At 56.9% G+C, this 230686-nt stretch carries 204 protein-coding genes and 3 tRNA genes (1 of these 207 cut by a window edge); 102 read left to right on the forward strand and 105 right to left on the reverse strand.

Translation table 11 applies throughout. The annotated features are described in order from the left end of the window. From H4317_RS14300 to H4317_RS14330, 7 genes are all read left to right on the forward strand, one after another. A protein-coding gene (locus H4317_RS14300; protein ID WP_185887253.1) for a sodium:solute symporter crosses the window boundary here: on the forward strand, positions 1-1199 show its 3' portion. Its footprint begins 289 nt before the window's first position; 1199 of the gene's 1488 nt are visible here — the last part of the coding sequence; its start codon lies off the left edge, out of view; it ends in the stop codon at positions 1197-1199. 71 nt (positions 1200-1270) lie between these two features. Further along, the gene (locus H4317_RS14305) at positions 1271-1750 is read left to right on the forward strand and encodes an energy transducer TonB (protein ID WP_185887254.1); all 480 of its coding nucleotides are present in this window, start codon (positions 1271-1273) and stop codon (positions 1748-1750) included. An 81-nt stretch (positions 1751-1831) separates the two neighbouring features. Then, positions 1832-3676, forward strand: coding sequence for an ABC transporter ATP-binding protein (locus H4317_RS14310; protein ID WP_185887255.1), 1845 nt, complete (start codon positions 1832-1834; stop codon positions 3674-3676). Between the two features lie 118 nt (positions 3677-3794). Next, complete coding sequence (locus H4317_RS14315) at positions 3795-4790, forward strand: cation diffusion facilitator family transporter (protein ID WP_185887256.1); 996 nt, start codon at positions 3795-3797, stop codon at positions 4788-4790. Positions 4791-4794: 4 nt separating this feature from the next. After that, positions 4795-5343: a hypothetical protein gene (locus H4317_RS14320; RefSeq protein WP_185887257.1), complete on the forward strand. Its 549-nt coding sequence runs from the start codon at positions 4795-4797 to the stop codon at positions 5341-5343. Between the two features lie 3 nt (positions 5344-5346). Next, positions 5347-5880 carry a hypothetical protein gene (locus tag H4317_RS14325; protein ID WP_185887258.1) on the forward strand — a complete coding sequence of 178 codons (534 nt, stop codon included), beginning with the start codon at positions 5347-5349 and terminating at the stop codon, positions 5878-5880. A 120-nt stretch (positions 5881-6000) separates the two neighbouring features. Continuing rightward, the gene (locus H4317_RS14330) at positions 6001-6885 is read left to right on the forward strand and encodes a DUF2911 domain-containing protein (RefSeq protein ID WP_185887259.1); all 885 of its coding nucleotides are present in this window, start codon (positions 6001-6003) and stop codon (positions 6883-6885) included. Positions 6886-6978: 93 nt separating this feature from the next. On the opposite strand, the gene H4317_RS14335 is transcribed toward H4317_RS14330, so the two are convergent. Genes H4317_RS14335 through H4317_RS14340 form a run of 3 tightly spaced genes read right to left on the reverse strand, consistent with a single transcriptional unit; the run spans position 6979 to position 11484 of the window. Beyond that, positions 6979-8709: a sodium:solute symporter family protein gene (locus tag H4317_RS14335; RefSeq protein WP_185887260.1), complete on the reverse strand. Its 1731-nt coding sequence runs from the start codon at positions 8707-8709 to the stop codon at positions 6979-6981. Further along, on the reverse strand, positions 8706-8837 hold the full coding sequence (locus H4317_RS19410) for a hypothetical protein (RefSeq protein ID WP_260625679.1): 132 nt from the start codon (positions 8835-8837) through the stop codon (positions 8706-8708). The genes H4317_RS14335 and H4317_RS19410 overlap by 4 nt, the downstream gene beginning before the upstream one ends. Before the next feature lie 55 nt (positions 8838-8892). Beyond that, a complete protein-coding gene (locus H4317_RS14340; protein ID WP_185887261.1) occupies positions 8893-11484 on the reverse strand; it encodes a PIG-L family deacetylase in 2592 nt (863 codons plus the stop codon). A gap of 240 nt (positions 11485-11724) precedes the next feature. On the opposite strand from H4317_RS14340, the gene H4317_RS14345 reads away from it, so the two are divergent. Next, on the forward strand, positions 11725-13359 hold the full coding sequence (locus tag H4317_RS14345) for a S8 family peptidase (protein ID WP_185887262.1): 1635 nt from the start codon (positions 11725-11727) through the stop codon (positions 13357-13359). Between the two features lie 96 nt (positions 13360-13455). On the opposite strand, the gene H4317_RS14350 is transcribed toward H4317_RS14345, so the two are convergent. Further along, a complete protein-coding gene (locus H4317_RS14350; protein ID WP_221899165.1) occupies positions 13456-13782 on the reverse strand; it encodes a DUF805 domain-containing protein in 327 nt (108 codons plus the stop codon). Between the two features lie 178 nt (positions 13783-13960). On the opposite strand from H4317_RS14350, the gene H4317_RS14355 reads away from it, so the two are divergent. Then, positions 13961-14893 (forward strand): YitT family protein, encoded by a 933-nt coding sequence (locus tag H4317_RS14355; protein ID WP_185887264.1) that lies wholly within the window; start codon positions 13961-13963, stop codon positions 14891-14893. Between the two features lie 40 nt (positions 14894-14933). Here H4317_RS14355 and H4317_RS14360 read toward each other — a convergent pair whose 3' ends face one another. Further along, on the reverse strand, positions 14934-15716 hold the full coding sequence (locus H4317_RS14360; protein WP_185887265.1) for a DUF3667 domain-containing protein: 783 nt from the start codon (positions 15714-15716) through the stop codon (positions 14934-14936). 96 nt (positions 15717-15812) lie between these two features. On the opposite strand from H4317_RS14360, the gene H4317_RS14365 reads away from it, so the two are divergent. The 3 genes from H4317_RS14365 to H4317_RS14375 all read left to right on the forward strand — a co-directional run bounded on the left by H4317_RS14365 (position 15813) and on the right by H4317_RS14375 (position 18587). Then, positions 15813-16637, forward strand: coding sequence for an MOSC domain-containing protein (locus tag H4317_RS14365; protein ID WP_185887266.1), 825 nt, complete (start codon positions 15813-15815; stop codon positions 16635-16637). A 364-nt stretch (positions 16638-17001) separates the two neighbouring features. Continuing rightward, positions 17002-17799 carry a DUF547 domain-containing protein gene (locus H4317_RS14370; RefSeq protein WP_185887267.1) on the forward strand — a complete coding sequence of 266 codons (798 nt, stop codon included), beginning with the start codon at positions 17002-17004 and terminating at the stop codon, positions 17797-17799. Between the two features lie 122 nt (positions 17800-17921). Continuing rightward, positions 17922-18587: a DUF2461 domain-containing protein gene (locus tag H4317_RS14375; protein WP_185887268.1), complete on the forward strand. Its 666-nt coding sequence runs from the start codon at positions 17922-17924 to the stop codon at positions 18585-18587. Positions 18588-18725: 138 nt separating this feature from the next. On the opposite strand, the gene H4317_RS14380 is transcribed toward H4317_RS14375, so the two are convergent. Further along, positions 18726-19349 carry a deoxynucleoside kinase gene (locus tag H4317_RS14380; protein ID WP_185887269.1) on the reverse strand — a complete coding sequence of 208 codons (624 nt, stop codon included), beginning with the start codon at positions 19347-19349 and terminating at the stop codon, positions 18726-18728. Positions 19350-19507: 158 nt separating this feature from the next. On the opposite strand from H4317_RS14380, the gene H4317_RS14385 reads away from it, so the two are divergent. Next, positions 19508-19981, forward strand: a complete 474-nt coding sequence (locus H4317_RS14385; RefSeq protein WP_185887270.1) for a hypothetical protein — start codon at positions 19508-19510, stop codon at positions 19979-19981. 86 nt (positions 19982-20067) lie between these two features. Here H4317_RS14385 and H4317_RS14390 read toward each other — a convergent pair whose 3' ends face one another. Further along, on the reverse strand, positions 20068-20733 hold the full coding sequence (locus H4317_RS14390) for a hypothetical protein (RefSeq protein WP_185887271.1): 666 nt from the start codon (positions 20731-20733) through the stop codon (positions 20068-20070). Positions 20734-20875: 142 nt separating this feature from the next. On the opposite strand from H4317_RS14390, the gene H4317_RS14395 reads away from it, so the two are divergent. Beyond that, a complete protein-coding gene (locus tag H4317_RS14395; protein WP_185887272.1) occupies positions 20876-21391 on the forward strand; it encodes a GNAT family N-acetyltransferase in 516 nt (171 codons plus the stop codon). Positions 21392-21470: 79 nt separating this feature from the next. Continuing rightward, complete coding sequence (locus tag H4317_RS14400; RefSeq protein WP_185887273.1) at positions 21471-21695, forward strand: CDGSH iron-sulfur domain-containing protein; 225 nt, start codon at positions 21471-21473, stop codon at positions 21693-21695. Positions 21696-21818: 123 nt separating this feature from the next. Here the strand turns inward: H4317_RS14400 and H4317_RS14405 are convergent, their stop codons facing one another. After that, entirely contained in the window at positions 21819-22070 is a 252-nt protein-coding gene (locus H4317_RS14405) for an acyl-CoA-binding protein (protein ID WP_185887274.1), read from the reverse strand. Between the two features lie 215 nt (positions 22071-22285). On the opposite strand from H4317_RS14405, the gene H4317_RS14410 reads away from it, so the two are divergent. Beyond that, a complete protein-coding gene (locus tag H4317_RS14410; RefSeq protein ID WP_185887275.1) occupies positions 22286-22813 on the forward strand; it encodes a CinA family protein in 528 nt (175 codons plus the stop codon). Between the two features lie 18 nt (positions 22814-22831). Here the strand turns inward: H4317_RS14410 and H4317_RS14415 are convergent, their stop codons facing one another. Beyond that, positions 22832-23866 (reverse strand): hypothetical protein, encoded by a 1035-nt coding sequence (locus H4317_RS14415; RefSeq protein WP_185887276.1) that lies wholly within the window; start codon positions 23864-23866, stop codon positions 22832-22834. Positions 23867-24018: 152 nt separating this feature from the next. On the opposite strand from H4317_RS14415, the gene H4317_RS14420 reads away from it, so the two are divergent. The 3 genes from H4317_RS14420 to H4317_RS14430 all read left to right on the forward strand — a co-directional run bounded on the left by H4317_RS14420 (position 24019) and on the right by H4317_RS14430 (position 27166). Further along, positions 24019-25257 carry a zinc dependent phospholipase C family protein gene (locus tag H4317_RS14420; RefSeq protein ID WP_185887277.1) on the forward strand — a complete coding sequence of 413 codons (1239 nt, stop codon included), beginning with the start codon at positions 24019-24021 and terminating at the stop codon, positions 25255-25257. A gap of 110 nt (positions 25258-25367) precedes the next feature. After that, complete coding sequence (locus H4317_RS14425; protein WP_185887278.1) at positions 25368-26273, forward strand: manganese catalase family protein; 906 nt, start codon at positions 25368-25370, stop codon at positions 26271-26273. A gap of 140 nt (positions 26274-26413) precedes the next feature. Further along, a complete protein-coding gene (locus H4317_RS14430) occupies positions 26414-27166 on the forward strand; it encodes a peptidylprolyl isomerase (protein ID WP_185887279.1) in 753 nt (250 codons plus the stop codon). Between the two features lie 25 nt (positions 27167-27191). Here H4317_RS14430 and H4317_RS14435 read toward each other — a convergent pair whose 3' ends face one another. The 3 genes from H4317_RS14435 to H4317_RS14445 form a co-directional block, all read right to left on the reverse strand. Continuing rightward, complete coding sequence (locus H4317_RS14435) at positions 27192-27557, reverse strand: hypothetical protein (protein ID WP_185887280.1); 366 nt, start codon at positions 27555-27557, stop codon at positions 27192-27194. Positions 27558-27676: 119 nt separating this feature from the next. Then, positions 27677-29788, reverse strand: a complete 2112-nt coding sequence (locus H4317_RS14440) for a M13 family metallopeptidase (RefSeq protein WP_185887281.1) — start codon at positions 29786-29788, stop codon at positions 27677-27679. A gap of 159 nt (positions 29789-29947) precedes the next feature. Further along, the gene (locus tag H4317_RS14445; protein WP_185887282.1) at positions 29948-31624 is read right to left on the reverse strand and encodes an ArnT family glycosyltransferase; all 1677 of its coding nucleotides are present in this window, start codon (positions 31622-31624) and stop codon (positions 29948-29950) included. A 165-nt stretch (positions 31625-31789) separates the two neighbouring features. Between H4317_RS14445 and H4317_RS14450 the strand changes: the two genes are divergently transcribed. Further along, complete coding sequence (locus H4317_RS14450; protein WP_185887283.1) at positions 31790-32806, forward strand: GDP-mannose 4,6-dehydratase; 1017 nt, start codon at positions 31790-31792, stop codon at positions 32804-32806. Positions 32807-32890: 84 nt separating this feature from the next. Beyond that, positions 32891-34507: an ArnT family glycosyltransferase gene (locus tag H4317_RS14455; protein WP_185887284.1), complete on the forward strand. Its 1617-nt coding sequence runs from the start codon at positions 32891-32893 to the stop codon at positions 34505-34507. On the opposite strand, the gene H4317_RS14460 is transcribed toward H4317_RS14455, so the two are convergent. Together H4317_RS14460 and H4317_RS14465 are read right to left on the reverse strand one after the other, a co-directional pair. After that, complete coding sequence (locus tag H4317_RS14460; RefSeq protein WP_260625681.1) at positions 34504-35211, reverse strand: lipid-A-disaccharide synthase N-terminal domain-containing protein; 708 nt, start codon at positions 35209-35211, stop codon at positions 34504-34506. The two genes, H4317_RS14455 and H4317_RS14460, sit on opposite strands and share 4 nt — an antisense overlap. Next, positions 35180-35941 (reverse strand): glycosyltransferase, encoded by a 762-nt coding sequence (locus tag H4317_RS14465; RefSeq protein ID WP_185887285.1) that lies wholly within the window; start codon positions 35939-35941, stop codon positions 35180-35182. Before H4317_RS14465 ends, H4317_RS14460 begins: the two co-directional genes overlap by 32 nt. 233 nt (positions 35942-36174) lie before the next feature. On the opposite strand from H4317_RS14465, the gene xseA reads away from it, so the two are divergent. The 9 genes from xseA (at position 36175) to H4317_RS14510 (ending at position 42926) form a co-directional block, all read left to right on the forward strand. Further along, positions 36175-37539 (forward strand): exodeoxyribonuclease VII large subunit, encoded by a 1365-nt coding sequence (gene xseA / locus H4317_RS14470; RefSeq protein WP_185887286.1) that lies wholly within the window; start codon positions 36175-36177, stop codon positions 37537-37539. A gap of 74 nt (positions 37540-37613) precedes the next feature. Next, complete coding sequence (xseB, locus tag H4317_RS14475; RefSeq protein WP_185887287.1) at positions 37614-37907, forward strand: exodeoxyribonuclease VII small subunit; 294 nt, start codon at positions 37614-37616, stop codon at positions 37905-37907. 133 nt (positions 37908-38040) lie between these two features. After that, the gene (locus H4317_RS14480; RefSeq protein ID WP_185887288.1) at positions 38041-38379 is read left to right on the forward strand and encodes a hypothetical protein; all 339 of its coding nucleotides are present in this window, start codon (positions 38041-38043) and stop codon (positions 38377-38379) included. 159 nt (positions 38380-38538) lie between these two features. Next, the gene (locus H4317_RS14485; protein ID WP_185887289.1) at positions 38539-39120 is read left to right on the forward strand and encodes a hypothetical protein; all 582 of its coding nucleotides are present in this window, start codon (positions 38539-38541) and stop codon (positions 39118-39120) included. 213 nt (positions 39121-39333) lie between these two features. Then, positions 39334-40077, forward strand: coding sequence for a hypothetical protein (locus H4317_RS14490; protein ID WP_185887290.1), 744 nt, complete (start codon positions 39334-39336; stop codon positions 40075-40077). Positions 40078-40211: 134 nt separating this feature from the next. Next, positions 40212-40925, forward strand: a complete 714-nt coding sequence (locus tag H4317_RS14495) for a hypothetical protein (RefSeq protein ID WP_185887291.1) — start codon at positions 40212-40214, stop codon at positions 40923-40925. A 90-nt stretch (positions 40926-41015) separates the two neighbouring features. After that, complete coding sequence (locus tag H4317_RS14500; RefSeq protein WP_185887292.1) at positions 41016-41702, forward strand: hypothetical protein; 687 nt, start codon at positions 41016-41018, stop codon at positions 41700-41702. Next, positions 41695-42510, forward strand: coding sequence for a sensor histidine kinase (locus H4317_RS14505; protein ID WP_185887293.1), 816 nt, complete (start codon positions 41695-41697; stop codon positions 42508-42510). Before H4317_RS14500 ends, H4317_RS14505 begins: the two co-directional genes overlap by 8 nt. Beyond that, a complete protein-coding gene (locus H4317_RS14510; protein WP_185887294.1) occupies positions 42507-42926 on the forward strand; it encodes a response regulator in 420 nt (139 codons plus the stop codon). The genes H4317_RS14505 and H4317_RS14510 overlap by 4 nt, the downstream gene beginning before the upstream one ends. Positions 42927-43042: 116 nt before the next feature. On the opposite strand, the gene H4317_RS14515 is transcribed toward H4317_RS14510, so the two are convergent. Both H4317_RS14515 and H4317_RS14520 read right to left on the reverse strand, forming a co-directional pair. Beyond that, positions 43043-45799 carry a TonB-dependent receptor gene (locus tag H4317_RS14515; protein ID WP_185887295.1) on the reverse strand — a complete coding sequence of 919 codons (2757 nt, stop codon included), beginning with the start codon at positions 45797-45799 and terminating at the stop codon, positions 43043-43045. 296 nt (positions 45800-46095) lie between these two features. Further along, entirely contained in the window at positions 46096-46458 is a 363-nt protein-coding gene (locus tag H4317_RS14520) for an MGMT family protein (RefSeq protein ID WP_185887296.1), read from the reverse strand. 132 nt (positions 46459-46590) lie between these two features. Here H4317_RS14520 and H4317_RS14525 point away from each other — a divergent pair, with 132 nt between their 5' ends. The 9 genes from H4317_RS14525 to H4317_RS14565 all read left to right on the forward strand — a co-directional run bounded on the left by H4317_RS14525 (position 46591) and on the right by H4317_RS14565 (position 56794). Continuing rightward, positions 46591-47097: a YciE/YciF ferroxidase family protein gene (locus tag H4317_RS14525; protein WP_185887297.1), complete on the forward strand. Its 507-nt coding sequence runs from the start codon at positions 46591-46593 to the stop codon at positions 47095-47097. Between the two features lie 187 nt (positions 47098-47284). After that, a complete protein-coding gene (locus H4317_RS14530) occupies positions 47285-48442 on the forward strand; it encodes an efflux RND transporter periplasmic adaptor subunit (RefSeq protein ID WP_185887298.1) in 1158 nt (385 codons plus the stop codon). 108 nt (positions 48443-48550) lie between these two features. Beyond that, entirely contained in the window at positions 48551-51640 is a 3090-nt protein-coding gene (locus tag H4317_RS14535) for an efflux RND transporter permease subunit (protein ID WP_185887299.1), read from the forward strand. Between the two features lie 55 nt (positions 51641-51695). Continuing rightward, complete coding sequence (locus H4317_RS14540; protein WP_185887300.1) at positions 51696-53126, forward strand: TolC family protein; 1431 nt, start codon at positions 51696-51698, stop codon at positions 53124-53126. 167 nt (positions 53127-53293) lie between these two features. Continuing rightward, positions 53294-54049: a hypothetical protein gene (locus H4317_RS14545; protein WP_185887301.1), complete on the forward strand. Its 756-nt coding sequence runs from the start codon at positions 53294-53296 to the stop codon at positions 54047-54049. A gap of 53 nt (positions 54050-54102) precedes the next feature. Beyond that, positions 54103-55608 carry a T9SS type A sorting domain-containing protein gene (locus H4317_RS14550; protein WP_185887302.1) on the forward strand — a complete coding sequence of 502 codons (1506 nt, stop codon included), beginning with the start codon at positions 54103-54105 and terminating at the stop codon, positions 55606-55608. A gap of 59 nt (positions 55609-55667) precedes the next feature. Beyond that, positions 55668-56144 (forward strand): hypothetical protein, encoded by a 477-nt coding sequence (locus H4317_RS14555; protein ID WP_185887303.1) that lies wholly within the window; start codon positions 55668-55670, stop codon positions 56142-56144. A 124-nt stretch (positions 56145-56268) separates the two neighbouring features. Beyond that, positions 56269-56484 (forward strand): hypothetical protein, encoded by a 216-nt coding sequence (locus H4317_RS14560; protein WP_185887304.1) that lies wholly within the window; start codon positions 56269-56271, stop codon positions 56482-56484. 124 nt (positions 56485-56608) lie between these two features. Further along, positions 56609-56794: a hypothetical protein gene (locus H4317_RS14565; RefSeq protein ID WP_185887305.1), complete on the forward strand. Its 186-nt coding sequence runs from the start codon at positions 56609-56611 to the stop codon at positions 56792-56794. A 98-nt stretch (positions 56795-56892) separates the two neighbouring features. On the opposite strand, the gene H4317_RS14570 is transcribed toward H4317_RS14565, so the two are convergent. Further along, positions 56893-58161, reverse strand: a complete 1269-nt coding sequence (locus tag H4317_RS14570) for a zinc dependent phospholipase C family protein (protein ID WP_185887306.1) — start codon at positions 58159-58161, stop codon at positions 56893-56895. Between the two features lie 202 nt (positions 58162-58363). On the opposite strand from H4317_RS14570, the gene H4317_RS14575 reads away from it, so the two are divergent. The 4 genes from H4317_RS14575 (at position 58364) to H4317_RS14590 (ending at position 64688) form a co-directional block, all read left to right on the forward strand. Then, positions 58364-58777 carry a hypothetical protein gene (locus H4317_RS14575; protein ID WP_185887307.1) on the forward strand — a complete coding sequence of 138 codons (414 nt, stop codon included), beginning with the start codon at positions 58364-58366 and terminating at the stop codon, positions 58775-58777. A 284-nt stretch (positions 58778-59061) separates the two neighbouring features. Further along, positions 59062-62181: an efflux RND transporter permease subunit gene (locus H4317_RS14580; RefSeq protein ID WP_185887308.1), complete on the forward strand. Its 3120-nt coding sequence runs from the start codon at positions 59062-59064 to the stop codon at positions 62179-62181. Between the two features lie 80 nt (positions 62182-62261). Then, positions 62262-63500, forward strand: a complete 1239-nt coding sequence (locus H4317_RS14585; protein ID WP_185887309.1) for a TolC family protein — start codon at positions 62262-62264, stop codon at positions 63498-63500. 21 nt (positions 63501-63521) lie between these two features. Beyond that, positions 63522-64688, forward strand: a complete 1167-nt coding sequence (locus H4317_RS14590; protein ID WP_185887310.1) for an efflux RND transporter periplasmic adaptor subunit — start codon at positions 63522-63524, stop codon at positions 64686-64688. Positions 64689-64770: 82 nt separating this feature from the next. Here the strand turns inward: H4317_RS14590 and H4317_RS14595 are convergent, their stop codons facing one another. The 7 genes from H4317_RS14595 to mltG all read right to left on the reverse strand — a co-directional run bounded on the left by H4317_RS14595 (position 64771) and on the right by mltG (position 70135). Further along, positions 64771-66474 (reverse strand): T9SS type A sorting domain-containing protein, encoded by a 1704-nt coding sequence (locus H4317_RS14595; protein ID WP_185887311.1) that lies wholly within the window; start codon positions 66472-66474, stop codon positions 64771-64773. Between the two features lie 273 nt (positions 66475-66747). Then, positions 66748-66832, reverse strand: a tRNA-Ser gene (locus H4317_RS14600). A 58-nt stretch (positions 66833-66890) separates the two neighbouring features. Continuing rightward, a tRNA-Ser gene (locus H4317_RS14605) sits at positions 66891-66980 on the reverse strand. 133 nt (positions 66981-67113) lie between these two features. Further along, entirely contained in the window at positions 67114-68106 is a 993-nt protein-coding gene (locus H4317_RS14610; RefSeq protein WP_185887312.1) for a YihY/virulence factor BrkB family protein, read from the reverse strand. A gap of 102 nt (positions 68107-68208) precedes the next feature. Next, on the reverse strand, positions 68209-68697 hold the full coding sequence (locus H4317_RS14615) for an acyl-CoA thioesterase (protein WP_185887313.1): 489 nt from the start codon (positions 68695-68697) through the stop codon (positions 68209-68211). 2 nt (positions 68698-68699) lie between these two features. After that, a complete protein-coding gene (locus H4317_RS14620) occupies positions 68700-68978 on the reverse strand; it encodes a hypothetical protein (RefSeq protein WP_185887314.1) in 279 nt (92 codons plus the stop codon). An 80-nt stretch (positions 68979-69058) separates the two neighbouring features. After that, the gene (mltG, locus tag H4317_RS14625) at positions 69059-70135 is read right to left on the reverse strand and encodes an endolytic transglycosylase MltG (protein WP_185887315.1); all 1077 of its coding nucleotides are present in this window, start codon (positions 70133-70135) and stop codon (positions 69059-69061) included. 259 nt (positions 70136-70394) lie between these two features. Between mltG and H4317_RS14630 the strand changes: the two genes are divergently transcribed. Together H4317_RS14630 and H4317_RS14635 are read left to right on the forward strand one after the other, a co-directional pair. Next, complete coding sequence (locus tag H4317_RS14630) at positions 70395-72221, forward strand: T9SS type A sorting domain-containing protein (protein ID WP_185887316.1); 1827 nt, start codon at positions 70395-70397, stop codon at positions 72219-72221. A 410-nt stretch (positions 72222-72631) separates the two neighbouring features. Beyond that, entirely contained in the window at positions 72632-73264 is a 633-nt protein-coding gene (locus tag H4317_RS14635) for an L-threonylcarbamoyladenylate synthase (RefSeq protein ID WP_185887317.1), read from the forward strand. 143 nt (positions 73265-73407) lie between these two features. Here the strand turns inward: H4317_RS14635 and H4317_RS14640 are convergent, their stop codons facing one another. Both H4317_RS14640 and H4317_RS14645 read right to left on the reverse strand, forming a co-directional pair. Further along, complete coding sequence (locus tag H4317_RS14640) at positions 73408-74310, reverse strand: lysophospholipid acyltransferase family protein (RefSeq protein WP_260625684.1); 903 nt, start codon at positions 74308-74310, stop codon at positions 73408-73410. Between the two features lie 9 nt (positions 74311-74319). Continuing rightward, positions 74320-75210, reverse strand: a complete 891-nt coding sequence (locus tag H4317_RS14645; protein WP_185887318.1) for a hypothetical protein — start codon at positions 75208-75210, stop codon at positions 74320-74322. 291 nt (positions 75211-75501) lie between these two features. Between H4317_RS14645 and H4317_RS14650 the strand changes: the two genes are divergently transcribed. The 7 genes from H4317_RS14650 to H4317_RS14680 all read left to right on the forward strand — a co-directional run bounded on the left by H4317_RS14650 (position 75502) and on the right by H4317_RS14680 (position 84116). After that, positions 75502-76137, forward strand: a complete 636-nt coding sequence (locus tag H4317_RS14650; protein WP_185887319.1) for a WbqC family protein — start codon at positions 75502-75504, stop codon at positions 76135-76137. Positions 76138-76259: 122 nt separating this feature from the next. Next, a complete protein-coding gene (locus tag H4317_RS14655; RefSeq protein WP_185887320.1) occupies positions 76260-78881 on the forward strand; it encodes an ATP-dependent Clp protease ATP-binding subunit in 2622 nt (873 codons plus the stop codon). Between the two features lie 533 nt (positions 78882-79414). Then, on the forward strand, positions 79415-80983 hold the full coding sequence (locus H4317_RS14660) for an acyl-CoA carboxylase subunit beta (RefSeq protein ID WP_185887321.1): 1569 nt from the start codon (positions 79415-79417) through the stop codon (positions 80981-80983). A gap of 10 nt (positions 80984-80993) precedes the next feature. Continuing rightward, complete coding sequence (locus tag H4317_RS14665) at positions 80994-81272, forward strand: hypothetical protein (protein ID WP_185887322.1); 279 nt, start codon at positions 80994-80996, stop codon at positions 81270-81272. A 15-nt stretch (positions 81273-81287) separates the two neighbouring features. Further along, the gene (locus H4317_RS14670) at positions 81288-82358 is read left to right on the forward strand and encodes a M42 family metallopeptidase (RefSeq protein ID WP_185887323.1); all 1071 of its coding nucleotides are present in this window, start codon (positions 81288-81290) and stop codon (positions 82356-82358) included. Between the two features lie 58 nt (positions 82359-82416). After that, on the forward strand, positions 82417-83295 hold the full coding sequence (locus H4317_RS14675) for a glycosyltransferase family protein (RefSeq protein ID WP_185887324.1): 879 nt from the start codon (positions 82417-82419) through the stop codon (positions 83293-83295). Between the two features lie 11 nt (positions 83296-83306). Continuing rightward, the gene (locus H4317_RS14680; RefSeq protein ID WP_260625685.1) at positions 83307-84116 is read left to right on the forward strand and encodes an ABC transporter substrate-binding protein; all 810 of its coding nucleotides are present in this window, start codon (positions 83307-83309) and stop codon (positions 84114-84116) included. Between the two features lie 7 nt (positions 84117-84123). Here H4317_RS14680 and H4317_RS14685 read toward each other — a convergent pair whose 3' ends face one another. Both H4317_RS14685 and aroB read right to left on the reverse strand, forming a co-directional pair. Further along, positions 84124-85389, reverse strand: coding sequence for a 3-phosphoshikimate 1-carboxyvinyltransferase (locus H4317_RS14685; protein ID WP_260625686.1), 1266 nt, complete (start codon positions 85387-85389; stop codon positions 84124-84126). Positions 85390-85449: 60 nt separating this feature from the next. After that, positions 85450-86439 carry a 3-dehydroquinate synthase gene (aroB, locus tag H4317_RS14690; RefSeq protein WP_260625687.1) on the reverse strand — a complete coding sequence of 330 codons (990 nt, stop codon included), beginning with the start codon at positions 86437-86439 and terminating at the stop codon, positions 85450-85452. 358 nt (positions 86440-86797) lie between these two features. On the opposite strand from aroB, the gene H4317_RS14695 reads away from it, so the two are divergent. Next, the gene (locus H4317_RS14695; RefSeq protein ID WP_185887326.1) at positions 86798-87073 is read left to right on the forward strand and encodes a hypothetical protein; all 276 of its coding nucleotides are present in this window, start codon (positions 86798-86800) and stop codon (positions 87071-87073) included. A 491-nt stretch (positions 87074-87564) separates the two neighbouring features. Beyond that, the gene (locus H4317_RS14700) at positions 87565-88047 is read left to right on the forward strand and encodes a hypothetical protein (protein WP_185887327.1); all 483 of its coding nucleotides are present in this window, start codon (positions 87565-87567) and stop codon (positions 88045-88047) included. Between the two features lie 5 nt (positions 88048-88052). Here H4317_RS14700 and H4317_RS14705 read toward each other — a convergent pair whose 3' ends face one another. Beyond that, on the reverse strand, positions 88053-89150 hold the full coding sequence (locus H4317_RS14705; protein WP_185887328.1) for a chorismate mutase: 1098 nt from the start codon (positions 89148-89150) through the stop codon (positions 88053-88055). 167 nt (positions 89151-89317) lie between these two features. On the opposite strand from H4317_RS14705, the gene H4317_RS14710 reads away from it, so the two are divergent. The 6 genes from H4317_RS14710 to lysS all read left to right on the forward strand — a co-directional run bounded on the left by H4317_RS14710 (position 89318) and on the right by lysS (position 97524). Next, a complete protein-coding gene (locus H4317_RS14710) occupies positions 89318-90508 on the forward strand; it encodes a proline dehydrogenase family protein (protein ID WP_185887329.1) in 1191 nt (396 codons plus the stop codon). Between the two features lie 57 nt (positions 90509-90565). Beyond that, a complete protein-coding gene (locus H4317_RS14715; protein ID WP_260625688.1) occupies positions 90566-90997 on the forward strand; it encodes a hypothetical protein in 432 nt (143 codons plus the stop codon). Positions 90998-91174: 177 nt separating this feature from the next. Beyond that, on the forward strand, positions 91175-92005 hold the full coding sequence (locus H4317_RS19485; protein WP_349772181.1) for a hypothetical protein: 831 nt from the start codon (positions 91175-91177) through the stop codon (positions 92003-92005). A 320-nt stretch (positions 92006-92325) separates the two neighbouring features. Next, positions 92326-94473: a carboxy terminal-processing peptidase gene (locus H4317_RS14725; protein ID WP_185887330.1), complete on the forward strand. Its 2148-nt coding sequence runs from the start codon at positions 92326-92328 to the stop codon at positions 94471-94473. Between the two features lie 257 nt (positions 94474-94730). Beyond that, positions 94731-95762, forward strand: a complete 1032-nt coding sequence (locus H4317_RS14730) for a hypothetical protein (RefSeq protein ID WP_185887331.1) — start codon at positions 94731-94733, stop codon at positions 95760-95762. A gap of 199 nt (positions 95763-95961) precedes the next feature. Further along, the gene (gene lysS, locus H4317_RS14735) at positions 95962-97524 is read left to right on the forward strand and encodes a lysine--tRNA ligase (protein WP_185887332.1); all 1563 of its coding nucleotides are present in this window, start codon (positions 95962-95964) and stop codon (positions 97522-97524) included. A 564-nt stretch (positions 97525-98088) separates the two neighbouring features. Here lysS and H4317_RS14740 read toward each other — a convergent pair. Together H4317_RS14740 and H4317_RS19490 are read right to left on the reverse strand one after the other, a co-directional pair. Then, entirely contained in the window at positions 98089-98445 is a 357-nt protein-coding gene (locus H4317_RS14740) for a YtxH domain-containing protein (protein WP_185887333.1), read from the reverse strand. 141 nt (positions 98446-98586) lie between these two features. After that, complete coding sequence (locus tag H4317_RS19490) at positions 98587-99021, reverse strand: YtxH domain-containing protein (protein WP_185887334.1); 435 nt, start codon at positions 99019-99021, stop codon at positions 98587-98589. A gap of 273 nt (positions 99022-99294) precedes the next feature. On the opposite strand from H4317_RS19490, the gene H4317_RS14750 reads away from it, so the two are divergent. From H4317_RS14750 to H4317_RS14760, 3 genes are all read left to right on the forward strand, one after another. Further along, entirely contained in the window at positions 99295-99546 is a 252-nt protein-coding gene (locus H4317_RS14750; protein WP_185887335.1) for a Kazal-type serine protease inhibitor domain-containing protein, read from the forward strand. 5 nt (positions 99547-99551) lie between these two features. Further along, positions 99552-99920, forward strand: coding sequence for a cupin domain-containing protein (locus H4317_RS14755; RefSeq protein ID WP_185887336.1), 369 nt, complete (start codon positions 99552-99554; stop codon positions 99918-99920). Positions 99921-100007: 87 nt separating this feature from the next. Continuing rightward, positions 100008-100868 carry a dienelactone hydrolase family protein gene (locus H4317_RS14760; protein WP_185887337.1) on the forward strand — a complete coding sequence of 287 codons (861 nt, stop codon included), beginning with the start codon at positions 100008-100010 and terminating at the stop codon, positions 100866-100868. An 85-nt stretch (positions 100869-100953) separates the two neighbouring features. Here H4317_RS14760 and H4317_RS14765 read toward each other — a convergent pair whose 3' ends face one another. Beyond that, complete coding sequence (locus H4317_RS14765; protein ID WP_185887338.1) at positions 100954-102528, reverse strand: M28 family metallopeptidase; 1575 nt, start codon at positions 102526-102528, stop codon at positions 100954-100956. 141 nt (positions 102529-102669) lie between these two features. On the opposite strand from H4317_RS14765, the gene H4317_RS14770 reads away from it, so the two are divergent. The 11 genes from H4317_RS14770 (at position 102670) to H4317_RS14820 (ending at position 112604) form a co-directional block, all read left to right on the forward strand. Next, positions 102670-103641 (forward strand): proline iminopeptidase-family hydrolase, encoded by a 972-nt coding sequence (locus H4317_RS14770; RefSeq protein ID WP_185887339.1) that lies wholly within the window; start codon positions 102670-102672, stop codon positions 103639-103641. A gap of 28 nt (positions 103642-103669) precedes the next feature. Then, positions 103670-103960: a putative quinol monooxygenase gene (locus H4317_RS14775; RefSeq protein ID WP_185887340.1), complete on the forward strand. Its 291-nt coding sequence runs from the start codon at positions 103670-103672 to the stop codon at positions 103958-103960. 134 nt (positions 103961-104094) lie between these two features. After that, complete coding sequence (locus H4317_RS14780) at positions 104095-104646, forward strand: hypothetical protein (RefSeq protein ID WP_185887341.1); 552 nt, start codon at positions 104095-104097, stop codon at positions 104644-104646. A 73-nt stretch (positions 104647-104719) separates the two neighbouring features. Next, on the forward strand, positions 104720-106531 hold the full coding sequence (locus H4317_RS14785) for an ABC transporter ATP-binding protein (protein WP_185887342.1): 1812 nt from the start codon (positions 104720-104722) through the stop codon (positions 106529-106531). 50 nt (positions 106532-106581) lie between these two features. Then, a complete protein-coding gene (locus H4317_RS14790; protein ID WP_185887343.1) occupies positions 106582-107094 on the forward strand; it encodes a hypothetical protein in 513 nt (170 codons plus the stop codon). A gap of 125 nt (positions 107095-107219) precedes the next feature. Continuing rightward, positions 107220-107483 carry a barstar family protein gene (locus H4317_RS14795; RefSeq protein WP_185887344.1) on the forward strand — a complete coding sequence of 88 codons (264 nt, stop codon included), beginning with the start codon at positions 107220-107222 and terminating at the stop codon, positions 107481-107483. A gap of 96 nt (positions 107484-107579) precedes the next feature. Next, positions 107580-108650 carry an SDR family oxidoreductase gene (locus H4317_RS14800; protein WP_185887345.1) on the forward strand — a complete coding sequence of 357 codons (1071 nt, stop codon included), beginning with the start codon at positions 107580-107582 and terminating at the stop codon, positions 108648-108650. Between the two features lie 337 nt (positions 108651-108987). Further along, positions 108988-110049: a hypothetical protein gene (locus H4317_RS14805; protein WP_185887346.1), complete on the forward strand. Its 1062-nt coding sequence runs from the start codon at positions 108988-108990 to the stop codon at positions 110047-110049. 189 nt (positions 110050-110238) lie between these two features. Then, on the forward strand, positions 110239-110937 hold the full coding sequence (locus H4317_RS14810) for a hypothetical protein (protein WP_185887347.1): 699 nt from the start codon (positions 110239-110241) through the stop codon (positions 110935-110937). Between the two features lie 131 nt (positions 110938-111068). Then, the gene (locus H4317_RS14815) at positions 111069-111476 is read left to right on the forward strand and encodes a hypothetical protein (RefSeq protein ID WP_185887348.1); all 408 of its coding nucleotides are present in this window, start codon (positions 111069-111071) and stop codon (positions 111474-111476) included. Positions 111477-111536: 60 nt separating this feature from the next. Next, on the forward strand, positions 111537-112604 hold the full coding sequence (locus H4317_RS14820) for a tetratricopeptide repeat protein (RefSeq protein ID WP_185887349.1): 1068 nt from the start codon (positions 111537-111539) through the stop codon (positions 112602-112604). 17 nt (positions 112605-112621) lie between these two features. Here the strand turns inward: H4317_RS14820 and H4317_RS14825 are convergent, their stop codons facing one another. From H4317_RS14825 to H4317_RS14875, 11 genes are all read right to left on the reverse strand, one after another. Continuing rightward, positions 112622-113572: a pectinesterase family protein gene (locus tag H4317_RS14825; RefSeq protein ID WP_185887350.1), complete on the reverse strand. Its 951-nt coding sequence runs from the start codon at positions 113570-113572 to the stop codon at positions 112622-112624. Positions 113573-113615: 43 nt separating this feature from the next. After that, positions 113616-114578, reverse strand: coding sequence for a pectinesterase family protein (locus H4317_RS14830; protein WP_185887351.1), 963 nt, complete (start codon positions 114576-114578; stop codon positions 113616-113618). A gap of 11 nt (positions 114579-114589) precedes the next feature. Beyond that, on the reverse strand, positions 114590-115375 hold the full coding sequence (locus H4317_RS14835; protein ID WP_185887352.1) for a rhamnogalacturonan acetylesterase: 786 nt from the start codon (positions 115373-115375) through the stop codon (positions 114590-114592). Positions 115376-115609: 234 nt separating this feature from the next. Beyond that, positions 115610-116431: an enoyl-ACP reductase FabI gene (locus H4317_RS14840; RefSeq protein WP_185887353.1), complete on the reverse strand. Its 822-nt coding sequence runs from the start codon at positions 116429-116431 to the stop codon at positions 115610-115612. 202 nt (positions 116432-116633) lie between these two features. Next, positions 116634-118307 (reverse strand): DNA repair protein RecN, encoded by a 1674-nt coding sequence (gene recN / locus H4317_RS14845; RefSeq protein WP_185887354.1) that lies wholly within the window; start codon positions 118305-118307, stop codon positions 116634-116636. A gap of 163 nt (positions 118308-118470) precedes the next feature. Beyond that, positions 118471-119427 carry a type IX secretion system protein PorD gene (porD, locus tag H4317_RS14850; protein ID WP_185887355.1) on the reverse strand — a complete coding sequence of 319 codons (957 nt, stop codon included), beginning with the start codon at positions 119425-119427 and terminating at the stop codon, positions 118471-118473. Beyond that, a complete protein-coding gene (locus tag H4317_RS14855; RefSeq protein ID WP_185887356.1) occupies positions 119393-120043 on the reverse strand; it encodes a phosphopantothenoylcysteine decarboxylase domain-containing protein in 651 nt (216 codons plus the stop codon). Before H4317_RS14855 ends, porD begins: the two co-directional genes overlap by 35 nt. 109 nt (positions 120044-120152) lie before the next feature. Then, entirely contained in the window at positions 120153-120704 is a 552-nt protein-coding gene (locus H4317_RS14860) for a flavoprotein (protein WP_185887357.1), read from the reverse strand. A 12-nt stretch (positions 120705-120716) separates the two neighbouring features. Next, positions 120717-121070 (reverse strand): DNA-directed RNA polymerase subunit omega, encoded by a 354-nt coding sequence (locus H4317_RS14865; RefSeq protein ID WP_185887358.1) that lies wholly within the window; start codon positions 121068-121070, stop codon positions 120717-120719. A 108-nt stretch (positions 121071-121178) separates the two neighbouring features. Then, the gene (locus H4317_RS14870; protein WP_185887359.1) at positions 121179-122006 is read right to left on the reverse strand and encodes an outer membrane protein assembly factor BamD; all 828 of its coding nucleotides are present in this window, start codon (positions 122004-122006) and stop codon (positions 121179-121181) included. Positions 122007-122107: 101 nt separating this feature from the next. Further along, positions 122108-123865, reverse strand: coding sequence for an OstA-like protein (locus H4317_RS14875; RefSeq protein WP_185887360.1), 1758 nt, complete (start codon positions 123863-123865; stop codon positions 122108-122110). A 72-nt stretch (positions 123866-123937) separates the two neighbouring features. On the opposite strand from H4317_RS14875, the gene tilS reads away from it, so the two are divergent. From tilS to H4317_RS14895, 4 genes are all read left to right on the forward strand, one after another. Then, the gene (gene tilS / locus H4317_RS14880; protein ID WP_185887361.1) at positions 123938-125269 is read left to right on the forward strand and encodes a tRNA lysidine(34) synthetase TilS; all 1332 of its coding nucleotides are present in this window, start codon (positions 123938-123940) and stop codon (positions 125267-125269) included. A 667-nt stretch (positions 125270-125936) separates the two neighbouring features. After that, entirely contained in the window at positions 125937-126878 is a 942-nt protein-coding gene (gene mdh / locus H4317_RS14885; protein WP_185887362.1) for a malate dehydrogenase, read from the forward strand. Positions 126879-126986: 108 nt separating this feature from the next. After that, positions 126987-127619, forward strand: coding sequence for a macro domain-containing protein (locus tag H4317_RS14890; protein WP_185887363.1), 633 nt, complete (start codon positions 126987-126989; stop codon positions 127617-127619). Between the two features lie 8 nt (positions 127620-127627). After that, positions 127628-128326 carry a DNA alkylation repair protein gene (locus H4317_RS14895; protein ID WP_185887364.1) on the forward strand — a complete coding sequence of 233 codons (699 nt, stop codon included), beginning with the start codon at positions 127628-127630 and terminating at the stop codon, positions 128324-128326. Positions 128327-128377: 51 nt separating this feature from the next. On the opposite strand, the gene H4317_RS14900 is transcribed toward H4317_RS14895, so the two are convergent. The 3 genes from H4317_RS14900 to mutL all read right to left on the reverse strand — a co-directional run bounded on the left by H4317_RS14900 (position 128378) and on the right by mutL (position 132239). Beyond that, complete coding sequence (locus tag H4317_RS14900) at positions 128378-129277, reverse strand: rhomboid family intramembrane serine protease (protein WP_185887365.1); 900 nt, start codon at positions 129275-129277, stop codon at positions 128378-128380. Between the two features lie 68 nt (positions 129278-129345). Next, positions 129346-130143 carry a rhomboid family intramembrane serine protease gene (locus H4317_RS14905; protein WP_185887366.1) on the reverse strand — a complete coding sequence of 266 codons (798 nt, stop codon included), beginning with the start codon at positions 130141-130143 and terminating at the stop codon, positions 129346-129348. A 110-nt stretch (positions 130144-130253) separates the two neighbouring features. Then, the gene (mutL, locus tag H4317_RS14910) at positions 130254-132239 is read right to left on the reverse strand and encodes a DNA mismatch repair endonuclease MutL (protein ID WP_185887367.1); all 1986 of its coding nucleotides are present in this window, start codon (positions 132237-132239) and stop codon (positions 130254-130256) included. A 317-nt stretch (positions 132240-132556) separates the two neighbouring features. On the opposite strand from mutL, the gene H4317_RS14915 reads away from it, so the two are divergent. After that, the gene (locus H4317_RS14915; RefSeq protein ID WP_185887368.1) at positions 132557-135511 is read left to right on the forward strand and encodes a serine hydrolase domain-containing protein; all 2955 of its coding nucleotides are present in this window, start codon (positions 132557-132559) and stop codon (positions 135509-135511) included. Between the two features lie 151 nt (positions 135512-135662). After that, on the forward strand, positions 135663-136805 hold the full coding sequence (gene bshA, locus H4317_RS14920) for an N-acetyl-alpha-D-glucosaminyl L-malate synthase BshA (protein WP_185887369.1): 1143 nt from the start codon (positions 135663-135665) through the stop codon (positions 136803-136805). A gap of 91 nt (positions 136806-136896) precedes the next feature. On the opposite strand, the gene H4317_RS14925 is transcribed toward bshA, so the two are convergent. Next, positions 136897-137433 (reverse strand): DUF7935 family protein, encoded by a 537-nt coding sequence (locus H4317_RS14925; RefSeq protein WP_185887370.1) that lies wholly within the window; start codon positions 137431-137433, stop codon positions 136897-136899. A 269-nt stretch (positions 137434-137702) separates the two neighbouring features. On the opposite strand from H4317_RS14925, the gene H4317_RS14930 reads away from it, so the two are divergent. Both H4317_RS14930 and H4317_RS14935 read left to right on the forward strand, forming a co-directional pair. Continuing rightward, positions 137703-138056 carry a HesB/IscA family protein gene (locus H4317_RS14930; protein ID WP_185887371.1) on the forward strand — a complete coding sequence of 118 codons (354 nt, stop codon included), beginning with the start codon at positions 137703-137705 and terminating at the stop codon, positions 138054-138056. Positions 138057-138171: 115 nt separating this feature from the next. Then, positions 138172-140370: a penicillin acylase family protein gene (locus H4317_RS14935; protein WP_185887372.1), complete on the forward strand. Its 2199-nt coding sequence runs from the start codon at positions 138172-138174 to the stop codon at positions 140368-140370. A gap of 44 nt (positions 140371-140414) precedes the next feature. Here H4317_RS14935 and H4317_RS14940 read toward each other — a convergent pair whose 3' ends face one another. Beyond that, positions 140415-140846, reverse strand: coding sequence for a GNAT family N-acetyltransferase (locus H4317_RS14940; RefSeq protein ID WP_185887373.1), 432 nt, complete (start codon positions 140844-140846; stop codon positions 140415-140417). Between the two features lie 119 nt (positions 140847-140965). On the opposite strand from H4317_RS14940, the gene H4317_RS14945 reads away from it, so the two are divergent. Continuing rightward, positions 140966-142567, forward strand: coding sequence for a glycerol-3-phosphate dehydrogenase/oxidase (locus H4317_RS14945; protein WP_185887374.1), 1602 nt, complete (start codon positions 140966-140968; stop codon positions 142565-142567). Positions 142568-142607: 40 nt separating this feature from the next. On the opposite strand, the gene H4317_RS14950 is transcribed toward H4317_RS14945, so the two are convergent. From H4317_RS14950 to H4317_RS14985, 8 genes are all read right to left on the reverse strand, one after another. Next, complete coding sequence (locus H4317_RS14950) at positions 142608-143243, reverse strand: hypothetical protein (protein WP_185887375.1); 636 nt, start codon at positions 143241-143243, stop codon at positions 142608-142610. Positions 143244-143269: 26 nt separating this feature from the next. Then, the gene (locus H4317_RS14955; RefSeq protein ID WP_260625691.1) at positions 143270-144109 is read right to left on the reverse strand and encodes a ChaN family lipoprotein; all 840 of its coding nucleotides are present in this window, start codon (positions 144107-144109) and stop codon (positions 143270-143272) included. Positions 144110-144253: 144 nt separating this feature from the next. Continuing rightward, positions 144254-145594 (reverse strand): ABC transporter permease, encoded by a 1341-nt coding sequence (locus H4317_RS14960; protein ID WP_185887377.1) that lies wholly within the window; start codon positions 145592-145594, stop codon positions 144254-144256. Between the two features lie 21 nt (positions 145595-145615). After that, the gene (locus H4317_RS14965) at positions 145616-146554 is read right to left on the reverse strand and encodes an ABC transporter ATP-binding protein (RefSeq protein ID WP_185887378.1); all 939 of its coding nucleotides are present in this window, start codon (positions 146552-146554) and stop codon (positions 145616-145618) included. Between the two features lie 134 nt (positions 146555-146688). Then, positions 146689-147237, reverse strand: coding sequence for a hypothetical protein (locus tag H4317_RS14970; RefSeq protein ID WP_185887379.1), 549 nt, complete (start codon positions 147235-147237; stop codon positions 146689-146691). Positions 147238-147323: 86 nt separating this feature from the next. Continuing rightward, complete coding sequence (locus tag H4317_RS14975; protein ID WP_185887380.1) at positions 147324-147830, reverse strand: RNA polymerase sigma factor; 507 nt, start codon at positions 147828-147830, stop codon at positions 147324-147326. A 229-nt stretch (positions 147831-148059) separates the two neighbouring features. Further along, on the reverse strand, positions 148060-149199 hold the full coding sequence (dnaJ, locus tag H4317_RS14980; RefSeq protein ID WP_185887381.1) for a molecular chaperone DnaJ: 1140 nt from the start codon (positions 149197-149199) through the stop codon (positions 148060-148062). Positions 149200-149313: 114 nt separating this feature from the next. Continuing rightward, complete coding sequence (locus H4317_RS14985) at positions 149314-149910, reverse strand: nucleotide exchange factor GrpE (RefSeq protein WP_185887382.1); 597 nt, start codon at positions 149908-149910, stop codon at positions 149314-149316. Positions 149911-150143: 233 nt separating this feature from the next. Here H4317_RS14985 and H4317_RS14990 point away from each other — a divergent pair, with 233 nt between their 5' ends. Then, the gene (locus H4317_RS14990; protein ID WP_185887383.1) at positions 150144-150515 is read left to right on the forward strand and encodes a hypothetical protein; all 372 of its coding nucleotides are present in this window, start codon (positions 150144-150146) and stop codon (positions 150513-150515) included. A 25-nt stretch (positions 150516-150540) separates the two neighbouring features. On the opposite strand, the gene obgE is transcribed toward H4317_RS14990, so the two are convergent. From obgE to H4317_RS15015, 5 genes are all read right to left on the reverse strand, one after another. Continuing rightward, positions 150541-151617 carry a GTPase ObgE gene (gene obgE, locus H4317_RS14995; protein ID WP_260625692.1) on the reverse strand — a complete coding sequence of 359 codons (1077 nt, stop codon included), beginning with the start codon at positions 151615-151617 and terminating at the stop codon, positions 150541-150543. 169 nt (positions 151618-151786) lie between these two features. Beyond that, positions 151787-152410 carry an adenylate kinase gene (locus tag H4317_RS15000; RefSeq protein ID WP_185887384.1) on the reverse strand — a complete coding sequence of 208 codons (624 nt, stop codon included), beginning with the start codon at positions 152408-152410 and terminating at the stop codon, positions 151787-151789. A gap of 118 nt (positions 152411-152528) precedes the next feature. Further along, positions 152529-153068 (reverse strand): hypoxanthine phosphoribosyltransferase, encoded by a 540-nt coding sequence (gene hpt / locus H4317_RS15005; RefSeq protein WP_185887385.1) that lies wholly within the window; start codon positions 153066-153068, stop codon positions 152529-152531. Positions 153069-153216: 148 nt separating this feature from the next. Next, entirely contained in the window at positions 153217-155448 is a 2232-nt protein-coding gene (locus tag H4317_RS15010) for a sodium-translocating pyrophosphatase (RefSeq protein ID WP_185887386.1), read from the reverse strand. 227 nt (positions 155449-155675) lie between these two features. Then, a complete protein-coding gene (locus tag H4317_RS15015) occupies positions 155676-156395 on the reverse strand; it encodes a M20/M25/M40 family metallo-hydrolase (protein ID WP_349772182.1) in 720 nt (239 codons plus the stop codon). A 337-nt stretch (positions 156396-156732) separates the two neighbouring features. Here H4317_RS15015 and H4317_RS15020 point away from each other — a divergent pair, with 337 nt between their 5' ends. Both H4317_RS15020 and H4317_RS15025 read left to right on the forward strand, forming a co-directional pair. Continuing rightward, the gene (locus tag H4317_RS15020) at positions 156733-157941 is read left to right on the forward strand and encodes a tetratricopeptide repeat protein (RefSeq protein WP_260625693.1); all 1209 of its coding nucleotides are present in this window, start codon (positions 156733-156735) and stop codon (positions 157939-157941) included. Positions 157942-157950: 9 nt separating this feature from the next. After that, a complete protein-coding gene (locus tag H4317_RS15025) occupies positions 157951-159306 on the forward strand; it encodes a hypothetical protein (protein WP_185887389.1) in 1356 nt (451 codons plus the stop codon). Positions 159307-159309: 3 nt separating this feature from the next. Here the strand turns inward: H4317_RS15025 and H4317_RS15030 are convergent, their stop codons facing one another. The 30 genes from H4317_RS15030 to asnB form a co-directional block, all read right to left on the reverse strand. Further along, positions 159310-160098, reverse strand: a complete 789-nt coding sequence (locus H4317_RS15030) for a formyl transferase (RefSeq protein ID WP_185887390.1) — start codon at positions 160096-160098, stop codon at positions 159310-159312. Then, positions 160095-161120: a polysaccharide deacetylase family protein gene (locus tag H4317_RS15035; protein ID WP_221899166.1), complete on the reverse strand. Its 1026-nt coding sequence runs from the start codon at positions 161118-161120 to the stop codon at positions 160095-160097. The genes H4317_RS15030 and H4317_RS15035 overlap by 4 nt, the downstream gene beginning before the upstream one ends. Before the next feature lie 12 nt (positions 161121-161132). Beyond that, complete coding sequence (locus tag H4317_RS15040; protein ID WP_185887391.1) at positions 161133-162206, reverse strand: glycosyltransferase family 4 protein; 1074 nt, start codon at positions 162204-162206, stop codon at positions 161133-161135. 41 nt (positions 162207-162247) lie between these two features. After that, positions 162248-163375, reverse strand: a complete 1128-nt coding sequence (gene rffA / locus H4317_RS15045; RefSeq protein ID WP_185887392.1) for a dTDP-4-amino-4,6-dideoxygalactose transaminase — start codon at positions 163373-163375, stop codon at positions 162248-162250. Between the two features lie 96 nt (positions 163376-163471). After that, positions 163472-164110 (reverse strand): NeuD/PglB/VioB family sugar acetyltransferase, encoded by a 639-nt coding sequence (locus tag H4317_RS15050; protein ID WP_185887393.1) that lies wholly within the window; start codon positions 164108-164110, stop codon positions 163472-163474. Between the two features lie 8 nt (positions 164111-164118). Continuing rightward, positions 164119-165048, reverse strand: a complete 930-nt coding sequence (locus tag H4317_RS15055) for a glycosyltransferase family 2 protein (protein WP_185887394.1) — start codon at positions 165046-165048, stop codon at positions 164119-164121. Then, positions 165045-165779 (reverse strand): WbqC family protein, encoded by a 735-nt coding sequence (locus H4317_RS15060; protein ID WP_221899167.1) that lies wholly within the window; start codon positions 165777-165779, stop codon positions 165045-165047. Before H4317_RS15060 ends, H4317_RS15055 begins: the two co-directional genes overlap by 4 nt. Before the next feature lie 17 nt (positions 165780-165796). Continuing rightward, on the reverse strand, positions 165797-166579 hold the full coding sequence (locus H4317_RS15065) for a 2OG-Fe(II) oxygenase (protein WP_185887396.1): 783 nt from the start codon (positions 166577-166579) through the stop codon (positions 165797-165799). Positions 166580-166663: 84 nt separating this feature from the next. Further along, positions 166664-167857: a glycosyltransferase gene (locus H4317_RS15070; RefSeq protein ID WP_185887397.1), complete on the reverse strand. Its 1194-nt coding sequence runs from the start codon at positions 167855-167857 to the stop codon at positions 166664-166666. A 41-nt stretch (positions 167858-167898) separates the two neighbouring features. Beyond that, positions 167899-168801, reverse strand: coding sequence for a glycosyltransferase family 2 protein (locus H4317_RS15075; RefSeq protein WP_185887398.1), 903 nt, complete (start codon positions 168799-168801; stop codon positions 167899-167901). 98 nt (positions 168802-168899) lie between these two features. Next, positions 168900-170297 carry a lipopolysaccharide biosynthesis protein gene (locus tag H4317_RS15080; RefSeq protein ID WP_185887399.1) on the reverse strand — a complete coding sequence of 466 codons (1398 nt, stop codon included), beginning with the start codon at positions 170295-170297 and terminating at the stop codon, positions 168900-168902. 24 nt (positions 170298-170321) lie between these two features. Then, positions 170322-171299, reverse strand: coding sequence for a glycosyltransferase (locus tag H4317_RS15085; protein ID WP_185887400.1), 978 nt, complete (start codon positions 171297-171299; stop codon positions 170322-170324). Between the two features lie 68 nt (positions 171300-171367). Beyond that, the gene (locus H4317_RS15090) at positions 171368-172519 is read right to left on the reverse strand and encodes a glycosyltransferase family 61 protein (protein ID WP_185887401.1); all 1152 of its coding nucleotides are present in this window, start codon (positions 172517-172519) and stop codon (positions 171368-171370) included. Positions 172520-172612: 93 nt separating this feature from the next. After that, the gene (gene gmd, locus H4317_RS15095) at positions 172613-173725 is read right to left on the reverse strand and encodes a GDP-mannose 4,6-dehydratase (RefSeq protein WP_185887402.1); all 1113 of its coding nucleotides are present in this window, start codon (positions 173723-173725) and stop codon (positions 172613-172615) included. Between the two features lie 232 nt (positions 173726-173957). Further along, a complete protein-coding gene (locus H4317_RS15100; protein ID WP_185887403.1) occupies positions 173958-174941 on the reverse strand; it encodes a glycosyltransferase family A protein in 984 nt (327 codons plus the stop codon). A gap of 36 nt (positions 174942-174977) precedes the next feature. Continuing rightward, positions 174978-175766, reverse strand: a complete 789-nt coding sequence (locus H4317_RS15105) for a methionyl-tRNA formyltransferase (protein WP_185887404.1) — start codon at positions 175764-175766, stop codon at positions 174978-174980. After that, a complete protein-coding gene (locus H4317_RS15110) occupies positions 175767-176705 on the reverse strand; it encodes an NAD-dependent epimerase/dehydratase family protein (RefSeq protein ID WP_185887405.1) in 939 nt (312 codons plus the stop codon). Between the two features lie 122 nt (positions 176706-176827). Beyond that, complete coding sequence (locus H4317_RS15115) at positions 176828-177400, reverse strand: acyltransferase (protein WP_185887406.1); 573 nt, start codon at positions 177398-177400, stop codon at positions 176828-176830. Positions 177401-177475: 75 nt separating this feature from the next. Continuing rightward, a complete protein-coding gene (locus tag H4317_RS15120) occupies positions 177476-178408 on the reverse strand; it encodes an NAD-dependent epimerase/dehydratase family protein (RefSeq protein WP_185887407.1) in 933 nt (310 codons plus the stop codon). A gap of 14 nt (positions 178409-178422) precedes the next feature. Further along, positions 178423-179547 carry a DegT/DnrJ/EryC1/StrS family aminotransferase gene (locus H4317_RS15125; RefSeq protein ID WP_185887408.1) on the reverse strand — a complete coding sequence of 375 codons (1125 nt, stop codon included), beginning with the start codon at positions 179545-179547 and terminating at the stop codon, positions 178423-178425. Between the two features lie 66 nt (positions 179548-179613). Then, complete coding sequence (locus H4317_RS15130; protein ID WP_185887409.1) at positions 179614-180687, reverse strand: glycosyltransferase family 10 domain-containing protein; 1074 nt, start codon at positions 180685-180687, stop codon at positions 179614-179616. A 48-nt stretch (positions 180688-180735) separates the two neighbouring features. Beyond that, positions 180736-181674, reverse strand: a complete 939-nt coding sequence (gene fcl, locus H4317_RS15135; RefSeq protein ID WP_185887410.1) for a GDP-L-fucose synthase — start codon at positions 181672-181674, stop codon at positions 180736-180738. Positions 181675-182239: 565 nt separating this feature from the next. After that, positions 182240-183622, reverse strand: a complete 1383-nt coding sequence (locus tag H4317_RS15140; RefSeq protein WP_185887411.1) for a hypothetical protein — start codon at positions 183620-183622, stop codon at positions 182240-182242. Positions 183623-183656: 34 nt separating this feature from the next. Then, positions 183657-184595: a glycosyltransferase family 2 protein gene (locus H4317_RS15145; protein WP_185887412.1), complete on the reverse strand. Its 939-nt coding sequence runs from the start codon at positions 184593-184595 to the stop codon at positions 183657-183659. 35 nt (positions 184596-184630) lie between these two features. Beyond that, positions 184631-185782, reverse strand: a complete 1152-nt coding sequence (locus H4317_RS15150; RefSeq protein WP_349772183.1) for a DegT/DnrJ/EryC1/StrS family aminotransferase — start codon at positions 185780-185782, stop codon at positions 184631-184633. Beyond that, a complete protein-coding gene (locus H4317_RS15155; protein ID WP_185887413.1) occupies positions 185758-186507 on the reverse strand; it encodes a hypothetical protein in 750 nt (249 codons plus the stop codon). The genes H4317_RS15150 and H4317_RS15155 overlap by 25 nt, the downstream gene beginning before the upstream one ends. Positions 186508-186692: 185 nt before the next feature. Then, positions 186693-187130 (reverse strand): sugar 3,4-ketoisomerase, encoded by a 438-nt coding sequence (locus tag H4317_RS15160; protein WP_185887414.1) that lies wholly within the window; start codon positions 187128-187130, stop codon positions 186693-186695. A gap of 135 nt (positions 187131-187265) precedes the next feature. Beyond that, a complete protein-coding gene (locus H4317_RS15165) occupies positions 187266-188213 on the reverse strand; it encodes a UDP-glucuronic acid decarboxylase family protein (RefSeq protein ID WP_185887415.1) in 948 nt (315 codons plus the stop codon). Positions 188214-188279: 66 nt separating this feature from the next. Further along, on the reverse strand, positions 188280-189617 hold the full coding sequence (locus tag H4317_RS15170) for a UDP-glucose dehydrogenase family protein (RefSeq protein WP_185887416.1): 1338 nt from the start codon (positions 189615-189617) through the stop codon (positions 188280-188282). Positions 189618-189640: 23 nt separating this feature from the next. Further along, complete coding sequence (gene asnB, locus H4317_RS15175; protein ID WP_185887417.1) at positions 189641-191581, reverse strand: asparagine synthase (glutamine-hydrolyzing); 1941 nt, start codon at positions 191579-191581, stop codon at positions 189641-189643. A gap of 146 nt (positions 191582-191727) precedes the next feature. Here asnB and H4317_RS15180 point away from each other — a divergent pair, with 146 nt between their 5' ends. Beyond that, positions 191728-192210, forward strand: a complete 483-nt coding sequence (locus H4317_RS15180; RefSeq protein WP_185887418.1) for an acyl-CoA-binding protein — start codon at positions 191728-191730, stop codon at positions 192208-192210. Between the two features lie 108 nt (positions 192211-192318). Continuing rightward, entirely contained in the window at positions 192319-194298 is a 1980-nt protein-coding gene (locus H4317_RS15185) for a peptidylprolyl isomerase (RefSeq protein ID WP_185887419.1), read from the forward strand. Between the two features lie 73 nt (positions 194299-194371). Here the strand turns inward: H4317_RS15185 and H4317_RS15190 are convergent, their stop codons facing one another. Then, a complete protein-coding gene (locus H4317_RS15190; protein ID WP_185887420.1) occupies positions 194372-194710 on the reverse strand; it encodes a cupin domain-containing protein in 339 nt (112 codons plus the stop codon). 191 nt (positions 194711-194901) lie between these two features. On the opposite strand from H4317_RS15190, the gene H4317_RS15195 reads away from it, so the two are divergent. Further along, the gene (locus H4317_RS15195; protein ID WP_185887421.1) at positions 194902-195744 is read left to right on the forward strand and encodes a serine O-acetyltransferase; all 843 of its coding nucleotides are present in this window, start codon (positions 194902-194904) and stop codon (positions 195742-195744) included. Positions 195745-195831: 87 nt separating this feature from the next. Beyond that, positions 195832-196755, forward strand: coding sequence for a cysteine synthase A (gene cysK, locus H4317_RS15200; RefSeq protein WP_185887422.1), 924 nt, complete (start codon positions 195832-195834; stop codon positions 196753-196755). Between the two features lie 731 nt (positions 196756-197486). On the opposite strand, the gene H4317_RS15205 is transcribed toward cysK, so the two are convergent. The 4 genes from H4317_RS15205 to H4317_RS15220 all read right to left on the reverse strand — a co-directional run bounded on the left by H4317_RS15205 (position 197487) and on the right by H4317_RS15220 (position 202655). Continuing rightward, positions 197487-197560: transfer RNA gene (locus tag H4317_RS15205), tRNA-Ala, on the reverse strand. A gap of 173 nt (positions 197561-197733) precedes the next feature. Further along, positions 197734-198615 (reverse strand): DUF4397 domain-containing protein, encoded by an 882-nt coding sequence (locus H4317_RS15210; protein ID WP_185887423.1) that lies wholly within the window; start codon positions 198613-198615, stop codon positions 197734-197736. A gap of 36 nt (positions 198616-198651) precedes the next feature. Beyond that, complete coding sequence (locus tag H4317_RS15215) at positions 198652-201906, reverse strand: TonB-dependent receptor (protein ID WP_185887424.1); 3255 nt, start codon at positions 201904-201906, stop codon at positions 198652-198654. A gap of 146 nt (positions 201907-202052) precedes the next feature. Then, positions 202053-202655 (reverse strand): C40 family peptidase, encoded by a 603-nt coding sequence (locus tag H4317_RS15220; RefSeq protein ID WP_185887425.1) that lies wholly within the window; start codon positions 202653-202655, stop codon positions 202053-202055. A 111-nt stretch (positions 202656-202766) separates the two neighbouring features. Here H4317_RS15220 and H4317_RS15225 point away from each other — a divergent pair, with 111 nt between their 5' ends. Then, positions 202767-204188, forward strand: a complete 1422-nt coding sequence (locus H4317_RS15225) for an FAD-binding oxidoreductase (protein ID WP_185887426.1) — start codon at positions 202767-202769, stop codon at positions 204186-204188. Between the two features lie 61 nt (positions 204189-204249). On the opposite strand, the gene H4317_RS15230 is transcribed toward H4317_RS15225, so the two are convergent. Continuing rightward, on the reverse strand, positions 204250-205308 hold the full coding sequence (locus H4317_RS15230) for an MJ1255/VC2487 family glycosyltransferase (RefSeq protein WP_185887427.1): 1059 nt from the start codon (positions 205306-205308) through the stop codon (positions 204250-204252). Between the two features lie 244 nt (positions 205309-205552). Here H4317_RS15230 and H4317_RS15235 point away from each other — a divergent pair, with 244 nt between their 5' ends. Then, positions 205553-206470 (forward strand): hypothetical protein, encoded by a 918-nt coding sequence (locus tag H4317_RS15235; RefSeq protein WP_185887428.1) that lies wholly within the window; start codon positions 205553-205555, stop codon positions 206468-206470. A 66-nt stretch (positions 206471-206536) separates the two neighbouring features. On the opposite strand, the gene H4317_RS15240 is transcribed toward H4317_RS15235, so the two are convergent. Beyond that, complete coding sequence (locus H4317_RS15240) at positions 206537-207292, reverse strand: TerC family protein (protein WP_185887429.1); 756 nt, start codon at positions 207290-207292, stop codon at positions 206537-206539. A gap of 155 nt (positions 207293-207447) precedes the next feature. Between H4317_RS15240 and H4317_RS15245 the strand changes: the two genes are divergently transcribed. The 4 genes from H4317_RS15245 (at position 207448) to H4317_RS15260 (ending at position 212891) form a co-directional block, all read left to right on the forward strand. Next, positions 207448-208947: an FAD binding domain-containing protein gene (locus H4317_RS15245; protein WP_185887430.1), complete on the forward strand. Its 1500-nt coding sequence runs from the start codon at positions 207448-207450 to the stop codon at positions 208945-208947. Between the two features lie 80 nt (positions 208948-209027). Then, positions 209028-211352, forward strand: coding sequence for a xanthine dehydrogenase molybdopterin binding subunit (locus tag H4317_RS15250; RefSeq protein WP_185887431.1), 2325 nt, complete (start codon positions 209028-209030; stop codon positions 211350-211352). Next, on the forward strand, positions 211301-211795 hold the full coding sequence (locus tag H4317_RS15255) for a hypothetical protein (protein WP_185887432.1): 495 nt from the start codon (positions 211301-211303) through the stop codon (positions 211793-211795). Before H4317_RS15250 ends, H4317_RS15255 begins: the two co-directional genes overlap by 52 nt. Before the next feature lie 97 nt (positions 211796-211892). Beyond that, on the forward strand, positions 211893-212891 hold the full coding sequence (locus H4317_RS15260) for an XdhC family protein (protein ID WP_185887433.1): 999 nt from the start codon (positions 211893-211895) through the stop codon (positions 212889-212891). 51 nt (positions 212892-212942) lie between these two features. Here the strand turns inward: H4317_RS15260 and H4317_RS15265 are convergent, their stop codons facing one another. From H4317_RS15265 to H4317_RS15285, 5 genes are all read right to left on the reverse strand, one after another. Then, on the reverse strand, positions 212943-213539 hold the full coding sequence (locus tag H4317_RS15265) for a DUF4136 domain-containing protein (RefSeq protein ID WP_185887434.1): 597 nt from the start codon (positions 213537-213539) through the stop codon (positions 212943-212945). A gap of 110 nt (positions 213540-213649) precedes the next feature. Next, positions 213650-214231 (reverse strand): hypothetical protein, encoded by a 582-nt coding sequence (locus H4317_RS15270; RefSeq protein WP_185887435.1) that lies wholly within the window; start codon positions 214229-214231, stop codon positions 213650-213652. Between the two features lie 71 nt (positions 214232-214302). After that, entirely contained in the window at positions 214303-214875 is a 573-nt protein-coding gene (locus H4317_RS15275) for a hypothetical protein (RefSeq protein WP_185887436.1), read from the reverse strand. A gap of 65 nt (positions 214876-214940) precedes the next feature. Beyond that, positions 214941-215393: a GNAT family N-acetyltransferase gene (locus tag H4317_RS15280; RefSeq protein ID WP_185887437.1), complete on the reverse strand. Its 453-nt coding sequence runs from the start codon at positions 215391-215393 to the stop codon at positions 214941-214943. Positions 215394-215414: 21 nt separating this feature from the next. Beyond that, a complete protein-coding gene (locus H4317_RS15285) occupies positions 215415-217298 on the reverse strand; it encodes an ABC transporter ATP-binding protein (RefSeq protein WP_185887438.1) in 1884 nt (627 codons plus the stop codon). Positions 217299-217459: 161 nt separating this feature from the next. Here H4317_RS15285 and H4317_RS15290 point away from each other — a divergent pair, with 161 nt between their 5' ends. Continuing rightward, a complete protein-coding gene (locus H4317_RS15290; protein ID WP_185887439.1) occupies positions 217460-218707 on the forward strand; it encodes a serpin family protein in 1248 nt (415 codons plus the stop codon). Between the two features lie 91 nt (positions 218708-218798). Here H4317_RS15290 and H4317_RS15295 read toward each other — a convergent pair whose 3' ends face one another. Continuing rightward, positions 218799-219059: a hypothetical protein gene (locus H4317_RS15295; protein ID WP_185887440.1), complete on the reverse strand. Its 261-nt coding sequence runs from the start codon at positions 219057-219059 to the stop codon at positions 218799-218801. A 173-nt stretch (positions 219060-219232) separates the two neighbouring features. Continuing rightward, positions 219233-220918, reverse strand: coding sequence for a catalase (locus H4317_RS15300; RefSeq protein WP_185887441.1), 1686 nt, complete (start codon positions 220916-220918; stop codon positions 219233-219235). Positions 220919-221144: 226 nt separating this feature from the next. Between H4317_RS15300 and H4317_RS15305 the strand changes: the two genes are divergently transcribed. From H4317_RS15305 to H4317_RS15320, 5 genes are all read left to right on the forward strand, one after another. Then, positions 221145-222338 (forward strand): MFS transporter, encoded by a 1194-nt coding sequence (locus tag H4317_RS15305; RefSeq protein ID WP_185887442.1) that lies wholly within the window; start codon positions 221145-221147, stop codon positions 222336-222338. A gap of 70 nt (positions 222339-222408) precedes the next feature. Continuing rightward, on the forward strand, positions 222409-222531 hold the full coding sequence (locus H4317_RS19560) for a hypothetical protein (protein WP_490707432.1): 123 nt from the start codon (positions 222409-222411) through the stop codon (positions 222529-222531). A gap of 184 nt (positions 222532-222715) precedes the next feature. Then, positions 222716-224770 carry a DUF3858 domain-containing protein gene (locus tag H4317_RS15310; RefSeq protein WP_185887443.1) on the forward strand — a complete coding sequence of 685 codons (2055 nt, stop codon included), beginning with the start codon at positions 222716-222718 and terminating at the stop codon, positions 224768-224770. 4 nt (positions 224771-224774) lie between these two features. Then, positions 224775-226730, forward strand: coding sequence for a DUF3857 domain-containing protein (locus H4317_RS15315; RefSeq protein ID WP_185887444.1), 1956 nt, complete (start codon positions 224775-224777; stop codon positions 226728-226730). Between the two features lie 291 nt (positions 226731-227021). Then, positions 227022-230648 carry a reprolysin-like metallopeptidase gene (locus H4317_RS15320; protein WP_185887445.1) on the forward strand — a complete coding sequence of 1209 codons (3627 nt, stop codon included), beginning with the start codon at positions 227022-227024 and terminating at the stop codon, positions 230646-230648. Positions 230649-230686 lie beyond the last annotated feature (38 nt).

Below are 230686 nucleotides of genomic sequence, written 5' to 3' on the forward strand. Positions count from 1 at the left end.
GGCTGCGGCTCGTGAGCATCTACACATATCTGGAGCAGCGGTTCGGGTTCTGGAGCTACAAGACCGGCGCGTTTTTCTTCCTGCTTTCCCGGGCAGTAGGTGCGGCATTCCGGTTGTTTCTGGTGGCGGGTGTGCTGCAGCTGGCCGTGTTCGATGGGTTGGGCGTGCCGTTTGCCGTCACGGTTACCATCAGCATCCTGCTGATTTACCTCTACACCTTCCGCGGCGGCCTCAAAACCATCCTCTGGACCGATACTTTCCAGACGATGGCCATGCTGCTCTGTGTGGGCGTGAGCATCTATCTGATGGCCGATGAACTGAACCTGGGCTTTGCCGGGTTGGTGAAAACGGTGAAGGAAAGCGCCATGTCGCAGATCTACTTCTCCGACCCCAAAGACGACAAGTTTTTCTGGAAGCAGTTCGCCTCGGGCGCCTTCATCACCATCGTCATGACCGGCCTCGACCAGGACATGATGCAGAAAAACCTGAGCTGCCGCAGCCTGCCCGACGCCCAGAAAAACATGTTCTGGTTCACGCTGGCTATTGTAATCGTAAACGTGTTCTTCCTGTCGCTGGGCGTGCTGCTCTACCAGTTTGCCGCCGCCAAAGGCATTGCGCTACCCACTGATGCTGTTACCGGCAAAGTCATCGGCGACAACGTGTTTCCGCTGCTGGCCACCAACCACTTCTCGCTGTTTGCGGGCATCGTGTTTATTCTGGGCATCATTGCCGTTACCTATGCTTCCGCCGACTCGGCTCTGACGGCCCTCACCACCTCGTTCTGCGTGGATATGCTCGACATCAAGCAGCACGACGAGGCTAAGCAGAAGCGCCTGCGCCACCTCACGCACTTCGGCTTTTCGCTTGTGCTGATTGTGATTATCCTGATTTTCCGGGCCATCAACGACCAGAGCGTCATCACGGCCGTGTTTAAGGCGGCTGGTTATACCTACGGACCGCTGCTGGGCCTTTACTCCTTCGGGCTCTTCACGGGCCGCGGCGTGCACGACCGGCTGGTGCCTTTTGTGTGCGTGGCCGCGCCCCTGATTACGTGGTTCATCAATGCCAACTCCAAGGCGTGGTGGGGCTACGAGTTTGGCTTCGAAATTCTGATGCTCAACGGCCTGATTACATTCCTGGGGCTGTTGGCTGTTTCGCGCCCCCGCGAAGTAGCAGCCGAATTGAACCCTGCTCTATAAGGCGTGTTTAGGGGAAGTCGGCGTACCTTTGCGCCCGCTTCTATCGCCCCGCCCGGGGGCTACCCGCTCCTATGAAACATCTGTTCTTCATCTTGCTGCTCGTAGCTTCGGGCGGTATGGCACTGGCTCAGCAGCCTGCTCCACCGACTAAGCAGCCCATCGAGTTGAAGGCCGGCCGCATGCAGGCGCAGGCCCGCCCCGCCGCCAACCGCCCCGATGTGGCCCCGCAGTACGTGGGTGGCGCGCAGGCAATGGGCGCCTTTTTTCAGGAGAACATAAAGTATCCGGAAGCCGCGCGCGTCAAAAGCCTTACCGGCAACGTGGAAGTCACGGCCACGGTCGGCGCAGATGGCCGCCTGAGCAACCCGGTAGTGGCCAAGTCCCTGTCGCCGGAGTGTGATGCTGAGGCGCTGCGGGTACTGGCCCTCATGCCGGCCTGGAAACCCGCCACCCGCAAGGGCGAGCCGGTACCGGTACAGGTCAGACTGCCGGTGCCTTTCGCCAACGGCAGCATTCTGAAGGTGGAGCAGGGAAAAACGAAATTTGAATAGCAATACCAGACATAAGCAATGAGGAGTGAGAAGCAGGCTCTGTTCTGTTTCTCACTTCTTGTTTCTTCCTTTTAGATTGGAATGGCCCGAAGCGGAATGAATACCAGCGGCATCGACCTTGCGCCGGTGCCCGAGAAAAAGAAACTCAGCAAAGAAAGTTTTCAGCGCGGGCTGCGGATTTTCCGCTTCACGCTGCCCTACCGGGGCAAGTTCATTATTGGGCTGCTGCTGCTGGCGTTCAGCACCAGCACGTTTCTGGCGTTTCCGTGGGTAGCTGGCAAACTGGTAGATGCCGCCAACCACAAGCCCGTGTCGCTGCCCGGCGGCCTCGTGCTCGACATCGACCGGATTGCGCTGCTGCTGTTCTGCATCATTGTGCTGCAGGGGCTGTTTTCTTTTGGCCGGATCTGGTTTTTTACGCAGGTAAGCGAGTTTACCGTGCGCGACATTCGGCGGGGACTGTACCAGAAGTTCATGCACCTGCCCATCCCGTACTTCGAGACGCACCGCGTAGGCGAAATCAACTCCCGCATCACCACCGATGTAGCACAGATTCAGGATGCTTTTTCGCTGACTCTGGCCGAGCTGTTCCGGCAGGTTGTGACGCTGCTCTTCAGCATCGGGGCCATTATGATGGTCAGCATCAAGCTGTCCTTGTTTATGCTGGCCACTTTTCCACTGATTGTAGGGCTGGTATTTCTGTTCGGGCGCAACATCCGCGCCCTGGCACGCACGACGCAGGATGAGCTGGCTAAAACCAACATCATTGTGGCCGAAACGCTGCAGGCCATCAACACGGTGAAGGCTTTCACCAACGAGGGGTTTGAAGTAGACCGTTATAACTTCTCGCTGAACCGGGCCGTGAAAGCAGCCCTGCGCGGCAATATGTACCGGGGCGCTTTTGTCTCCTTCGTGATTATCGGGCTGTTGGGAGGCATTATTCTGGTGCTCTGGCGTGGGGCTACTCTTGTCAGTTCAACCGGGCCCGACCACCTCGAAATTGGCCAACTGGTGTCGTTCATCATTTATACCGGCTTTGTGGGTGCTTCCGTAGGCGGCCTTGGCGAGCTGTACGGCAAGGTGCAAAGCACGCTGGGCGCGTCGGAGCGGATTCTGGAAATCCTCGACGAGCCCACCGAACCCACCCACCAGCCGCGCGTAGCCGGCCGGGCACCATTGCAAATCCGCGGCGACATCGACTACCAGAACGTTGCCTTTCGCTACCCTACCCGCCCCGACATGGCAGTACTCAAAGACATCAGCTTTGATATTCAGGCCGGCGAGAAAGTTGCGCTGGTAGGCCCGTCGGGGGCCGGCAAATCCACGATTGTGCAGCTGCTGATGCAATTTTACGAGCTAAGCGGCGGCAAGATTCTGATAGATGGCCGCCCCACCAGCCAATACGACCTTACGGAGTTGCGCGGGCACATCGGCATCGTGCCGCAGGAAACCATCCTGTTTGGGGGTAGTATCCGCGAGAATATTGCCTATGGCAAAACCGACGCGACCGATGAGGAAATTGTGTTGGCGGCACGCAAGGCCAATGCCTGGCAGTTTATTGAGTCGTTTCCGGAAGGGCTGGACACGCTGGTGGGCGAGCGGGGCATCAAGCTCAGCGGCGGCCAGCGCCAGCGGGTAGCCATTGCCCGCGCCATCCTGAAAAACCCAGCCATCCTGATTCTTGATGAGGCTACCTCTTCTCTCGACTCGGAAAGCGAGAAACTAGTGCAGCAGGCCATGGACGAACTGATGCAGAACCGGACCAGCATCATCATTGCCCACCGCCTCAGCACCATCCGCAAAGCCGACAAGATCCTCGTGATTGACGGCGGCCGCATCGTGGAGCAGGGCACGCATGAAGAATTAGCCCACAACGACAACGGCCTCTACGCCAACCTGCTCAAGCTGCAGTTTGAGCTGAGCTAGCACAAATATATTCCCGCTAGCTTTGTATTTCTGCGCCGCTTCGGAATCCGGAGCGGCCTATTTTTGTACTGTCCTTTCCCTGCCTGCTTAGCAGAACAGTACCTGACCACCGCCCCTTATGTCCGTCACCCGACTCAAACAACGTCTGGCTTTGCTTTCGCTCGTGGTGAGCTTGGCCCTGGTGCTGGTGAAGTTCTACGCCTATTTCCTGACCCGCTCACAGGCCGTTTTGACCGACGCCCTGGAGTCCATTATCAATGTGGTGGCTAGTGGGTTTGCCCTCTACAGCGTGTATCTGGCCAGTCTGCCCAAGGACGAAAACCACCCGTACGGCCACGGTAAGATTGAGCATCTGTCGGTAGGGTTTGAGGGCGGCTTGATTCTGATGGCGGGCGGCTTTATTTTCTATTCGGCCGTCAAGTCAATGCTGTATCCGCACACATTGGAGCAGCCGGGCTGGGGGATGGTGCTACTGGCCGCTACGGCCATCGTAAATCTGCTGGTGGGCTTTGTGCTGGTGCGGGCCGGCCGCCAGCACCACTCGCCGACATTGGTCGGGGATGGGCAACATCTCTATATCGATTCGCTCAGCACGCTGGTATCCTGTGCGGCGCTGCTGATGGTGCTGGTTACCGGCGACGTAGTTTTTGACTCTGCTGCTTCGGTGTTGCTGGGCGTGTTTATCGTCGTAAATGGTTACCGCATGGTGCGCCGCTCGGTGGGTGGCCTCATGGACGAGTCGGATGTGGCTACCGTGGCACAGGTAATCGGGGAGCTACAGACGCTGCGCCAGCCCGCTTGGATAGATGTGCACAACCTGCGCGTGCTGCGCTACGGGGCCAATCTGCACATCGACTGCCACGTGAGCATGCCCTACTATTTCAGCCTGGAAGAAGTGCATACCGAAGTGCACCGCATCGAGGATTTTATTCGCAGCCGGTTTGAGGTGGAAGTAGAAATGTTTGTGCACGCCGACCCCTGTTCGTTTGCCGCCTGCTCGCACTGCCACATGGCCGATTGTCCTGTGCGCCAACATGCCTTCACCCGCGAAATTCCCTGGACCGTAGCCAACGCCATGAAGGACGAGCGGCATTATCTGGCAGAGCAAGCGTAAGTAGATGTCAGCTAGCATTACTGTTTCCGAGACGCAGCTTAGCGCCCTTGAGTTTACCCGGATTCACCAGATTCAGGAGCAGCGCCGCTACCCGGACGCGGTACGGCAGCGCCAAATAGCGCCACTGGCTTCGCCGGCCGGCTGGAACTATTGGTGGGCCGTAGGGTGGCTTTTGCTGCTGCTTGCCGGCATCTGGTTGGCCCCTGAGCTTTGGCAGCGCTATCTGCGGCTGGCGCTATTTGCCTCCCTGGTTACAACCATCGGGCTGTTGTATCAGCGCTATGAATACCGAAAGGCATTCCGGCAAAGTCCCACAGCGGGCCTCCACACGAAGTTTGAGGTGTTGGAAACTGGTATAATCATCGAACACGAAGGCCGGTTTACTACCTTTCTGTGGCAGGAGTTCTATCGTATCCGGCACATCGAATCGTGGCTCCTGCTTTATCCTAACCAGGAGTATTGCTACTACCTGGATTTGCGCAACGTGCAACCGCCTGCTACTTCGTCTGAGGTGCTGAACAGGCTGACCAAACACAAACTTCTCACGCACTAGCTCTTGCCTGTTTATCCCCTGCTTGCCCCCGGTGTGTTGATGACGTCCGACGACTTCGTGGCCGTGAACTTCCGCCTGTGGCGGCGGCAGCGCCGCACCCGTTTCAACCACTGGCTGCTGGGCTTGGCGCTGCTGTTGCTGGCCGTAAGTGTAGCAGTTGATGTGGTACAGAATGGACACATTACAAACCTGAGCACACTGGCAATGCTGGCTGTAGGGCTGCTCTATGGCCTGTTGCGGATGGTGTTGGTGCGCTACCAACTGCGGCGTGGCTTCACGAAGAACCCTGCGAATCAGCAGCCCATTGACTTTGCTTTTGACACCGACCGACTGCGCGGCAGCAGTAGCGCCAGCACCTTTGCGGTGCGCTGGAACCAGTTGCAGCGTGCTATTCGCGTCGGCGACGACTGGCTGCTGCTCTACCCCAACGATGCAGCCTGCTACTACCTGGACCTGCGCCGCCTGCAGGCGCCGGCCACACCTGCCGACGTGCTGGCGCTGCTACGGGAGCAGCAGGTTGCGGTAGTGGAGTTGTAGCAACGTAGCTAATGCAACTTCCGTCGGAGGCTGTGTCTTTCGGCCGACAGTTATAAACCCGCGCTCCAACGCGGGTTTTGCTACTTTTGAGCCGCTACTCATTCTCACCTTTTTCTTTTCATGAAAGCTCTACTTTCTTTCTCTGCCGGAATGGCCCTGCTGGCGGTTGCGCCACTTACCACTCAGGCCCAGATCAGCACACCGCAGCCTAGCCCCAAAAGCACAATCCAGCAGCGTGTAGGCCTCACCGACATCACCATCACGTATTCGCGCCCCAGCGCCAAGGGCCGGGTTATCTTCGGTGATTCTACCTCGAAGGCCATTGTACCATATGCCAAACGCTGGCGCACGGGCGCCAACAACTCCACCACCATCAAGTTCTCAGACGATGTGACGGTGGAAGGCAAGAAAGTGGCGGCCGGCGAATACGCTCTGTACACGGTACCCGGCAAAACTACCTGGACGGTGGTGCTCAGTAAGGACACCAAGCAGGGTGGCAACGTGGCCAACTACAAGGACGCCGACAACGTGGCCAGCTTCTCGGTGAAGCCCTACAAAACAACCGTAAAGGCCGAAACCTTCACCATCAACTTCTCTGACCTGACGCCCGCCACGGCCAACGTGGACATGCTATGGGAAACGACCGGCGCCAAGTTCAAAGTGGTGGCCGACGTAGACCCCAAAGTGGTGGCACAGATTGACGAAAAGGTGACCAAAAACGCCTCGCCTAGCACCAACGACCTGGCCGCTGCCGCCGTCTACTACTACGACAACGACAAGGACCTGAAGCAGGCTCTGACCTGGATGCAGAAGGCCAACGAGAAAGACCCCAAATTCTGGAACGTGCACACCGAGGCTAAAATCCGGATGAAGATGAAGGACTACAAAGGAGCCCTCACGGCCGCCGAACAGTCGCGCACACTGGCCCAGACCGCCAAAAACACCGACTACGTAAAAATGAACGACGAAATTATTGCTGCCGCCAAAAAGAACGGCGCCAAGTAAGCAACTAGTTTTCAAGCACTAAAAAGGCCTTCCACTAATTAGTGGAAGGCCTTTTTAGTGTCTACTGTTTCCCCAGCTTTCTGGCTAAGCCAACTACAGCCCAGGCGGCTCTTCTGCTGTTAGGTCCTGTATAGCTGGCTCAGCGGGCAGCACTGCAGCCAGCAGCAGGCTCAACCCTACTACAATGCCGCTCCCAATGATATTGAACCAGAGGTAGCCGATATCGGTGCGCCAGAACAGCAGCAGCACTACCGCCTGGGCCACCACCGCCGACCAGAACACAGCTTTGCCACCCACGCGCTTCAGGAAAAAGGCGACCATGAAAATACCGAGAATGGTGCCATAGAACAGCGAGCCGAGAATATTCACGGCCTGAATCAGGTTTTCGAGGCGGGCGGCGAAGGTGGCAAAGCCGATGCCGAGCACGCCCCAGCCAATAGCCGCCCAGCGCGAAGCCTGCACATTGTGCGCCTCATCGGCGTGGGGGCGGCTGGGGCGGTACAGGTCGATGACGGTAGTAGAGGCCAGCGCATTGAGGCCAGCCGCCGCGGAGCCCATGGCCGCCGACAGCACTACAGCAATCAGCAGGCCCACCAAGCCCTGCGGCATATAGTTCAGCACAAACGTCAGGAACACGTAGTCGGTGTCTTTGGCTTCGGCGGAAGGCACGGCTTTCTTAAGCAGCACCTGGGCCTGTTGGCGCAGGCCGCGGGTGGCCGCGTTGGTCGCCTGCAAATGCGTCTGGGCGGCGGCCAGTTGGGCTGGGTCGTCGGAGTGCAGGGCTTCCACGAGTTGGGTAGTGGCCTGGCGGCGGGCCAGAAACAGGGTTTCGTGCGCGTCTTCCAGGGTGCGTAGTTGCGGACCGTACTCAGCAGAGCGGGCTACCCGGTCGTGCACGGGCCGGTTGAAGGTGAGCGGCGGCGGACTGAACTGATAAAACACAAACAGCAGCACCCCAATCAGTAGAATTCCGAACTGCATAGGCACTTTCACGAGGCCGTTCATGAGCAGCCCTAAGCGGCTCTGCGTGATACTGCGGCCCGCCAGGTAACGCTGCACTTGGCTCTGGTCGGTGCCGAAGTAGGACAACGCTAGAAACAAGCCGCCCGTCATGCCCGACCAGAAGTTGTACCGGTCGGTGGGGTCGAAGTGGAAGTCTACCAGATTGAGCTTGCCCTGATGCCCGGCTACCTGCAGAGCTTCTGTGAAGCCAACTTCGGGCGGCAGGTAGTGCACCAGCAGATAGCCTGCCACCACCATGCCGGTGAAGATTACAGCCACCTGCCCCTGCTGCGTCACCATTACGGCGCGAGTACCGCCCGCCACAGTGTAGGCAATCATGATACCGCCCAGCAGCCACACGGTCAGGTTGATGTTCCAGCCCAGAATGGCCGACAATACCAGCGCAGGCGCGTACAGCGAAAGGCCATTACTCAGACCACGCTGCACCAGAAACAGCAGCGCCGCCAGCGTGCGGGTGCGCCTATCGAAGCGGCCTTCCAGGTACTCGTAGGCCGTAAATACTTTGAGGCGGTGGTAGATGGGCACCGCAAACAGCGCAATCAGTACCATGGCCAGCGGCAGGCCAAAGTAGAACTGAATGAAGCGCATGCCGTCGTCGTAGGCCTGGCCGGGCGTGCTGAGGAAGGTGATGGCCGAGGCCTGGGTGGCAATAATGCTCAGCCCCACGCCCCACCAGGAAGCGTCACGGTCGCCGAGCAGATACGAATCGAGCGTGGCGCCAGCCCCGCGGGTACGCCACGCCCCGTACCCAATAATGAAGATAAGCGTGCTGCTGAGCACCAACCAGTCGAAGGTACTCATGCAGCGAAGGTGCGGGTCAGGTACGTGAAGAAGGCTACTTCCGCGGCCAGCGCAGCCAGCACCAGCCAGTACCACGCCCGCCACGAAGGCAACAGCGGCGGCTTTTCAGATTCGGGGATAGTAGACATAGAAAACGAAGGTAAAGTAAACCTCAGGAACGCCGGCTATAAAACGCCGCCGACACTACTTCTTACCCAACGACACCATGTTGGTCAGAATCCGGTAGGCACCCGGCACGCCGGCGGGCAGCTCCCGGAACAGCGAAAGGCCGGTGTAGATATAGTGGCCCTTGCCGTGGTCAGCTACTAGAATGGCACTTTCCTTGGCTTTTTCGCCGGGGTCGGCGCTGCTGAGCACGGTCTGGTACTTGGCATCCCACTGGCTGGGGTAGTAGAGGCCCTGCTCCTGCACCCAGCCCTCAAAATCTTTGCTCGTGATTTTGTTGGGCGTGTTGAGCAGCGGCTGGCTGGGGTTTAGAAAGGTCACGGCGGCGTTTTCTACCGTCACCCGGTCGTTGGAGAGTGTCAGGGGGTACGGCCCGATTTGCGGCAGCACCGTGCCCCGGCTCACCACATATTGCACCACCAGGTTGCCACCGTTTTCCACGTACTTCAGTAGCGTGGGTTGCAGGGTTTTGAGGCGGTCTATGGTGTTGTAGGCCCGCACGCCCAGCACCACGGCATCGAAGCGGCGCAGGTTCTGCTCGGTGAGGTCTTCGGGCTTGAGCAGCGTGACGGTGTAGCCAATCTGGCGCAGGGCGTCGGGCACTTCATCGCCGGCACCCATCAGGTAGCCGATTTCTTGGCCTTTGCGCTTGAGGTCCAGCTTCACGAGTGGGGCCACGGCTTCGGGAAACAGCACCTGGGTCGGAATGTGGTTGTAGGCTATGGGCTGGTAGCCGCGCGAATACGCCTGCCCCTCCACGGTAGCCACGGCCCGCAGCTCGGTTTTGCCCTCGGCCGCGCCCGCGCTAGGCTGCACCCGAAACTGCACGGTCTGCTCGGCGTCTTTGGCGGCCAGCTCGAAAGGGATGCTGGCGGGCTCGGCTTTCCAGCCGGCGGGCAGCGTAAGGGCCACCGCGCCCTTCACGCCCGCTTTGCCGGCGCGCAGCGTCACAGGAATGGTTTTGGGCGAGTTATCGGCAAACACGTAGGCGTGCCCGCCGACGTTGACGGCGACCGGCGGCACCACCGCCAGCGGGCGGTACCTCTCCCCTTCTACCGGGTCGGTGCTTTTGTATTGAAGTTTCCTAGTATAATAGAGTGGCACGCCGGCAACTTCTACGGTAAATAGTACTTCATTAATCGGCATATTTTCGGGCCGGCCAAGCACCTCCCGCTTTTCTATTCGCTGTCCTTTATGCGGATGCTCCGGCCAGGCAAAGTCTTCAACCACATCCGGCACTTTGTACATGCCTGCCGTTCCTGCTTCGCGCAGCCAGTACGGCTGTGACACTGATTGCTTGGCCGGGATGGTGATGGATGCTTTTTTCAGAAACGGCTTGCCGCTGGTCAATTGCTCATTGACCTCCTGCTTCGCCATATTCCCTACCGATTGAAAGCCGAAATCAATAGCCGGAACCTCCAGCCACTTCAGCTTCACTGGTACCGATGAACGATTTAAGGCTTCAATGGCTATATCAAGCTTCCCATCAGGTGTTGCAGTAGTTTCTTGAGAAACAGCAGACAAGCTCAGCCCCAGGCAGCCATATACCAGTTCATCAATTTCCTCCCGCTTCTCGTCATTCCAGAAACCGGCCTCTTTAGGTAGCTTCTGCAGCGCCTCCCGCACCTTCAGCAGCCCCGCCACACTGGCGCTGGGGTTGGCGGCGTCATACTTCCGAATTACCTCGTCAATCAGCTTGCCCACGGCCGCGCCGCCGGGCACCCGGTTCCAGCTCATATCAATGCCCTCGAAGGGGTCGGATTTGACCTTGTCGCCTTTTACCTGCTGCAGATACTCCAGCGCCTCGCCGCGTTGGGCACTGCTCCCGAAGCCCTGGCTTTTGTGCTGGCTGCGGCTGCGGGCCGCTATTTCGCCGTAGCTCTGGCCCAGCAGCGGGTTGTACTGGCCGGCATCCACTTTCAGGTAGCCGTCCATGTTTTCGCCTTGCTTCACAAAAAAGCTGCCGGTGTTCCAGAACAGCCGCTTGGGCTGCCACACCTGCACATATTTGAGCTGCTCGGGAAACCGTTTCGGGTCGCCGGCGGCCTCGAAGGCTTCGGCGGCCAGGATGGCCGAGGCGGTGTGGTGGCCGTGGCCGGCGCGGGCATCGGGCGGAAAACGGGTAATCATGACGTCGGGGCGGCGCTGTCGAATCACCCATACCATGTCGGAAAGCACCTGCTCCTTGTCCCAGATGGTGAAGGTTTCGGCGGCGGTTTTCGAGAAGCCAAAGTCGTTGGCGCGGGTGAAAAACTGCCGGCCCCCATCGATGCGGCGGGCTGCCAGCAGCTCCTGCGTCCGAATCACGCCCAGCCCCTCACGCAGCTCCGGCCCGATGAGGTTCTGGCCCCCGTCACCGCGGGTGCAGCTCAGGTAGCCGGTTTCCAGCAGGCGGCCGTTGGCCATATAGGCAATCAGGCGGGTGTTTTCGTCGTCGGGGTGGGCGGCCACGTAGAGCGCCGAGCCCAGCACATTCAGCTTCTTGAGCCCCAGCAGAATCTCCGACGACGACCAGGTTTTGGGAGCCTGCGCGGCGGCTGAGTTAGGCAGTAATGAATAATTAAAAATGAGCAATGCCGACAAAGCGGCGCAGAAAAGACGAGTACGCATACGGAAGAGCAGCTTGAAGGCGTGAAGATAACCCGGCAATGGCAACCCTGTTCTTTTGCCCCGATTCGTCTCTCAAAATCAAGCATACAGCTTTTTCATTCGCATAAAGCAGGTCCTTGCTTCCACTGTCATGCGTCCTGCCGGATGGAACCGTGTCTGTGGGAATGGAGTTTGCAGCGCGGTGGCCATGAGGGCCACGCCTGCGTATAGGCCGTTTTATTTCTCGCCTGTTCTTATCTGATGGCATTTCCTGTTTCTTCCTGGCTGCGTCTGTCGGCGCTGGCCCTGCTGCTGCCTGCCCTGGGGGCGGCCCAGAATTCTGCACCCGTCCTGCCTGCCGTGCCCCAGCAGCAGTGGTACCTTCTCGACCCCGCCGCCGATGGTGTAATGGGCATCAGCGCCCGTAAAACCTACGAGGAACTGCTCAAAAACCGTCCTTCCGCGCCCGTAGTAGTGGCCATCATTGATGCCGGCATCGATACGGCCCACGCCGACCTGAAACACCTGCTCTGGACCAACCCTAAGGAAGTGGCTGGCAACGGCCTCGACGATGATCAGAACGGCTACGTGGACGACGTGCACGGCTGGAATTTTCTGGGTGGCGCCGACGGCCGCAACGTGGACGTTGAAACCTACGAGGATACCCGGCTGGTGGCCCGGCTCAAGCCGCTGTATGAGGGAAAAGCCCGCACCGCTGTGCCGGCGGCCAAGCGCGCCGAGTACGACCTATACCAGAAGGTGAAGAAAACCCAGGCCGAAAAAATAGCCGAAAACTCGGAGCGGGCAGAGTCGTTGGGCAAAGCCTACACGCTCAACAAACAGGGTGCCGACAATCTGAAGCAGGCCCTGAACCTGACCCGGCTGGACACAGCCAGCCTGCGCCGCGTATCGCCCACCGACCCGAACCTATACCGCGCTGCGCTGGGCCTCTACGGCAACCTGCGTGAGGCCGGCTACGCCGATATGGAATCGGTGCTGGCGGACATGAAAGAGGGTTTCGACCAGAGCAAAAGCCTGCTTGATTTCAGCCTGAACCCGGCTTTCAATCCGCGCGCCAGCATTATCGGCGACAATCCAGAGGACACCAAGGACCGCCGCTATGGCAACCGGGACAACAACGGCCCCGACCCTTCACATGGCACCCACGTAGCCGGCATCATCGGCGGCGACCGGACCAATAACCTAGGGATTCTAGGTATTGCCGACAACGTACGCCTAATGGCCATTCGGGCCGTGCCCAACGGCGACGAGCGGGACAAGGACGTAGCCAACGCCATCCGCTACGCCGTCGATAACGGGGCCAGCATCATCAACATGAGCTTCGGCAAGTACTACTCGCCACAGCGCGAAGCCGTGGAAGATGCCGTTAAGTATGCCGCCAGCAAAGGCGTATTGCTGGTGCACTCCGCCGGCAACGAAAGCCAGGATATTGATGTGAACGTGGAGTTTCCGGCTCCCGTGTATCTCAACGGCCAACGCATTCCGAACATGATTACGGTGGGCGCCGCCGCCCGCACCAACGACAAAAACCTGATTGCCGACTTCTCGAACTACGGTAAGAAGAACGTGGACGTGTTTGCGCCCGGCCACCAGATTTATTCCACGCTGCCCGGCCAGCAGTACGGCAACAAAAGCGGCACCAGCATGGCCTCGCCGGTAGTGGCGGGTATGGCAGCGGTGCTCAAATCATACTTTCCCACTCTCACGGCCACTGACCTGAAGCGCATTATTCTGGCCTCGGTAGATGTGCGCCACACCAAAGTGCTGAAACCCGGCACCAAGAAGGAGGTGGACTTCACGGAGCTTTCCAGCACCGGCGGCCTCGTGAACCTCTACCGCGCCGTGCAGATGGCCAGCGCCGAAACTACAAAGTAGAAGCTTTTTTCTGCGCCAGAACACGAATACGCCCTTACGACTGTAGAGCTGTAAGGGCGTATTCGTGTTCGAAAGGAACAACCGAAAAAGCTACAGTTAGCTTCTGACGGGTATAAGTTCGGGGAAAGTGCCGGGTGCCGGACCCCAGGGGTTGACACCCGGAGTGCCGGGCAGTACCAGCAACAGCAGATAAGCAGGCAGATTTACCAGAGGCACCAGCAGAGCCAGCGTATACCAGCCACTCAGGTGCAGGTCGTGGAGGCGGCGTACGGCCAGCATGGCTACCGCTGCTGTGCAGGCGGCCAGCGCCAAGCTGGCCAGTGCTGCCTGATACCAGGTAGTAGGCGCAGCCGGTAGAAAGTACGCCGCTAGCAAAGGAGTCAGCACCAAAAGCAGACGCACGCCGAAATCGAGGCGGTTCATTCTACCTTGGAAAAGGGCAAATTGTCTCATATTCTTGTGGAGTAACACGCTTGCACAACCTGCGGACATCCGCTGCAACTGGCGTTTTCCAAAATCCGGGCCAGTTTCCGGCCAGCTGAGCCGTAGCAGCTGCGGCCGGGGCCGTAGTAGTGTTACCTTGCCTCCTAGCCCTATCCTTATGTCAGACTTTCCGCTTGACCATCTTCCGGCCAACAGGCCGCTTACTGCTTCGCCGGAGCCACAATCTAAAAGCCGCTGGCTGCGCCATAATATTTCCAGTGCGCTGCTGCTACTGGCCGGCGTATTCTCCGCTGCGTTTGGCCTGAAGGCCTTTTTGCTGCCCAACGACTTCATTGACGGCGGCGTTACGGGCATCTCGCTGCTGGTGCGTCAGCTCACCGACTGGCCGCTGTCGGTGCTGATTGTGGTCATCAATATTCCGTTCATCATCATGGCGTATTTCCAGATGGACCGGGTGTTGGCCTTCAAAACGCTGTGCGCCATCTTAATGCTGGCCCTCGTGCTGCTGGTCGTATCGTTTCCCAATCTGACGCAGGATAAGCTGCTGATTTCCGTTTTCGGGGGATTTTTCCTGGGAGCCGGCATCGGGCTGGCCATGCGTGGCGGTGGCGTGCTCGACGGCACCGAAATTCTGGCTGTGTTCCTGAGCAAGAAAACCAGCCTCACCGTCGGCGACATTATCCTGCTCTTCAACATCTGCATCTTCGCGGCCGCCGCCTGGATTTTGTCTGTAGAAACGGCGCTGTATTCCATTCTGGCCTACCTCTCGGCCGCCAAAACCATCGACTTCATCATCGACGGTATCGAAGAATACACGGGGGTTACTATCGTATCGAGCCGCTCCGACGCCATCCGGCGCATGATTACCGAGAAGCTGGGCCGTGGTGCTACCGTCTACAACGGCAAAGGCGGTTTCGGCACCCACGGCGACCAGCCCAACGCCGTGGACATTGTCTTCACGGTTATCACGCGTCTGGAGTTGGCCCGTCTCAAAGCTGAAGTTGAGCAGATTGACATTCAGGCCTTCATGGTGATGCACAGCGTGAAAGACACCAAAGGCGGCATGATTAAGAAACGGCCTCTGCACTAGTTTTCATGCCTTCAAATCAGGGTCCAAACTACCCGAAACGCTAGGCAGCCCAGAACACATACCAGTGAAAGGCCAGGTAATTCAGCCCCACGCTGACGGCCACGCCCATAGCCACTACCAGCAAGGACCGCCAGACCGCACCACCCCAGGAAAGCCGCAACGCCTGCCGCCCCACCAGAATAAGGTACATGGTAATGATGGTGACCTGCAGGCTGCTGGCAATATTGCTGCTGGCCAGGGCCCGCGTGTGCAATGCCCACAGCACCACCAGCACCACGGCCAGCAGCAAATGAAACACCGACCCAATGATGACATGCACGAAAAACGCCTCGGCGTAGTTCCAGCCCTGGTTTCGGTATACCAGCCACGTCAGCAGCGCATATACTGGCAGTAGCAGCAGCAGCCACCAGATGTTGTAGTACTTGCCCACGTAGTGGAAATACGCCACCATTCGCTCAAGATTTTCGGCTGGCATGCGGCCCGTGAAGCGCTGCCGCATTTCGGCGCCCGTACCATCATAGTAATTCAGCAGCAGCGCGGCGGCAGCGGCCAGCCCCACTACCAGTAGCAGAAACTGAAACGGGTTGAAATAGTGCTTGCGCCGCCCGGCCAGATACTCGGACACGACGTAGCCGGGGCGCAACAGAATCTGCGGTACAAACCCAATGATGGTGTTATCGGCGTGCGTGAAAACGTGCAGTATTTCGTGCGCAACATGGCCTGGTGTAAGGCGGTGTGGCCTCTTCTGCCCGCATTGCGGACAAAACGGACCATCCGGCAAAGAATACCCGCAATTCAGGCAGCTGGCAGCAGATTCTGACATGGGAAAACATATATAGCAACAACTGCAAGTAACTGACTTTTATGCAGGTGGCAATACTGGTTTCTTCGTCCGCACTGTACCGCGTACCTTCGCCTCATGGCCGCTCCTCTCTTCCTGCAAGACCTCTATATCTATCCCGTTAAGTCGCTGGGCGGCATTCGTGTGGCACAGGCCGAACTGGAGCCGCGCGGCCTGCGCCACGACCGGCGCTGGTTGTTGGTAGATGAGCATAACCGGTTTATGACGCAGCGCCAAATGCCCGAAATGGCCCTGCTGCGGGTAGCTCCGGCCCACAATGGCTTCCTGCTCACACACGCCCGCCGCCCCGATCTGCTGCCGCTTTATATTCCGTTTGCCGCTACTCCAGAGCGTACTCTGTTCGTGACTATCTGGGACGACATGGTATTTGCCTGGCGCGGGGCTCGTGAGGCCGACGAATGGCTCAGTGAGGCGCTGGGCCGCTCCAGCAAGCTGGTCTACATGTCGGATATGGTGTGCCGCGACGTGGAGCCCGAGCTCAACCCCGAAGGCCACCTAGTGAGCTTCGCCGACGGCTACCCTTTTCTGCTCATTGGGCAAAGCTCGCTGGATGAGCTCAATAGCCGCCTCGCCGAACCCGTGCTCATGGACCGGTTTCGGCCCAATCTGGTGTTCAGCGGTGGCAAGGCGTTTTCGGAAGATACTTGGGAGCATTTTCAAGTCGGCGAGCTGCCGTTTCGGGCCGTGCGGGCTTGCGGGCGCTGCGTCATGACAACGGTAGACCAGCGCACGGCCCAGAAAAACCCTGCCGGAGAACCGCTGCGCACCTTGGCTACTTACCGCAGCCAAGGCAGTAAGGTAATGTTTGGCCAGAACGTAACCGGCCCCAGCCGCGGCCTACTGCGCACCGGCGACCCGGTGCAGGTACAGAGCCTGAAGTAGAGTGCCCATTCTTACTTGCTGCTCCCCTCGCTAAGTAAGTCTAGGAAAATTCAACGGCTGTTAAATCTTAAAAACCGGGTTTAGGCACAGTAGCCGCGTGATTCGCTACTGCTCAGCTAGCTGCGTCATAAAATAGTAGGCAAGCCGCCTTGTTTAGCGGCTGCATCTATATAGTTTTGTAAATTCTTTGAATACCGAATATTATGTTTTCAAGGAATATTTACGCTCCCCTGCCCTTATATCCCGTTGCATTGCGGTAAAAGCAGTTTGCGCTTTTACCAACCGCCCTCCTTTTCCTACCCGGCACTCTTGTGTGTCGGCTCTGCTTTTGGCTTCACACCGCCTCTACTTTTATTGTTCCTGTATGAACAAAACGTTTTCCCTACGTTTTGCCGTCCTGCTATTGCTCCTCGGGAGTTGGCTAGCAAGTCCGGCGCAGGCCGCTGACGCTATGAGCCCGCAGGCGTTGCACGCCCCCTGGGACGAGTTGCTGCACAAGTATGTCACTCCAGATGGCATGGTGGATTACCAGGGTCTCCTCGACGACGAAGACAAGCTGCTGGACTACCTGATGGCCATGCGCAAGACGGCGCCAAACGAGCAAACCTGGACTCCGGCCGATATTCAGGCGTTTTGGATTAATGTGTACAATGCCTCCACGGTGTACATGGTGCTGCAGTACTACCCGGTCAGCAGCATCAACGATATCCGGATGAAAGGTCGCAGCTATTCGCCCTGGGAATTTGCCGGTGTAACCGTAGGTGGCCAGGAATACTCCCTCAACCAGATTGAGCGAGAGAAGCTAAGTGCCCGTTTTCACGATCCGCGCATCCATTTTGCCTTGGTGCAAGGGGCTAGTTCCGGCCCCCGGCTGCTGAATGAGGCCTACAACGGCGCCCACCTGCAGCAGCAGCTGGAACAGCAGACCCGCAGTTTCATCAACGACCCGGCCCGAAACATGCTGGGCAGCCAGCAAGCCAGCATTTCCGGCCTGTTCAGCTTTTACGCGGCCGAGTTCGGCGAGCAGACGCAGGTGCTAGAGTTTCTCAATCGGTATGCCCGGGTACCGCTGGCTGCCGCCACGCCCATTTCGTATCTGCCTTTCAGCTGGAATCTGAACGACCGGCGTACTCAGGCCGAAATTCAGGCCCTGCGAAAATAGCACGGATTACGAGTTGAGCTCTACCACAAGGCCCTGTGCAGAAATGTCGGAAGACAGACTGCGCAGGGCCTTGTTGCGTAACAGGCGGTATTTACTCTGTTTCCTTACTGCTTTTCACTCGCATGGACCGAGCTTGTATACTGGAGTTTCTGCGGCAGCTGGCTGCCAACAACCACAAAGCCTGGATGGACGAACACCGCGCGGACTACCAGCAGGCCCGCGGAGAATTTACTGCCCTGATACGCCAGTTGCTTCATGAGTTGCAGGAGATTGAGCCCGCGACGCGGGGCCTGAATCCAGCCGACGTCATGTACCGGCTACACAAAAACGACCGTTCGCAGCGCGACCCAGAAACCTACAAGCGCCACCTTAGCGCAGGCCTCAAGCCGGGCGGGCGCCACAGTCCCTGGGCTGGGTACTTCGTGGTGCTGGAGCCGGGCGGCGAATCATATGTGGGGGCCGGACGCTGGGAACCGGAACCGCAGCAGCTGGCGCGCATTCGGCAGGAAATCCACTACAATGCGCCCGCCTTCCATGCGCTTCGCGAAGCGCCAGACTTCGTTCGGCACTTTCCCGCTGGCCTCGACCGTAGCGACGCATTGAAGACGGCACCCAAAGGCTACGACCGGCTGGACCCGGACATTGAGTGGCTTCGCCTGAAGCGTTTTTTTGTGTGGCGGCCCTTCTCCGATGCTGAAGTCCTGCAGCCCGATTTTATGAAGCAAGTGCTGGCGGCCTGGCGGGCAGCCAAGCCTTTTGTAGACTTCCTGAACGAAGCTGTAAAGTAAGGCGGTGCTAGTATTTCTGAGAGCCGCAGAAATACTCTTTGTGCTTCAATGCGCTTCAAACACACAAAAGCCCTTGACGTGTGCTACGTCAAGGGCTTTTCGCGTCAGGTGGTTTCGGAGGCCACAACGGCACACTCCCTAGAACAGCCCAAACAACGTGCTGTTAATCCGCTCAATCACCACGCTCAAATCTTCTGGCCGGCTGACATAGTCGAGGTTGTTCACATCGATGATGAGCAGCTTACCGTGCTTGTAGCCCGCAATCCACTCTTCGTAGTGGTCGTTGAGGTGCCGCAGGTATTCAATCTTGATGTTGTTCTCGTAGTCGCGGTTGCGGCGCTCTATCTGCTGCACCAGCTTGGGCAGGTCGGCCCGCAGATACAGCAGCAAGTCTGGTGGGTCCACCATGCTCACCATCGACTCGAACAGCCCCAGATAGTTCTGGTAGTCGCGCTCCGTCATCAGGCTGGACTGATGCAGGTTGGCGGCGAAGATGTGCGCGTCTTCGTAGATGGTGCGGTCCTGAATAACTCCTTTGCTGGCCGCCTGCAACTTTTTGATGTGCTGGGTTTGCCGGAAGCGGCTATTGAGAAAGTACACCTGCAGGTGAAACGCCCAGCGGGGCATATCGTCGTAGAAATCCTTCAGATACGGATTATGGTCTACGTCTTCCAGGAATACTTCCCAGTTGAAATGATGGGCCAGCTTGTTGGCCAGCGTGGTTTTGCCAGCCCCAATGTTGCCGACGATGGCAATGTGCATAAGTCAGAATAAAAGCGCGGCCTGCCGCCGTGGTTCGGCCCGAACGGCAAAAGTACATAACCCGCCCGAAGCCGCCGCCAAAACTGTGCTGCGAAGCGGCACCCTTTTTTATATTCCTTCGTTGCAATATTTCACCCTGGCCCCGTGCTGTCTGCGCCATGCCTGCTCCCGCCTCCTTCCTCTCTCCTGAGCCCGAATCGGAACACATGCTGCCGGCGGGCACGCAGCAGCTAGGACTGTTGCGCGACGAGCATGGTGCGCCCTTATTGCGGCTACTCTACTACCCGTCGGAGGGCATGCTGTATGCGCAATGGTTCGGCAACCTTACGCCTGAGTCGGTTATTGCTGGCGCACAGGCTGCGTTGGAGGCCCAGCAGAAACTACGGCCAGCCCTCCTACTCAACGACAAAAGCGCGGCTACCGGCGACTGGAGCGAGGCCATGGACTGGCTGGAATTTGAGTGGCTACCGCTTGCCATCCAGTACGGGATGCGTGCGTTTGCCTACGTATTCGCGCCGGATATGCTGAACCAACCTTCCGCGCTGGAGTTTGCCACCCGCGTAGGCCAGCAGCGTCCCATTCAGCTTTTCTATGACGTGGATACAGCCAGCGCTTGGCTGTTGAAGCAATAAGCAGCTGGCTCAACAGAAAAAGCGGCTCCCCGCTTACCAGCCGGAAACCGCTTCTCTTCTGTACTATGTATAACGAACCGCGAGGCTTACTCTGCCATCACGCCTTTCACGTCCCGGGCTTTCTCCAGAGTCCGGAACTCTCCTTGCCAAGACCGGATGCGCACTCGCTCTTCCAGTGGTAACTGCTCACGCACCTGGTCATAGCGGGCATTTAGGCGGCTGAGCACGGCAGAGGCATTGCTCCAGTCAGTGGCAGTCCAGTTGCGACGCTGGGTACGGGTCGTTTCAATAAAGCGGGCGTACAGATCTGGCAGCTCGGTGGCGCGGGCGCGGCCCAATACCACCTTCTCACCCAGCAGCCGGTCCTGCGACTGTTGAGCCGTTTCTGGCTGGCGGGCAGCCCGGTCTAGGCTGTCCTGCCGGGCCGACCATGCGCTGTACCGTTTTTTCTGAATGGAATATTCGCGCTTACCTTCCACGGTGAGGCTGTCCACAGCTTTGTCAATGCGCCTACTCTGGCGGTCAAATTCCTCGGCCACTTTCGGCGTTTCGCGGGCAATGTCGTCAGCCGTGCGGCTCACCTTGTCACTCACCCAGTCAGCGAAGATGCGTAGGTCACGCTCCACAGCCGTTGCGGTACTGCTCGCCGACGGGCGCGTAGTAGTGGTGGTGGTAGTTGCAGGTTTTTGCTGCGCTACAGCGGCTGAAATGGAGAGTAGGCTGGTGGCCAGTATTAGCGGAAATGATTTCATGAGGTTGGGAAAGAGGGGCGGATAATACGCAACGCCGCAAGCGGCGCGGCGGTATGCCGGAACAGGCAATTTCTGGCCCAAAAACGAGTAAGCGCGGGGTTAAGGTTCGGTTTTCAGGTAAATAATGCCGTTTTTGCGGCCTATGTCACCTGTTGTACCCGCGTCTGCTGCCATCCGGCCGGCCTCCCTGGCCGATATTCCAACCATTATTGCGCTGGCCGAGGCAACCTGGGAACCCACCTACCGCTTCATCATTTCGAAGGAGCAGATTGACTACATGTACCGCGTGATTTACACGCCGGCGTCGCTACAGCGCCAGATGGCAGAGCAAGGCCATCAGTTTCTGTTGTTGCTGGATGAAGACCAGCCGGGCGGCTTTGCCTCCTACTCGGCTAAGGAAACAGCCGGCACCTACCATCTCAACAAAATCTACGTGCTGCCTTCACATCAGGGGCGCGGCTTTGGGCAGTTGCTGCTTCGGGCTGTGGAGCAAGCGGTGCGGCTGGCCGGCGGCCACACGCTGGAGCTGAACGTGAACCGCCACAACCCGGCCCTCGCTTTCTACGAACACGAAGGCTTCCAGCTTAACCGCGAAGAAGATATTCCCATTGGCCCCTACTGGATGAACGACTACGTGATGCGCAAGCACCTGCAGTAGCGTCTGGTAGGACTGCAGCTCATTCAGCTTTTTTTCTCATCTGGCTGCTCTTTCGCAGTCGTTTCTTATTACCATCCTCATGGCAACCAAAATCACCGTTCTCAGCAATGGCTCCCTCCGCGTAGAAGGCGCCGATTTCGAACTCGTAGACGCACAGGGCCAAGCCTACGGCCTCGCTGGCCGGGAGCGGATCAGCATTTGTCGCTGCGGCCTTTCTGCCAACAAACCCTTCTGCGACGGTTCGCATAAAGGCCACTTCGAGCACGATGCCAAAGCCTTCGACCTCCCTGCTCCCAAAGCATAGTTGCTGCGCACGTAGGTTTCAACAACAAGCCCTTGTTACCACACGGTAGCAAGGGCTTGTTGTTGAAACACGGTTTTCATTCAGGTAGAAGCCGTGTTACGTTTCGTATATGGTGGCGGTATGCTAGAACAGGGAATTCACCAGATCCACGTATTCCTGGCGGGCTTCCTCCTGCGACTTGCCACTCAGGCTGGCCCAGGCGTCGTACTTGGCAATGGCTTTGAAGTCGAAGCCACCCGGACGGTCACCGGTTACGTCGCCTTCGCTGGCTTGTTTGTAGAGAGAGTACAGCTGGAGCAGTACCGTGTTGGAGGGCTTGCTGGGCAGCTCTTTGCTGCGCGTAGCGGCGGCTTCAAATTCTTCGGGAGTGGCCATAGGAAAGGCGTTGTTGGGAGTAAACGGAGATATGGGAAAGCGGCAGAGCCGGCAGCCGGAAGGTACGGAAGCACTCTGTATTTTATGCTGCAAGCAGCATTTTTTTCACCCTAATCCCGGCACCTACGCTGTTTAATGGACCTTTTCTGCAACCTCAGCAATAACATTTCGCCCACTTGGCAGCGTAAAGAGGGCCTCTTGTTCTACCTGCCGCTATGAAACCAACTGACCTGAATAGTCTTGTCAAGAAATTCCTGCAATACAAACTCACCCTAGCCTTCGCAGAGAGCTGCACGGCCGGACTGCTTGCCTCCGAGTTTGTGCAGGCCGAAGGAAGTAGTGAGGTGCTGCTCGGTTCCGTTGTGACCTACCACCCTACTGCCAAAAACCGTCTGTTAGGCGTAAAAAAAGACACGCTAGCCCTCTACACAGCCGAGAGCCAGCAAGTGACCAACGAAATGGTGATGGGTCTGCACAAACTCCTGCCTACTGCCGACGTGTGCGTAGCCGTGACGGGACTATGCGCTGGGGGTGCTTCGGAGTCGGCGGAGAAGCCGGTGGGCACTATGTACTTCACTATTCTGCACCAGAACCGCGCCCATGAGTTGCGGGAGGAGTTCGAAGGCGACTGCAAGACGGTACGTCATTTGGCCGTGGACTTCATTTTTCAGCGCCTAAGTGAATTGCTGGCTACCTATGCCGAGCAGCATGCCGGCGAAGCGGTGGCAGCCAAAACGGAGTAGCAGCGGCCTGCGCGGATACTAGTCCGGGCGGGGCTTGGTCAGCATCAGCTTCAGATTCAGGCGTACTACGTCGCCCATGGAGCGGCAGCGGCGAAACTGGTCGGTGCCGTGGTGCTGGCCGAGTTGAAGCTTCAATAATTCCACTTTCTCGGGCGTCGATACCTCGTCGCGGCGCATGCAGTCGATAAGGTCTTTGAGGCGGTAGCGCTCCGAGCGGGCCCTACGGGCCATCAGGGTGCGTTCCTCGGTCTGGTATTGCCGGATGGTTTCGTCTTTCAGCAGTTTGCTGCAGAGCTGCACCACGGCACGGTTGTCCTTGAAATACTGGGGCAAATACATGGTTTTCTTGCCCTCATAGCTCTGTTGGTCGAAGTCGATGGCTCGCACACGGTACTGCTCGTCCTCGAAATCAGGCGTCACATCAATGACGTAGTTGTAGGCGCGCATATCGCCGAGCAGGCGGGCAAAGCACCGCTCGTTGAACTTCACGAATTCCTTGGCAATACGCACTTGGTTGAGGTGAGGAGCCCGCAGCCGGTCCCGGATAAAATCGTCGCCGGGAATACCCACAATGTGCTCTTCAATCAGCGTTTCGCCCGAAACCAGGTAGTTGAGACTGTTGGGGGAAAGCAGATGCTCCAGCTCCAGGCCATACACCCGCGAAGCATCTGCCTTCTTCACATAGAAATAGTCGTAGTTATCGTTGAGCTGATTGACAATGCGCACCCGAAACGGGTTGGAGTTGCCGAAGCGGCAGTAATCTACCCGGTCGGCCAGCAGATGCTCCGTAAACGACAGGTCGCCGTCGGTTTTCAGAATAGCGTATACCTGCGCCAGTCCGTCGCTCAGTTCCCGCAGAGACTGAGGTTCATAAAACACGGTTTCCCACATGGTATCCCGGCCCTGACGGTCGGCGAGTGGATAGGCGCCGCTAAAGTGCGTGAGGTCTTTGTAGGTAACAGGCAGGGTTGTTTCCCGGTCGTACTGCTGCAGATAGGCGCGTAGCGGCGGCTGAATAGCGTAGGTTATCTTCTTCTTGGTGATGAGCGTCATAGAAGGCAGCAGATTGAGTGCAATGTATTGTGTTTTCTGGCGGCAGACTGTGCTTATACGCAGATTCATAGCGAATCCAGGGTGGCGCTGTCTCAGCAATGCGTCAATCCGCTAACTTCGCGGAGGCCATCTTCCGGGCTTGCCCTTCTGCTATGAAAAAACCGTTTCTCCTCTTGTTGTGCCTGGTGCTGTTGGTGCCGGTTACGTCGCCGGGCTGGGGTTTCTTTGCCCACCGCACCATTGCACAGATTTCTGTGTATACGCTGCCAGCTGCCCTCCAGCCCTTCTATTTCCGCCACATGAAGGAACTGGTGCGCCTCTCCACAGCTCCCGACGAGCGGCGCGATGCTGACCCGAAGGAAGCCAGCAAGCATTTCATTGATATGGACCACTTCGGCGACAACCCGTTTGGGGCCATGCCCAAAGCCTGGGACAAAGCCGAAGCCAAGTATACTGCCGACACGCTACGCAAGTACGGTACTGTGCCTTGGACCATCATGGAGGTGAAGGACAACCTCACGGAAGCCTTCAAGCAGCGGGATACGCTGGCCATTATCCGCCTTTCCGCCGACCTCTGCCACTACGTAGCCGACGCCTACGTGCCGCTACATACCACTGAGAACTACGACGGCCAGCTCACGAACCAAACCGGCCTGCACTCCCTATGGGAAAGCAAGCTGCCAGAGCGCCACATTGCCGAGTACAAGCTGGACGCGGAACCGGCCAAGTACGTGAAGGATCCATTGACCGACATCTGGAAAATCCTGCAGGAATCGTATGGCTTCCTGGGCGAAACCTTTGACCGGGAAGAGAAAGTAACCCGTCAGTTTACGCCCGAAACCAAGTATAACTTCTCGCACAAATACGGCAAGACCCGGCGCTTCTATTCCGATGCCTTTGCCGATGCCTACCACAAGGAAGTGGGCGGAATGGTAGCTTTCCGGATGAAGCTGGCGCCTACTTTCGTGTCGTCGTTGTGGATGACCGCCTGGAAGGACGGTGGTAGCCCCAACATGAACGAGCTGATGGCCAAAAAGCCCGGAAAAATCGAAAAAGACTCGCTCGACAACCAACTCAAAATCTGGAAGAAAAACGGCCTGGCAGATCAGCAACTGTTGCTGGCCATGCAGAAGCAGGCGGCTGTTGTGCAGGCCGACCAGATTAACGCTGCCACCGACATGGCGCCGCCCGTGCTCGATACTGCCTCGCCGACGGAACCGGCTCCGGCCCCGGCTGCCCCAGCTGGCAACACGAAAGAAGTGGAGAAAGTGAAGGTGAAAGCCAAAACGGAGGCTGGTAGTGTCAAACTGAAAGAGAAAGAACAACCCAAGAAAAAGAAAGCAGCCAAAAAGGATGATGGCTGGGGTGCCCCGGCCAGCTCTGGCTGGTAGAAGCTCGACCTAAAATCTTACACGCCTCCAGCTGACCATAAGTGCGTTAGCAATAAGACCCTCGATGCGCATCGAGGGTCTTATTTTTTCGCCCTTTTACTGGATTCGCAATGATTTTACGCATGGACCGGCTGCCTATTGAGCTGCCTACCCCTTCCAACCCGTCGCCTAACGACGCGGCCGCCATCCAGGAACTGCTAGGCGGCAAGTTCGGCGAGATGTCGACCTTGATGAACTACACGTACCAGTCGTTCAACTTCCGGGGCCGTAACAAGCTGCGGCCTTTCTACGACCTGACTGCCAGCATTGCCGGCGAAGAATACGGACACATTGAGGTAGTAAGCTACGCCATCAACCTGCTGCTAACCGGCGTGACGAAGCGTGGCCACAACCCGGCCGAGGCCCCTTTGAAAGCCGCTGCCGACCTGCGCAACACACACCACTACATCGCCAGCGGCCAGGCCGCTCTGCCCATGGACTCCATGGGCCATTTCTGGAACGGCCAGAACGTGTTCAGTTCCGGCAATCTGCGCCTAGACTTGCTACACAATTTTTTCCTGGAGTGCGGAGCTCGTGCCAACAAGATGCGGGTGTATGAGATGGTGACGGACCCTACCGCACGCAAAATGGTCGGGTACCTGCTCGTACGGGGTGGGGTGCACGTGGTAGCCTACGCCCGCGCCCTTGAGAAGCTGACTGGTGTGGCCGTAGATAAACTCCTTCCTATTCCGAACCTGAGCAACGACAAGTTTCCGGATGCCAAGAAGTTCATGGATGAGAAAATGCACCTGAAGCTCTACACCTTCAGCAAAGACGACTACAAACAGGCGGGCATGATCTGGGAAGGTGGCTTCCATCCCGAAGATGGCCAGCCGTTGGAATTCATTCAGGGCAGTATGGAAGGTTTTCCTGCTCCCGACCTAGAGGAAGAGCCCCAGTTGAACTCGCCAGGCGAGGACGAATATGACCCGCAGATGTTCATGGATATGGCCAAAAAGATGGGTATTAAGCTGTAGCAGGCCCGAATTATAGCCTTGACGTCAGGATTCGATAGCCTCTGAATACATCCTTAAAAATAAACCTGTAGTATGTTTGAGGTGGCTGCCAACTGGTAGCCACCTCTTTCGTTTTGCCCCTCTCACCTGTTTTGATACATATGGCTGCTACGTTGCGCTTCCTTTCTGGTGTACTACCCGTGCTACTGCTTGCGGCCGCCTGCAACCAGCAACAGCCGGTAGAAGAAGCGCCAGTCGTGCAGGTTTCGGCTGAAAAACCTACTCCCGGTCCGGCCCTGCTGGCGCTAGCCGACAGCAACGCGGCAGCATTACTCCTCCCCTATGGCAAGCAGTATCCGGCTTCGGGCGTGATATTGCACACTCGCCTTGGCGACATCAAGGTGAAGCTCTACGACGATACGCCCATTCACAAAGCCAACTTTCTGCTTTTGTCCCGGCGCGGTGTGTTCGACGAAACAGTTTTTAACCGCGTGTTGAAAGGATTTGCGGTACAGGGTGGCGCCTCCGACCACCGTACCATCCGGATGAACCGCTACCGCCTACCGCCCGAAATTCGGACGGAGCATTTTCACCGCCGAGGCGTTCTGGGCATGGCCCGCTACGACGACGAGCAGAACCCCGGGCAGCTCTCCTCCAGCACTGACTTCTACTTTGTGCAGGGCGAAAAACTAACGTCCGCCCAAAGCCAGGCTATAGCCGGCCGGCCTCTCAGCCCGGAGCAACAGCGCGTGTATGCCACGGTAGGTGGTGTGCCCTCGCTAGATGGCAAGTACACTGTGTTCGGCGAAGTGACTGAGGGAATGGACGTGGTAGACAAAATAGCCAATGAGCCCGTCGATGCCTACAAATGGCCCCTAACCGACGTGGATATCCGGGTGGAAATACTCCCGTAGTCGAAGGACAATATAGCTGTGTCTGCTACGGGCGCCGCACCCGAATCAGCTGGCTTTTGGTAACGTCACCGGGCTGCTGCTGAAGCAGTTCACGCAGCTCAGCACGAGTGTAAGCAATGGTAGTGGGTGTGGGCTCAAATGAGAGCTGACGCAAGTCGGCGTCGGGCGTGGGCGAGTCGGTGCGGGCCGGGTGCAGGTACACGCTGTCGGGGGCTACGCGGTAGAGGTGGTAGAAGAAGTAGCGCGCTGTGGTAGTGCCCCTGGGCTGAAACTGCACCACGTATACGTCCCCCACTTTCGGGTCGGCTATCTGCTCCTGCACTGATTCGGAACGGGAGCAAGCAGCCAGTAGCAGCGGCACGAAAGCCAGCCGGCGAAGAGTCTTTTGCATGGCGCAAGATACGCGCCATTCCGGGGTGGCATTGCAGGAAACTATTCTCCTTCCAAAACAAAAAAGGCGACCCGCATGATGCGGGCCGCCTTTTTTACTGCATTCCAACAGAAGTCAGACTACCAGATTTTAGCGCGCTCGGTCTGTACACGCACCATTTTAGCATCCTCCTTGCAGCCGAAAGCCTCGTAGAACTGGGGCATGTTCTGCAGCGGGCCATTGGTACGGAACATGGCTGGTGAATGCGGGTCCGTCATTACCTGCTGGCGCAGATACTCCGGGCGGGCATTGGTACGCCATACTTGCGCCCAGCTCAGGAAGAAGCGCTGGTCGGGCGTGAGGCCGTCGTACTTAGGGTAGTTGCCGTCGGGATATTGCTTTTTCAGCTCCTTGTGTAGGGCCGTATAGGCAATGTTGAGGCCGCCGAGGTCGGCGAGGTTTTCGCCCATGGTCAGCTTGCCGTTCACATACACCGAGTCGAGCGGCGAGAAGGCAGAATACTGCTTGCCCACCATCCCGGCGCGGGTATCAAACTTCTCTGCATCCTCCTTGGTCCACCAGTCGCGCAGGTTGCCTTCAGCATCATACTGGCGGCCCTGGTCGTCGAAACCGTGCGTAATTTCGTGGCCGATAACGGCCCCCATACCGCCGTAGTTTACAGCGTCGTCTGCTTTAGGATCAAAGAACGGAGGCTGCATGATACCGGCCGGGAACACAATTTCGTTCATCGGCGGGTTGTAATAGGCATTCACCGTTGGCGGAGTCATACCCCACTCATTGCGGTCAATCGGCTTGCCGAACTTGTTGATGTTGTCCAGCGAGGACCAACGGCGAGCAGCCAGCACGTTTTTCAGGTACGACTCACGCGAGATATTCAGAGCCGAATAATCCTTCCACTTGTCAGGGTAGCCGATTTTTACGGTGAAGGCATTCAGCTTTTTCATGGCCTCGGCCTTGGTAGCGGCGCTCATCCAGTCTACCTGCTGAATATGCTCGCCCATGGCCTCCTTGATGTTGGCTACCATGGCCAGCGCCTTGGCTTTGGTTTCAGGCGTGAAGGCCTTATCCACATACAGCTGGCCGAAAGCTTCGCCCAGCGCACCGTCAGTGGCGCGGTTCATGCGCTTCCAGCGGGGCTGCTGCTGCTTGGCACCGCTCAGGACCTGCGTGAAACGGAAGGCCTCGTCGCCATAGGCTTTCGGCAGCGCCGAAGTCAATGATGTTACTTTGTGCCAGCGCAGGTAGGTTTTCAGGTCGGCCAGCGGCTCGCTTTTCAGCATGGCGCTTTCTTCCTTGAAGAAGGCCGGCTGACCTACAATCACCTCTTTTGCTGCGCCCAGCTTCATTTCCTTGAGGGCCGTGGGCAGCGCCAGGTTCGGATACTGCTTGTTCAGCTCCGCCAGCGTCATTTTGTTGTAGTTGGCGTATGGGTCGCGCAGGTCTACACGGCTCTTGCTGGCTTTGGCGAGGCGCGTTTCCAGACGCATTACCGTGGCCGCATTTTTAGCAGCTGTGGCTTCGTTGTCGCCCAGCATTTTAAACGTATTCACGAGGTAAGTCGTGTAGGCGTTGCGGATGCCTTTCGAGCGGGCATCGTCCTTGAGGTAGTAGTCCCGGTCGGGCAGCGAAAGGCCGCCTTGGTAGATCTGAACGGCATATTCAGTGCTCTTCTTCTCATCCTGGCCTACGCCGCTGCTGAAGAAAGCACCTGTGCCCTCCAGCTGCTGCCGTACGATTTCAGCCTGCAAGCCTTTCAGGTCCTTGATGGCGGCAATGCGGTCCAGTTCGGGCTTCAGATACTTCAGGCCGGCCTTCTCGATGGCCACCGTATCCATGGCGGTAGCGTAGAAATCACCTACTTTCTGGGCGTTTGAGCCTTTGGCAGCCGACGTGTTGGCTGCGGCTTCTTCCAGAATTTGCCGCATCACGGCGTTGTTCTTGTCAGCCAGCTCGTTGAAAGAACCCCAGCGTACTTCAGCGGCCGGAATGGGGTTGTTCTTGTACCAGTTGCCGGAGGCATATTGGTCGAAATTGTCGCAGGCAGATGCCGTCAGGTCGCGGTTGGCTACGTTCAGCCCAACGCCGGGCACAATGGGCTCCTCAGTAGGAGCAGCTGGCGTGGCTGCGGCGGGCGTAGTGGAAGCCGTAGGGGTGCTGCTGGCAGCGCAGCCAGCTAGGGCCAGGCCGGTGGCGGCCACAGCGGCCAGCGTCAGGCTGTTGCGGTTTTTCATAGGAGTTGGGTTTGTGGAAATAAGGGTTGGGGCAGGCAAGGTAAGCGGATTTGAGAAATCGGGACGGCAGCCGGAGCAGCCTCGCAGCCGCACTAGCGTATTCTCTTTCTATTCCCGGTAGGAAAAGACGCCGGGTTTTCCGGGCCGTTGCACCAGCGCTTACCAGTCGTAGTACAGCCGCCACTGCCCTACTTCCAGCTGATGCGAAAACGGCACTATCAACCATTCCTGCCCGACATTTACCTCCCCTTTCACCAGCAGCACCGGCCGCTGCCGCCGCAACGAGTCGAGGGTGTTAGGCGTGAAGGCAAACGTATTGAGCCATGTATGATGCCAGGCCGCTGTCGGCTCAAACTGTGTTTCGCGCAGCAGATAGGTGTTGCCGGCATACAACGACATTGGCACTCGCCCTTGCGCAAAAGCCAGGGAGGGCAGCAGTTCATTATAGACCAGCACCGGCCGCTGGTCCATGCCTTCGGCGCGTAGCCGCTCCACTACCGGCCTAATGCCATTCAAAGCCAACTCATTCTGGCGTAGCAGGGGTTTAGCGGCCAGCAGTAGTGTAATGGTGAACAGAGTACCTGCTAGTAGCAGCTGAGCCGCATCGGGCAACCGGCGCCGGGTGTGCCAAGTGCTCAGCAGCAGTACCACCAACCCAATACCTGGCAACAGCGCGGCCGATGAGTCCAGAGTGAGGTTGAGCTCCTTTGCCAGCCACGGCAAACCAACCAAAGCCAGCAGCAACACTACCCACAGGCCCAGGCAGCCGCGGTACCAGTTGCGGCGTTGGTCGGCGGGCATTTCGTGCAGATAGTAGGCAGCAAGCAACGCTACGCCCGGAAAAATGGGCAGCACGTACAGAATCAGCTTCGACTGCGAAAGAGAGAAAAACACTAGTGGCGTTAGTATCCAGAACAAGAGCACGTTGCGCCATAGCTGCGGCAGCTTGCGCCAACCTGTACGCACCGCCTGCACCATAAGCAGCACCGACCAGGGAAGCCCCGTGGCAGGCGCCAGCACTAAGTAGAACCACCACGGTTTGGCCCGGCCGAATGCCTCCGCATTTGCAAAGCGCTCCACAGTGTGCCCTACCAGAAAATAGCGCAGGAAGGCTGGGTTTTCAGCAATCAGAAACATATACCAGCTTAGCCCCACCAGCACAAACAGCACTACTCCCAGCAAGTGGTGCCAGGTGAAGGGCCGCCGCGTCTGGCCGCGCCGGAAATAATATCCGACCAGGACCATGAGGGGCAGCACAAATCCGACCGGCCCCTTGGTCAGGAAGGCCAACCCCAAGGCCAGCCAGCACACATACAGGCCCCACCAGCGTCCATCGTGGTAGTGGCGCAGCAGGCCATAGGCAGCCGCCAACTCCAGCGTTGCCAAATAAGCGTCGGTCGTTACGTTGAGGGACGAAATCAGGACAACGGGCAGCGTGCCGTACAGGATAGCTGCTGTGAGGGCACGGTTGCGGTTGCCGTCGAAAAGCAGCACGCCGAGGCCGTAGACCAGCAGCACCTGCGCCAGCACCGCCAGCACCGGTAGTAGCCGCACCCCCAGCGCTGTAGGGCCGCCCAAAGTCAGACCGACGGCTGTGAGCCAGTAGGTGAGCGGAGGCTTGTGAAAATGCTCGATTCCCAGCAGCTTCGGGTGTAGCCAGTCGCGCCCGGCCAGCATTTCGCGGGCTATTTCGGCGTAGCGTGCTTCGCTGCTTTCCAGCGGCCCCCAACTGTTAATGCCCACCAGAAACGCACCTCCGAGCACTAATATGAACAGCCATAGTGCCTGGTGAGCAGAGAATACCTTTCTGATATCGGACCCTGATTGTTGAAACATTAAAACAAAATTAAAGCAAAGCGGATATCGTTGCGACTCCTTTTCTTAGCAACGGTACTTTTCGCTGGGTTTTCTGCACTTACAACTCAATTCTCTTGCTGGCCGTTATGCTTTCAGCGTAGCCTTGGAGTTTATTCTCTCAAGGGACTTTCTTCTTTTTCGCGTATGCGCACTATACTGGTTACTGGCTGTGCCGGCTTTATTGGCTCTCACCTTTGTGAATATCTGCTGACGGATGGCTGCCGCGTCGTGGGCCTCGACAACTTCGACCCATTTTACGACCGGCAACTGAAAGAAGAAAATCTGCGCCCCCTGCGCCAGCATGCTCGTTTCGCTTTCTGCGAAGTAGACCTGCGCCAGGGCCCTGATGCCCTGACGGCCGCCCTACCGGCGCTTCCCTATGATGCCGTGATACATCTGGCCGCGAAGGCCGGAGTCGGGCCTTCGCTGCGGGAGCCGGCGGCCTACCTGGAAAACAACCTGCTCGGCACGACGCACCTGCTGGAATGGATGCGTCGACACACCATCCAAACGCTGCTGTTCGCCTCGTCTTCTTCCGTCTATGGTAATACGCCGGCCACCCCATTTCGCGAGGATGAGCCACTGCTGGCCCGCTGTATTTCGCCCTATGCGGCCAGCAAACTAGCCGGCGAGGAACTGACCTTTACCTATCATCATCTGTATCAGATGAGCGTGCTCAATGCGCGGTTTTTCACCGTGTACGGCCCACGCCAGCGCCCCGACCTGGCGATTCATAAATTTGCCCAGTTGTTGCGGGCCGGGCAGCCTATTCCCGTGTACGGCGACGGTAGCACCTCCCGCGACTACACGTTCGTGGCCGATACGGTAGACGGCATTGTGCGGGGACTGAATTACCTGCTGCACCATCCCGGCACCTACGAAACCGTGAATCTGGGCAACAGCCAGCCAGTGGCTCTGCTGGATCTGGTAGCCGCTGTGGGCGCCGCCGTGGGGGTGGTGCCGCAGCTAGAGTTTCTGCCCGACCAGCCTGGCGACGTGGATATCACCTACGCCGACAACACCAAGGCCAAGCGCCTGCTCGGCTACGAGCCCCGCACACCATTAGCCGAGGGCCTGCGTCAGTTTGTGGCCTGGCTCGATGAAAAGCCGCGCAACTCCCCCCAGGCTGCGTCACTCCAGGAAGCCACCGTCTCTGAATAAGGTATGCGGGTAGCCTCCCCTACACATCACGGACCGAGCTGGCGACTAGCCAGTGTGCTGTTGGTGTGCTTTTTTTCGTTTTTCGTGCATCTGGGCTCGGCTGAAGTCAACCTGATGGAGTCGCGCAACTTTGTGGCGGCCCGCGAAATGGCAGCCGGCGGCTCCTGGCTCATTCCTACCATGAACGGGGCATTGCGGCTGGCCAAACCTCCCTTACCAACCTGGACTGTAGCGGCCGTCATTAAGCTGACAGGCCAACCCGATACTGCGGCACTGCTACGGCTGCCGGCGGCAGGTATGTCGGTGCTACTAGTGCTATTTTTTTGGGGACTGGCCCGGGAACTTACCCAGGCTCTACCGGGCGAAGAAGATGCCCCTGGCCGCACGGCTTGGCTGGCCACGCTGGTCCTGGCTAGCAGTCTGCTGGTTATTACGGTAGGTCGCGAGGGGCACTGGGATATTTTCACGCATAGCTTTCTACTGGGTGCTTTGTGGGCACTAGCGCGGGGCTGGCGGGCGGCAACTGGCGGCTGGCGCTGGTTTTTGCTCAGCGGGCTGCTGCTGGGCGGCAGTATTCTGAGCAAAGGTCCTGTCGCCTTATATGCCATGCTGCTGCCATTTTTGCTGGCTTTCGGCATGCTGCGCCTGTATCCGGACCGAGGCGCGCTTACGATAGCCCGCCGCAACGGCTTGTTTCTGCTGGTGCTGCTTGCGTTGCTGGTTGGGCTGGCCTGGCCAGCCTATCTGGCCATTCAGGACACGGTGGCGCCGGCGGCCTTAGCCGTTGCACGGCTGGAGGCTACATCCTGGGTAGAGCGCCACGCACGGCCTTTCTGGGACTACTTAAACTTCCCGGTATTTGCGGGCATCTGGGCCCCAGTAGCACTGCTGGCGCTGGCAGTGCCGTATGCCCGGCCCCGCGCCGGCCGTTTTGTACCATATCTGGCGGTGCTGGCCTGGGTACTGGCGGCGTGGCTGCTGCTGAGCATTATTCCGGAGAAGAAGGAGCGCTACATGCTGCCGCTTATGCCGCCGCTGGCGCTGTTGGTAGCCGGCCTGTTGCGCTACTTCGAAACAGCAATCCGCCAGCACCAGGCAACACGTTTAGATACTCTGCTGCTGCGCATCTGGACCGGACTACTGGCCCTTATTTTTGCGCTGCTGCCCGTAGCCCTGTTTCTTGTGCGGCTGCCCGGGTTTGGGCCCGGCACGTTGCCTTTTACTCTCACTGCATTGATTTTTGGAGCTTTAGCAGTCTGGATGATCTGGCTGCTGGTGCGAAAACCACGCCCGGTAATGCTAATGGGCATTTCCATCACGGCTATGTCGGCGCTGCTAGCAGTGTTGCTGCCGGTACACGCGGCCTGGGTAAACCGCAAAGGCGACCCTGACCTGCGCCGTGCCGAAGCATTACAGCATAATCCGGAACTCGCCCAGTTGCCCTGGTACACCTTTGAGGAACTGCATATTAAGGAAGTGTGGCGGGCTGGGCGTGCCACGCCGTCCTGGCCACGCACGCCCGACTCAGTATTGGTGCGCATGCCCGGACCAGTAGCGGTTCTGGCCAGCATCAACGTACGAGAGCAGCTACCGGCCGCATGGCGGGAACAAGTGCGCCTGCGGGTCATCGACAGCTTCTATATTGACCGCACCCGGGAGGCGGGCTACTGGCGCGTAACGGTAGTAGAGCCCCTCCCCTAGTCGGCCGCGGCCGGCTCTGCTATTGGCATGGCGGAACTGGGCTTTGCGCGCAGTTCCCGGCGTAGCAGCACGATGTTGCGCGCATATACGACCGTTCCGAAAACATTCCCCACAATCAGCACCACATCTACCGGGCGGCGCAGCACAGCATAAGTCAGGATGAGCACCGAACCCACAAAGCTCACCACCCAAAACCCCAGCGGCAGCACTGACTCGCCTTTGCGCTCAGAATACAGCCACTGATACACGAAACGCAGCAGAAAAATGGTCTGCCCAATGGTGCCCAATGCCAGCACGCCGGCCGGAATACCGTGGCTCAGCATCCCTCTCAGGCTGAAATGCTGGTTGCCGACCACGAACCAAGCTAGCATGGCCAATGGAAACACGTAGGCGCTGGCCCGGAAAATGCCGCTCAGCTTGCGCCACTCGCCCAGCAGCTGCAGGTTACGGATATAGATGCCGTAGCTGATGAGCTGGGCCGCCAGAATCACCGGGTCGTGGCGCAGCATGCCGTAGAGTATCATCAGAAACGACGAAACCAGGCTGATTTGCCAGAACAGCGTGGGCACCAGCACGCGCTTAGCCCGCTCGCTCTGCACCCACTGAAGCACAATCCGACTACTGAACAGCAGCTGCGACGTCAGGCCAATACCTAAGGCTATCTGCTCGGTGCTAAGCATGGGCTCCGGGGCGGTGCTGCTCACCGATTTCGTAGTTTTTCCAGCGGCTCCGGATCCAGCGGAACCCGAATGTATCGACCAGCGGCTTCCAGGCCCGGTTCCAGAGGTTATACTTGGCAATGCCCGCAAAACGGGGGAAGTGCCGCACCGGGAGCTGCTTCACGCGGCCACCCTGCAACTGCACCAATGCTCCCAGAAAGCGGTGCATGCCGTGGAAAAGCGGAATGCGGCGCGCATACTCCATTTTGATGATTTTTAAGGGGCAGCCGGTGTCCTCAATACCATCGTTGATGAGCGTGCGACGCACTGTATTGGCAATCTTCGACGACAGTTTTTTTACCGCCGTATCCTGCCGCTTGGCCCGGATACCGTTCACCATATCGTACTCGGGCAGAAACTCGAAAAACTGCAGAAAATCCAGCGGCGTGGTTTGAATATCGGAATCGATGTAGCCGATGAGCGTGCTGCGGCAATGGTCGATGCCGGCCTTGATGGCCGTACTCAGGCCTCGGTTTTCGCTCAGGCTGATAAACTCGTAGTGCTGGTTCTGGTGGCAGATGTCGCGCAGCAACGCCAGCGACCCGTCTTTGGAACCATCATTCACAAACAGTACCGTGGTAGCAACGGGAGTCTGGGCCAAGAACTTATCCATCTCTACCACAAATTGCGGCAGGCTTTCTTCTTCGTCGTAAACCGGCACAAGGACCGTGAGTGTTTGCTGAGCCAGATAGGGCGTGGCAGTTGGGTAGCTCATAGGGTACAGAACAGGCCGGAAAGTTTAAGCCAAGATATGGAAGCCATACCGCGAAACGAACCTATATGTTGTGAAACCCGGCCGCAAACCAGCAACTCTCTCCCCGAACCGAAGGTCCCGGCTCCGGATGGTGCAATGGCCGCCCGCAATAGGTAGGCAGCCTCTGCTGTTTTCTTCCTGTGGTTTGCGGCTGCACTGGCACCATCCCTTCGCACCTGCTACCTTTACTACCTATGCCGCCCCTCTACAATCGTCGTTCTGAACCAGGTTTGCCGGCTTCGGCGCTGCCCCCTGTGGCTCTGCCGCTGGCGGAGTTGCTGCTGCGAGTGAAGCAGACGCTCACGGAACGATTTGCCGACTCCTACTGGGTGGTGGCCGAAATTGCCGACCTCACGTTGCCGCGCTTCGACGGCTCCCACTGCTACCTCACCCTCACCGACCAGCACCAGACCGGCCGCGGCGCTCAGCTGAAGGCCCAGGCTCGCGCCACCATCTGGAGCCAGCGCTACCAGCAGGTGGCCCCGGCGTTTGAAGAGCACACGGGGCAGGAGCTTCGGGTCGGCCTGAAAATCATGCTGCGCGTGCAGGTGAAGTTTCACGAGCAGTACGGCCTGAGCCTTGATGTGCTGGCCATTGACCCGACCTACACAGTAGGCGAACTGGCCCGCCAGCGCCTCGAAACGTTGCGCAAGCTGCAGGAGAAAGGGTTACTAGACCGTCAGCGGGCACTGCCGTTGGCACTGGCACCCCAGCGGCTGGCCATCATTTCCTCGCCCACAGCCGCCGGCTTTCAGGATTTTGTGCGCCAGCTGGAAGAGTCGCCGTATGCGTTTTCTCTGGCGCTGTTTCCGGCCAGCATGCAGGGCACAGAGGCGCCGGCCAGCATCAGGGCCGCACTGGACACTATTCGGCCCCGGCGCCGGTATTTCGATGCGGTGGTCCTGATTCGGGGTGGCGGCTCCAAAATCGACCTGCTGGCCTTCGACGACTACGGCCTCGCCGCCGCCATCGGGGCCTTTCCGGTGCCGGTGCTTACAGGTATCGGGCACGAGCGGGACGAAGCCGTAGTGGACTTAGCGGCCCATCTGGCCCTGAAAACGCCGACTGCTGTTGCAGCGTTTCTGGCTGAGCGGCTGGCCCGGCTGGATGCCGTATTTGATGGCTACGCGGGCCGTATTCGGGAGGTGGCCCAGGAAGTAGTGCAAGCATCCGCAAGCCACTTCGACCGGCTGGGGCGCCGTACCCATCTGGCGGCTCAAAACCGCCTGCAGGAACATTATACTGCGCTGCGCCAACGGGTGCGGGCAGCGGCTCCGTTGGCCCGCCTTCGGTTGCGGCAGCAGGAGCAGCAGCTTGGCCAGCACCGGCAGGCACTGCAACGGGCCGCCCACCACGCTGCTGAAGGCCAGCACCGGCAGTTGCGGCGGCTGGGCCATACACTGGCCCGCCGCTTCCGCTATCTGCATAGGCGGCGGCGCGAGCAGCTGCTCACCCACCGGTTTCAGCTGCAGCTGGCTACCGAACGGTTGCTGCACCGTGCTGAAATCCGGCTGCTCACGCTGCGCATGCCGCCAGCGGCGCAACCTGCAGCCGATTGACCTGATTTCAGGGCAGCATTTACCCTGAACCAGCCTGCTATCTTTACGGGCTATTACCTGCTTTGCCTTATCCCATGGAAACCACTTACCGCGACGCCATAGCTGAGCTTGAATCCATTCTGCGCGCGCTCGAAACCGATACGGTGGATGTAGACGAGCTAACGGCGCGAGTGCAGCGCTCTGCTACCCTCATCCGGCTCTGCAAACAAAAGCTCCGCACAGCCGAAGATGCCATTGACCGGGTCTTTGAGAACCTAGACCAGGAAGAAGAGCTTCCTGAACCCGAGCCGGAAGCACCTACGCCGGCTCCGGCAGCCCGCCGCCAGCCCCGGGCACCCCGTGAAACCGGCGGCGGACTGCTCTTCTGAGCTGACTAAGATGTCCCCAGCGGGCAGGTGAGTAAAGAAGTTTGCTTGCCCTCAATTTGGTTTGGCTTATATTTGAATGCCCCAACCAATTGGCGGTTTTGTCCCATTCTTCTCACACTCTATTGCCTCCTCTATGGATCCGGACTGCGGCCCTCTCACAGACACATCAGGTTCAACTATTCCTCTCGACGACGCTGTCACCTGGACCGGGAACTATCAGACAGCTCACCCAAACAAGCTTCGCTCGGTATATTTTACCTCAGAAGTGTTTCAGGCCCTTATAGACCAGCCGGGTGCGAAAGGCATCCGCATCTACCTCGCTAATTCGGGAGCTACTACCGAAACGCTTGACACCATGATTCTGGTGAGTGCTACCGCCAGCGCCGACCTGACTACGGTGGGCGAGTATGAGCTGTATGACCATGGCACCGGAACGCCCCCCTGCCCTGTAATCAGTCCACTCAATCATTAAGCCGAGGCCATGACCATGCCGGAATCTGACGCGCTGAAGCTTGCGATACACATTTTCTATTACATAGGACAGTGTTCTATCCTACTCCCGCTGTACTTCGGGTTCCGGTATTGGCCTTCTCTCTCGGCCGGACTGCGGGCTATGGTTTACTGCTGTCTGATGTGGACCGCCATGACGATTTTGGGGGAAGCCTGCGGCAAGCTACTTGGCTACAACATAGCCGTGTGGCAGACGGTGGATATTCTGGATGTCTGGTTTATCGGCGCCGTCTACTACCATATCCTACGCTTCCGGCTGCGCCGTTATTTCCTGCTAATCGGGGTGCTGTACACAGCCTTTGCCCTGGTTGATATGTTCATTATCAACGACCTCTGGAACGGCATTAAAAACGAGTTGGTGACCGTCAACAACTACACGCTGGTTGTGAAGCATCTGCTGCTGGTCAGTCTGATTCTGCTGTACTTCGAGCAGAGCCTGCGCCACCTGCGCAATGTGGCGCTGGAGCGTGACCCGGTATTCATCGTAAGTGTAGCGTTGCTGATATTTCACGCGGGAACTTTTGTCTTATTTCTAGTTCGAACTAGCCTAACCAGCTATTGGGAATATAACTCCATCACGATTCCATTACTCACTACACTGAACTTGGTGATGTATGCGTTGCTGTCCTACGCCTTCTGGCTGACCGGGCATGAACCTCAGACCATCCCAAAAGCTGCGCATTCGCAGTCAGCTCATTCCTAGACGAGTTTTATTAGTACTGCCGCCAAGCGCCTTGCTTACGGTGAGCGAAGGCCTGTGCGCGCGCTGGCAATCCGTCTACTTCTTCGTATCTTCCCAAACCGGAAGGCACTGAAAACGCGCTAGTTCTTCAATTATTGAACTCAGGCTGCTGCTGGCTGCACCTATGCAGCAGCTCGTCATCTATTTCTACCGGTTTATCTACTCTTACCCATTATGAAACCACCTATTCTCTCCTTACTGGCCGCCGGCCTGTTCCTAGTCTGTTTACCAGGCTGCCAAGAGCAACAGAATGCCGCCGCGCCCAATAAGTCAGTCGTTCAGAACATAGCCGGCGCTGGTGAGCAAATCAGCATGGACCAGGCCATTTCCTGGACGCACAACTACCGCAGCCACTATCCGAGCGGCCTGCGCGCCGTGGGCTATAGTGCTCAGGGCATCCAGAGCCTACTAAGGCAGGAAGGCTGCATCGGTATCCGCATCTACAATGCCACCACCGATGCCGGCGAAGACCTCTATATATTGGTAGGAGTTGATGCCGCTGGCCACGACCAGACCTATGCTAGCCTACTCGACGCCGCCCCACGTTGTCCGGTGTGGTGCGCCGTTAGCCCACTTGCGGGAGATGTAAGCGCCTTTTCGGCTGCTACAGCCCCAGTTTCAGTACCACTTACTCAGGAACAGGCGGTCCGCTGGACTGGCACCTACCAGTATCACCACCCCGGCCAGCTACGCGGCGCCTACTATGATGCGGCTATTTTTGAAGAAATTCTCCACCAGGGTGCCACCACCGGCATTCGCATCTACCGCGCCTTGATGCACAATGACGAGTCTACTTTCGTGCTGGTAGGAATTGATGGCAACCACCAAGACCAAGTCGAGGCGTATCACCGCGTTTTTGCCAAAGGCTTGCCCTGCATCAGCAGTGAGTGTGCCCCTGGCAGCATCCTCGTACACTAAGTATTCCGCTTCTATTTGGCCTGAGCCAGCCCTCGCAGGTAGCGGGGGCTGGCTTTTTACTTCTATTATTTCTGGTTTGACAGCGACTGATTAATAGGTATCAGTATATTACAACCTATTCATAGTTTCGCTTCATGTTGCAACCCGTTCCGTGGCTGGTAGCGTTAGCCAAGCAGCTGAATCTGTTTTCTCTGGCAACGTGTCTCGTACCACTGGTAATCGGGCTGCGTTACTGGTCCCGGCTGGAGCGGCCATTGCGCATAGTTGCCCTGACGGTGGTAGCTCAAGCCAGCCTGGGTCTGCTAAGTGAGATAGGGCGGTATTTCTGGCACTACAATATTGCCTTCCTGCATCTGCTCACGGTGGCCGAAACACTGGGCTTTGGCACTACCTATCTACTGGTGTTGCGCCACCATACGCAGCGCCGCGTGCTACTGGGCCTATTGGGCCTGTTTCTGGGAGTCGCCGTCTACGAATCCATCATCCAGGGAGGCTACCGGGCCGACGGGCCACCCAACGTAGCCACCTTCGCGCTCCAGTTCATTGTGCTCCTAACGGCCGTGCTATTGTACTTCGACCAGATCCTGCACGAGTTACTGGCCATTCTACTCGAGCGGGACCCGCTGTTTTTGGTTAGCGTAGGCGTCACGCTCTACTACGCCGGCACCGTTCTGGTTAACATTGCGGCCGAGTATATGCGCGACGGCGCCGACCCCGGTATCATCTGGATAATGTTCATTGTTCAGTTCATTCTGTTAATCTTCTTCAACACCATGCTAGCTACGGCCCTCTGGTATGCTTCGCACCCCAGCCGCCAGCCTCGTCCCGAATTACCGCTCACTCAGTAGCGAAATAAACTGTACGCTGTTCCAGAACGCGCACAAACCAGTATCTTCAAGCCCCGTCTAGGCTATTGCGAGTTGCGGGCCTATAGTTTTATGCCAGCTTCTTCCTGGGTTATTTGGGCAGCAGAACGAATGGAGCAAAGCACGCTGCTGCTACTGCTGTTCCCACTGATAATAGCCATCGTCCGGTGGGGGTTGCTGCCGCGGCCACTGCGTGTCCTTACTGTGGGGCTGGCTTGCATGGCCTTATTCATTGCTGTCCTGGCAGTGCACCCACTCTCAGAAACCGGTGAAAGTATACTCTGGCACTCCTACACCGTGGTTCAGACTCTGTTTCTGGGCAGTGTTTACTATTACGTTTTTCTGTTGCGCTGGCAGCGCTTGGCGGTAGTGGCTGCGCTAGCCTTCTTTCTGGTCTTTGCGCTACTAGATTGGTTCTGGCTGGAGCGTAACCAACCTGTACATGCTTACACACATACTCTGCAAAGCACCCTGCTTCTGAGCTTCGGGATACTCTACTTCTACCAGCTGGCCCGCCACATGCCTGCTATTCGTTTAGAAAACGACCCGTTTTTTTTAGTCACTTCGGGTATAGTAATGTATTTTTCGGGCACGGTACTACTCTATGTTTTCGTATTGCCCCTCGTTGCAGCTACCGATGCGCTGGGCCAGCACATCGTTTCACTGCTGGTATCGGGAGTGGCCGTGCTACAGTATAGTTTGTTTGCTTTAGCCTTTTACCGCGCCTCCCGGCCGTCCTCGTTGCTACTTCATGAATAACTGGCTGGTTCCTGTGCTGCTGGCAACGCCGGTTCTGCTGCTGCTGGCCTTGGGCATTGTGGCCTTTGTGCTACGCTATCAGCGGCGGCTACTACGCCAACAGGAGCAACTGCGCCAAGTACGCGAGACTTCTCAGCAGCAAGCACTTGAAGCTGCTCTGCTGGCTCAGGAAGAGGAACGCCGCCGTATTGCCGCAGACCTGCACGATGGTGTCGGCACCACACTGGCCATCGTGAAGCTGCACCTGAGCACGCTGGGGCAGCCTGGCCTTACGCAGGAAGCCACTTCCCTGCTCGACCAAGCCATTACGGAAGTACGCCGTATCTCGCGCAACCTGTTGCCGGCCGCGCTACAGAAGTTCGGATTGCCTTTCGCGCTTGACGCCTTGGCCCGGACGGTGCCCGCCGACGGCCCCACCCGGCTCCTACTCGAACAGCGTGGGCAACCCCGGCGCCTTGAGCCCAAGTATGAGCTTATTGTGTACCGCGTGGTGCAGGAGCTGATTGGCAACGGCCTGCGCCATGCGCACGCCGAGGTCATCAGCGTCATTGTGGACTTCGGTACCGATACGCTTTCGTTGCATTACACCGACAACGGTGTGGGCTTCGACCCTGCTTTGGTAGAAGCGGCACCCCTGCCTGGCTCCCGTACCGGCCACGGCCTTACCAACCTGCGCAGTCGCGTGGCCGTGCTCCAGGGCACGCTCCGCTATGAGTCTGGCCCAGGGGCCGGTAGCCAGGTTTGGATTTCCTTCCCTATTCCGTATCTTACTGCCCTTCAGGCACCTGTTCTCTCTGCTGCCCTATGACTCCCTCGCCTGCACTCATTCGTTTAGCTGTAACCGACGACCATATTCTCTTTCGCAAAGGTCTTCGGGCCCTTATCAGTGGCTTCCCTGGAATGGAAGTTCTATTTGAAGCGGGCGACGGGGAAGAACTGCTTCAGCGCCTCGACCAGGGCACGTTGCCGGATGTAATTCTTATGGATCTGCAGATGCCCAACCTCGACGGCTTGCAGACGGTACGGCTGTTGCGCGCGCAGTATCCCCGGATTCGGGTTATCATCATTTCCATGCACGATGAGCCGGAACTGATTGACAGCTTGAAGGCCGAAGGCGCACATGGTTACCTACTCAAAAACGCCAGCCCCGAAGAAGTACGCGGCGCCATTCTGGCCGCCCACAATAGTGAGTCGCAGCCGGCAATGGCTTCTACCCAGATTTAGTGCGCATTGGCAAGTAGCCACTACCAACCCGGTAGCTCATTATGCCATCAACATAAAAGCGCCGGCTCCACTAGGAGCCGGCGCTTTTATGTTGATGCTCGACAAGAGTAGCTTGGTTACAGGCCTACTGCCATGCCCACCGTGAAGGTACGGCCACGGTTGAAGAAGGCTTGGATCAGGTTAGGGTCTACCACGTTTGAGTTGTTGCGATTCGAGACGTCCGTGAAATAGTACTCGTTCAGCACATTCAGTACCGAGGCGCGGAAGCTCACACGGGCTCCATGAATCGGCTTCAGCTCATACCCAAAATGGATATCGAGGTTGCGGCTGGTGGGCAGACGATACGAGTCGGTGCTGCTCTCTTCGTTCCGGATGTTGTCCGGGTTGAAGTCGGCGAAGTACTTCGAAAACAGCAGGAACGACGGCCGAATGTAGAAGTTGGTGAACGGCTCGTAGCGCAAGCCCAGCTGGAACTGGTTCTGGGCGGCGTCGCCGACGTGCACCCCGTCCAGATAAACTGGCTGATCTGGCTCGCCGATAATTTCATTGGCTTCATTGGTCTGGTTCACCAGTCCTTTGCCAACCCAGCGCCAGTCGCCGAGAGAAATAGCAGCATTCAGCTGCAGGCGGCGGCTAATATCCTGCGCAACGGCCATTTCGATGCCCATATGGCGAGCATCTACGTTGCGGACGTTGGTGTAGGTAGGCACGCCGTCCAGCGTCTGGAAGGAAGTAGTCGTTTTGTTAGCCCACAGTGTGTAGTAGGCGTTCAGAGTAGCTTTCAGGCTGGGGTACGTGATACCGTACCCCAACTCAACGCTGGTAATGCCTTCGGGCTTCACTCCCGCGAATTGGCGGCCCTGGGTGTTGAACACAAAGTTGAAGAACGGCACTTTGCTGTTGTAGCCCACATTGAAGAACAGGTTGTTGCGCTCCGTGAGGTTGTAGTTGGCACCGCCCTTTACACTATAACCCCGAAACTTCACCCAGTCCGTCTCCACGTAGCTGCCATCGGCGTTGGTATAGATCTGCCCGTCAATCACCTGCGTCTGCCCGAAAGCAACAGGGTACGTCTGGCCATTCACATTCACCACTTTAGGCTGGAAGTAGTCGATACGCTTGTAACGGATTTCGGAGAGGGTGCCACTAAGCACCGCCGAGAATACCGGCGTTTTGTATTCTACCTGGCTATAGCCCCCGATCCAGCGCGTTTTGCCGTCGTAGTTGTAGCTGAGCTTGTCGCCCACTCGCAGGCGGCTGTTGGGGTCAGAATTCCGGTCCGCAATTGGCCGGACGTAGTCACCGCCCAGCAGGTCGCGCACCTCACGGTAGTGGAGGCCATAGTAGCTGCGGCCATCCACGCCAGCAGAAAGCGTGAGGTTTTCCTTCAGCTTATAGTCGCCGCCCACCACGAAGCCATACCAGCGGTGGTTATTGACGTTGTTGATGAGAAACTGCGTCGACTGGCGCTCTTCGTTGATGTTCCGCACGCCCCCGACTGTGGGGTAATTGCGGACGTTGAAATCGTAGATGCCCTGGAAATCCGTCTGGCCCGTAGCCGAGTTGGCTCTGATAGTGCTGGAGTTGCCGCTGGTCAGGCCGCTCACCCCGCCACCCCGGCCGTAGGAAGCGTACAGTACCGTGCTGATGAACAGCCGGTCGTTTACCTGCCAATAGTCGTTGAGGTTGATCTGGGGTTTATGGTAGTAGTTGGAGCGCTCATTCAGCGTTTCCTCTTTCCCAGTATCGTAGGTAGCATCGGTGCTGGGGTCATATTTATAGCGCGTCAGAGAGCCCCAATACGGATTGTACTTGAAGCCGCGGTTGCCGTTGTTGACGAGGCGGGCGCCCAGTTCGCGGGCTTTTTCATCGGAGTACAGGCCCACCTGTGCCTGGAACGTGCGCTGGCCATGGCTCTGGGGTGAACCCATGCCGGTCAGCGACAGGCGGTGGTTGCCGATACGCTTGCTGATGTTGCCAAAGTAAGTCCAGGCATCGTCATACGCTTTGTCTACCCAGCCGTCGGAGGTGCGGCGGGAGCCGAAGGCCGTAAAAGTCCAGTCGCCTTTCACGGTGCCACTGCTCAGCATCAACGACGCTTTGCGGTAGTTGTTGGAGCCGGTTTCCAGACGTGCCAACACGGCTTTTTTGCTATCGAAGCCTTTGGTAACCACATTGATGGTACCTCCCACAGACGGCACGGCAATCTTGGAAGCCGACAAGCCCCGCTGCACCTGCAGGCTCTGCGTTACGTCGCCTAGGTCCCAGTTAGACCAGTACACGGCGCCGTTTTCCATATCGTTCACCGGCACCCCGTTCACCATCACAGCCACGTTGCGCTGGTCGAATCCCCGGATATTGATGCGGGAGTCGCCGGAGCCGCCGCCACTCTGGGTAGCATACACACCTGGCGTTTCGTTCAGGATCATGGGCAGGTCCCGGTTGGAAAGCGTTTCGCGCAGCTTCACCTCATTCACGGTCGAATACGCTACCGGCGTTTCACGTTCTACGGCAATACCCAGCGTACCTACTACCTGCACCTCATTGAGGGTGGCATTATCAGCATCGAGCCGGAATGTGGCCACCGAGTTCTGGTTGCCGATGGTTACGGTCTGCTGGCTAGGTTTGTAGCCGATAAAAGACGCCTTTACTACGTAAGTGCCCGGCTTCAGATTAGGTACAGCGTATGTGCCGCTGGCCTCGGTTCCGGCGCCGGTGTTCACACCGTTGCCCGTGACTTGCACGGTAGCGCCAGGCAGTTCTTCGCCCGTCAGCTTATCGAGCACGCGGCCCTTGATGGAATAAGTGCCCTGTGCCGCTGCCGTCATCACGGTCAGGCAGGTCAGCAGGGAGGTTAGTACTGGTTGTTTCATACCTAAAAGCAGGAGACGCGGGGTTTGCGCCATGCAAAGGTAAGGGATTGATGGGGAGCCTAAAAGCCCGATACGTGGAGTTTATCCGATGCTGCGTACTGCGGCTTCTATTTGGTACCACTCCCCCTGCTCAGCAATAGTGCGCTACCGAAACCTGCCTCGGGTTTACGCTGAGCTTTACCGAACCCAACTACATCGAGTACCAGCCAAGCGCAACAGCTCCACTCCGCCAGGTACCGGCGCGGGAAGGCGCGGGAAGGCGCGGCGCAGGTAACCCGCATGGCCAGACGTTGAGGTTATTCCAGTTCCACGCCTGGGTCCCAGAACAGCTTTTTGAAGTCCACCACCTGGTCGTCCTGTACGCGTACCCCTTCCGCTTCCAACGCTTCCTGCATGGCGGTGGGCGTGGCAAAATGGTGGCGGCCCGTGAGCAGCCCGTTGCGGTTGACGACGCGCTGAGCGGGCACTTTTTCGAGGCCCAACGCCGGAGCCGCCGCAATGAGAGCATAGCCCACCATACGGGCGCCATGCCGAGCTCCCAGGTAGTGCGCAATTGCTCCATAGGTAGTTACGCGGCCCGGTGGTATCAGGCGTACGACTTCCTCTACATCCTGAAAAAAATTACGACTAGTGTCCGACTGATTTTTAGGGGAGTCCATACAGATAACAGGGTTTTAACAAGAAATTCTGCTACTACGGTGGAGGTAGCCGCTCAAGCCCGTCAATAACAAGCCGCATACGCAGGCGTAAAGGAAGCCAACGCTTTTCACCTCAAAAACTACCCTACCTATATGTCACTTTTCTCAAAAAAACTCGAGACTCTCGAAGACTTATTTCAGCATGAGCTCAAGGACCTCTACAGCGCCGAAAACCAGCTGGTAAAGGCGCTGCCCCAAATGGCTGCCGCGGCCAAGGATGGGCGCCTGCGGGCTGGTATTGAGAAGCACCTCAAGGAAACCACGAACCAAGTAGCTCGCCTCGAAAAGATTGGCAAGTTGCTGGATATTGACCTAGACGGCGAAACCTGTAAGGCCATGGAAGGCTTGGTGAAAGAAGGCCAGAAAACCCTGTCGGAAAATGCCACTGACGAGGTAATGGACGCTGCTATTATTGCAGCTTCGCAACGAATTGAACATTACGAAATATCAGGATATGGCACAGCGGCTCACTACGCCGACCGTCTAGGCTATGCCGAAGCGGCTCAACTGCTTCGCCAGACACTGGATGAAGAGCAGCTGACGGACACCAAGCTGAATGACCTTGCCAAAAATTATATTAACCAGAAGGCAATGCAGTAAACAAGAAGGTTTTGTGCCCCTGCTACACTGCTTTGCACAAAAAAAGCCTGCAACCTGCGGGCTTTTTTTGTGTCTTCCCACGCTGGCTGTTCCCATCGTGGACAAGAGTAAACCCAAAGCAAACAGTTAGCGTTGTCAACCGTTATCTACCGGTGTCCAACACTTCTGTTGGCTCCATATGCTGTTTATGCAAACCCAAGAACACGAGGAAATAGAAGTAGCCGAAGTACCTGCCGGCAAAAGCCGCCGTCTGCTCTGGATTCTGGTTACGCTGGCCGTTGTGGCCGGGCTGGTCTTTGTTAAGATGAAGTATTTCCCTTCGCCGAACGCCGACGGCAAAGGCGGTGGCGGCAAAGGGGCAGGCTCCGGCAAAGGTGGACCCGGCGGAGCCGGTGGCAAAGGCGGCGCCCAAAAGCTACCGGTACAGGTATACGTGGTGAAACCCACCAACCTTTCCGACGAGGTAGCCGCTACTGGCTCGGTACTGGCAGATGAGTCGGTGGTGATTAAGAGCGAGCTGTCGGGCAAAATCACCAGCCTGAATATCCGGGAAGGCCAGCCGGTGCGCAAAGGTCAGCTACTGTTCAGCATCAACGCCGACGAAGCACAGGCCGGCATCCGGAAACAAGAATACAACATCAAGCTTTTCCGTGACCAGGAGCGCCGCCAGCGCACTTTGCTGGACAAGGAATATATCAGCGCCCAGGAGTATGAGCAGGCGAATAACCAGTTGCTCACGGCCCAGTCGGATTTGCAGGCGCTACGCGCTACGCTGGACCGTGCGTTTGTGAAAGCCCCTTTCGATGGTGTGCTAGGCCTGACTACCGCCACCGTGGGTACTTACGTGAGCCCCGGCACCGAAATTACGACCCTTTCCCGCGTGCGCCCTGTCAAGATTGACTTTGCTGTGCCGGGCCGTTTTGCCAACAATGTGCGCGTCGGTGACGTGGTGAGCGTAACGGACGAGGCGACCAACAAAAAGTACGATGCCAAGGTCTACGCCATTGACCCGCAGATTGACCCCGTGAGCCGCACCCAGCCGGTGCGAGCCCGCTACGCCAACACCAACGATGAGCTCCGGCCCGGCGCTTTCGTGAAAGTAAATCTGCAGCTCGGCGAGTCGACGGACGCGCTGCAGGTGCCGACTGAGGCCGTTATTCCGGAAGCCAGTGGCTACAGCGTGTACACGGTAAAAAATGGCAAAATGGCGCCGAAGAAAGTGAAAATTGGGATTCGCTCGGACAAGGTGATTCAGGTAACGGATGGCCTAGTTGTCGGCGACTCTGTGATTCGCACGGGTATTCTGCAGCTGAAGCCCGGTGATGCCGTGCGCGTGACCAAATAGCCCTACGCGCCGTGTCTCGATGCAGATACCGCCAAGTTTCGCGGTGGCTGTTCACCCATTGTAAGCCAAGGCGACACCTAGTAAGAGACACTGCCTGAAAACAGACCTATGAGCTTATCCTCCACCAGTATCAACCGCCCGGTCCTCGCCATCGTGATGAGCCTCGTCATCGTGATTTTCGGCGTGATTGGGTTTCGTTACCTCAGCATCCGGGAATACCCGAGCGTAGACCCGCCCATCATTACGGTGTCGGCGAGCTATACCGGTGCCTCGGCTGATGTAATGCAGGGCCAGGTAACTGAGCCGCTCGAAGAAGCGCTGAACGGCATTGCCGGCATCAAGAATCTAACCTCGAACTCGCGCGACGGCCGCACCCAGATTACGGTAGAGTTTGACCTCGACGCCGACCTGGAAACCGCGGCCAACGACGTGCGCGACAAGGTTTCGGGCGCGCAGGGTCGCCTTCCGCGCGACATCGACCCGCCCATCGTGAGCAAGGCCAATGCCGACTCTCAGCCGATTGTGATGACTTACCTCAGCAGTTCGCAGCGCAATCTGCTCGAGCTGACTGATTACGCCAACAACACCCTCAAAGAGCGAATTCAAACCATTCCGGGCGTGTCGGAAGTGCGGGTATATGGCGAGCGGAAATATTCCATGCGCCTGTGGCTCGACCCCGTGAAGCTGTCGGCGCTGGGCGTGGCTCCGGTGGAGGTGCAAAGCGCCCTGACCCGCGAAAACGTGGAGCTGCCCAGCGGTGCCGTGCAGGGCGAAAACACCCAGCTTACGCTGCGCACCATGGGCCGCCTGTCCACCGTCGAAGACTTCAACAACCTCATTATCCGTAAGGACGCCAATTCGTTAGTGCGCCTCTCCGACATTGGCTACGCCGAACTGTATCCTGAAAACGACCAAACCATCTTTAAGGTAAATGGTGTGCCGATGGTAGGCCTGGCCGTCATTCCGCAGCCGGGCTCCAACCAGATTGATATTGCCGACGAGTTCAACAAACGCCTGGAGCAGTACGGCAAGGACTTGCCCAAAGACTTGGTGCTGAAGCCGGGCTTCGACAACTCGGTGTTTATCCGCAAGTCCATCAACGAGGTAGAGCACACCATCATCGAAGCCTTCGTGCTGGTGGTGGTTATCATCTTCCTATTCCTGCGCGACTGGCGTTCCACACTGATTCCGGTAGTAGCCATTCCCGTGTCACTGGTGGGTATTTTCTTCGTGATGTACCTACTGGACTTCTCCATCAACGTGCTGACGTTGCTGGCCATCGTGCTGGCCATCGGCCTGGTGGTAGATGACGCCATTGTGGTGCTAGAAAACATCTACTCGCGCATCGAGGAAGGCGAAGACCCTAAGACGGCCGCTATTAAAGGTTCCGAAGAAATCCTGATGGCGGTTATCAGTACCACGGTGGTACTGGCGGCGGTGTTCCTGCCGGTGGTATTCCTGACCGGTATTACCGGGCGTCTGTTCCGCGAGTTTGGCATTGTGGTGGCCGGCTCGGTACTGATTTCGGCCTTCGTTTCGCTCACGCTTACGCCCATGATGTGCAGCGTGCTGCTCAAGCGGGAGGAAAAGCACAACTGGTTTTACCGCAAAACTGAGCCATTTTTCGTGAGCATGATTGGCGGCTACCAAAGCAGCCTCAAAACCTTCCTGAACAACCGTTGGCTGGCTTGGGTGGTCGTGCTGGGCACCGGCGTAGGCATCTGGTTTTTCATGAAGACAATTCCTTCGGAGCTGGCTCCGGTGGAAGACCGCAGCCGGGTCAACGTCAATGCTACCGGCCCTGAAGGCGCTTCGTTTGAGTTTATGGATGCCTACATGGCCCAGATAACGAAGATGGCCATAGACTCGACCGGCGACAATCTGAGCAGTGTGTTTGCTGTGACGTCGCCGGGCTTCGGCGGCGGCTCTAACTCCGGTACGGCCCGCGTGCTGCTGGTAGAAGCCGACAAGCGCGAAAAGAACCAAGACGATGTAGCGAAGGCTCTCACGGCAGGAGTCAAGAACCTGACGGCTGCGCGTACCTCGGTGTCGCAAGACCAGAGCATCGGCGGCGGCGGTGGTGGCGGCGGCGGACTGCCGGTACAGTTTGTGGTGCAGACGCAGGACTTTGAAAAGCTGCGAGCAGCCGTACCGAAATTCCTGGACGCCGCCCGCCAGGACCCCACGTTCCAGTTCGTGGACGTCAACCTGAAATTCAATAAGCCCGAGCTGCGCATCAATATTGACCGGGAAAAAGCACAGAGCCTGGGCGTGAGTGTGCAGAGCATCAGCCAGACGCTGCAGGCGGGCCTGAGCGGCCAGCGCTACGGCTACTTCATCCGGGGCAGCAAGCAGTACCAGATTATCGGGCAGGTGGCCCGCGAAGACCGCAACCAGCCGCTGGACGTGCGCCTGCTCTCCGTGAAAAACGCAGACGGCCAGCTCGTGCAGCTCGACAACGTGATTCGGCTTACGGAAAGCAGCACGCCGCCCCAACTCTACCGTTTCAACCGCTACAACTCGGCTACTTTCTCGGCTTCCCTGTCGCCTGGCAAAACCCTCGGCGACGGTATTGCGGCCATGCAGGCTATTGCCGACAAGCAACTCGACGAAACATTCTCTACTGAACTCTCCGGTGCTTCCCGCGACTTCCAGGAAAGCTCTTCATCGTTGGTGTTTGCCTTCGGGCTGGCTTTGGTGCTGATTTATCTGGTGCTGGCGGCGCAGTTCGAGAGCTTCCGCGACCCGGTCATCATCATGGTGACGGTACCACTGGCATTGAGTGGCGCGCTGCTAAGTCTGTGGTATTTCAATCAAACCCTCAACCTGTTCTCGCAGATTGGCATCATCATGCTCATTGGGCTGGTGACGAAAAACGGTATTCTGATTGTGGAGTTTGCCAACCAGCAGGTAGAGCAGGGCAAGGATTACATGACTGGCCTGATTGAGGGCGCCACGGCCCGCTTCCGCCCCATCCTGATGACGTCCTTGTGCGCTATTCTGGGTATTCTGCCCATTGCCATTGCCACCGGGGCAGGCGCCCTCAGCCGCCGCGCTATGGGCATCGGGGTAGTAGGTGGGCTGTTTTTCGCTACGGGCCTCACGCTCTACGTAGTGCCCGTAATGTACTCTTACTTCGCCACCGCAAAAAAGCATAGCCAGAAACAGGAGAAGAAAGCCAAGGCCGTAGCTGCCTAGCGCGTAGCTTTCCATTGCTTCTCCCCGATTCCAGTTTAAGAAGTCCCGATTTTCGATGTCCCGCTACCGCTCACTCCCTCTTTTTGCGCTGCTGCTTTTCCCGCTGCTTGGCCACGCTCAGCAGCCCGTGTTGCCTTCCCGGCAGCCGACCACGCAGCCGCAGTCGAAAACACAGACGGAGAAGCCGGAAACCGTACCCAATGCTCCGCCCCTAACGCTGGCCGAAGTCATCCGACTCGGTCTGGAAAACAACTACGATATCCGGGTGTCCAGGCAGGACGAGCGGATTGCGGAAAACAACGTAACCCGCGGCAATGCCGGCCAGCTGCCCGTGGTGAATGGCAACTTCACCCGCACGTTCAACCGCAACAACGTACGCCAAGAGTCGTCGTCGCGGCCCGAGGCCAGCATTGCCAACGGAGCACAGTCGAACCAGTTCAATGCCAACGTGGCAGCTACCTGGACAGTGTTCGACGGACTGGGTATGTTCATTGCCTACGACCGGCTACAGGCACTGGAGCAGCAGCAGCGCCAACTCACACGGGCTACGCTGGAAGAAACCGTAGCCAGTATCACCGACGCGTACTATGTGGTGGTGCGCGAATCGGGTAAGATCCGCTCGATTGAGGAAGCCCTGAAAATCGGACAGGCCCGCATCGACCTGACCCAGGCCCGCGTGGACGTGGGCGTGAGTGCCAAGGTGGAGGTGCTAACGGCCCGTGTAGACTACAACGCCGACCGTTCCATCCTGATCCAGCAGCAGGAAGCCCTGAAAACGGCCAAAATCAACCTCAACAACCTGCTAGGCCGCTCCCCGCGCCTCGATTTCCGTCCCGCCGACTCCATTGTGGTGGCTACTGATCTGAGCCGCGAGGCTGTGGCGCAGGCCATCCAGCAGAACAACCCACGCCTGCAGCAAGCCCGCCTCAGCACCGAGGTAGCCACCTACGACCGGAAGCTGGTGCGGGCGTCCCGCTTCCCGCAGATCGGGCTTACCAGCGGCTACGGCTACAACCGCAACATCAACGGCGCAGCTTTCTTCGGTAGCCAACTCGTCACGAACACCGGCCGCACTTATGGCCTCAACTACGGCGTGGTGGCCTCCATCCCTATTTTCGATGGCTTCAACCGCAACCGACTGGAGCAAAACGCCCGCATCACGGAGGAGCAGAGGCAGTTGCAGCTCGGCCAGACCCAGCTGAGCCTGGAAGCCGAAGCCGAGCAGGCCTACGCCCAGTACCAGAACCGCCTGCAGCTGCTGGAGCTGGAGGAAGCCAATATTCTGCTGGCCCGCGAAAATGTGGCCATCACGCTGGAGCGCTACCGCCTGGGCCTGCTCACGCCGCTGGCTTTGCGCGAAGCCCAGCGCACCCAGCTCGACGCCGAAGTGCGCCTGCTCGATATCCGCTACCAGGCCAAGCAGGCCGAAATAGTGCTGCGCCGCCTCAGCAGCGGGCTGGTGCAGGAGAGTCCGGCCGGCCGGTAGCGCACCCCGAACCTGTACCGAAGCCCCCGTTGCAACCAATGTTGCGGCGGGGGCTTTTGCGTGAAGGACAGGGAATACCCGTTATATTTTTTCAACTCCAATTTGCGGTGTTGAACTATCTTCCTAACTACCAGCATCATTTTCTAACTCCTTCATCTTTACTGCTTATGCGCAAACTTCTACTCACCCGTTTTACCACTGCTTTTATTATGCTGGTCAGCTGTTGGCTAGGTAATAAGAGGCTGGCAGTAGCTCAGGCACCCTGCCCTAATTACCCAGCCGTGCAGTACTGCAATCTGATTAGAAATGGCAGCTTTGAGGACTTTACGACCTGTCCAACCATTGAAGGCGAATTTGGTAGACCTCAGTATGGTATTTTGTCAAAAGTCTGCGAGTGGTATAATCCTACATATTATAGTACCCCAGATTATTTTAATACTTGCACCACGAATCAGCAATTCGACGTCCCCTCTAATCTCACTAATTGTTCGTACAGCGGGGGTACAGCAGCACTAGGCAATAATGGACCAACTTCTGTTGGCAACGCTTATGGGGGCATTATTGTCTTTGATGACAGGGGTGTGGAGCGAGAATATATTGCTACACCGGTTGACATTAAATTGGGCGCATCATATTATGGTGAGTTCTATGCTAAAGCAGGAGAGAATTCAGCTTTTGTCGTGAAGGAGCTGGGACTTTCTGTCTTACCCGATAATACTATTTATAATCCAAGCAGTGGCCTCCTGCCTTATAGTCCTGTTATAAAAAACGCTCAACCACTGCCCACCAACCAAGGTGCTTCATGGACTCTGATTAAAGGCGCTTTTAAAGCGACGGCAAACGGTAGGTCTATTGCAATTGGCAATTTTCTTTGCTTACGCATAAGGTTTCTGTTCTACACTAATCAACAAACGGTCCGTTGAGCAACTGCTCAGCGGACCGTTTCCGTTATATGCTGTCAAGACTGTTTTTTCTCATGAGTTTCTGGGTAGCGTTTTTGCCTGCTCACGGCCAGCGCCTGACTAGGGAGCGAATCTTTGCTACGCCATCCAAATACTCTACTACGGTTACCAGCATCACGCTGGGACGCGAGGGCAACCTATGCATTGCCCTCAACCACGGCATCACCCCGGGTAGCGGGCAGAGTGTGACGGGGGGCTACCAATTACTCGCCCCGCAACTCGATACGCTGTGGACTATCTTCAAGCTTCTGCCTGGGCTCGGCCGCAACTTTTTATGCACTTTGCCTAGCGGCGAATTCGTAGGATCTGCTTCTATTGCCAATACAACCCCGTCCGGCCGTGGACAATCGTTTGAAAAGTTCACCTCTTCGGGCCGTCTATATTGGAGCCGGCCAGCCTTCATTCACCCTGCTCAAGAGGCTTTCGTGGGAACAATAGCAACCGCCGACAACGGCTGGTTGGGCGTGATATTGGCAACTCAAATAACCGGCTTGGTGCGGCAGCAATGCATCCTGTTCAAAACCGATAGTGCCGGACAGGTGCGCTGGCAGCGGCCGTACGGGTGGAGCTTAGCGGAAGATGTACTCCATATTCAGCGCAACCCCGCCACGGGCCGCATCCTGCTGGCTGGCAACATCCAACCGGTGGGGGCGACTAATGGTGCGGACAAGGAATACAAGCTGCTGCTGGTCAACGAGCGGGGTGACTCGATTCGGGGCCGCCGCCTCGCTCCGCTGGGGGCTGGCGTGAACGTCCGCACGCAGCAAGGCTGGGAGAAGCTGCTGCCCCTGCGGGATGGGGGCTGGCTGCTGACGGGCGTGCGCGACTCGGCTACCACCACCAACGACCCGCCCCTGCTCGTGCGCCTCGACAGCCTGCTGCACCCCCGCTGGACGGCCCTGCGCCGCCCCCCCGCCGGCCAGCAGCTGCGCTACGCCGATGCTTGCGAGCTGACCGACGGCTCGCTGCTGGTGCTGGCCTGGCAGGTGTTCCCGGCCACCAACTCCTTTGCCCTGCACCGCTACTCGGCCACCGGCCAGCTGCTGGCCGTGCTGCCGCTGGTCAGCGCCTGCCCGCAGGTACACCCCGCCCGCCTGACGCCCACCCTCGACGGGCGCGGCGTGTTCATCGCCGGCTCCTGCGACCAGAGCCCGACTGACCGGCGCGGCTACGTGGCCCTGGTGGATTTGCAAAGCCTGCCCGGCGCCGTCGTGCTCAGCGCCCCGCAGCCTACCCAACCTGCCACCACCGCCCCGCTCACCTTCGAGCTGTTCCCCAACCCGGCCAGCACCACGGCCACCGTGCGCTACCAACTGCCGGCCGGCACCACCGCTGCCGCGCTGCACCTCTACGATGCCACCGGGCGGCTGGCGCGCCGGCTGACACTACGCGGCGGCAGTGGTGGCGCAGAAGTAACCGTGCCGCTGGCCGGGCTGGCGCCGGGCCTGTACGCGGCCACGCTGCTGGCCGCCGATGGCCGGCCCCTGGCTACGCGCCGCCTGGCCGTGGCGGCTCCTTGATACTTCTGCTTTTTCGCGTACCTTTTTCCCTTCTTTAACCCTCTTATTTATTTTCCCCAATGCCTAATCGTAACTTATTTGACACGGAGCTGAAAGCCGCCGACCAGGCTGCCGCCCTCCAGCATCTGCAGGAGCTACAGAAGCTGCTGCCCTACCTGCGCACCATGCAGGAGGGCGACGCCAACAAGCTGCGCAAGATGCGCCTGCTCGATGCCGACCTCACCCGCAAAGCCGTGGAGGCCGTGGAGCAGGTGCCCCAGATTCTGCCCGGCACCTTCGAGAAAGACGCCTACCTGCGCGACGGCCGGCTGCTGGTCGGCACCCAGGCCATATACCTGGCCGCCAAAGCCCTGACCCAGCAGCTGGAAGACACCATGCGCCTGCTCCACGACGAAACCGCCCAGCAAACCAGCGAAGTGTATGCCGCCGCCAAGCAGGCCGCCAAAAAAGATGCGGCTTACCGGGCGCGCTTCGAGGAGATGGAGCGCCACTTCGCCAGCAGCAAAAGCAGCGCCTCGGCCGCCGCCAAAAGCTAGCCGCCCGGCCACCTGCCCGACCCTATTTTCCGCCGCCCCGGTGCCCGCAGGTGCCGGGGCGGTGCTATGCGGTGCCAAACCGGCAGCCATAGGCACAGGCCCGGTGCCCGGTCCCACCGCATCGGTGCCTGTTCGCACCAGGGCGGCGGCTTCAGGCACCGGCACGGTGCAAATTCGTACCAACGCGGCGGCTTCAGGTACCGGCGTGGCGCATATCCGCACTGCTTGGGAGCGAATCCGCCCCGACGCGGTGGTTTCAGGCACCGCCGTGGTGCGGATTCGCTCCGGCGTTTCGGTGTCTGGGTGCTTCGTCGAGCAGAAAGCGTGGTTCGTAGTATAGACGTCAGGGCTCACCGAAAAGCCCGGCGAAGCGGCCGAGGCGGTGGCTACATTTGTGCACTTCCTCGCTGAAACGCTACGCTGGCAGCCCGGCCGGAAGCTCGCCTTCTACGCACCTATTGCACATGTTCCCTGCTATTTGCCGTCTGTTCTTAGTTCTTGTACTGCTGGCCGCCGGTACGCTGGTTTCGTTCGAGGCCACCGCCGCGCCTTTCCTGCGCCTGCCCATCCTGCGCAGCACGCCCAAGCACAAAATCGGTAAGCTGCACCGGCCGGTTTACCGCTCCTACCAAACCTACCGCCACTACTAGCCCCAAGCGGCCAGAACTCAGTACCAACAGCAAGAGGAGCTTACCCGGCTACAATCGGGCAACCTCCTCTTGCTGTTTTCGGGCGGTGGCAGCCGGCTCTAGTTCACGTCCAGCGCCTGTAGCTGGGCTAGGGCTTCCAGGGTTTTGGCGCGGGTCTTTTCCTCAGCTTCGTCTTCTTCCTTCGGAGCTTGAGGAGCCGGCCCAAAGAAGGCCAGAATGTTCCGGCGAACCGGGGCCGTCAGCCCTTCAAACTTATTATCGGCCAGCTTGCGCAGCCACTCGCCGTAAGCCTTGTCCGTCAGGGCATACTCGCCTACCCGGGTAGGGCGGCCGGTATCAAAGTCGGTGTTGGGCAGCAGCTGCCTCGATATCATGGTCGTGTCGGTAGGCTCGGCCTCCACTTTACGGCAGTATTCGCGCATCACGTCCCGGAAGCTTTTCTTGAACAGCTCCTGCGCCTCGGGCGTGGGCAGCTTGAAGGCAAACGGCTTTAGCGGTCCGATTTTGGGCAGCACCCGCACAAAATACGACAGCACCCGTGCCCCAGTGCCGGGCTTCTGGTAGTCGGTGCCATACTGCTTGCGGTATTCCCGCTCACTCTGGTCGTATACATACTCGCGCCGACGGGCCCGAGGGCTTAGCCGGCGAATGTCCTTTTTCTGCGACTGCCAGGCGGCCCGGCTGGCTATTGGGATGAGGCTACGCACGGCAAACCGGAACGAACTGATAGCCAGATCTACGTTGAAAACTACCTGCCCCAGCTCCAGCCCGTAAGTTTTCTTAAACGCCCGCTCCAGCACCGGTTTGCTTACCTGAAACCCAATGTAGCGTTGGTAATCGGCGGTGCGGTAGCGGCCGGCGGCCAGCTGCACTACATCGAAGGCAAATTCTAGTTGCGTGTGCTGAATGGGCGCTTCTTCGTAGGTAATTTCATTCCCGAATTTCTGCTTCAGGTCCGGATACACCGAAGGCATGGCGCGGTTAGTACCCTCCGGATGCCCGATAATATCGGCCGTGTAGTGCGCCAGCGCGCCCAGCGCAAAGGCATACTCGTTGCGGTTGTGAGATTCATCCAGCATGTTGCGCACAAAGTCGCCGCTGCGCACATAGTGCGTCATGTTAGTAAACAACACCGAGCCAAAAGGGTAGAATCCCATGTCCTGCACGATAGAGCCGCCATAGGCATAGCTTTTGGCCTCGATGAGCTGCTCCTCGGTAGCGCCGGGGTAGCGTTTCTGAAGCATGGGCATCAGGCAGCGCGTCCAGGTAGAGTCGATATTGGCCTGGTGGGTAAGCACCGAGTACCCGGATGCGGAAGAGGGAGCCAGCACCAGCAGTGCCAGACTCCAGAATAACCATTTGAACATAAGAAACACCAGGGCCGCGGGGAGCCGGACAGAGTGGCCCGGCTCCGAAGAGCGTTGCATTTACGCGTCTCTGCGGCCGAGGTTGTATGGTAAAGCTGCGGCCCTGACGGCGTCGCTTTTTTGCGGGTAAGCGGGCATCTAAAGTCGGGATGTCAGGGCTTTTTTTAATCAACTCCTGCTCGACTGTCTTATCTTTGGCGCGATGAAATCTGCGCTGGCGTTTCTTCTGGGTTTGCTCATGCTGACCAGCAGCCTGATTCCGCAGAACGATCTGGCGGAGCTGGGCAAGCTGCCACAGTTGCTGCAGCACTACCGCTTCCATCATTCGGAAGCAGGCGGTAGCCTCTCGCTGCGCCAGTTTCTGGTCCTGCATTACGGGTCCGGCACCGCGCACTACCAGCACCAGCATTCCGCCCGCCACGACCAGGACCACCACGACCTGCCTTTGCGCTGCCACCACGACTGCGTGCTGGCGGCCTTTGTACTGCCCGCAGCGCGGCTGCTGGTGCAGGCCGGGCAGCGGATGAGCTGGCCCACAACGATATATAGCGCCGCAGTGCGTCCGCTGTATTCCTTCAGTTTCAGCACCTCGCTGCTGCAGCCGCCCCGAGTGTAGCTCCGTGGCCTTAGCGGGCGTAGTCTGCCCGCGTCACCTGTCTTTTTTCTGCCTTACGTCTAGGACGCACGCTGTGCCTTAGCCATTGGCTTGGCTACGCGCTTTTTGTGTTCGGTGCCATCGGTTGCGGCGCTGCACTGGTAGCAGCGGCAAGCCGCGCCAGACCGGGCCCATCTATTTCCTTGTAGCCTGATCAGGCTCCCGTATTTCGTTCGGCTTTCCCGTTTTCTACTGGTTCGTTGCCGGATGTGGCCCCTGTTTCGGCTCACCTGAACTCTGCTTCTATGCTCTCCCGAATAATTGCATTCAGCATCCATAACAAGTTGCTCGTGGCCCTGATGCTGGCCGGTCTGGTGGCCTGGGGCGGCTACTCGGCCGCGCACTTGCCCCTTGATGCAGTGCCCGATGTCACCAACAACCAGGTGCAGGTCATCACCCAGAGCCCGGCGCTGGCGGCGCAGGAAGTAGAACAGCTGCTCACGGTGCCGCTGGAACTGGCCCTGCGCACAGTGCCCGGCGTCATCGAAATCCGGTCTACCTCGCGTTTTGGGCTGTCGGTTATTACGGTGGTGTTTGACGACGACATCGACACGTACCGCACCCGGCAGTTAGTGGCCGAAAAACTTAAGACTGCCGAAACCAGCCTAGGAGATGGCCTGGGTGTGCCGGAAATGGCGCCTATCACCACTGGCCTCGGCGAGATTTATCAGTACACGCTGCATCTGAAGCCGGGCTTCGAGCGGAAATACTCGTTGAGTGAGCTACGCGAAATTCAGGACTGGCTGGTGAAGCGCCAGCTTTCCGGCGTGCCTGGTGTGGTAGAAGTCAGCAGCTTCGGTGGGTTTGTGCGCCAGTACGAGGTGAGCGTGGACCCCGACCGTCTCAACGCCGCCAACGTGACCATGCCCGAGCTGTTCGCCGCTTTGCAGGACAACAATGCCAACACCGGCGGCTCATACCTGGAGCGCGGCCCCAACGCCTACTTCATCCGGGGCGAAGGCCGCGTTACTTCCTTGGCTGATATCGGCAATATCGTCATCAAGCAAGCAGCTACTGACGCGCCGCTACTGGTGCGCGACGTAGCCGATGTGCGCTTTGGGCACGCCGTGCGCTACGGCGCCATGACCCGCAACGGCCAGGGCGAAACGGTAGGCGGTATCGTGCTGATGCTGAAAGGTGCCAGCTCCGAGCAGACCATCAAAGGCGTGAAGGCGCGGGTGGCCGAAATCCAGAAAAGCCTGCCGCCGGGCGTGGAAGTCCTGCCCTTTCTGGACCGCACCAAGCTCATTGATAAAGCCATTCATACGGTCAGTAAAAACCTGCTGGAAGGCGGCCTGATAGTGGTGGCAGTACTGCTGCTGCTGCTCGGCAACCTGCGCGCCGGCCTCGTAGTGGCCGCCATGATTCCGCTGTGCATGTTGTTTGCGCTGGGCATGATGCGCACTTTTGGCGTGTCGGCCAACCTGATGAGCCTAGGCGCGCTGGACTTCGGGCTGATTGTGGACGGGGCCGTAATCATCGTGGAAGCCATGATTTTCCACCTCGTGCATTTCCGGCAGCAGTCGGAGCACGAAACCATGGACCAGGTGGCCGAAGCCGCTGCTACCCGCATGATGCGCTCGGCGCTGTTTGGGCAGTTCATCATCTTGGTGGTGTACCTTCCCATTCTAGCCCTTTCCGGCATCGAGGGCAAGATGTTCCGGCCCATGGCGCTTACCGTGAGCTTCGCCATTATCGGAGCCATGCTGCTGTGCCTCACCTACGTGCCGGCTGTGGCGGCGTGGGCATTGCGCAAAGACATCAAAGAAGAAGGCACACTCGCCGACCGGATTATGCGGTTTCTGCACCGCGGCTACGCCCCCATTATTGCGGGCGCACTCCGGGCCCGGGCCGTGGTAGTGGTGCTGGCCGTGGCGCTACTGGCCGTGGCCGGACTGGTGTTTGCGCGCATGGGCGGCGAGTTTATTCCGCAGCTCGATGAGGGCGACTTCGCCGTGTACGTAGGCATTTCGCCGGGCAGCTCCCTCGCCCAGAGCATTGCTACCACGGCCAAAGTGCAGAAGATTCTGCTCAGCCAGTTTCCGGAAGTAGAGCAGGTGGTAGGCAAAATTGGAACTTCCGAAATTCCCACCGACCCGATGTCATTGGAAGACTCCGACCAGATTGTGGTGCTCAAGGACCACAGCGAATGGACTTCGGCCAACTCACGGGAAGAAATGGCCAACAAGATGAGTGCCGCGCTGGCCGCCGTACCGGGTGTGACGATGGAGTTTCAGCAGCCCATTCAGATGCGCTTCAACGAGCTGATTTCGGGCGTGAAGTCGGATGTCTCCATCAAAATCTATGGCGACGACCTGGATGTGCTCTACGAGAAAGCCAATCAAGCTGCGGCCCTCATCCGGCCCCTGGCGGGCGTCGGCGACCTGAAAGTGGAGCAGATGGTGGGCTTGCCGCAGATGCGCGTGACCTACGACCGCGCCAAGCTGGCCCAATACGGCCTGCGCGTGCAGGACCTCAATACGCTGCTGCGAACCAGTTTTGCGGGCGAAGTGGCGGGGCAGGTGTACGAAGGGGAGCGGCGCTATGACCTAGTGGTGCGCCTCGACTCCAGCCGCCGCCAGGGCCTTTCTGACATTCGGCAGCTCTACGTGGATACGCCCAACGGCCAGAAGGTGCCGCTGGAAGAAGTGGCTACCGTAGCTTTCCGCAACGCGCCCATGCAGATTTCGCGTGATGATGCCCGCCGCCGCATCAACATCGGGGTGAACGTGCGCAACCGCGACGTGGAAAGCCTTGTGGCGGATATCCGGCAGCACCTAGACAGCAAACTGAAGCTGCCGCCCGGCTACTTCGTTCAGTACGGTGGCCAGTTCGAGAATCTGCAGCAGGCCAAAGCGCGCCTGTCGGTGGCAGTACCGGTGGCGCTGCTCCTGATTTTTGTGCTGCTCTACCTCTCTTTCCACTCCGTGAAGCAGGCGGCCCTCATTTTTACCGGTATTCCGCTGGCGGCCATTGGCGGTGTGCTGGCACTGGCGCTGCGCGGTATGCCGTTCAGTATTTCGGCGGGCGTAGGGTTCATTGCGCTGTTCGGAGTGGCCGTACTGAATGGCATTGTGCTGGTAGCCAGCCTTAATGAACTGGCCGCGTCCGGCGTGGCCAGCGTCCGGGAACGGGCCTTGCGGGCCACTTCCGAGCGGTTCCGGCCGGTGCTGCTTACGGCTACGGTAGCGGCACTGGGCTTTTTGCCCATGGCGCTGTCGGGCGCGGCCGGGGCCGAGGTGCAGAAGCCGCTGGCCACAGTAGTTATCGGCGGCTTGATTTCGGCCACGCTGCTCACGCTGGTTGTACTACCCGTACTCTACACTTTTTTCACGAAAGATGGCGAGCCCAGCCCCACAGAATAGTTATGTAGCGCCCCGGCCCGGTGCCTTTGCTACTCATCTGCTGGCCGCAGTGCCGGCCCCTGCCCTTCTCTGATAAGACTATGATACAGCGCCTGTTTCTACTTTTCTGGCTGCTTACGGGTGGAGCCGTCTACGCGCAGAATACGCTGCGCACGGTAGCGCCTCCCGCCGCTACTGCTCCACCGCTCACCCTCCCGCAGGCCCTCCAGACCGGCCTCGGACAAAGCCTCTTTCTGCAGAATGCTACGCTGGAAGTGGAACGCCAGCGCGCCCTCAGCCGCACCGGCTACGACTTGCCCCGTACGGTGGTCGACTACCAATACGGTCAGATTTCGGGCTCCTTAGCCGACCAGAGCCTGAACGTAGTGCAGCAGACTGCCTTCCCAACTCTCTACGGTGCCCAGCGCAAACTGCTGGAGGGCCAAACCGCCACGGCCGAGCAGCGCGTACGGCTACAGCGCCGTGAGTTGACCCGTGCTATCCGAACCAGCTATTTTGAGTTGCTACTGCTACAGCGGCGCGCCGCCTTGCTCCGCCGCCAAGACAGCCTCTACCGCCGCGCTGCGCGTGCCGCCGAGGTGCGCTACCGCACCGGCGAAACCAATCGGCTGGAACAGGTTTCAGCGGCGGCCCGGTCGCAGGAGTTGCACAACCGTTTGCTCACGGTGCTTACCGAAGTGCAGGTGCGCCAGCAGCAACTGGGCCTGCTGCTGGGCACCTCCGGCTCAGTTCATGTTGATACCACCGCCAGCCTGCTGGCTTCGCTCACGCCAGCCGACACGGCTGGTATTTCGCCGGAAACCAATCCAACGCTTAGTGTATTGCAGCAGGAAGTGGCAGTAAGTGAGCAACAGACGCGGGTAGAGCAACTGCGCCGCCTTCCCGATCTGCGAGTGGGCTATTTTAATCAGACCATCAACAAGGAGCGCGGCTTTCAGGTGGCGCAGGCCGGTGTGGCGCTGCCGCTGCTGGGCGGCGCGCAACGCGGACGGATTCAGGCGGCAAAAGTGGCGGAACAGGCGGCTACTGCTCAACTCAGCTATGCCAACCTGCAGCTAAATAGCCAGTTTAGTGGCCTGCGTCAGCAACTGACCCGGGCCCGCGCTTCTCTGAACTACTACCAGCAGACGGCACTGCCGCAGGCCCGGCTCATCCTCGATGCAGCTAACAAAAGCTTCCGGGCTGGCGACATCGACTACGTGGAATTTGTGGTGAACACTCAGCCTGCCTGGGACCTGCAGACGGCTTACCTCGACCAGATAACCCAGTACAATGCGCTTGTCATTTCGCTGCAAGCATTGGCCGGCACCGACAACTAGTTCGTATTTTCTCCCTCAACGATGTATATTCTTCGCTTTCTTTTCCCTGGTTTGGTGTTGTTGGCTAGCTGTCAGCCCCAGTCGGACGTGCCGGCTGAAACCACCGCTACACCAGCTAAGCCAGCCAATGCGGATGAAATCAGTCTTTCGACGGAGCAGGTGCGGGCGGCAGGCATCAGCATTGGTGGGTTTGCGTGGCGCAATATGACCACCGCCGTGCAGGCCAACGGCACTATTGACGTACCACCTCAGAACCGGGTAGACATTAGCGCGGTGATGGGCGGCTACGTGCAGGCCGTGCAGATACTGCCGGGCCAACGGGTGCCCAAGGGCGCTACCGTGGCCATTCTTCGCCACCCCGACTACCTTAAGCTGCAGCAGGAATACTTGCAGAGCCGGGCGCGCGTGGCATTTCTGCGGCAGGAGCTGGAGCGCCAGCAAACCCTCGATGCCGAAGACGTAGGTGCTAAGCGCAAGCTGCAGCAGGCCCAGGCCGACTATGCCACTGAGCAGGCCGCGCAACGCTCGTTGGCGGCGCAAGTCCAGATGCTGGGACTATCAGTGTCGAAACTCAATACGGGTACTATCTCCCCTACCGTAGCCCTGAAAACCCCACTGGGTGGCTACGTGACGGCTGTAAACATGAATCCGGGCCAGTATGTGACCCCACAAGACGTACTGGTAGAAATCCTGGACCGCTCTGACCTGCATCTGGAGCTGAAAGTGTTTGAGCGGGATATTGCCCGCGTAAAAGTGGGCCAGCGCATCCTGTTCACCATCCCCAACCGCCAGACCGGCGAGGAAATGGTGGCGCGCGTATTCCTAGTGGGCCGGGCATTTAGCCCCGAGGCGCGCACCGTGAGTGTACATGCCCATCTGGAGCCCAACCGCGAAGACCTGATTCCTGGCCAGTATGTGCGCGGCAGCATCCAAACGGAAGGTTCCCGCCAGCGTACCCTGCCCGAAGATGCTATTATTCAGGCCGGCGACATCAGCTATGTTTTTGCCCAGACCAGTACCGCTGGCCAGCCTGCTTTCCACCGCTACAAAGTAAAAACTGGTCCTTCCGAAGATGGCACAGTGGCTGTCACGCTCCTAGAACCCGTGCCAGATACAGTACGAATGGTGCAGCATGGCGCCTATTTTCTGCAGGCCGAACTAACCAAAGGCTCCAGTGAAGAAGAATAGACCCACCTAATGACCACAAAAAAGGGCGGTGAGACTTAGTCTCACCGCCCTTTTTTGTGGTTGCAACCTGCTCAGCAGATGGCTATTCCAGCACTACCTTGCGGGCAATCAGGATGTCACCGACCTGCACGCGCAGGGTGTAGATGCCTTTGGCCAGATTCTTAACCGATAGCGGCTGCTCTACTGTGCCGCCACGCAGGCTCACCTGCTGCGTTAGCACCGTCTGGCCGAGGCCGTTGAGCAGCGTGGCATGAGCCGTGGAGGTAGTAGCACCAGCAATGTGCAACGTGAGCTGGCCAGTTGAGCTAGGGTTCGGGAACACCGACACGTCGCCGGTTGGCAATTCGCCTTTCACTGCCAGCGCGCCTTGGCCTGCCTGCAACGTAAATGGCCCCTGCGTATCGCTGGAGCCGAAGCCCGAGACTGACACATAATAGGTAGCACCAGCCGTAAGTCCGGTAACGACAAGCGTTCCGGCAGCTGTGTTAGGACCAGCACTGCCCTTGCAAGTAACCTGCGTGAAAGGCCCGTTGCAGGTAGCAGCCGAGAACAGGCGCACCTGGCCAGCCGGGCCGCCGGCCGCTACAATAGTGAGGGCAGTAGAGCCGCTAGCAGGCATTTGCACCCGGAACCAAACATCTTTGGGATTGGCAGCAGTTGTGCAGCCAGGGTTCGAATAACCGTTGGGCAGCGTTGCGGAAGCGCCCAGGTTAGTAGAGGAAGTAGTTTGGAAAGCGCCACCGGTACCCAGCGTCAGAGTAGTGGCGTTGCAGGGCTCATCATTGACGGAGGGTGGCAACAGGGTCGTGAACGTTGCGGATATCGGAGCCGAGCTCTGTCCGCCGCTGCAGTTGCTTACCACAGACACCCGGTATTGCATCAAGCCTTGCAGGCCGGTCAGCTGCAACGGTGAGCCGGCACCAGTTACAGTCACAGGAGTTCCTGTGGTAGGTGTGGCAACAGCCGTGTAGCTGGTCACGCCTGTTACACCCGTAAACGTGACAGAAGCTGTGCTGCTGGTAACGTTGTCTACTATCAGGTTACTGATGCGGGTGCAGTTGGTGGCCTGAAACGCGTACACCTGGCCCGTAGCCGGAGCCGTGGCCAACGACGTAGTTTCTAGCGTGGAGCTGGCCGTGGGTGAAGCGCTGGTATTGTTCAATGACAAGAATGAGATAGGGCTGCCTGCTCCCGACAAGCCAATGGAGGCAGAAGCCGAGTTAGGCGTGCCACTCTCCCGACGATACACAAACTCCACACGGTTGGTGGTTTCGTAGAGCTTCACCTGAAACGAGACGACCGGCGCAGTGGCACTGTAGTTCCATTCCCAGTTCAGCCACTCGAAGGTGAACACGCGGTTCGGGGCCGTGCCCGTCGTCTGGTACTTAGCGGCACTACCGGTTCCTTCACCGGCCAGGTCGTCCCAGAGGGGCGCTACCAGCGGGCGGATAGCGGCAGCAGCGGCGTCCAGGTCGTTGGTCAGGCTGCTGGAGGCGGCACTGTTGAACGAGAGAAAGCCGTTGGAGCTGGCGTACACGTTGGTGTAGGGCACACCATCGAAGGCGAACGAAAAGCCGATGGGAATAGCGCCCGATATGGCATCGTCGTCCTGCACCGCTGTTGCTACCGTAGCTGTAGCTGGCAGCGGAGTGAACGTGCCTTGGGAAGCTGAAAATATGTAGGTATCTACCTGCGCCTGTGCCGTACTGACAGCGCAACTCATTCCGGCCACAATGGCTAAGGCGGTATGCCAGACGCGACGTGCTAACTGTAAACGTTTAAGCATGTGAAATTGGGTTGAGGAGGAAAAAAGGAATACTTTCCGGCTGAGCGCTTCACGCAACTGGCGAAGCCTGGTGTGGCAGCCAGCTGGAAAGATAAGCGTAGCCAGCGGCAATACAAGTCTCCCTCGTCATTTCCCTACAGCTTTCGGCCTAATCCATACCCCTGATTGTCAAATACATGCTTCCACTGCACACCCATTGATAGCGCATACACAGGAAACAAAAAAGCCCCGCCGGATAGGCAGGGCTTTTCAGTTGATGACAACCTCATCTCGCAGAGGAGGAGGGATTCGAACCCCCGGAGGTTTAACCCTCAACGGTTTTCAAGACCGCCGCAATCGACCACTCTGCCACTCCTCTGAGTGTATAAGGGCGCTATGCGGTTATCATCAAAAGAGCTTCCACGCTTTGGAAACTGTGGCAGAGAGGGGGGGATTCGAACCCCCGATACCCTTGCAGGTATAACGGATTTCGAATCCGTCGCATTCGACCACTCTGCCACCTCTCTAGGGTCCAAACTGAGTGGTTTGGGACGACAAAAGTAGCAGCACGCGCCACTTGCCGCAACTTTTACTTCTACATTTTTCCCGGCGCGACTGTCTTTTACGGTTTATAGCTCTCTGTGAGCTGATTATCAGCAGTTAAATTTTTGCTTCCCGACTGCGCAAACGGTTGAGCAGCCGCACGCCCGAAGGACCATTGCGCAGCCGGCCCGTCACGGCATCAATGCTCACATTGATTTCAAAGCCCAGAATCAAGGTCATGCATACGAAATCCAGCCACACCATAAAGCCCACCAGCGTACCAACGGAACCATAGAAGTGGTTGTAGGAGTCGAAGATCTTGACGTAGAGAATGAATAGGAACGACACCAGAAAAATCAGGAGCGTGGCCACCACCGCCCCTGCCGACAGAAACGGCCATTTGTCGTGCACTGGCGGCACGTAGTAATACACGAGGCAGGTGGTAAGCAGAAACAGCCCCACTACCGAGCCGTATTTGATGATGGTAATTAGTTCCGAAGTAAAGGTTTCAGGTACGATTTCGTGGTAGACCAGCGCATCGATGATGTAAGTGCCAAAGAAAATGCCCGCTACCGATACCAGCAACACCGACGACAGCACCACCGTCAGGAGCGTGGCAATGACCCGTTTGCGCACGTAAGTCCGCTTCTTGAACGAAGGATATTTCTTCTCAAATGCATCGAGCAGGGCCATGATACCGTTGGAGCTGAGCACCATAGCGGTAGCAAAACCGAACGAGAGGAGTCCGCCGTGCGGAATGTTCACGATATCCTCGATGGTGCCCGAAATGGCCAGGTACATTTCCCGCGGAATCAAGTCCGACAGAAACTGTAGAATGTCCAGATTCAGGTTAGGAATCGGGATATAGGGAATGAGCGTGAACAGGAAGATGATGGTGGGAAAGATGGCAATGGTGAGGTTGAACGCCATGTAGGAGGCGCGCTTCGCAATACCATCCAGCCGAATTTCCTGTAGCAGCCGGTCCACCACATCATACACTGAGGCCTGCCCGTGCGCAAACCGCAGCCGCTTCAGGAACACAATGGCCTTGCGGTAGCTGCGGCGGCGGCGTACGTCGGGCAAATGGTAGCGGCGGGTGGGAAAGCGCATGCAACGGATGGGTGAATTGTGTAGTGGATAAGCGGTTGGTGGTTCTGGATTACGAGTCAGAACTACCAACCATTCAACAATGCAGCCATTAAGCCATTCAAACTACTTCTTCAGAAATGCGGCCGGCGCCGGCGCATCTACGGGCGTTTTGGGCGGCGTAAGCGGGCCGCCGGTTTCGTCGTCGGAGAAGTAGCCAGCCAGTTTTTCCTGAATGTGTACCGGAATGGGCACAGGCCGGCCAGTTGCCATGCTCACGAACACCATTAACGTGTGGCCCTCGGTGAGCAGTTCCTGCGCCTCATTATAGATTTCGTACTCAAACAGTACCCGCGAGCCTTCGGCGGGCTGCCGGAGTAGCAGGCGCACCGTGAGCAGGTCGTCGTAGCGGGCAGGACGGCGGAAGCGGGTTCGGATTTCACCTACCGGCATACCCACTCCTTCGGCTTCCAGGTCTTTATAGCTGATGCCCAACTGCCGGAACGCTTCGGTGCGGCACACTTCAAAGTACGCCGCGTAGTTGCCGTGGTACACGTAGCCCATCTGGTCGGTTTCGGCGTAGCGGACCCGGATTTTGGTATCGGATTGGTACATGGCTACTCTTCAGGTTCTGATTGCAAGTCGTACAATTTTGGCAGATCAAGTAGATAATGACCATGCACCTTTATTGACTTCAAGTTTATTATAACCACCAAAAACACATTGATGTCATCTGTCGAAACTAGCACATGCAAAAACCTGTCTTTGGGGTCTTGATATACATGCCGCACTATCCCATCTGTGAGTTGATAGCCTTCTAAATCATCTGACGCTACCGACTCAACATAAGGCCAGATATCGAGTATTGGCTCAGCCGTTGCCGTTACGTCAAGCATCGGTGCTTGGAATGTAGCTTGATACTGCTCGTGACTTAACTTATTTGTCTCCACGAAATCCGTAATTAAGAACTGTCAAATCATTTCATGATGCCGGCCCGGCTCAATGCGGCTTGGTAGCGGCGGGCATTTACGAGGTGCTCCTGCTCGTTGCGGGCAAAGGCGTGGTAGCCGCTGAAATCCTCCTTGGCGCAGAAGTACAGGTAGTCGTGGCTTTCGGGATTCAGCACGGCATCAATGCTGGCAATGCTGGGCAGGTTGATGGGGCCGGGCGGCAGGCCTTTGTACTTGTAGGTGTTGTAGGGCGAGTCTTTGGTGAGGTGCACGTTGAGCACCCGCTTGATGGTGAAATCCTTGTTGGCATACACCACGGTGGGGTCGGCCTGGAGCTTCATGCCGCGCCGGAGGCGGTTGAGGTACACGCCCGCCACGCGCGGCCGCTCATCGGCGTGCTGCTGCTGCTCGGCTTCCACAATGCTGGCCAGCGTGCTCACCTCGGCGCGGCTCAGGTTCAGCTGCTTGCGCTTGGCGTCGCGGGCCGGGGTCCAGAACTTCTCGTATTCCTTCTTCATGCGCTGCATGAGGTTGTCGGCGGACGTGTTCCAGGCCAGCTCGTAGGTGTTCGGGATGAACATGGTCAGCACGCTCGTCGTGTCGAAGCCCAGGCTTTTGGTATAGCCAGGGCTACTGAGCAGTGAGTCGAACTGGCCGGGGCGGGCGTCGATGGTGGTGGCAAGTTTGCGGGCCAGGTCTTCGCGTAGCCGTATGTTCTGGAACGTGAGCATCAGAGGCAGCTTATTGCTACCGGTGCGCAGGTCGTTGATGAGCTGGCGGTTGGTGTAGCCCTCTTTCAGTTCGTAGCGGCCGGGTTTCACCAGCTTGTCATACTTCATCAGCTTAGCTACAAAGCGCAAACTAAGCTTATCGACGATGACACCGGTGGCCTCAATGGAGTCCAGCACGGCTTTGGCCGTTTCACCGCGGCGCACTACCACGTAGGTAGGCTTGCCTTTGGTTTCCACGTTCGGCGTGAAAAATACCTGGTAGAAGTAGTAGGAGAACGTAATAAGCAGCAGCCCAGAAATGCCAGTGATGTAGGCGAAACGGTTGCGGCGCTTCAGCGCTTTGGCTTTGTAATCGATGCGGGTCTTGGCCATCGGAGGAGAAGGTGGTCAGGTTACCGGAATATGAAGTTCCGGCGGGCAAATTGGCGGACGAAACCGTTTGGAGTAGCTTTGTCCGTCAAAAGTACGCGGAATCCGGCAGTGGCAGGATTTCGGAGGCCGAGGTTTTGGGTTTGCGGGTGCCGCCACCGCTTTGCGGCAGCTCCACTGCTTTTTCATCAACCTTTCCCGGCGGTTTGCGTCCTTACCCTGATTGCTGTTTCAATTTCATTACCCCTTACTCCTTTCACGCATGCAACACTCCTACACTTCCCGGTGGCGGCGGCTGGCTCTGGTAGCCACACTGGGTCTTTTCGGCACGGCCGCCCACGCGCAGCTAGCCACGTATTCATTCACCGGAGCTGCTGGCAGCGAGCCTACCGTGGCCGTTGACGCCCAGCCCATCAATGCCACGTTTGGTCCTATGTCGCGCGGTGCAGGCGTTACGCCTTCTGCCGGAGCCAATACTTTTTCGGCTATCGACTGGACCACAGGCACCACGCCGGACGCTACCGACTATTTTTCGTTTTCGGTGCAGCCGGCTACCGGCTTCCAGATGCGCCTCGACAGCATTTTGCTGGATGAGCGCCGCTCGGGCACCGGCATCCGGGATTGGGTAGTACGCTCCAGCGCCGACAACTTCACGGCCAACCTGATTACGGTGAACGTTCCGGATGATACGGACACGCGCACGAACAAGAAAATTGTGCTGCCGGCCATTTTCGCTTCTCTTTTGACGCCGGTAGAATTCCGCATCTATGGCTACAACGCGGAAGCCACAACGGGCTCCTGGCGTGTCGACAACGTGAAGACCTACGGCCTGATTAGCCAGACGGGCGGTACCACAACGCCGGTGGCTTCATTCGCGGCGGCTTCGGCTACGGTGAATGAAAACGCAGGCACCATCCAAGTGCCGGTGCGCTTGAGCGCCGTTAGCGCACAGGCCGTCACGGTAGAGGTAGCCATTGCTACTCCTGCTGGCACTGCTACCTCCCCTGCCGACTACACCTACACCACCCAGACCGTAACGTTCCCGGCCAATACCACGGCCCCGCAGAACGTGAACGTAACTATTGTGGATGACGCTGTTGCTGAAGCTAGCGAAACCATCATTCTGAAGTTGCAGAACCCACTTCCTGCTGGTTCGGCCACAGTTGACGCCGGTACCTATACCATTACCATCACCGACAACGACACCCCTACTGGCCCTACCGTTTCGACGGTAGCAGCCCTGACGGTGAATGACGCAGCCGGTGTGCCCACGCAAAACACCCAAACGGTTTCGGCACGTGGCACGGTGTATGGTACCAACCAGCGCACAGCTGGCTACCAGTTCACCCTGATTGACAATACCGGCGGCATCGGCCTGTTTGCTTCGGCCAACATTGGCACGACTGTTCTGGCAGAAGGTGACTCGGTGCTGGTGACCGGCACGCTGGGCCAGTTCAACGGCCTGAGCCAGATTACCATGACCAGCATCACATCGTTGGGCCGGGCCCGCCGCACCTACCTGCCCCGCGCTGTGGTGGCTGCTCTCTCGGAAAATGACGAATCGGAGCTGATTGCAATTGCCACGCCCGTAACGCTGGTAACCCCAACCCAGTGGACCGGCGCTGCTACTGCCTACAACGTAGATGTGCAGACGGCTACCGGTACGGTATACCAGATGCGGATTCCTGCCAACTCGGACTTCGCCGGCAAACCTGCCCCTACTACTCCGTTTCTGCTCACCGGTATCGGCAGCCAGTTCGATGCCACCACGCCTTTCACGGAAGGCTACCAGATTATCCCGCGCCGCTACTCCGACCTGTCGTTTGTACAGCGCGCTGCTGAGCCAACTTTCGCCAAGGCGGTTGCCCTCTATCCTAACCCAGTAGCCAACCAGCTCACCCTCCGTGTTGATGGTGCTGGCCGTGGTGCCCAGGTAGAAATCATGAATGCCTTGGGCCAGGTAGTAAGCCGCACCGTGGCTACCACCGAGCTGACGAGCCTGAATGTGGCCTCGCTTAAAGCCGGTGTCTATGCCGTGCGCCTCACTACGGCCGAAGGCAGCGCAACCCGCCGCTTCGTGAAGCAATAGTCAGCTCTTACCCAGCTTCACGCCTGCAAAGAGGCCCCGGCACAGTGCCGGGGCCTCTTTTTGCGTTATCCAAATAGCTTTCCTCGCGCCCCGGAACTCGTTTCCCGCGCCCTAGAAGTCGTTCCCCATGCTGTGGAAGTTGTTCCCCATGATCTGGGAGTCGTTCCCCGCGCCCCGGAAGTCAATTCCCATGCCCCGGAGGCGTTTCCCGCGACCCGGAACTCGTTTCCCGCGGTCTGGAAACCATTTCCCGCCTGCCGGAAGTCGTTGCCGTGGGGAGGAAACGTAACCCGGCAGGCAAAAACAACGAACAGGTGGCTGGCAGTTGTCTGTTACAACGGCTACCTTGCCCCGCTGCGGCGCTGCTCAAGCGCCGTTTGCTGTATCTCCACCTAACCCCCTGTTTTGCTATGGCCGCTACGCTGCTCCGCATTCACCCCGATAATCCGCCCCAGAACCGCATTCAGCAAGTTGTAGATGTGTTGCGTCGGGGCGGTATCATCATTTATCCTACGGACACGGTGTATGGCATCGGCTGCGACATTCACAACGCTAAAGCGGTGGACAAGCTGTGTCGAATCAAAGGACTCAATCCGGACAAGGCGCTTCTGAGCTTTATCTGCTCCGATCTGTCACACATTTCTGATTACGCACACGGCATCACTACCCCTACGTACAAGGTGATAAAGCGCGCCCTGCCAGGTCCATTCACCTTCATTTTTGAGGCCAGCTCCAAGGCTCCGCGCCAGGGAGGCCGTCAGCGCAAAACGGTTGGTATCCGAGTGCCCGACAGCCCCATCATTATTCAGCTGGTGAAAGAACTCGGCAACCCCATCGTCAGCACGTCAGTGCGCGAGGATGAAAACACGCTCGACGAATACGTAACGGACCCAGACCTGATTTTTGAGAAGTACCGCTCGTTGGTGGATATCGTCATCGACGGCGGCTTCGGCAACAACGTTCCCAGCACCATCATCGACTGCACCAACGACGACTTTGAGTTGGTACGCCAGGGTGCCGGCGACATTGAGCAATATCTGTAACAGGCTACACAGAAAACTGAAGCGGCTGCTTCCGCATGGCACCACGGGTACCATGCGGAAGCAGCCGCTTCAGTTTGTATACGGCAGAAGTCAGCCGGTTTCTCTAGGCCGCCTAGCTGTAGTTTATACTTCTTAACTCTGGGTTAGCTGACTGGCTCACTGACCGGCCGTTTGTGCTTCCAGCGGCGGTGGGTCCAGAGGTAGTCGGCAGGGAAGGCGTGCATGTCGTGCTCCAGTTGGCGCACAAACGCTTCGGTAATAGGGAATTCGTTGGCAGGCAGTGGGGCGTCGCCATCGTAGAGCTCAGTCAGGATAATCTGGTAGTAGCCGCGGCGCAGCCGGCGGATGCTCACGTACACTACGGGGCAGTGGAACCGAGTAGCCAGCCGGTCGGCGCTGGTATAGAAGCCGGATTCCTGGTTCATGAACTGCGTCCAGTATGGTCGGTCTTCGGGGCCTGCGGCCTGGTCAGAGAGCAGGCTTACTACTCGGATTTCGCCCCGGCGCTGCAGCATGTCGCGCAGGGTATCGCGCATCGGTATCAGGCCAGCGCCGGTGCGGGTGCGGAGCTGGTGCATGAAGCTCTCGAAAAACGGGTTGCTCAACGGCTTATATACCCCATCCGCATGCGCCGACAGCCACACGGCCCCGGAAGTCAGCACCCACTCCCAGTTGCCAGCGTGCGACGACAGGCCCAGCACTGTGCGTCCTTGCGCAAAATGACGTTCCATCACCTCGGGGTTGCTGAACCACACGCGGCGCTTCAGTTCTTCAGCGGGCATCACCGCTAGCTTCAGCGTCTCCACCATCACTTGCGCGAAGTGCCTGTAGAACGCCTTCTGAATCCGCAGAATCTCGGCCTCAGGCTTCTCCGGGAACGAATTGCGCAAGTTCTGCAACACTACCTTCTGCCGGTAGCGTAGCACATAAGCTAGCAGGAAGTAAATGACTTCAGCCAGCCCATAAAGCACTGGCAGCGGCAGGTGAGCCAAGCCGCGCAGCAGCCAGTTGAGCGGACGGTAATACCAGGGATACGGCTTAATCATGCCGCAAAGTTAACGGGCTGGACCCGCTCCGGCCGGAGCGTAGTCATCCGCATCCCGGTGCAGCGTTGCTGTCTGCGAGGCAAGCAGCTGTTTTTTAGCGTTTCGCACTTCCACAGTCAGCATATAGGTGCCAGTAAGTACTTTGCTCAGGTTCAACTCGCCGGTCAGTACAGTAGGGCGTCCCTCGGCGCCGGTTACAGTGCTTTGCCCAGTGGCCATTGTTTTCGCGCCCATTCCTTTCGGCAGATTGATTTCTTTCAGCCGGTAAGAAACCTGTAGCGGCTGCCCTACGGCAGCATTGTACAGTTCCCCATAGAAGAACATCTTCTCCTGCCCACGAGCATAGAGGGCACCTGGAGCGCGGGTGAGGCTGAAACCAGAGCGGCTAAAGTTGCTGGCCTCAGCTCCACGTGCAGCCGGTTTAGCCAGTAGCACCAAGTCGCTCAAGGTTGGCTTGGCTTCTGTCGATTTCAGTACCAGTGGCATTTCTATGAGGCTTTGCTGGCCCTTGCGGTACTGATCCTGCACCAACGCGCGTAAAGAGTATTCTCCATCGGGCAGGATAATGCGTTTCTGGAAGCTGAGCGGATTTTTGATGGCAGCCGTGGTGTCGCTGAGTACAGGGGGTTTGAGCGTAACCGTTTCCTGGTAGGCAGCCTGCCCGTTGGGACGCACAATTTCCAGTGTCAGCACGGCAGCGGCCTGGTACATTTTGGGCGCCCGGCGCATATAGCGCAGCCATTTTCCCGACACAGTGGCATACAATTCCACTACGTTGCCCTTTACACTTCCATCTTCGTTGCGGAAACGAGCTACATCAAGCTGCAGTGTAGGCTGCGGCGCGGCAGCAACCGTAAGGTGCAGCAGAAGCAACAAAAGAAAAACAGGAAGTGTACGCATGCAGAAGTATCAGGCGGTAAAGGTAGATGGAGACTGTAAAAAGTCTAACGCTCCGTAAACGGCTGGCCGTTCCCATTGTAATACATGGTGCGCTACCAAAACCGCCCTATTTTGAACCAGTTGCTTCCCGTTTCTGGAAACCGAGCGTGGTCAGCAAGCAAATCTGCTCAGCATACTGGCCTGTTTCCAAAGCAGAGTTGCGTAACCATTCCTGTTTGCTGTTGCCGGTTTCTGCGGTCAGTGCGTTATGTTGGCAGTCACATCCGATTAAGTCCTGCTCCTCCCCTGTCTATGTCCGCCGTCCTTTTCGAGTCGCAGTACAACCCACCCATTGCGTTTTTTGGCCAATTGATAGGAGCCGATGCGCTATGGCTGGAAACGCAGGAGCACTACCGCAAGCAAACCTACCGCAACCGCTGCCTGATCCTGACGGCCCAAGGCGTGAAGCCGCTCACCGTGCCTGTAGTGGATGGCAACCGCAGTGAAAAAGTAAAAACCTCAGAGCTGGAAATCGACTACCGCCAGAACTGGGTGCACACACACTGGCGCAGCATCCAAACCGCGTATGGTGGCACTCCGTACTTTGAATACTACGCTGACTACCTCCACGACATTTACGTACAGAAACCTCGGCTTCTGTTCGAGCTGAATCTGGCGCTGCTGCAGTTCTATATGCGCTGCCTGCGTCTGCGTACTCCCATCCATTTCACCACCGAGTACCACGCTCCTTCCCCAACTCCAACCCTCGGTTCTGACCTACTTGACCGGCGCGACTGGCTGACACCAAAGGCCCCCGACGCAGTCGGACCTGACAGTACGTCTGCCTTGCCCTATGCGCAGACGTTTGGTAAAGATTTTGCACCGGGGCTCAGCATCTTAGACCTGCTTTTTATGCAGGGCCCGGCCGCCGGCAACTTTCTCGCGTAGTGCCTAGTGCCGGCTCCGAACCTTCGCCCGACCCAATCTGTTTCAGATTATATCGGCCCAACCCGCTGCTGAGGCCTTCAGCCTGTTTGCGGGGTACCGTTTTTCTTCACTACCTTATCTGCATGGAAGCTAAATTCTCAAATCGAGTCAAGGAGGTCATCTCCCTGAGCCGGGAAGAGGCCATCCGGCTCGGGCACGACTATATCGGCACCGAACACCTGTTGTTGGGCATGATTCGCGAAGGGGAAGGCACGGCCATCGGTCTGCTCAAGAAATTGGGCGTATCCGTGGACGAGCTTAAATACGCCCTCGAGCAAGCCACCCGCAACACGGCCACGCAGGGCACGAGCATTACTGGCTCCATCCCGCTGACGAAACAAACCGAGAAAGTCCTCAAGATTACCTATCTCGAAGCCAAAATCTTCAAGAGCGAAATTATCGGAACGGAGCACCTGCTCCTCTCGATTCTGCGCGATGAAGACAACATTTCGTCTCAAATTCTCAGCAAATTCAACGTGAACTACGAATCTGTGCGCGATTCGCTGGACTACCACGGTAACACGGCGAACAACCCTACCAGCGGCCCCGAAGCCGACGACGACGACAATGACCGCCTCTTCGGGGGTGGTGCAGGCCGCGGCGGTGCCGGTGCCGGCGCTACACCCAAGAAGGGCACCGAAAAGTCCCGCACCCCAGTGCTAGACAACTTCGGCCGCGACCTGACCAAGCTGGCCGAGGAAGACAAACTCGACCCCATTGTGGGCCGCGAAAAGGAAATTGAGCGTGTAGCCCAAATCCTGAGCCGCCGCAAGAAGAACAACCCCATTCTCATCGGTGAGCCCGGCGTGGGCAAGACGGCCATTGCCGAAGGCCTTGCCCTGCGCATCATCCAGAAGAAGGTGTCGCGCGTGCTGTTCGGCAAACGGGTAGTCACGCTCGACCTCGCGTCGTTGGTAGCCGGCACCAAGTACCGCGGCCAGTTCGAGGAGCGCATGAAGGCCGTAATGAACGAGTTGGAAAAGTCGCCCGACGTGATTCTGTTCATCGATGAGCTCCACACGATTGTGGGTGCCGGCGGTGCTTCTGGCTCGCTGGATGCCTCCAACATGTTCAAGCCGGCTCTGGCCCGTGGCGAAATCCAATGCATTGGCGCGACTACTCTTGACGAGTACCGCCAGTACATCGAGAAAGATGGTGCCCTTGCCCGTCGTTTCCAGATGGTGATGGTGGACCCCACCACGCCTGAGGAAACCATCGAAATCCTGCACAACATCAAGGACAAGTACCAGGACCATCACCACGTAGTGTACACTGATAAGGCCATTGAGGCCTGCGTAAAGCTGTCGGACCGCTACATGTCCGACCGGTTCCTACCGGACAAGGCCATCGACATTCTTGACGAGGCCGGTGCCCGCGTGCACATCAACAACATTGTGGTTCCCGAGGATATTCTCAAGCTCGAAGAGCAGATTGAGAATATCAAGACGGAGAAAAACCGCGTGGTGAAAAGCCAGAAGTACGAGGAAGCCGCCAAGCTCCGCGACACGGAGAAGAAGCTAATTGATCAACTCGAGCAGGCCAAGAAGGACTGGGAAGAGGAGACCAAGAAGAAGCGCTACACCGTGAAGGAGGAGAACGTGGCTGAAGTTATTGCCATGATGACCGGCATTCCGGTGTCGCGCGTGGCCCAGAACGAAAGCGCCAAGCTCCTGAAAATGGGCGAGGAGTTGCAGGGTCGCGTAATCGGGCAGGACAAGGCTATCAAGCAACTGGTGAAGGCCATCCAGCGTACCCGCGTTGGCTTGAAGGACCCGAAGAAGCCTATCGGCTCATTCGTGTTCCTCGGCCCAACTGGTGTAGGTAAGACGGAGCTGGCTAAGGTGTTGGCCACCTACCTCTTCGACAAGGAGGATTCGCTCGTGCGGATTGACATGTCGGAATACATGGAGAAGTTCAGCGTATCGCGCCTCGTGGGCGCGCCTCCCGGCTACGTGGGCTACGAAGAGGGCGGCCAGCTGACGGAGAAAATCCGCCGCAAACCGTACTCGGTTATCCTGCTCGATGAGATTGAGAAGGCTCACCCCGACGTGTACAACCTGCTCCTGCAGGTGCTCGACGACGGTATCCTGACCGACGGCCTGGGCCGCAAAGTGGACTTCCGCAACACCATCATCATCATGACCTCGAACATTGGGGCGCGTGACTTGGCTGATTTCGGCGCCGGTATCGGTTTCGGCACTAAGGCCCGCCAGGAGAACATGGACGAGCTGACGAAGGGCACCATCACCAATGCCCTGCGCAAGACCTTCTCGCCTGAGTTCCTGAACCGCTTGGATGATGTTATCGTGTTCAACTCGCTGGAGAAGTCGGATATCCACAAGATTATCGACATCAGCTTGGCCAAGCTGCTGGGCCGTATCCAGACGCTGGGCTACCGCGTAGAACTGACCGATGCCGCCAAGGACTTCGTAGCCGAGAAAGGCTACGACCCCAAATACGGCGCGCGTCCGCTGAACCGGGCCATCCAGAAGTATATCGAAGACCCGATTGCCGAGGAAATCCTGAAGGCGGAAATTGCCCAAGGTGACGTCATCACGGCCGATTATACGCCGGAAGCGGAGGAACTGACTTTCGCTGTGAGCAAGAGCGGCGAGCCACAGAACCTTGCCAGCGACGAGCGTCCAGAGGAAGCTCCAGAGCCAACGGACGACGAGCCGAAGGATACCAAGAAGAAAGGCGAGTAAGCTGCCTGACTACTAAATGAAACCGGCCGGTTCCTGTGAGGGAGCCGGCTGGTTTTGTTATTGAAGAGTTACATCCAGACTCATTTCTCGGATATTTACTGGCACGTCTGCCTCACCCCAACTGTGACACTCCAGCGTTATAGAGTTATCATAAGTGTATAGAAGAAACCCTACTTCTACGTCCTCATTCCGACCAAAAACTACAGGCTCGTGCCACGTCTTGTCTTCAAGCAACAAGTCACTTTTGGTAAACTCAATGAAGTACCCGCTTCCTGTGTACTCGTAGCCTGTAACTGAACAGGCAGCTAAGCTAGCAGGAGTAATTGCGTACTGTTTAGAGTAGTTAAGCAGATAAGCCACCACCTCCCGCTCAAATTCAACTAATGTCATTGCTGCTTATTTTACTAGCCAAGATACGCCTCCAAGTAATGCCCAGCCGCACCACAATTCTGGTGCGGCTTTTCTTTACCCGTGCGTTACCTTTGGCGCACTGATCTAAGTAGCTACATCGACTTTCCTCAAGCCCACCCCGCATGTCCGACCCGCACGCTGACGCTCAACTAAGCAAACTCGAAATTCTCGACCGCAAAAACCAGGAGGCCCTGCTCGGCGGCGGCCAGGCCCGCATTGATGCCCAGCACAAAAAAGGCAAGCTAACGGCCCGGGAGCGGATTGATTTGCTGTTCGATGAAGGCTCATTTGAGGAAATCGGCAAATTTGTGATGCACCGCTCCAAAGACTTCGGTCTGGACAAAGAGTATTATCTCGGCGACGGAGTAGTAACGGGCTACGGCACGGTAAACGGCCGGCTGGTGTACGCGTTTTCGCAGGATTTCACGGTGTTTGGCGGCTCGCTGAGCGAAACGCACGCCGAGAAAATCGTGAAAATCATGGACTTGGCCATGAAGAACGGTGCACCCGTACTCGGCCTGAACGACTCGGGCGGGGCACGGATTCAGGAAGGCGTCGTGAGCCTCGGTGGCTACGCGGATATCTTCTATAAGAATACGCTGGCCTCTGGCGTGGTGCCGCAACTGTCGGCCATTATGGGGCCGTGCGCAGGCGGCGCGGTGTATTCGCCGGCCATCACCGATTTCATCCTGATGGTGGAAGACACGAGCTATATGTTCGTGACTGGACCGAACGTGGTGAAAACCGTGACCCACGAAAACGTGACTAGCGAGGAATTGGGCGGCGCCAGTACGCACTCGGCCAAGAGCGGCGTCACGCACTTTTCGTGCGCCAACGAAGTAGCCTGCATCAACCACCTCAAGCAGCTGCTAAGCTACATGCCCCAGAACTGTGAGGAAACTGCCCCGGCAGTACCTTACGAAGCTGGACAAGACGAAAGCCGCGCGGTACTGGACACCATCATCCCTGAAAACCCGAACCAGCCTTACGACATGCGGGAGGTGATTGAAGGCATCATTGATGCCGGCTCCTTCCTGGAAGTACACCAGAACTTCGCCGAGAATATTGTGGTCGGATTTGCCCGTCTGGGTGGCCGCAGCATCGGTATCGTAGGCAATCAGCCGGCAGTGCTGGCGGGCGTGCTCGACATCAACGCGTCTACCAAAGCGGCCCGGTTCGTGCGGTTCTGCGACTCATTCAACATTCCGCTGCTGGTGCTGGAAGATGTGCCTGGCTTCCTGCCCGGCACCGACCAGGAGTGGCGCGGCATCATCACGAACGGCGCCAAGCTGCTCTACGCCTTCTGCGAAGCTACCGTGCCGCGCATCACTGTCATCACACGCAAAGCTTACGGCGGGGCGTATGACGTGATGAACAGCAAGCACATTGGGGCCGACATGAACTACGCTTGGCCTACTGCCGAAATTGCGGTAATGGGTGCAAAAGGTGCCGCCGAAATCATCTTCAAGCGCGAAATAGCCCAGGCCGAAAACCCGGAAGCTAAGCTGCAAGAGAAAGTAGACGAGTACCAGCAGAAATTTGCCACGCCGTATCGTGCCGCGCACCGGGGCTTCGTGGATGAAGTAATTCTGCCCTCGCAGACGCGCCAGAAGCTGATTCGGGCGTTCAAGATGCTCGAAAACAAAGTGGACACGCTGCCTCGTAAGAAGCACGGCAACATTCCGCTATAAGCCTCAGTTCATGAATTGGCATACCACCGGCAGTATTCTACTCGGCTTGGGTATTGTGGCCCTGGTGGTGGGGGTGCTGTTGCGGTTCCGGGTGGGGCGGTGGCTATTAGGCGTGCTGTGGCTACTCCTTACACTTGGTTCGTTGCTGAGTGGCGACCTGCATGCTCTCGATAATCCGGACGCCAATACTACTCCCCAGAAAGCCAGCCGCTATTGCCTGCTGGGTGGCAGCCTCGGCATCCTGATTGGGTTGGCGCTTCGTATGTTGGCCAGTAAGTCGATTTACTAAAATTTTTCCTCGCGTATGCGTCCAGAATCATTCGATTTTCTTCAGAAATACCTCAACAATCCTTCTCCGACTGGTTTCGAGAAAGAGGGCCAAAAGATCTGGCTAGACTATATCCGGCCGTACATCGATGAGTATTTCGTGGATACCTACGGCACGGTGGTTGGCGTTATCAATCCGGAGGCTAAGTACAAAGTTGTAATTGAGGCCCACGCTGATGAAATCAGCTACTTCGTCAACTTCATTACGGAGTCAGGCTTTCTGTATCTGCGCCGCAACGGCGGCTCCGACCCATTGGTGGCGCCCAGTAAACGCGTAAACATTCACACAGCCAAGGGCATTGTGAAGGCCGTGTTTGGCTGGCCTGCTATCCATGTGCGCAAAGTAGAGCAGGACAAAGCGCCTACCATCGAAACTGTTTTCCTCGACTGTGGCGCTTCCAGCAAGGAGGAAGTAGAGCAGATGGGCATTCACGTGGGCTCCGTCGTCACATTCGAAGACGAGTTCATGGTGATGAACGACAAGTTTTACGTAGGCCGCGCCCTCGACAACCGCGTGGGTGGTTTCATGATTGCCGAGGTGGCTCGGATGCTGAAAGAAAACGGCAAGACGCTTCCTTTCGGCTTATACATCGTGAATGCTGTGCAGGAGGAAATCGGGTTGCGCGGCGCCGAGATGGTAGCGCACCGCATCAATCCGGACGTAGCCATCATCACGGACGTGACCCACGACACTCAGTCGCCGATGTACGAGAAGAAGACTTCAGGCGACATTTTCTGCGGCAAAGGCCCCGTGATTACCTATGGCCCGGCCGTGCAGAACAACCTACGCGACCTGATCATCGAAACAGCGCAAAAGGCTGAAATTCCGTTCCAGCGGGCCGCTGCTACCCGCGCCACTGGCACCGACACCGATGCCTTTGCTTACTCCGGCGCCGGCGTGGCAGCGGCTTTGATTTCGCTGCCGCTCAAATACATGCACACCACCGTGGAAACCGTTCACAAAGACGATGTGGATAGCGTGACCAAACTTATTTACGAGACCCTGCTCCGTATCGAGGACGGGCATGACTTCCGCTACTTCAGCTAACGCTACACCTGCCCTCCTGAGTACGGCTCAGGAGGGCAGTCTTTTTTAAGGCAGATCCATGAAAATTTCCGGCTTCACCATTATTCGCAACGCCGTTATCAACGACTATCCCGTGGTGGAAGCTATCCGCTCCATCTTGCCGGTCGTGGATGAAATGGTGGTGAGTGTCGGGGATAGTGAGGATGATACGGAGGGGCTGATCCGGGCCATTGGCTCGCCCAAAATTCGCATTGTGCATTCGGTATGGGACCCGGCCCTGAAAACCAATGGCACCGTACTGGCTGTGGAAACCGACAAAGCCTTCCGCCAGATTAGCCCCGACGCCGACTGGGCTTTCTACATCCAGGCCGATGAGGTAGTGCACGAGCAATATCACGCGGCCATCCGGCAGGCGACCGAGCAGCACGTTTCTGATAAGCGTGTGGAAGGATTGTTATTCAACTACACCCACTTCTACGGCACCTACGACTATATCGGGGACAGCCGGCGCTGGTACTCCCGCGAGGTCCGCATCATCCGCAACGATGCGGATATTCATTCCTATAAGGACGCGCAGGGCTTTCGACGTAGCAACGGCGAAAAGCTGCGTGTGAAACCTGCCAATGCGGCCGTATACCATTATGGCTGGGTGAAAAACCCAGAGCAGATGATAGCCAAAATGCGTCACCTGGACCAATTCTGGAACGGCGACCAGCGGCCCGAAGACCACCCACTGGCCGCCCGTGCTGCCTTCAGCTTCGACGATTACGACTCATTGGAACGCTTCACTGGCACGCACCCAGCCGTAATGCAGGACCGCGTAGCCCGGCAGAATTGGCAGGTAGACATTGATGTGCGCAAAAAGCGTTTCGACAAGCCCAAATACCGCTTTTTGTACTGGGTAGAGAAGCTGACGGGCAGGCGGTTCTTCGAATTCCGCAACTTCCGGCTCGTGTAACGCCGAGCAACATGCAGCCTCCGCCCCTATTTCCACCGCTCACCGTCACGGACCAGATGGGCCGGCGTGTGGCCGTGCCATTTCCGCCGCGCCGTATCGTGTCGTTGGTACCGTCTCAGACGGAACTGCTGTATGAGTTGGGCCTGGGCAAGCTGGTGGTAGGCGTCACGAAGTTCTGCATTCATCCGGCGGAAGCCCGGCAGCAGGCTACTATTGTGGGCGGCACCAAGAATTTCGATTTCGAGAAGATAGCGGCGCTGAAACCCGATCTGATTATCGGCAATAAAGAAGAAAACTACCAGCAAGGCATTGAGCAGTTGGCGGCGCACTATCCGGTCTGGATGAGCGACATCAGCAACCTGCCCGAGGCGCTGGACATGATTCGGCGCGTGGGGTTTATTGGTGGCGGCAAGGAAGCGGCCGAGGCATTAGCCACCGACATTTCAGCTTCATTCGCACAGTTGCCTCAACTTGCCGCGCTGGTGCCGGCCGCGTATTTCATCTGGCGCAAGCCTTATATGGTAGCCGGCACAGGCACTTTTATTGATGAAATGCTCCGGCTTGCCGGTTTCCGTAACGTATTCGGGAATCTGCCTCGCTACCCCGAAATAACGCCTGAACAGCTGCAACAGGCTGCCCCTCACCAAATCCTGCTTTCCTCAGAGCCTTATCCGTTTCAGGAAAAACACTTGGCCGAATTCCAGTCGCTCTGCCCGGCGGCAGTAGTGCGCATCGTGGATGGAGAGCTGTTCAGTTGGTACGGCAGCAGGCTGCGGTTGTCAGCGGCCTACTTTCAGAAGTTGAACTCCTCACCAGCCTAAGTATAGGCTATTCCACACTGAAGCCAGCTTTTTCCAGCTCAGCCCAAAATTGTGGATAAGACTTACGCACTACCTGCGGAGCCTCGATGGTAAGTGGCCCGCGCAGTGCGAGTGGCGCGAAGGCCATAGCCATGCGGTGGTCGTGGTAGGTGGCCACGGTCTGGCCGCTCACATGAAAGTTGTCGGTACTCACACGGAAGTGGCCTTCGCTCTCCTCTGTCAGGAACGCGCCGAAATTGGCCAATTCGGTCTGGAGGGCAAAAATCCGGTCTGTTTCCTTGATGCGCAGGCTTTCCAGGCCAGTCATCAGCACGGGCACCTGCAGGGCAGCGGCTACTACGGCCACAGTTTGGGCCAGGTCAGGGCAGTCAGTGAAGTCCTGCGTGAACGGCTCGGTAACTGCAGTCTGCATGAGGCGCACGCCGTCGGTGAGGTACTCAGTAGTTACGCCCAGCTTCTCCATTATGCTTACAATGGCTTGGTCTCCTTGCCAGGAATAGCGGCGCAGCCCAGGCAGTTGGATCCAAGAGCCAGCAGGCGCCAGCGCCACCATAGTATACCAATAGCTCGCCGCCGACCAGTCCGATTCAATTGTATAGTCGGTAGGCTGATATTGGCCGGGGCGAGCTTCTACCACCGTGCCCAGGTCGCGGCAGTTGCCGCCGAAATGCTGCATTAAGGCCAGCGTCATCCGGATATAGGGACGCGAGCCAACTTTGCCCGTCAGGTGCAGGCGCAGTCCGTGCGGAAGCGTGGTTCCTATCATCAGCAGCGCGGATATGTACTGGCTGCTGATGTCGCCGCGTACGGTCAATTCAGCCATTTCTTCTGCTTCGGAAGAGGTTTCAGTATAGTGCCAGCCACGCAGCCGCAATGGCGGATACCCATCTTGACCAGCATACTCTATTTCAGCGCCGAGCTGGCGAAGGGCGTCCACGAGAATGCCTATGGGCCGCTCCTGCATCCGGGCGGTACCCGTGAGCAGGGCATGGCGGTTGGTTATAGCCAGATAAGCCGTCAGGAAGCGCATTACAGTGCCAGCATCCTCGGCGTCAACCTCCGCAGCGGCGGGGTCTGACAATAGGCGCTGCATAAGCTGCGTGTCGTTAGCATCAGACAGGTTGCTGAGCGTGCCGCCCCCGGCCAGTGCCTGTAGAATCAGGGCGCGGTTGCTTTCACTTTTGGAGGCGGGCAGTTGAGCCGTGCCTCGCAGAGGGCCGTTAGCCCAGTTGAGCGAGAGGAAAGAGTTGATGGCAATGAATCTGTGGGCCAAATCATTCGTTTTGGCCGTTATTAAACAATGTACTGGCGGCTGAAGCTGATCAACGCGTACCTACAGCCGGTGGTAATAGCGCAGCGAGTCCGCTAGCTCCTGTATCGTGATGGGCTGGTCGTACACACCACGCCCGATGCTGTGTAATAGAGTACAGTTGATGATGGAGCCTGCATTCTTCTTGTCCTGCCACGCGTATTCCGCAATGGCCTCGGTTTCTAATGAGACAAACTGCACCTTATCAAATACCGAAAACAGAAACGTTTCAATCTGGTCCAGCTCTTCGGTGCTTAACAGGCCTTTCTGCACCGATAGCCAAGCCTCGCACATCATCCCGGCCGCCACAGCTTCGCCGTGCAGGATTTCGCGGCCCGACTGCGTAAGCAGGTAGCTTTCCAGGGCATGCCCCACGGTATGGCCGAAATTCAGGAGCTTGCGCGGGCCAGCCTCCAGTGGATCCTGCGCCACTATTTCCGTTTTCAAAGCCACCGACGCTTCAATTGTACTGGTCCAGTCTTCCAGGAGCATGCCCGTGCGGCGCTGCACCTGGAAAGCTTCGGCATCGGCAATCAGGCTGTGCTTCACGACTTCGGCATACCCGGATTTGAGCTGGCGTGGATCCAGGGTATGTAGAAACCGTGGATCGATAAACACACCCGCCGGCTCTTGAAATACGCCCAAGTGGTTCTTGAACCCCAGAAAATCAATACCGGTTTTGCCACCTACACTGGCATCTACCTGTGCCAGCAAAGTAGTAGGCACCTGCATAAAGCGGATGCCACGCTTATACAGCGCGGCGCAAAACCCGCCCAAATCGGTAAGTACGCCGCCACCCAGGTTTACCAGTACCGCATGCCGGTCGGCCCGGCGCTCCGTCAATTCACTCCAAACAGTTTCGCAGGACGCCAGCGTTTTTGCTTCCTCCCCTGCCGGCAGCTCGATGACAGTATGGTCACTGGGAAGGTAAGGCAGTAGCAGAGGATAGCAGAGTCGGCCGGTATTGGCATCGGTCAGCACAAATACTTGACTGATGGCAGGCTGACGCAGCATTTCGCCTAATCCTGGCAAGGCATTTGCTCCAATAGACAGGGTTTTATTCAACTTAAACTTGCTTTAAGAAAATTAATTTCAACTACCCTCCCAGGTAAAGTACAAAAATAGCTTGCTGTGATGCAACTTTAAGGGAGCAATTCTGATCATCAGAACGAAACTTACAACCTATTAGATTATGCTATTTTCTACTACTCGAATTTTGCTGGTTGCGGCACTGGCAGTATGCTTGTTTTCAAGTGCTTGTAGCCGGGATGCTATGCCGCCGATGGAGCAACAGCTAGTTGGTCGATGGGAGTGGCAGCAGACATCTGGCGGTAGTGAAGCGGTTCTTACCCCAACCAACACAGGCCATCAAATGATTGTAGAATTTGACCGGCGTGGTCGGGCGCGCTTCTACCAGGATGGCAACCTGACAAGTGCCGCCGCTTTTACCGTACGGCACTTCCGGGGTGGGTTCCGTCGGTCGGGCCGCCACGTCATTCTTTATCGTGGCTATGAAGGCAGCCAGTACTATTCTGTAGCTGGCAATACCTTGTATTTGCAGGAAATGCGCGGCAAAGCTGCCCGCCACAGCTATACCCGGCTCCCATCCGATAATGCTGTTTCTACTGTCATGCCACGGCCGCTGTAGTTTTTCGCCTTTGTCTGCAACTTTCTGCATTGTATGCAACTCCTACTGTATATCTATGCTTCCCTATGCAACCAACCCGACTTCTGCCTGCGCTAGTATTGCTCTGCTGCCTGAGTAGCGGCTGTAAAAAAGAAGAAGCGGCTCCTAGCCGAGCAGATCTGCGAGGTAGCTGGGAGTGGAAGAGCAGCTTTTGTGGCTGGAGCGGTGCTAGCTCTCCTGCTACCACTGGTTACACCGAAGTATTGTTGCTGGACTTCACAGGAAGGGCGCAACTCTACCGGAACGGGGTTCTGCAGTCTAATACCACTTACACACTTACCCGCCATTATTCAGCCCTAGGTCAGGAAACGGCGGATTACATCAGCTTCGACAATCGGGAGCTTCGGTTCAGAATCCAGAACAACACGCTGACCCTATCAGAGGAAACCGCCGATGGCTGCAGCAGCTCCTATGTGCGGGCAAATTAATAGCAACTACAAATGGCTACTCGCATGCTAAAACGCTTTACCTCCGCTACGTTTCTTGCCGTAATCTGCCTGACCAACATGGCAGCTTTGTGCTGCCGTCCCACAGAGCCGGGCAACCTACCTGCCAACTTCGATGTGCTGGCGCAAGATCAGGGCTATTGGGAATGGGAGCGAAATGTAACCGAAGGGCCGGTTGTTTCGCCAACTACAACGGGGTTTTCACGCCAACTCGTTTTCGGGGCCGATGGGCAGCTCACTATCCGCCACAACGGGCAGGTTCAAAGCCAGATTTCGTATCAGCTATCCACCGGCACTTTCCCCCGGTGTGGCACTCCACAGCCGGTGTTTTCCCTAGTCACGTTTACTCCCGAGCCACAGGTGCCTAATAACGAGCGAAAATCTTATACGGTGGAGAGTACACCTGCTGGCCGCACACTGTCCCTGATTGGGGAAGATGCCTGCGTAGATGGTGGCTACTACGAATCCTACACTTGGCACGAGGAATAGCTGTCCTATTCGGGCCGTTGCATAATCTCAGTTTGCCGCCGAATGCTCTCTACATGAATCAGCTTGTAGAGCTCCGCTACAAACTTTTCGTTTACACCAGCCCGCTTCGCCCATTCGGGCCGCGACGTGAAGATGTCGTTCCAACGGTCCAGCTGCAGAATCTTCACATTATTCTCCTTCTTGTACTCGGCCAGCTCCCCTACTAGGGCCATACGGCGGGCAAGCGCCTCAATAATTTCGCGGTCTGCCACATCCATCTTGTGGCGCAGCTCTTCCGCTTTGTTGAGGTATTCCGCGTTATTAGACGACCGGTAGCGGTATTTCAACTCGCTTAGTATCTCGCCTAAGCGCTGAGGTGTTACTTGCTGCTCGGCATCCGAGAGGGCACGGTCGGGGTTCGGATGTGTTTCAATCATCAGCCCATCATAGTCCAGATCTAGGGCTTTTTGGGCGATAGGTAATAGTAGGTCGCGACGCCCCCCGATGTGACTGGGGTCGCAGATAAGCGGAATGTGCGGGAAGCGCGTTTTCAGTTCGATGGGCAGCATCCAGGTAGGCGCATTGCGGTACCGGGAAGGAGCAAATGTGCTAAAGCCACGGTGTATAGCCGCCAGATCGGTGATACCTGCTCGCTCCAGCCGCTCCAATGCACCGGCCCACAGCGCTACATCGGGATTTACGGGGTTTTTCACCATCACCGGCACGCCAGTACCGGCTAGCGCATCGGCCAGCTCCTGCACCGCAAACGGATTTACAGTTGTGCGAGCACCTATCCAGAGAACATTAATACCGTGAGCCAATGCTTCCTCAACGTGGCGAGGCGTTGCTACCTCAATGGCCGTAGGCAGGCCAGTTTCAGTTGTTACGCGCTGTAGCCAGGGCAACGCTACACTGCCCATTCCCTCAAAAGAGCCAGGGCGGGTGCGAGGCTTCCAGATGCCTGCCCGAAACAGGTCTATGTTGCCCAGCGCTTGTAGCCCCCGCGCGGTGGTCATCACCTGCTCTTCTGTTTCGGCAGAGCAAGGCCCCGCAATCAACAGTGGATTACCTTTTGCGGCGAGGCGACGGGTGAAAAAAGTATCAGTGGCGGGCAGGGCGTTCATAGGAGCGGTAGAGAAGAAAACGAAAGGGCTGAAACGGCGGCAAAGCGGAATGAAACCTGACGAAACTACGTTGGCAGTAGCTGGCCGCCGAAGTAACCAGGCCCGTTCAACCGTTGTTTAACGGTTATATTTGCCTTTCCAAACCACCCGCCCAAAGCTACTATCTGATGCCCACAACCCAAGCCCCACCCATCTCCTTCGACGATACAGCCGTAGCCTTCGCCTCTAAATCTGATGCCGAACTGCGGAAGATGTACGCGCTGTTTGCTGCCATGAACAACAACGTGCTGGTAAAAACTGGTGGGGGCCTCATGAAAACCGCTCTGAAGTGGCAGCTACCCGGCACCAAATTCCTGATTAAGAAGTCAATTTTCAGTCAGTTTTGCGGAGGCGAGACCATCCAAGAGTGCATTCCTGTTATCGGGGAACTAGGCCGTTACCAGATAGGCACCATTCTGGATTATTCGGTGGAAGGTGAGGGCAGCGACAAAAGCTTCGACCACACCCGCGACGAAATTCTGGCCACTATTGATCTGGCTCACCGCTCTACCCACATTCCGTTTTCGGTATTTAAAGTAACCGGGCTAGCTGACAGTGCGCTGCTGGAGAAAGTGCAGGCAGGCAAGCATCTGACGGTTACTGAGCAGGCCAGTTACGAGCGGGCTCACGCCCGCGTAGACGCTATTTGCCAGCGCGCTCATCAATATGGTGTGCGGGTGTTTGTGGATGCTGAAGAAAGCTGGTTTCAGGAAACCATCGACAATCTGGCCTACGAAATGATGCGCAAGTATAACCGCGAATCGGCCATTGTCTGGAACACCTACCAGCTTTACCGCCAAGACCGTCTTGAGGCAATTAAGGAGGCCTACGCCGATGCAAAGAAGGAGGGATATTTCCTGGGTGGCAAGCTTGTGCGGGGTGCATATATGGAGAAAGAGGCGCGCGTAGCAGCCCAGCGTGGCTACCCCAATCCAATCAACCCCAGCAAGCAGGCCACCGATGACTTGTACGATGAAGCCTTGCGCTACTGCGTAGCCCACGTAGAACGCATCAGCATTTGTGCCGGCACTCACAATGAGGCTAGTTCCCGCCTCCTGACGGAACTGATGCAGGAGCATGACCTACAACCCGGCGACCCTCGCATCTGGTTTGCGCAGCTGTATGGCATGAGCGACAACCTGAGTTATAACCTAGCTTATGCGGGCTACAACACAGCCAAGTATGTACCCTACGGTCCCGTTGATGCAGTAATGCCTTATTTGCTACGGCGGGCCGATGAAAATACTGCCATTGCCGGCCAGAGTAGCCGAGAGTTCCTGCTCATTCAGAAAGAGATACGCCGCCGCCAGAGCCGCTAGTATAATTCTATTCAGTTGGTACGGTTTTGGGTAGCAAGGGCCGCTGCTTCACAAAATGTGAAGCAGCGGACTTTTTTTTCCTATTTTCCGCTCCTGTACTCCACACCAACCACCATGTTCGGCCGAATTCGCAGCCATTTGATCCGCTTTGCCCGCCACCAGGTAGGTACTGTCAGCTACCTAAACTTAGTGCAGGAAGCTGAACTAGGGCTTAATCTGGAAATCTCCCACGAAAAAAGCCGGCTCAATGAGTTGCTGGCAGAAATTTCTGAACAAGAATTTGCTGCCGGCCGCCCTATCATCAGTTGCCTAGTTAAGGTAGAAGGCTCCAAAGGACAGGGCGACAATTTTTACAAGCTGTGCGAACGTCTCGGTTTAGGAGAATGGCGTACCCTCAAACAGCAGGAAGACTTCCTGAAAAATATGCGCCGAGAATGCCGCGCGTTCTGGCAGGACGAGCGGAATTTCGAACAGTTTGGGCAAAAGTAGACTGATTGGATAGAGCTGAACAGTAAGAAATAAGGAAAGAGAAATATTGACCTGGCCCGAATTTTTTGTGTAACCCCACACAACAGGTCGCGTTTAGTACTGCAGATCCAGGCGCAACTCCACCTACTCCTGTGCCGGATTTACTTTCCTTCTTTTTTCAAATTAACTCTCCCACTCATGAACACTAACGATTCGAACAACCCGCTGAATTCAGGTACTGGCTCAGGTGCTAACTATGGCACTGGCTCTGCTGGCTCCGGCTACGGCACGGGCAGCGGCTCTACCTCTAGCGGCAATATGGGTAATTCTAGCACTGGCAACTCAAGCATCGGTAACGATGATAGCGCACATCATGACTACAGCGCCACTCAGAAAGGTGCTGCAGTAGCTGGCACTGCTGGTGCAGTAGTAGGTTCCGGTGTAGATGCCGTTCAAAACGCCGCTGGTGATGCAGCTCGCGCTGTAACAGGTAGCAACACTACCTACGGTTCGGGCAGCAGCTACACGACCGGCATGTTCCGTGACCGTGACAGCGCTGAGAAAGCCTACACGTCGCTGTCGTCGCGTGGTTATTCTAAAGACGACGTGAACCTGTTGATGTCGGACGAGACTCGCAAGAAGCATTTCGGTGAAAACACTGTCGACACTGACTTGGGCGATAAGGCCATGGAAGGTGCTGGTGTAGGCTCAGCCATTGGTGGCACAGCAGGTGCCGTAATTGGTGCTATTGCCGCTATCGGTACTTCGGTTGCACTCCCAGGCCTGGGCCTCGTAATTGCTGGTCCGCTGGCAGCTGCTTTGGCTGGCGCTGGTGCCGGTGGCCTCACGGGTGGTCTAGTAGGCGCACTGGTAGGTTCGGGTATCCCAGAGGAGCACGCTGTTGAGTACGAAAACGACGTTAAAAACGGCGGTATCGTGATGGGTGTACGTCCTCGTAACGAAGAAGACGCCCGTTACTTCGAAGAAGAATTCCGTCGTAACAACGGCGACAAAGTACGCCGCTACTAAGCTAGAGGTGCTTAAGTAAAAAGGCCCTTCCCTAATCGGGGAGGGCCTTTTTTTGTATACTGGTCCAAGCCAAAAATTTCAAAAGGAAAACTTGGCATGCCTACAAATCTGGCCCGGTTTTTAGCAGGATATTATAGCAGAAACCCATGCAACTCCGTCTATCGGATTAGCGCCTTTCTGCCAGAGGTCTTGCTCAGCAGTATGGCACTTAATAGATGCCATTCGGGGTTTTATAGTAGAACCAGGGCCTCTACCTAGCCGTACGGGTTCAGAACGGCTTTTGTGTACATTTGATTTTCCTCCATTTCACCCGACTTTCCATGTCTTTCCCCAGAATCAAGATAGGCTTGTATGCCGCGGTGGTGCTGGCCGTATTCGTGCTGGCATCTTATAAGCTGTACCGCCGTGGCGATGCACGCACCCCCGAAAAGGACGCTGTACTGATCCAGGCCATGCTTCAAGGCCTTACTGCTGCCCACTACCAGCCCGAAAAGCTCGACGATACATTCTCTAAGCGTGTTTTCGACTTATACCTGAAGCGTGTAGACTCGAACAAGAAGTTTCTGCTAGCCTCAGATGTTACTCAGTTGCGCAAGTTTCAGACGGACATTGATGATCAGGTGAAACGCGGTACTCATGAGTTCATGGACCAGACGAACGTGGTGCTCGACCAGCGTATCAAAGATGTGCAGGTGCTATACCGCGACCTTCTGGCCAAACCATTTGATTTCACTACTGAGGAATCGTTTGAGACTGAGCCCGACAAGATGGTGTACGCGGCTGATAAGGCCGCACAGCGCGAAGAATGGCGCAAATTTCTGAAGTATCAGACTCTGGTGCGTATTTCAGAAATGATGGACGCGCAAGCGAAGAAGAAGGACAAGCCGTTGGCTTCGACTTCCGTAACTCCTTCGGCTACTACCACTTCTGAGCCAACGCGTACCCCTGCTGAAATGGAAATTGAAGCGCGCAAGCGGGTGCTGAAGTACTTCGATGACCAGTTCAACGATCTGCTGCAGAACGATGCCAATGACCGATTGGCCATGTATGCCAATACCATTGCCAATACTTACGATCCGCACACGGAGTACTTCGCGCCCCGTGACAAAGAGAGCTTCGATATTGCCATGACGGGCCGCTTCGAAGGCATTGGGGCTACGCTGCAGGAAAAAGACGGTAATATCAAAGTCGCGGACATTGTGCCAGGCTCAGCTTCCTACCGCCAAGGTGGATTGAAAGCCGGCGACATTATCCTGCGTGTAGCACAGGCAGCTGAAGAGCCTGTTTCGGTAGAGGGCTGGCGCTTGGACAAAGCCATTACCTTGATCCGTGGCAAAAAGGGCACGGAAGTACGCCTGACGGTGCGCAAGCCTGACAACAGCACGAAGATCATCCCTATCATCCGCGACGTGGTAGTGATTAAAGAGACCTTCGCACAGTCGGCTACTATCAATGAGGCAGGAAAGAAAATCGGCTACATCAAGCTGCCTACTTTCTATGCTGACTTCAACGACAACGGTGGCCGCAGCTCAGCGGAAGACGTGAAGAAAGAGCTGGAGAAACTCAAGCAGGAGAATGTACAAGGAGTAGTGCTTGACCTTCGCTTCAATGGTGGTGGCTCCCTACAGGATGCTGTAGAAATGGCGGGTCTGTTCATTGATAGCGGCCCAGTAGTGCAGGTAAAAGGTAGCCAGGGTGCCGCCAGTGTCCTCAACGACCGTGACCCGCGCGTGCAATACAGCGGTCCGCTGGTGGTGCTTGTGAATAAGTACAGTGCCTCCGCTTCCGAAATTCTGGCTGCCGCTATCCAGGACTATAAGCGTGGCGTGGTGATGGGTGCTGCCAGCACGTACGGCAAAGGCACCGTGCAGCGCATTTTTGACCTCGACGATGCCCTGCCGGCTGAGTTCAACAGCATCAAACCGTTCGGCTCGCTCAAGCTCACAACCCAGAAATTCTACCGTATCAATGGCGGTTCGACCCAGTTCAAAGGCGTAGTTCCGGACATCATCTTGCCAGACGCATACAGCTACCTCGACCAGGGCGAGAAAGAGCAGGAGTACGCACTGAAATGGGACGAAATCAGCCCGGCTCGTTACCGCTCGTGGGCGCAGGCGCCTTCCTTCGATAAGCTGCGCACTGCTAGCCAAGCTCGTGTTGCTGCCAGCCCTAGCTTCCGTCTCGTGAATGAACTGGCGCAGCGTATGCGCAAGCGCAAAGATGAAACGAAGGTATCGTTGAAGCTGACTGCTTACCGTACCGAGCAGGAACAGAACAAAGCCGAGTCGGACAAATACGAAGCCGTGCAGAAATCAGCCCAACCCTTGGCTATTGCTCCTTTAAGCATCGACCTGAAGGCACTGGGTACCGATACGGTAGAAGTGAACCGTGCCTCGCGCTTCACCAAAACCCTGAACAAGGATATCACACTTCGTGAGGCTGTGTCGGTAGTAAAAGACCAGATGTAAGCCATCCATAAAGAGTACCATGAAAGCGCCTGCAGCCTATGCTGCAGGCGCTTTTTTTGCGCCCACTGCTAGCATTCTGCGAACATTATTTTCCTTTAGCAAATAGACCATACTTTCAACTACTCAAATTATTGATTTTACATTCACAATAATCTTATAATCAGTGATTATAAACCAATAACATCATACCAATATTTTTAGCAAATACAGAACTAATCACTACTTTAGGGCGTTGAACTGATATGACGATGCAAGACATGGAAACCCCGATTATTCCGCTCGTTACGGACGAGCAGCAGAAGCTAGCTGATGATACCTGGCGCAAGTCTATTCCGGCGCAGGTGTTTCTCAACTACTTCTTTGCCATCAACTACCACATCCAGGAAGGTGACGACGCAGCCGGTGGCCTGCAGCACCTCCCCTTCTTCCGCGCGCATCAGGCAGAGTTGACTGATACGGACCTGACGGCTGTAACGAAGCTGCTGCATGCTTGCTGGAGCACAGAGTATGCGCTACGCTCTACCGCTGAGCTAGGCGACGAAGATTACCTGCGCAACGCGTTGCATTGGACTTTCCCGCAGGCCTATCATACTATTATGGCCGGGTTGCAGGCATTCCTGTACACGGCCGGCGTGCGCGGCAACAACCCTTCGCTGGTTCGCCGGGAGGTGGGTCGTCTGGTAGTGCGCAATGCGTACCCACGCCCGGTTGCGTTCTATGCCGCTGGCGCCTACGGCGACTTTAGCATTCATCGGCTGCCGCTGGCGGGCTACAAAGCAGGCTTGCACATTGCGGGCAAAGAAATCGACGCCCAGGCTCAGATCGGGCAGTTCCTGCGCACTACGCGCAAGCTAAAAGCCACGACTACCCGCCAGCAGATTCAGGCCAACCCGAACACAGCGCTACGCAGCCAGAAAACCGGCAAGGTGCTCGACAAATGGACGGCTTCACATTGGCAGCAGATTACGTGGCGCCTCGGCTACACCACCATCTTCGATTTGCTGGGCCGCCTGCGCATTTCGCAGACCAGCCGGGAGATTGAGCGTTTCATTGAGGCTGAAATCGACTTCAAGCTCTTCCACCAGTCGCTGCTCAATATCGTGAGCTACCTCAATGGCATCCATGAAACCTACGTAGCCAAGGCTATGGGCTTGGAGCGCTACCAGCAACTAGTGGCCGAGCTGCCAAAGCACTTGCAGCATAGCTTCGTGGAGGACCGCCTGCGCACCCGAGTGCAGCCGACCATCACCGGTGAAGCGCCGATGCCGCAGATGGGTATTGCGGCCTAATACCCTTAGTTACTGATTACAGTTAGATCCTACTTCATATACACGTAAGAGCCGCCCTGCTGGGGCGGCTCTTTTTGCTTGTACCCGCCGCCAACTATCCGACTCTTTGCGGGTTTATGCGAATAAGTGTCCAGGCCGCACTACTTTTGTGGCTTGACTTTTCCGGCCCCGTGTGGGCCATGTTTTTAAGACTCTCCCCATGCAGCACCTCAGCGAACAGGAAATCATACGCCGCCAGAAGCTAGAAGAGCTTCAGAAGCTCGGCATTGAGCCATATCCGTCCGAGCTGTTTGATGTGAACTTCTACGCTCAGGAAATCCACGATAATTATCATGCTGAGCTGAATAATTTTCAGGATGTAAGTCTGGCAGGCCGCCTGATGTCGATTCGGGTGAAGGGCAAAGCCTCATTTGCTGAGCTACAGGACGCTTCGGGCCGTATTCAGCTCTACATCAACCGCGACGAAATCTGTCCTGGCGAAGACAAAGAGCTATACAACACCGTGTTCAAGAAGCTGCTCGACCTCGGCGACTTTATCGGCGTGAAGGGCCATGTGTTTAAAACAATGGTGGGCGAAACCTCCATTCACGTAACCGGCCTCACGGTGCTGAGCAAAAGCCTGCGCCCGCTGCCCGTTGTGAAAGAGCGCACCGACGAAGCCACCGGCGAGAAAGTTACGTACGACGCCTTCACGGACCCCGAGCAGCGCTACCGCCAGCGTTACGTGGACCTAGTGGTGAATCCCCACGTGCGCGAGGCCTTTATCAAGCGTACCCAGCTGGTGCAGGCCATGCGCAATTACCTCAACGATAAAGGCTATCTGGAGGTGGAAACCCCGATTCTGCAGCCTTTGTATGGTGGTGCGGCGGCCCGGCCGTTCAAAACCCACCACAACACGCTGGACATGACGCTATATCTGCGCATTGCCAACGAGCTGTACCTCAAGCGCCTCATCGTGGGCGGCTTTGATGGGGTGTACGAGTTCAGCAAGGACTTCCGCAACGAGGGCATGAGCCGGTTTCACAACCCGGAATTCACGCAGATGGAGCTGTATGTCGCCTACAAAGACTACTACTGGATGATGGATCTGGTGGAGGAAATGGTGGAGCGCGTGGCCTTAGCTCTGCACGGCAAAACCGAAGTGCAGGTGGGCGAGAACCTCATCAACTTCCAGCGCCCTTGGAAGCGCTTCACCATGGCCGAATCGATTGAGCACTTCACAGGCTTCAACATCGATGGCAAGACCGAAGATGAACTGCGCGCTGCCGCCAAGGAATTGAAAGTAGGCCTCGACCCCAGCATGGGCAAAGCCAAAATCATTGACGAAATCTTTGGGGAGCATGTGGAGCCCAAGCTGATTCAGCCCACGTTCATCACCGATTACCCGGTGGAAATGTCGCCGCTGGCCAAGAAGCACCGCAGCAAGCCAGGCTTGGTAGAGCGGTTCGAGGCAATCTGCAACGGCAAGGAAATCTGCAATGCCTTCTCCGAGCTCAACGACCCCATCGACCAGCGCCAGCGCTTCGAAGACCAGCTGGAGTTGGGCAAGCGCGGCGACACGGAAGCTATGGTACTGGACGAGGATTTCCTGCGGGCTCTGGAGTACGGCATGCCGCCTACGGCCGGACTAGGAATCGGCATCGACCGCCTGAGCATGATTATGACTAACTCCGCTTCCATTCAGGATGTGTTGTTTTTCCCGCAGATGAAGCCGGAAAACACGAAGTCAGAAAATGCGCCGAAGCCTGAAGCTGGTGCATAAGCAATAGCACCACAACCTGCTAAAAATCAGAAAGCCTCCCGCAGTAAAGAGCGGGAGGCTTTCTTTTGGTAACTGACTACGTTTTCTGTTGAATAGCGGTTCTGAAGAAGCTTACACAGTGCCTGTATGATTTTACTATCAGGTCTTGTTAACCATTCTCTGACAGAAGCTCTACAGCTGGCAATTTTACGACAGATGCATATCCAACTCTTTGCAAGCCGGTTATGTATTCTTTAACGGAAGTCTGCCTATGAGGTTTCAGGCTGACCGAAAGAATTTTCTGTTGAGATAAACTGGCTGGACAAAAAATCAGAAAGCCTCCCGCAAAATATAGCGCGGGAGGCTTTCCTTTTAATATAACTGACTTACCCTTCCAACCGGGGTTGATGGAAGAAACTTGCGATGGACGTACTAGATTTTACTACCAGAGGATTTGAATAGCTCCAGTAGAAGCTCAGTCGTCGGCAATTTTACTTCTAAGAACTTCTCCGATTTTCTTTCAAGTCGGTTATATCTTCTTTAACGCCCGATTCGGTTTAGGGTTTCAGCAGAGTTACTTTTTTATTAACTATGACTGGTATAGCCGGGGAAATGACGCCCGTCGCTGCCTATGCCATCATAGTCTGAGTCCGCGTCATCGGAGCTAGCACTCGGCTGTCCAATAGAACTGAGCAGGCTATCGGCTGCAGAGCGGTCTGCTTGCTGACGGTCGGCCGTGGGGCCGGTGGCTTTGGCACTGCTGAATCGGTCTAAACCGTCTTTCAGGAGCTTATTCAAGTCGCCGCCGAACTTAGAGGCTGATTTTTTGAGCCCGGATCGGGTTTCATCACCGGTTTCGGGAGCCAGCAGCAGACCGGCAACAATGCCAGCAGTGGCGCCAGCCAAGAGTGACAGAATTACTTTGCCTTTCGTGTCTTGCATACCGCAATGAATAGTGGAAGTGAAAAGATGTAACGCCAGTATATCGGCTTGGAATGATATAACGTCTGAACGGCGCATTGGTTAAAAAAAAAGCGTCGGCCTTCTTGAGAAGACCGACGCTTTTTTTAGGGAGCGAATGACCTACAGGTCGTTCAGCATTTTTACTACTTCGCTTTTGGCTTTGCCCAGCTTGTTCTGCAGACGGCCAACCAGCTCATCGCCTTTGCCTTCCGTGTAGTCCAAGTCTTCGTCAGTGAGCTGCGCGTATTGTTGCTTCAGCTTGCCTTTCGAGGCATTCCAGTCGCCTTTCAGTTTCAGGCTGCTGCCCGTTCCGGTCAGGCCCATATCTTCCAGCTTCTCAACGTAGCCTTTGAACTTAGAGTCCAGCTCTTCACCGTACTTCGACAGCTGCTCACCTAGCTGGCCGCTGTATTTGGTGGCAGCGCTGCCAATCTTGTCACGGGTAGCTTTGCCTTTGTCCGGAGCCATCAGCAGGCCGGCGATAATGCCAGCGCCAGCGCCAGCCAAAGCAGCGAGGAGAATTTTTCCGGAGTTGTCTTCTTCGTGATACGACATGATGTAGAGGGAGAGAAAGGTGATGAATGAATTTCAGGTGGGTGGCAAACGGCCGCTACAACGTAGCAGGCCGCAAACGTAAGGCCGAAGCCCCACTGTACTATGCCATTCTGATGCCTAATACGCGGTGCGGCGACGCGGGTTTTGGTCCGACTCAAAAAAGATACATTCTGCGCTATACTAGCAGGACTAGGGGCCGCAACTCCTGGCAGCAGCCTCGTATATGCTCCTGAACTTCTACTTTCACGCCCTCCTCCTTCCAGTTCTGCTGCTATGATAAAGCTTCTTCCTCTACTCCTGTTGGCCGTTGCCTGCAACCGGGCGACACCGCCCACCACTGATAGTGCCACCTGCATCGACCCGGCCAAAATCCGCAAAGATGCCATGTGCACTATGCAGTATGACCCAGTATGCGGCTGCAACAACGTAACGTATGGCAACGCTTGCACAGCCACCAACGCTGGCGTGCTCAGCTTTACGCCCGGTGCCTGCCCCGGCAGCTCTACTCCCACTTCCCCCCGCTAAATCCGATGTCTGAAAAACGCTATTTCCGCCAGCAAAACCCTTTCCGGGTTCCCACTACCGATGGCAAGCTAATTGAAGAACACATTGGGCTGGCTAGCACCCGTACCGGACAGTACAGTGTAGCGCATATGGTAGCTCCGCCACAGTGGAGCGAACCACACCAGAATCCGGAATTCGACGAAGTGACCATCGTGGTGCGAGGCCGCAAACGGTTTGAAATAGATGGTGACGTGGTAGAACTACGTGCCGGCGAATCGTTGCTGATTAAAGGCGGCGCGCGGGTGCGCTACTCCAATCCGTTTGAAGAGGAGTGCGAATACTGGTCTATCTGCGTGCCGGCCTTCTCGATGGATACTGTGCACCGCGAGGAATAGAGTGCCGGCCCATACCCTGTAGTGCTATGCCGTGGTTGCTGCTTTCAGCATCCTGCTTATCTTGTTCCGTTCATCACTCAACCCACCATGGATCAGCGCATTATCAATCTGTTCGACGAGTACACCCATGCTCCGCTTACCCGCAAGGAGTTTATTGAGCGGCTGGTGAAGCTCGCCGGCGGTACCGCGCTGGCTATGTCAGCGCTGGCGGTGCTGGAGCCGGGCTACGCACAGGCGGCCACCGTAAGCGGCCAAGACGACGATTTGCTGCTGGAGGACGTGACCTGGAACGGGGCCGACGGAGTGCAAATGAGGGGTTACCTCGCACACCCTAAGTCAAAAAAGAAACGTGGGGCTGTGGTGGTCATCCACGAAAACCGGGGCCTGACTCCCCACATCAAGGATGTGACGCGCCGCGTGGCCAAAGCCGGGTATCTGGTGCTGGGTGTTGATGCACTTTCGCCGCTGGGTGGCACGCCCGCCAACGAAGACGAAGGCCGGGCCCTGATTGGTAAGCTTGATGCGCAACAAAACCTGCGCAACTATCTCTCGGCCCTCGCCTACCTGCGCCAGCATCCGGAAAGCAACGGCAAAACCGGGTGCGTGGGCTTCTGCTGGGGCGGTGCACTGGCCAATCAACTCGCCCTGAACGACCCGAAGCTCAATGCGGCCGTCGCCTACTACGGCACTCAGCCCAAAGACGCAGATCTGTCCAAAATCAAGGCGCATCTGATGCTGCATTATGCCAGCCTGGATGAGCGGGTGAATGCCGGTAAGGACGCGTATGAAGCCGCCCTGAAAGCAGCCAGCGTGAAGTACGAGCAGTACGTGTATGAAGGCGTAAACCACGCCTTCAACAACGACTCCTCCCCTGCTCGCTACAACGCTGAAGCCGCCGACCTGGCTTGGGGCCGTACCCTGAAGCTCTTCAAGGATAAGCTGAGCTAAGAATATCTTCCTCCAGGTAGAATACAAGCCAAAGCGGCCCCACCAGAACTGGCGGGGCCGCTTTGGCTTGTACTAAGTACCGAGCCTACATCCGGGTGTCCGGCTTGGCAGCTGGCAACGGCTTGCGGGGTAGCTTCTGGTCGCGCATGGCAGCTTGGTACACAAACGAGGCTACCAGCACGGAGGCCTGCTTCAGGTCGTCGGCGGGGAGCCGCTCGTAGGTGTCCATGTTGGTGTGGTGGGTGCGGGTGCCGTAGTCGAGTGGGTCCTGAATGAACTGGAAGCCCGGCAGGCCCACCGCATCAAACGAGAGGTGGTCGGTGCCGCCGGTATTGCGTAGCGTGACGGTGGTAGCGCCCAGGTCGGCGAAAGGCTTGAGCCAGTCCTGGAAAATAGGCGCGGCGGCTTCATTGCCCTGAGCATAGATTCCGCGGATTTTTCCCGCGCCGTTGTCCAGGTTGAAGTAGGCGGCTAGCTTCTCGTGCTCCGGCAGCAGCTTCATGGTAGCGGGGTCGGCGAAGTGGTTCTTGACGTAGTTGCGGGAACCGAACAGGCCCTGCTCTTCTTCTCCCCACAGCGCAATCCGGATGGTGCGGCGCGGCTGTACCCCAGTGGCTTTCAGGATGCGGACGGCCTCCATCATGATGGCGCAGCCGGCGGCGTTGTCAGTGGCACCAGTGGCAGCGTGCCACGAGTCGAGGTGGCCGCCCAGCATCACCACTTCGCTTTTCAGCTTCTTGTCGGCCCCCGGAATTTCGGCTACCACGTTGTAGCCTTTCAGGTCCTGGGTCTGGAAGCGGGTACGGGTTTCCAGCTCAATTTCGACGGGAATCCCGGCTTCGGTGAGCCGGATAAGGCGCAACTGGTCTTCGGGAGCCATTTCCAGCTCAGGCAGCACGGGCTTGGCATCGGCGGCGTACGGTGCGCCATTGGACGTGAAGAACGTACCATCGGAGCCGCCTCGGGTGCTCAGAATGGCCGCCGCGCCTTCGGCTTGTACCATATCGGCCAGCTTGGTGCGAAGCGCAGCTTGCGCGCGGCGGGTTTTCATCCGCTCCTCCATATCCGTGTTTGCCGGAGTAGCGGTTGGCGCTTCGGGCTTGAAGTCCGCCATCTTTTTCAGCTCCTCATCGGTGTGGCGGCGGGCATCCGGCTCGAAGGAAGGTTTAGGCGGATTTGCCACCTCAAAGAGCACAATTTTGTCGCGCAGCTGGCCCTGATACTTGGCCAAATCGGCTTCGGTAGCAGCTTTCACCACTACCACCTGCTTTCTGAGCGCGCCGTTGGTGCTGGGCGTCCAGGCCTTAGGCGCACCAATCATGGTGTGGTAGTAAGGCGCCGTCATGGCCACATACGACTTCTCGATATCCCAGCCACGGCCGAAGGTGCCCCAGGGCTCCACATTAGCCTTCACAAGGCCCCAGTCGGTAAGCTGCTTCTTGGTCCATTCGTTGGCGCGAGTCAGGCCTTCGGAGCCGGCTAGGCGCGGACCGCAGACGTCGGTGAGATAGAAGGCCGTTTCCATCACCTTGGAGCGGTTTAGGCCTTCATCTTTGATTTTGGCCAGCATGGCCGGATCGGCTTTCGTGCCTTGCTGGGCCAGTGCGGGAGCCATAACGGCGAACGAGCCGGCCAGCGCCAGAAATCGAAGTGTATTCATTGCGTAGGTTAAGTTGGACAAAGAAGCCTCGAAAACTAAAGTACCGGGAAAATGAGGTGCGTTGCGCGGAAGAGGAATATCTTCCGCCCCAAAAGTGGCTTACTCTTTATTTCCCCCATTCTTTATCCTCTGCTTCTCTCCGTGAAACTCATCCAAATTTTAGCGCTACTCCTATTTCTGCCGGGGCTAGCCAGCGCCCAGACGCCCGCTCCCGACAGCAGCTACACCGCCAAACTGCAGGCGCCGGGTGTGAAAATGATACCCATTGATGGCAAGTACAAGGTCTGGACCCAGAAGGTAGGCGAAGGCAAAATCAAGCTACTGGTGCTGCATGGCGGCCCCGGCAACACCCACGAGTACTTCGAGAATTTCCCGCAGTATCTGGCTAAAGAAGGCGTAGAAATAAACTACTACGACCAGCTCAACTCCTACCACTCCGACAAAACCGACGACAAAAGCGTCTGGACGATTGCGCGCTTCGTGGAGGAAGTGGAGCAGGTGCGCCAAGGCCTGGGGTTGGAGCAGTTTTATCTGCTGGGCCACTCCTGGGGCGGTATGCTGGCGCTGGAGTACGCTGCCAAGTACCCGCAGCACCTCAAGGGCCTCATTACGTCTGATATCGGCTACAAGGCCACGGTCTTCAACAAGCACCGTTTCAGCCAGTACGCCGCCATTATCAGGCGCCAAGCGGCCACGGAGGGCAAAGTCATTGCCGGCCTCGATACGATGGGGCTGACAAGTCTGGTGCCGTATATCACGCCGGCCGTCACGAAGGAGTTCCGCAGCCTGCACATGATGCGCCTGGCGCAGGAACCGGCCATATTCACGCGCAGCCAGGCGCACATTACGCGCACTTACGCGGGCATTTTCATGCCTTTTATGCTCGCCTGGGACTTCTCCGACCGGCTGGCCACCATCAAGCCACCTACGCTGGTTATCGGCGCGAAGTACGACTTCATACCGCCGGCCGACATCGACTACATGCAACAGCATATTCCGAACTGCCAGAAGTATATCTGCCCCGAAGGCTCGCACTACGCCATGTGGGACGACCCGCAGCACTACTTCCCAGCCCTGATTAAGTTTTTGCGGAAAACGGAGCGGAAAGGGTAACTTCAGTTCACACCTTTCTCTCTTTGCCATGACGGTTGAATACATCCGCTACCGCATTGCCGCCGAGAAGCAGCCGGCTTTCCTCGACGCCATCCGCCATGCCAACCAGCTCCTAGCCGCCGCCCCCGACTGCCTAAGCTACCAGCTCAGCCACTGCGAGGAAGACGCCGAGCTGTTCATCTGGCGCATCGAGTGGACGTCCGTAGAGCGGCACCTGAACGGCTTCCGCAAGAGCGCCGAGTTTGGAGCCTTTTTCCAACTGGTGAAACCGTTTTACACGAGTATTCAGGAGATGAACCACTATGCGGTGGTGGGGTAGAAAACGTCATACTGAGCTTGCCGAATCATCTCTACCGCCTCATTGAATTACCACTTCAAAGAAGTGGTGGATATGCTTCGGCAAGCTCAGCAGGATAATTCTTAAACGCGTCCAGAAACCATCTTTAGCAAGCCGTGAAAAAGCGGATTCTCACTTTATTCTCGTTCATTTCACTCTGTTTGTTGCTGACAAACTGCGTTGCCGTCAGCAAACGAAAATCGTGGATGTGGCGCAAGTTGAAAACCGATACCACCTCAACTCCTTACGTGGGATTTATTGAGATAAATCTGCTCAAGGAAGTCCTCTGGTTACCGACTCCGATTATCATGACAGAAGTTAATTGCTCACGCAATTATTTGCTCGACATTGATTTTCACACGGAAGAAAGAAACGTGTATAACAGTCTTGACTCAATACGTTACAGCATTTCTAGCCCGGATAACAGAATAATTGACGCCGGAGCATTGCCTATTAAGAACGGCCGGTTTAGTATCCGCTCGTATTCGCCCGGAATCTACCGGGCTCAATGCACGACGGAGTCCGGTATACGCCTGGGCAAACAGAAACAGGAACTCAATGGCACTTTCACTATCTACGCCACCGACAGTAGCGGCAGGGCCAAATCAATTGATATCAGCAACGCCAGCCTCAATTATTACAAGCCTAAAATCATGAGCTTCTTTTAGCTCTTCCTCCGCCCCATAACCCCACCCTTGCCTCACTCGTCTAACCGGCTACTGCTCACTTAGCCGATTACGCATGAGTCTTTGGGAAATTATCAAGCGCCTGTACCCGTACGTGCTGCCCTACCGGGGGCTGGTGCTGGCCACGCTGCTGCTCACGCTGGTGGGCTCATTGGCGGCGCAGGTCAATCCGTTTGTGTTGCGCTACACCGTGGATACCGTGCAGGGCCTGCTCAACCAGAATCTGGGCTTGGCGCAGGGCATGGATTTGCTGCTGGCGGTTACGGGGCTGCTGCTGGGCAAGGAAGTGGTCAATACGCTCATCCAGTTCGGGCAGAAGTTCTACGGCGAGAAAATCCGCATCAATGTATCCAGCACCCTGATTCAGGATGCCGTGCACAAGGTGCTCAGCTACGAGCTGGGCTTCTACTCCGACAGCGGCAACCAGACCGGCAAGCTCCAGACCCGCATTGATAGGGGCGTGGAAAGCCTGATGAAGCTGGTGCAGAACTTCTTCATTGACATTCTGCCGCTGTTCGCCAACTCCATTGTGGCCCTGGTGATTATGTTCATGGCCAACGTGTATGTGGGGCTGGTGGCCGTGGCGGTGCTGCCCGTGTACTTCTGGCTCAGCTACCGGCAGGCCGACAAGCTGAACGGCACCCGCCGGGCGTTGCGCGGCCTGCGTGAAGCCCGCAGCCAGGGCCTCGTAAACCTGATTGACTCGGCGGTGGTCATCAAAAGCTTCGTGCGCGAAGACTACGAGGAGCAGAAGCAGGCGCAGGTGCAGCAGAACCTGCAGGCCGCCCAGCTCCAGACCCGCAAAACCAACTTCCTCTACGACGGCCTCAAAACCTTCACCGAGCAGATTGGCGTGGTGCTCATCATCATCCTGACGGCCTATTTGGTGCTCGACCGGCAAATCAGCATCGGGGCCATCATGTTCCATATTCTGCTCTTTAACAACGTGTCGGCGCCTATTCGGCAGCTGCACCGCATCTACGATGAGATGAACGACGCCCTCACCTACTCGGAGGGTTTCTTCGATATTCTGGATGCCCACGACGCCGTGGAGCCCACCGGAACCATCCAGCCCGACCACCTGCGCGGCACCTTCGATATCTGCAACGTGGACTTCACCTACCCCAGCGGCACCCAGGCCCTGCACGACGTGTGCCTGACCATTGAGGCCGGCAAAACCACGGCGCTGGTGGGCCTGAGCGGGGCTGGCAAGAGCACCATCATCAACCTGCTTTGCAAGTTCTACGCCCCCGACTCTGGCAAAATGCTCCTTGACGGCAAACCCCTGGCCGACTACGACACCCACGCGTTGCGCCAGCAAATCGGGCTGGTGCTGCAGAAAAACCACATTTTCAAGGGCACCATTGAAGAAAATATCCGCTACGGCGTGATGGACGCCACCCTTGACCAGATCAAGCAGGCCGCCAAACAGGCCTACCTGCACGAGCAGATACTGGAGCTGCCGAAAGGCTACGATTCCGACGCCCAACAGCTCTCCGGCGGGCAGCAGCAGCGTATTGCCATTGCGCGGCTGTTCCTGAAGAATCCGCCCATCATCTTCCTCGACGAGCCCACCGCCTCCCTCGACGCTATTGCCACCGAGCAAATCAAGAACTCGCTCGACGCCATCAAGCAGGGCCGCACGGTAGTCATCATCTCGCACAGCCTCGCCCAAATCGTCGATTCTGACTGTATCTACGTGATGAAACAGGGCCGCATGGTGGAAAGCGGCACCCACGAGCACCTCTACGACTTGCGTGGCACTTATCGTGAAATTTTCGACGCCTCCGCCCGCAGCCTCAACATTGAGAAGCTGGCCCGCGTGATGGTAGACGACGAGGATGAGGTGGGCGACACGGCGGCGTGACCATATAAGCTTATGTCTTATTATTACTGGTCACCTAACTGCAGTTTCAGATGCCTTTCGATAAGTCACACTACATAGCTGAAATGAAAGCTATGATAACCATAGCAATTCAACGAATGAGAGTTGAATACAGAGACTACGAAGTCTACACAATGAGCATATGGACTGACCCTAACGCAGGTACCAGTTCTATTAACTTCGACGGCAAGACTCATTCAGATCAACAAGCCAATCATTATAATCAGTTGATAAAAAAGCATTACGACAGCTACATAGCAAAAGGAGATTATGAAAACGCCAAATTGTATGCTCCTGTGGAAAGCAGAAACGATAATCCAGCTGGTTTTGAGCTTGCTGATTTCGTAGAGACTCAGCATGTAGGTATAGAACTCAATTGGGAATATGAGTCAGATGGAAAATGCTGGAACGTACTAACCCCACTTCTGCAGGAAGTAGGCGATTATGCTTTCGAACAAGCAAAAAATCTTAAGCTACATTCCGATTTTGAGTTAGCAGTGAATGGTCCTGACGACTGGTATGAATTAACTTGGCCGAAATCATAGCATCAGCAACGAAAAGGTCAAACTGGGTGTAGAGGCAATGCTCGCAGCTGAATGAACACTATGCTTGAATAGCCTTTCTGTAACTTGTAATACCACGTTTGCATAGTCTATTCAAACTACAACACATGACCCTCGACCTCACCGGCATAACCAGCAAAGCCGCTATTCACCAGCTGTTCAAGGAAAAGCTGGGCTTTGAAGAGTGGTACGGCCCGAGTTGGGACGCCTTCTGGGATTCTATCATAGCTATAGTGGAAATGCCACTGCTGCTGACGCTGACGAACTGGGAGGAATTTGCCCGCTGCTGCCCCCGCGACATGGAGATTCTGCGGCAGGTAATCGAGGATTACGCGGAGGAAATGGCGCCCAAGCGCATCGTGCTGGCCTAAAGCTCAAGCATGGAGTAAGACAATCCGGGGGTTCGGCTGTTGTAACAGCTTGTGCCGTACTAGAAGCGGTATTTCTGAACTTTCGAACCCCAACATATGAGCAATATTGCCCTTGTGGTAGGTGCCAGCGGCATCATCGGCAGCAACCTGGCCCGCGAGCTGCTGGCGCACAACTGGACCACCTACGGCCTGGCCCGCACGCCCCGCCCCGATGATGTGCCCGGTCTGCACCCCGTAGCTGCCGACCTGCTGAACCCCGCCAGCCTGCAAACTGCGCTGGCTGACCTCGCGCCTACCCACGTGTTCATCACCAGCTGGATGCGGCAGGATACCGAGGCCGAAAACATCCGCGTGAATAGCCTGATGGTACGCAACCTGCTGGATGCGCTGGCGCCCAAGCACTCAGTGCAGCACGTGGCGCTGGTAACTGGCCTCAAGCACTATTTGGGGCCGTTCGAGGCCTATGTAAGCGGCGGCGTAGCTCCGCCTACTCCTTTGCGCGAGGAGCAGCCCCGCCTCCCCCTCGACAACTTCTACTACGCCCAGGAAGACGAGGTGTATGCCGCTGCGGCCCGCGACGGGTTTACGTGGAGCATCCACCGGCCGCACACCATCATTGGGAAGGCCGTGGGCAACCTCATGAACCTGGGTACCACGCTGGCCGTGTACGCCAGCATTTGCAAGGAAACCGGCCGCCCGTTCCGCTGGCCCGGCTCCGAAGCCCAATGGAACGGCCTCTCCGACGTAACGGACGCCCGCATCATCGCCCAGCAGCTGCGCTGGGCCGCCACCGCCGAAACTGCCCGCAATGAGGCCTTCAACATCGTAAACGGCGACATATTTCGCTGGAGCTGGTTGTGGCCGCGGCTGGCCGCGTGGTTTGGCGTAGAGGCCGTGGGCTTCGATGGCACCGTGCATCCGTTGGAAGCCGAGCTAGCCAATGACGGTGCTGTGTGGCGCGAAATTGCCGGGCGCCATCAGCTTCAGGAAGCCGACCTCAGTCGCCTTGCCTCGCCGTGGCACACCGACCTGGACCTGGGCCGCCCCATCGAAGTAATGACCGACATGACCAACAGCCGTAAGCGCGGTTTCCTGGCCTACCAGTCCACCGAGGACTCCTTCTTCGACCTGTTTGAGCAGTTGCACACTGACCGGCTGATTCCGTAGAGAAGCCAACACAGCCTATTATAGCGGCCTCAGTGAATCTTAGCAGCCTGGCTACGACTCGCTGAGGCCGTTTTGGCTTGATTCCGCGCTTGGCTAGCCACAGTTTAGCGGCTTGTTCTTTTGGTTTCGCATGAGTCAGCTTACCATAGGCGCTGTTATCTGGTTTCGGCGGGCTTGAAAGTCTCTTTTCCTCCAGAATTGGTAAGCCGGGCATCATCAGCAAGTGGTTGGTTTGTGTACTGGAGCGCATAAAGAGTATCATCCCATCTGGCAGTCTAGCTGAAGGATAGCTACCTTTCCGGGCTCCTGAACCTGTTCAGCCCATTAACTGCACCACGTGCTTCATTTCGCTTTCCGTACTACAAGACTTACGGGGGCTCGGCGTTTCAACTGCCTGCTGCCCCTTGTTCTGGCGCTACACTCCGTCCTGGCTAGTGCCCAAAACGTCCCGCTTGCCCTCCAGCCCATTAGTCTGCCCCAGGAAATTGCGGACCGTAACAATCAGTTTTCCGGGCTTTATATCCACCACCATCAGTTGCTCCTGCTGTCGGAAAGCCGCCTGCAGGAGCGCGCCGAGCCAAAAGTATATGGCTTGGACCTCGCCAGCCTCGACCGCCAGCTAGCTGGCCGCTCGAAAGAACTGGCCTATAAGAAATACACCATCCGAGGGCTGGATGCAGTGAGAACCAAGCTCGACAGCGCGGGCCCTATTTACGAAGGACTGGAAGGCCTTACGATGCTGGACGGTATGCTGTACTTTTCCATCGAAACAGCTACTGCTTCGGCGTACTGCTATCTGGTGAGAGGACGCCTAGACGATGCCCAGGCTACCATCACGCTGGATAGCGGGTACCTACTGCCCCTGGCCAAACCGACTCTTCCCAACGGCACGCACATCTACAATGCCGGTTTCGAGGGCCTGGAAAGCCACGGCCGGAACCTGTTGCTGCTCTTCGAATACAACTACTTCTCGCAAGGCAACTATGCCCTGGCATTGCCTGGTGCGGCAGCCACTGCTACTACTTTGCGCCACGTGCCGCTCCCCCCGGTGCCGTTCCGCGTAACGGATTTGGTACGGGAGGGCAAAAACCGCTTCACTGCCATCAACTACTTCTACAACGGCCCCGATGACAGTGTGTACCGCCCCGCGCTTACCGACCCAACTACCCGCCTCATTCGGCAGGATTCCAGCTACCAGAACTACTGCCGGCTCATCATCCTACGCTACAAACGCCACGCACTGCGTTGGAAGCCGCTGTTTGAGCTGCCCAGAGAATACATGACGTACAACTGGGAAGGGCTGGCGGCGCACCGTGGAGGATATTTTCTGATCAACGACAAATACGGTCCGTCCAATCAGTCTATCCTACTTTACGTCCGAAAAAAAGGCCGCAAGTAAGCTTACGCCGAGTACCGTCTGTTCCTCTCAGGCCCTAGCATACCACATTCGTGTTGCCATCGGCAAGAAAAAGTGGCGGGCGGAGCAGAAGGTAGTAGTTGAATCTGAACGGGAGCCGTAAACACAACAGGCGCGGGCTTTTTCCGCGCTTCGCCCCGCGGCGAAACTCTGTACCCGGCATTTGCTTCCATGCACAACTTCACTGTAGAACGCCTCACATTCGATACGCTTACTGAACTACCCAATTCCTGGCAGCCCGCTGACTACAAAGCCATTCTGCGCAAAACTGGCTACGACAACCCCGACGAAATTGCGGCCGACGAGTTGACTGCCATGGCCCAGATGGCCCTCACCGACCTAGAGCCGACCGAAGCGGCCCAACTGGTGCTGGAATACCTGTTTGAAGACCAGCTCAGCAGCGGCCAGATCGAAAACCTGGCCCACCAGATGCTGACCGAAAAACTGTGGGAAGAAAACCCTGAGCTAGACCAGCACGAAGGCTTTTTTAAAGCCACCCAACTGCTTTATACCGCCTACAACGGCAAGTTCCCTAGGGCTGAAGCTGTGCAGTTTCAGGTGCAGCTCACAGCTGAAAATTCCGAAGCCCTAGCCCTGTTCGATACCGCTCCGGAAGCGCCACTCCTGCGGCTGCTGGCCCAGGGCATGCCTGATAACACGCTGCTCAAACGCCTGTTTCACGAGCAGCTCGATGGCACAAGTTTCCCGGAAGCGCCCAACATCATCTGGCAGCTGACACCTTCGCAGAAAACGGCTACGTCTGTTGTGTTCGAGGCAGTCAGTTCGGCCTATTGGCTCGATGATTTCAAATATGCGGATACATACCAAGCCGCCACGCAACCCGACGTAACACCAGAAGAAGTTGCCTAACATAGGCTGCTTCTTTAATAATTGAAAGCTACGAGGCAGGCCTATAGGGGGCTTGCCTCGTAGCTTTTATAGCTGTTCCCCATATTTGCAGCTGTGTACTTGTCTACTCATCAAATCCTTCCCCTAGCTATATGACCACCTCACTAAAGCGCGGCGATGGTAGCGTGTACCTTACCGTGGAGCGCAACCGGCCGGCCGGCTGGATTCATGCCCGCTGGTACGGTCGCCAGACGCTGAGCACTGTGATAGACGGCGGCCTGACCTATGTCGACATGCTCCGCGAAGAACCCTGCTCGAAACTGCTCAACGACCACCGTGACCTGATTGGCACCTTCACCGACGCCAACGACTGGATTGAACAGGTCTGGACTCCGCTCATTATGGGGGCCGGGCTGCGCTCTTTCGCTCAAGTGCTTTCCCCCGATATTTTCGGCCAGCTTTCCATCGAGAATCTGCAGCTCCGCATCGGTGGCTTGCTTCACATGCACATGTTTGATAGCTTAGAATCGGCTCAGATCTGGCTGCAGGACCAAGAATAGACCGTCCTCATAATTACTTTCATCATTCTATACATTCTAAGATCAGCTGTCTACACCAGTATGCCTATTCGATATAGTATCTCCCGATTTCGGGCATACAGCACCATGTTAGCGTTGGTCAGCAGTATTGCCAGCGCCCAGGCCCAGACGCTGGAAGAAGCCGGCAAGCTTTACATGAGCGGCCAGTTGGACCAGCTTATCGCGCAGGGCGAAGCATCATTGCGCAAAAACGACCAGCAGCCTATTCTGCACCTGTTTGTGGGCCGGGCCTACGCCGACCAGAACCGTTTCTCAGAGGCAATTCCGCACTTGGAGAAGAGCCGCCAGGCCCCCGCCGGCACCGATGGCGTGAAAGTGTGGAGCCTGGGCTATTTGGGCACTTCCTACTATTTCACCGACCAGCCAGGCAAAGCGCAAATGGCCTTGGAAGAGTGCGTGGCCCTCAACAACACCCAAAACGCCACCAAATATGCCCAGCGTCGACTGCAGGGCTACCAACTGCTGCCGTTTTATGCGGGCTGGAAAGTGGTGGAAACGGCGCATCTGCGGCTGCACTTCCAGTCGCCGGAGCAGGTGCCGGACCTGGCGCAGTACGCCGCCGAGCGGGAGCAAGCATATCAGGCCATCAGCCAGAAATTTCCGGCTTCGCTTGCCAAGAAAATCGACTTCTACGTCTGGAACAACAAGGCCGATGCCAAGCCGATGCTGCAGCGGGAGTTGGGATTTGCCGTGCCGGAAGCCATGCTGCTGAATGCTCGCCAGGGCCAGACCCGGGGCCACGAGCTTGCGCACGTGCTGGTGCAGCACAGCCTGCAGCCAGCCCAGCGGGCTAAGCTGATTAACGAGGGAATTGCGGTATACCTGGACCAGACCAGCACCAACCGCATGCAACGCGCCCGGCAGTTCGCGCAGGGCCGCGCCGATGTGTGGCGCCTCTGGGAGCACCCTGAAGAAGCCGATGAGGCGCAGCTGTACGCCGTGGGTGGGGCGTTGCTGGAATATCTGGCGGCCCATGCCACACCCGAGCAGTTCCGGGCCCTCCTGAAAGACCAGCGGGCTGATGCCAACCGCGCAACGCTGGGGCCGTTGGTAGCTGCTTTCGAGCAGGAGTTGGCTAAACCAGAATAAGCCCGTGTTGAGCGGCGCTATTTGCCCGGGTTCCAAGGTTGCTGACTAGCGAAGATGCGCTTGGGCGTATACTGTTTTGCTTCTTTGCCGGTGAGTTGCCGGGCCCATTTCACCCGCTTATCCGGAGCTGCGCCAGGGCCGGTGGAACGGTACTCGGCGTAGCGGGCGGTTTTCTCGTTTTCGGGGTTCTTCCAGTTGTCCCAGCCTTCGGGCCGGATGTGCGGGCCCATGTAGGTGCGCACGTACACCGCGCTGCCATACGGCCGCCACGGCCGCCCCAACGACACATTAGTGGCCAGCGCGGCATCAGCTTCCAGCCGGCAATCCAGGAACACGAAGCCGTAGGGTTGCTCCTGCGGCGTGGAAGCCGCCGTGATATGGGAGTTCTTCTTGCTGACGATGGTGCAATGGTCGAAGACGGCCGTGCTGGCCCCGAAGATGAAGTCGGTGGTGCCTTCGATGTGGCAGTTCTGAAAGTACTGACGGCTGTGCGCAGTAGCCAGAAACAGCGTGTCCTGGTCGCCGAGGACGCGGCAGTTGCGGAATGTGCACCGGTCGGCTTCTACGTGCAAAGCCACAGCTTGCCCGGCCGTGCGGCCGGCCGTGTTCTGGAACGTCAGATTTTCGGCCGTGAAGTCGGCGCCCTGAATCAGGACAGAGTGCGAGGTGTAGGTGTTGATGGCGCCTTTGCCGCTGTGGTCGTCGAAAGTGAGAATGGTCTGGTCCCGGTCGTCGCCGATGAGCGAGATACGCACTTTCAGCACCGGCACCAGCTTTTCCTTATACACGCCCTTCCGGATGCGAATCACGGTGCGGTTCGGCGACTGGTTGGGCACGGCATCAATGGCCTCCTGCACCGTCCGAAACTGCCCGCTCCCGTCCTGCGCCACCACTATTTCGGCGGCCGGCCGGGCATGCGCGGCGAGGGCGAACAGGAAAAGCAGCAGGCTGAGTACAGTGGATTTCATGGGTAAGCGGGGCAAACTGCTTGTTGGCGTTGAATAGTGGAGGCTACTCTTTGGTCGGGTCCCAGCCGCGCAGCACGTTGGGCAGGGTGTACTGCTTGGCTTCTGCTTCGGTGAGCTGCTTGGCCCACGCCACCCGCTTAGCGGGCACCGCACCGGGGCCGCGGCTCTGGTACTCAGCGTAGCGGGCGGTTTGCTTGTTGCTTTCCTTCTCCCAATGGTCCCAGCCTTCGGGTTTGATCTGCTTGCCCAGCTCGCAGCTCAGGAACACCGTTTTGGCATAAGGCCGCCAGGGCCGGCCAAGGTAGAAACTGCCAGCCGGCGCGTCGCCGGTGATTCTGCACCGGTTGAACACGTAACCGTAGCGGGTGCTGTCGGGCGTAGAGGCGGCCGTCACGAAGCCACTGGTTTTGCAGAAAATGGTGCAGCCCTCAAACCACGCCGTGCTGCTGCCAAAGATGAAGTCCACGGTGCCTTCGATGTAGCAGTCCTGATAGTATTGGCGACTGCCGTAGCCGTAGGTATACAGTGTATCCTGAAAACCCAGGAAGCGGCAGTTTTTGAACCGGGCTTTGTCGCCGGATACCCACAGAGCTACGGCCTGCCCCACCGGCCCCGATGAATTCTGGAACGTGAGGTTTTCGGCCGTGAAGTCGGGGCCGTAGATGTAGCAGCTAGCCGAGCCGGACGTGCCTTTATCTTCGCCGAAGATGTTTTTCTTCTGGTTGTAGTCGTCGTAGGCGAGGATGGTTTTCTCCCGGTCCTCGCCCACAATTTTCACGAAATGCTTGGAGCCTGCCAGAATTAGCTTCTCCTTATAGACTCCCTTTTTGATGAAGATAGTCGTGACTTTCTTCCGGAAATCGGGCACGGCGTTGAAGGCTTCCTGCACCGTCCGGAATTGCCCGCTGCCATCCTGCGCCACTACAAAATCATAGGATGGCACGGCACCAAACGCCTGGCCCAGCGTGAGCCAGCTCAGGACCAGCAGAAGCAATACATTTCTCATTAGCAACAGCTTTAGCGGGCCTGCGGGTCCACGGTTTTCTTCACTTCCTGCCGCACAATCCGGTCGGCCAGCTCCAGCTTGAGCCGGCGGATATCGGCTAGCACGAGCTGTGCCATCTTGCGGGCGCCCAACTCCGAAAAGTGCGTGTTGTCGTCGCGGCCGGCGGGGTAGTTAGGATGCTCGCCTGGGGCCAGCTGGTTGAAGAGCAGCTTCGAGTTATCCACGCCAAACTCCTGTAGCAGCGCCTGGCTAGTCTGGTCTAGGTCAATGAGGGGCACGCCCTGCTCCTGCGCTACCGTGCGCACAATGCCCGAATACACGGTGTGCGTGCCCTCCACCTTGCCGGCTGCATCAAATTTGCGCCGCGCCACCGGCGTCAGAAGCACCGGCGTGGCTTTTTTGGCGCGGGTTTCAGTAATGAAACGCACCAGATTTGCCTTGTAGTCGGCTTCGGGCGTGTAGCTGCGCTTGGTGGGCACCTCGTCGTTGCGCCCGAACTGAATCAGCACATAGTCGCCGGGCTTCAGGGCGTCGGCCACGGGCTGCCAACGGTTTTCGGCTATGAACGACTTGGTGCTACGGCCATTTTGGGCCCGGTTGTCAACAGTTACCGTTTCGTCAAAAAACACTGTAAATGGCATTCCCCACCCCGTTTCCGGGTAGTACCGGCGCTCCTTTATGGACATGGTAGAGTCGCCGATGAGGTAGACGGTGATTTTGGCAGGTGGTGCCGGCGCAAAAGCCAGCAACACGAGTAATAACAGCCCCCAAAGGGCTTTATCGAGTCTACATCTCATGCAAAACGGGTGGGGTGGCGGGAGCTTACAACAGACATAATACTGCAAACCCACCGCTTACCGGCACCAATTCTGAGCTATTTCCGCGCAAACGTTGCCGGGAACGTTGCCACGTGCTGGCAGTAGGCCACACACAAAAGGTATCTGATAGAAAGCGTAGGGTCTTCCGCCCTGAAACCGTACAAAAAAGCCCGTCCAACCGGCCGGGCTTTTGATTTATCGGGCGTCAGAAACCTACGAATTGGCTTTCGACATCAACTCCACGATTTCCTCCGAGATGCCGGTGGTGCTGAAGCCGCCGTCGTGCATGAGGTTCTGCATGGTCACGTAGCGGGTCAGGTCCGAAAACAGCGAAATGCAGTAGTCGGCGCAGGCTTCGGCCGGAGCGTTGCCTAGCGGCGAGAGGCGGTTGGCGTACTCGTAGAAAGCATCGAAGCCACTGATACCAGTACCGGCCGTCGTTTTGGTCGGCGACTGTGAAATGGTGTTCACGCGCACTTTTTTGAGCTTGCCGAGGCGCTGGCCGTAGCTACGGGCAATGCTTTCGAGCACCGCTTTAGCCTGCGACATATCCGTGTAGTCAAGGAAAGCGCGCTGCGCGGCAATGTATGACAGCGCTACAGCCGAACCCCATTCGTTGAAGGCATCCTGCTTTTCGGCCACAGCCAGCATCTTATGGAAAGACAGCGCCGACACGTCCAGAGTCTTCTGGAACCACTCGTAGTTCAACTCGCCGTAGTGCTTGCCCTTGCGGATGTTGGCGCTCATGCCAATGCTGTGCAGCACGAAGTCCAGCTTGCCACCAAAGTGCTCCTGCGCACCGCTGAACAGCTTTTCCAGGTCCTCCATAGAAGTAGCATCGGCCGGAATGATGGGCGCGTTGCACTGCTCGGCGAGCTTGTTGATTTCGCCCATGCGCATGGCCAGCGGGGCATTGGTAAGTACAATGCGGGCACCTTCGGCGTGGGCCTTAAGCGCTACTTTCCAAGCAATGGATTCTTCGTTCAGCGCGCCGGAAATGATACCGACTTTGCCCGCGAGCAGGTTACTAGCCATATAGGGAGTGGGGAAATGTTGACGTTTGAAGTACAAAAGAGGCAAAAAAATAAAGAATGTAATACCAAGAGCAGTACATCCTGCTAAAAACAGCGTCATCACGGGTACAGCCGGGGAATCTCATTGGTGCAGTAAATGAGTTTACCACTCCAGCGAGATTCCCCGGCTGCGTCCGGAATGACGCTGCTAATTTTCTTTTCCCTTACCCTACCAACTCCTCGCCGCGCATGGCCAGCAGCTCGCGGGCGCTCTGGTAGGCGTGCTGGCTGGGCTTGGCCCCCGAAATCATCTGAGCAATTTCCTGAATCCGCTCCTCCAGGCTCAGCAGCCGGATGCGGCTCACGGTGCGGTCGGCGCGGTCTTCCTTGTATACAAAATAGTGCGTGTCGCCGGCGGCCGCCATCTGCGGCAGGTGCGAGATGGTGATGAGCTGATGCTTTTTGGCCATCTGTTGCATCATGCGGCCCACTTTCACCGCAATTTCCCCGCTGATACCCGTATCAATCTCATCAAACACGATAGTCGGTAGAGCCGTTTTGTCGGCCAGCATATACTTGATGCACAGCATCAGGCGCGAGAATTCACCGCCGGAGGCCGACTTGCTCAACGTCTGGGGCTGGGCGCCTTTGTTAGCCGAAAACAGGATGCTGATAATGTCGATGCCGCTGGCAGCCGGAACACCTTCCTGATGCTGCACCACAATGCGCGAGTGCGGCATGCCCAAATCCGAAAGCAGCGCGGCCAACTCTTTCTCAAACTTCGGGAACACCTTGCGGCGGGCCTCGGAAAGACGCGTGGCCTGCTTGGTGACGGTAGCCAGCGTAGCTTCCGCGTCGCGGCGGAGGCGGTTTATCTGCTTATCGAGGTTGAGCACGGAGCTGACCTTGTCGCGCAGATCGGAGCGCACGGCCAACAAGGCCACTACGTCGCGCACCTGGTGCTTGCGCTGCAGGCTGTAGAGTGCGTTCAGGCGGCCCTGCAACTCGTCGATGCGGGCCGGGTCGCCTTCGGTACGGCGTTCCACGGCTTCTATTTCGTCGGCAATATCATGTAGCTCAATCAAGCAGCTATCCAGCCGGTGCTTCAGTTCGCGGGCTGCTTCTGAGTATGGGGAAATCTGGCCCAGCAGCGTAGCAGCGTCTTTCAGGGCACCTGTCGCGCAGTATTCGCCTTCGCTCAGCGCCTGCAGGGCGTTAGTAAGCTTGTATTTAATTTCCTCGGCGTGCTCCAGCTCCTTCACCTCCTGCTCCAGCTCATCCTGCTGCTCGTTGTCGAGGCGGGCGTCCTCCAGCTCGTTAAGCAGGAAACTGTGGTAGTCCAGCTCCTTGTTGGCCTGCGCCACTTGGTCTTCCAGAGCTTTCAGGTCGGTTTCGAGCTTGCGGTACTGGCGGTAGGCATTGCTGTACTGGGCCCGAGTAGGTACCAGCCCGGCATATAGGTCCAGCAGGTTCAGTTGAAACACTGCATCTCCGAGCAGCAGCGTATCGTGCTGGGAATGAATGTCCATCAGATTGGCCCCGATGTGGCGCAGAGTTTCCAGCGTCACGGGCGTATCGTTCACGAAGGCTCGGCTCTTGCCGCCCGGGCTTATTTCGCGCCGCAGAATGCACTGTGCGTCGTAATCGAGGTCTTCGGACTCGAAAATATCCTGTAGCTGATAGCTGCTGATGTCGAACTGGCCCTCAATCACGCACTTCTTATCCGTGTCGAATAGCATGCGCGAGTCGGCGCGGTTGCCGAGCAGCAAGCCAATAGCCCCCAGCATGATGGACTTACCGGCGCCAGTTTCGCCGGTGATAATGTTGAGGAGCGCCGAAGGCTGCAGTTGCAGCTGCTCAATCAGGGCGTAGTTTCGGATGCGGAGGTCAATGAGCATAGCCAACCAAATGAAAAGCCGGACGACCGGCCGTAGCTGCCAAAAAATTGTGCTACGGACCTGTTATGCCAAACCGGGTCTAGTAGCTTTAGCAAAGCTACTAGTTCACTTAGTCAAATGCCAATTATTTTCGCAATAAAGAATTACGCCAGCCCAAACAGGATTACCGCGGGCGCACGATGGCCTGATACTTTGCTGAATTTGTGGGGTCTACTTCCGTCAACAAATTAGCTAATGTTTGCTTTTGCTGGGCGTCGGGGGCACTACGGAAGATATTGGCAATTTCGTCTGCCTTCGTATCGAAAAAGGAACGGGCCAGCAGCGTGCCGGGCCGCCGTAGAGCAGCCTGCTGCACAGCCTGAAGCGCCGTAAAAATGCTGGTACGGGCTTCATCTGGCTTTTCGATAAAAATATCCAGCCCCTGCCGGTAGTAAGCATAAATTCCGGTACGGAAGGCTTCCAGCTGCGGATCCTGCAGGTTGTTGAGCAGCCAGTAGCGGTTGCGAGTTTGCCCATCTTTCCAGGCTTCGTCCTGCTCGTTGGTTACCGTTTGCGAAGAAGCATTCTGTAGCACAATCCGGGCCCGGTCGTAGTACGGTGAGCCGCCGAGGCGAGAGAAGCTGTCCTGGTCGAGGCCAATAGTAAGGTAGGCGTAAAAGGTCAGCAGCGACGAAAGATTACCCACGAAGTTGTTTTCGGAGAAATCAATCGGGTTTTGTGGCGAGTAGTTGAACAGGAAATTCCGGTCGGCGAAGCTCAGCAGGTTGGTTTCGTAGCCGGTGCCATACACCGGCCGCGACGACACAATCCGGGCCGTGGCCACGTACTGCCCGCTCTGCGGAATGCCCGTGATGCCCACGAAAATCCGCATCCGGATGCGTTCCTCCGGCCGGTACGTCTGGCTCGTGAAGGAACGGGTATTCAGAAACGACTGCATATCGTTCTGCATCTGCTGTACTAGCTGCCGATCCGAAATGGTTACGTTTTCGGTGGTAATGCGCACTTCCGCCTGGATTTCCTGGGCCTGCGCCAGCGGGCTGGTCAGCAGCGAAATCAAGGCAATCAGTACGGCGGGCAGCAGCTTTTTATACTTCACGAGGCAGGCGGGCAAGAACAGCATCCACAATATCCTGAGCCACTTCGGCTTTCGGCTTTACTTCAAAGATACGAGTTTGGCCCTGCGCGTCCAGCAGCGTCACTTTATTGGTGTCGTGGCGAAATCCAGCACCGGCATCACGCAGCGAGTTTAGCACCACGAGGTCGAAGTTTTTGCGGTGCAGCTTGTCCAGCGCATGAGCCTGCTCGTTGTTCGTCTCCAACGCAAAACCCACCGAAAATTGTTCGGGCCGCTTCGTTTTCCCCAGTGTCGCCGCAATATCTACGTTCTTCACCAACTCCAGCGTCAGTGTGTCGCCGGATTTTTTGATCTTCTCGGCGGCTACCTGCGCAGGCTTGTAGTCGGCCACCGCCGCCGCAAAAACCCATACATCGGCCTCAGATGCTACAGCAGCAGCGGCAACATACATCTGGTCGGCGGTTTCCACCCGCTGCGTCCGGATGCTTGGATGAGCTGGGTTAGGCAGACTGGTGGGGCCACTAATGAGTGTCACCTCGGCCCCGATAGCGGCAAAAGCTTCCGCCAGCGCGTAGCCCATCTTGCCAGTGCTGTGGTTGCCGATGAAGCGAACCGGGTCGAGGGGTTCGTAGGTGGGGCCGGCCGTGATAAGAACGCGCATATTTTAAGTTAAGAGCACTGTCATCCTGAGCTTGTTACGCTAGGCTTACGATATGATGCCTCGTTCAACTGTGATAAGGTCCCTCGCAAGCTCAGGATGACAGGAGAATTTAACGATTGAAAAACCGCTCTAGCTCTGCCACAATATCCTCGGGCTCCAGCATACGGCCGGGCCCTGAAAGGCCGCTGGCCAACTCTCCGGCCGGCGAGTCGAGCACGATATTGCCGTAGGAGCGCAACGTCGCCAGATTAGCTGTAGTAGCCGGGTGGGCATACATATCCAAGTCCATGGCGGGGGCCAGCAATACCGGGCAGCGGGCTGAAAGATATACAGCATCGAGCAGCGAGTCGCAGAGGCCGTGCGCGAAATGGGCCAGCGTATTGGCCGAAACCGGCGCCACCAGCAGCACATCGGCCCATAGCCCCAGGTGCACGTGGTTGTGCCATTCGCCAGCCGCTTCATCCTTCAAAAAGCCCTGCAGAACAGGTTTCTTGGATAGCGTACCGAGCGTAAGGGGCGTAACAAAGGCCGAAGCCGAGGCAGTCAGAATGACTTGCACCTCGGCTCCGGCCTTCACTAGCAGCCGCACCAGCGGCGCGGCTTTATAGGCGGCAATGCTGCCGCAAACCCCCAATAAAATCTTGCGGTCTTGCAGCGGCATTCCCATGCGGGACTATTGACCCTCGATAGCGCGCAGGTTGCCGTTCTCGTCGAACTCCGACGGAGTACGGAAATGCACTTTACCTTCCAAAAACTCTTCTACAGCCAAGTTGGTGGGCTTGGGCAGACGCTCGTAGTGCTTGCTGATTTCGATTTGCTCCCGGTTTTCGAACACCTCTTCCAGGTTATCAACGGTGGTAGCAAACTCGGCCAGCTTGCCGTTCAGCTCCTCTTTCAGCTTCACCGAAATCTGGTTGGCACGCTTCGAGATGATGGCAATGCTTTCGTAGACGTTGCCCGTTTCGGCAGTAAAGTCCGACATGTTGCGGGTCACGATGGAGGCAGGGACGTGGTTAGGAGCTTTCATGATGCTAATGTGCTGATTTTTGAGTTGCTGATGTGCTGTGGTGGTCCAAAGGCCCGTGGCAAGGCTGAAACTCGTTCAGCTTATCCCGAGGCCTGCCAACCAGCAGCGTTAGTTTGCGGCCGTAGGCTCAGAAGGTTTGAGCTTGGCTATTTGTGCCTGCGCATCGGTGTACATCCGCTCGGCATCTTTGAGGTGGCGGCTCTGCGGATAGGTGTCAATGAAGTGCTGGTAGAACGCCACCACTTCCATATACCGTTCCCGCTGCTTTTCCAGTACACTTTCGCGGGCCAGATCATACTGGGCACTCACTTTCAGAAATTCGGCCTCTTCATTGAAGGCAGAGGCCGGAAACTGCTGCTGGAAGCCCCCCAAGGCTACCACAGCCGACTGATAGTAGCGCAGGTTGTAATACAGCCTGGCCCCCTGATACGCTTTCAGCTCCAGTTTTTTCTGCAACTCCTGCGACATATTTTCGGCCTCCGGGCGGAACGTGCTGTTCGGGTAGCGGTTCAGGAACTCCTGAATGGTTTCCAGCGCCGAATACGTGTTGGTTTGGTCCAGCTCCCATTCCGGCGAGTCGCGGAACAGGGATTTGGCCTGTAGGAAAGTGGCTTCCTCCGCGTACGTGGAGTTAGGATACGTATCGGCGAAGCTTTTGAAGTAGTAGGAACTGAGCGTGTAGTTGCGCTGGCGGAAGTTGGTGTTGGCGAAGTAGAACTGCGCCTTTTCAGCTTCCGGGCGGCCTTTCAGCAGCGGCACGAGGTCTTCGAGCAGTGTTCCGGCCTTGAAATAGTCGCCCTTATCGTAGTACTGGATGGCAGCTTCGTACTTCTTGTTCACGTCGCTGCTCTTGAGCAGTTTCTGGTAGCCGGTGCAGGCGCCAAGCAGCAAGGTGCTCAACAACAGAACAAAAAGGGTCGGGCGAAAAGTATGCATAAGGGCGCAAAGGTAACGGATTGTGGAGCCGAATCAAACCCGGCACCTATTGGCCTGCGCGGCAGGTGCGCAGCGCGGGCAGTTGATATAGAAGAAAAACGCTACTTGACGGCCGGCCGTACCACGGGTTTCGGGGCATTGGCCGGCACTTTCGGGGCGGGTTTTGCGGGAGCCGCCCGGCGGACAGGCGCTCTAGCAGCGGCTTTCGTCTTGGCTTTTGAAGTTGCTTTCGGTTTGGCTTTCGTGCTGGCTTTGGCCGGAGTTTTGGCTTTGGACTTGGCCTTAGCTTTCACCGGAAGCGCGAAGTGCTTGCCTAACACGGCGCGGCGGGTGGGGCGTTCCGTGGGGCGCCACTTGAAATCTTTCAGCTTCTCATCTTCGGGCTTTAGCTCATGGGGCGGAATGAAGCTGGCATCGGGGTTGGTCAGAAAACTGATGGTCTGGAGCTTGCTCTCGGCAAAGCGCAGCGCCATCGTGGCCGACGCGGCTTTGTTCATGCCACTCACGGCCGTGTCGCCTTCAAGAGCATAGTAGAGGCTCTCGGCGTTGCCAAGCACGTCTACTTTTTTTATCGAGTTGCTCTGGAAGTATGCCACCATGTTGCGGCCCTTCACCTGATTGAAGTTCAGTAGCGTGTCCTGCCCGATAATGAACGAGTTAGCATAGAGGCGCATCTGGTCCACTTTGCCATTGCGCTGCCGGATTTCCATGCTGTCGGCGGTCAGCTGGTTTTTCTCGTTCCAGAGAATCGGGTTTTTGTTGAGGTAGATGATGGAATCCTGCCGGTCATAGGTCAGCGAGTCGGCGCGACCCTGCAGGTCGGTGCGGAAGATCTTGGCTTTCGGAAAGGCGTACAGCACGCCGGCCTCGTTGAGCGGCGGGCGGCCTTCCTGGCTGATGAGCGTATCGGCGGCCAGATACAGCGTGTCTTTGCCCGAAATGTTGCGCATTACGGGCACGCCGTACACTTTGGTGCGGCCCAGTGCCCGCCAGTAGCGCCCCACGTCGCCCCGGATTACGAGGTTGTCCTTTTTGCTGGTCATCGAGACGTGGCCGGTAGCCACGCCATACTGCCGGGTTTCGTCGTACACCAGCCGGTCGCCGCCGAGCAGGTAGTTGGGCGTCTCGATTTTGGCGTTTTTCTGGAAGTTCGATACCCGCGTGATGGTGTTGTACGTGCCGTTTTCGGCGTAGAGCGTGCCCTGCCGGCCCTTGATGCGCGTGGGCCCGAGGAAGTACGCCACCTTCGACACCGTATTGTACTGCAGCGTGTCGGTGTCGATGGTGTTGTCCTTGGTTACCAGCTTCACGTCGCGCTTGAAGCTGAAGACTTTGCTGGTAGTGTTATAGTAGCCGAAGCGGCTGTCGAGCGTGTTTTCGGGGTCGACGAGGTGGCCGCCGGTGCTGTAATAGGCCAGGTTGCGGTCCAGGTCGTAGTCGAGCACCTGCGTGGTGAGCGTCATGCGCGGGTCGCGCATGGTCACGTTGCCGGTGATGCGGGCCTTGCGCGTGTCGCCGTCGTAGGTGCCCCGGTCGCCGGTGATGGTGATAGTGTCGTTCTGGATGATGCGCACGTTGCTGAAGGCTTCCAGCGCATTTTTCTCCAGATACTGATAGGCTGAGTCGCAGTAGAGCAACGTGGTGCCCTGCCGGAAGCTCACGTTGCCGATCAGCTTGCGGATTTCCACGCCGTTGAACGTGCCGCCGATGAGCCGCTGCGTGCCGGGCAGCAGTTCGATACGGGAGCCTTTGGGCGGCGTAGGCTGCGCCGCCGGGCGGGCCGCCGGCCGCTGCTGGGCGAAGGAAAAGGCCGGCAGCAGCGCCAGCCAGAGCAGAAAAAGTGACTTGGACAGGGACATTTCGACGCGAAGGTACGGAAGGCCCGCCGCTAACGTCCATCTTTGCAGTTCCGATACATTGCCCCCTCCCCCATGCTCGACCAGGTTCGCCACTTTATTCAGGAACATCAGCTCTTTTCGCTGGAAACAGATACGCTGCTGGTGGCCGTCAGCGGCGGGCAGGACTCGGTGGCGCTGGCCGACGTGCTGCACCGGTTGGGCGCGCAGTTTGCTGTGGCGCACTGCCATTTTGGGCTGCGCGGCGACGAGGCCGATGCCGACGAGCAGTTTGTGCGCAAGTTGGCCAAGAAGTACGAGGTGCCCTATTTCGCCGAGTTCTTCCAGACCAAGGCGTTTGCCGAACAGGAAGGCATTTCGACCCAGATGGCGGCCCGGGCACTACGCTACGAGTGGTTTGAGCGAATCCGGCAGACGCAGGGCCTCACCTATATAGCCACCGCCCACCACCAGCGCGACGCCGCCGAAACCATGCTGCTCAACCTCACCCACGGCACCGGGCTGGCGGGTTTGCACGGCATTCCGCCCAAAAACGGCGCTATCGTGCGGCCGTTGCTAGGTATCGGCAAGCCGGAGCTGTTCGAGTATCTGGTGGAAAACCAGCTGATGTGGCGCGAAGACGCCTCCAACGACAGTCCCGTGTACCAGCGCAACCGCCTGCGCCAAGAGGTGCTGCCCGTGCTGCGCGACATCAACCCCAACCTCGACCAGACGCTGCAGTTCACGGCTGAGCGGGTGGGCGGGGCCGAGGAAATTGTGCGCCGCTACGTGCAGGACACTGCCGCCGAGGCCCAGCGCACCGAGGCCGACGCCACTTACCTCGACATTCGGCTTCTGCAAAAAACCGCCGCTACCACGCTGGTGCTACACGAGCTGCTGCGACCGTTCGGGTTCACCTTTCCGGTGGTGAAGGACATTGTGGCGGCTTTCCCGGCTGAGTCGGGCCGCCGCTTCGAGTCGCCGACGCACCGGTTGGTGAAGGACCGTGAGCAACTGGTCATCACCCCGAAAAACCTCACCAAATTCGGCACACATCAGCTACAGGCCGGGCAGGAAGTACTCAAGATTGATGGCCTGCACCTGCGCCTGGAGTTGCAGGAAGTGACCGAAACGTTTGAGGTGCCGCGCGGCAAAGCCGTGGCCGCCCTCGACGCCGACGCGCTGAAGTTTCCGCTCATCGTGCGGCCCTGGCAGGAAGGCGACTGGTTTATGCCCATCGGTATGAAAGGCAAGAAAAAGCTTTCCGACTTCCTCATCGACCAGAAAGTACCCCTCAACCTCAAAGACAACGTGCAGGTGCTCTGCTCCGGCGACGGCAAAATTGCCTGGGTCATCGGCTTCCGGCCCGACGAACGGTTCCGCGTGAACGACGACACCGAACGGGTGCTGGTGGTGAAGCGGATGTAAAAATCTTCCAGATACGCTGCTTTTTTCACAAGCGTAAGGCGCGATTAGTACGCTCTTAACAATAGATGGAAGAACATCATAATTGGAACATGTTTTACGAAAGATTGAAACTAGGTTTCAGTTGGCTGGTCATCTGCTGCCTTGTTGGAGCTCTGTTGTGGGGAATGTATGGAGAGATAAATATTTGGATCAAACACAGCTACACGATTGGACGAGTTGTTGAAAAACGACGCGGCAACCGTTTCGAGCCTCTAATAGATTATACTTATAATGTGGAGGGGGTGCGGTATGAAAGCTCTTACATGTGGGATCATAAAGCACGCATCGGTGACCGATACATAGTCAGATATGCTGTCTATGCTCCGTATGGCAGCAAGCTGCATTATGAATACCCTGTGCCAGACAGTGTGCAGCTAGACCGTGGAATGAAGTGGCAGCGGTTCATGCACGCTATTCTGTTGTATTGATACGTTTTCCTTTGCGCTTCACCGCTGTGGCGTCAAATTAGATAGAAATAAGGCGTATGTGCCACATTAAAAGCCCTACGCGCCATTCTCGACGACCGGCTGGCGCGTTGCAACCAAATTCTGGCATCTCCCTCCTACCTCTCGCTTCTATAGAGTAGCTTTACGGCCGAACCTAAATCGTACACCCAATTCCTCACCCGATGAAAGTTACCGTAGTTGGGGCTGGCAACGTGGGCGCTACCTGCGCCGACGTTTTGGCCACCCGCGAAATTGCCAACGAAATTGTTCTGGTTGACATCAAAGAAGGCTTCGCCGAAGGCAAAGCGCTTGATATCTGGCAAAAAGCCCCCATCATCGGCTACGACTCGCGCACAGTGGGCGTCACCGGCGACTACAGCCGCACCGCCGACTCGGACGTGGTGGTAATTACTTCCGGCCTGCCCCGCAAGCCCGGCATGACCCGCGACGACCTGATTTCGACCAACGCCAGTATCGTGAAATCGGTGACGGAGCAGGTGGTAAAATACTCGCCCAACGCCATCATCATCATCGTGAGCAATCCGCTCGACGTGATGACCTACCAGGCCCACCTCACGTCGGGTCTGCCCCGCACTAAGGTATTCGGCATGGCCGGCATTCTCGATACGGCCCGCTACCGCGCCTTCCTGGCCGAAGCCCTCAACGTAAGCCCCAAAGACATTCAGGCAGTGCTCATGGGTGGCCACGGCGACACCATGGTGCCTCTGCCCCGCTACACCACCGTGGGCGGCATCCCCGTTACGGAACTGATTGACAAGGCTACCCTCGACGCCATCGTGCAGCGCACGGCGCAGGGCGGTGGCGAGCTGGTGAAGCTGATGGGTACCTCGGCTTGGTATGCGCCAGGCGCAGCGGCGGCCCAGATGGTAGAAGCCATTGTGCGCGACCAGCGCCGCGTGTTCCCGGTGTGCATCAAGCTAGAAGGCGAGTACGGCATCGACGGTGTGTACTTGGGCGCTCCGGTTATCCTGGGCAAAAACGGCATCGAAAAGGTAATCGAGCTGCAGCTGAACGACGAGGAGAAGGCACTGCTGGAAACCTCGCGCGGCCACGTGAAAGAAGTGATGGATGCGCTGGACAACATGAGCAAGGCCACGGCCTAAGCTTCGCCAGACGCACAGTAAAAACCGGCCGTTCCACACAAGTGGGGCGGCCGGTTTTGCTTGTAGCGCTGGGCATATTCGGTACCTTGCAGGCACTCAACTTCATAGATGCATATACACCTGATTGACACCAATCCCGAAGTAACCGATGCTTGGGCAAGCGTATTCGCCGACGTTCCGCAGGTCACCGTACGCCACGGTTCCATTTTCGACCACCCAGCCGATGCTCTGGTTAGCCCCGCTAATAGCTTTGGCTATATGAATGGAGGTATCGACTTTGCCATTTCTAAGCATCTGGGCTGGCATCTGGAAAAAGACTTACAACGCATCATTCGCGAGAAATACTATGGCGAATTACTGGTAGGTCAGGCAGAAATAGTGGAAACAGGGAGCCCCTTATTTCCCTTTCTAATTGCCGCACCTACCATGCGCACGCCCATGACCATCACCCGGGGGCCAAACGTCTATCAAAGCATGAAAGCTGTTCTGCTTCTGTTGGAGCACGGCACACTGCCAACCGGCGAGTCCGTAAAATCAAAAATCACCAGCGTAGCCATACCGGGTCTTGGTACTGGTGTGGGGCAGGTTCGACCATTGGTGTGCGCCCGCCAGATGCGCATTGCTTGGGAAGATGTAATGCAGCAGAAATATGCTACCGCAACCGGCTGGCAGGAAATGTGCGCCAACTACGCCTATTTCTACACCCACAACGAATCCGATATCAAATACGATATTGCCTGAGTAGCCATATGACTGCCCAAACCGTCCAAACTGCGCTGCACACCTTGGCCGACCCGGCGCGCGCCGTACTGCTGCAGCGCTTCTTTAAAACCGGGCCGGGCGAGTACGGCGAAGGCGACAAATTCCTGGGACTCGATTTGCCGCAGCAGCGGCTGGTGGCGCGTACGTTTCGGGCGCTGCCGCTGGCTGAAACCGAGAAGCTGCTGCACAGCCCCTGGCACGAGAGCCGCCAAACCGCCCTCATCATCTGGACGCTGCAGTTTCAGAAAGCCGGACCGGCGGGCCGTCAGGCCATTCATAAGGCATATCTGGCTAACCGGCGCTTCGTCAACAACTGGAACCTCGTGGACATCACCTGTCCGCTACTCGTGGGCACTTATCTGCTCGACAAGGACCGCACGCCGCTATACGAGTTGGCCGCCGAGCCGCAGCTCTGGAGCCAGCGCATGGCGCTTGTTTCGACGCTGGCCTTCATCCGCAAAAACCAGTTTCAGGACACCTTTGCACTGGCCGAGCTACTTCTCTCCCACCCCCACGACCTGATTCATAAAGCTACTGGCTGGATGCTGCGCGAAGTAGGCAAACGCAGCGAGGAGGCGCTAGAGGAATTCCTCACAGACCACCACGGCCAGCTGCCGCGCACGGCGTTGCGCTACGCCATCGAGCGGCTCCCGCCCGACCGGCGGCAGTGGCACATGCGCAAATAAAAACGCCCGCTGCCATGGCAGCGGGCGTTTTTATTTGCTACGGATGGTTACTTATTTCTGACTGGCTTTGAAGAGCTTCTGCTTTTCTTCCTTCGAAAGGCTTTCGTATCCGGAGCGGGAAATCTTATCGAGAATAGCGTCGATGTCCTCCTGCTCGGGCTTGGGCAAATTTCCTTTGCGCGCAGCCGAGGCAGCTGGAGCCGCCGCCGAGCCACCCCGGTGCGTTACGCGCAGCCGTGGCCGGCCGGAAAGCAACGCCCCCACCCAGTCGCCAACGGCCTGCACGGGGCGGCCCAAGTCGCGGCCGCGCTGCAGCTGTTTTACGAACAGGAAGCCAAGCAGCGCCCCGCCCAGGTGTGCAATTTCGCCACCGGGGTTGTTGCCATCAATGCCCGCAATAGATACTAGCACCACTACAGCCGCAATGTATTTGATGCGTACCGGCCCCAGCAGAATGATGTTGAAGGTGTAGTCAGGCAGCAAGGTAGCGGCACCCACTATAATAGCCGTGACACTGGCCGAGGCACCATATAGAATAGCTGGACGACCTTGAAAAACCGGTATCAGATTGAAAGCCAGGAGGTACAGCGCCGCACCGGCCAAAGCACCCAGAATATATAGGCTCACCAGTTTCCGGTCGCCGAGGTACTCGCGCACCAAGGACCCGAACCAATACAGGTTCAGAAGATTGAACAGGATGTGCAGAAACTCAAGATGCGCAAAGCTGTAGGTGAGCAGCGTCCAGGGGCGCGTGAGCAGGCGCAGCGGGTCACTGGGCACCGCAATCCATTCCAGAATGGGCGTAATGGTGATGGAGCCGCCAGTGGTCAGAAACAAGCCGACCCGCACCAGTAACAAGGCCACAAAGGCCAGTACGTTGATTAGCAGCAGCTGGCTCAGCGCGTTGTCGCGCCGGCTAAAGGCAGCCCGGATGTCGTCGATAAAACTCATGGGTGGAAAAGCAAAGAAGACGGCAGAACGGAGAGGCAGTTTGGTGCTACAACAACGTACGGCCCCGATTAGCCATAGTGTGTACCGTTACGCTGCCAGATTTTCAACACGATGAACCCAATCAACATTCCGCCCAAATGTGCGAAGTGCGCCACATTGTCGCCAGGCACCGGATGGATGCCTTTGTAAAGCTCGTAGGCCGTGTACAGCGCCACAAACAGCCAGGCTTTAATCGGGATTGGAATCGGAAAGATGATGAGCTTTTCGTGCGGAAACAGGAACCCAAAGGCAAACAGGACGCCAAACAACGCCCCTGAAGCCCCCAGCATGCCGGCAGATGGACTATTCAGCGCCATATCGCAGGCGCTCTGAATGGCGTTGTTGGCGCTGGCTATCATTTCAGGGTTGGTAGGGTCGCGCTGCAGCATGTTGGCCAACGACACGGCTGACTGCCCAGATTCCGGGAAATAGGTGCGGTAGAAATCTGCGAAGGCAACGCCCGATGGCTCTTCCTGAAACGCTATGCGGGCATTGTTCATCTGGTGCAGCTCGTAGGAGCGCACGCCCTGATAGAGCACGCCGGCCCCGATGCCGCAGATCAGCCAGTAGGTCAGGAAACGTTTCGGGCCCCATACATTTTCCAGCGAAGCCCCAATGAACACCAACCCCAGCATGTTGGAGAACAAGTGCCCAAAACCACCGTGCATGAACATATACGTCACGAATTGCCAGGGCTGAAAGTACACTGACCCAAACGGAAACAAAGCGCCGAGCACTGTAACCTGCGGACCAAACTGGCTCTGCAGAAAGAATATCAGCACATTGATAATAAGCAGCGTGCGGACAGTTGGCGTAAGTTGGAACATGAAGGGTACTGGTTGAATGGCAGTAGCGCGAAGCGGTTGTTTCGCAGCTGGTGTATGCCGCCGAGACGGTACGTATGCAACGAGATACGAAGCAGAAGATTTGCGCTATATCACGCCTTACGGAAAAACTCCTGAATCTGGCTGAGCTCCAGCATAACGAGGGTGCGGCGGCCGTCGGGGGTGTAGCCGGGCACCTGGCAGGCAAAGAGCTTATCAACCAAGGTCGTCATTTCAGTGTCGGAGAGGCGGGCCCCGGCGGCAGCAGCGGCCACCCGGCGGGCCAGGGCCCGGGCCATCTGCTCGCGCCGGTCCAGCTTTATAGGGCCAGCATGGGTCCGGAACTGCTCAATTAGCCCTTCCAGCAATTCCTTTTCATCGCGCGCCGGCACATCAACCGGAATGCCTTCTACCGCAATGGTATGCTTGCCAAAGTCGGTGAAGCGGAACCCGAGGCTGCGCAATGCTTCTTCCACTTCGCGCAAAATGGCGAAATCCTGGGGTGAAAATGTGACGGTACGCGGAAACAACAGCGTCTGGGAGGCACCAGTTTCGCGCTCCAGCGTGTGCGCATACTGCTCGTACAGAATTCGTTCCCGCGCCGCCGCCTGGTCCAGCAGCATCAGCCCCGATTTCACGGCCACCAGCAGATACTGCCCGTGCACCTGCAGCACCTTGTTGCCGGAGCTGGCACTCGATTCGCGCAGTGGCAGCTCCGGCGCAGAAGGCACCGCCGCCGAGGGCGCTGTTACAAGAAATGGCGCCGCGGCCGCCGTAAGCGCCGATGCTGACGGCACAGGCACTCCAACGGCCGTGGCCTCGTGCTCGACGTCGGGCACGCTCACCTTGCTGAGAGATTTGTAGAATTCTTCCAGCTCACGCTTGGCCTGCTCGGTAGGCCGGGGTGGCAACTGCCGCTCGTAGGCCTCGGAGCGGGCACCACTGGGGCGGGTGTCGCGCGGGCTAGGTGTAGCGGCCTGCGAAGCTGCCGAGGCCAACGCATCAGGGCGAAAATCGTCGGTGAATGGGTTTTTCTGATTCGAGGAGATGCGCAATGGCTGGATAGGCGCAAAATTCACGTCGCCTTCAAAGTCCAGCGAGGGCGCCATGTTGTGTAGGCCCAGGCTTTGCTTCACGGCGGCCCGCACAATGGCATACACGGTCTTCTCGTCCTCGAACTTGATTTCCGTTTTGGTGGGGTGCACGTTGATGTCGATGGCCTTGGGGTCGAGGTCCAGAAACAGCACGTAAAACGGGTGCGTGTCTTTGGGCAGCAGTCCTTCGTAGGCAGTCAGCACGGCGTGGTTGAGGTAGGCCGAGCGGATGAACCGGTTGTTGACAAAGAAAAACTGGTCGCCCCGGCTTTTCTTCGCCGACTCCGGCTTGCCAATAAAGCCCTTCACCGACAGAAACGGCGTGACTTCCTCGCAGGCTGCCAGCTGCTCCTTATAGCCGTTGCCGAGCAGGCTCACGATGCGCTGGCTGAGTTTGCCGGCCGGCAGGTTGAAGACTTCCAGATCGTTCTGGAACAGCGAAAACGTAATCTGGGGGTTGGCCAGCGCCACGTGCTGAAACTCGTCGAGGATGTGGCGCATCTCCACCGCGTTGCTTTTGAGGAAGTTGCGGCGCGCCGGCACGTTGAAAAATAGGTTCTTAACGCTGATGCTGGTACCGTCGGGACAGGCGGCAGGTTGTTGGCTGGTTATCTGGGAGCCTTCCACGAGCAGTAGCGTGCCCGTGTCCTGGTCGCGCTGCTTGGTGCGCAACTCCACCTGGGCCACGGCCGCAATAGAAGCTAGCGCCTCGCCCCGGAAGCCCAGCGTCCGGATGCGGAACAGGTCGTCGGTGGTGCGGATCTTGCTGGTGGCGTGGCGCTCTAGGCTCATGCGCGCATCGGTAGGGCTCATGCCCGCGCCATTGTCAACTACCTGTACCAACTGCTTGCCGGCATCTTTTACAATAAGCTGCACCTGGGTAGCGCCGGCATCCACAGCATTTTCGAGCAGCTCTTTCACTGCCGAAGCCGGACGCTGCACCACTTCACCGGCGGCAATCTGATTGGCCAAATATTCGGGAAGCAGTTGAATTACGTCGGCCATGCCAAGTAGAAAATAAAGATACGAAAGATGAAAACTGAGGCGTTAACCCGTTGAGCAATTGGACTTGCTCGTTGAAATGCCAACCAATGCCGGGAATTTCTCCGTAAGTTTGTGGCCAACATTCGTGTGCGTTGTGCCGGCCGGGCTCCCGGGTTGGTACGTTGGAAAGAGCAGAAGACCGGATGCCTCGGGCCCGCTACCATTGCGGCCGGGCCCGCCGGACCACCCTATTTCCCGCCCCGAATGGGAACAAAAGTAGGTCGAAATCCGCTTGCGTTCAACCTCACCACTTATCGCCAGACACCACACGGGGGCCTATGCTCAAGGAATTTCGGATTAGACTCTTATTGCTGCTGCTGGCCGCCACGGGTCTACTCATCACCTCCGCCGTGCCCTACGACGATGCGGCTCGTCCACGCTCTGTGGCCGAACAGAACTGGGTGGACAGTGTCTTCAGTTCGCTCACGCCCGACCAGCGGCTGGGGCAGCTGTTTATGGTGGCGGCTTATTCCAACAAGGATAAGAAGCACACGCAGTACACGGAGTTTCTGGTCAAGAACTATAACATTGGTGGGCTGATGTTTCTGCAAGGCGGCCCCCGCCGGCAGGCCAACCTGACCAACCGCTACCAGGCTGCTGCCAAAGTGCCCCTGCTTGTTGCCATGGATGCCGAATGGGGCCTCGACATGCGCCTCGATTCCAGCATGCACTTCGCCAAGCAGATGACGCTGGGCGCCATGGACGACGAGCAGTACGTGTACCAGATGGGCCGCGAAATTGCCCTCAAGATGAAAACGTTGGGCGTGCACATTAGCTTCTCGCCCGTCGTCGACATCAACTCCAACCCCAACAATCCGGTAATCGGCAACCGCTCCTTTGGCGAGAACAAAGAGCAGGTAGCCAAGCGCAGCGTAGCCTATATCCGTGGGCTGCAGGACCACGGCATCGTGGCTGTTGTGAAGCACTTCCCGGGTCACGGCGACACCGATGTGGACTCGCACGTGGCCCTACCGGTTATCAATTCCGACCTGGCCCACCTGACCAACATGGACCTGTATCCGTTTCAGCAGTCGTTTCAGGCGGGCGTGATGGGCGTGATGGTAGGCCACCTGTACATGCCGCTGTTTGACACGGTGCGCTCGGTGTCGGCTACCATTTCCAGGAATTTGGTGACGGGGCTGCTGAAGGAGAAAATGGCTTACAAAGGGCTGGTTTTCACGGATGCGCTCAACATGAAGAGCGTAGCCAACCTCTACAAACCCGGGGAACTGGACGCTTTGGCGCTGCTGGCCGGCAACGACGTCCTGCTTTTCTCGGAAGATGTGCCGGTGGCCATCCAGAAAATAAAGGAAGACCTAGCGGCCGGCAAGTTGGTGCAGGAAGATGTGGACCAGCGGGTGCGCAAGATTCTGCGGGCTAAGTTCTGGGCCGGCCTCAACCGCCGTCAGCGCGTGGATGTGCCCAACCTGATGACCAACCTGAACCGGCCGCAAAGCCGCACAGTTGCTCAGGAAATCTACGAGCATGCCACTACTATTGTCAAGAACAATGAGGACCTGCTCCCTTTCCACCGCCTCGACACGCTGCGCATTGCTACCGTAACGGTAGGCGCAGGCGCAGGCAGCACACTGGGCGAAATCATGGGCAAATACCAGAGCGGGCCGGTGTATCCTATAGCAAACCGCTACGCCCCCGACTCCACGTTTGCCCGCATTCTGCCGCGCCTTGCCCCCTACAATGTAGTGGTGGTGACGCTGCATAACATGAACAACACGCCCACCCACAACTACGGGCTGGGAGACGGCGCCCTCAAGTTCATTAAGGAGCTGCAGGCTAACCCGCGCATCAAAACGGTGGTCGTGACGATGGGCAATGCCTACGCGCTGAAGTACCTCGACTCGGCCCGCACGCTGGTGTGTGGCTACGAAGACAACTACTTCTCGCAGCTGGTGGTGCCACAGATACTATTTGGGGCGCTGCCCGCCGTGGGCCGCCTGCCCGTGACGGTGACGCCTGAGCTGCTGGCCGGTACCGGCCTGCCCACGCCCGACTTCCGCCGCCTGCGCTACGCTACGCCGGAAAGCGAGGGACTGGACTCGAAAGTGCTGACCCAGATTGACAACATTGCGCTGGAGTCGGTGGCGTATGCGGCGGCCCCCGGCTGCCAAGTGCTGGTGGCCAAAAACGGTGCCGTGGTGTTCGATAAGAGCTACGGCTACTGCACCTATGATAAGTCGCAGCCTGTGAACAACTCCACGCTCTACGACCTGGCTTCGGTTACCAAAGTGGCTGGCACGCTCCAGACCATCATGTACCTCAAGGATCAAGGCAAGCTGAACCTAGACGACAAGGTGGCCGCTTACCTGCCGGAGCTGAAACAGACCAACAAGAAGGATATGACGGTGCGTGAGGTGCTGCTGCACCAGGCGGGCCTGAAAGCCGGCATTCCGACCTGGGAAAAAACCATCACCAAAACCGGCCCCAAGCCTACCTTCTACGCCAGCACCAGCGAAGCCGCCTTCCCTAATGAAGTAACGCCCAAACTTTTCAGCGTGCGTACTGCCGAAGACTCGGTGTGGATCTGGGTACAGCGCTCCGGCCTGCTGCCTAAAGTGAAGGGCAAATATCCGGTTGAGTACAGCGACCTGAGCTTTATCATTCTGAAGCGCCTGGCCGAAAAGCTGCTCAACGAACCGATTGAGAACTTCCTAGACAAGACGTTCTACAAGCCGCTGGGGCTGGGAACGATGACCTACAACCCCCTGTCTAAGTTCCCGCAGTCGTGCATCGCGCCCACCGAAAACGACACCTACTACCGCCGTACCCAGCTGCAAGGCACCGTGCATGACCAGACGGCCGCGCTGGTGGGCGGCGTGGGCGGACACGCCGGCCTGTTTGCCAATGCAAACGATCTGGCTATTCTGATGCAGATGAACCTGCAGAACGGACGCTATGGCGGCCTGCGCTACTTCCAGAACCCGGTGGTAACGGAGTTTGCGCGTAGCACGGTAGCCGGCAACCGCCACGGCCTAGGCTGGGACCACGGCGACCCAACCAAACCCGAAGGCCCGACTAGCAACCTGTCGCCGGCTAGTACGTTTGGCCATACGGGCTTCACGGGTACCTGCGTTTGGATGGACCCCGAAAACAAAATCCTCTACATCTTTCTTTCCAATCGGGTGTACCCAGATGCTGGCAACAACAAGCTGCGCCAGTACAACATCCGCACCCGTATTCACGACGTTATTTACAAGTCGCTGCAAAAGACATGACCTGTTGTCTGACTCTTTTTCTTAACCTTTGATCCGCAATTGGCGGCAGGACATCTTCCCCGATGACTTGCCGCCAATTTTCTTTTTCTGTGTCCTTCTCCGTCCCGACCCGAATCACGGGCCGTTTCTGAACGGCAAACTCTCTCCACCCATGAACATCGGCATTGTCTGTTACCCCACCTTTGGCGGCTCCGGCGTAGTAGCCACTGAGTTGGGCAAAGCCCTGGCCCAGCGCGGCCACCGCGTGCACTTTATCACTTACAGCCAGCCGGTTCGCCTCGACTTCTTCAACGAGAATCTGTTCTACCACGAGGTCTATATTCCACCGTATCCGCTGTTTCAGTTTCCGCCTTATGAGCTGGCGCTGGCCTCGAAAATGGTGGACATTGTGCAGAATGAGAAGCTGGATGTGCTGCACGTGCATTACGCTATTCCGCACGCCTCGGCCGCCTTCATGGCCAAGCAGATTCTGCTCACGCGCGGCATCCGAATTCCCGTAGTCACGACACTGCACGGCACCGACATTACGCTGGTGGGCAAAGATGCTAGCTACGAGCCCGTCGTGACGTTCAGCATCAACCAGTCGGATGGCGTGACATCGGTTTCGGCGGATCTGCGGCGCGAGACCTATGAGTATTTCGCCATCGAGAAAGACATTGAAGTTATTCCGAACTTCATCAATCTGGCCCGCTTCCAGAAGCAGGACAAAGCCCATTTTAAGGCAGCCATTGCGCCCAACGGCGAAAAGCTCTTGGTGCATACCTCCAACTTCCGCTCCGTGAAGCGTGTGGATGATGTGGTAAACATCTTTGCCGGCGTGCGCAAGCAAACACCTGCCAAGCTGCTGCTTGTCGGAGATGGGCCCGACAGGCCGCGCATCGAGAAGCTATGCCGCGAAATCGGCCACTGTGAGGATGTGCGGTTTCTGGGCAAGTTGGAAGCGGTGGAGGAAGTCCTCAGTATTGCGGATTTGTTTCTGATGCCCTCGGAAAAGGAAAGCTTCGGGCTGGCGGCCTTGGAAGCCATGGCCTGCGAAGTACCCGTCATCAGCACCAATGCCGGCGGCATTCCGGAGTTGAACCAGCACGGTATTACGGGCATGGTTAGTGAAATCGGCGACGTGGCCGACATGGTCAAAAATGCGCTTTATGTGCTGGAAGACGAGAACCTGCCCCGATTCAAAGCCGCTGCCCGCGCCCACGCCGAAACGTTTGCCGTTGAGAACATCGTACCGCTCTATGAAGCATGTTACCAGCGCGCCATCGACGCCGTGCTGACTGCCGCTGCGGTATAACGATTCAACTGCCGTAGCCACCTTACCTAACTGGGCCCCTGGCGTCCGCACGGATGCCAGGGGCCCAGTTAGGTAAGGTGGCTGTAGAACTTTAAAATAGTCCGAAAGCCTCGCGCTTCACGGCCAACAGAGCGCGCTCCGTTGGGTCGGTTTCCTCGTTTATCAGGGTTTCTAGTACGCGCTTGGCCAACTCGGTGCCACGGCTTTGCTGGGGCTGCGGTAGGCCGTGGTACGCTTTGTTGATGGTAGTCAGCACGTGTTCTTTGGCCGCTTTCACCTCGCTCCAGGTATCGGGGCTCATGTAGAGCTGCTGACTGAGGTTGTGTTCATATTCAGCCCGAATTTCCTGTATCAGCAACCGGTGGTATTCGGGCGCGGTCTGGCCGGCGCTGCTCAGGCGTACCAGCATGTTGTTGGGCGTGATGCGCTCCAGCAGTAGCGTTACGCGCTCCAGCGCCTGCAAGCGTAGTGGCAGCGTGGTTTTAGAGCTTTCCAGCCGCAGCTCAATCAGGCGGCGCTGTTGTTCCTTTTCCAGGTATTGCCGAATCAGATAAAAGATGGAACCAGCTACCAACAGAGCAGGCAGCAGAATTTTGAGCAGATCGAAAATGTAGGCAGTGGAATCCATGCGAAAGGCGGAGCGGCCAGCCTTACGGCGGCAGTAAGTAAGGAGAAACTGTAATGCGTGCGAAGAGCGAAGGTAAACAAGCGGCGCTGATGGTGCACGCTGCCGAACCAGACTTGATTCAGTAGTAGCTAAGAAGCGGCCGAAAATCTGTGTGAACCGCCAGCGGGCAACTGCTGTTATAGCCGCAACGACTCCGATACCGGCCGTAATGAAACTCCTCTTCCGGCTTCGTATCTTTGTCGCCTTACTTTCCTAAACACGAACACACTATGGCAACGGCCGTCTCCACGAAACTTGCTCCCATAAGCCTCACTTCCCGCGCTCTGGCGGAGGTTCGCACTATTCTGACCGAGAAAAACGTGCCCGGCGAATACGGCCTGCGCGTAGGCGTTCAGGGTGGTGGCTGCTCAGGCCTGAGCTACCTGCTGGGTTTTGATAAGCCCAAGGAGCAGGACGAAACCTTCGATATCGAGGGTGTGATGCTTATCATGGATAAGAAGCACGCCATGTATGTGCTGGGTATGGAAGTCGATTTCCAGGATGGCCTCAACGCCCGCGGATTCGTCTTCAACAACCCTCAAGCCAAGAGCACCTGCGGCTGCGGCTCCTCGTTCTCCGCCTAAGTCATCCTCGCATAGCAAAACCCAAAGCTCTGGCCCTCCGGCCGGGGCTTTTTGCGTTTAGGGCGCTGTATGCCTAAGGCTGACTATTTTTAGCCTTCCCTCCTACTTCCTGCTGATGCGTTCTAGCCTTACCCTCGGTTTCCTGTTAGTTGCTATCAGCGCCCAGGCGCAGGTGTTTAGCCCGGCAGAAATAGCCCGCTGGCAACAGCAGGCACAGCAGGTAACCATCACGCGCGACACCTGGGGCGTACCACATGTGCAAGGAAAAACCGATGCTGATGCAGTGTTTGGGCTCCTGTATGCGCAGTGCGAAGACGATTTTGCGCGGGTAGAAATGAACTACCTCGACGCCATTGGCCGACTGGCAGAAGTGGAAGGCGAATCAGTCATTTACCACGATTTACGGGCCCGGCTGTTCCTGGACAGCACCCAGGCCATCAGTCTGTATAAGAAAAGCCCGGCTTGGATGAAGCAACTGCTTAATGCTTTTGCCGACGGTACCAACTACTACCTGCATACCCACCCTACCGTGCAACCCAAGCTGTTGCGCCGCTTTCAGCCCTGGATGCCGCTCATGTTCAGTGAGGGCAGCATTGGTGGCAACATCAGCGTGGTGCCACTGGAGCGGCTGAAAAACTTCTACACCAACCGCAAATCCACATCTTGGCAGCAGCCCGACTTTGAACGGGCGGAGCGGGAACCGGTGGGCTCTAATGGGTTTGCCGTGGCGCCGACCAAAAGCGCCAGCGGCCACGCGCTGCTGCTCATCAATCCGCACACGTCGTTCTATTTCCGGCCGGAGGTGCAGATGCGCAGTGAAGCCGGCCTGAACGCCTATGGTGCCGTGACGTGGGGACAGTTTTTCGTGTATCAGGGCTTCAACGAGCATTGCGGCTGGATGCACACGTCAAGCCAGGCCGACTCGATGGATGAGTATCTGGAAACCATTGAGCAGAAGGATGGGAAGTACTATTACCGCTACGGCAAGCAGCTGCGGCCGGTGCAAGTCACTCCCATCTCCATTCCGTATCGGCAAGCTGACGGTAAAATAGGGCGCAAGCAGTTCACTACTTACCGCACCCACCACGGCCCGGTAGTAGGCCAGCAGGCCGACACGAAGTGGGTGACGGTGCGCATGATGGATACGCCATTGGCGGCGCTGGAACAATCCTATCTGCGCACCAAAGCCACCGACTATGCCAGCTTTCGGGAAACGCTGAAGCTTAATGGCAATGCTTCCAATAACACGGTGTTTGCCGACAGCAAAGGCACCATTGCCTACTGGCACGGCAACTTCATGCCCCGGCGAGACTCACAATTCGATTGGAACCGGCCCGTGGATGGCAGCAACCCCAAAACCGACTGGCAGGGCCTGCACAAGGTGGACGACTTGGTACAGCTGAAAAACCCGGCCAGCGGCTGGATTCAGAATTGTAATGCCACGCCGTTCACAGTTTCCGGACCCAGCAGCCCGGCCAGGAGCAACTACCCGACATATATGGCGCCAGACGCCGAAAACTACCGGGGCATCAATGCCGTGCGCGTACTTAGCAGCAAGCCGGTGTTTACGCTTGATACGCTGATTGCGGCGGCCAAAGACCCGTATCTGGCTGGTTTCGAAGCATTGCTTCCGGCACTACTCAAGGACTTCCAGTTTGTACTGGACAGCTCCAATCCGCCGGAGGGTGACGTAGTAGAAGCCATGAAGGTTCTGCAAGTCTGGGACAAGCGCTACAGCACAGCGTCTGTGGGCCAGACGCTGGCTACGTACTGGGGTGAGAAGATTCAGCGCCTAGCCCGTGCCCGCGCCGCCGCTAACCAGCCGCTGGACTATATAAGCCTCACTGCCTTCACCATTGCCAACACCACACCTCAAGAAAAACTAGTGGCTCTGCAGGAAACGCTTGATGAGCTAACCCGTGACTTTGGCACCTGGAAGATGCCCTGGGGCGCAGTAAACCGCTTCCAGCGCCTCACAGGCAACATCCAGGAAACCTACGACGACCAAAAGCCCAGCTTACCAGTCGCCTTCACGTCCTCAGCCTGGGGCTCATTGGCGGCTTTTGGTTCCCGCGCCTATCCCGGCACCAAAAAACGCTATGGCAGCGTCGGCAACAGTTTTATTGCGGTGGTAGAGTTCGGGCCGCGTATCAAGGCTCGCTCCGTACTGGCCGGCGGCAACAGCAACAACCCTGCTTCTCCGCATTTCACGGATCAGGCGGGGCTATATGCGGAGGAGAACTTCAAGGAAGTATATTTCTATCCTGAAGATGTGAAGAAGCACGCGGAGCGGACGTATTCGCCGGGGCAGTAGTGCCGCAAAAATAAGCACGTTAAACGGAGCAGAGGACTAACAGCCTATCGGTAGGCTTCCACTGTCATTTCAAAGCGCACCTCTCCGCTCTTAGTCAGGCCGGTTTGCTGCCAGCCTTGGCGGCGGTAAAACTCCTCGGCCCGCGTACCGGGCGCTGTACTAAGCCATACAGGTTGGGCGCTCTGCGCGAAAATCCACTCCAGCATCAGCTGGTGCAGCTTTTTGCCAATTCCACGTCCCGCAAATTCCGGCTGCACAAATAGCGCCCAAATGCTGTGACCCCGTAAATCGGCAATGGCAAAGCCCACAATGTGCCCCTCTATTTCGCACACCCAGCCTTTGCCGCGTTGCGTGAGGTATTCGACGTAGTCCTGAAGCGTGACCAGCGCAGGGTTAGAGAGGCGGTTTTCCTGCACCGACAGCCGCACCTCCGTGAGCTGCGGAATGTCCAGGAGGGTGGCTTCTCGGAATAGCATGGGCAGGAAAGCAGGGGTTGTAGTATAGGTTGCCTGGGGCTAATATTATCTATTTCCTTCGCAATCCGTTGACGCAGGTGTGCATGTCGGCCCTATTGGCCGCATCTAGTTTTTCGCTTATGCCCCAAACCCAGCCTCAATACCTTTTCCAACGGCAGCAGCTCGTGCGGCAGCTGAGCACACAGCCCGTTTGGGACTTGTTGGTGATTGGTGGCGGGGCCACGGGCCTGGGAGTAGCGCTGGATGGAATCAGCCGGGGCTACAAAACGCTGCTGCTGGAGCAGGCAGATTTTGCCAAAGGCACCAGCAGCCGCAGCACCAAGCTAGTACACGGCGGCGTCCGGTACCTCGCGCAAGGCGACGTGGCCCTGGTGCGTGAGGCGCTGTATGAGAGAGGACTATTGCTAAAAAACGCGCCTCACCTAGTCAAAAACCAAGATTTCATCATTCCCAACTACGACTGGTGGGGCGGGCCTTTCTACACTATTGGCCTGAAGCTGTATGACCTACTGGCCGGAAAACGCAGCTTCGGGGCTTCCGTGCACCTGAACCGGGCAGAAACGCTCCGCCGCTTGGGTAGCCTGAAAGCCGAGGGCCTGAAGGGCAGCGTACTTTACCACGACGGGCAGTTTGATGATGCACGACTGGCCATCAACCTAGCCCAGACGGCTGTAGAACATGGAGGCACGGTCCTCAACTACTTCTCGGTAGGTAGGCTGTTGAAAGACAGCCAGGGCCAAGTCGCCGGAGTAGTAGCCACCGACCAAGAAACGGGTACCAGCTACGAGCTGCGGGCCAAAGCCGTGATAAATGCCACAGGCATCTTCGTAGACGATATTCTGCAGCTGGATGAGCCCGGTGCCCCAACGCTGGTACGGCCGAGCCAAGGCGTGCATATCGTGCTGGACAAGTCGTTTCTGCCTGGTGAGGCTGCTCTGATGATACCCAAAACGGAGGATGGCCGCGTGCTGTTTGCGGTGCCGTGGCACGGCCGGATAGTGCTGGGCACTACCGATACACCGCTGGAAGAGCGCCGCCAAGAGCCACTGGCGCTGGAGGAAGAAATAGACTTTATCCTGCGCACGGCTGCTCGTTACCTTACCCGCCCGCCCCAGCGCAGCGACGCACTGAGCATCTTCGCGGGCCTCCGGCCATTGGCGGCACCCCGCAACGGCTCCGAGCAGAGCAAGGAAATTTCGCGCAGCCACAAAATACTGGTGTCTGCCTCGGGCCTCATTACTATCACGGGAGGCAAATGGACTACCTACCGCCGCATGGGCCAGGATACGGTAGACAAGGCTATTGCCTTAGGCAAGTTGCCGTCGGCAGCCTGCCAGACCTCCCAGCTGCGCATCCATGGCGCCTACCCCACCTCCGACTATTCCAACCACCTGTATGTGTATGGCTCCGACCTACCTGCTTTGCAGCAGCTGATTACCAACGAGCCGGTGCTGGGCAAGAAGCTGGATAGCAGTCTGGAGTTTCTGCAAGCCGAAGTAGTGTGGGCAGCCCGCTACGAAATGGCCCGGACGGTAGAAGATGTGCTGGCACGCCGCGTACGGGTATTGTTTCTAGATGCCCGCGCCGCTATTCGGGTGGCGCCGCTGGTGGCCATCCTGTTGGCACAGGAACTGGGCCACAGCATAGCCTGGCAGGAACAGCAGGTGACGGATTTTACACAGCTGGCCCAACAGTACCTGCCCACATCAGTACCGGCGTAACCCCCAACATTACCGCACAAGGTAACGCCAGGCAGCACGCCTAGTTGAAAGTGTAGGGGTAGCCTATCTGTTGCAGGTCGGCTTCCAGCTGGGGCCAGTCTTCCAGCGGCTCAATCAGCTCCTGCACCAGACTACGGGTCAACGGCTCGTGCTGGTAGATGCGGGCCACGGCTTCAGTATCTATTGGGTCCCGGTCGGTTTCGTCGATGAAGTATTCGTTGGCCCAGTCGGCGTAGGTTTCGGGCTTTCCGTCGAAGATGTAAAGCAGCTCTTCGGAGCCGTCGTCTTCGGCCTCCACCACACCGGTCTGCCAGCCGTGCGCGGGCGTATACCACAGGCAGAACGTAGTGCCGATAGAGCTGACCGGCTCCCCGAACATAAACTCATCAAATGCCGCCGGCAGGCCGCGCGTCACTTGTGCTTTGTCGGGCTGCTCGTACTCGGAGAGGAAGCCGTTGATGCAGCATCCTTCCGGCCGGAACAGCACCACCATCTGGTCGCCTTCCCCGTCGCTCATTTCGAATAGCGCTTCGTTTTCGTCCCAGTTGGGGTTGTAGGTGTAGTAGCGGTATTCGGGATCCTGCGAGTTGATGGCGTCGAGGACAGCCAACGACTGGCAGAGGCGCTGCAGAGCAGCAGCATCGGGCAAGGCAGTGAGGTATTGGGTCGAAATCATAGCGGAACGAATAAGGACAGGAACTGCTAATACGTCTTGGTCATGTCTTCCGGTATCACCAGCACAAAATCGGCTTTCCGCTCGTGCTCTTTCTCCAGCTTGCCCAGTTGCTCCTGCGAAACGGTGCTAATGGTAAGCGTTTTCAGCTTCGGGTTTTGCTGGCGCAGATAGGCCAAGATGCCGTCGTGGTTGTCGGAGTGGTAGGCGCCGTTGAAGTGAAGCAGCAGGTGGCCTTCCGGGCGGGCTTGGTTCAGAAAGTGAGCCATGGTGGCATCCTTGAGGGCCTGAGCCTGAATAATGTTCTGCACACCGGCCGCATGGGCAGCGTCACCGCCGAACATCTTCGCCATGTTTTTATAGCCAGGCAGCTCAAAGTCCACGGTCATCGGCAACGGGGCTATCCACGCTTTTTCCAAAGCGGGCAGAGCTTCCAAGGCTGTGAGGCTGCCCTTCGCGACCTGCGAGGCGTAGCGGCGCGGCACGTTGGTGCCCACCACCCGGAATTTCTGCTGCCGGGCCAGTTGCAGCAGCGGCTTGTAGTCGGTGGCGTAGTTGGGCCAGGGGCGGCTTTGCTCCTCAAAGGCTTTGTCGTCCAGCTCGCCGGTGGTGTACTGGTCTACGAGGGGCTGCACGTCGCGCTCAAACATTTCCAGCCCCAGCACCAGCTGGCCCTGCTTCAGGCGGAGCAGGTCTTTGGCGAGCTGCAGCTCCAGCCAGTGCGCAATGGGGTCGTTGTGCTGCTCCCCGAAGAACACGACATCGGCCGTGGCCAGCTCCTTCAGCATTTTGTCGTAGCTGGTGGCTTTGCCGGCGGCCGTAAACAGGCGGTAGGCGGGCTTGTCATCGGCTTTCAGCGTGAAGCTCATGAGCACAAGCAACAGGGGGAATAGAAGCAGTTTTTGTGTCATTATCGGAACCGGGTGAGGCGGGCTGCAAGGTAACAGAAAGCCCCGGCAGCTGCTATGGTGCAACTACCGGGGCCTGCTTTGCTCAAAGGCTGAGCTAGAGGCTTAGCCTTTGTAGAACATCCACTTCGACAGCTCGCCGTAGCTTACTTTCTTGCCGTACATCAGAATGCCCACGCGGTAGATGCGGGCCGCCAGCCAGATAGTACCGATAAAGCCGGCTATCAGCAGCAGCATAGAAAGGCCCAGCTGCCACATGGGCACACCGCCGAAGGGCAGGCGCATCATCATGGCAATGGGCGAGGTGAACGGAATCATCGACATCCAGAAGGCCACGGAGCCGTTGGGGTTGGTGGTGAGGACAGCCTGCGACACGACGAAGGTGAGCACCAGCGGCATCGTGACGGGCAGCATAAACTGCTGAGTATCGGTTTCACTATCCACAGCCGAGCCAATGGCTCCGAACAGCGCGCCGTAGAACAGGTAGCCGCCCAGGAAATAGAACAGGAAGCAGCCGACAATCAGCGGTACGTTCAGGTCGGCCTGCTTGAGCGCCAGCATGATTTTGTTGCCCTCGGCTTTGGCGTCCTTGGACTTCGTGGTAGTAGTAACAGTAGCAGTGCCGGCAGCGGTATTCATTCGCTCTACCCGGTTCTCCACCATTTTATCGGGGCTTATGGAGCCGGCCATTACCGATGTAATACCGATGGAAAGTAGCACCCACAGCGCCAGCTGCGTGAAGCCTACGGCCGCAATGCCCATCACCTTTCCCATCATCAGCTGGAAGGGCTTTACGGAGGAAATCACCACTTCCACAATGCGGTTGGTCTTTTCCTCCATCACGCCGCGCATAATCTGGATGCCGTAGATGAAGATGAACATGTAAATCAAGAAGCCGCAGGCGTATGCTACTCCAGTGCTAACACCAGTGCTGGAGCTTCGCTCGCCGTCTTCGCTGAGACTGATGGTTTGCAGATCCACATCGGCCTTCATGTTGTCCAGCACGGCTCGGTCGAGGCCTGCTTTGGTAAGGCGCTGGGTTTCCACAGCGTTTTCCACGGCCCGCTCAATGTCGCGCTGCAGCGATATGCCCAAACCTTTGCGCGAGAATACCTGGAAGCCATCCGGCGTAGCCAGATCCAGCTTGGGCACGTAGAGCAAGGCATCGTACTTGGCTTTCTGGAACTCCACCTTGGCGGTGGGCAAGTCAGCCGAAGCGCGGACGAAGCGGATGTCGTCCTTGTCTTCGGGCAGTTTGTCGGCGAACAGCCCACCGGCATCCGCTACGGCCACCACCTTGCCGCTATCCGACATCTTGGCAATCAGCACCGGTACGGCAAACAAAGCCACCGTGAGCAGCGGCCCAATCAGCGACATGATGATGAAGCTCTTTTTGCGTACCCGCGTCAGGTATTCGCGCTGGAATATGAGGAGAATCTTGTCCATGATGAGTGAAGAGGCAGCGGGTTAAACAGTGGCTTCCAGCAGACTTTCGGGCATAGTTTCCTGCACCCGGCGAATGAAAATATCGTTGATGCTCGGAATCAGCTCCCGGAAGGCATGTACTTCTACTGTCCCGATGAGGTAGCGCAGCAAGTCGTTGGACGACGTGCCCTCGTGCAGCCGGATGATGTCGTAGAAGTGGCCATTTTCCCGCTCGTGGTGTTCCAGCACTTCAAAATCGGGGTGCAGCACAATGGGGCGGCCTTTGCCTTCCACCACGTAGGTCTGGGTTTTGAACGTATTCTTGATGTCGCGCACAGAGCCGTCCAGCACTTTTTTGCTGCGGTTGATGAGAGCAATGTTGTCGCAGAGCTCTTCCACCGATTCCATGCGGTGCGTACTGAAGATGATGGTTGCGCCGTTGTCGCGCAGCTTCAGGATTTCGTCCTTGATGAGGTTGGCGTTGATAGGGTCGAAACCGGAGAAGGGCTCATCCAGAATGATGATACTTGGCTCATGCAGCACCGTGGCAATAAACTGCACCTTCTGCTGCATGCCTTTGCTCAGGTCCTCCACGTTTTTCTCGGCCCAGGCCTTGATGTCGAGGCGCTCCAGCCAGTTTTTGATGCGCTGGGTGGCGTCCGTGCGGGTCAGGCCTTTCAGCCGGGCCAGATACAGCAGCTGCTCCCCCACTTTCATCTTCTTGTACAGGCCGCGCTCCTCGGGCAGGTAGCCGATTTCGGCAATGTGGCCGGGGTGCAGCTTCTGGCCCCGCACCCGGATTTCTCCTTCGTCGGCTCCGGTTATTTGGGTGATGATGCGGATCAAAGACGTTTTGCCGGCTCCGTTGGGCCCAAGCAGTCCGAAAATACTACGCTCCGGAATGTCGAGGCTCACGTCGTCGAGGGCAACGTGCGCTGCGTAAGCTTTGCGCACATTGATGGCTTGGAGAATGGGAGTCATGGAAGAAAGGAATGGTCGTGGTGTAATATTACAGGAACCGCATAAAGAAGTCACCGAAATCTTCCTCAAGCTGCAAACTACCGGGGCTGAATGGCACTATACCCCACCCAAACTGCCTGCCCTGTGCTCTTGTCTTAGCTGGGCTCACCTAGTTCGTGCAGCGCACTTTCCAGCCGGTCGAGGTGCTGGCCGTAGCGGCGCTGCTGCCGCCGCCGCCCCATGTACAGCAGCGCGGCCGCTATGCCGGCAAACATCGTCAGCCCAAGCGTTACAATAGGCCAGTCGACCGTACCGGCGTGCAGTTTTGCCAGAATAGCTTCCTGCTGCCCATACGCCACGGCCAGAAGCACCGTCGCCAGAAACGCCATGGCCACGTAGCTCTTGTTCTTAATCAGGGCCCGCATCTGCCGGATCGACTCCCGAATGTGCCCGTACGTGGCGCCGTCGCCTTGCTGGAGCTGCTTGATGAGCTGCCGCTGCCGGTACACGTACCACGAGGCAAACAGAATCATCAGGGCCACCGCCACATCCAGCAATACCAGACTTCCGCCCTGCATGTGCCGTCGGCTTAGGTTTGTGATATTGCCCACGTTCAGAATGATGATCAGAAAGATGATACGCTGGTCGCGGCGCACATTGCGCAGCATTTCACTGACGGGGGTAGCGGGTTGATTAGCAAGCATAGCGTTAAGTTTTTGTTGGGTTAAATCCGATTCAGAGGTACCGGTGGGCTGCTGTTGCCACTGCCGGCGAAAGTCGTTGAGTTCCATCAGGCGGGTTGGGTTAGCAGGTGGCGAAGCTTGTCCTGCACGCGGTGCATTTTCACGCGCACATTGTTTTGGGTGATGCCTAGAATGTCAGCCATTTCCTCGTAGGTGCGCTCTTCCAGATAAAGCAGCACGAAGGCCTTTTCCACGTCGGAGAGCCGCTCGATAGCGCGGTAGAGTTCAGTCAGGTCGTCGGCATCGGGGCCAGAGTCGGGCGGTAGCGCCACCTCAGGGAGTGCCGGGCCCAGCCGCTCGGGCGTAGGGTGGCGGGTGCGCTGGCGCAGGTTGCTGATGGCCACGTTCAGCGCTACCCGGTAAAGCCACGTGCTGATTTTGGCGGCTCCGGGCTGATACTGCGGCCACGCCCGCCATAGCTGCAGCACTATTTCCTGGTAGAGGTCCTGCTGGTCATCGGCGTCGGGGCAGTACATGCGGGCTACCCGTCGCAGCAAGGGCTGAAACTGGTTCAGCGTGGCGAGGAAGTCCGGCGTGAGAGGAGCAGCAGGCATACGGTGGGGAAGTTTGCAGAATATATCGGCGCTTCTCGCCCAGCATTACAGCCGGCCGCACATATATTTTTCGCTGGGGTTCTCTGCTGGCAGTTGAGTACCTTATTTTTTGATTTTTGAATAATAAGGTACTCAACGCCTGCACCCAACCACAAAAAAGCCCGCTTCCCCAGATACGGGAAGCGGGCTTTCTACTTCTACAAACTTTACGTCTGCCTTGCGGCGCGGCCTACTGGAAATACTCCTTCACTTTCTCGAAGAAACCTTTCTCGTTTTTGCCGGGGTTGGGCGTGAAGTTGCGGGCGTCGCGCAGCTTTTCCAACAGCTCACGCTCCTCGTTGGTCACGTTTTTGGGCGTCCAGACGCTGAGATGAATGAGTTGGTCGCCGCGGCCGTAGCCGTTGATGTCCTTGATGCCCTTGCCGCGTAGGCGCAGGATTTTGCCTGGCTGCGTGCCGGGGTCCACCTTGATTTTTACCTTGCCCTCAATGGTCGGCACTTCAATGCTGGCGCCTAGCGCGGCATCCACGAACGAAATGTACTGCTCGAACATGATGTTGTTGCCGTCGCGCTTGAGCTGCTCATGCGGCTCCTCTTCAATCTGGATAAGCAGGTCGCCGGGCACGCCGCCCCGCTCGGGGTAGTTGCCTTTGCCGTTCATGCTCAGTTGCATGCCCTCGGCCACCCCCGCCGGAATATTGATCGGAATAACTTCCTCGTGCAGCTGGCGGCCGTCGCCGTGGCAGACGTCGCACTTGCTGGTCACTACTTTGCCTTCGCCTTCGCAGGTAGGGCAAGTAGATGCGCTTACCATCTGGCCGAGCATGGTGTTTACTACACGCTTCACCTGGCCCTGGCCGTTGCAAGTGCCGCAGGTTTTGAGGTCAGTGCCGTTTTTGGCACCGGTGCCCGAGCAAGTGTTGCACGCCACGTAGCGCTTCACCTTGATCTTCTTCTCGACGCCGTTGGCCACTTCTTCCAAGTCCAGCTTCAGCTTGATGCGCAGGTTGGAGCCTTTGCGCACACGCCGGCCGCCCTGGCCGCGGCCTCCGCCCCCGAAGAAGCCCTCGAAACCGCCGCCTCCGAAGATGTCGCCGAACTGCGAGAAGATATCCTCCATGTTCGGGCCACCGCCGTTGCCGCCCATGCCCTGGTGGCCGTACTGGTCGTAGCGGGCCTTTTTGTTGGGGTCCGACAGTACTTCGTAGGCCTCCGCAGCTTCCTTGAACTTGTCTTCAGCCGAAGGATCGTCGGGGTTTTTATCGGGATGGTATTTGATGGCCACCTTGCGGTACGCCTTCTTAATCTCATCCGCGGCCGCGTTTTTGGCTACGCCCAGCACCTCGTAATAATCTCGCTTCGTTGCCATACTGGTTTGTCATCCTGAGCGGCGCGAAAGGCCTTATCATGCCTGCGCCGCTTTATACTCTTTTATTTCGATGAAGGCAGCCATGATAAGAGGCGTCCTTCATCAGCATGACAATTACTGTCCTAGCACCACCTTCGCGTGGCGAATTACCTTGTCGCCGAGGTAGTAGCCTTTCTCTACTTCGTCCACAATTTTACCTTTCAGCTCCTCCGACGGTGCCGGAATCTGCGTGATGGCCTCGTGCAGGTCAGGGTCGAAAGCACCACCTTTCGCTTCCATCGGAGCGAGGCCCTTCTGGTTCAACGTTTTCTGGAGCTTGCTATGAATGATGTCGATGCTTTCGCGCACAGCGTTGGCATCGTCGGTGTCCTTGGTGTGGTGGCGTGCCCGGTCGAAATCGTCAAGTACGGGCAACAGGGCTACCATCAGCTCCTGGTTGGCACTCTTAAACAGGTCGGCGCGCTCCTTGGTAGTGCGGCGCTTGTAGTTCTCAAACTCAGCCGCCAGGCGCAGATACTTGTCTTTGAGGTCGGCTAGTTCGGCATCGGTCTTCGAGCTAGCAGCTTTCGGAGCGCCTTCCGAACCTTCTACTTCCCCTATTTCGGGGGCATTAGGCTCTTCGGTCAGTTCGCCGGCCACGTGGTCAGCGGGGGCACCGTTCTGGTCGAGTTGCGTGTCGTCGGTGGGTTGCGTGTTTTTATCGTCAGCCATTTTCGCTTGAAATCGTCGGAATGGGTTGAATCGGGAAGACATAGAGCCTTTGCGGATTACAAGGAGTTTGCCAAAGCGTTACCGGCTGCCATTGTGGCACGGAAACCATAGAACTTACGCAGTTAGTTCAGACGCAGTGGCGCAAAACCACAATAGGTATGGCCGTTTCAGGGTAGCAGCTTTTCAACCAGACCAGACTTGCAACGGAGCACAACACTTCGTTTCTTACCCCGATGAAGCCAATTGCCTCACCTAAGACTGCAGCAAAACCCGTTTCGTGGTGGGCACTGCTGCCTGGGATTTTTCTGTTTCTCAGCTTCTGGAGCCTGTTTTTTAGTGAATGGCTGACCATTGGCATCATAGCCGATCCTGCCACTATTGGCAGTTACAGTTTCGGTTCAGAAGCCATGCTCGCTGAAGGCGGGCAGCACTATCGCACGGCCAACACCTATGCCACTTCCGCCCTGCTGGCTTGGGTGCTGCTGCTACCGGCAGGCCTTGCCTTCGTGCAGGCCATGCGGAGGCGTACGCCGGTGCGGGCACTACTGGCATATGGCATCCTGAGCGTGACACTGACTGTGCTGCCGCTTCTAAACTCACTCTGAGGCCGAAAGCGGCAGCACCTCCACTTTATGCCGGCAGTTCATCCGGGGTTTCCTGCTCGTCGTCCTCAGCCATGTAGCCGGCGCGCGTAGATTCCGGCGCATCACGATGGACTTTCTGTAGTTCTTCCCAGATCAGGTCCTTCAGCTTCTGGATGTTCTTATTTGCAAGGCTGGAAATAAAGACTGTTGGCAGGTCGGTGGGCAGTGTTTCGCGGATTTCGGCTTCCAGCTCCTCGTCCAGCATGTCGGATTTGGTAATGGCCAGCAGGCGCTGCTTGTCCAGCAGCTCCGGGTTGAACTGCTCCAACTCATTGAGCAGCACCTCGTACTCGCCGTTGATATCGGGCGAGTCGCAGCTGATCATGAACAGCAGGATGGAGTTACGCTCAATATGGCGCAGGAAACGCGTACCCAGGCCTTTGCCGTCGGCTGCCCCCTCAATAATGCCCGGAATATCGGCCATTACAAAGGATTTATAGTCGCGGTACGCTACCACGCCCAGGTTTGGCGTGAGTGTCGTGAAGGCATAGTCGGCAATCTTGGGCTTGGCTGCCGACACCACCGACAGCAACGTGCTTTTGCCGGCATTCGGGAAGCCCACGAGGCCCACGTCGGCCAGTAGTTTCAGCTCCAGAATCACCCACTCATCAATACCGGGCTCGCCAGGCTGGGCGTAGGCCGGGGCTTGGTTGGTAGCCGATTTGAAATGGTCGTTGCCGAGTCCACCCCGGCCGCCGGGCGTCAGAATCAGGCGCTGGCCGTGCTCCGTGATTTCCAGCTTCTTTTCGCCGGATTCCGCGTCGCGCGCTACCGTACCGAGGGGCACCTGAATGATGATGTCGTCGCCCTGGGCACCAGTGCGCAGGTTTTCGCCTCCGTTTTCGCCGGCTTTGGCAATTAAGTGTTTCTGGTATTGCAGGTGTAGCAACGTCCAAAGTTGGGAGCTGCCTTCCAGAATGATGTGGCCGCCGCGGCCGCCGTCGCCGCCATCGGGTCCACCGTTGGGCAGGCCTTTGGCACGGAAGAAATGGTGCGAGCCTGCCCCACCCTTGCCCGAACGGCAGTTGATTTTGACGTAGTCGATGAAATTATTGGAAGCCATGCTGTGCGTCGTGAAAAAAGATCTGTCAGGCGGAGCTTTCGGCGTACTAAAGCAAAGGCGAAGGACCTTACCCCGGCAAAACAGCCATTGTTAGAATGGCCCGTTCTGATGCGGTAAGGTCCTTCGCTAGGCTCAGGATGACAGAGTTGTGCGAGTTAGAATCGCAAAGTTACGCTTTTACTTCGTCGGTCGCCTGCTTGCTGCTGGCAGGTGCTGCGGCAGCGTGTTTGTCGAGGATGCCGCAGATCTGGCTGAAGATGTCTTCGATGGCGCCAATACCGTTCAGGGCGTGGAATTTCTGCTGCTTCGCGTAGTAGCCGGCTACCTGGGCGGTTTCGGTGTTGTACACCGTCACACGCTTACGGATTTTGTCTTCGTTCTGGTCGTCGGGGCGGCCGGAGGTTTTGCCGCGCTCCAGCAGGCGCGTTACCAGTTCCTGCTCATCCACTTCCAACGCCACCATGCACGATACGTTGGTTTCGTGTTCGGCCAGCAGTCGGTCGAGGCTTTCGGCCTGCGGTACGGTGCGCGGGAAACCATCGAAAATGAAGCCGGCAGCCTGCTTGTTATCTTTCAGGGCGGAGCCAATCATGCCAATTACCACTTCATCGGGCACGAGCAGACCTTCGTCCATGAGCTTTTTGGCACGCAGACCAAGCTCAGTGCCTTGAGTAATCTGGGCGCGGAGCAGGTCGCCGGTAGAGAGGTGCACCAGATTGTAGCGGGCAATCAGCTTCTGGCTTTGCGTTCCTTTGCCGGCGCCGGGCGGGCCGAAGAGCACGAGATTCAGCATGGGGAGCGAAGTGTTACGCGGGGAAGAAAAGAAGTGGGTTCTGGAAAGATAAGCAACGAATAGGAAAGCCTCTACGGACGCGGGCAGGTTTTAGCTGACGCCGCCGGCTGCACAATTCCTATACTGCTTTGTAAACGTCGGGGTAGTTGCGGCCTAAGCCATCAAAATCAAGACCATACCCGACGATAAAATCGTTGGGAATACTGAGTCCGACGTAGCGAATTGGCAGCTCGTGCTGCAGGCACTCGGGCTTTAGGAACAGTGTAGCTACCTCCAGCGAAGCGGGCTGGTTGGCACTCAGATTGTCGAGCAGCATCCGCATGGTGTGGCCGGTATCCACAATATCTTCCACGATGATGACGTGGCGGCCCTGCAGCTCTTCGGTGAGGCCAAGTACTTCCTGCACGGTGCCGGTGCTACTGGTTCCCTGGTAAGATGCCACCCGGATAAAGGTGATTTCGCAGGGAATGCTCAGGCCCTTCATCAGGTCGGCGGCGAACATGAACGAGCCGTTCAGAACGGCCACCAGAATGGGCTGCTTACCAGCATACTCGTGGTTGAGGCGGTCAGCAAGCTGCTGAATACTGGCCGACAGCTGCTGAGCCGAAAGGTAGGGCTCGAACTGCTTGCCGTGCAGTGAAATATGGTCCGGGTTCATCCGAATTGGGTTGGGCCGTGGGTGAGCGGGCAGGCAAAGGTAACAGAAAAAGCCGCCCTCCTGGCGTGGGAAGGCGGCTTACCCGGTTTTGCTTACTGGCTACCTCCTACATTCGGCCGCTGAAAACGAGCCAGTTAAGCTCAACAGCTTATCGGTTGCGCAGCAACATGAACACGGCTTCGGCAGCATGGTCGGTCACATCGGCGAATTTCACCTTTGGGCGGGCATCCAGTTCTACACGAGGTTTCAGGTCTACGGGGGCCACACCACGCTCCGGAGCCGCAATGTGAGGGGCAATTACCAGCGACACAATGCTCATCAGCTTGATGAGAATATTCATGGAAGGCCCAGACGTGTCTTTGAACGGGTCACCGACAGTGTCGCCGGTGACGGAGGCTTTGTGGGCGTCGGAGCCTTTGTACTCCATTTTGCCGTCAATCATCACGCCTTTCTCGAACGACTTCTTGGCGTTGTCCCAGGCACCACCGGCATTGCTCTGGAACATAGCCATCAGCACACCGCTTACGGTGACGCCAGCTAGCGTGCCGCCCAGCACCTCGGGGCCGAAGGCGAAACCCACGATAACGGGCACAATGAGGGCAATAGCGCCTGGCAGCATCATTTCGCGGATGGCCGCCTGGGTAGAAATAGCCACGCACTTCTCGTATTCAGGTCGGCCGGTGCCTTCCATGATGCCAGGTATCTCGCGGAACTGCCGGCGCACTTCCTGCACCATGGCCATGGCCGCGCGCCCCACCGCCGAAATGGCTAGGGCCGAGAAAATAAACGGAATCATGGCCCCGACGAACAGGCCCGCCAGCACGCGCGCATTGCTGATGTCGATGCTGTTGATGTTGGCCGTGCCCATGAAGGCGGCAAACAGCGCCAGTGAAGTAAGCGCCGCCGAAGCAATGGCGAAACCCTTGCCAGTAGCGGCCGTGGTATTCCCTACGGCGTCCAGAATGTCGGTTCGCTCGCGTACTTCCTTGGGTAGCTCACTCATTTCGGCAATACCACCGGCGTTGTCGGCAATGGGGCCAAACGCGTCAATGGCGAGCTGCATGGCGGTAGTGGCCATCATGCCGGCGGCCGCAATAGCCACGCCGTAGAGGCCGGCGCACTCGAAGCTCAGCACAATGCCGGCCGCTAGTACCAGAATCGGGAGCACCGTGGACTCCATGCCTACGGCCAACCCGCCGATAACGGTAGTGGCGTGGCCGGTGGAACTCTGACGCACGATGCTCAGCACCGGGCGCTTGCCCATGGCCGTATAATACTCCGTGATGATGCTCATCAGCGTGCCCACAATCAGCCCGACTACTACGGCTTTGAACACATCCATCGAATCGAAGGTGATACCCCGAATAACCAAGTCTTCGGCAGGCAGCATCCAGCGGATGATGAAGTAAGAAGCAATGCCCGACACAATAACCGACACGTAGTTGCCCAGATTGAGGGCGTTTTGCACGTTGCCTCCCTCCTTCACCCGCACGCACAGAATCCCGATAAGCGAAGCAATGATGCCCATTCCGGCAATAACCATCGGTAGTAGAATAGGCGAAAGGCCCTGAAAGTCGTCGCCACGGGCCACTACTTCGCGGCCCAGCACCATGGTAGCCAGAATAGTCGCCACGTAGGACCCGAACAGGTCGGCGCCCATGCCGGCTACGTCGCCCACGTTGTCGCCCACGTTGTCGGCGATGGTAGCGGGGTTACGGGGGTCGTCTTCCGGAATACCGGCTTCTACTTTACCCACGAGGTCAGCTCCTACGTCGGCAGCTTTGGTATAGATGCCGCCACCCACGCGGGCAAACAGCGCAATACTTTCAGCGCCCAGCGAGAAGCCGGTCAGCACTTCCAGCGCGGTTTCCATTTCGATGCCGTTGGCACCGCCGCCCTTGCTCACCACAAACATCTGGTAGAAGGCAATGAACAACGAGCCCAGGCCCAGCACCGCCAAGCCCGCAACGCCCATGCCCATCACCGAGCCTCCCGAAAACGACACATTTAGGGCCTTGCTCAGGCTGGTGCGCGCAGCCTGAGCCGTCCGGACGTTAGCCTTGGTGGCAATTTTCATCCCGATAAAGCCAGCCAGCGCCGAGAAGATGGCGCCAATGATGAAGGCTATGACAATGACCGGGCTGGACTTTTCGCCCGTGCTGCCCAGATAGAACAAGAAGGCCGAGGCAATCAGGCCGAAAATGGCCAGTACTTTGTATTCAGCTTTTAGAAAGGCAATAGCGCCGTCGGCAATGTAGCCGGCAATGGTGCGCATTCGGTCGTCGCCGGGGTCCTGGCGGCTCACCCAGCCCGAACGGACCCAGGTGTAGACCAACGCCAGCACGCCCAGCGCGGGCACTGCGTAAAGAACATTCATCATAGAGCGGTGAAAAGAAGATGGGAGTTAGGTTGGGAATGAGGCATTTGGGTGGGTAAAATAGACTTTATTGGCTAATCCTCAACCTGCCTTCACTAAATCCCAGCTGGTATTCTTCGGGCTGGCAGCCAGCTACATCCTGTTTCGGCTATCTGCAAACGCAAAAGAGCCGCTCCGGTGGTCCGGAAGCGGCTCTTGGCAATGGTTTCGGGGGTGCTGGGACTACCTGACTACAACCGGCGCATCAGCTCCTGATATAAGGCGAGCATGCTCGCTATGTCGCGCTTGTCCACAATTTCGTCGGGCGAGTGCACATTGTCTTCGGGGGCCCCAATAAAGCACCAGTCCCAGGGCTGGGCGCCGTGCTGCAGTTCCTTGGCATCGGAGCCGCCGCTGCCTTCTACTTCCAACTGGTGCGGAATGCCGGCGGCCTCGGCAATACGTCGGATACGCTCCACGTAGCTGCGCCGCGGAATCAGGGAGTCGCGCAGGGAAATGGCTACTCCCTGACCAGGATGCACGCCCTCCGTCACCCAGGTAATGTCCGAAATGAGAGCCTGCCGCACACCGTAGGTTTCGTAGATATGTTTGGCCAGATAGGCCACGGACCCACCGCCGTGCTCTTCCCAGCAGCTGAAGACGACAATGCCGTTTTCCAGCGTTTCGCAGAGGCGCAGCGCGTTCCAGACGCCCAACCGGTTGTCGAGATAGCAGCTCTGAACGGTCGTTTCCGTTTCACGGAAGTCGCACTGAAACGTGAGTTCAGTTCCGCGGTCAATGTCGCGGGTGAACTCATATGCAGGCTGCCCGGTTTCCTCATCAATGACCAACGTACACTCAATTGCCCCCTGCGAATCGTGGCCAACCAGCTTGGTGCCGGTTTCCATCACAGGCCCTCCGATACGCACCAGTTGCCGGCCATAGCGCACCGTGAAGCCGATGCTATCCAAATGGGCAAATACGGCAGTACGGGGGGCACCAAAAACCAGAATAATGCAATCCTGCCACCCATCACCATCGAGTACGACAGGCGTTACCCGCCAGGTAGGGCTTTCAGCACGGATGTGCTTTAATAAGAATTGAGTAAGTGCGGCTTCGTTTCCAGCAGGGGCCGGTATACGGCAAAGGGTATGTAAAAGCTCCATGATTCACCTATTATTTGTCCAAAACTAGGATAAAAGTCATACTTTAGCCTTTCCGTTGGGCGGTGCGTAGTGAAGTAGAATCCGGCCGCACCGGCAAGCAAACGTATCTATGATCCTTCGACTCCGATTTATCCTGTTGCTAATGTTGTTGCCTTTCCTGGCGCAAGCTCAGCAGCCTGATACTACTCGTACCCCTATTCGCAATATCGAAACCGAAAATGTGGACGTGCTGCCTAACGCCGTTGATACCAAAGGCTGGCTGCTGCTTGACAAGGATATTCAGACGGAACTGGAGGGCGCGGTACAGAACCTATACAACTGCCGCTACGAAAAGGCCGAGAAGCAATTCCGCTCCCTGCGCCGCCGCTACCCTAACCACCCGATGCCCTATTTTCTGCTGGGCCTAAGCCAATGGTGGAAAATCGTTCCAACCAACATCAAGACCAAGCAGTACGATAAGCTCTTCTTCGCCTACATGGATTCGTCCATTACGAAGGCAGAAGCACTGTATGAGGCGGATAACAAAAACTATGAAGCCTGCTTTTTCCTGGCAGCGGCCTATGGTTTTGATGGCCGCCTGAATGCGGAGCGCAGCAACTGGCCGAAAGCTACTGTCAGCGCCAAACGTGCCCTCAAATACCTTGAAATCAGCAAAGAAGCCAACGGATTAAGCCCAGAATTTCTATTTGGGCAGGCCCTTTTCAACTATTACGCCGTCTGGATTCCGGACAACTACCCGCTGCTGAAGCCTGTGCTGCTACTGTTCCCCAAAGGCAACAAGCAACTGGGCCTACAACAACTGCGCAACGTGGCCGACAACGGATTTTACGTGGGCCCGGAAGCCAAAGTCTTTCTGATGCGCATCCTCAACAATGAGGAGAACAACCCGGAAGCCGCCATGCCGCTGGCACGCAACTTGGCCAAAACTTACCCCGACAATGGGTACTTCCAGCGCTTCTATGCGCTGCTGTGCTTCAATATGGGGGAGTTTCGGGAGAGTGAGCGGGTAAGCCAGGAGATTCTGACGAAGCTGAACCAGGGCATGCCTGGCTATGAAGGAATCAGTGGCCGCTACGCCACCTACTTTCTGGGCTGGCTAATGCAGAACCGCTATAAAGATCTGACTAAAGCCAAGGACTACTACCAGCGCTGCATTGTATTTGCCGAAAGTACCGACGAGACAAAAGGCGGTTTTTATCTGCATGCCAACTACAATCTGGCCCGCATTGCGGAGAAGGAACGGGATTTAGGAACTGCCCGCCGCTATTACTCCGTTGTACGGGAAATAGCCGACAGCAAATCCGACCAGTACCGGGAGGCTAAGGCATTTCTGAAAAAGAACAAGAAGTAGCCTTCCCGCATGGATTTAAAAGACCTGCTGCTCACTCCGCTGTATCTGGGGCTGATTTATGCGCTGGCCTTTGCCGTGCGTCCGCGGGTTACAAACCTATACACCCGCAAATACTTCATTCCGGCCCTCAGCTTGAAGCTAGTGGGTGCCATTGCGCTGGGCCTCATCTACCAGTTTTACTACAGCGGCGGAGACACATTCAACTACTTCATCCACTCGTCGGTGATGTATGATGCCTTCGGCGACTCCTTTGCTGTGGGCATGAAACTACTAACCAGCGACGGGGAGCGGCTGCCGGAACTGGCTAAATACACCTCCCGCATGTTCTGGTGGGAGCCTGGATCTACTGAGTTAGTTATCGTTCGGATTGCTACGGTACTCGGGATGCTGTGCTTCAACACCTACACCGTAGTAGGTCTGTTCTTCGCCTGCATCAGCTTCAGCGGCATGTGGGCCATGTACATGACCTTCGCCAAGATTCGGCCGCAGGTGTATCAGCAGTTGGCTATTGCTGTTTTCTTTATTCCCTCGGTATTCTTCTGGGGGTCCGGGTTGATGAAGGATTCTTTATGCCTCGGGGCGCTGGGCTGGATATTTTATGCCTTTTACCAAGGCGCCATTCAGAAGAAGCGGCTGCTTAAGTCTGTGCTCATTGGTAGTCTGGCGGCCTACATGCTCTATATTACTAAGGTCTATATCCTGCTGTCATTTCTTCCGCCAGCCCTTATATGGATATTTAACGAGAACAGCCAGCGAATCAAAAACCGCTTAGTGCGCATGATAGCCAAGCCATTTTTGATTGGAATAGGAGCTGTGGCGGCCGTATTTGCCATGGGTAACCTGACCGAAGGCGACGAGAAGTACGACATCGACAAGATTGGAGAAAGAAGCAAGATTACAGCTGACTACCTGTACGAAGTATCGGTAAAGCAGGAAGGCTCGGCCTATAATCTGGGGGAGCAGGATGGTACTATCGGTGGGATGGTGAAGCTTGCGCCTCAGGCCATTATTGTTGCATTGTTTCGCCCCTTCCTCTGGGAAGCCAAGAACCCGGTAATGCTCCTGTCGGCACTGGAGGCGACGTTCTTTCTGGTGTTTACCCTGCGCATTCTTTTCAAGGTAGGTGTGGCGCGGTTCTTCGGAGCCATTGCCGGCACACCAGTCCTAATGCTCAGCTTTATTTTCGCCTTAGTTTTCGGAGCTTCGGTAGGCATTATCTCCAACAACTTTGGCACGCTGGTGCGCTACAAAATTCCGCTCATTCCTTTCTACGTAGCAGCCTTGTATATCCTGCAGGATGTGAGCGGAGCCGGTAAGCCCAGTAAAGGGCGTACGATAGCACGCCGCCGGTTAGCTACTACTTAGCCCTTAGCGGGTACCCGTACGTCGGCGGTTGCTCACATACTCCGCCAGTGTGGGGTGCGACCACAGCTTTGACACCCCTTCGGGAGCCGGCTTCAGTTGGATTTCTCCGTACAGGGCATCACGCACGGCCTGTTTGAGCAGCGGCAACCCGGCCGCCAACTGTAACAATGGATAGGTCACGAAATTATCTTCAGCAGTAGGCTGAATCAAGGCCTGGGCAATGATAGCACCGGTATCAATGCCGGGGTCTACTAAGTGCACCGACACGCCGCAATGTTGCGGGTCGTTGTTAGCCAGCGCCCAGTAGCCCCCGTGTACACCCCGATATAGGGGTGTGATACCGGCATGCGTGTTAATGAACTTGCAGGGCACACTGGTCAGCACTTTTTTAGAGATGATGCGCGTGCCGTTCACTACGATGACGTCGGGCTGCAATGCCTGCAGCTGCTCAATGCATTCTGGCGCATTCACCGACGCTACCCGAATCACCCGGTCCTCGGGCAAAGACTGGTCATTGAGGTGCGCCTGCTGCTTAATAGCCCGCATACGCCCCTGCGACGCTCGGCTCAGGGGTGTAGCAATCAACAGTTTGAAGAGAATCTGACCGGCAACCGTGGCGTAGCCCAGCTTCTCGGTGCGGCGCTTGAGCAGCTGCTTCTGGCTAACGGGCGTTTCCACGATAATGCGGTGCACGCCAAACTCAGCATCCAGGGCATGAAACAGAATATCCGTAGACTCACCGGGACCAGCCAGGATTACGATTTTCTTTGCGGAAGCGGGAGTTGAATTCATGAAGCGGTAACGGCAGATGAACGGCTTTGGAGCTCGGTGGCCAGGTCGCCCATAGCCTGGCTTTCCATGCCATAGGTAGCGTGCAGGTAGCGGTAGTGCTCGGCAATGCGACGCAATACGGCCATATTCTGCGGAATGTTCACCCCGAAATTGTGCGGATGCCACCACAAATGGAATACCTGCCCGTGGCGCGCAGCATATTCCATCCCGCTCAGGATGCGCCGCAACCGCAGCCCTTCTAGCGCCTGCAGCCGCCCCGACCAGGGCCGCAGGAACCGGCTAGCCGGAATATTATAGGGAAACTGACGAGCAATGTCATCCAGCGTGTGGCAGTTGGGGCCTGATAGATCCACGTAGGCATCGAGCAGGCGGGCACCACGCTTGTACAGACTTTGCTGCTCCTCGCTGCGCTCCTTGTAAATCCAGGAGCTTTCATTGCCACGGTAGCTCGTAATGCCCAGTTCTTCACAGATGGCAATGTACTCGGCGTTATACTGGTTGCGCGGAAATACTAAGCTTTGCAGGGTCATGCCCTGCTCCTGCGCCACCTGCACCGCCGCCGTCAGGTCGGCCCGGAACGACTCGGCGGTTTGGCCCCGCTCAAGGCAATAGTAGTGGCAGAAGGTATGTGTAGCCATTTCCTGGCCGGGCGTGCGCCGGATCTGCTCAATGAGCGAATGGCCGAAATGATACTGGTCGACGGCTTCACTCTCCCCTACCTGATCCATTACCAAGTAAGGCGATAGGTTGGAATCGGCGTACTGAGGCCGCACCTCGGGCAGATGCGCCAGCATTTCGGCTTTCGTGCGAAAGAATAACAGACCCACAGTGGCCCAGGTCACGCGCAGCTCAAACTCCGCAAACAGCGCCAGCATAGCCGGAATGGCCTGCCGCACGCCCAGCAGGTTTTGCCCGTATTGGTCCAGGGTCTGCTGGTCGCGCACGCCCCAGTTGATTTCAAAGTCGAGAGAAATGACGAAACGGCCTTTCTCCTGCCCCTTGCGCATTGGTTGCTGTGTCATGGTAGGGCGCGCTTAGCTAAACAGGGCCAAAAAATTCTCCTTATTGGACAGCACCGAATAGCGCTCCACAATGGTGCGGCGGGCGGCGGCTCCCTGCGTGGCCCGCAGGTCTTGGCTGACCAGCAGCTGGCGCAAGGCAGTGTACCATTGCTCTGGCGTGTCGCACACGAAACCGTTGGCGCCTTCCTGCACCACTTCTGTGTTCATGCCAACCGGCGACACCAGCGCCGGCATACCCAGCGACATATACTGCAAGGCTTTGAACGCACATTTTCCGCGGGCCCATGGGTCATCTACCAGTGGCATCAGCCCCAAATGAAACTGGCTCAGATCAGCTATTTCCGTGTCTTTGCGCCAAGGAGTATAGGTGAGGCTCTTCAGCCCCTTGTAGTTCGATGGCTGATTGGAAATGACACGAAACTCGAAGTCATAGCCTTCGCGCTCCAACCGCTCCAGCACCGGCCACACCAGATCCAGGTGGCGCAATGTGGTGTGTGTGCCGGTCCAGCCGATGATAGGGCGCTCGGGCGTGTACTGGTCGCGGATGCGGTTGTGCAGGTGTTCGGTGTCGAGGGTGGTTGGGTTTATCAACGAGTTGGGGTTGAACTGCAGGGCATAATCGCGCAGATACGAATTGCCGCAACTCACCTTGTACGCCCACCGGCAAATCTGACCTACTTTTTGCTGCCACTTCAGTCCGCTGATGAACGTCTGCTCGCCAGCCGGGTCTTTCATCCAGATGGCGTCGTCAAAGTCGTAGATTATCTTCTTGCCCAACACTTTGGCAATAATCCACTCAAATACCGGCGGCCCAATGGGCGAGGCTTCGCGGTGAATGAACACGTAGTCGTAGGACGGCACGGTAAAGAGCAGGAAAAACCGCCGTACAAATCCGGCGAGGATGCCCAGTACCTTTGCCAGCGTATGGCCTGGCTTATAGAGAATAGCCCAAGTATCGTCTGAAAGAAAAGGAGCCAGCTTGTACGACCAGCCCTTTTCCGTCAGAAAATGCAGGTACTGCTCGAAGCGGAAGCGTTGGGAGGGTGCCTTACCGGAAGGGTAAGGAATCAAAAACAGAATGCGCATAGGAAGAAATAAGGCGGACCAGCGACAGGCTATCGGCCCGGCTACTGCTGATAGAAAGCCAGCACTTCGCGCACGATACGCTGCTGCTCGGTTTCGTCCAGTTCCACATACAAAGGTAGCCGAACCAAACAATCCGCGTATCGGTCGGCTCGGGGAAGCGCACGGCCATCATGGCGAGCAGCGTAATAAGGGCTGCGGTGCAACGGCTGATAATGAAAGATGGCCGCTATTCCTCGCGCTTTGAGGTGCGTTATCAAGGCCGTGCGCTCCGGTAACGAACGGCATACGAGATAGTACAGGTGGCCGTTATTGGTGGCGTATGACGGCAGTATGGGCAGCTCTACTCCCAGCGCTGCCAACGGTTGCAGCGCCGTATGGTAACGCTGCCAGATGGCGCACCGCTGCGCCTGAATAAACTCCAACGCCTCCAGCTGCGCCCACAGAAACGCCGCATTGATGTCAGCTGGCAGAAAAGAGGATCCAATGTCCATCCAACTATACTTGTCAACCTCGCCTCGAAAGAAGGCCGCCCGGTTGGTGCCCTTCTCCCGCAGAATTTCGGCCCGACTCACCAGCAACGGGTCGTTGATGGCGAGCAAACCACCTTCGCCACCAGCTGTAACGTTCTTGGTTTCGTGGAAGGAAAAAGCACCCAGTGCGCCTAGTGTGCCCAGGGGCTGGCCCTGGTAGTAGCTATTGATGGCCTGCGCAGCATCCTCCACCACCGCGAGGCTATGCTGCTCGGCTACTGCTAGCACAGTTGCCATGTCGCAGGCGGTACCGGCGTAGTGCACCGGCACGATGGCGCGGGTGCGCGGCGTGACCAGCGCCGCCAGCGCCGCGGCATCCAACGCCGGAGAATCGGGAGCGCAGTCCACAAAGACCAGATTCGCCCCGCGCAGCGCAAAGGCATTGGCCGTCGAAGAAAACGTGAAGCTGGGCAGCAGCACTTCGTCGCCGGGCTGAATGTTGAGCAGCAGCGCCGCCAGTTCCAGCGCATCGGTGCAGGAAGTAGTGAGCAGGGCCCGGGCCGAACCAAGGTGCTGCTCGAACCACGCTTCGCAGCGTCGGGTGTAGGCTCCGTCGCCGGAAATCTTGCCGGAACGCACTGCTTCTTCGATGTAGCGGGTTTCGGTTCCGACGAAGTACGGCTTATTGAACGGGAGCATGGCGGAAGATGGCGCGAGCTACAAAGCTAGCAGAATGCCTCCTGCTTTGATTTTGGAATCTGCTGTGTAGCCTGAGCCTTGGCTTACTGCATCCAACTACCGCCGCCGGGCTGGCACGCCTACATAAGTCCCCGGCTCCGGCAAGTTGTCGATGACTACGGTGCCGCCGCCAGTGCGCACATCGGCCCCCAGCTTCAGCGAATCAATAACCGTGGTGCCAATGCCCAGAAAGCACCGAACACCTACCTGCACCCGGCCCGCCAGCCGCACGCCCGGCGCCAGCAGCGTATGCGCTCCAATGTGGGTATCGTGTGCCACAATGCAACCCGTATACAGCAATACGTTGGCATCCAGCCGCACATTCAAATCAAGGACGCAGCCGGGTGAGATGAATACGCCCGGCCCTAGCACTACACTGGAATCGACGTAGGCGCTGGCATGCACGAACCCTCCGAAAGGCAATCCGGCTGCTTGTAGTTGCTCGAATAGCTGTTGGCGCCGCCCCATATGTTCATAGCCAACGCCCAACAGCAGCTCATCAAAAATACCTGAGGTATACGCCTGAGCAGCGGCCGAAGTAGTCCCTAGCACCGTTCCGCCGGCCGTAGCTCCTACGGGCAGCGTATCGTCGAAAAACCCCGCGACACGCCTGCCCTGCTGCCGCAGATGCTGCGCCAGTTGCTGGCCCAGGGCTCCGGCCCCGATTATAGCAACACGTGAATCAACTGCAGGCATGTGAAAGGCTAATCCAGGGTTTCCGCTTCCACAAAATTGGGGCGCCGGGTGGTTTTCAGGTTGATTCGGTGAATATACTCGCCCAGAATACCCATGCCCAGCAGCAGCAGACCTACCCCAAACCCAATGGCAATAATCAGGGACGCAAAGCCGGGCAGCAGATCATTGTAGACCAGCTTACGCACTAGAATATAGCCCGAATACAATGTAGTGAGCATAAATACGACTACGGACGCATAGGAGAGCATCCGGACCGGCGCATCAGAAAACGTGATGAAGATATTGAGCGAATGGCGCAGCAGCTTGCGGGCCGTGTAGGCACTTTGCCCCGCCGCCCGCGGCCCATGCGACACCGGCACGCTGCCTACATGGGCCGTTACCCACGTCAGGTAGCCATCCAGAAACGTATAGGAATTGCGCATTTCCAAGCAATGCCGCGCTACGTTGGCCTTCAGCAACCGGAAAGGCGAGTAGTCGGGATGCAAGTCGGGAATGCTGGAGCGCAGCAGCTTCCGCATCAGCCAGGATGCCAGATTGCGCGGCCCAGAGTGCCGGCGCGCTTCGTAGCAACCGTACACCACATCAAAATCAGCATCCTGCTGCCGCTGGATAAGCAGTGCAATATCGGCAGGTGCATGCTGCAGGTCTTCGTCAAGTGTTATAAAGAAACGACCACGCGCATGCCTAAAGCCACAAAGCAGCGCATTGTGCTGTCCGAAGTTCCGGGCCAGCCGCACAGCCCGCACCACATCGGGCCCCAACTCCTGCCGCAACTCCCGAATCACGCGCCATGAGTCGTCAGGTCCATGGTCGTGTACGAAAATCACCTCGTACGAATGCCCTTGCGCCTCGAAAAACTGCCGCAATTGCTGCGCCAACGGCCCAAGCGTAGCCTGCCCCTGGTACACGGGCACTACAACCGAGTAGTCAAGGGTCATAAGTCGGCAGGTTGGTTTGGGAAGGAAAGCATATAGCGCGAGGCGGCCGGACCTGCGTTTAGCAACAAATCCAGCACGCTCACGTGGTGCTCGAAAGAGCCATGTACTTGTGGGTATTCTGGATATCCTGCATAGCTCATCCACCTTAGGCCAAGGCCCGCCTGAGCAAACTGGTCGGCATCAAGATACACTCTTGCCGCCGGACCAGACACATATTCGGTACCACCGACAGCTTGTACCAGTTCGACCAGACGCGCTGTCCGGTCACCATGTACCTGAAAGTCAATGGAAGAATGCAGCCGCGTACGAATCCCGAGCAGTTCATTCAAGGCGCGAATGAAGCGCTGGTTTATCTGGCTCAAGAACTCGGAGTTTGGGCCGCAATACAGCTCCTGCAACTGTTCTTTGTACTGCTCAAAATACGCAGCGCGAGAGTAGTTCTGTGCGAGTGTGCGCCAGTGGCGTGCTCCCCACCCCAAATCATCCACTCGCGTTTCGCTGATTTTTTGCGCCAGCTGCTCTTGCCGTACCGGAATGGTGAGCCATTGCACGCCCTGCGCCGTCTTGATGCGGTTGCGGTTGCGCCAGTCGTTTTTGGTGTACTGCACCTCATCATAAAAGATGAAGTCATCGACGCTGTTCAGCAGGTCGAAGTAGCCCTTCCAGGGAATGTAATTGGACTGCAGAATAGCTACTTTCCTGGTAGTTTGTGCTGAAACGCTGTTCCGCATGCTGCCACTCATGAAGGTCAGCTTTTCACGCGCTCCAGCACGGCGCGGAAGGCCGACTTCAGATTTTTGATCATCCCGCCGGCCCCTTCCGTATTCACGTACACTGTATTATGCTCACCGGCAATTTCTTCGGCCGGCCGGGTAGTAGTATAGTAATACGTAGCAAGCGACTTACGCGTGATATCGGCCGGCGTCGCCAACGGCTTGGGGTGGCCGTGAAACGATATTTCGTTGGTTTCGAAAATAACGCACCGGTTGAACAGCGGCGCTACATCGGCCAGCTGCTCCTTCTTGGCCATGTCCCACAGCTCCAGATACCCGTTATAGTCGGGCTGCCACTCGTGGTTCATGTACACGATGACGTTTAGGCGCCGATGATTCTTGGTAGTACGGTGGTAGTTGAAATCGACGTGCACATCCAAGAATGCGCCGGCAATTGATTGGTGCAACCCGCCGCCGAATAACTCAGGGTCGCTAATCAGCTCCGTAATTCCTGTAATCTGCTCCAGCAACGCTAGAAAGCGGGGACCATTTAACTCGGCGAAAACCTGGCGAAACAAAAGCTGATCGTCGCCGAATTGGGTGCAGGAGAATTTATTCTGCTGATTGATATAGGTAGTCCCATCCCACTCTCCACGTGTGACAGGCGGGTAAGCGGCCAGAATCTGCTCCGCTGACTCTGGCTGAAAAAGGCCGTCGTACACTAGAAAACGAAACGGGTGCTCTGGCGCGTTCCACTGCTTCTGCAACTGCGGCAATGTTGCCTGCAGCCGTTCAAAGTCAATCAATTCCTGTCCCATGCGCGTAGCTGCTGTAGTCAGTTCCAGCTGGAAGTTCCAACCAGTAATTCAAAAATACGCATTACAGCATATTGTCAGCCGTTTTTAGCGGTCAAAAAAAGCCGCATATGCCTGCCGGGCCCGGTCAAGGGAGCGGTAGTGCGCCGCTAGTTGGCTGGTTTGCTCCCGGTAATCAGGCTGACGCAAAATGCCGGCCACGCGTTGTATGGCGGCCGGAATGCTGGCAGGCTGTAGCACGTTGAAGATGGCTCCTCCGCCTTCCTGCTTAATAATGTCGCTGTCGTCGCCTACGCCCTCGGTTAGTACCACTGGCAGGCCGCTGGCCCAGTACTCCCCTACTTTAATGGGCGAACAGAACTTGCGGCACTCGGCGGGCTTAATTGGCGCAAAAGCAAAATCAGCGGCCGATAGATAGCCGGGCACCTCGTGGTGCGGAGCCTTGGTCACGAAGCTACGTGTGCCATCCAACCCTACCGCTTTCAAATTGGCTTGCACCTCTTGCAACGGATTAGGTGTGAGCACAATCAGACGGAAGGCGTCTCCAAAATGCTCCGCCGCCGCTCGAAACAGGTCATAAGCCTCCTGGTCGTAGTAAATATCACCGAACTTACCCACGTAAATTCCCACCACCGCATCAGCAGGAAACCCCAACTGCGCGCGCACCTGAGCCCGCTGGCTCACGTCATACTTGAAATCGGTTAGATTGACGGAACAGGGAACTGTCACGATACGGCCCGATGGCACGCCTTCCTGCATGAGTTGACGCCGGTAGTTTTCTGCCACCGGCATCAGGCCCAGCGCCAGTTCCTTCTGCTTCTTCTCCCAGTACCGCTGAAACAAATAGCGCGGGTCGAACCGCTGCCATACCCCAGACTCGAGCATATAGTCGGCATGAGGCTCAAACGACTCGACGTAGAACGGCAGCTTATTCTGTTTCCAAACCAAGTACGCCAAGGCGCCGGCTGGTGCACCACGTGCCAGCAGAAAGTCGCTACGATGCTCCGCTGCCAGCTGTATTAACTGCTTGGGGAAACGCAGGAAATCATCAGTTTTCGTTATCAGCACGTTGCGCCCTGGCTCCGATACCAGCGGTGCATAGGTTATTTTATCAGTATTGAATGAAGGCTGAAATACGGGGGCCGCTCCATTGCGCTCAATGGTTACCAGCAGAATACTCTCCACATCGGGGCGCTGCTGCAAAATCCGCAAGTGCGGAAACACAGTTGATATCGTGAGTGGGTCGTCTAGTCCCCAATAACTCAAAAATAGAATGCGCATGCGAGCAGAAAAATAGCAGGAGAAAGGGCAGTGATGGAAGATTAGGCGCGGATAATTTTCAACCACTCCACGGCCTTCAGACCAATCAGGCAGCGAACTAGCAAAACTGCAGCCTGCTTACTGGGCAGATGAGGAGCGGCCCGTCGTGCAAACTGCAATGCTTCGCCTCTGTGGTTATCGGCGTAGGCATGAATGGCACAAAGGTAATACACCCGCCCCGTGAGTATCTGCTGCTGCTGTGGCGTGAGTCTGACTCGGGTCAGCATCCAATCTAGTGCCAGCTGCAGCTTGCGCACCAGCGCCGTGTTGTCGGAGCGCATAGAGCGGCTGTCGTGGTCGTTCATAGTGAGCGTCACGGCATCTACGATGTATACCCGGTCTTGCTGCATGTTCTCCAGCATGAACATCCAGTCCTCGACGGCGGCATAGCGGCGGTCCTCCTCAAACTGATGGAGACTAGGATTTTCGCGCCGCACACAGATGTTGCAGGCCAGCGCGTTACCTCGAACAAAGAATTCAAGCCCGTACCAACCTTCGGCCAGACGTACCATATCACTGTCAGCACGCACTCCATCCCGGTCAAAGTCATACTTTGTCGCAATGAAGTTGGGCTTCAACTCCTGAATCTTTGCACGCAACGTAGCAAGGTGCGCAGGATGAAACAGGTCGTCGGAGTCCAGAAAGATGACGTATTGGCCTTTGGCACGCGCTAGGCCGTAGTTGCGAGCTGCCCCCCGTTCCCCATTGGCTTTGGGCAGGTAATGTATGCGGGAATCGATTACGCCTGCTACTACCTGCTCTGTGTTGTCAGTACTGCCGTCATCTACCACCAAAACTTCCCACTCGTTAAACTCCTGATTGAGCACAGAACGGAGTGTAGCTTCAATGAAGCTGGCCCGGTTGTAGGTGGGAATAACGATGCTGAAGAAAGGAGTATTCGCCATAAAGTAGTTCAGCTTGTTTAGTCTACAGCTAAATTCCTGCAGATGCGGGTTACTTGGTTAGCGTTCCTCGCCTGTGCGCAGGTTTTACAGGTGCCGAGTTAGAATAGCCACTGCTCCAAAGCCAATCGGCTACCTTTCAATAGCAGTAGTGTAGCGCCTACAATAAGAATAGTCCGCAGTGCGATTCGTATTACAGGCAGCTTTAACAATGAAAGCACCTGCAAATCTATCAGGAACGTAGCCAACAGGCTACCTAGGCCAAACAGCAGTAGCGCCAGATTTAGGTCGTGATAGTACAAACCGATACCCAGACCGATGCCCCGGGCTACGAGCAGGAAAATATTGCTGTATAAGATATAGCGCTGCTTGTTCATCACCGTGTAAATCGGTGATGTAGCCTGCGACATTAGTTTGAACACGTAGTAATATCCCAAATAACCGGTATAGACACCAGCCATTTCCCAACGCGCACCAAATACAAATTTAAAGAGCACATCACCGTACACCGTGATAACACCGAAAGGTATCAATCCCAAATACAATAGCTTGTAATACAAGCTTAACGTAATGGTAGGTAGCCGCTCAGGCTCGTTGTTATAGGTTTCGGTAGCTTTTTGCCAGAAAACCGGCAGGATAGCGCTGCCAATCAGATTGATGGGAATTTCCAGTAGCCCTACCGAAAAGGAGTACAGCCCTACCGGAGTTGAGCCGAAACCTGTTGTTAGCGCAAAAATGGGGAGTTGCGTAGACAGTACGTTTATAAAACTGGCAGGAAGGAAGTAAAACGGAAATTCCCGGTACTCTACCGCTACTTCCTTCACCCGCTGCCACGAAAATGTTTGCCATAGCATGCCCAGTGAATGCCGCAGCGAGCCCGCCACCAGACTTACGGTACTGGTTAGACGGTTGAACATTTCTCCCAGCAATAGGCCTACCACATTACCTCCTACCAGCAGGCCATAGCCGATTGTAAAGCCCCGTCCGGCCAAGGCCGTCGTTACGTCTACAGTAGTACGCTTGACGAACTGCTTCTCACGCATGTACCAGGCACTCATGATGTTATTCAGGTTGAACAACAGCAGAATGACTGGCAAGGTATAGAACCAGTTGCCGAGTGCCTCCACCTTCAGATAGTGTAGGATAGCAGGTCCGCCTACCAGTAGTCCACCAGCCAGCAACAAGCATGTGCCGAAAGAAAGAACTACCGTCAGCTGTACCAAACTGATAAATTTCTCCTGCGTCTTGGGCTGCAGAAAGGCCGCCGTATACGTGAGCGTGGCTATCATGCTCAGGTTGCTGGCCAATGAATTGAATACGGCAAACTGCCCGTACGCTGCTGGCAGGTAAATGCGTGACATCACTGGCGTCAGCAGAAACCCGATGGCCGTTACTGCAGCGGAGCCCGACAGGGTTACGGCAAAATTCTGCGCAAACGACCCTTTCCGGAGCAAAGGCTCTAGTAAGGGTCGTATCAGTTGTTGAATGCGTTGTTTCAAAGAAATCGGGGAAAGACCAGTGTCTTAGAGCTCAAATACTTTACTGATGTCACTTTGACGATAGATAAACTTAACTGGGCGGCTGGCATTGTGCGAGGCCAGAAACTTATCACACACCTGAAAAGCAGCCGAAATAGGGTCCTCACCCGCAACGGGTACATAGCCTGTGGAGAAGCTCTCCGGGTTTTGATACTGCTTCCATCCCATTCGCTCGAACAAGGCTCTTTTTGCTGGCCGAATAGGCCGCTTAGCCGCTTCAATCGTGGCGCGGACAGTATCACCCAGACTACGCTGGGGCTTTTTAGCGACATAGAAATTATGAATGCGGTTGTACTCAGCCATGCGCTTTTCCTCGCTCATCCGATTGAAGTTGCCGTTTGGGTTGCTGATGTGCATACTCAATACGGCCGTACACCATGCTATATTAATGTTCAGGCTGGTGATACGATAGATAAAATCCAAGTCAACTAATACTACACCAGTATAGAACATGCCGGTGAGCGGCAACGCAGAGCGACGCAGTAATAGTGGCAAGGCAATCATCCAGAAAGGCTCCTTATGCTCAAGCCAGCGCTGAAAATCCTTGGCAGGATCTTCTTTGACGCGCACATAAGTCATGTCTTCGGATTGTAGGGCAGCATTATATCCTACTACCACATCAATTTCGGGGTGCTCTAGCATGAAAGTAGCAGCCTCTCGAATAGCAGGGTAATGGAACGCATCATCGTCGGTGATGACCTTGATAAGTTCACCACGCGCCATGAGCATGCACTTATTGAAGCCATGGGCCTCCCCTTTGTCACGCTCAGATATAAACTGCTGAATCTGGCCGGCCTCATACAGACCGCGCAGATATTCGGGCGTGCCGTCTTTGCTGCCGCCATCCGCTACTACTATTTCCTCGTCCGGCTGACGGGCTGCAATCAACCGTTCCAGTACGTGTTTCAGGTACGGCAGCTTGTTATAGGTAGTGAGAATGTAGGAGATTCGGTAGTCCGCCATGAGTTGAGCAGTAAAAATGCAAGAGAATACTAGTGGGAAGAATTAAATGTTGAAGAACATACTACCCTCTACGCCTCCTGACAGAGTGGTCGAATTACCTGCTCAACCAAGCTAGGGTCCGCCGTAATATCAGCATAGTTGTGCTCCACGTCAGGCGGCGAGCCCAGCTTTGAAGGCACCAAAGAGTAATGCACTCCAATACTACTGGCCATAGACAGGTAGCTCGGATTGATGTACGTTTCGCTCAGCATTTCAATAGCGTGCGTCCCAGGTGTCATAAACAGCACGTTGGTCATGTTTGCTCCGTGAATGCCAATGAAGATGGCAGCTTCGTACATGGTACGGACCTGCTCCGCAAAGCTCATTTCCTCGAAGTACACTGTTTCAAATCCGTAGCGTTCCAATACGTTCAGAACTGCCGGTTCATTGACAAGATGGCGCCACTGTTGACGATTTCTTGACACATATATCCGGCGAGTGGCCTTTTTCTTTGGATCGAGTCCGCTCTCGAAATGCTGCATCACGGCTTCCCGTACCTCCCGTACCAACGAAGGCACCATGTAACCGTGGCGGCCCGGCCGCACCGGCATCCATAGGTCGCTTACATGGACCAACTCCCCAAGCGCAATACTATAGGTATGAGTAAAACCTAACGCCTGCACTGTCTGCTTGATGTATTCCGGCGGATTAGGCCCAGGCAACAGGACTAAACAATCTGGCTGAAGCTTACGCAACAGAGCTAGACGAGGCAGTACTTCGGCTATCCAGTGGAAATAGTTGCCAGACCAGCTATCAAACGCCAACCCAACTGGCCCCGATTCCAATTCAGGAACCTGACGGCGCTTGAGCTGTCGAAGCAAAAACGTACCAGAAAACTCAAGCTCTAATTGCGGCTGTGGCAAGCTTGGAGCAAAGACCCGCATGTTCTTCACAACGGTTCCATGCCACGCCACATTCACATTATTCAAACGGTACAGCAGTTGCCTGAAATTAGGCGTAACTTCTTCAAATACTTCTTGGTACGTTCGGGTAAATTCTGCCGGAACCATAGCCGTGTTAACCGGCGCCGGGCACACAGCATCTGCAGGTACGGGTGCTAATTCGTGCACCTCAACAGGCAATGGACCACTAACGGACCGGCCCAGCCTGCCTAAGAATCGGTCAACAACCCGCTTAGCCCGCTGATAAGAACTGGGACGAGGGCGAGGAGGAGTAGCCATGGCATACGAGGCAAAAAATCATCCGCGTCCGGCTGGTCGCCGGACGCGGATGCATAAAAAACGCAAGAACAACAGCCTGTACGACTGACTGGTCTACTCGTGGTAGTTGAAAATCTTATGTCCGCCCTTCTTCAGATAGGCATCCCGCTTGAAAAGATGCAGGTCGGCCTGCATCATATCCTTTACCAGCGCAGGCAGGTCGTAGGTAGGCGTCCAGCCCAGTTTCTGCTGAGACTTGGTTGGGTCGCCAATCAGTAATTCTACTTCCGTAGGACGGAAATACTGAGCATCCACTTCCACTACCACCGTGCCTTCTGCTACCTGATATTCCGGATTCGTGCAGCGTACAACGCGGGCTCTTTCTTCAGCGCCTTCACCTTCAAAGGCCAGTTCGATACCCACCTCTTCAAATGACATCTTTACGAAGTCGCGAACAGTGGTGGTAACGCCAGTTGCAATGACGAAGTCTTCCGGCTCGTCCTGCTGAAGGATGCGCCACATGGCATCAACATAGTCTTTGGCATGCCCCCAGTCACGCTTGGCGTCCAGGTTGCCCAAGTAGATCTTCTGCTGCAGGCCCATAGCAATACGAGCCGTTCCACGCGTAATTTTGCGCGTTACGAAAGTTTCGCCACGTAGCGGGCTTTCGTGGTTGAACAAGATGCCATTGCAGGCAAACATGCCGTAGGCTTCGCGGTAGTTAACCGTAATCCAATAGCCATACAGTTTGGCTACAGCATAAGGAGAACGGGGGTAGAAGGGAGTCGTTTCTGACTGCGGCACTGCCTGCACCAGGCCATACAGCTCTGAAGTGCTGGCTTGGTAAATACGCGTCTTTTTCGTGAGCCCCAGAATCCGAACAGCTTCCAAAATACGCAGTGTTCCAATACCATCCGCATTGGCCGTGTATTCAGGCGTGTCGAAGGAAACCTTCACGTGCGACATAGCCCCCAGATTATAAATCTCATCGGGCTGAATCTCTTGGATAATCCGGATCAGATTCGTGGAATCTGACAGGTCACCGTAGTGCAGTTTGAACCGCACGTTCTGCTCATGCGGATCTTGGTATAGGTGGTCAATACGGTCCGTATTGAAAAGAGACGAGCGGCGCTTGATACCGTGAACCATGTAGCCTTTTTCCAGCAATAGTTCAGCGAGGTAGGCACCGTCCTGCCCGGTAATACCAGTCACTAAGGCTACTTTCATATGAAAAGTGTTGAGGTAGATGTCATTAGGAAAGCTATTCGCTGGTTAGCCTGAATAGCACTTTGTCTGTACGAAGGCGCAAAAGTACGCATTCGGTATTCCGCAAACAATTTGTTCGTTTCTCAAATCCTGCTAACTGACTGAGCTAAAGTTAACAACTTAGCCGACTGCATGCGTCCGACTTACGCATAATACGGTTGCAGAAGCTACAATTGCTGAGTTTGCTCAGTAGTTATAGCACTTTAGTTACCTCAGAATTCCGAGTAAGAAATTCAGTGGTATGTGCTTCATTATAAGCCTGCATAAATTGGTCTGCTATTTCGAAAGCGCGCGGAATGGCCTCTCCCTGAGGCGTCTCAGTGGTTATTGGCGGGCCGGTGTAACCAGTAGAAAGCGGTTTGTTCCCCTGATACTGCTCCCTTTTAAGCACATCAAACAGTTTACGCTTTATTGGCCTGATCGGTGCTTTCAGCATGTCTACCCATCCTGACTTATGACGAATAAAGTCGCTGAAGCTGTTGCTGATTGACTTGTCGTAGTAAAACCGCATCCGGTCCGCTTCTACGTCGCTGAAATTGCGTCCCTTGCCCTGATTCATCACCCGAAAATTACTCTGCGGATTTTCAATCCGGGTGCTGAGCATAGCCGTGCTCCACGCCAGGTTTACATTCAGGCTAGTAATTCGGTAGGTAAATTCGGTATCTACCTGTACTACCCCTGTATTAAATAGACCTGTCAGAGCTAAGGACTTACGCCGTATAATGAGTGGCAAGCCAATCATCCAGACGACTTCTTTGTGGTCTAGCCAGCGGCGAAAATTATCGGCTACATCGTCGTAGAGTGTAGCCTGGCTCAGGTTTTCTAGATGAATCAGCCCTGTATTGCCAGAAAGCACATCCACTTCCGGATGGGACAGCATAAACTGCTTAGCCTCCCGAATGGCCGGATAGCAGAACGCGTCATCATCGGTGACTAGTTTTATCAACTCACCACGCGCCATGAGCATGCATTTGTTGAAGCCGTGAGCCTCCCCTTTGTCACGCTCCGATACAAACTGCTGAATCTGGCCGGCCTCATACAGGCCGCGCAGATATTCGGGCGTGCCATCTTTGCTGCCGCCATCAGCTACTACTATTTCCTCATCCGGCTGACGGGCTGCAATCAGCCGTTCCAGCACCTGCTTCAGGTACGGCAGCTTATTGTAGGTAGTCAGCATATAGGACAGGGCATAATCCGCCATGAGTACAAAGTTTTAGGTGGTAGGAAGAGTTTCAGCCGGCTGTACTACAATATCGTAGCGGCGGGTGCCTATTTGCAGCCAAGGCTGCGAAATAGGCTCAAAGGTAGTAGCACGAATGAAACGCTCAATCTTCTCCTGTTCCCATTCCAATTCAACCTGTAGCCCATTGGGCTCCTCAAACTTGTAATACGCACCGCCCGCAGCTTGAGGACGGCGCGGCAGCGTTTCTCCCCGCATCAGATACCCTAAGGCTCTCTCAAATGCTTGTACACCTATTTCGCTGCACCGCATATATAAGGAGCGGGCGGTATCCGTCGGTAATACCGGTAGCCAATCTTCAAATATGATATCCCCTGTGTCAACTCCCTCATCTATGTAATGCGTAGTGACACAGGTTTCCTTTTCTTCATTAAGAATAATATTGGTAACAATGAAGCGCCCCTGATACTGCGGCAAATGCCCATAATGGAAGTTAATTACTTCCATGTTCGGCAAATCAATAATACTTTTGGGTATTATCCTGTCGCAGAAAGCGTTCAAAATTATTTCTATATTCTTTTCTCGAAACAAAGAAACTACTGACTCACTATTTAACGAGGAAACCGTGAGAACGGGAAACCCCATATCTTCGGCAGCTTGCAGAATAGATGGATTCCAGTCTGAGCCAACTTGGCCATCCGTACGCAGACCCATCACAAAATGCACATTGAAATTATCCCGGTATTTATCCAGAACTTTCAAACATTTATACCCAAGTATTCTACCACCTAAAAAGGCAATGTTTTTTTTTGATTGAGACATTTACTCCGCAAACTGAATTAGTGATTTGTAATACGCTATGGTTGCTGCTATACCGTCGGAGAATTCTGTGAATTGAAATTCAGGAAATACCTTTTTAAACTGGGTATCATCCATTACTTTTTTCAGCGCTCCATCCGGACGACTATGATCCCACCGAACCTGACCAGTAAAGCCTAAGGCACTCTGGATAATGTCGACCAGTTCACGCACACTTAGTCCACTGTTCTGAGCAACATTTATAGGTTCGCGCAACTCAGGTCGGCGGGGGGTAGCAGCAATGGTTAGCATCAACCGGGCCAAATCACGCGAAAACACCCATTCTCTAATTGCAACTCCTGTTCCCCAGACAGTTACTTCATTCTGATGCGTCTGCTGCGCCGTCAGAAACCGTGATATCAATGCATCTAGTACGGCTGTCTGGTTTGGATCGGACGAATCGTGAGGTCCGTACATATTAGGAACCAACAGATATATACTATTGATACCTTGGCTAATAGCAAAGCTTTGCCCTACTGACCAGATCAGACGACGTGTAGATGCAAAGGGCATTACGGTCTGGTGAACAGGTCCATCTTGCCATTCCTCCTCCTTGAAGAATTCAGCTTTTGCCGGGAAGGCGCAATTTGCTAAGGGATGTATGATAGTAGCCTTCGGGCACACTTTTGCCATGGCTTCATACACAGAAAGCGTCATACGCGAGTTGTCCACTACTACCGCCGACGCATTTTCGGTTACATAGTTGAAGCTGCCAACATGAGCCGCACAATTTATGATAATATCGGGCTGGGATGTGGCAAGAAATTCGACTACTTGCTCATAGTCACGCAAATCAACGCCCTGGCTTTTTGATGCTCCTTGGCACATCACTCCAGCCTGACTAAAAACTTCCAGTACGTTCTTTCCCAAAAACCCTGTATGACCTAGAACAGCAACTCTCATGAAATTTTGGCGAATTATTTTGCAGACTTATTAAAATTGTTTTTTATAAGACTTTAGCAAGTTTAATTACTTTCCTATTTTTAAATAATATCAGCTTATGAAATAAGTAAAGTATTCAGTAATCAATACCCCAGCTTTTTGGCGTACCCCAGCATTTTCTCACGTGGGCGCATCTTAATAGGGCGGGCCGGCACACCAACATATACAGTCCAAGGCTCCGTATCTTTGGTAACCAGTGAGCAAGCGCCAATTACGCTACCTTCGCCAATTGTCACATTGGGCATAATTACCACGCTAGTGCCGATACCGGAAAATCTACCACAACGAATTACGCCGTAGTCTACTGTATCCCGGTATTCATCCGGTACAGTGACACTAGTGAAACCGTCACCCATAAACCGGTCGGAGCCGCAGATGAGCCGGCTCCCAGATGCTATAGTCACGAAATCTTCTACGATGAGGGTGCTCTGGGCACCGCCAATGATGGTGAGATACGGCGACAGATGGGTATAGTCGCCGATTTGGGCAGCAGTAGTTAGATATACCCCGGAGTCTATGGCGACGTGGCTACCTACTGTTACTAAGTGGGGCCGCCGAATTTCTACGTTACCACTGATAAAGACATCTTCGCCACAGCTTTTCAGGAGGGAAGTGTCATATTGTGCCGATTTTAACGGCAGGTTTTGGTCAGCCATGCAGTTAGTTGTAGTGCAAAGGCGAGGCCACGAGGCAACAGGATCATTTCTGCTGTCTCGTGGCCTCGCCTTTGCTTAATACGGGAATACGGATTCGTAGTAGGCAATGGTATTAGCAATGCCTTGCTCGAACTCGGTGAACTGGAAGTCCGGAAATACCTGCCGGAAGCGGGTATCATCCATTACTTTTTTAGGAGCACCGTCGGGTTTGCTGTGGTCCCATACTACATTCCCCTTGTAGTCAAATTTCGACTGGATGATGTCAACCAACTCTTTTACGCTCAGGCCATCATTTTGGGCCACGTTGAGCGGCTGCTCCAGTCCGGTCCGGTCCGGTATCAACATAATTTCCCACACCAGCCGCGCAAAATCGCGCGCGTAGAGCCATTCCCGCACTGCAACCCCAGTACCCCAAATGGGCAGTTCGGCCTGCTTAATTTTCTCGGCTTTCACAAACTTCGACACCAAGGCATTCAGCGCGTGCGCCTTGTTAGGGTCCGTAGAGTCATAAGGACCGTACATGTTGGGAGTCAGCAGATTGATGCTGCGCACGGCATACTGCATCTGGAAGCTCTCCGCCACGGTCCAGAGCAAACGGCGAGTAGAGCCATAAGCCAGTACAGAACGATGAATATGACCGTTCCACCACTCTTCCTCCCGGTACAGTTCGGCGTTGCCAGGATAAGCGCAGTTGGCAAGAGGATTAATAACAATAGCCTGCGGACAAGCTGCTGCCACTGCTTCGTACATGCCCATAATCATACGCGTGTTGTCCGCAATGACCGTAGCAGCCTGCTCCGTTACGTAATTGAGGCTGCCTACGTGTGCCGCGCAGTTTACGACGAAGCGCGGCCGGTGCTGCGCCAGGAACTCCGTTACCTGTTTCGTGTCGCGCAGGTCAAGACCAGTGCTTCGTGAGGCTTCTACCGGCTCCACTCCATTTTCGCGCAGCACTTCTACCACGTTACTGCCCACGAAGCCATTGGCTCCGAATACAACTACTTTCATTTTACCTGTCATTCTTACCAGCCCTTCTTGATGGTGTCAATAATATACTCTACCTGCTCTGGTTGTAAAGCATCGTGCAGAGGCACATGAATCTGCGTTTCATCGAAGCGGCGCTGATTTACCAGTTCTTCCCGTTTGCCGCCAAACAGCGTATTCTTATCAATGCCGTCGTGAATGACCGAGCTGGCAATACCAGCTGCTTTGAGCGCCCGGATAAATTCCAGCCGGTTATCGACGTGGAACCCGAACAGCCAATGGGCACTTTCCCGGTCATCTTTATGGTCGAATAGCGTAACACCCGCCACATTCTGCAGTCCCTGCTGATACTGCTGCACCAGTTGGCGACGGTAGCTCATTCGCTCCTGGAAACCTTCGAGATTAGCTAGTCCTAGTGCAGCAGCATAATCACTCATGTGATACTTGTAACCTACGTCGGTAAGATCGTACACCCGCTCCCCAATCTCAGAAACCGGCGAATGAGCCCGGTCGATACCAAACCAGCGGCGGCGAAATACTTCCGTAGCAACGGCCGAATCTGGGCAGCACAGAGCACCACCATCACCAGTCGTCAGGTGCTTAATGGCCTGGAAGGAGAAACAGGTGTAATCAGAGATGGAGCCAATTGCCCGGCCTTTGTAGGTTGCGCCAGGCGCGTGTGCCGCGTCTTCAATCACTACGAGGTTGTGCTTGCGGGCCAACGCATGAATTTCATCTAAGTCGCAGGGATATCCCCCCCAATGCACAGCCATAATGGCCTTGGTACGGCTCGTAATCCGGCTCTCAATAGAGGCTGGATCAATATTACCGTTGTTGTACTGGATATCGGCGAATACAGGCGTAGCTCCTTCTTGCACAATAGCAATAGCCGAAGCTATAAAGGTCTGCGGTGCTAGAATTACTTCATCGCCGGGCCCGATGCCCGCTACCGCAACAGCCAAGTGCAGAGCGCTGGTGCCGCTGTTTAGGGCAGCCGGGTTGGACATTCCGAGGTCGGAGGTAAGGCGCGATTCGAACTCCTTTACCAGCTTACCCTCACTCAGGAACGTAGTAGTAAGCACCTCTGCCACCCTATCGTGAGCCGAAGGATGCACAAATGTGTTGAAAATTGGAATAGCTGCTGCGAAAGCGGGTGTGGCCATATGAGAAAAGGCAAAGAAGAAATGTTAATCAGAATTGGGGAAGCAGGTGACGCCTCCCATACGAACTTAATGCGGTTGGGTTAAGACCCCCGCCATCAGGTGGGCATTGTACTCAGTGGAAAGCAGTTGCATAGCAGGGCTTTTGAGAAAGGCCTCACTGGCGTCCAAATATCGGGCATACTCTTCGTACCCCATGCCTTTGAGAAACTGATACAGCTCTTCATGGCTCCGAAAATCACTTCGGTTAATGAAGCATTCGGCCGGTACCAGCCGGCTGGCATCAGCATGGCCCAGGTAAATTGGCACACAAGCGGCTGCCAGCGCATCAAACAACTTCTCCGTCAGATAGCCTGGGGTATCGCCGGTGTTCTCGTAGGAAATCGGGAAACGGTAGTGTTGCAGTATCTCGATTTTCTGGTTTGGCGGAACGCTGCCCCTGTTCACACGTGCAAACACTCTTTCTCGGCGTTTTGACACCAACTGTAGGGCATAGGTAGGAAGTACTTTGCTCAGAAATCCGGCGCCTCTAAAGCTTACATACGTTTTAGGCGATATTCCGCGACTGAATAAGTCAAATTCTTCTGGATGGTGCTCTGAAAACCACTTCAAAGTCTGGTACCGCTCATACAGCAGCGACCCTGATCCTTTTGGTGGCTTAACGACCCCAAAGGCAGCGGCCATCAGCACGCACAGCTTCCGAGCAGCAAACTCCTCCTCTGAAGGTCGCTTGTACCGCGGAAAGTCTTTGAAGTCAATAGCATAGTGATACTGAAAGTACCGCGTGTTGTCTACGCGAGTCGGGTCGTAGGTAAGTATCCGGTCGAAAGGGGCATGATTTTCTACAAGCCAGTTTTCAGGGTAATACGTAGCCGGCTCAGTCAGAATCAGGTGAAGCTTCTGCCCGGGCCGGGTCCGAACGAAGTGCTGAAACTGCATGGGCTGGTCCAGGCAAATAATTAGGTCAGATTCCTGTGGCGGATGGATATCCTGAGTTGCCAGTTCTATCCCGCGCTGGCTCAGCACCTTGCATAGTGCTGCGTATAAGTATGTATCCCTCTTCATACCGTTTATCGGCTCATCGGAAAATATCTTATTTCCGAGCAGGGCGGCGTCGTGGTGTACGTAGAGGGTGGCTTTCAAATTAGGAAGTGCTTGGAATACAGGTGAATCTACAGAAATGCCGCCGGGCTACACATGTTTGACGGCACCGTGCAGAAAATCCTGGTAGACATCGCGCAGTCCCTTTTCGAGTGGAATAGCAGATTTCCAGCCTAGTGCCGCTAGTTTACTGACGTCCATTAGCTTGCGCGGCGTTCCATCGGGCATTGTCGTATCAAAGTGAATTTCGCCCTCGTAGCCCACAACTTCACGGACCAGTACGGCTAACTCGTGAATTGCCAGGTCCTGCCCTGTTCCAACGTTAATGTGACCAGACTCACTGTAGTGCTGCAATAAAAAGAAGCAGGCATCCGCCAAATCATCCACATGCATGAATTCTCGATGGGACTTGCCCGATCCCCATACCTGCACCGCGGGTAGATTCTGAAGCTGGGCCTCATGAAACTTTCGGATCAGGGCAGGCAACACGTGTGAGTTTTTCAGATCGTAGTTGTCATTCGGGCCATACAGGTTTGTAGGCATCGCCGAAATGAAGTCGCTGCCATATTGAGCCCGGTAGGCGTCACACATCTTTACCCCCGCAATCTTGGCCAGTGCATATGGCTCATTAGTTGGTTCTAGAGGCCCTGTCAGCAAGGCGTCCTCGCTGATAGGCTGAGAGGCGAATTTGGGATAGATACAGGATGACCCCAGAAACAGCAACTTGCGCACTCCAGTAATGTGACTCTGATGTATCACATTGTTCTGAATCATCAAGTTATTATACATGAAGTCAGCGCGGTAGGTATTGTTAGCATTGATGCCACCTACTAAAGCGGCGGCCAACACCACATAATCAGGTTTTTCCTGAGCGAAAAAATCCTCTACCTCGGCTTGCCTGCACAAGTCTAGCTCTTTGGAGGTGCGCAACAGCAAATTGGTATAGCCTGCTTTCTCAAGCCGACGCACCATCGCCGAACCAACCATGCCCCGATGACCGGCCACGTAAATTTTGGCATCTAGTTCCATAGCATGAGCAAAGTAGCACGGCTGTTTTCCTGAATCGAAGCCAGTGTGCCAGCTGCAAATTTAGTTCATTTCAAATATTTCAGCTTCAGAATCTGAGGTGACACTTAAAAAGCAGTGCCCTTGTTCTGTAGGATTAGCATAAATAGCCTTGTTTTTCAATAAAACAAAACTATTTCAATTTTATTTTGCACTATCACACTATAATCATCGTAATGCCTGACTTAAAACAGGCTTGGACAGTACTACCGGTACCCTCTGCACATTTGGTTGTTACCAGGTAACTGGAACTTTGCCCAGAAACGGTAAGCAATACTAATTGCTGAAAATCTCTTTGATCCGGACTGTGGTGGCACCTACTGAATTATTGGCCAGCTAATACCTTATTTCTTCGGGTGATACAGTGGGAGCTACTGACCTTGAGTGTCACTGTGCTTCTCTGAATTCTCAGAAAGGCAGTACTACTTTCTTTGCCTGAACACTGGTCTGGTTTCCAGGCAACAAGGCATTAGCACCAGCAAGTAGTAAGCCGCAAAGGCTACAACTCATCTAGTGAAATACTTGCAAGCTACTTTGGCGCAGCGTACCGATGCTGGAGGCGTTGACCAACAATGGCCATTAGCCAAGCCGCCGGTAACAGCAACAGGACATCCCCCTGCAAGAGGTAGCGCATTTCCAGACTTCGGAAATCAAAGCTGACGTAGAAGTAAATAAATACAAAATACCAAGCTACGGGCCAAAAGTGTGGTTGGCGGCGGCCTGCTACTAGCCCAACGATACCCAGTAGCAGAAGCAGTGTGCGGTAACTAAATAGAATCCGTTGCAGCAACACCTTCGCCCCAGCGCTGTCCTGATGAATAGTAGTACTCTTCAGGAAAGCTTTTTGCAGGTTCGCAAATGGCACAGCCGTACCGTATTTCAATGGATGGCGCTGTATATAGCTTAGCCTCAAAGAATCAAAGCCGGCCGAAATTTGACGGTTGCAGTTGTGGAACCGTTCAGGTAGCACTAGCCGGTAATCGTGGGTATCGAAGCGGCGCAGGTGGAAACTACCGCCACAGCGGGCCGCCAAGTTGGTAAGTGCATAGGCCCGCCGCTCTTCTTGGGCGCTGCTGAAAATTTCGTGAGGATACCGCAGGGGCTTATCCTGCACAAGTCCTTCTACCCAAGTCGTATTGTCGTTCGTCCAAGCGTGCAGCCAGTCAAGATAGGCCTGCATATCCTCGCGCTGGTTTGCATAGCCAGCAGAGGCAGGCTTTACCAGCACCAGCTGATGATGGTTTACGTAATTGCGCACGGGCCACCAGATGTAGAGGCAGCCAAAACCCAGTAACATCCAGGCGGCGCGCTGCCACCGGCTAAGCACTTCCTGCTGTGGCCATAGCAGTATAAATACTAGACTTATCGGTAGTAGCGCCCCCATATAGGCACGCACGAAGAAGGTGGTGACGACCACAACCCCTATCAAAGCGTAGTGCAGACGGTGCTTACTGGGGCGCGTCAGAAGACTTAGCCACACCACCGTACAAAATGTATTCAGTGTTTCGGTGCCTACTATCGTTGTCCAAACGATGGCAAACGGATACGCAGCGTAGAGCAAAGCTACCAGCAACGCTGGCCATACTTGCCCGTTCCAGCGGACCATCATGTTGTGCAGTAGCAGAATGACGGACGAGTCGAGCAGCAGCTGACTGACTGACAGAGCCAAGTTTACCCACTTGGGTCCAAACAGCAAATAATGCACACCATAGAAGAACGGATAGCCGGGGAGTCGGCCAAAGGAGGCATCCGGAATAAGAGGCTCTAGAGTATAGTGCCCGGTCTGCCACAGATTCAGAAAGCTGCGTGTATAGGAAAATGAATCACCGTTCAGGTGCTCCTGTCCAACTCCGTAATAAAAAGTAGCTCCTTTCAGCAGAAAGGCCACCCGCAACAACACTCCCAGTGCCAAGATGGCTATTAACCAGCTCGTCCTAGCCCCTGCCTCACTTTGAAACTTCATGCACTTGCTTTATAACATAGAGCGGCCTATTGCGGGCTGCATCAAGGCCACGCCACACATATTCTCCTATAACACCTAACGCTGTCATCTGGAATGCTGATACCAGCAGCATCACCACCATCAGCGCGGTCCAGCCCAGTGGTTCCGTTCGGCCGGAAAGCTTCAGAAACATAAGGTAGAGACCATAAAGGAAAGAGCCGCTGCCCAATACCAATCCTGCGACCGAAATGGCCCGGATTGGCAGGAATGAAAAGGAAAGAAACGAGTCGATGAAAAGCTTCACCTTCTTCTGAATTGTCCAGCGGGAGCGGCCCAGTTGGCGCTTACGGCGCACGTAAGGAATATTGACGTATGCGTGCCCCAGCCAAGTCATGAGATAAAACACGTTGCTGTTGCGTTCCTGCATTTGTAGCACCTGCTCCCGTACCTGCCTATCGAAGAGCACAAAATCGAAGCCTCCAGAAGGAATATTCGGCAGCGCAAAACGCTTCATAAGGCCATGAAATATGTTGGCCAGCATCTTCTGCACTCCTTTTTCCTCTCGGTCCTGCCGATTGCCAATGACGAGGCGAAACCCCTGCTGCCAGTAGCTGTACATCTGCGCCAGCAGCTCGGGAGGGTCCTGCAAGTCGGCCGTGATGATGGCTGTACAGTCGCCGGTGGCATAAGCCATGCCTGCTACAATAGCGTTATAGGAGCCCACATTGCCGGCCAGTTCTACTACCCTGACGCGGTCCGGCGTGCGGGCCTGCGCGGCCAGCAACTCCCTCAGTGTTCCATCGCGCGAGCCGTCATCTACCAGCACGTACTCTACCCGCACATCCGCTGGCAGTGTTGCTTCGTTGGCCAGCAGTTCGGCCATCGTGACCGGAATATTGGCCTCGTTGAAGTAACAAGGGATGATGATGGTGAGGATGGGCATGGAGTGCGAAAGCAAATACGGCAGCTAAGTTGGGCCTATTCGCGCAAAAAATCACGAATAACTTCACTGACTCGGACAACCTGCTCCTCGCTCAGCCCAGGCCACAAGGGCAGACTGAGACTGGTAGCCGCCAACGCTTCTGCCACCGGAAAGTCGCCGGGCCGGTATCCTAAGCCGGAATAAGCGGGCTGCAGATGCGGGGGTACCGGATAGTGAATGAGCGTGCCGATACCGTGTTGGGTCAGGTGCTGCTGAAGGGCATCACGGCGCGACGTGCGTACCACATACAGATGATAGACGTGGGTGGCGCCGGCCGCCGTAGCAGGGAGAATCAGGTCGGGCACACCGGCGAGTTGCTGGGTATACCAGGCGGCAATCTGCTGGCGCTGGTGGGTCCAGGTCTCGATATACGGCAGCTTTACGCGCAACACAGCCGCCTGCAACTCGTCCAGACGGGAGTTAACGCCGGGAATTTCGTTGTGATATTTCTGCCGGGAACCGTAGTTGCGCAGGAGTCGCACCTGTTCAGCCGCTTCCGCTGAATTTGTCGTGACAGCACCCGCGTCGCCTAGCGCGCCTAGGTTCTTACCTGGGTAGAAGCTAGTGGCGTTCAGCTGGCCAAAACTTCCCGTGACCTGCCCCTGCCAAGTAGCTCCATGCGCCTGCGCGTTGTCCTCTATTACCCACAGGTTATGTTCCTCTGCGAAGGCCATAATAGGGCCCATTTGGCAGGCTTGGCCGTATAGGTGTACCGGCAGAATGGCGCGGGTACGGGGCGTAAGGGCCGCTGCCAACAGGTCTGGAGCCAGATTATACGTCATGGTGTCGGGCTCCACGGGCATGGGCCGCGCTCCGGTCATGGATACAGCCAGCCAAGTGGCAATGTAGGTGTTGCTGGGTACTAGTACCTCGTCGCCTTCTCCCACTCCCAGCGCCTTTAAACTCAAATAAAGGGCATCCAAGCCATTCCCGACTCCTATACAATGCGCAGTGGCACTATAGTGTGCATACTCGGCCTCAAACTGCCGCACGGCGTCGCCCAGCACATACCAGTGCGAATCATAGACTGCGGCCACGGCCGCCAGCACCTGCTCCCGAATAGGGTCGTGCTGCGGACCAAAGGCCAGAAAAGGAATGGCGGCGGAATCCATACGAAGCGTAATCAGAAAGAAAGAGGCAGCGGACACGACAGGATGTGCGTGGTGGCACCCAGCGCAAAGTTCAGCTTTTCCGCATTCCGAATAACTGCCCCGTTGGTAGCCTGCGTGGTCATCAACACAAATTCGGCTCCTCGTTCACGAGCCCGATATACTGTTTCGCTTACAAGCCGTTGGTGCCAGCCTCGGTTTTCCGGACCGGCCGCTGTGAGCATCACTCGGGAGAATCCGGTTTTCATGGCAACTGCATCGGCAGTCAGGTCATTGATAGCAAGAAATGAATCGACCGGCAACCCTGGTAGGTTAGGTAACAACACTGCGTCGCAGTAGCCTTCAGTGGCCGCAGCTGCGTAGCGTGCCAGAAAGTCATCCGCCCGCTCCGGCCCAAACCATGGGTCGGCGTGAAACCGGTCGTAGTCATTGCGGGCAGCAGCAGCAATGCGGCCAATGTAGGCCGCCTCGGCCGGCTGTGCCAGCCGCACTGGGTAGCGGGGTTCCGCAAATTCGCCTAGTTGGCTGCGGTAGTAATGCAGCCGGGTTTCGTTCCAGCGCCACCCCGACTGGGTTAGCACCTGTAGTAGCCGGATATCCTCAGCGGGTACCTCCACAAAGCAATAGACTGGCCCTTGCGCACTCAACTCCTGCTGAAAATCCCGCAGCACTTGGGTTAGGTTAGCCAATGAAGCGGCAGGCGCAAACAGCACCGTGAATACCCGGTAGGTTGGCACCCCAAAAAAATCGGTATCCCAAGGCAACAGCTCGTACAGAATTTGCGTGTCGCCACTACCAAAAATTCTTTCCTGTTTCCCTTCTCCAAACCTGAGCGCCCGGCCTGCGCCAAACCGCTCGTACTGATACTGGTCTGGCAAGCCTTTCAGAAAATGATATGGGGAGTGGTATCGCAGGATGTTTGCCCGGGACTCAGCCAGTTCTGGATTTATCAATGCGTACGCCATGTTTTCCGGAACTGCTCATAGTCGCGGATATAGTCTCCTTCGTCGTAAGCAGTTGAGGTAAGTACTAACTGAACAGCCGTGTGTGAATACTGCATCGTATGCCACACATTCGGCGGAATGTAAAGGCCCGTATCGGGGCTTTCCAGCCGAAAAGTATCCAGCGTTCCATCGGGCTGCTCCGTCGTCACGATGATGCGGCCGGCCAAGGCCACCAAGACTTGCTCCGTACGATAATGCGCATGGCGGCCCCGCACAATGCTTTCCGGTGTGAAATATGTCCAGAATGTGCGGGCAATAGCAAAGGGCAGATGGGTTAGTGATTCGACTACCGTGATGTACCCAATGTCCGGTGCTCCCAATCGGGAAAAGGGCAATAAGTAAGGCGCAGGGTATGTCTGCTGGGAGTCAGGCAGAACGTTCATCGGAGCCATACGAGCATGAAAAGCGGTTGTAGAAAGGGACTATCTGAAAGCGAAAACCCGCTTCCCGCACGGTGAAGATAGCGCAGAATCTATCTTCACCGTGCGGGAAGCGGGTTCTTTTACCCTGCGGCTCGCTTAGCGCTGTACGTGCTCTTTGAAGTACTCCAGGGTGCGACGCAGGCCTTCGGCACGGTCTACTTTAGGCTCCCAGCCCAAAATCTCCTGTGCTTTGGTGATGTCCGGGCGACGCTTCATGGGGTCGTTTTCAGGCAGCGGACGGTAGTCGGGCTTAAATTCCACGCCGGTCAGGCGCGCTATTTCTTCGCCAAACTCCTTGATGGTGATTTCCGACGGGTTGCCAATGTTAACCGGCATGTGGTAGTCGCTGAGTAACAGGCGGTAAATACCGTCTACCAAGTCATCAACGTAGCAGAAGGAACGCGTCTGCGAACCGTCGCCGAATACCGTCAGAGCCTCACCACGCAGTGCCTGCGACAGAAATGCCGGCAATACACGGCCGTCGTCGAGGCGCATGCGGGGACCGTAGGTATTGAAGATGCGCACAATGCGCGTTTCCAGACCGTGGTGGTTGTGATAGGCCATCGTAATGGCTTCCTGGAAACGCTTGGCCTCGTCGTAGCAACCGCGCGGGCCAACGGGATTTACGTTGCCGAAATACTCTTCTACCTGCGGATGAATTTCCGGGTCACCGTACACTTCCGAGGTGCTGGCAATCAGCAGCCGGGCATTTTTCACACGGGCCAAGCCCAGCAGATTGTGCGTACCCAGCGAGCCTACTTTCAGGGTCTGAATCGGAATCTTGAGGTAGTCGATGGGCGAAGCCGGCGAGGCAAAATGCAGGATATAATCCAGCTTGCCGGGCACGAAAACGAACTTCGATACATCGTGGTGATGAAACTCGAAATCCTCGCGGGCAAACAGGTGCTCAATATTTTGCAGGTCGCCGGTAATGAGGTTATCCATGGCAATGACATGGTATCCCTCCTTGAGGAACCGCTCGCACAGATGTGACCCCAAAAAGCCAGCGCCACCGGTGATGAGTACACGTTTCTTATCAGACATAATGGGTTGTTTTAGCAGTTGGAAAGAGCCGCCAGGGCAGAAGAAATCAGCGGAGGCCGAAGACGCTTAAGCAGGCTCTTTGTGTGTGGTCCGGACGCCGATGCAATGGTAAGCAAAGCCCAGCTCCTTCAGTTCGGCCGGATCGTAGATGTTGCGGCCGTCAAAAATAACCTTCTGCTTCAGCAGTTTGCCCACTACTTCAAAGCTCGGAGAACGGAACTCAGGCCACTCCGTCACGACGAGTAGCGCGTCAGCGTCTACAAGGGTGGAGAACTGGTCTTTGGCGTAGGTGATACGGTCGCCGAGCGAGTGTTTCGCTTCTTCCATAGCCACTGGGTCGTAGGCCGAAACGGTACAGCCTTCCGCCAATAGCTTCTCAATAATAACCAACGATGGTGCTTCCCGCATGTCGTCGGTTTTAGGCTTGAACGACAATCCCCATACAGCCAACTTCTTGCCGGCTAGGTTATTGCCGAAATGCTTTTTTACTTTATCGAACAGCACTTCCTTCTGCGCCTCATTTACGCTTTCTACGGCCTGCAGCACTTGCATCTGGTAGCCGTTTTCGGCAGCCGTTTTGATAAGAGCTTTCACGTCCTTAGGGAAGCACGAACCACCGTAGCCGATGCCGGGATAGATGAATTTGGTGCCAATCCGGGCATCGGAGCCAATGCCTTTGCGTACCATGTTCACATCAGCACCCATGATTTCGCATAGGTTGGCAATGTCGTTCATGAACGATATTTTCGTGGCCAGCATAGAGTTGGCCGCGTATTTCGTCATTTCCGCCGACGGAATATCCATGAAAATGATAGGGTGCCCGTTGAGCAGGAACGGCTTGTAAAGCTTGCGCATTACTTCCTCTGCCCGCTCCGACGAAATCCCTACTACAATCCGGTCTGGCTTGAGGAAGTCGTCGATGGCCGCGCCTTCTTTCAGGAATTCAGGGTTAGAAGCCACATCGAACTCCACCGAAGCATTACGCTTGGTTAAAGCCTTTTCCAGTTCAGCCCGGACCTTGGCGGCCGTACCTACCGGCACGGTGCTTTTAGTAACGATGACGCAATAATCCGTCAGGTTTTCGCCGATGCCACGTGCTACGGCCAGCACGTATTTCAGATCAGCGGAGCCATCTTCGCCGGGGGGTGTTCCAACAGCAATAAAGGCTACGTCCGCATCCTTGACAGCCTCCGCCAGGTTGGTAGTGAAATGCAGGCGGCCAGCGCCCACATTGCGGTTCACCATTTCTTCTAGGCCTGGCTCATAGATTGGTAAAATGCCTTGCTTCAGATTATCAATCTTTTTCTGGTCGATATCGATACATGTTACTTCGATACCTACTTCGGCAAAGCAAGTACCTGTAACCAACCCAACATAGCCGGTGCCTACTACTGCGATTTTCATGGAACGTGGAAAGAGCGAAAGATCTATTGCGTAACTGTTTTAACGGTCTGCGCGACGGGAGCCATCATGTAGCGTTTCCACCAGTGCTGGAACACAATGAGAGCCCAGATGCGGGCATGCACGTCGCCGGGGCTGCGCGAGAACAACTGTGTTTTCAGGGCCCGAATGGCATCAACGTCGAATACTCCCTGCGCTTCAATGAAGCCATCGGAGAGCAAATCGTCCTCAATCAAGGGGCGCAGTTCGCCGCGGAACCACTTGAGCAGTGGCACTTCGAACCCATGTTTCGGGCGCTTATATAGCTCCTCGGGCAGCAGAGAACGGAAGGCATCCTGCACAATACGCTTCTTCATTTTCGCGTCGATTTTGCTTTCGACGGGCAATGAGAAGGCGAAGCGCACTACGTTGGGGTCGAGGAAAGGCGGGCGCACTTCCAACGAGTTGGCCATGCTCATCATGTCCACCTTGGCCAACATGTCGTAGGGCAGCACCAGCGTGGTATCAGTGAGCAGTACTTCGTTCAGGTCGCCATCAGCGTGCAGATTCTCCAGAATGTCCTTGCGGCGCTTCTCGGCCAGCTTCTTGCCTACTTTGCGGCGAGAAGCTGCACTAAGCAGGCTGCGCGAATCTTTTTCGGAGGCAAAGGAAGCCCAGTCCCAGTATCGGTCCTTAGGGCCGCTGAGCATGCCGCGCGAGAAGCGCTGAAACTGCCGTACACGGTTGCCGAAGAAGGAATTGCGCGACTTAGGCAGAATATCCCACAGCAGGTTGAGGCCCGTTACGGCTTCGGCCTTGAAGCCGCCCTGCCGAACCTGAAACTCGCCCATGTGCTTGTTGTAGCCCGCAAACAATTCATCGGCTCCGTCGCCGGATAGGGCCACAGTAGCCTTTTCACGGGTGCGTTTGCTGAGAATGTACACCGCCAGCGCCGATGAATCGGCAAAAGGCTCGTCGATGTAGTCGAGGACGTCGAAGATATGGTCGTAGAGGTCCTGGTTGGTGAGCGAAAAGACCGTGTGATTGGTCTTGTAGCGCTCCGCTACCAGCTTAGCATACTTCGTTTCATCAAAGAAAGGCTCGTCGCGGTAGCCAATACTGAACGTGTTCAGGTGGTCGGTGTGGCGCGAGGCCAATGCTACCACGACACTTGAGTCGATGCCGCCGCTGAGAAAGGCCCCTACCGGTACGTCGGCCACGAGGCGGCGTGCGGTAGCATCATCGAGCAGCTCAACCAACTTGGTTTGCTGCTGCTCATACGTCAGCTTGTTTTTCTCAACCTTCTTCGGGTCGTAGGGCACTTTGTACCAGCGCTTGCGCACCACCTTCTTTCCTTTAATGAAAAGATAGTGGCCGGGCAGCAGCTTCTTCACACCTTTGAAAATGGTAGCCGGACCAGGAATGTAGTTGAGTTGTAGATAGTGGCTCAGGGCTACATAGTCGAGCTTGCGCGGGATGCCAAGTGCCATCAACGACTTCATTTCAGAAGCGAAGAACAGCTTGTCTTCGTCGCGGTAGATGAGTACAGGCTTCTCCCCCATCCGGTCGCGGGCAATGAAGAGCGAGTCCTCTTCCTTATCGTAGATAGCCAGCCCAAAGAAACCATTTAGCTTCTTCAGAAAGCCGCGACCCTCCGTGATGTAGAGGCGCAGAATAACCTCCGTATCGGTCTGGGAATGAAACTTATGGCCTTTTTTTACAAGGCGCTGACGCAACTCGCGGAAGTTGAAAATTTCGCCGTTGAAGACGATAGTGTACCGCCCCGACTCGTCAGTCATGGGCTGGTTACCATCGGCTGAGAGGTCGAGAATGGCAAGGCGCCGAAAGCCGAGGCCACAACGGTCGTACACGAAGTGCCCCTGCGAATCGGGGCCACGGCTGACAATGGCATCAGTAGAAGCCGGCAGCGCGGCCAGCGCGCTACGGCCTGTGTCAGTGAAGGCGAATAATCCGGTGATTCCACACATAGAGCCCGCAAAAGTACGAAGTATCGGCAGACTTGTTGGCCCTATATGCGGAACGACACCGGCCCGGCAACCAAAGGCCTACCACCTTAGTACACTCTGTAGTTTCCACTCTCAGTTACCGTCTGATTATGAATCTTCAGGAAAATATGGACCTCCAGCAACAATTTGAAGCCGCCGTATCGCGCGTAGATGGCCTGCCAGGCGACAAAGCCGCGCCACACATGACGGAGCTATATGGCCTCTACAAGCAGGCTACCGAAGGCGACCATGACGCCAAACGTGACGAAGTAGGCGACGAAATGCCTGATAACCCGAATGGTCCTGAAGGCATGTCGCAGGCGCAATGGGACTCCTGGAGTAAGTTTAAGGGGGTCGAACAGGACGAAGCGCGTCGCCAATATATTGATAAGGTGAACGAACTAGCTGGCCCGGTTGGCGAAAAGCCTACCATTATTACGGGCAGTGGCCAGCCAGCTACCGGTTCCCAGGTAAATCCGCCTTCGGATAGCAACAGCACAACCGCACAGCAGCCAGATGCGGGGCCAGGTGTTTCGCAGGGTGGCCTGCGCGGTGATATTACGGCGGGCGCACCCTATGGCGGCGAGGACCGCCTGAAAGATGTGCAGTAGTAGTTGACTTACTTGTGCTTGGTTACAGCCCGCTTCGTGTAATACGGAGCGGGCTGGTGCTTTTAGTGGCAGTATACCTAGCCATATTTTGGCTATTTTCGGCCATCCATGACCTACCCTGCCTCCCTACGTGTTTTGCTAGGCCTTTGCTGCTCAGCCAGCCTATTTACGGCCTGTACCCCCTCCTCGCCTACAACTGCTGCAACTGCTCCAGTAGCTGTAGCCCTCAATCGATTTGCGGATGCCACACTGCGCCAAATAGCTACCGCGCAGGATGAGCGTAACACCACTGCCCTGCTGCCCTACCTACTGAGTCCTGAGGCACGCTACCGGCAGGCGGCAGCACTAGCGCTGGCTTCGGTACAGGACAAAGCGGCTACCCAGCCCCTGCTACCGCTACTGAAAGACACTGATGCTGCGACCCGGCGTGCGGCAGCCTATGCGCTGGGGCAGATTGGGGACAGCACCGCCGTGGAGCCACTGGCCTATTACATTGTAACTGCTCCTACCCCAGTACAAAGACGTTATCTGTCGGAGGCCCTAGGCCGGTGCGCGACCCGTACGTCGCTACGGATGCTGTGGCGCAGCGCGGCCACTCCCGACACAATTTTATCGGCGGGACAGGCGTGGGGATTATTCCGGGCTGGGAGCCGAGGTATTACGTCGGAGGCAGCCGTAGCGCGAGCAGTGGCACTGCTGGAGGCAAGGCAGCCACTAGCAGCCCGCCAAGGTGCCGCTTTCACGCTGGCCCGTACGCCTCGCCTCGATCTTACCGCATACCAGTCGGCTCTTGTTACAGCCACCACCGACTCCGATCCGACAGTTCGGGCAATGGCAGCCAGCGCCCTTGGCAAGGTGAAATCTTCTGGAGTGGCGGCTATCCTTACAACCCTAGCACGGCGTGACGCTGATCACCGCGTGCGGGTAAGTGCGCTACGGGCCATGAATGCCACCATATATGCTCCGGTGAAGGAAACCGTCTGGCAGGCCCTCACCGACCCCAGCAGCCAAGTAGCCGTGACGGCCGCCGAGTTCTTCCTGACACATGCTACCGGAGAACCCGGCATCCTCTTTTTAGAAAAAGCCAATAAGATCAGCAACTGGCGAGTACGGTCTACGCTGCTGGCGGCTGCTCTGAAACTGGGAGGTGCAGAGCGCAATGCCATCCGGACGGCCGTGCAGCAGCGCTACTCAGCTGCCACCGACCCTTACGAAAAAGGCTACCTGCTGAAAGCGCTGGGCGAGGACCCGGCGGCATATGAGTTTGTGGAGCAAGCCACGTTTGCACCGGGCCAACCGCTGGTGGTAGGCTCCTATGGAATGGAAGCTCTGGTAGCCATGCGCCGCCTCTCCGCCTTCCCGGAAGCACAACAAGCTGCTTTTGCCCTCACACTGCGGCGCGCTCTGGCCGGCGGCGATGTTACAGTGATGAGCACGGCGGCCGAGGCCTTACGTGATCCACAGCTTGATCTGCGACGGCTGCTTCCCAATCCTGATTTCATTGTAGCGGCCCGCGACAAGCTAGTTTTGCCCCGCGACCTGGAGGCATGGCAGTCGTTGCAGCAAACCATCGACTATCTGCAGAAAATCCCTGCTACGCCTGTGCCGGTTGCCAAAGCCGCCAGCCACCCGATTGACTGGGCAGTAGTACAAACGATACCGGCGCGGCAGCGGGTAATAGTGCACACTACCCAGGGCGACGTGACTATGCAACTGCACGTGGAAGACGCACCAGGCTCGGTGTCCAGCTTCGTGCAGCTTGTGCAGCAGGGTTTCTACAATGGCCGGTTCTTTCATCGGGTAGTGCCAAACTTTGTAGCGCAGGGTGGCTGCCCGCGCGGCGACGGTTCCGGCAGCACCGATTACAATCTACGTTCTGAATTCGGCGACCTGCACTATGGTGAAGGCGCCGTAGGTCTCGCCTCAGCCGGCAAAGACACCGAAAGCTGCCAGTGGTTCATCACCCACGCCCCTACTCCGCACCTCGATGGCCGCTACACCATATTTGCCCAGGTGGTGCAGGGCATGGACGTCGTGCAGCGGCTTGATATCGGGGACAAAATCACGCGGATCGATCTGATTCGCTGAACTCAAGCACACGAAAAGGCCCGGCCACTCCTGCTCGAAACAGAAACGGCCGGGCCTTCTCGTGCAATCTTGGCTATTTGTCGCGGCCGTGTACTTGGGCGGGTGGCGAGGTGGCTTCTACGGCCGAAAATGCTTCCAGTATTTTGTAGGTATGCTTAGAGCCTTTGGGCACCACCCAAGAGTTGCCGGGTTCCAGTAGCACCATCTGGCCTTCCAGATGCAGTTCGGCGCGACCTTTTAGCACATAGCCTACCGTTTCGTATTGGCGGCTGGCCGATTCCTTGGGCTCTCCGGGCTGCTCATTTTCCCATAGTCGCATGGACACCTGCGTACCGGAAGCCAGGTATTTTTCACCATCCGGGCCCTTGGGCGAATGCGCCGAATCTATTTTAGTAATGGTGGAGTCAGCCATAATACGGGTCTTAAAAGATGAGAAAAAGATTGGCCTATAGAGCAGGCTAGTTGCAAACGCAGCACATAGAATACAGGTTGCGCTGGCTATGGTACCCGGAAACTTTCTGTATAGTGCGTAGTTAAGTGATATTGCGAAGTGGCTTTTGGTAGTCCTTCCGGCTCCGGTGGCGTGGCCACATCTGCTCTGCTATGTCTTTTTCTTCCGATTCTCCTTTTGTACGGGCTTTGGCGCGCGCGCACCAGCAGGTAGCAGCCCCACTGCCAGCCGCGGCTTTCTGCCAGCTGGCTGAGCAGTTGCTGCACTTGTTGTTTCCTGAGCGCGCCAGCAAGCCGTTGCTAAGGGCCGACTCTATTGCCGCAACCCTAATTCAGCAACAAAACGACCTTGCTGCGTTGCTGACCCACGTGCAACTGCCCGAGGCGACGCCAGCCGCCACTGCGGCACTACTCATGGCCCGCTTGCCGCATCTGCGCGACGCGCTGCTGCACGATGCCGCTGCTATTGCGGCCGCCGATCCGGCAGCCCAGGGCACGGAGGAAGTTATCAGCACCTATCCGGGTTTCTACGCAATTGCCATGCACCGCATTGCGCATGCCCTATATCAGCTGCAGGTTCCGCGAGTGCCCCGCATCATCAGCGAGTATGCGCACCAACGCACCGGCATTGATATTCACCCGGGTGCCCGTATCGGTATGGCGTTCTGCATCGACCACGGAACCGGGCTCGTTATCGGCGAAACGGCGGTTATCGGGTCCTACGTCAAGATATTTCAGGGCGTTACGCTGGGGGCGCTGAGTGTGACGAAGGAGTTGCAAGGCATCAAGCGCCACCCCACCATCGAGGATCATGTGGTGATTTACGCCGGCGCTACTATTTTGGGGGGCAATACAGTAGTAGGCAGCCACAGCATCATTGGGGGCAACGTATGGCTCACCGACAGCGTGCCGTCGCACTCCCGGGTGTACCACCGCGCCCAAATCCACGTCACCCGTACCGAAGACCCTACCGCCGACATCATGTTTTCCATTTAACTCAATGCGTAAGTAAAGCGTCTGCCAACCCATAGTAAGCGTGGAAGCACTTTAGCTTAGGCATTCAACCATTCACACTCTGCACCTATGAAAGCTCATTCCATTCTGGATACCATCGGCAATACGCCGCTATTGCGCCTCAACAAGCTATTCGCCAGCCGTCCGGATGTGGAGGTATGGGTAAAGCTGGAACGCGCCAACCCCGGCGGCAGCATCAAGGACCGGATTGCGCTGAGCATGATTGAGCAGGCCGAAAAGGATGGCATTCTGACTCCTGACTCGCTGATTGTAGAGCCTACTTCCGGCAACACGGGCGTAGGCCTAGCTATGGTGGCCGCCGTGAAAGGCTATAAGCTGACACTGGTAATGCCTGAGTCGATGTCGATTGAACGCCGCCGCCTGATGGCCGCTTACGGCGCCAATCTGGAATTGACTCCCCGCGAGAAAGGTATGAAAGGTGCCATCGAAAAGGCGCACGAACTGGTGCGTGATACTCCCGGCGCCTGGATGCCAATGCAGTTTGAAAACCCCGCCAACATCAGAGTACACGCCGAAACCACCGCTCAGGAAATTCTGCGTGATGCGCCGGAAGGCGGCTTCGACTTCCACATCACCGGTGTGGGCACTGGCGGCCACATCACGGCCGTGACGGAAGTGCTCAAGCCACATTTCCCCAACATGAAGACCTTTGCCGTAGAGCCCGAGCTTTCCCCGGTTATCAGTGGCGGTGCGCCTGGTCCGCACCCGATTCAGGGCATCGGAGCGGGCTTTATCCCGGCTAACCTGCATACCGAAGTACTTGACGGCACTATTCAGGTGTCGCAGCAGGCTGCATTTGATATGGCCCGCCGCGCCGCTCGTGAGGAAGGCCTGTTTGTGGGCGTATCGTCGGGAGCGTCATTGGCGGCCGTGGCCCAGAAGCTGGACGAAGTGCCACAGGGTGGCCGCGTGCTCACTTTCTGCTACGATACCGGAGAGCGGTATCTGTCGGTAGAAGGCCTCTTTGTATAGCATTCCTATCGCCTCAATGAACCTGCCTTTACTACAGGCAAATGCTGTGAGCAATTGTAGCTGCTCTATAGCGTTTTGATAAACTGTATCTATCTGATTTCTTAGAGGTAGAAATAATACTGGAAACGCAGAGCCGGGAACATGCTTCGGTATCGGTCACGGCTCTGCGGTATCAGCATGAAACCGCCTACATCGACAGTCAGGCCGCTAGTAGCGTGGCGGGATGGGAAATCAGCGCCCACTGACAAAGTGAGTGCCCCCTCGTCGCCATGAGGAAAATAAGTAGCCCCTTGCCGGAAAAACCAGCTCCGCCTTTGCACGAGTCTGTGGTTTGAGCCGAAATAGAATCTATGCTCTGCGCTCAAAGCGGGCCATATCATTCCCCATGATGGCCCAGCCCCGGCCGCTACTCCAAACTGGCTATGTGACCCCAGGTCCACATTCAGCCCAACGTGCAACAACTCTGGACCAGCAATTCCCAGGGCGCCGCGGAAACGGGACAACGTATCAGTTTGGGCCCAAGCCATACTAGGAGCCAAGCACAGAAGGCTGGCACTCCCAATGATTTTCACAGTTTCTGTGAGAGCAAGTGACACTGACGCGCATCAAAGTGAACAGAATATTAAAATAGCTAATTATTTTAATATATACTAATCAGATACGCAGTTCCACTACGCCAGATGCTGTAGTGTTAAAAGCAAAAAGCCCGACCAATTGGTCGGGCTTTTTAGTGGAGAATATCGGAGTCGAACCGATGACCTCTTGCATGCCATGCAAGCGCTCTAGCCAGCTGAGCTAATCCCCCATTTTGTAAGAGCCATCCGCCAGTTGCGTTTGGTGTGACAAAAGTACGGCGCGTTTCGGGTTCTGCAAGTATGCCAGCGAAAAAAACCGAAAAAACTTTACGCTCCAGACACAAAAAAAGCGGCTGGAGAAGCTCCCCAGCCGCTTTTTCAACTTAACCTAAGTCAGGTTCAACTAGTTGTGTGTAACAACTGACAGGCCCAATGGAGTGGTGCCAGTAGTAGCATTAGTACCGCGGCTATAAACCGTGTAGATTTTGCCGGAAGCAAAGGTCAATGACGTCGCAGGAATAATCACCTGTGAAGGATTGGCAGCGGCCCGTGGTGAACGACGTACATCAAACGAGTACGTTCCAGCCGGAATATCTGTAAAACTCGCAAAGTTCAAGCTCCGAGCTGGGCGCGCTGGAGTCGTGGGAGTAGCAGCCACTGCAGGCACCGTAAAGGCAATCGAGCGGTACGTACGACCAATCGGCGCAAATAGGAACTTGCCTATTGCTGTCGGATCGGGGCTCAGCAGCGTGTATAAGCCGAGACTGTCTACGCTAGCGGAGTAGCTTGGTGACAGGTTCACAAAACGCACCCGAGCCCGGCCCGCTGCCGGTGCCGATAGGTTATCAGACAGAGCAATGGCCCGTATACCGCCTAAATCAGTGCCAGTGCCAGTGCGGGTAGGTGCGTCAGTTGAGAAAACCGTATAGGAACTACCGGATGCGAACTGCTGACGGACTACACCGGGAACCACTTCCCCGTTGGCATATTTCACGTTGTTCGGCGACACAATGCCTATCTGGCGCTGACCTGCTGGAACCGTAAAATAGGCGGGTGTAGCACTCAGGTAACCAACTGACTGGCCCGAAGCAACATTGTCGATAGTAACGGAGCTGGTCTGGGAACCGGGCGAGGCGTTTACTACCAAAACCCGGGCCGCGCTTACCGTGGAAGCTGTTACGGGCGACGGAGTCGGATAATCCGGGTCGTCGCAGCCAACCAGCACGGCGGCTGCCGAAGCAGCCAGCGTGAGCTTGGCGAAGAGTGAAGAAGAAAGGAATTTCATGATACGGTACGTTTAGCGAAGTCTACTGACGACTGATTAAAACAGGTAACGAACGCCAAACTGAGCCTGCCAGCGCGAGGACAGCTGGTCCACCTGGTAGCCAACCGTTGGGGTGGTAGAGGTGCCGTTGCCGTAGCTGAAGGTAGGACGGCCCGTAGTGCCGTTTTCCAGACCCTGGTAGCGCAGCAGACCATAGTTGCCGTTTGATACGAAGTAGTCGCGGCCCCAGTCTTTGTTCAGGAGGTTACCGAAGTTGATTACGTCAACCGACAGCTGAATGGTGTGCTCTTTACCACCAATGGTGGTATAGATGTCCTGAAGCAGACGAACGTCTACTTTGTGCTGCCAAGGAGTGCGGGCACCGTTACGGGCTGCGTATTCACCACGGTGCTCTTTCAGGTATTCGTCGTTCTCAATGAATGAGTTCAGCTCGTTCCAAACCTGGTCGAGGTTGCGACGGTCATTTGGGCCGTCCGTCACCAGCACGATTTCGTCGCGGGTGCGGGGGATGTAGATCAGGTCGTTCGAGTTAGTCGTGAACTGACCACCGTCGTTGTTGAGGTCGCCACCGTAGTAGCTATACGAGAACGGCGTGCCCGACTGGCCATTGTAGAAGGCAGAGAACGTAGTAGCGAAATGCTGAGCATACGCCTTGCGGTACGACAACGAAGCCAGTACGCGGTGGCGCAGGTCGAAGTTGGAATACGACAGCGGCAGGCTGTTCGGACCAGCAACGTGCGGGTTGAATTCCCAGATGGAAACTGCCGTTGAGCTAGAGCCGGAGTATAGGTCGCGCGACTGACCGTAGGTGTAAGCAGTCGTTGCGAACAGGTCGCTGTTTACTTGCTTCTTCAGTTCGCCCGTGATGCTGTACTGGTAGCCTTTGCTGGTATTAGTCAGCAGAATCACGTTGTTGAAGTCGCGGCTGTTGCGGTAGCGAGCGGTACCGGTAGGGTACACCGGACGGCCATCACCCTGAATCACACCCGTTGGGTTCGACAGGTTGATATCAACCGGCAGTACGTCATTCAGCGACTTGGAGTAGATACCTTCCAGCGTAGCAACGATGCCAGCGGGCAAGCGATAATCGACTGCGAAGTTGGTGCGGATCAGCTGTGGGTTGCGGAAGTCTTTATCCGTTACAGCAATGCTGCCCTTAGCAGCGGCCGCTGGAGTGCTGGCAATCTGGTCGCGCAGTGTGCTGTAATTGCTGTTCAGGACCAGCGCCGACTTGTCGGTGCTGTTGTTGGAGTCGAACGAAGCAAAGTCAACACCGGTGTTGCCGTACTGGTTGGAAATCCACACGTAAGCGGGACGGCCGGTGAATACACCCACACCACCACGCAGCTGGAACGTCTGGTTTTTGCGCACATCCCAGTTGAAGCCGATACGCGGCGACACCTGCAGGCGCGACTTAGGCAGACGGTCGGTTTTCACGTCGTAAGCACCACCGTTGGCAGTAGCTACCGCGAAAGTGGAGTCAACCCGCTTGTTGTAAGAAGGCTTGTCGAAGTACACTGGCAAGTCAACACGCAGACCCGTCGTGAAACGGAAGTTGTCGGTTACGTTATACTCGTCCTGGATGAAGGCACCAAACTGAGCAGCACCGAACTTGGCCGTAGGCTTACCGCCGGGCAGCGCATAGTTCTGGCGGTAGCGGTAGCCAGTAGCATTCACGTTCGTAACGGGGTCAAGGAAAGACTGGAGCGTCGGGAAGTTGTAACGGCCTTCAGTGCTCTGCACGAACAGGTTGTCGAAACGGAAGATTTCGTTGTTCGTACCAATGGTAATGACGTGCTTACCAGCGAAAATATTGAAGTTGTCGTTGATTTCCAGGATGTCCTGGTCGAGGCGGTTAGCCACCGAGCTGAGTTCCGAACCGGCGAATACCGAGCCATTGCCCACCGAAATTTCGATAGACGGGAACCGGTCGCCCACCAGCGAGCGGCTGTCGCGGATGCGCGAGTAGCCTACCAGCAAGCTGTTAGCGAAGCGGTTGCCGAAACGGCTTTTCAATTCAGCTACAGTGGTGTTGGTTTTGCTCAAGAACTGGTAGCCGTTGTTGCCGAAGCGGAAGTTGGTCAGGCTGCGGGTGATGTTGTCATCGGAAGCGTCCACGAAGTTGTGGCGCAGCGTGAGCTGGTGGTTCTGGCTGATGTTCCAGTCGAGACGCGCGAAGGCCTTGTTGCTGCGGCGCTCGGCGTTGATTTCACCGAAAGCACCGGCGTTGTAACCGTAACGGTCACGCAGTACGTCCGAAATCTGCTGCAGTTGTTCCGTGCTTACGAAAGTCAGCAGGTCAGAGCCCGGGTTGTTGCTGATTTGGTCCTGCGAACCAGTGCGGAACAACAGCGGAGCCGTGCGGCGGGTAATTTCGCCGTTTACGAAGAAGAACAGCTTGTCCTTAATGATTGGACCGCCGAGACGAACACCAGCTTGGTAGTCGTTGAACTTGTCGAGCTTGGTACGCTCACCGGCCGAGTTAGGCGTTGGGCTTTTGCCAGCCGTGTTCTGGTTGCGGCCAAATACGAAAGCCGAACCCGAGAAGTCGTTGGTACCGGAACGGGTAATGGCGTTGATACCACCACCGCTGAAACGGCCCTGACGTACGTCGTAGGGAGAAAGTACTACCTGGAATTCCTGGATAGCGTCCAGCGAAATTGGGTTGGTGTTAGCCTGTCCGCCGGGGGCACCAGTGTTGCCAAGACCGAACAAGTCGTTGTTGGAAGCACCGTCAATCTGGATGTTGTTGAAACGTGCGTTACGGCCGCCCAGTGAGCTGCCGTTGGCCTGAGGTGTGAGGCGGGTAAAGTCCTGGAAGCTCCGGTTGATGGTAGGCAGACGCTCGATCTGCTCACGCTGCACGTTGGTGGCAGCACCGTTACGCTCCGAGTTCAGCACCGGGTCGCGGCGGCCCGAAACCGTAACGCCAGCCAGCTCCGTAGTGGCGTCACTCAGGTTCAGGTCGAGGCGCAGGTTCTGGCCCAGGCTCAGGAAAATACCCTCGCGGCTGGCGTCCTTGTAGCCTACAAACGTTACACGTACGCTATAGGGACCACCTACGCGCATGTTCTGGATGTTGAAGCGGCCTTCCGAGTTGGTAGGTGCCACATACTGGGTGTTGGTAGGCGTGTGAACCGCTATGACCGTAGCCCCCGGCAAGCCGGCGCCGTCCTTGTCGGTGATGACACCGTTCATGGCCGACGTAGTGGTGCCCTGGCTCCAACCGGCATGCACTGACAGCAGCGTCAGCAACAGCACAAGGAGGTGGCGTAAACGTAGGTGTTTCATAAAAGGGGGTATTGGTGAGAAAAGAGGGGAGCTTGGTGAAAAGCGGCGCAAAATTACATTCCAATTTACCACAACACATTACCGAATCGTTATGATTGGCATGTTGCAACAGGGCCTAAATCCAAGACAAAGGTAAGGGGGAAATTCTACAATCTAGGCCGTACGGCCTTGATATAGCGACTTAAATAATAATCAGTTTCGAGGCTATTTTCCACCACTCCTGAGGAGCTGGAGGAATGTATAAACTGCACACCCTCAGGGGTTGCCTCCGTTACGAGGCCAACATGTGTAATAGTGTTACTGCCAGGGGAAGCACCGAAAAATACTAAATCACCGACTTTCAAATCCTGCGATTTTACCGGTTCGCCCCATAAGGCTTGCTCGTTGCTGGAGCGCGGAATTGCCACATTAATGGCCGCGAAAGAATTGTAGAGCAGCCCGGAGCAGTCCATCCCCAACCGGGAAGTGCCGCCATACTTATAAGGAGTGCCTTGGTAGGAACGCGCAGTTTCAATTACCGTCACGATTTCGCGGCTGGCGTTGGCAGGCGTGCTACGCCGCTTCGTCACGATTTTGGCTTTGCCTGAGGCAGTGGTTGCCTTAGACTTAGATTTGGAAGTAGGCGCACCACCCCGGCGGCGGCGCTCTTCGGCCTTTATGCGCGCCATGTCGCGGGCCGAATGATACCGGCCGTTCCGGTAGTTGACTTTCTTCGAGCCGCTGCAGCTGGCCAACCAGCCCAGCAACATCAACAGTAGCAGTGGCCACCAAAGACGCCTCTGCGCTGAATGATGTACCTTCGTCATATGTTCCCGCATCGGGTCAAAGATAGGCAAAACAGCCATTTGGCGCCTCTATATATGAATTTCAACTCCCTGACTTCCGAGCTGGTTGTCGCCTTCGAAGCAATTGTTGGACCTGAACATGTGCTGACGGCGCAGCGCGCTGAGGCCACCGCTACCGCCGACACCTACGCCGACTACGGCCGCGACCATACCGAGGACCTGCATTTTGCTCCCGATGTGGTGCTTCGGCCCGCTAACGCTGAAGAAATCAGCCAGATTGTGCGCCTCTGCCACGAGCACCGTATTCCGGTGACGCCCCGTGGTGCCGGCACGGGCCTGAGTGGTGGCGCGCTGCCTACCCACGGCGGCGTGGTGCTGAGCACAGAGCGGCTCAACAAGATCATTCAGATAGATGAGCGCAACCTGCAGGCCACCGTGGAGCCGGGCGTGGTAAACGAAGCGTTTCAGCAGGCCGTGCAGGCCGTGGGGTTGTTTTATCCGCCCGACCCGGCCAGCAAGGGGAGCTGCTTTCTGGGTGGCAACCTGGCGCACAGTAGCGGCGGCCCCAAAGCCGTGAAATATGGTACCACCCGCGACTATGTGCTAAATCTACAGGTAGTACTGCCCACCGGCGACATTATCTGGACGGCCGCCAACACCCTCAAAAACTCCACCGGCTACAACCTCACGCAGCTCATGGTGGGCTCGGAAGGTACGCTAGGCATCATTACGAAAGTGGTGTTCCGGCTCCTCCCCTACCCCAAGCAGAACATTCTGATGCTGGTGCCTTTCCGGCAGGAGGACCAAGCTGCTGAGGCGGTATCGGCGGTATTTCGGGCGGGTATTATTCCGTCGGGCATGGAGTTTATGGAGCGCGAAGCCATTGCCTGGTCCTCCGACTACCTCAAGATTCCGCTTACGCTGCCTGAAGACATCCGCGCCCACCTGCTGATTGAGCTAGATGGCCAGGACTTGGACGAACTCTATAAGGAAGCCGAGCAGGTGTACGGCGTGCTAGAGCACTACGACGTGGGCGAAATTCTGCTGGCGGACAACGCCACCCAAAAAGATGAGCTCTGGAAAATCCGGCGCAACATCGGCAACTCAGTACGCTACAACTCGGTGTATAAGGAAGAAGACACCGTGGTACCGCGGGCCGAACTGCCGACGCTACTCAAAGGGGTGAAGGAAATCGGGGCACGCTACGGTTTCAAGAGTGTGTGCTACGGCCACGCCGGCGACGGCAACCTGCACGTCAATATCATCCGGGGCGACCTGGACGACGACATGTGGAACGTAGGCCTGCGCCAGCCCATCACTGAAATATTTGAGCTGTGCGTGAAACTAGGCGGTACCATTTCCGGCGAGCATGGCATCGGGCTGGTGCAGAAAGGCTACATCGGCATTGCTCTGCCCGACACGAATCTGGAGCTGATGCGCGGCATCAAGCGGGTATTTGACCCAAATGGCATTCTGAATCCGGGTAAGATTTTCTAGTCCTACGACAACTTATTCACTAAAAAGGCCCGCTGGAATCATTCCGGCGGGCCTTTTTCATTCAAGCAGGCAGCTCTTTCAACGTCATATCTAAGTGCCGGAAAAGCTCCGTGTTGCCGTTCTGCTGGTAGTGGCTTAGGGCTTGAGCGAAACTGCCGACATCGTAGAGGAAGGCTTTGAGGTGGTCGGCGGTGAGCGTGTCGAAGTGGCGGCCGTAGCCGAGCTTCTCCACTTCGGCGGCGTTGAGGAACTGCTCAAACTGGGCCGGAATGGGGACGGCGCAGATGGGCTTGTGCAGGTATACCGCCTCACTAATCAGCGAGAAGCCGCCATTCGTGACGACGGCCCGGGCCGAAGCCAGATCTTCGATAAAGCCCTGCTCGCTGAAGGCTTTCAACTGCACGTTGCCGTGGCTTTCCTCCTTGTTGAAGCCATACACCCGGAATTCCTGCTCGGGCATGGTTTGCAGCAGCGGCACCAGGTCTTTCTGGTTGGTGGCCGACTGGTACATCAGCACGTGCTGGCCGGTGGTGGGCCGGGCAGCCAGAATTTCGGGCCGGATGATAGGCGGCACCAGCGTGGTATTCGGCTTGATGACCGGCAGCGGAAAAAAGGTGCTCACAAAATAGTGCTGGCTGCGCGGCAGCTTGGCGCGCACAATAGCCCGGGCCAGCGCTAAGTTGTCACGCTCCGTCGGCGGCACCGCTACGTCCAGCCGGGCGCGGCTGATGATCTGCATATTGTCGATGCTGATGACGGGCAGGCGCTTCCATTTGGCAAACAAGTAGCTGAACGACTCGAAATCGGAAATCACCACGTCGAATTCCACGCCACACAGCAACTCCCGGTACTTGCGGAAGTTGACGAGCAGGTTTTCTGGCGCTGTGCGCAGGGTGAGTACGGCCGTACGAGACCGGCTGACGCTGAGTTTTTTGTAGGCCAGATGGTAGCCACGGATTTCGTGCACCCGGCCGGGAAACGTGCGGCTTAACAGCTGAAAGGCGCGGGCGCTACTCACGACGCACACCTCATGTCCCTGCTCCAGCAGGTGCTGAATCACGACTTTGCTACGGGTAGCATGGCCCATCCCCTCGCCGGGCACTCCATATAGTATGTTCATCAAGGCGAAGTAAAACCTAAAAATCGGCTTTCTGAAAACGCAGCCTTAGCCAACCTCACAACCATGCGTCTGCACGATGCACAACGTATCGGCAGCCTGCTGCCAGCAGTGGAAATAGGCCTTGCTCCTGTGGTAGACAGTGTGGATTGCCACTGGGGCTGCAAGAAAAGTATCTACTTTCGGCCTGATTTTGGCGTATGCGCCAATTTCGCCTGCTTTTTCTCTTTGCGTCTGCCTGCTGCGTATGAACCGCTCTACTTTCTTCCGCCCCGCTCTCGGGCTTGCTGTTGCCACTTCGCTGCTTGCCGCGGCCTGCTCAGCCCCACGTGCCATTACTAGCACAGGCAAAGTCACGCCGCGCGGTGAGTTCCGGGGCGGCGGCAACCTGTCGTTCAACGTAGCTACCGAAACTATCAGCAAAACGGGCTCTGCGCTGGTATCAGCGGCTTCTGAGGCGGCCAGCAAGGATACGGTGGGCTATTCGGGCTCCATCGAAAAGCTGCAGCTAGCGGCGCTGGCCTACGTCCTCGACCCGGTACGCGCTACCCCCGACCTGTACATCCGCTACGGCGTGGTTGAGCGGATTGACGTGGGCTATAAATATGCGTTTGGCTCGCACGTTTTCGATGCCATGTTCCAGTTTATGGGGCCTACCGGCACGCCGGAGCAGCCCGGTGGGCAATCGGGAGCTATGTATGGCAGCATCGGGCTACAGTTTGCCACGCAGCGTGCCAAGCTGCCCAGCGTGCCTTTCCTGGATGATGTGGCCGATGTGCTCGGCTTCCGCGCTACTCGCAAAGACCTGATTATTCCGTTGGTGTTCAGCCACTCGTTTGGGCCGGAGGAGGAAATTGGGGCCGTTTCCTATGGGGTTGTGTATTCGCGCTCTTTCATGCGGTACGGTTTCGAACCGACACGGGTGTTCCAGGGCAACACCCAGATTCCGTATCTGCCGTTGCAGAAGGTGAATTACGGGTCGTTTGGGGCTTTTGCCAACGCCAAAATCGGCTACCGCTACGTGTATTTTGTTCCCTCGCTGAGCATCTACTACCAGAACTACGGTACCTACCAGCTGCTCAACAATGCCAGCGGCAAGCTTAGTGGCCTCACCATAGTGCCCAGTGTCGGGCTGCAGTTTCGGGTACCTTCCACCCGCCGATAGCCAGCTTGGCAAGCGGCTCCTTGTTCGGCTTAGTATGAGGGCTAGGGAAGCTTTCTGTCGTCTGGCTTAGCTCCTCGCCCGGCTGCCCTTCAGCCAGGCAGCCAGCAACGGCACAGCAAATATGGCAACTGTAAGTAGCGTCAGGCCGATATCGGCGGTTTCGCTGCCGAGAAAGTGGCTGACCGGATGCTGTGGGAAATAGTGTTCCACCAACGATAGTAGCAGCTTCAGACCCAGCAGCCCGATAACGACGAAAGCAGCGGTTTCCAGAAACGGATATTTAGCCATCAGCAGCACAAACGCCTGCGCCACCAGCCGCATAGCCAGAATACCGATGAATACGCCGGTACAAATCAGTATCAGGTTGTCGGTGAAGGCCACGACGGCAAATACGTTGTCGATGGAAAAGGCCAGATCCATCAGTTCAATCAGGGCCACGGTAGCCCAGAACGGCCCCAACAGGCCCAGCGTACTGCGGTAGAGCCAGCTTTGATGCTTGCTGACCTCTTCTTCCTCGGTGCTGCGTTTGGCCTTGAATTGTGCGTACACCAGATACAGCAGGTACAGGCCACCCAGCGGCTTAAGGAACCAGAATTCAATCAGAAACGAGGCAAACAAAATACACAGCCCTCGAAATACGTAGGCCCCGATGATGCCGTAGCGTAGGGCCTTGTGCTGCTGGTGCTTGGGCAGGTCGCTGACCATAGTAGCCAGCACGGCCGCATTGTCCACGGAAAGCAAGCTTTCAATGATGACCAGATTGCCCACGATGGCCAGCGCGGCCAAAGGGTTGTCGAGGATTTGCTGCAGATGAATGTTCATGCGAAGCGCGAAAGTACGCGGATTCGGGAGTACGGTGAAACAAGTCTTGTTGGGCTATGTGGTGGATGCAGCTTCGGAAAGATGCGGTCTGGCCACGTTTTGCTTCCCCCGAAACTCCGTAACTTGCCTTTCCTGCTCCGGAAAATACTCCCACAATGCTTCACTTTTACCTCAACGACCACCGCATCAGCACGGCTGAGCCGGCGGGCAGCGCGCTGCTCGATTTTATCCGCTACCAGCAGCATCTAAAAGGCACCAAAATCGGCTGCCGCGAGGGCGACTGTGGGGCCTGCACCGTGCTGGTGGGCGAGCTGAGTGCCGACGGCCAGACCGTGCAGTACCAGAGCATGACCTCCTGCCTGACCCCGCTCGGCAATGCCCACGGCAAGCACATCGTAACGGTAGAAGGCATTAACGCGGCCAGTGGCCAACTCACGCCGGTGCAGCAGGCCATTGTGCAGGAGGGTGGCTCGCAGTGCGGCTTTTGCACCGTTGGATTCGTTATGTCGCTCACCGGGCATAGCCTCAGCAGCACGCCTGCCACTCCAGAAACCGGCCTCGCCGCTATTGATGGCAATATTTGCCGCTGCACCGGCTACAAAAGCCTAGAGCGCGCTACGGCTGCCCTCACTGGCCAGCTGCAGGAGCGCCCCGCCACTGAGGCCCTGAACTGGCTAGCTGAGCAGCAGTTTGTTCCAGCGTATTTCACAGAAATGGCTGGCCGGCTGGCTGCGCTCCAGGCGGAGCTACACGAGCCCGCCATGCATGCCAGCGGTATGGGCGGCCTTACCAACGGCTCGTTCGTGAATGGTCCCAATGGCTTTGCGTCGGCGGCCCGGCAGGTGCTGGGCGGTGGCACCGATTTGCTGGTGCAGCGCCTCGAGCAGCTCCGCGAAATACCGGTACGCCTCGTGTTCGACTTGGCGGAGCTTCGCGGCATTTCGCCGGTTGATGCCGAAGGGTACGTGACGCTGGGAGCAGCCACCACTGCCGAGCAGCTGCGGGCTTCCAAGATGATGAACGAGCTGTTTCCGCAGCTGCCCGAGTATCTGAAGCTGGTATCGAGCACACCGATTCGCAACATGGGCACGGTGGCCGGCAACTTCATCAATGCCTCTCCTATCGGCGACCTGACCATCTTTTTCCTGGCGCTGGACGCGGAAGTTACACTGGCGGCCCCCACCAGCGACACCCGCACGTTGCCTTTGCACGAGCTGTATCTGGGATATAAGCAGTTGGCCAAAGAGCTGGAGGAGCAAGTAACGTCCATCCGCTTCCGGGCGCCCCGGCCGGGTGAGTTCTTCCATTTTGAGAAAGTATCGAAGCGCACCCACCTCGATATTGCCAGCGTGAATTCGGCGGCCTGGCTACGGGCCAAGGACGGCATTATTCAGTCGGCACGTATTTCGGCGGGCGGCGTGGGGCCGGTACCGCTGCGTCTCCACCGCACGGCGGCGTTTCTGGAAGGACGCGAAGTCAGTATAGAAACGCTGCAGGCTGCCAACCATATAGCGCAGCAGGAAATTCATCCTATCAGTGATGCCCGCGGCTCTGCGGAGTATAAGCGCCTGCTGCTACGCCAGCTGCTGTTTGCGCACTTCCTGCAGTTTTTCCCCGAGCGACTTGCTATGCGAGAGTTGCTAGCGGTTAACTAATCTTATCCATTTCTCAGGCTCTTTTCGTCTGCGTCCCGGTACCCGGGATTTCCCAACGTCTGCCTTCTCCTGCTACATCCATGAACCACCTTGACCCGGTGCGCCACGTGCGCGGCGAATCTTCCTACCTCGATGATATTCCGGTGCAGCAGGGCACGCTCTACGCGGCCGTGTTTGAGGCGGCAGTAGCGCACGGGCGGCTCCGAGGACTGGATCTGGCAGCGGCCCGGGCGGCACCCGGCGTGGTCCGCATCCTCACGGCCCACGACGTGCCGGGCGAAAACCAGATTGGCGGCATCGTGCCCGATGAGCCGGTGCTGGCGGAGGGCACCGTGCATTTCCGGGGGCAGCCAATAGCGCTGGTACTGGCCCACACCGAGCGGCAGGCCCAGGCCGCCCTACACCTTATCAAAGCTGACATTGAGCCCCTGCCCATCATCACCGACCCGCGGGTGGCAGCGGCCCACAACGAGTTGATTGTACCGCCCCGCACCTTCCGCCTCGGCGACTCGCGCACGGCCTGGGCCGACTGCACGCACGTGTTTGAGGGCGTGGCCGAAAGTGGCGGACAGGAGCATCTCTATATTGAAACGCAGGGCGCCTACGCCTTTCCTACCGAAATGGGTGGGGTACGCATCGTGTCGTCTACGCAGGGTCCAACGGCGGTGCAGCGCCACACGGCGCACGTGCTGGGCATCGGGATGCACCAAGTAGAAGTAGACGTGACGCGGCTGGGCGGTGGTTTCGGAGGCAAGGAAGACCAAGCTACGCCCTGGGGTGTGCTGGCCGCGCTGGGGGCTTTCCTGACGCGCCGCCCCGTGAAGCTGGTGCTGGACCGCATGGCCGATATGCGCATGACCGGCAAGCGCCACCCCTACTCCTCTGACTTCCGGATCGGGCTGGATACTGATCTGAAAATCGTGGCTTACGAAGTCACGTTCTACCAGAATGCCGGGGCCGCCGCCGACCTGTCGCCGGCCGTGCTGGAGCGTACGCTGTTCCATTGCACCAACTCATATTTCATTCCCAACGTGACGGCCACTGCCTACAGCTGCCGCACCAATCTACCGCCTAACACGGCTTTCCGGGGATTTGGGGGGCCGCAGGGCATGTTCGTAATAGAGTCGGCCATTGCAAAGGCGGCCGAGGAGTTGGGCGTGCCGGCCAGCGAGATTCAGCGGCGCAACCTGTTGCGCGAAAACGACCTGCTGCCCTACCGCCAGCCCGCCGAAATGTGCCACGCCGAGCAAGCCTGGGACACCGCCGCTGACCTCTACAACCTACCGCGCCTGCGAGAGGAAGTAGCCGAGTTCAACCAACAGAATGAGCGCCTGAAAAAGGGCCTGTCGGTGATGCCCATCTGCTTCGGCATCAGCTTCACCAAAACGCCCATGAACCAGTCGCGTGCGTTGGTGCACATCTACACCGATGGCACGGTGGGCGTGAGCACCGGCGCGGTGGAAATGGGCCAGGGCGTGAACACCAAAATTGCGCAAGTAGCAGCCCAAACGCTAGGTATCTCCATCGACCGGGTGAAGGTGGAAAGCACCAACACCACCCGCGTAGCCAACACCTCACCCAGCGCCGCCAGCGCCACCGCCGACCTCAACGGCAAAGCCACCGAAATGGCCTGCCAGGCGCTGCGCGAGCGGCTGTTGCGCCACGCCAGCACCGAGTATACGCTCAACTACGAAGGCCTCGAAATTCGGGACGAGCAGGTGCTAGCCGCCGGCGTACCCGCCGAAACTACCTGGGAGAAGCTGGTATCGTCGGCGTATTGGCGGCGCGTGAGCCTAACTGAAAACGCCCACTACGCCACGCCCGACATCCATTTCGATGCCACCATCGAGCAAGGCTACCCCTTTGCTTACCACGTGTATGGCACAGCCCTCACCGTTGTCACGGTAGACTGCCTGCGCGGCACCTACGAGCTGGACGCCGTGCATATTGCCCACGACTTCGGGCAGAGCATGAACCCGGCCGTAGACCGGGGCCAGATTGAGGGCGGCGCGGTGCAGGGCATCGGCTGGATGACGATGGAAGAGTTGATTTACAACGAGGAAGGCCGCCTGCTCAGCAACTCGCTCAACTCCTACAAAATCCCGGACCTGTACGCCGCGCCCAAGGTGCTGGACGTGCATTTTCTGGATACGCCGGGCCACCCACGGGCTATTTTCCGCTCCAAGGCCGTGGGCGAGCCGCCGTTGATGTATGGCATCGGAGCCTATTTCGCCATCCGCGACGCGGTGAGGGCCTTCCGCTCCGGCCATCAGCCCACCTTCTCGGCGCCTTTCACTCCCGAAAAGGTGCTGCTCAACCTGTATCCTCCCGTTTCTGCCCGTTCCGCTGCTGCTTGGCCCTCCGTTTCCACTTCCATCCCCGCAACCACTTCCGCGGCCTCCTGATTTATGCGGCCGGCGACACGGCCGCAGCGCTTTTACTGCATCAATTTTCTGTAGGCCGCCTGCTAGGCATGGCGCTGGTCGGGGGCTTACTGTACTCGCTGGAAGTGCCGACGTATTTCAGTTGGATAGACCGGCAAGTACCGCCTGCCCCGGGACTAACGCGGCGCCTGGGGCGGGCAGCCCTGTCGCTGCTATACTTCAATCCGCTTTGGATTGCGCGGCATATGCTGTTTATCAAGCTGTTTTCGGGCCACGCCGACCAGATTTCAACTGGCCTGTTGCTCGTAGCCTTGCGCTCCTTCCTGCTGAATGTGCCGGTTTCCTTCGCCGCCAACTACCTCATCCAAAACCACGTTCCGCCACGGCGACGTTTTCTGGCCAGCGCCTTGTTTTCAGGATTGATGGCGGTGTATTATGCTCTTAGTGCCACTTGGCTGAAATAGGAGTTTCATCTGTTGAATTTAGAGCGGTTAGCTGAGCCGTTTTCCCGCTTTCCTTAGTATATTGGAGTACGCTAATACTTTCCCGCCAGCCTTCGTCGTGGACGACCTATCCGCTACTCCCTCGCGCCCCCGCGACATGCTGGTGTGGAAGCACGCCGCGGCCAGCCTACGCGCTGGTATTCCGACGGCCCTGCTCTGCGTAGTGCGTAGCGAAGGTTCCAGCCCCGGTCGGCAGGGGTCCAAGATGAGCGTGACGGCCACTGGGCTGGCTGGCTCTATCGGGGGCGGCATCATGGAGCATAAGCTGGTAGAGCTGGTACGGGCCCGACTGCGTGAAGGTGACTACACCCCCGAAATCCGGCGGCAGGTGCACCGCGCCCACGCCCGCTCCGACCGGTCGGGCATGATCTGTTCCGGCGAGCAGGAGATTCTACTGTTGCCATTGCGCTCCGAATACCTGGCCAGCCTGGAGGCCTGCAAGCGCGCCCTGCGTCAGTCGGGCGGTTTCCGCTGGGTAGTAGCCGCCGACGGTGGCCCCCGCGTGGTAGCTGATACCGATGTCACGGCTCCGCTCATCCGGTTCCAGCCGGGCGAGAACTGGCAGTACGAGGAAAAGCTCGGCTTTCGCGACCAACTCACCATAGTGGGAGGCGGGCACGTGAGCCTAGCACTGTCAAGGACATTGAGCACACTGGATTTTGATATTACCGTGCTCGACGACCGTCCAGCGCTGCATACCCATCTGCTCAACCCCTACGCCCACCACAAACGCACTGTTCCGTACGACAAACTGGCCCCGGAAGTCCTGGAAGGACCGCACCAGTACGTGGTTATTATGACGGTAGGATACCGAACCGATGCTGTGGCGCTACGCCAGCTGCTGCATCATCAAGTGCGGTATCTGGGGGTGCTGGGCAGCTCCAATAAGATAACCCATCTGCTGCAGGAGTTGCGCGCTGCCGGCACCGACGAAGCAGCTCTGAGCCGGATACATGCCCCCATCGGCCTACCGATTCATAGCCGCACCCCGGAGGAAATTGCCATCAGCATAGCGGCCGAAATAATTCGGGTACGGAATACGCCCGAATCAGAATAAGGCACTAGTTGGTAGTGCTATCCGGGCTTTTCAAGAGTCAACACAAAGCGGCTAGTTTTCCGTCATGTGGTTGCCGTCGAGGTAGCCTTCGGTGAAGACGCGGTACTGGTCGAAGATGGAGCGGACGGAGCGGCGCAATACGATTTCGGCCTGCGGACCGCTGGGCACCGTGACGCCGGAAGCGTAGCCGTTCCAAACGGCGCGGTTGGTCCGGTTGTCGATGAGCGTGATGAGTAGCGTCCCTTCGGCCAGCAGCATCCGCTGGGGCTGGTAGCCTTGGCGGTAATCAGAAGGCGTTTCCTCATCCTCCACCTTTTCCTCCTTCACCCAGCGGCTAATTTCCTCCTGCACGTAGCCGCGGAAACGCATGTCGCCCTCGAAAACGCGAAAGTTTACCAGCAGATCGGGGCGGCGCTTGTTGGTTTTGTAGCCCTGCACTTTGAGCCGAAGCCGGATGGCGTCGCGCACGGCTTCGCCTAGCTTGCTGGTATCAGAGGCTAGCCCGTCGCCGGTAACAAATTCGTAGGTGCGGTAGCGGCGGAAATTGCCTGCATAGCTATAATCAGACTCAATGCGAGCCTCGCGCGCGGCAAAGCAGCCAGAAAGGGCCAGAGCCAGGCCTACAAAAAGGGTAATCGACGGTTTCATACGCAGCACTAATGGGGTGGTGACACACCATCAAGTTACGAAACTGCGGGCTTGTTAGGAACTGATTGTCAGACAGAAAATCGATTAATAATTTTGTCTTAGCCCAAGTGCTATCGGGTTAGCTGCAGCACAGGGGTTTCGGCAGTATAAACTTCTCCGGTGCCAAGCCGGTAGCGGACCCAAAACTGCTGTGGCCCGGCCTGAGCAGGTGGGGTCATGAAGCGCAGCCGGGGAGCATAGGCCTGGTTGCCACGGGGCGAGAACTCCTGGCCAGTTTCGATATCCAGCAGCAAATCGTTGAGTGAGGCCCCGGCCGGGTGCCCGGCATCATAGGCAAAGCGGCTGCGTATCACCACCGAATCGAGGGGCTGCTTCGTACCCAAGTAGCCGGGGGCAGGGGTAGGTGGACAAGCGTAGGCCGCCGACAGCCACCCGCCGGAGGAAGCTGGCCGGTAACCGTAGTAAGTGGTTTGCAGCTGCACAGCCAGCAGCAGGTCAGAGGCCGGTACCGGCTCGTTGGGGCCGGGCGAGGCGCCTGTAGTTTGGCGGCTGGCAGCCAGTGCTAGGCCCGTGATGGTATAGTAGCGCGCCACGTCCCCAATTCGGCACTCATCATCTTTGGCGCAACTCAGCAGCACCGAGCCGGCCGGCGGCACCAATAGCAATAGGCCGAGCAGAAGTTTCCTAGTCATGGCGCAGCGGAAGATATCTGTACGATGTGCTCAATAGAAAAAAATCGGTAGCAATACTACTCAGCCAAAGGTCAGGGCTGGATTTCGATGGCTACCGTTTCGGTAGTGTATGCCTCGCCGTTAGTTTGGTGGTAGCGCACCCGAAACTGCTGGACCAAGGAGCTGGCAGGCACCTGCCGGAACCGAAAAGCCGGGTCCGGCCCCTCTCCCACCACCCTGGGCACGGCCAGCCACTCGCGGAGCGGAATTAGCTGGCCATATTCATTTTCCAGCTGCACCAAGTCGTTCAGCGACGAGCCCGCCGGATGCTGAGCATCGTAATCGAAGCGGCTGGTAACGGTCAGTGAGTCGATGGCTTCGGTATACTCCGGGCCGGTGGGGTCGCAGGCCATGGCCGCAAAGCCGCCAGTAGAAGCCGGCCGGGCGCTATACAGTCGGGTGTCCAGCCGGAGCCGCAGCTGCAGATCAGCCGTCGATACGCTTTGGCCAGTAGTCAGTACCTGCCCAGCGGCTCCGGCGGGCTGCCGCAGCAGCAGTGCTTGCACCCCCACGATGTCGTAATACTCCTTCTTGAACGGGCCGCATTTTTCGCAGGCCGGCAACCCGATGCTAACCAGCGCCACCAATAGTATTTTTTTCACCATGATACTCCGCTTACTTGTATCTGGATGATAGCCTTTTCGCCCAGCAAGTTGCAACCTACTCAAGTTTAGGCGGCCAACTCCCTTTCCAGCACAATGGTAAGCCCATGGCTGCCCTGCACCGTCCCGACGATATCGAAACCGTGGCGCAGGTTGAGCAGCAGCATGGCCCGCCAGCGGTTATAGGTCTGGGTGCGGATGCGGTGGTAGCCTTGCTCCCGGCACCACGCATGCTGCTGGCGCATTAGCTCCGCGGCAATGCCCTGGCCCCGGAAATCAGGATGCACACCGCCCAGCCAGCTGTAATAGTGGCCTGGCTTCCGTTCGTAGCCCAGCTTGCAGCCTACCAATTCTTCACCGATGAAGGCCACCCATGCTTGCACCGGCTGGCGCTGCTGCTGGTAGCGCAGGTCTGCTTTAGTTTCAGCATGCGGCGTTTCGGTGAAGACAGCGGCCAGCAGATCCACTATCTGCCCGTGTGGAGCAGCGGAGATATCCGGAAGAAACTGGTAGTCGAGCATCTTGTAAAGATAACACGCCCGTTATCGGTACCCGGCCGCCTGCAGCTGAAACAACTCGGCGTAGCGGCCACCACGAGCCAGCAGCTCTTCGTGGCTCCCAATTTCCACGAATTGCCCGTGCTCAATTACCAGAATCCGGTCGGCCATGCGCACGGTGCTAAAGCGGTGGCTGATGAGGATGGCGGTTTTGCCCTGTGTGAGGTCCTTGAAGCGCTGGAACACCTCGTACTCGGCGCGGGCATCAAGGGCGGCGGTAGGCTCGTCGAGGATGAGCAGCTGAGCGTCGCGCATGTAGGCGCGGCCAAGGGCAATTTTCTGCCATTCGCCGCCGCTCAGGTCTACACCGCCATTGAAGCGGCGGCCAATCATCTGCTCGTAGCCGCCGGGCAGCTTGGCAATGACGGAATCGGCGAGGCTGAGGTTAGCAGCCTGCTCAATGCGTGGGCGGTTGTCTTTCTCCTCGATGCGGCCCACGGCCAGGTTCTGGCCCGCTGGCAGCTGGAAGCGTACAAAGTCCTGGAAAATCACCCCTATTTCCTGGCGCAGCTCGGCGGGGTCGTACTCGCGCAGGTCGTAGCCATCGAGCAGGATGCGGCCTTCGGTGGGGTCGTAGAGGCGGGCCAGTAGTTTGACAAGGGTGGTTTTGCCAGCACCGTTTTCGCCCACCAGCGCCAACTTCTCGCCGGCCTGCAGCATGAAATTGAGGTTGCGTAATGCCCATTTTTCGGCATTGCGGTACTTGAAGCCCACGTTTTCAAACTGAAACCCTTGCCGAATGGGCCGGGGGAAGGGTATGGGTCTTTCGCCCGTCAGCTCCTGGCGCACAATGCGCGGCTTGAGGTGGAAGAAGTCGAAAAAGTCCTGCAGATACAGCGCGCCTTCGGCCACGGTGCTGAAGCGGCTCAGAATGCCTTCGAGCAGGCCCCGCATGCGGGCAAACGAACCGGCCAAAAACGTGAGCTGCCCAATGCTGACGCGCCCATACACGGCTTGGCTGATAATGTAGACGTAGGCCGCGTAGTAGCCGGCCGCGCCCACCGCCGCGAAAAAAGCGCCCCAGCCCGCCCGCCGAATCACGAGGTCCTTATTCTTCTGGTAGAACTCATCAGAAAGCAGCTTAAACCGGTCAATCAAGAAGCTGCTGAGCCCGAAAATCTTCACTTCCTTGGCCGTTTCGTCGGAAGCGCCGGTCTGGCGCAGGTAGTCCAGCTCGCGCCGCTCGGGCGTCCAGCCGTGCACCAGCGAGTAGCTTCGTTCGTTGAAGTGCGACTCGCCCAGAAAAGCCGGCACCACCGCCAGCAGCAGCAGCCCCAGCAGCCACGGATTGAAGGCCACCAGCCCCACGGCCAGAAAGCCCATGGTGATGATATCCTGGGCCTGGCTGAGCACCTGGGCCATCAGCACGGTGCGCGAGAGAGTCTGGCGGCGTGCCCGCTCCAGCTTGTCATAGAACGCGCTGTCTTCGAACTGGTCGAGGTCCAGCTCGGCGGCGTGCTGCATGAGGCGCACTGATGTCTGATTCGCGAACAGGTCGCCAAGCAGCGAGTCCAGTAGCGCCACGCCGCGCCCCAGCACATCGGACAGGATAGCGAGGCCAAACTCCAGCGCTACCAGCGTGAGCACCGGGGCCAGAACCCGCTCGGCGGCCGGCAGGCGGCTAAGCTGCACCACGGCATCGAGAATGAGCTGGGCTACATAGAGCATGGCCACCGGCAGGGCCGCCCGCAGCAGGCGCAACGCTACGTTGCCGAGCGTGAGGGCCGGGCTGGTCTGCCAGATCAGGCGCAGAAATTCCGGTAGATTTTTGAGGGCCGAAAACCGTTCCCGCACCGTGAGGGCGGGTTTGCCTTCCGGACGGGGCCGTTTGGCCGAAACGGCATTGAAAAGCGAAGAAAACCAAGACATATGGCGGCTATACGGCACACTTCGGGCCGGAGTACACGGGCGGCCGTTTTGGCAGAACAAACCACCAATAATAACATGCAACCTTTCTTATATACCAGAGCTCTTAGAAAGGAAGCCTTTCTAACTTTTCATTGCTTGACTCCACTTTTACTCGCTTTGCTATGAAACACTTTATTCCTTCCAGAGCCACGCTACTGAGTTTAGCCGGGGCTGCTCTTCTGTTTTCAGCCTGCCAGAAAGAAGGCACACCCGAAGCCGACCCTGGCAACGAACCAAAAACCCGCCCACTCACGGCGCAGGAAGTCCAGACCCTGAGCAGCACCAACGACTTCGGCTACCGCACTTTCGCGGCGCTTCGTACGGGAGCGGGCAGCAGCAATCTATTTATCTCACCGCTGAGTATTTCGGCGGCCCTCACCATGACGTACAACGGTGCCGACGGCACGACCAAGGACGCTATGCGCCAAACGCTGGGATTTACGGGCCAGACCGACGCGGCCATCAACCAGTCGTTTAAGTCGCTGTTTGAGCTGCTGACTACTATTGACCGGACCGTGGAGTTTGCGGCGGCTAACTCTATCTGGCACGGCCAGCAATACACCCTTCAAGCACCTTTCGCGCAGACCAATCAGTTGTATTTCGACGCCACGCTGCGGGCGGTAAATTTCAGTGACGTAAGCACTAAAAACGCCATCAACCAGTGGGTGAGCGACAAAACCAAGGCCCGCATTACCAGCATCGTGGAGCAGACCAACGCCGATGATGTGATGTACCTGATTAATGCCATCTATTTCAAAGGGTCGTGGGCCAAGAAATTTGATAAGACCCTCACGCGAAAATCTACTTTCCACAAGGAAGACGGCTCCACGGCTTCTGTAGATTTTATGACGCTCAAAAACGGCTCGTACGGCTACTATGCCGATGCTACCAAACAGGTAATCGACCTGCCCTATGGCAACAAGCAGTTCAGCATGACGGTGATAGTACCCAGCGGATCCGCTACCCTGGCCAACGTCAGCAGCCAGCTGACCAGCGCCAACCTAGATACTTGGCTGGCCGCAGCCACAACCAGCACCTGGGAGCTGCGCATGCCTAAGTTCCGGATGGAATACAAAAAGGAGCTAAGCAGCATCCTGACCCAACTGGGTATGGGGGAGGCTTTCACGGAGCGGGCCAACTTCAGCCGAATGCTGCAGAATTCCAGCCAAGGCTTGGCTATCAGCAAAGTGGAGCACAAAACGTTTTTGGAGGTAGATGAAGAAGGCACCGAAGCAGCAGCTGTTACGTCGGTGGGCGTCGTGACTACCTCTATCCCGCCCACTATTGTCGTTGACCGGCCTTTTCTGTTTCTGATTCGGGAAAAGTCGTCTAACGCCGTGCTGTTCATGGGGCAGCTAGTACAGCCGTAAATGCTACGTACCAAAAAAGTCGGGTAGCTGCACTTACGTCTGTTGCAGCAGGCGAATAGCCGCCCGGCTTTTTTGTAGCGCCCCGCTTGGCTCAGCGGTTCATAATCTTGCCTTGGTTGTCCCAGTGGCTGGACCGCACTTCCTGGCTGCCGGGCTCGCGCTTGATAGTACGCGTGAACCGCTCACCGGAAATGGCCCCATCGGGGCGGCGCCGGCCGAAAAACAGCGTCATAGGCTCGCCTTCCCTATTGGTCAGAAAGGTGATGTCGTAGCCTTTGAATACATCGTCGATTCGCGCTGAAGGCTCATACAGCTTACTCAGCTTCTTGTCTAATTCAGGGTGGAGCGGCATGATGCGGCAAGGTTGGTGCAGGCTTTCGTACGGCACCCTGTAGGCGTAGGATATTGTCGGGCTTTGCTCTCACGACGGTTCAACAGCCTGTTTTGACCATCTCACCAAACACACAAAAGCCCCGACTCATATGAGTTGGGGCTTTTGTGTGTTTGTACGGGTTTCCGGTAATGCTAGTAAGGCTGGGCGTTGTGCGCCGTGGCTTCGGCCTGTTCCACAGCGGCGGCAGCTTTGCCTTCGTTGTACTGGTTGCCTCCTTCGGCCGTTTTACCGGCGCGGGCGGCTTTCAGGCCTTCGGCCAAGCGGTTGCCCCAGTCTGGGTCACAGTTGGTGCAGAGTTCCACCATCTTGTCGCTCACCTTATGGTCAGCATCAGCCAGGGCGCCTACCATGTTATTGATGAGGTCGTCCCGTTCCCAGTCTTCGTGCAAGCGGTACCGCTCGCCGGCCTGCTTGAAGTTGTTTTGCCGGTCAATGGTCTGGCGGATGAGGCGGCCCGTGTACTCCGGCGTGTGGTCTGGAGCAGAGCGGGGCGCTTCTTTCAGGCCGTTGAGGCTGCTCGGTTCGTAGTTGATGTGATTGTTCTGGCCAGGCGCCGTGTCTACGTGGTACGCCATCTGGCCGTCGCGCTGGTTAGTAGCCACATGTTTTTTCGGCGCGTTGATGGGCAGTTGCAGGTAGTTGGTGCCCACCCGGTAGCGTTGCGTATCGGAGTAGGAGAATGTACGGCCCTGCAGCATCTTGTCGTCGGAGAAGTCAAGGCCATCGACCAGAACACCCGTGCCAAATGCCACCTGCTCTACCTCCGCGAAGTAGTTTTCGGGGTTTTTGTTCAGTGTCATCTTGCCTACCGGCAGGAACGGAAACTGGTCTTCCGGCCAGATTTTGGTGTCATCCAGCGGATCAAAATCCAACTCAGGATGCTCCCCGTCGGACATTATCTGCACACACAACTCCCACTGCGGGAAGTTGCCGGCTTTGATGTTGTCGAATAGGTCCTGGGTGGCGTGGTTGAAGTTTTTACCCTGGATGGTTTCGGCTTCCGATGCTGTCAGGTTTTTGATGCCCTGCAGCGGCTCCCAATGGTACTTCACCAGCACGGCCTCGCCGGCGGCATTCACCCACTTATAGGTATTCACGCCCGAGCCCTGCATCTGGCGGTAGTTGGCCGGAATACCCCAGGGCGAAAACAGGAAGCTAACCATATGCATAGCTTCCGGCGTGTTGCAGATGAAGTCGAAAATACGCTCCCCGCTCTGGCGGTTGGTTACCGGGTCCGGCTTCTGCGAGTGAATCAGGTCCGGAAACTTCATGGCGTCCCGGATGAAGAACACCTTCAGGTTGTTGCCTACTAGGTCCCAGTTGCCATCTTCGGTGTAGAATTTCACCGCAAAGCCGCGTGGGTCGCGCAGAGTTTCCGGCGAGTGGCCGCCATGGCCTACTGTGCTGAAGCGCACGAACACCGGCGTCTCCTTGCCGGCTGTATTGAAGAGCTTGGCACGAGTATATTTCTCAATGGGCTCGTTACCTACTTTGCCATAGGCCTCAAACACGCCGTGCGCGCCTGCACCGCGAGCATGCACCACCCGTTCCGGCACCCGTTCCCGGTCGAAATGGCTGATTTTTTCCAAGAAGGCATACTGCTCCAGCGTGGCCGGGCCGCGGCTGCCCACGGTGCGCAGGTTCTGGTTGTTGGTCAGCGGATGTCCCTGGCGCGTGGTTAGGGTCTGGCCATTCTCGCCGTCGGCGGTGCGCTGGTCTACGGAGCTGCCCGCGCCCGTGACGGCCGTGCCGGTACCGTTGCCGGAAGGGGCAGCGCCGTTTGCACCGTTCTGTCCTGTATTTTGGTCTTGTGCCATGGCTACGAATAGTTTTAGAGGTTGCGTGACTAAAGTACCGCGTTGAGAGGTCGGCTGTTCGGAATGCAGCTTACAAAATTTGGGGTTCATGGAGAAGCTACTACCTCACAATGGAAGGCTGCAGCGTGCCCACCTCAACTCATGAACAGGGTTGCGGCGCTAATGATTCGGGAATAAGGGCAGTTGTTCTGGCCTTGCCCAGCCACGCTGGCTACCTTTGTGGCCCATGCCCGCTACCACTACTACCCGTACCTACAGCGCCGGCTTCTGGCTGATGTGCCTGTCGTCGTTCTTCTTTTTCATGAGTTTTAATATGCTGCTGCCCGAGCTGCCCGCGTACCTCACGCGGCTGGGCGGCGGCGAGTACAAGGGCTTTATCATTGCCCTTTTCACGCTCACAGCAGGTATTTCGCGGCCCTTCAGCGGCAAGCTGGCCGATACCGTGGGGCGGATTCCGGTGATGGTGTTCGGCTCGCTGGTGTGCTTTATCTGCGGCTTCTTCTACCCTTGGACTACCACCGTGGCAGGCTTTCTGGGGCTGCGGCTGCTGCACGGCTTTAGCACGGGGTTTAAGCCTACCGGCACTGCTGCCTTCATTGCCGACATCATTCCGCTGGAGCGCCGCGGCGAGGCCATGGGCCTGCTGGGCGTGGCTGGCTCACTGGGTATGGCGGCCGGGCCGGCTGTGGGGCCGCTCATTACGGCGGCATTTTCCCTCAACACCCTGTTCTACTGTTCTTCGGGGCTGGCGCTGCTGAGCCTAGCTGTGCAGGGTACCATGACCGAAACCCTACCGCAGGCGCAGCGCCAGAAGTTCAGCTGGAGCCTACTGCGCCTCAACTGGGGCGAGATTTTGGAACCGCAGGTATTGGCTCCGGCTGTCGTGACGTTGCTGTGCCTGTTTCCGTTTGGCGCCATCCTGACCGTAGTGCCCGACCAGAGCGAGGCGCTGGGCTTGGCCGACCACAGCAAGGGCCTGTTTTATACCTGCTACACGCTGGCCTCGCTGGTGGTGCGTCTGCTGGCTGGCCGCGCTTCCGACACGTATGGCCGGGTGCCCGTTCTACGCCTGTCCACGGCCCTCATGGTAGTGTCATTGGGCATCCTGATGCTGGCAGACCAGTCGGTGCCGCTGTTTTTGGGCTCAGCGGTACTATTCGGGCTGGCTACTGGCCTCAACTCCCCTACCCTCTACGCCTGGACCATCGACCTAAGCCACCCCGAGCGACGCGGGCGGGCGGTGGCCACCATGTACATTGCTCTGGAAGTTGGCATCGGGCTGGGGGCCCTGCTGGGCGGCTGGCTCTTCAGCAACCAGATTGCGCGCCTTCCCTACGTGCATGGCCTGAGCATGGCCCTGACGCTGGTGGCCCTGGTGTATCTGTTGGTGGGTGTGCGGGCGAAGCAGCCGGCAGCATAAGCCTCGAAAGCAGAATGGCTGCTTGTAGACTACACAGTTTCGCAGCCCACTCACTCCCGAAACCGTGCAAATGCTGGCTAGGCTCCAACTCAACAAAGTGGAGTACAGTCCAGATGAGTATGCTGCTCTGCGTGAACTGCATCAGCGGGCGGCGGCTAAGTGCGCTGAAATGCTGGTGGTGACCCGGAAGTAGCCAAACTTCATTTTTTCTTCATACTGGTATATGCCGATATAGAAAAAGTGCTGACCTTTATACTTCCGTAATTCTGCATGTGCCACATCCGGCATATTTCGTCGCCTATTTATCTTCTTTTCCCAGCTTTTGGCGGGGACCAGTCGCTTTTCAACTGGTTTTTTACATCCCTCTCAACTTACTTATGACAACACCTGTACTCTGCCGGCTAAGCCTGCTGGCTGTACTGGCCTGTGCCTCTACTTCGGCACTTGCCCAAACGGATCCTATCAAATTCGGCAAGCCGGATGCCAAGGACTTTGAAGCCAAAAACTTCGTGGCGGACAGCGCGGCTGAGGCCGTGGTGCTGTGCGACTATGGCCGTTCCCGCTTCGAGTATGCTGACGGTGATTTTCGGGTTGTGTTTGACCGGATTACGCGCATCAAAATCCTGAAGAAATCCGGCTACGACTGGGCAACGGTGAAAGTGCCGCTTTACCATCAGGCCGGCCGTGAAGAGAAGCTGCTGAACCTGCGCGGCTATACTTACAACCTGGTAAACGGTCAGATTGCGAAAGAGAAATTCGACGATGCTACTACCTTCCGGGAAGAAGCCAACAGCAACGTGACGATGCGCAAATTCACGCTGCCCAACGTGCGCGAAGGAGCCGTTATTGAATACGCCTACACCGTCCAGTCTGATTTCACTTTCAACTTCCAGGATTGGCAGTTTCAGGAATCTATTCCGGTGCGCTGGAGCGAGTATCGGGCCTCTATTCCGGCGTATTTCGACTACAAAATTCTGATGCAGGGCTACGTTCCACTGGCAGTGGCAGAGCACGCTGAGGGCTCGATGCAGGCGACGGTACGGCAGGAAGGTGGCTACGCGGGCGGTGGCTTCAACACGCAACGCGTAGCGGGCTCGGCTTCCTCAGTTGTGCTGCCCCTGAAAACGCACCGCTGGGCTGCGCAGAACGTGCCAGCTTTCCGGGATGAACCCTTCATGACTTCGTCGCGGGACTATGTTTCCCGCCTCGACTTCGAGCTTGCCGGCGTGCAGTGGGAAGGCCAGCCGTACCGGCCGGTGTCCGACTCGTGGGAGAAAATCAACGATGACCTGCTGGCTGACGAGAATTTTGGCGCCCAACTCAAGCGAGGCGGCTTCCTGAAAGACCAACTGACGCCGCTACTGGCCAAAACCACCGACCCCGCCGCCCGCATTGCAGCCGTGCACGACCTAGTGCGCAAATCAGTGAAGTACAACGGGCGCGACTGGTACTATACTAGCACCTCGCTGCGCAAGGCCTACGACCAGCACCGTGGCAACGCGGCGGATGTAAATCTGCTGCTGATTGCGGCGTTGCGGGAGGCTGGCTTCCAGGCAAATCCGGTACTGCTGAGCACCCGCGACCATGGTTTCGTGAACCAGGAATTTATGCCGCTGCTTTCACGCTTCAACTACGTAGTAGCACACGTTGCACTGCCGGAAGGCAAAGAAATGCTGCTGGATGCCACCGAAGAGTTGGTTCCGTGCGGCATGCTGCCCACGCGCTGCCTCAACAATGTAGGACGCCTTATCATGCCCAAGTCAGCTGATTCCCGCTGGATCAGTCTGGTTCCGCAGCAGCGTCTTACCGAGTACCAGCAGATCCAACTGACGCTGGACGACAAAGGCGGCTACACGGGCAAGATCCACTCGGAGCACGGCGGCTACGCTGGCCTGGCCCAGCGCGACCGGCTGCGCGAAAAAGGCGAAAAGAAATATGTGGAAGAAATGCTGCAAGGCCGCGAAGGCTGGAATGTGAGCAAGTATCAGTTTGCGCAACGCGACGCCCTCGACAAGCCCCTGGCCTTCGACTATGAGGTGAACGTGGCGGGCAGCGACGCCCAGGCGGGCATGCTGTATCTGCGCCCGCTGCAGCATTTCGGCAACAGCAAAAACCCGTTTGTGCACGAAAATCGCCAGTTCCCCGTGGACTTCGGCTGCCTCGTGGATGAAACCCTGGTGATGACCCTAACCTTGCCAGCCGGCTATGAAGTAGAGGAGCTTCCTAAACCGGCCGCCGTAACGCTGCCGGACAATGGTGGCCGCTTCATGTACCAAGTGCAGCCTGGTGCCAATGGCACGCTGCAGCTGGTGAGCCGGCTTAGCCTGAGCCGGCCCGTGTACTCGGCAGAATCTTATGCGGATCTGCGCGAATTCTACCGCTTGGTAGTGGCCAAGCAGGCGGAACAGATTGTGTTAAAAAAGAAATCCTAAGTCTGTGGCCTTCCTCCTGAAGCGCATCTGCCGGGCAGCCCTGGCGGCGCTGAGCCTATTGGCAGGCAGCCCGGTGCTGGCCGGCCAGCCTCCCAAATATCTGGTGGCCGACATTCCGGGCTCGTTGCGCGAAAATGCACACGCCGTAGTCCGCTTCTCCGATGAAACCCTGCTGGTAAAGTCAGCAGGCCGCACCATCGAGACCGTACGCCGCGCCGTCACCATTTTTGACGAAGCCGGCGCGCACCATGCCCAGGAACTGGTCTATTATGACCAACTCAATACGGTGAGCTACCTGCGCGGCAGCGCCTATGCTGCCGATGGCCGTCTGCTGCGCACCCTCAAAGCATCCGAAATCGGAGACATTTCGCTTTCCGATGGGTTCAGTCTGGCTAATGACGGCCGTGGCCGGGTGGCCGACCTACGCCAGCCAGTGTACCCCTACACGGTAGAATTCGAGTACGAAGTCAACTCCACTAATACGCTGTTCTACTCTACCTGGCGGCCGCAGGCCCGGGAGCAGCTGGCCGTGGAGCAGGCCACTTTCCGGGTGCTTACGCCCGCCGAACTACCCCTGCGGTATCTGGAGCGCGGCCTGCCAGCCGGAACAGCAGTAGCTCGCACCTCGGTTTCGGCAGTGCTGCAAAGCTACGAGTGGCAGGTGCGGAATCTGGCGGCAGTGGAAGCAGAACCCGACGGGCCGCCAGTAGGCGAAACGACACCGGTGGTTTTCACAGCTCCCACACAGTTTGAGGTGCAGGGCCACGTCGGTACGCTCACCTCGTGGCAGGCATTGGGCCTGTGGAATTATCAGCTCAATGTGGGCCGCGACGAGCTGCCGGTAGCCGTTCAGGAGAAGATCCGGGCATTGGTGCAGGGCGAAACCGATGAGCGGGCGCGCATCCGGAAAGTATACGAGTGGCTGCAGGCCAACACCCGCTACATCTCGGTACAGCTGGGCATCGGTGGCTGGCAGACGTTTCCAGCCAGCAGCGTAGCGGCCAGCGGCTACGGCGACTGTAAAGCCCTCACCAACTATTGCCAAGCTTTGCTGAAAACGGCCGGCATTACGGGATACTGCGCCTTAGTGCGGGCCAATGAGGAGGATGTGCGGACTGAGTTTCCGAGCCAGCAATTCAACCATGTGGTACTGTGCGTGCCGCTGCAGAAATCCGCCAAGCGGGATACCGTCTGGCTGGAATGCACGAGCCAAACCAATCCATTCGGTTACATGAGCAGCTTTACCGGCAACCGCCACGCGCTGCTCATTACGCCACAGGGTGGCCGCGTGGTGCGCACGCCGCAGTATCTGGCCGCCGATAACCGCCGGGAGCGGCTGGCTGATGTATACCTAGATGCGCAGGGCAGCGCTACGGCTACCGTCCGGACCCGGCGCAGCGGCCTGGAGCAAGATGGGTATGCGGGCATGGCCAACTCCCAGAACCTGGCCGACCAGAAAAAGGCCCTGGCGGAGCACCTGCCGCTGGCCAACTTCAGCATCAGCAAGCTCAGCTACGCCCAGGACCGCCGCAGCCTTGTCCCCACCCTAACCGAAAACCTGGGCCTGACGCTGCCGGGCTGGGCTTCGGTATCGGGCAAGCGGGCTTTCCTGACACCCAACCTACTCAGCCGCTGGAGCGCTCTGCCGGCGGCCGTTGGGGAGCGGCGCACTGCCATTTGGCTCGATAACCCGTTCAGCTACTCCGATACGGTCCGTATTCATGTGCCCGCTGGGTTCAAGCCCGAAAGCCTGCCGACGCCCGTACAGCTTAGCACCACTTTCGGTACGTATTCCAGCCAGGTGCAGGCATTACCCGACGGCACCCTGCTGTACGTGCGCCGCTTGCTGATGCCGCGTACCCGCTTTCCTCAGACCGATTATCCGGCTTATCAGGACTTCCGGCGCCGCATCAGCTCCGCCGATAAAGCGCAGGTTGTACTCGTGAAAACCGACGCCTAGAAGACTAGCGTACACCCGCAACGCAACGGCCCGCCAGAACTTGTTTTGGCGGGCCGTTGCGTTGCGGGTGTACCGAATCACTCCACACGGTTACTTGGCTTTCCTATCCACAAACAGCGTCTTACTAACTCATAAACAGCTCTATATCTATATTATCTAGCGTTGCATGTTTTTCTTCATTGAGGAATCAACGCCCAAAAACTGATGCCTGAGCACGCCAAGCCATGTGTAAAAAACAGTATCTTAGGGCCTTCTATTTTCTTTGACTTTTCCATTTCCAAAGCACAATTTATGTTGCAAACCTTTACCTCCTCGCGGCGCACATGGCGGCCGGCCCTGTTGGGCGGCTTGCTGTTGGCGGCGGCCGGGTCGCCATTATCGGTGTCGGCTCAACGCGTGTTGTGGGCCGATGCGACCGAAGCATTGCCTACTGCTGCCCGCACCACCACCCAAGCCCTGCGGCAGTACCGTTCCGTAACCATGCAGCTGCCTGCCATGCGCGCTGCACTGGCAGCGGCTCCGGCAGAAGCCGGTTCGGGCGCTCGTAATTCCAGCACGGTTATTTCGCTGCCACTGCCAGATGGCAGCTCGCAGCGCTTCCGTATAGTGCAGGTGCCCGTGATGGCACCACAGCTGGCTGCAAAATACCCGCAGATCCGCACGTATGAGGCGCAGGGCATTGATGACCCTAGCGCTACGGCCCGCCTCGATATTTCGCCGGCTGGCTTCCACGCCATGATTACGAATGCGTCGCGCACCATCTTTATTGACCCTGTTTCGCCGACCGACAACACCCACTTGGTGTTTGACCGGACGTCTATGAATAAGGACAATGTGCGGTTCGAGTGTCTCACGTCGGGGGCTGCCATTGGTGCCGCTGGCTCAGTGCTGACACCGCCGATGCCCGCGGCCATTCCGAACGGCACGACGCTGAAAACCTACCGGCTAGCCGTTTCCTGCACCGGCGAATACGCCGTGGCTGTTTGCGCTCCGGCTGCTCCCACTACAGCTCTGACTCTCTCCAAAATCGTTACGTCGGTTAACCGCGTGAGCGGTGTGTATGAGAAGGAAGTAGCGGCCCGCTTGGTGTTGATTCCGAAAAACGACACGCTCGTATTCCTGAACGGTAGCACGGACCCCTTCACGAACAACTCCTCGACTACTCTCCTGACGGAAAATCAGGCTGTTGTGACGGCCCGTATCGGTGCTGCCAACTACGACATCGGCCACGTATTTGCGACGGGTGATGGTGGCGTAGCCCAGCTGCGCAGCCTGTGCGCTACCAACGGCAAAGCCCGCGGTATGACCGGCCGACCAGCTCCCTTCGGTGACGCCTTCGATATTGACTACGTGGCCCACGAAATCGGCCACCAATTCGGTGGCAACCATACGTTCAACGGTACGATTGGCTCGTGCAGTGGCGGCAACCGCTCGGCTTCTGCAGCCTATGAGCCTGGTTCCGGCACGACCATCATGGCCTATGCCGGCATCTGCGGCGCCGACAACACGCAAAACAACTCCGATCCATATTTCCACTCCTACAGCTTCGATGAGCTAGTGGCCCACATGGCGGCTGGCGGAAACTGCGGTGTGAACACGCCTACCGGCAACAATGCGCCAGTAGTAAACGCGGGTGCCAACTACCGCATTCCGCTCAGCACTCCATTTGAGCTGACCGGCTCAGCCACTGACCCCGAAAACGATGCCCTGACGTATAGCTGGGAGCAATTCAACCTAGGTCCGGGCGGTGCCCCCAACTCGCCGACCGGCGATGCGCCTATTTTCCGCGCTTATGCCCCGGTGGCCTCTCCTACCCGTACTTTCCCTGCTACCCTGACGCCAACTGGTGCTCTGGGCGCGCTGCTCACGAACACGCAGGTGCGTGGTGAGCTTCTTCCTTCGTACGCTCGCCGGCTGGTGTTCCGCTTTGTGGCTCGCGACAACCGCGTAGGCGGTGGCGGGGTCGATTATGACTCGATGAACGTAGCTGTAGTTGGCACGGCCGGTCCGTTCCTGGTAACGCTCCCCAACACGTCGTCGGCTTCGTGGCAGGCTGGCGCACCGCAGCAGGTAACTTGGGACGTGGCGAATACTACCGCGGCACCCATCAATGCTGCCAACGTAGATATTCTGCTCTCAACAGATGGAGGCCGCACGTTCCCTACCACTTTGCTGGCTAATACGCCGAATGATGGGTATCAGAATGTGACGGTGCCTACTTCCGTAGCCGCTACCACCACTGCCCGTATCAAGGTGAAGGCTTCCGGCAACGTGTTCTTCGACCTGTCGAACCAGAACTTCTCTATTACGAACTCCGGCGCGCCCACCTTCTTCCTGGCTCCGGTAGCTACGCAGATTGCCGCATTTTGCCCTGGCGCTTCCTCCACGTTTGACCTCAACGTAGGTCAGATTCAGTCGTTCACTGGTCAGGTAGCTCTGTCAGCAACCAACCTGCCAGCAGGTATAACGGTTACGTATAACAACGCAACGACGGCTGCCGGCACCACGGTACAGGCAACGGTTGCGGTAGCCGCTGGCACCGCTGGCGGTACGTACACTATCAACCTGACGGGCACGAGCGGCAGCATCACCCAGACGCAGCAGTTCACCTTCACGGTGCTGCCTAGCGCTACTGCAGCCGCTGTTCCAGTAAGCCCAGTTGCGGCGCAGGTAGTAAGCCCCCGGCCCCGCCTTACGTGGAGTGCTGTGCCTAACGCAACGGCCTACGAGGTACAGGTAGCGTCTGACGCCAGCTTCGCAAACGTGCTGCTCACCCAGACCAACGTAACCGGCACCAACTTCACGGTAGCTTCGCTGCCTCTGACCACCGGCACTACTTACTACTGGCGTGTACGCGGTACCAGCCCCTGCGGTATTGCTCCCTACTCGGCAGTTTCTTCGTTCCAGATTGGCACGCTGTCCTGCTTCACGGCTGTTGCAACGCAGGTTCCGGTGAACATTCCGTTTGGTGCTACGCCAACCGTAACGTCGGTCATCAACGTGCAGAATGGCGAGCGGGTGGGCAACATCCGTATTCGCAACCTGGCCATCACGCACCCCGATGTAAGCGAGCTGACCATTTCGCTGACGAACCCAGCGGGCCGTACGGTAGTGTTGCTGGCGAATGCCTGCCCCGGCACTTCCGATATCAACCTGACGCTGAGCGAAGATGCTGCTTCGGCTATTACTTGCCCGCTTACCGGCGGCGCTACCTACCGCCCGGCTAACTCGCTGGCAAACCTCCTCAACGATGCCGCTACCGGCAACTGGACACTGAGCATTGCGGACAACAACCCGAGCAATGGTGGCCAATTGACTGGCTGGACGCTGGAGCTTTGCACGCTGGCTGAGCCGCCTGTAGCACCAGCCTCCCTGACGGCTCTGCTGAACGGCGTAACGAACAACCGCGCAAACGTAGACCTGATCTGGCTGGACAATGCCACCAACGAAACCGGCTACCAGGTGGAACGCACGGGCGCCGGCAACACCGTCTACACCCTTCTGGCTACGTTGCCCGCTAACTCGACTTACTACGCGGACCAGATCAGCGGCGCCAATGGCAACTACTGCTACCGCGTACGGGCCATCAGCGGGGCTGCCACTTCGGCTTACTCCAACGAAGCCTGCGTTAACGTAACAACACTGGCTACCCAGAACGAAGCGCTGCTACGTGGTGTGGAAGTATATCCTAACCCTAGCAATGGCCTGTTCCAGGTGAAAGTAGACAACGCTCAGCGTGGCACTGTTACGCTGCGCGTGACGGATGCTCTGGGCCGCACGGTGAGCCGCACTGCGCTCAGCAAGGCAGGCGCGCCGCTTCAGCACGCTCTTGACCTGAGCAAGCTGAGCAGCGGTGTATATCAGCTGCACCTAGATATGCCGGAAGGCACAGCCGTAGTGAAACTGCTGAAGCAATAAGCAGCGGCTGCTTTCTCATAAAAAGGGCGGCTTCCCAC

The sequence above is a fragment of the Hymenobacter sediminicola genome, assembly GCF_014250515.1.
Lineage (GTDB): Bacteria > Bacteroidota > Bacteroidia > Cytophagales > Hymenobacteraceae > Hymenobacter > Hymenobacter sediminicola.

Bases quoted from the DNA above. Each gene is read 5' to 3' on its own strand.
- H4317_RS14340 (WP_185887261.1), bottom strand. From the start codon at position 11,484: ATGCGTACTCGTCTTTTCTGCGCCGCTTTGTCGGCATTGCTCATTTTT.
- H4317_RS14430 (WP_185887279.1), top strand. From the start codon at position 26,414: ATGGCTGCTACGTTGCGCTTCCTTTCTGGTGTACTACCCGTGCTACTG.
- asnB (WP_185887417.1), bottom strand. From the start codon at position 191,581: ATGTGTGGAATCACCGGATTATTCGCCTTCACTGACACAGGCCGTAGC.
- rffA (WP_185887392.1), bottom strand. From the start codon at position 163,375: ATGCTCCCGTTCAATAAGCCGTACTTCGTCGGAACCGAAACCCGCTAC.
- H4317_RS15010 (WP_185887386.1), bottom strand. From the start codon at position 155,448: ATGATGAATGTTCTTTACGCAGTGCCCGCGCTGGGCGTGCTGGCGTTG.
- H4317_RS14815 (WP_185887348.1), top strand. From the start codon at position 111,069: ATGACCACCTCACTAAAGCGCGGCGATGGTAGCGTGTACCTTACCGTG.
- H4317_RS14580 (WP_185887308.1), top strand. From the start codon at position 59,062: ATGCTCTCCCGAATAATTGCATTCAGCATCCATAACAAGTTGCTCGTG.
- H4317_RS15000 (WP_185887384.1), bottom strand. From the start codon at position 152,410: ATGCTGAATCTCGTGCTCTTCGGCCCGCCCGGCGCCGGCAAAGGAACG.
- H4317_RS15295 (WP_185887440.1), bottom strand. From the start codon at position 219,059: ATGCCGCTCCACCCTGAATTAGACAAGAAGCTGAGTAAGCTGTATGAG.
- H4317_RS14990 (WP_185887383.1), top strand. From the start codon at position 150,144: ATGAAGCCAATTGCCTCACCTAAGACTGCAGCAAAACCCGTTTCGTGG.
- H4317_RS15070 (WP_185887397.1), bottom strand. From the start codon at position 167,857: ATGCGCATTCTATTTTTGAGTTATTGGGGACTAGACGACCCACTCACG.
- H4317_RS14365 (WP_185887266.1), top strand. From the start codon at position 15,813: ATGGCCGCTCCTCTCTTCCTGCAAGACCTCTATATCTATCCCGTTAAG.
- H4317_RS14495 (WP_185887291.1), top strand. From the start codon at position 40,212: ATGTTGCAACCCGTTCCGTGGCTGGTAGCGTTAGCCAAGCAGCTGAAT.
- H4317_RS15235 (WP_185887428.1), top strand. From the start codon at position 205,553: ATGAACCGCTCTACTTTCTTCCGCCCCGCTCTCGGGCTTGCTGTTGCC.
- H4317_RS14440 (WP_185887281.1), bottom strand. From the start codon at position 29,788: ATGAAAAACCGCAACAGCCTGACGCTGGCCGCTGTGGCCGCCACCGGC.
- H4317_RS14750 (WP_185887335.1), top strand. From the start codon at position 99,295: ATGATAAAGCTTCTTCCTCTACTCCTGTTGGCCGTTGCCTGCAACCGG.
- gmd (WP_185887402.1), bottom strand. From the start codon at position 173,725: ATGAAAGTAGCCTTAGTGACTGGTATTACCGGGCAGGACGGTGCCTAC.
- H4317_RS14630 (WP_185887316.1), top strand. From the start codon at position 70,395: ATGCAACACTCCTACACTTCCCGGTGGCGGCGGCTGGCTCTGGTAGCC.
- H4317_RS15250 (WP_185887431.1), top strand. From the start codon at position 209,028: ATGAACCACCTTGACCCGGTGCGCCACGTGCGCGGCGAATCTTCCTAC.
- H4317_RS14930 (WP_185887371.1), top strand. From the start codon at position 137,703: ATGGCAACGGCCGTCTCCACGAAACTTGCTCCCATAAGCCTCACTTCC.
- dnaJ (WP_185887381.1), bottom strand. From the start codon at position 149,199: ATGGCAACGAAGCGAGATTATTACGAGGTGCTGGGCGTAGCCAAAAAC.
- H4317_RS15025 (WP_185887389.1), top strand. From the start codon at position 157,951: ATGGATTTAAAAGACCTGCTGCTCACTCCGCTGTATCTGGGGCTGATT.
- H4317_RS14410 (WP_185887275.1), top strand. From the start codon at position 22,286: ATGAAACCAACTGACCTGAATAGTCTTGTCAAGAAATTCCTGCAATAC.
- H4317_RS15195 (WP_185887421.1), top strand. From the start codon at position 194,902: ATGTCTTTTTCTTCCGATTCTCCTTTTGTACGGGCTTTGGCGCGCGCG.
- H4317_RS14865 (WP_185887358.1), bottom strand. From the start codon at position 121,070: ATGAAAGCTCCTAACCACGTCCCTGCCTCCATCGTGACCCGCAACATG.
- H4317_RS19410 (WP_260625679.1), bottom strand. From the start codon at position 8,837: ATGTCTACTATCCCCGAATCTGAAAAGCCGCCGCTGTTGCCTTCGTGG.
- H4317_RS14570 (WP_185887306.1), bottom strand. From the start codon at position 58,161: ATGTTCAAATGGTTATTCTGGAGTCTGGCACTGCTGGTGCTGGCTCCC.
- H4317_RS15280 (WP_185887437.1), bottom strand. From the start codon at position 215,393: ATGCTCGACTACCAGTTTCTTCCGGATATCTCCGCTGCTCCACACGGG.
- H4317_RS15210 (WP_185887423.1), bottom strand. From the start codon at position 198,615: ATGAAATTCCTTTCTTCTTCACTCTTCGCCAAGCTCACGCTGGCTGCT.
- H4317_RS14585 (WP_185887309.1), top strand. From the start codon at position 62,262: ATGATACAGCGCCTGTTTCTACTTTTCTGGCTGCTTACGGGTGGAGCC.
- obgE (WP_260625692.1), bottom strand. From the start codon at position 151,617: ATGGCTTCCAATAATTTCATCGACTACGTCAAAATCAACTGCCGTTCG.
- H4317_RS14420 (WP_185887277.1), top strand. From the start codon at position 24,019: ATGAAAAAACCGTTTCTCCTCTTGTTGTGCCTGGTGCTGTTGGTGCCG.
- H4317_RS15270 (WP_185887435.1), bottom strand. From the start codon at position 214,231: ATGACTAGGAAACTTCTGCTCGGCCTATTGCTATTGGTGCCGCCGGCC.
- H4317_RS14335 (WP_185887260.1), bottom strand. From the start codon at position 8,709: ATGAGTACCTTCGACTGGTTGGTGCTCAGCAGCACGCTTATCTTCATT.
- mdh (WP_185887362.1), top strand. From the start codon at position 125,937: ATGAAAGTTACCGTAGTTGGGGCTGGCAACGTGGGCGCTACCTGCGCC.
- hpt (WP_185887385.1), bottom strand. From the start codon at position 153,068: ATGAACCCGGACCATATTTCACTGCACGGCAAGCAGTTCGAGCCCTAC.
- H4317_RS14700 (WP_185887327.1), top strand. From the start codon at position 87,565: ATGCTAAAACGCTTTACCTCCGCTACGTTTCTTGCCGTAATCTGCCTG.
- H4317_RS14840 (WP_185887353.1), bottom strand. From the start codon at position 116,431: ATGGCTAGTAACCTGCTCGCGGGCAAAGTCGGTATCATTTCCGGCGCG.
- H4317_RS15075 (WP_185887398.1), bottom strand. From the start codon at position 168,801: ATGGCGAATACTCCTTTCTTCAGCATCGTTATTCCCACCTACAACCGG.
- H4317_RS14955 (WP_260625691.1), bottom strand. From the start codon at position 144,109: ATGAGCTTCACGCTGAAAGCCGATGACAAGCCCGCCTACCGCCTGTTT.
- H4317_RS14445 (WP_185887282.1), bottom strand. From the start codon at position 31,624: ATGTTTCAACAATCAGGGTCCGATATCAGAAAGGTATTCTCTGCTCAC.
- H4317_RS14595 (WP_185887311.1), bottom strand. From the start codon at position 66,474: ATGCTTAAACGTTTACAGTTAGCACGTCGCGTCTGGCATACCGCCTTA.
- H4317_RS14390 (WP_185887271.1), bottom strand. From the start codon at position 20,733: ATGAAATCATTTCCGCTAATACTGGCCACCAGCCTACTCTCCATTTCA.
- H4317_RS15290 (WP_185887439.1), top strand. From the start codon at position 217,460: ATGAAACACTTTATTCCTTCCAGAGCCACGCTACTGAGTTTAGCCGGG.
- H4317_RS15050 (WP_185887393.1), bottom strand. From the start codon at position 164,110: ATGCCTGCAGTTGATTCACGTGTTGCTATAATCGGGGCCGGAGCCCTG.
- recN (WP_185887354.1), bottom strand. From the start codon at position 118,307: ATGCTCATTGACCTCCGCATCCGAAACTACGCCCTGATTGAGCAGCTG.
- H4317_RS15275 (WP_185887436.1), bottom strand. From the start codon at position 214,875: ATGGTGAAAAAAATACTATTGGTGGCGCTGGTTAGCATCGGGTTGCCG.
- H4317_RS14965 (WP_185887378.1), bottom strand. From the start codon at position 146,554: ATGACTCCCATTCTCCAAGCCATCAATGTGCGCAAAGCTTACGCAGCG.
- H4317_RS14550 (WP_185887302.1), top strand. From the start codon at position 54,103: ATGAGTTTCTGGGTAGCGTTTTTGCCTGCTCACGGCCAGCGCCTGACT.
- H4317_RS14875 (WP_185887360.1), bottom strand. From the start codon at position 123,865: ATGTCCCTGTCCAAGTCACTTTTTCTGCTCTGGCTGGCGCTGCTGCCG.
- H4317_RS14500 (WP_185887292.1), top strand. From the start codon at position 41,016: ATGCCAGCTTCTTCCTGGGTTATTTGGGCAGCAGAACGAATGGAGCAA.
- H4317_RS14915 (WP_185887368.1), top strand. From the start codon at position 132,557: ATGCTCAAGGAATTTCGGATTAGACTCTTATTGCTGCTGCTGGCCGCC.
- xseA (WP_185887286.1), top strand. From the start codon at position 36,175: ATGCCGCCCCTCTACAATCGTCGTTCTGAACCAGGTTTGCCGGCTTCG.
- H4317_RS14730 (WP_185887331.1), top strand. From the start codon at position 94,731: ATGGAAACCCCGATTATTCCGCTCGTTACGGACGAGCAGCAGAAGCTA.
- H4317_RS15090 (WP_185887401.1), bottom strand. From the start codon at position 172,519: ATGGCTACTCCTCCTCGCCCTCGTCCCAGTTCTTATCAGCGGGCTAAG.
- H4317_RS15040 (WP_185887391.1), bottom strand. From the start codon at position 162,206: ATGCGCATTCTGTTTTTGATTCCTTACCCTTCCGGTAAGGCACCCTCC.
- H4317_RS14355 (WP_185887264.1), top strand. From the start codon at position 13,961: ATGTCAGACTTTCCGCTTGACCATCTTCCGGCCAACAGGCCGCTTACT.
- H4317_RS19560 (WP_490707432.1), top strand. From the start codon at position 222,409: ATGCTGGCTAGGCTCCAACTCAACAAAGTGGAGTACAGTCCAGATGAG.
- H4317_RS14330 (WP_185887259.1), top strand. From the start codon at position 6,001: ATGAAAGCTCTACTTTCTTTCTCTGCCGGAATGGCCCTGCTGGCGGTT.
- H4317_RS15100 (WP_185887403.1), bottom strand. From the start codon at position 174,941: ATGCTGACTACCTACAATAAGCTGCCGTACCTGAAGCAGGTGCTGGAA.
- mltG (WP_185887315.1), bottom strand. From the start codon at position 70,135: ATGGCCAAGACCCGCATCGATTACAAAGCCAAAGCGCTGAAGCGCCGC.
- xseB (WP_185887287.1), top strand. From the start codon at position 37,614: ATGGAAACCACTTACCGCGACGCCATAGCTGAGCTTGAATCCATTCTG.
- bshA (WP_185887369.1), top strand. From the start codon at position 135,663: ATGAACATCGGCATTGTCTGTTACCCCACCTTTGGCGGCTCCGGCGTA.
- H4317_RS14350 (WP_221899165.1), bottom strand. From the start codon at position 13,782: ATGAACCGCCTCGATTTCGGCGTGCGTCTGCTTTTGGTGCTGACTCCT.
- aroB (WP_260625687.1), bottom strand. From the start codon at position 86,439: ATGCTGCGTCAGCCTGCCATCAGTCAAGTATTTGTGCTGACCGATGCC.
- H4317_RS14345 (WP_185887262.1), top strand. From the start codon at position 11,725: ATGGCATTTCCTGTTTCTTCCTGGCTGCGTCTGTCGGCGCTGGCCCTG.
- H4317_RS14855 (WP_185887356.1), bottom strand. From the start codon at position 120,043: ATGCGCGTTCTTATCACGGCCGGCCCCACCTACGAACCCCTCGACCCG.
- H4317_RS15310 (WP_185887443.1), top strand. From the start codon at position 222,716: ATGACAACACCTGTACTCTGCCGGCTAAGCCTGCTGGCTGTACTGGCC.
- H4317_RS14795 (WP_185887344.1), top strand. From the start codon at position 107,220: ATGACCCTCGACCTCACCGGCATAACCAGCAAAGCCGCTATTCACCAG.
- H4317_RS15160 (WP_185887414.1), bottom strand. From the start codon at position 187,130: ATGAACGTTCTGCCTGACTCCCAGCAGACATACCCTGCGCCTTACTTA.
- H4317_RS15220 (WP_185887425.1), bottom strand. From the start codon at position 202,655: ATGTTGCTGGGCTGGTTGGCCAGCTGCAGCGGCTCGAAGAAAGTCAAC.
- H4317_RS14380 (WP_185887269.1), bottom strand. From the start codon at position 19,349: ATGCACATTGCCATCGTCGGCAACATTGGGGCTGGCAAAACCACGCTG.
- H4317_RS14950 (WP_185887375.1), bottom strand. From the start codon at position 143,243: ATGATTTCGACCCAATACCTCACTGCCTTGCCCGATGCTGCTGCTCTG.
- H4317_RS14415 (WP_185887276.1), bottom strand. From the start codon at position 23,866: ATGACGCTCATCACCAAGAAGAAGATAACCTACGCTATTCAGCCGCCG.
- H4317_RS14650 (WP_185887319.1), top strand. From the start codon at position 75,502: ATGTCCGCCGTCCTTTTCGAGTCGCAGTACAACCCACCCATTGCGTTT.
- mutL (WP_185887367.1), bottom strand. From the start codon at position 132,239: ATGGCCGACGTAATTCAACTGCTTCCCGAATATTTGGCCAATCAGATT.
- cysK (WP_185887422.1), top strand. From the start codon at position 195,832: ATGAAAGCTCATTCCATTCTGGATACCATCGGCAATACGCCGCTATTG.
- H4317_RS14830 (WP_185887351.1), bottom strand. From the start codon at position 114,578: ATGAGAAATGTATTGCTTCTGCTGGTCCTGAGCTGGCTCACGCTGGGC.
- H4317_RS14530 (WP_185887298.1), top strand. From the start codon at position 47,285: ATGCAAACCCAAGAACACGAGGAAATAGAAGTAGCCGAAGTACCTGCC.
- H4317_RS14490 (WP_185887290.1), top strand. From the start codon at position 39,334: ATGAAACCACCTATTCTCTCCTTACTGGCCGCCGGCCTGTTCCTAGTC.
- H4317_RS14435 (WP_185887280.1), bottom strand. From the start codon at position 27,557: ATGCAAAAGACTCTTCGCCGGCTGGCTTTCGTGCCGCTGCTACTGGCT.
- H4317_RS14790 (WP_185887343.1), top strand. From the start codon at position 106,582: ATGCCTTTCGATAAGTCACACTACATAGCTGAAATGAAAGCTATGATA.
- H4317_RS15115 (WP_185887406.1), bottom strand. From the start codon at position 177,400: ATGGCTGACCAAAACCTGCCGTTAAAATCGGCACAATATGACACTTCC.
- H4317_RS14665 (WP_185887322.1), top strand. From the start codon at position 80,994: ATGAATTGGCATACCACCGGCAGTATTCTACTCGGCTTGGGTATTGTG.
- H4317_RS14400 (WP_185887273.1), top strand. From the start codon at position 21,471: ATGGCAACCAAAATCACCGTTCTCAGCAATGGCTCCCTCCGCGTAGAA.
- H4317_RS14450 (WP_185887283.1), top strand. From the start codon at position 31,790: ATGCGCACTATACTGGTTACTGGCTGTGCCGGCTTTATTGGCTCTCAC.
- H4317_RS15225 (WP_185887426.1), top strand. From the start codon at position 202,767: ATGAATTTCAACTCCCTGACTTCCGAGCTGGTTGTCGCCTTCGAAGCA.
- H4317_RS14360 (WP_185887265.1), bottom strand. From the start codon at position 15,716: ATGTCAGAATCTGCTGCCAGCTGCCTGAATTGCGGGTATTCTTTGCCG.
- H4317_RS14510 (WP_185887294.1), top strand. From the start codon at position 42,507: ATGACTCCCTCGCCTGCACTCATTCGTTTAGCTGTAACCGACGACCAT.
- H4317_RS14675 (WP_185887324.1), top strand. From the start codon at position 82,417: ATGAAAATTTCCGGCTTCACCATTATTCGCAACGCCGTTATCAACGAC.
- lysS (WP_185887332.1), top strand. From the start codon at position 95,962: ATGCAGCACCTCAGCGAACAGGAAATCATACGCCGCCAGAAGCTAGAA.
- H4317_RS14540 (WP_185887300.1), top strand. From the start codon at position 51,696: ATGTCCCGCTACCGCTCACTCCCTCTTTTTGCGCTGCTGCTTTTCCCG.
- H4317_RS15145 (WP_185887412.1), bottom strand. From the start codon at position 184,595: ATGCCCATCCTCACCATCATCATCCCTTGTTACTTCAACGAGGCCAAT.
- H4317_RS14575 (WP_185887307.1), top strand. From the start codon at position 58,364: ATGAAATCTGCGCTGGCGTTTCTTCTGGGTTTGCTCATGCTGACCAGC.
- H4317_RS14305 (WP_185887254.1), top strand. From the start codon at position 1,271: ATGAAACATCTGTTCTTCATCTTGCTGCTCGTAGCTTCGGGCGGTATG.
- H4317_RS15300 (WP_185887441.1), bottom strand. From the start codon at position 220,918: ATGGCACAAGACCAAAATACAGGACAGAACGGTGCAAACGGCGCTGCC.
- H4317_RS14755 (WP_185887336.1), top strand. From the start codon at position 99,552: ATGTCTGAAAAACGCTATTTCCGCCAGCAAAACCCTTTCCGGGTTCCC.
- H4317_RS14670 (WP_185887323.1), top strand. From the start codon at position 81,288: ATGCGTCCAGAATCATTCGATTTTCTTCAGAAATACCTCAACAATCCT.
- H4317_RS15320 (WP_185887445.1), top strand. From the start codon at position 227,022: ATGTTGCAAACCTTTACCTCCTCGCGGCGCACATGGCGGCCGGCCCTG.
- H4317_RS14425 (WP_185887278.1), top strand. From the start codon at position 25,368: ATGATTTTACGCATGGACCGGCTGCCTATTGAGCTGCCTACCCCTTCC.
- H4317_RS15185 (WP_185887419.1), top strand. From the start codon at position 192,319: ATGACCTACCCTGCCTCCCTACGTGTTTTGCTAGGCCTTTGCTGCTCA.
- H4317_RS14775 (WP_185887340.1), top strand. From the start codon at position 103,670: ATGACGGTTGAATACATCCGCTACCGCATTGCCGCCGAGAAGCAGCCG.
- H4317_RS14705 (WP_185887328.1), bottom strand. From the start codon at position 89,150: ATGAACGCCCTGCCCGCCACTGATACTTTTTTCACCCGTCGCCTCGCC.
- H4317_RS15230 (WP_185887427.1), bottom strand. From the start codon at position 205,308: ATGAACATACTATATGGAGTGCCCGGCGAGGGGATGGGCCATGCTACC.
- H4317_RS14610 (WP_185887312.1), bottom strand. From the start codon at position 68,106: ATGCGCTTTCCCACCCGCCGCTACCATTTGCCCGACGTACGCCGCCGC.
- H4317_RS14310 (WP_185887255.1), top strand. From the start codon at position 1,832: ATGGCCCGAAGCGGAATGAATACCAGCGGCATCGACCTTGCGCCGGTG.
- H4317_RS14515 (WP_185887295.1), bottom strand. From the start codon at position 45,799: ATGAAACAACCAGTACTAACCTCCCTGCTGACCTGCCTGACCGTGATG.
- H4317_RS14320 (WP_185887257.1), top strand. From the start codon at position 4,795: ATGTCAGCTAGCATTACTGTTTCCGAGACGCAGCTTAGCGCCCTTGAG.
- H4317_RS14760 (WP_185887337.1), top strand. From the start codon at position 100,008: ATGGATCAGCGCATTATCAATCTGTTCGACGAGTACACCCATGCTCCG.
- H4317_RS14960 (WP_185887377.1), bottom strand. From the start codon at position 145,594: ATGGACAAGATTCTCCTCATATTCCAGCGCGAATACCTGACGCGGGTA.
- H4317_RS14465 (WP_185887285.1), bottom strand. From the start codon at position 35,941: ATGAGCTACCCAACTGCCACGCCCTATCTGGCTCAGCAAACACTCACG.
- H4317_RS15060 (WP_221899167.1), bottom strand. From the start codon at position 165,779: ATGCGGAACAGCGTTTCAGCACAAACTACCAGGAAAGTAGCTATTCTG.
- H4317_RS15305 (WP_185887442.1), top strand. From the start codon at position 221,145: ATGCCCGCTACCACTACTACCCGTACCTACAGCGCCGGCTTCTGGCTG.
- H4317_RS14925 (WP_185887370.1), bottom strand. From the start codon at position 137,433: ATGGATTCCACTGCCTACATTTTCGATCTGCTCAAAATTCTGCTGCCT.
- H4317_RS14485 (WP_185887289.1), top strand. From the start codon at position 38,539: ATGTGGACCGCCATGACGATTTTGGGGGAAGCCTGCGGCAAGCTACTT.
- H4317_RS14900 (WP_185887365.1), bottom strand. From the start codon at position 129,277: ATGAGTTTTATCGACGACATCCGGGCTGCCTTTAGCCGGCGCGACAAC.
- H4317_RS14655 (WP_185887320.1), top strand. From the start codon at position 76,260: ATGGAAGCTAAATTCTCAAATCGAGTCAAGGAGGTCATCTCCCTGAGC.
- H4317_RS14725 (WP_185887330.1), top strand. From the start codon at position 92,326: ATGTCTTTCCCCAGAATCAAGATAGGCTTGTATGCCGCGGTGGTGCTG.
- H4317_RS15030 (WP_185887390.1), bottom strand. From the start codon at position 160,098: ATGAATTCAACTCCCGCTTCCGCAAAGAAAATCGTAATCCTGGCTGGT.
- H4317_RS14905 (WP_185887366.1), bottom strand. From the start codon at position 130,143: ATGTTCCAACTTACGCCAACTGTCCGCACGCTGCTTATTATCAATGTG.
- fcl (WP_185887410.1), bottom strand. From the start codon at position 181,674: ATGGAACTAGATGCCAAAATTTACGTGGCCGGTCATCGGGGCATGGTT.
- H4317_RS15105 (WP_185887404.1), bottom strand. From the start codon at position 175,766: ATGTCTCAATCAAAAAAAAACATTGCCTTTTTAGGTGGTAGAATACTT.
- H4317_RS14710 (WP_185887329.1), top strand. From the start codon at position 89,318: ATGCCCACAACCCAAGCCCCACCCATCTCCTTCGACGATACAGCCGTA.
- H4317_RS14945 (WP_185887374.1), top strand. From the start codon at position 140,966: ATGCCCCAAACCCAGCCTCAATACCTTTTCCAACGGCAGCAGCTCGTG.
- H4317_RS14825 (WP_185887350.1), bottom strand. From the start codon at position 113,572: ATGAAATCCACTGTACTCAGCCTGCTGCTTTTCCTGTTCGCCCTCGCC.
- H4317_RS14680 (WP_260625685.1), top strand. From the start codon at position 83,307: ATGCAGCCTCCGCCCCTATTTCCACCGCTCACCGTCACGGACCAGATG.
- H4317_RS14405 (WP_185887274.1), bottom strand. From the start codon at position 22,070: ATGGCCACTCCCGAAGAATTTGAAGCCGCCGCTACGCGCAGCAAAGAG.
- H4317_RS14765 (WP_185887338.1), bottom strand. From the start codon at position 102,528: ATGAATACACTTCGATTTCTGGCGCTGGCCGGCTCGTTCGCCGTTATG.
- H4317_RS19485 (WP_349772181.1), top strand. From the start codon at position 91,175: ATGAACACTAACGATTCGAACAACCCGCTGAATTCAGGTACTGGCTCA.
- H4317_RS15110 (WP_185887405.1), bottom strand. From the start codon at position 176,705: ATGAGAGTTGCTGTTCTAGGTCATACAGGGTTTTTGGGAAAGAACGTA.
- H4317_RS15240 (WP_185887429.1), bottom strand. From the start codon at position 207,292: ATGAACATTCATCTGCAGCAAATCCTCGACAACCCTTTGGCCGCGCTG.
- H4317_RS15165 (WP_185887415.1), bottom strand. From the start codon at position 188,213: ATGTCTGATAAGAAACGTGTACTCATCACCGGTGGCGCTGGCTTTTTG.
- H4317_RS14985 (WP_185887382.1), bottom strand. From the start codon at position 149,910: ATGGCTGACGATAAAAACACGCAACCCACCGACGACACGCAACTCGAC.
- H4317_RS14640 (WP_260625684.1), bottom strand. From the start codon at position 74,310: ATGATTAAGCCGTATCCCTGGTATTACCGTCCGCTCAACTGGCTGCTG.
- H4317_RS15215 (WP_185887424.1), bottom strand. From the start codon at position 201,906: ATGAAACACCTACGTTTACGCCACCTCCTTGTGCTGTTGCTGACGCTG.
- H4317_RS15180 (WP_185887418.1), top strand. From the start codon at position 191,728: ATGGACCTCCAGCAACAATTTGAAGCCGCCGTATCGCGCGTAGATGGC.
- H4317_RS14890 (WP_185887363.1), top strand. From the start codon at position 126,987: ATGCATATACACCTGATTGACACCAATCCCGAAGTAACCGATGCTTGG.
- H4317_RS15285 (WP_185887438.1), bottom strand. From the start codon at position 217,298: ATGTCTTGGTTTTCTTCGCTTTTCAATGCCGTTTCGGCCAAACGGCCC.
- H4317_RS14935 (WP_185887372.1), top strand. From the start codon at position 138,172: ATGCGTTCTAGCCTTACCCTCGGTTTCCTGTTAGTTGCTATCAGCGCC.
- H4317_RS14740 (WP_185887333.1), bottom strand. From the start codon at position 98,445: ATGCAAGACACGAAAGGCAAAGTAATTCTGTCACTCTTGGCTGGCGCC.
- H4317_RS15085 (WP_185887400.1), bottom strand. From the start codon at position 171,299: ATGGCGGACTACCGAATCTCCTACATTCTCACTACCTATAACAAGCTG.
- H4317_RS14810 (WP_185887347.1), top strand. From the start codon at position 110,239: ATGCACAACTTCACTGTAGAACGCCTCACATTCGATACGCTTACTGAA.
- H4317_RS14970 (WP_185887379.1), bottom strand. From the start codon at position 147,237: ATGCTTGCTAATCAACCCGCTACCCCCGTCAGTGAAATGCTGCGCAAT.
- H4317_RS15190 (WP_185887420.1), bottom strand. From the start codon at position 194,710: ATGGCTGACTCCACCATTACTAAAATAGATTCGGCGCATTCGCCCAAG.
- H4317_RS15120 (WP_185887407.1), bottom strand. From the start codon at position 178,408: ATGAAAGTAGTTGTATTCGGAGCCAATGGCTTCGTGGGCAGTAACGTG.
- H4317_RS15170 (WP_185887416.1), bottom strand. From the start codon at position 189,617: ATGAAAATCGCAGTAGTAGGCACCGGCTATGTTGGGTTGGTTACAGGT.
- H4317_RS14975 (WP_185887380.1), bottom strand. From the start codon at position 147,830: ATGCCTGCTGCTCCTCTCACGCCGGACTTCCTCGCCACGCTGAACCAG.
- H4317_RS14505 (WP_185887293.1), top strand. From the start codon at position 41,695: ATGAATAACTGGCTGGTTCCTGTGCTGCTGGCAACGCCGGTTCTGCTG.
- H4317_RS15020 (WP_260625693.1), top strand. From the start codon at position 156,733: ATGTTGTTGCCTTTCCTGGCGCAAGCTCAGCAGCCTGATACTACTCGT.
- H4317_RS19490 (WP_185887334.1), bottom strand. From the start codon at position 99,021: ATGTCGTATCACGAAGAAGACAACTCCGGAAAAATTCTCCTCGCTGCT.
- H4317_RS15245 (WP_185887430.1), top strand. From the start codon at position 207,448: ATGCTTCACTTTTACCTCAACGACCACCGCATCAGCACGGCTGAGCCG.
- H4317_RS14620 (WP_185887314.1), bottom strand. From the start codon at position 68,978: ATGCTTGACGTAACGGCAACGGCTGAGCCAATACTCGATATCTGGCCT.
- H4317_RS14860 (WP_185887357.1), bottom strand. From the start codon at position 120,704: ATGCCGCTGCAAGACCGCAAGATTTTATTGGGGGTTTGCGGCAGCATT.
- H4317_RS14565 (WP_185887305.1), top strand. From the start codon at position 56,609: ATGTTCCCTGCTATTTGCCGTCTGTTCTTAGTTCTTGTACTGCTGGCC.
- H4317_RS14520 (WP_185887296.1), bottom strand. From the start codon at position 46,458: ATGGACTCCCCTAAAAATCAGTCGGACACTAGTCGTAATTTTTTTCAG.
- H4317_RS14635 (WP_185887317.1), top strand. From the start codon at position 72,632: ATGGCCGCTACGCTGCTCCGCATTCACCCCGATAATCCGCCCCAGAAC.
- H4317_RS15125 (WP_185887408.1), bottom strand. From the start codon at position 179,547: ATGGCCACACCCGCTTTCGCAGCAGCTATTCCAATTTTCAACACATTT.
- H4317_RS15265 (WP_185887434.1), bottom strand. From the start codon at position 213,539: ATGAAACCGTCGATTACCCTTTTTGTAGGCCTGGCTCTGGCCCTTTCT.
- H4317_RS14800 (WP_185887345.1), top strand. From the start codon at position 107,580: ATGAGCAATATTGCCCTTGTGGTAGGTGCCAGCGGCATCATCGGCAGC.
- H4317_RS14695 (WP_185887326.1), top strand. From the start codon at position 86,798: ATGATTGTAGAATTTGACCGGCGTGGTCGGGCGCGCTTCTACCAGGAT.
- H4317_RS14940 (WP_185887373.1), bottom strand. From the start codon at position 140,846: ATGCTATTCCGAGAAGCCACCCTCCTGGACATTCCGCAGCTCACGGAG.
- H4317_RS14315 (WP_185887256.1), top strand. From the start codon at position 3,795: ATGTCCGTCACCCGACTCAAACAACGTCTGGCTTTGCTTTCGCTCGTG.
- H4317_RS14660 (WP_185887321.1), top strand. From the start codon at position 79,415: ATGTCCGACCCGCACGCTGACGCTCAACTAAGCAAACTCGAAATTCTC.
- H4317_RS14525 (WP_185887297.1), top strand. From the start codon at position 46,591: ATGTCACTTTTCTCAAAAAAACTCGAGACTCTCGAAGACTTATTTCAG.
- H4317_RS14820 (WP_185887349.1), top strand. From the start codon at position 111,537: ATGCCTATTCGATATAGTATCTCCCGATTTCGGGCATACAGCACCATG.
- H4317_RS14395 (WP_185887272.1), top strand. From the start codon at position 20,876: ATGTCACCTGTTGTACCCGCGTCTGCTGCCATCCGGCCGGCCTCCCTG.
- H4317_RS14535 (WP_185887299.1), top strand. From the start codon at position 48,551: ATGAGCTTATCCTCCACCAGTATCAACCGCCCGGTCCTCGCCATCGTG.
- H4317_RS14615 (WP_185887313.1), bottom strand. From the start codon at position 68,697: ATGTACCAATCCGATACCAAAATCCGGGTCCGCTACGCCGAAACCGAC.
- H4317_RS14870 (WP_185887359.1), bottom strand. From the start codon at position 122,006: ATGCATACTTTTCGCCCGACCCTTTTTGTTCTGTTGTTGAGCACCTTG.
- H4317_RS14895 (WP_185887364.1), top strand. From the start codon at position 127,628: ATGACTGCCCAAACCGTCCAAACTGCGCTGCACACCTTGGCCGACCCG.
- porD (WP_185887355.1), bottom strand. From the start codon at position 119,427: ATGCTGTTCTTGCCCGCCTGCCTCGTGAAGTATAAAAAGCTGCTGCCC.
- H4317_RS15055 (WP_185887394.1), bottom strand. From the start codon at position 165,048: ATGACCCTTGACTACTCGGTTGTAGTGCCCGTGTACCAGGGGCAGGCT.
- H4317_RS14545 (WP_185887301.1), top strand. From the start codon at position 53,294: ATGCGCAAACTTCTACTCACCCGTTTTACCACTGCTTTTATTATGCTG.
- H4317_RS14375 (WP_185887268.1), top strand. From the start codon at position 17,922: ATGGACCGAGCTTGTATACTGGAGTTTCTGCGGCAGCTGGCTGCCAAC.
- H4317_RS14590 (WP_185887310.1), top strand. From the start codon at position 63,522: ATGTATATTCTTCGCTTTCTTTTCCCTGGTTTGGTGTTGTTGGCTAGC.
- H4317_RS14645 (WP_185887318.1), bottom strand. From the start codon at position 75,210: ATGCGTACACTTCCTGTTTTTCTTTTGTTGCTTCTGCTGCACCTTACG.
- H4317_RS14385 (WP_185887270.1), top strand. From the start codon at position 19,508: ATGCCTGCTCCCGCCTCCTTCCTCTCTCCTGAGCCCGAATCGGAACAC.
- H4317_RS14835 (WP_185887352.1), bottom strand. From the start codon at position 115,375: ATGAGATGTAGACTCGATAAAGCCCTTTGGGGGCTGTTATTACTCGTG.
- H4317_RS14785 (WP_185887342.1), top strand. From the start codon at position 104,720: ATGAGTCTTTGGGAAATTATCAAGCGCCTGTACCCGTACGTGCTGCCC.
- H4317_RS15035 (WP_221899166.1), bottom strand. From the start codon at position 161,120: ATGACACAGCAACCAATGCGCAAGGGGCAGGAGAAAGGCCGTTTCGTC.
- H4317_RS14555 (WP_185887303.1), top strand. From the start codon at position 55,668: ATGCCTAATCGTAACTTATTTGACACGGAGCTGAAAGCCGCCGACCAG.
- tilS (WP_185887361.1), top strand. From the start codon at position 123,938: ATGCTCGACCAGGTTCGCCACTTTATTCAGGAACATCAGCTCTTTTCG.
- H4317_RS15065 (WP_185887396.1), bottom strand. From the start codon at position 166,579: ATGGGACAGGAATTGATTGACTTTGAACGGCTGCAGGCAACATTGCCG.
- H4317_RS14480 (WP_185887288.1), top strand. From the start codon at position 38,041: ATGGATCCGGACTGCGGCCCTCTCACAGACACATCAGGTTCAACTATT.
- H4317_RS14370 (WP_185887267.1), top strand. From the start codon at position 17,002: ATGAACAAAACGTTTTCCCTACGTTTTGCCGTCCTGCTATTGCTCCTC.